The sequence below is a fragment of the Dokdonella fugitiva genome (genome assembly GCF_014138265.1).
Taxonomy (GTDB): domain Bacteria; phylum Pseudomonadota; class Gammaproteobacteria; order Xanthomonadales; family Rhodanobacteraceae; genus Dokdonella_A; species Dokdonella_A fugitiva_A.
Genome location: NZ_JACGXL010000002.1, coordinates 1 through 230197 on the forward strand (window position 1 = coordinate 1; position 230197 = coordinate 230197).

The 230197-nt window shown below is 70.9% G+C and carries 189 protein-coding genes, 1 tRNA gene and 1 pseudogene (1 of these 191 cut by a window edge); 94 read left to right on the forward strand and 97 right to left on the reverse strand.

Features of this window, described 5'->3' with window-relative positions:
- Window positions 1-1924 (forward strand): tetratricopeptide repeat-containing protein kinase family protein (locus FHW12_RS06270; RefSeq protein WP_182530168.1); only part of this gene is annotated, 1924 nt, incomplete at its 5' end.
- A 52-nt stretch (window positions 1925-1976) separates the two neighbouring features.
- Here FHW12_RS06270 and aqpZ read toward each other — a convergent pair.
- From aqpZ to FHW12_RS06295, 5 genes are all read right to left on the reverse strand, one after another.
- Window positions 1977-2675, reverse strand: coding sequence for an aquaporin Z (aqpZ, locus tag FHW12_RS06275; RefSeq protein ID WP_220484358.1), 699 nt, complete (start codon window positions 2673-2675; stop codon window positions 1977-1979).
- A gap of 180 nt (window positions 2676-2855) precedes the next feature.
- Window positions 2856-3425, reverse strand: coding sequence for a hypothetical protein (locus tag FHW12_RS06280; protein ID WP_182530169.1), 570 nt, complete (start codon window positions 3423-3425; stop codon window positions 2856-2858).
- A 175-nt stretch (window positions 3426-3600) separates the two neighbouring features.
- Window positions 3601-4062, reverse strand: a complete 462-nt coding sequence (locus tag FHW12_RS06285; protein ID WP_259392914.1) for a hypothetical protein — start codon at window positions 4060-4062, stop codon at window positions 3601-3603.
- 67 nt (window positions 4063-4129) lie between these two features.
- Window positions 4130-4717: a DNA-deoxyinosine glycosylase gene (locus FHW12_RS06290; RefSeq protein ID WP_182530170.1), complete on the reverse strand. Its 588-nt coding sequence runs from the start codon at window positions 4715-4717 to the stop codon at window positions 4130-4132.
- On the reverse strand, window positions 4689-5234 hold the full coding sequence (locus tag FHW12_RS06295) for a peroxiredoxin (protein ID WP_182530171.1): 546 nt from the start codon (window positions 5232-5234) through the stop codon (window positions 4689-4691). The genes FHW12_RS06290 and FHW12_RS06295 overlap by 29 nt, the downstream gene beginning before the upstream one ends.
- 134 nt (window positions 5235-5368) lie before the next feature.
- Between FHW12_RS06295 and FHW12_RS06300 the strand changes: the two genes are divergently transcribed.
- Window positions 5369-5596 (forward strand): hypothetical protein, encoded by a 228-nt coding sequence (locus FHW12_RS06300; RefSeq protein ID WP_182530172.1) that lies wholly within the window; start codon window positions 5369-5371, stop codon window positions 5594-5596.
- A gap of 207 nt (window positions 5597-5803) precedes the next feature.
- On the opposite strand, the gene FHW12_RS06305 is transcribed toward FHW12_RS06300, so the two are convergent.
- Complete coding sequence (locus FHW12_RS06305) at window positions 5804-6532, reverse strand: hypothetical protein (protein WP_182530173.1); 729 nt, start codon at window positions 6530-6532, stop codon at window positions 5804-5806.
- Between the two features lie 75 nt (window positions 6533-6607).
- Entirely contained in the window at window positions 6608-7168 is a 561-nt protein-coding gene (locus FHW12_RS06310) for a DUF4124 domain-containing protein (protein ID WP_182530174.1), read from the reverse strand.
- A gap of 194 nt (window positions 7169-7362) precedes the next feature.
- Here FHW12_RS06310 and dinB point away from each other — a divergent pair, with 194 nt between their 5' ends.
- Complete coding sequence (gene dinB, locus FHW12_RS06315) at window positions 7363-8424, forward strand: DNA polymerase IV (RefSeq protein ID WP_310735168.1); 1062 nt, start codon at window positions 7363-7365, stop codon at window positions 8422-8424.
- An 89-nt stretch (window positions 8425-8513) separates the two neighbouring features.
- Here the strand turns inward: dinB and FHW12_RS06320 are convergent, their stop codons facing one another.
- On the reverse strand, window positions 8514-9494 hold the full coding sequence (locus FHW12_RS06320) for a DMT family transporter (RefSeq protein ID WP_182530175.1): 981 nt from the start codon (window positions 9492-9494) through the stop codon (window positions 8514-8516).
- 8 nt (window positions 9495-9502) lie between these two features.
- A complete protein-coding gene (locus FHW12_RS06325) occupies window positions 9503-9694 on the reverse strand; it encodes a hypothetical protein (protein WP_182530176.1) in 192 nt (63 codons plus the stop codon).
- Window positions 9695-9803: 109 nt separating this feature from the next.
- Between FHW12_RS06325 and FHW12_RS06330 the strand changes: the two genes are divergently transcribed.
- Window positions 9804-10745, forward strand: coding sequence for a LysR substrate-binding domain-containing protein (locus FHW12_RS06330; RefSeq protein ID WP_182530177.1), 942 nt, complete (start codon window positions 9804-9806; stop codon window positions 10743-10745).
- A gap of 80 nt (window positions 10746-10825) precedes the next feature.
- Here the strand turns inward: FHW12_RS06330 and FHW12_RS06335 are convergent, their stop codons facing one another.
- On the reverse strand, window positions 10826-11785 hold the full coding sequence (locus tag FHW12_RS06335) for an MBL fold metallo-hydrolase (RefSeq protein WP_182530178.1): 960 nt from the start codon (window positions 11783-11785) through the stop codon (window positions 10826-10828).
- A gap of 163 nt (window positions 11786-11948) precedes the next feature.
- Between FHW12_RS06335 and FHW12_RS06340 the strand changes: the two genes are divergently transcribed.
- Window positions 11949-12629: a glutathione S-transferase gene (locus tag FHW12_RS06340; RefSeq protein ID WP_182530179.1), complete on the forward strand. Its 681-nt coding sequence runs from the start codon at window positions 11949-11951 to the stop codon at window positions 12627-12629.
- A gap of 5 nt (window positions 12630-12634) precedes the next feature.
- Here FHW12_RS06340 and FHW12_RS06345 read toward each other — a convergent pair whose 3' ends face one another.
- From FHW12_RS06345 to FHW12_RS06385, 9 genes are all read right to left on the reverse strand, one after another.
- Complete coding sequence (locus tag FHW12_RS06345; protein WP_182530180.1) at window positions 12635-14377, reverse strand: carboxypeptidase regulatory-like domain-containing protein; 1743 nt, start codon at window positions 14375-14377, stop codon at window positions 12635-12637.
- Complete coding sequence (locus FHW12_RS06350) at window positions 14374-16542, reverse strand: DUF4175 family protein (RefSeq protein ID WP_182530181.1); 2169 nt, start codon at window positions 16540-16542, stop codon at window positions 14374-14376. The genes FHW12_RS06345 and FHW12_RS06350 overlap by 4 nt, the downstream gene beginning before the upstream one ends.
- Window positions 16539-17708, reverse strand: a complete 1170-nt coding sequence (locus FHW12_RS06355; protein ID WP_182530182.1) for a BatA domain-containing protein — start codon at window positions 17706-17708, stop codon at window positions 16539-16541. The genes FHW12_RS06350 and FHW12_RS06355 overlap by 4 nt, the downstream gene beginning before the upstream one ends.
- Window positions 17705-18619, reverse strand: coding sequence for a DUF58 domain-containing protein (locus FHW12_RS06360; RefSeq protein WP_428993615.1), 915 nt, complete (start codon window positions 18617-18619; stop codon window positions 17705-17707). The genes FHW12_RS06355 and FHW12_RS06360 overlap by 4 nt, the downstream gene beginning before the upstream one ends.
- Window positions 18616-19011 (reverse strand): DUF4260 domain-containing protein, encoded by a 396-nt coding sequence (locus FHW12_RS06365; RefSeq protein WP_259392915.1) that lies wholly within the window; start codon window positions 19009-19011, stop codon window positions 18616-18618. Before FHW12_RS06365 ends, FHW12_RS06360 begins: the two co-directional genes overlap by 4 nt.
- Window positions 19012-19018: 7 nt before the next feature.
- Window positions 19019-20005 carry an AAA family ATPase gene (locus tag FHW12_RS06370; RefSeq protein WP_182530183.1) on the reverse strand — a complete coding sequence of 329 codons (987 nt, stop codon included), beginning with the start codon at window positions 20003-20005 and terminating at the stop codon, window positions 19019-19021.
- Window positions 20006-20247: 242 nt separating this feature from the next.
- A complete protein-coding gene (locus FHW12_RS06375; protein ID WP_182530184.1) occupies window positions 20248-20955 on the reverse strand; it encodes a DUF4159 domain-containing protein in 708 nt (235 codons plus the stop codon).
- Window positions 20956-21018: 63 nt separating this feature from the next.
- Window positions 21019-22353 carry a TldD/PmbA family protein gene (locus FHW12_RS06380; RefSeq protein WP_182530185.1) on the reverse strand — a complete coding sequence of 445 codons (1335 nt, stop codon included), beginning with the start codon at window positions 22351-22353 and terminating at the stop codon, window positions 21019-21021.
- Between the two features lie 20 nt (window positions 22354-22373).
- Window positions 22374-24008 carry a TldD/PmbA family protein gene (locus tag FHW12_RS06385; protein WP_182530186.1) on the reverse strand — a complete coding sequence of 545 codons (1635 nt, stop codon included), beginning with the start codon at window positions 24006-24008 and terminating at the stop codon, window positions 22374-22376.
- Between the two features lie 181 nt (window positions 24009-24189).
- On the opposite strand from FHW12_RS06385, the gene queD reads away from it, so the two are divergent.
- From queD to FHW12_RS06440, 11 genes are all read left to right on the forward strand, one after another.
- Window positions 24190-24549, forward strand: a complete 360-nt coding sequence (queD, locus tag FHW12_RS06390) for a 6-carboxytetrahydropterin synthase QueD (protein WP_182530187.1) — start codon at window positions 24190-24192, stop codon at window positions 24547-24549.
- Between the two features lie 133 nt (window positions 24550-24682).
- A complete protein-coding gene (locus tag FHW12_RS06395) occupies window positions 24683-25120 on the forward strand; it encodes a phasin family protein (RefSeq protein ID WP_182530188.1) in 438 nt (145 codons plus the stop codon).
- Window positions 25121-25387: 267 nt separating this feature from the next.
- On the forward strand, window positions 25388-26014 hold the full coding sequence (locus FHW12_RS06400; RefSeq protein ID WP_182530189.1) for an ATP synthase subunit I: 627 nt from the start codon (window positions 25388-25390) through the stop codon (window positions 26012-26014).
- Window positions 26015-26018: 4 nt separating this feature from the next.
- The gene (gene atpB, locus FHW12_RS06405; protein ID WP_182530190.1) at window positions 26019-26870 is read left to right on the forward strand and encodes a F0F1 ATP synthase subunit A; all 852 of its coding nucleotides are present in this window, start codon (window positions 26019-26021) and stop codon (window positions 26868-26870) included.
- Between the two features lie 129 nt (window positions 26871-26999).
- Complete coding sequence (atpE, locus tag FHW12_RS06410) at window positions 27000-27278, forward strand: F0F1 ATP synthase subunit C (protein ID WP_182530191.1); 279 nt, start codon at window positions 27000-27002, stop codon at window positions 27276-27278.
- 61 nt (window positions 27279-27339) lie between these two features.
- Window positions 27340-27810, forward strand: coding sequence for a F0F1 ATP synthase subunit B (locus tag FHW12_RS06415; RefSeq protein ID WP_182530192.1), 471 nt, complete (start codon window positions 27340-27342; stop codon window positions 27808-27810).
- Window positions 27811-27813: 3 nt separating this feature from the next.
- A complete protein-coding gene (locus tag FHW12_RS06420; protein WP_182530193.1) occupies window positions 27814-28347 on the forward strand; it encodes a F0F1 ATP synthase subunit delta in 534 nt (177 codons plus the stop codon).
- 165 nt (window positions 28348-28512) lie between these two features.
- Window positions 28513-30060 (forward strand): F0F1 ATP synthase subunit alpha, encoded by a 1548-nt coding sequence (atpA, locus tag FHW12_RS06425; protein WP_182530194.1) that lies wholly within the window; start codon window positions 28513-28515, stop codon window positions 30058-30060.
- A gap of 76 nt (window positions 30061-30136) precedes the next feature.
- Window positions 30137-31000, forward strand: coding sequence for a F0F1 ATP synthase subunit gamma (gene atpG / locus FHW12_RS06430; protein ID WP_182530195.1), 864 nt, complete (start codon window positions 30137-30139; stop codon window positions 30998-31000).
- A gap of 78 nt (window positions 31001-31078) precedes the next feature.
- Window positions 31079-32515 carry a F0F1 ATP synthase subunit beta gene (gene atpD, locus FHW12_RS06435; RefSeq protein WP_182530196.1) on the forward strand — a complete coding sequence of 479 codons (1437 nt, stop codon included), beginning with the start codon at window positions 31079-31081 and terminating at the stop codon, window positions 32513-32515.
- Between the two features lie 123 nt (window positions 32516-32638).
- Window positions 32639-33061 carry a F0F1 ATP synthase subunit epsilon gene (locus FHW12_RS06440; protein WP_182530197.1) on the forward strand — a complete coding sequence of 141 codons (423 nt, stop codon included), beginning with the start codon at window positions 32639-32641 and terminating at the stop codon, window positions 33059-33061.
- A 152-nt stretch (window positions 33062-33213) separates the two neighbouring features.
- On the opposite strand, the gene FHW12_RS06445 is transcribed toward FHW12_RS06440, so the two are convergent.
- Together FHW12_RS06445 and FHW12_RS21195 are read right to left on the reverse strand one after the other, a co-directional pair.
- Complete coding sequence (locus tag FHW12_RS06445) at window positions 33214-33594, reverse strand: GtrA family protein (protein WP_182530198.1); 381 nt, start codon at window positions 33592-33594, stop codon at window positions 33214-33216.
- Window positions 33591-35591 carry a hypothetical protein gene (locus FHW12_RS21195; RefSeq protein WP_182530199.1) on the reverse strand — a complete coding sequence of 667 codons (2001 nt, stop codon included), beginning with the start codon at window positions 35589-35591 and terminating at the stop codon, window positions 33591-33593. The genes FHW12_RS06445 and FHW12_RS21195 overlap by 4 nt, the downstream gene beginning before the upstream one ends.
- Before the next feature lie 155 nt (window positions 35592-35746).
- Between FHW12_RS21195 and FHW12_RS06455 the strand changes: the two genes are divergently transcribed.
- Window positions 35747-37702, forward strand: coding sequence for a right-handed parallel beta-helix repeat-containing protein (locus FHW12_RS06455; RefSeq protein WP_182530200.1), 1956 nt, complete (start codon window positions 35747-35749; stop codon window positions 37700-37702).
- Between the two features lie 219 nt (window positions 37703-37921).
- Window positions 37922-39289, forward strand: coding sequence for a bifunctional UDP-N-acetylglucosamine diphosphorylase/glucosamine-1-phosphate N-acetyltransferase GlmU (glmU, locus tag FHW12_RS06460; RefSeq protein WP_182530201.1), 1368 nt, complete (start codon window positions 37922-37924; stop codon window positions 39287-39289).
- A gap of 6 nt (window positions 39290-39295) precedes the next feature.
- Here glmU and FHW12_RS21565 read toward each other — a convergent pair whose 3' ends face one another.
- Together FHW12_RS21565 and FHW12_RS06470 are read right to left on the reverse strand one after the other, a co-directional pair.
- Window positions 39296-41296, reverse strand: coding sequence for an amidohydrolase family protein (locus tag FHW12_RS21565; RefSeq protein WP_182530202.1), 2001 nt, complete (start codon window positions 41294-41296; stop codon window positions 39296-39298).
- Window positions 41293-43284 (reverse strand): amidohydrolase family protein, encoded by a 1992-nt coding sequence (locus tag FHW12_RS06470; RefSeq protein ID WP_182530203.1) that lies wholly within the window; start codon window positions 43282-43284, stop codon window positions 41293-41295. Before FHW12_RS06470 ends, FHW12_RS21565 begins: the two co-directional genes overlap by 4 nt.
- A gap of 209 nt (window positions 43285-43493) precedes the next feature.
- Here FHW12_RS06470 and tviB point away from each other — a divergent pair, with 209 nt between their 5' ends.
- The 16 genes from tviB (at window position 43494) to FHW12_RS06550 (ending at window position 64294) form a co-directional block, all read left to right on the forward strand.
- Window positions 43494-44786 (forward strand): Vi polysaccharide biosynthesis UDP-N-acetylglucosamine C-6 dehydrogenase TviB, encoded by a 1293-nt coding sequence (tviB, locus tag FHW12_RS06475; RefSeq protein ID WP_310735170.1) that lies wholly within the window; start codon window positions 43494-43496, stop codon window positions 44784-44786.
- 91 nt (window positions 44787-44877) lie between these two features.
- Window positions 44878-45885 carry an NAD-dependent epimerase gene (locus tag FHW12_RS06480; RefSeq protein ID WP_182530204.1) on the forward strand — a complete coding sequence of 336 codons (1008 nt, stop codon included), beginning with the start codon at window positions 44878-44880 and terminating at the stop codon, window positions 45883-45885.
- A gap of 246 nt (window positions 45886-46131) precedes the next feature.
- Complete coding sequence (locus FHW12_RS06485) at window positions 46132-46719, forward strand: XrtA/PEP-CTERM system exopolysaccharide export protein (protein WP_310735171.1); 588 nt, start codon at window positions 46132-46134, stop codon at window positions 46717-46719.
- A 16-nt stretch (window positions 46720-46735) separates the two neighbouring features.
- On the forward strand, window positions 46736-48289 hold the full coding sequence (locus FHW12_RS06490; protein WP_259392918.1) for an XrtA system polysaccharide chain length determinant: 1554 nt from the start codon (window positions 46736-46738) through the stop codon (window positions 48287-48289).
- The gene (locus FHW12_RS06495; RefSeq protein ID WP_182530206.1) at window positions 48286-49059 is read left to right on the forward strand and encodes a polysaccharide biosynthesis protein; all 774 of its coding nucleotides are present in this window, start codon (window positions 48286-48288) and stop codon (window positions 49057-49059) included. The genes FHW12_RS06490 and FHW12_RS06495 overlap by 4 nt, the downstream gene beginning before the upstream one ends.
- Window positions 49060-49175: 116 nt before the next feature.
- On the forward strand, window positions 49176-50477 hold the full coding sequence (locus FHW12_RS06500) for a hypothetical protein (RefSeq protein WP_182530207.1): 1302 nt from the start codon (window positions 49176-49178) through the stop codon (window positions 50475-50477).
- Between the two features lie 12 nt (window positions 50478-50489).
- Complete coding sequence (locus tag FHW12_RS06505) at window positions 50490-51296, forward strand: polysaccharide deacetylase family protein (RefSeq protein ID WP_182530208.1); 807 nt, start codon at window positions 50490-50492, stop codon at window positions 51294-51296.
- Entirely contained in the window at window positions 51293-52435 is a 1143-nt protein-coding gene (locus FHW12_RS06510) for a glycosyltransferase (protein ID WP_182530209.1), read from the forward strand. Before FHW12_RS06505 ends, FHW12_RS06510 begins: the two co-directional genes overlap by 4 nt.
- Before the next feature lie 3 nt (window positions 52436-52438).
- A complete protein-coding gene (locus tag FHW12_RS06515) occupies window positions 52439-53677 on the forward strand; it encodes a glycosyltransferase (protein ID WP_182530210.1) in 1239 nt (412 codons plus the stop codon).
- On the forward strand, window positions 53670-54803 hold the full coding sequence (locus FHW12_RS06520; protein WP_182530211.1) for a glycosyltransferase: 1134 nt from the start codon (window positions 53670-53672) through the stop codon (window positions 54801-54803). The genes FHW12_RS06515 and FHW12_RS06520 overlap by 8 nt, the downstream gene beginning before the upstream one ends.
- A gap of 78 nt (window positions 54804-54881) precedes the next feature.
- Window positions 54882-56675 (forward strand): asparagine synthetase B family protein, encoded by a 1794-nt coding sequence (locus FHW12_RS06525; RefSeq protein ID WP_182530212.1) that lies wholly within the window; start codon window positions 54882-54884, stop codon window positions 56673-56675.
- Window positions 56665-57909 (forward strand): glycosyltransferase family 4 protein, encoded by a 1245-nt coding sequence (locus tag FHW12_RS06530; RefSeq protein WP_182530213.1) that lies wholly within the window; start codon window positions 56665-56667, stop codon window positions 57907-57909. The genes FHW12_RS06525 and FHW12_RS06530 overlap by 11 nt, the downstream gene beginning before the upstream one ends.
- A gap of 3 nt (window positions 57910-57912) precedes the next feature.
- On the forward strand, window positions 57913-59772 hold the full coding sequence (gene asnB, locus FHW12_RS06535; protein WP_182530214.1) for an asparagine synthase (glutamine-hydrolyzing): 1860 nt from the start codon (window positions 57913-57915) through the stop codon (window positions 59770-59772).
- A gap of 3 nt (window positions 59773-59775) precedes the next feature.
- A complete protein-coding gene (locus FHW12_RS06540) occupies window positions 59776-61089 on the forward strand; it encodes an O-antigen ligase family protein (protein ID WP_182530215.1) in 1314 nt (437 codons plus the stop codon).
- Window positions 61086-62657 (forward strand): murein biosynthesis integral membrane protein MurJ, encoded by a 1572-nt coding sequence (gene murJ / locus FHW12_RS06545; RefSeq protein ID WP_182530216.1) that lies wholly within the window; start codon window positions 61086-61088, stop codon window positions 62655-62657. The genes FHW12_RS06540 and murJ overlap by 4 nt, the downstream gene beginning before the upstream one ends.
- Window positions 62658-62899: 242 nt before the next feature.
- Window positions 62900-64294 (forward strand): hypothetical protein, encoded by a 1395-nt coding sequence (locus FHW12_RS06550; protein ID WP_182530217.1) that lies wholly within the window; start codon window positions 62900-62902, stop codon window positions 64292-64294.
- A 126-nt stretch (window positions 64295-64420) separates the two neighbouring features.
- Here FHW12_RS06550 and FHW12_RS06555 read toward each other — a convergent pair whose 3' ends face one another.
- The 3 genes from FHW12_RS06555 to FHW12_RS06565 form a co-directional block, all read right to left on the reverse strand.
- Window positions 64421-67705 carry a hypothetical protein gene (locus FHW12_RS06555; RefSeq protein WP_182530218.1) on the reverse strand — a complete coding sequence of 1095 codons (3285 nt, stop codon included), beginning with the start codon at window positions 67703-67705 and terminating at the stop codon, window positions 64421-64423.
- A 345-nt stretch (window positions 67706-68050) separates the two neighbouring features.
- A complete protein-coding gene (locus FHW12_RS06560; protein WP_182530219.1) occupies window positions 68051-69046 on the reverse strand; it encodes a helix-turn-helix domain-containing protein in 996 nt (331 codons plus the stop codon).
- 59 nt (window positions 69047-69105) lie between these two features.
- Window positions 69106-69843, reverse strand: a complete 738-nt coding sequence (locus tag FHW12_RS06565; protein WP_182530220.1) for a YdcF family protein — start codon at window positions 69841-69843, stop codon at window positions 69106-69108.
- Between the two features lie 222 nt (window positions 69844-70065).
- On the opposite strand from FHW12_RS06565, the gene FHW12_RS06570 reads away from it, so the two are divergent.
- Window positions 70066-71547, forward strand: coding sequence for a hypothetical protein (locus FHW12_RS06570; protein ID WP_182530221.1), 1482 nt, complete (start codon window positions 70066-70068; stop codon window positions 71545-71547).
- A gap of 3 nt (window positions 71548-71550) precedes the next feature.
- Here FHW12_RS06570 and galE read toward each other — a convergent pair whose 3' ends face one another.
- The 8 genes from galE to FHW12_RS06610 are packed head-to-tail and all read right to left on the reverse strand — an operon-like array spanning window position 71551 to window position 87420.
- Window positions 71551-72543: a UDP-glucose 4-epimerase GalE gene (galE, locus tag FHW12_RS06575; RefSeq protein ID WP_182530222.1), complete on the reverse strand. Its 993-nt coding sequence runs from the start codon at window positions 72541-72543 to the stop codon at window positions 71551-71553.
- A complete protein-coding gene (locus tag FHW12_RS21205) occupies window positions 72540-74228 on the reverse strand; it encodes a glucosamine inositolphosphorylceramide transferase family protein (protein WP_182530223.1) in 1689 nt (562 codons plus the stop codon). The genes galE and FHW12_RS21205 overlap by 4 nt, the downstream gene beginning before the upstream one ends.
- Window positions 74225-75007 carry a hypothetical protein gene (locus FHW12_RS06585; RefSeq protein WP_182530224.1) on the reverse strand — a complete coding sequence of 261 codons (783 nt, stop codon included), beginning with the start codon at window positions 75005-75007 and terminating at the stop codon, window positions 74225-74227. The genes FHW12_RS21205 and FHW12_RS06585 overlap by 4 nt, the downstream gene beginning before the upstream one ends.
- Window positions 75004-75846, reverse strand: coding sequence for a serine aminopeptidase domain-containing protein (locus FHW12_RS06590; protein WP_182530225.1), 843 nt, complete (start codon window positions 75844-75846; stop codon window positions 75004-75006). Before FHW12_RS06590 ends, FHW12_RS06585 begins: the two co-directional genes overlap by 4 nt.
- A complete protein-coding gene (locus FHW12_RS06595; protein WP_182530226.1) occupies window positions 75843-83660 on the reverse strand; it encodes a non-ribosomal peptide synthetase/type I polyketide synthase in 7818 nt (2605 codons plus the stop codon). Before FHW12_RS06595 ends, FHW12_RS06590 begins: the two co-directional genes overlap by 4 nt.
- Window positions 83657-85504, reverse strand: coding sequence for a non-ribosomal peptide synthetase (locus FHW12_RS06600; protein ID WP_182530227.1), 1848 nt, complete (start codon window positions 85502-85504; stop codon window positions 83657-83659). The genes FHW12_RS06595 and FHW12_RS06600 overlap by 4 nt, the downstream gene beginning before the upstream one ends.
- Window positions 85501-86442: a cupin-like domain-containing protein gene (locus tag FHW12_RS06605; RefSeq protein WP_182530228.1), complete on the reverse strand. Its 942-nt coding sequence runs from the start codon at window positions 86440-86442 to the stop codon at window positions 85501-85503. The genes FHW12_RS06600 and FHW12_RS06605 overlap by 4 nt, the downstream gene beginning before the upstream one ends.
- 45 nt (window positions 86443-86487) lie before the next feature.
- On the reverse strand, window positions 86488-87420 hold the full coding sequence (locus FHW12_RS06610) for a cupin-like domain-containing protein (RefSeq protein ID WP_182530229.1): 933 nt from the start codon (window positions 87418-87420) through the stop codon (window positions 86488-86490).
- Window positions 87421-87703: 283 nt separating this feature from the next.
- Between FHW12_RS06610 and FHW12_RS06615 the strand changes: the two genes are divergently transcribed.
- Window positions 87704-88372 carry a J domain-containing protein gene (locus FHW12_RS06615; protein WP_220484360.1) on the forward strand — a complete coding sequence of 223 codons (669 nt, stop codon included), beginning with the start codon at window positions 87704-87706 and terminating at the stop codon, window positions 88370-88372.
- Window positions 88373-88380: 8 nt separating this feature from the next.
- Here FHW12_RS06615 and FHW12_RS06620 read toward each other — a convergent pair whose 3' ends face one another.
- Window positions 88381-89781: a TIGR03013 family XrtA/PEP-CTERM system glycosyltransferase gene (locus tag FHW12_RS06620; protein ID WP_182530230.1), complete on the reverse strand. Its 1401-nt coding sequence runs from the start codon at window positions 89779-89781 to the stop codon at window positions 88381-88383.
- Between the two features lie 190 nt (window positions 89782-89971).
- Here FHW12_RS06620 and glmS point away from each other — a divergent pair, with 190 nt between their 5' ends.
- Complete coding sequence (gene glmS, locus FHW12_RS06625) at window positions 89972-91804, forward strand: glutamine--fructose-6-phosphate transaminase (isomerizing) (RefSeq protein WP_182530231.1); 1833 nt, start codon at window positions 89972-89974, stop codon at window positions 91802-91804.
- 8 nt (window positions 91805-91812) lie between these two features.
- Window positions 91813-92157 (forward strand): TfoX/Sxy family protein, encoded by a 345-nt coding sequence (locus FHW12_RS06630; RefSeq protein WP_182530232.1) that lies wholly within the window; start codon window positions 91813-91815, stop codon window positions 92155-92157.
- Window positions 92158-92183: 26 nt separating this feature from the next.
- Here FHW12_RS06630 and FHW12_RS06635 read toward each other — a convergent pair whose 3' ends face one another.
- Window positions 92184-94037 (reverse strand): LamG-like jellyroll fold domain-containing protein, encoded by a 1854-nt coding sequence (locus FHW12_RS06635; RefSeq protein ID WP_182530233.1) that lies wholly within the window; start codon window positions 94035-94037, stop codon window positions 92184-92186.
- A 230-nt stretch (window positions 94038-94267) separates the two neighbouring features.
- Between FHW12_RS06635 and FHW12_RS06640 the strand changes: the two genes are divergently transcribed.
- Both FHW12_RS06640 and FHW12_RS06645 read left to right on the forward strand, forming a co-directional pair.
- A complete protein-coding gene (locus FHW12_RS06640; RefSeq protein ID WP_182530234.1) occupies window positions 94268-96322 on the forward strand; it encodes a DUF7452 domain-containing protein in 2055 nt (684 codons plus the stop codon).
- 88 nt (window positions 96323-96410) lie between these two features.
- Window positions 96411-96989 carry a TIGR00730 family Rossman fold protein gene (locus FHW12_RS06645; protein ID WP_182530235.1) on the forward strand — a complete coding sequence of 193 codons (579 nt, stop codon included), beginning with the start codon at window positions 96411-96413 and terminating at the stop codon, window positions 96987-96989.
- An 87-nt stretch (window positions 96990-97076) separates the two neighbouring features.
- Here FHW12_RS06645 and FHW12_RS06650 read toward each other — a convergent pair whose 3' ends face one another.
- Together FHW12_RS06650 and FHW12_RS06655 are read right to left on the reverse strand one after the other, a co-directional pair.
- Window positions 97077-97517: a TfoX/Sxy family protein gene (locus FHW12_RS06650; protein WP_182530236.1), complete on the reverse strand. Its 441-nt coding sequence runs from the start codon at window positions 97515-97517 to the stop codon at window positions 97077-97079.
- A gap of 30 nt (window positions 97518-97547) precedes the next feature.
- A complete protein-coding gene (locus FHW12_RS06655; RefSeq protein WP_182530237.1) occupies window positions 97548-98036 on the reverse strand; it encodes a GAF domain-containing protein in 489 nt (162 codons plus the stop codon).
- A 156-nt stretch (window positions 98037-98192) separates the two neighbouring features.
- On the opposite strand from FHW12_RS06655, the gene bioD reads away from it, so the two are divergent.
- From bioD to FHW12_RS06670, 3 genes are all read left to right on the forward strand, one after another.
- Window positions 98193-98858 carry a dethiobiotin synthase gene (gene bioD, locus FHW12_RS06660; protein WP_310735174.1) on the forward strand — a complete coding sequence of 222 codons (666 nt, stop codon included), beginning with the start codon at window positions 98193-98195 and terminating at the stop codon, window positions 98856-98858.
- A gap of 285 nt (window positions 98859-99143) precedes the next feature.
- Window positions 99144-100058, forward strand: coding sequence for a hypothetical protein (locus tag FHW12_RS21210; protein ID WP_259392919.1), 915 nt, complete (start codon window positions 99144-99146; stop codon window positions 100056-100058).
- Window positions 100059-100126: 68 nt separating this feature from the next.
- Window positions 100127-100987, forward strand: coding sequence for an energy transducer TonB (locus tag FHW12_RS06670; RefSeq protein WP_182530238.1), 861 nt, complete (start codon window positions 100127-100129; stop codon window positions 100985-100987).
- A gap of 10 nt (window positions 100988-100997) precedes the next feature.
- Here FHW12_RS06670 and FHW12_RS06675 read toward each other — a convergent pair whose 3' ends face one another.
- Window positions 100998-102374, reverse strand: coding sequence for a glutamate--cysteine ligase (locus FHW12_RS06675; protein ID WP_182530239.1), 1377 nt, complete (start codon window positions 102372-102374; stop codon window positions 100998-101000).
- A gap of 111 nt (window positions 102375-102485) precedes the next feature.
- Window positions 102486-103097 carry a ribosome biogenesis GTP-binding protein YihA/YsxC gene (gene yihA, locus FHW12_RS06680; protein ID WP_182530240.1) on the reverse strand — a complete coding sequence of 204 codons (612 nt, stop codon included), beginning with the start codon at window positions 103095-103097 and terminating at the stop codon, window positions 102486-102488.
- Between the two features lie 172 nt (window positions 103098-103269).
- On the opposite strand from yihA, the gene FHW12_RS06685 reads away from it, so the two are divergent.
- From FHW12_RS06685 to FHW12_RS06705, 5 genes are all read left to right on the forward strand, one after another.
- Window positions 103270-103989 (forward strand): c-type cytochrome, encoded by a 720-nt coding sequence (locus FHW12_RS06685; RefSeq protein WP_182530241.1) that lies wholly within the window; start codon window positions 103270-103272, stop codon window positions 103987-103989.
- A gap of 113 nt (window positions 103990-104102) precedes the next feature.
- On the forward strand, window positions 104103-104789 hold the full coding sequence (locus tag FHW12_RS06690; protein WP_182530242.1) for a thiol:disulfide interchange protein DsbA/DsbL: 687 nt from the start codon (window positions 104103-104105) through the stop codon (window positions 104787-104789).
- 33 nt (window positions 104790-104822) lie between these two features.
- The gene (locus FHW12_RS06695) at window positions 104823-105473 is read left to right on the forward strand and encodes a thiol:disulfide interchange protein DsbA/DsbL (RefSeq protein ID WP_182530243.1); all 651 of its coding nucleotides are present in this window, start codon (window positions 104823-104825) and stop codon (window positions 105471-105473) included.
- A 43-nt stretch (window positions 105474-105516) separates the two neighbouring features.
- Window positions 105517-106197, forward strand: coding sequence for a thiol:disulfide interchange protein DsbA/DsbL (locus FHW12_RS06700; RefSeq protein WP_182530244.1), 681 nt, complete (start codon window positions 105517-105519; stop codon window positions 106195-106197).
- A gap of 103 nt (window positions 106198-106300) precedes the next feature.
- Window positions 106301-107104, forward strand: a complete 804-nt coding sequence (locus tag FHW12_RS06705) for an endonuclease/exonuclease/phosphatase family protein (protein ID WP_182530245.1) — start codon at window positions 106301-106303, stop codon at window positions 107102-107104.
- A 19-nt stretch (window positions 107105-107123) separates the two neighbouring features.
- Here the strand turns inward: FHW12_RS06705 and FHW12_RS06710 are convergent, their stop codons facing one another.
- Together FHW12_RS06710 and FHW12_RS06715 are read right to left on the reverse strand one after the other, a co-directional pair.
- Window positions 107124-108602: a S8 family peptidase gene (locus FHW12_RS06710; protein ID WP_182530246.1), complete on the reverse strand. Its 1479-nt coding sequence runs from the start codon at window positions 108600-108602 to the stop codon at window positions 107124-107126.
- Between the two features lie 158 nt (window positions 108603-108760).
- On the reverse strand, window positions 108761-111637 hold the full coding sequence (locus FHW12_RS06715; RefSeq protein WP_182530247.1) for a TonB-dependent receptor: 2877 nt from the start codon (window positions 111635-111637) through the stop codon (window positions 108761-108763).
- 214 nt (window positions 111638-111851) lie between these two features.
- On the opposite strand from FHW12_RS06715, the gene FHW12_RS06720 reads away from it, so the two are divergent.
- On the forward strand, window positions 111852-113972 hold the full coding sequence (locus FHW12_RS06720; protein WP_182530248.1) for a transglycosylase SLT domain-containing protein: 2121 nt from the start codon (window positions 111852-111854) through the stop codon (window positions 113970-113972).
- A 193-nt stretch (window positions 113973-114165) separates the two neighbouring features.
- Complete coding sequence (locus FHW12_RS06725) at window positions 114166-115101, forward strand: complex I NDUFA9 subunit family protein (RefSeq protein ID WP_182530249.1); 936 nt, start codon at window positions 114166-114168, stop codon at window positions 115099-115101.
- Window positions 115102-115218: 117 nt separating this feature from the next.
- On the opposite strand, the gene FHW12_RS06730 is transcribed toward FHW12_RS06725, so the two are convergent.
- Window positions 115219-115689 carry a group I truncated hemoglobin gene (locus FHW12_RS06730; protein WP_182530250.1) on the reverse strand — a complete coding sequence of 157 codons (471 nt, stop codon included), beginning with the start codon at window positions 115687-115689 and terminating at the stop codon, window positions 115219-115221.
- Window positions 115690-115749: 60 nt separating this feature from the next.
- Here FHW12_RS06730 and FHW12_RS06735 point away from each other — a divergent pair, with 60 nt between their 5' ends.
- Complete coding sequence (locus FHW12_RS06735) at window positions 115750-116985, forward strand: multifunctional CCA addition/repair protein (RefSeq protein WP_182530251.1); 1236 nt, start codon at window positions 115750-115752, stop codon at window positions 116983-116985.
- A 12-nt stretch (window positions 116986-116997) separates the two neighbouring features.
- Here the strand turns inward: FHW12_RS06735 and FHW12_RS06740 are convergent, their stop codons facing one another.
- Window positions 116998-118116, reverse strand: a complete 1119-nt coding sequence (locus FHW12_RS06740) for a YncE family protein (RefSeq protein ID WP_182530252.1) — start codon at window positions 118114-118116, stop codon at window positions 116998-117000.
- 105 nt (window positions 118117-118221) lie between these two features.
- Complete coding sequence (locus FHW12_RS06745; RefSeq protein ID WP_182530922.1) at window positions 118222-119397, reverse strand: class I SAM-dependent methyltransferase; 1176 nt, start codon at window positions 119395-119397, stop codon at window positions 118222-118224.
- 76 nt (window positions 119398-119473) lie between these two features.
- On the opposite strand from FHW12_RS06745, the gene FHW12_RS06750 reads away from it, so the two are divergent.
- Window positions 119474-120220, forward strand: coding sequence for a pteridine reductase (locus tag FHW12_RS06750; protein WP_182530253.1), 747 nt, complete (start codon window positions 119474-119476; stop codon window positions 120218-120220).
- A gap of 229 nt (window positions 120221-120449) precedes the next feature.
- Here the strand turns inward: FHW12_RS06750 and folK are convergent, their stop codons facing one another.
- The 3 genes from folK to tsaD form a co-directional block, all read right to left on the reverse strand.
- On the reverse strand, window positions 120450-120932 hold the full coding sequence (gene folK, locus FHW12_RS06755; protein ID WP_182530254.1) for a 2-amino-4-hydroxy-6-hydroxymethyldihydropteridine diphosphokinase: 483 nt from the start codon (window positions 120930-120932) through the stop codon (window positions 120450-120452).
- An 11-nt stretch (window positions 120933-120943) separates the two neighbouring features.
- Window positions 120944-121309: a dihydroneopterin aldolase gene (gene folB, locus FHW12_RS06760; protein WP_182530255.1), complete on the reverse strand. Its 366-nt coding sequence runs from the start codon at window positions 121307-121309 to the stop codon at window positions 120944-120946.
- A 99-nt stretch (window positions 121310-121408) separates the two neighbouring features.
- A complete protein-coding gene (gene tsaD / locus FHW12_RS06765; RefSeq protein ID WP_182530256.1) occupies window positions 121409-122455 on the reverse strand; it encodes a tRNA (adenosine(37)-N6)-threonylcarbamoyltransferase complex transferase subunit TsaD in 1047 nt (348 codons plus the stop codon).
- Between the two features lie 56 nt (window positions 122456-122511).
- On the opposite strand from tsaD, the gene rpsU reads away from it, so the two are divergent.
- Window positions 122512-122727: a 30S ribosomal protein S21 gene (gene rpsU, locus FHW12_RS06770; RefSeq protein WP_131996031.1), complete on the forward strand. Its 216-nt coding sequence runs from the start codon at window positions 122512-122514 to the stop codon at window positions 122725-122727.
- A 139-nt stretch (window positions 122728-122866) separates the two neighbouring features.
- Here rpsU and FHW12_RS06775 read toward each other — a convergent pair whose 3' ends face one another.
- On the reverse strand, window positions 122867-123547 hold the full coding sequence (locus FHW12_RS06775) for a YceI family protein (RefSeq protein WP_182530257.1): 681 nt from the start codon (window positions 123545-123547) through the stop codon (window positions 122867-122869).
- A 161-nt stretch (window positions 123548-123708) separates the two neighbouring features.
- Between FHW12_RS06775 and FHW12_RS06780 the strand changes: the two genes are divergently transcribed.
- From FHW12_RS06780 to FHW12_RS06805, 6 genes are all read left to right on the forward strand, one after another.
- Window positions 123709-124587, forward strand: a complete 879-nt coding sequence (locus FHW12_RS06780; protein WP_182530258.1) for a winged helix-turn-helix domain-containing protein — start codon at window positions 123709-123711, stop codon at window positions 124585-124587.
- Window positions 124588-124616: 29 nt separating this feature from the next.
- Window positions 124617-125063 carry a GatB/YqeY domain-containing protein gene (locus tag FHW12_RS06785; RefSeq protein ID WP_182530259.1) on the forward strand — a complete coding sequence of 149 codons (447 nt, stop codon included), beginning with the start codon at window positions 124617-124619 and terminating at the stop codon, window positions 125061-125063.
- A 17-nt stretch (window positions 125064-125080) separates the two neighbouring features.
- On the forward strand, window positions 125081-125278 hold the full coding sequence (locus tag FHW12_RS06790; protein ID WP_182530260.1) for a PspC domain-containing protein: 198 nt from the start codon (window positions 125081-125083) through the stop codon (window positions 125276-125278).
- 53 nt (window positions 125279-125331) lie between these two features.
- Window positions 125332-127131, forward strand: coding sequence for a DNA primase (locus FHW12_RS06795; protein ID WP_182530261.1), 1800 nt, complete (start codon window positions 125332-125334; stop codon window positions 127129-127131).
- Between the two features lie 213 nt (window positions 127132-127344).
- Window positions 127345-127554, forward strand: coding sequence for a cold-shock protein (locus FHW12_RS06800; protein ID WP_131996022.1), 210 nt, complete (start codon window positions 127345-127347; stop codon window positions 127552-127554).
- A 76-nt stretch (window positions 127555-127630) separates the two neighbouring features.
- Window positions 127631-127783: a hypothetical protein gene (locus tag FHW12_RS06805; protein WP_182530967.1), complete on the forward strand. Its 153-nt coding sequence runs from the start codon at window positions 127631-127633 to the stop codon at window positions 127781-127783.
- 9 nt (window positions 127784-127792) lie between these two features.
- On the opposite strand, the gene FHW12_RS06810 is transcribed toward FHW12_RS06805, so the two are convergent.
- The 8 genes from FHW12_RS06810 to FHW12_RS06845 all read right to left on the reverse strand — a co-directional run bounded on the left by FHW12_RS06810 (window position 127793) and on the right by FHW12_RS06845 (window position 138693).
- Window positions 127793-129286 carry a tetratricopeptide repeat protein gene (locus FHW12_RS06810; protein ID WP_182530262.1) on the reverse strand — a complete coding sequence of 498 codons (1494 nt, stop codon included), beginning with the start codon at window positions 129284-129286 and terminating at the stop codon, window positions 127793-127795.
- 36 nt (window positions 129287-129322) lie between these two features.
- On the reverse strand, window positions 129323-130177 hold the full coding sequence (locus tag FHW12_RS06815; protein WP_182530263.1) for a D-alanyl-D-alanine carboxypeptidase family protein: 855 nt from the start codon (window positions 130175-130177) through the stop codon (window positions 129323-129325).
- Window positions 130177-131136: a DUF3617 domain-containing protein gene (locus FHW12_RS06820; protein ID WP_182530264.1), complete on the reverse strand. Its 960-nt coding sequence runs from the start codon at window positions 131134-131136 to the stop codon at window positions 130177-130179. The genes FHW12_RS06815 and FHW12_RS06820 overlap by 1 nt, the downstream gene beginning before the upstream one ends.
- Before the next feature lie 169 nt (window positions 131137-131305).
- Entirely contained in the window at window positions 131306-131782 is a 477-nt protein-coding gene (locus tag FHW12_RS06825; protein WP_182530265.1) for a hypothetical protein, read from the reverse strand.
- A 79-nt stretch (window positions 131783-131861) separates the two neighbouring features.
- Window positions 131862-133472, reverse strand: coding sequence for a phytoene desaturase family protein (locus FHW12_RS06830; protein ID WP_182530266.1), 1611 nt, complete (start codon window positions 133470-133472; stop codon window positions 131862-131864).
- Between the two features lie 61 nt (window positions 133473-133533).
- Complete coding sequence (locus tag FHW12_RS06835; RefSeq protein ID WP_182530267.1) at window positions 133534-134718, reverse strand: Kelch repeat-containing protein; 1185 nt, start codon at window positions 134716-134718, stop codon at window positions 133534-133536.
- A 124-nt stretch (window positions 134719-134842) separates the two neighbouring features.
- Window positions 134843-137323 (reverse strand): Ig-like domain-containing protein, encoded by a 2481-nt coding sequence (locus tag FHW12_RS06840; RefSeq protein WP_182530268.1) that lies wholly within the window; start codon window positions 137321-137323, stop codon window positions 134843-134845.
- Between the two features lie 80 nt (window positions 137324-137403).
- Window positions 137404-138693 (reverse strand): MFS transporter, encoded by a 1290-nt coding sequence (locus tag FHW12_RS06845; protein ID WP_182530269.1) that lies wholly within the window; start codon window positions 138691-138693, stop codon window positions 137404-137406.
- 214 nt (window positions 138694-138907) lie between these two features.
- Between FHW12_RS06845 and FHW12_RS06850 the strand changes: the two genes are divergently transcribed.
- Entirely contained in the window at window positions 138908-139336 is a 429-nt protein-coding gene (locus tag FHW12_RS06850) for a hypothetical protein (RefSeq protein WP_182530270.1), read from the forward strand.
- A gap of 54 nt (window positions 139337-139390) precedes the next feature.
- Here the strand turns inward: FHW12_RS06850 and FHW12_RS06855 are convergent, their stop codons facing one another.
- The 7 genes from FHW12_RS06855 to FHW12_RS06885 all read right to left on the reverse strand — a co-directional run bounded on the left by FHW12_RS06855 (window position 139391) and on the right by FHW12_RS06885 (window position 145822).
- A complete protein-coding gene (locus FHW12_RS06855; RefSeq protein WP_182530271.1) occupies window positions 139391-139870 on the reverse strand; it encodes a glutathione peroxidase in 480 nt (159 codons plus the stop codon).
- Window positions 139871-139951: 81 nt separating this feature from the next.
- Window positions 139952-141073 (reverse strand): dipeptidase, encoded by a 1122-nt coding sequence (locus tag FHW12_RS06860; RefSeq protein ID WP_182530272.1) that lies wholly within the window; start codon window positions 141071-141073, stop codon window positions 139952-139954.
- Window positions 141074-141083: 10 nt separating this feature from the next.
- Window positions 141084-142214, reverse strand: a complete 1131-nt coding sequence (locus FHW12_RS06865; protein ID WP_182530273.1) for a dipeptidase — start codon at window positions 142212-142214, stop codon at window positions 141084-141086.
- An 82-nt stretch (window positions 142215-142296) separates the two neighbouring features.
- The gene (gene cyoE, locus FHW12_RS06870; RefSeq protein WP_310735207.1) at window positions 142297-143241 is read right to left on the reverse strand and encodes a heme o synthase; all 945 of its coding nucleotides are present in this window, start codon (window positions 143239-143241) and stop codon (window positions 142297-142299) included.
- A 160-nt stretch (window positions 143242-143401) separates the two neighbouring features.
- Window positions 143402-144544 (reverse strand): COX15/CtaA family protein, encoded by a 1143-nt coding sequence (locus FHW12_RS06875; protein ID WP_182530275.1) that lies wholly within the window; start codon window positions 144542-144544, stop codon window positions 143402-143404.
- A 1-nt stretch (window position 144545) separates the two neighbouring features.
- Window positions 144546-145094, reverse strand: a complete 549-nt coding sequence (locus FHW12_RS06880; RefSeq protein ID WP_182530276.1) for a hypothetical protein — start codon at window positions 145092-145094, stop codon at window positions 144546-144548.
- Entirely contained in the window at window positions 145091-145822 is a 732-nt protein-coding gene (locus FHW12_RS06885; RefSeq protein ID WP_182530277.1) for an SURF1 family protein, read from the reverse strand. Before FHW12_RS06885 ends, FHW12_RS06880 begins: the two co-directional genes overlap by 4 nt.
- A 62-nt stretch (window positions 145823-145884) precedes the next feature.
- Here FHW12_RS06885 and FHW12_RS06890 point away from each other — a divergent pair, with 62 nt between their 5' ends.
- On the forward strand, window positions 145885-146094 hold the full coding sequence (locus FHW12_RS06890; protein WP_182530278.1) for a twin transmembrane helix small protein: 210 nt from the start codon (window positions 145885-145887) through the stop codon (window positions 146092-146094).
- A gap of 134 nt (window positions 146095-146228) precedes the next feature.
- Here FHW12_RS06890 and FHW12_RS06895 read toward each other — a convergent pair whose 3' ends face one another.
- The 5 genes from FHW12_RS06895 to coxB all read right to left on the reverse strand — a co-directional run bounded on the left by FHW12_RS06895 (window position 146229) and on the right by coxB (window position 150648).
- A complete protein-coding gene (locus tag FHW12_RS06895) occupies window positions 146229-147095 on the reverse strand; it encodes a cytochrome c oxidase subunit 3 (RefSeq protein ID WP_182530279.1) in 867 nt (288 codons plus the stop codon).
- 38 nt (window positions 147096-147133) lie between these two features.
- Window positions 147134-147727 (reverse strand): cytochrome c oxidase assembly protein, encoded by a 594-nt coding sequence (locus tag FHW12_RS06900; protein ID WP_182530280.1) that lies wholly within the window; start codon window positions 147725-147727, stop codon window positions 147134-147136.
- A complete protein-coding gene (locus tag FHW12_RS21215; RefSeq protein WP_259392920.1) occupies window positions 147724-147855 on the reverse strand; it encodes a hypothetical protein in 132 nt (43 codons plus the stop codon). Before FHW12_RS21215 ends, FHW12_RS06900 begins: the two co-directional genes overlap by 4 nt.
- A gap of 137 nt (window positions 147856-147992) precedes the next feature.
- Window positions 147993-149600, reverse strand: coding sequence for a cytochrome c oxidase subunit I (gene ctaD / locus FHW12_RS06905; RefSeq protein WP_428993622.1), 1608 nt, complete (start codon window positions 149598-149600; stop codon window positions 147993-147995).
- Window positions 149601-149748: 148 nt separating this feature from the next.
- The gene (coxB, locus tag FHW12_RS06910) at window positions 149749-150648 is read right to left on the reverse strand and encodes a cytochrome c oxidase subunit II (protein ID WP_182530282.1); all 900 of its coding nucleotides are present in this window, start codon (window positions 150646-150648) and stop codon (window positions 149749-149751) included.
- A gap of 332 nt (window positions 150649-150980) precedes the next feature.
- On the opposite strand from coxB, the gene putA reads away from it, so the two are divergent.
- On the forward strand, window positions 150981-154160 hold the full coding sequence (gene putA, locus FHW12_RS06915) for a bifunctional proline dehydrogenase/L-glutamate gamma-semialdehyde dehydrogenase PutA (RefSeq protein WP_259392921.1): 3180 nt from the start codon (window positions 150981-150983) through the stop codon (window positions 154158-154160).
- A 22-nt stretch (window positions 154161-154182) separates the two neighbouring features.
- Complete coding sequence (locus FHW12_RS21065) at window positions 154183-156114, forward strand: HEAT repeat domain-containing protein (protein WP_220484361.1); 1932 nt, start codon at window positions 154183-154185, stop codon at window positions 156112-156114.
- 145 nt (window positions 156115-156259) lie between these two features.
- On the opposite strand, the pseudogene FHW12_RS21775 reads toward FHW12_RS21065, so the two are convergent.
- Window positions 156260-157201 (reverse strand): annotated as a pseudogene (locus FHW12_RS21775) (arginase family protein); the annotation flags it as partial.
- Window positions 157202-157288: 87 nt separating this feature from the next.
- Here FHW12_RS21775 and FHW12_RS06925 point away from each other — a divergent pair.
- Window positions 157289-157909, forward strand: a complete 621-nt coding sequence (locus FHW12_RS06925; RefSeq protein ID WP_182530284.1) for a CGNR zinc finger domain-containing protein — start codon at window positions 157289-157291, stop codon at window positions 157907-157909.
- Window positions 157910-158157: 248 nt separating this feature from the next.
- Here FHW12_RS06925 and FHW12_RS06930 read toward each other — a convergent pair whose 3' ends face one another.
- Window positions 158158-159498, reverse strand: a complete 1341-nt coding sequence (locus FHW12_RS06930) for an OmpP1/FadL family transporter (RefSeq protein ID WP_182530285.1) — start codon at window positions 159496-159498, stop codon at window positions 158158-158160.
- 218 nt (window positions 159499-159716) lie between these two features.
- Here FHW12_RS06930 and FHW12_RS06935 point away from each other — a divergent pair, with 218 nt between their 5' ends.
- Window positions 159717-160604, forward strand: a complete 888-nt coding sequence (locus tag FHW12_RS06935; RefSeq protein WP_182530286.1) for a hypothetical protein — start codon at window positions 159717-159719, stop codon at window positions 160602-160604.
- A gap of 6 nt (window positions 160605-160610) precedes the next feature.
- On the opposite strand, the gene FHW12_RS06940 is transcribed toward FHW12_RS06935, so the two are convergent.
- From FHW12_RS06940 to FHW12_RS06960, 5 genes are read right to left on the reverse strand one after another with little or no spacing between them, the layout of a single operon-like run.
- Complete coding sequence (locus FHW12_RS06940) at window positions 160611-160847, reverse strand: formate dehydrogenase subunit delta (protein WP_310735175.1); 237 nt, start codon at window positions 160845-160847, stop codon at window positions 160611-160613.
- Window positions 160844-161707: a formate dehydrogenase accessory sulfurtransferase FdhD gene (gene fdhD / locus FHW12_RS06945; RefSeq protein WP_182530287.1), complete on the reverse strand. Its 864-nt coding sequence runs from the start codon at window positions 161705-161707 to the stop codon at window positions 160844-160846. The genes FHW12_RS06940 and fdhD overlap by 4 nt, the downstream gene beginning before the upstream one ends.
- On the reverse strand, window positions 161679-164573 hold the full coding sequence (gene fdhF, locus FHW12_RS06950) for a formate dehydrogenase subunit alpha (protein WP_182530288.1): 2895 nt from the start codon (window positions 164571-164573) through the stop codon (window positions 161679-161681). The genes fdhD and fdhF overlap by 29 nt, the downstream gene beginning before the upstream one ends.
- 37 nt (window positions 164574-164610) lie before the next feature.
- Window positions 164611-166206: a formate dehydrogenase beta subunit gene (locus FHW12_RS06955; RefSeq protein ID WP_182530289.1), complete on the reverse strand. Its 1596-nt coding sequence runs from the start codon at window positions 166204-166206 to the stop codon at window positions 164611-164613.
- A complete protein-coding gene (locus FHW12_RS06960; RefSeq protein ID WP_220484362.1) occupies window positions 166203-166721 on the reverse strand; it encodes a formate dehydrogenase subunit gamma in 519 nt (172 codons plus the stop codon). Before FHW12_RS06960 ends, FHW12_RS06955 begins: the two co-directional genes overlap by 4 nt.
- 209 nt (window positions 166722-166930) lie before the next feature.
- Between FHW12_RS06960 and FHW12_RS06965 the strand changes: the two genes are divergently transcribed.
- Genes FHW12_RS06965 through FHW12_RS06980 form a run of 4 tightly spaced genes read left to right on the forward strand, consistent with a single transcriptional unit; the run spans window position 166931 to window position 171413 of the window.
- Complete coding sequence (locus FHW12_RS06965) at window positions 166931-168484, forward strand: alkaline phosphatase D family protein (RefSeq protein ID WP_182530291.1); 1554 nt, start codon at window positions 166931-166933, stop codon at window positions 168482-168484.
- Between the two features lie 7 nt (window positions 168485-168491).
- On the forward strand, window positions 168492-169619 hold the full coding sequence (locus tag FHW12_RS06970; RefSeq protein ID WP_182530292.1) for a glycosyltransferase: 1128 nt from the start codon (window positions 168492-168494) through the stop codon (window positions 169617-169619).
- Complete coding sequence (locus tag FHW12_RS06975) at window positions 169616-170413, forward strand: DUF2334 domain-containing protein (RefSeq protein WP_182530293.1); 798 nt, start codon at window positions 169616-169618, stop codon at window positions 170411-170413. The genes FHW12_RS06970 and FHW12_RS06975 overlap by 4 nt, the downstream gene beginning before the upstream one ends.
- A 1-nt stretch (window position 170414) precedes the next feature.
- Window positions 170415-171413, forward strand: a complete 999-nt coding sequence (locus FHW12_RS06980) for a lysylphosphatidylglycerol synthase transmembrane domain-containing protein (protein WP_182530294.1) — start codon at window positions 170415-170417, stop codon at window positions 171411-171413.
- On the opposite strand, the gene FHW12_RS06985 is transcribed toward FHW12_RS06980, so the two are convergent.
- The gene (locus tag FHW12_RS06985) at window positions 171414-172391 is read right to left on the reverse strand and encodes a helix-turn-helix domain-containing protein (protein ID WP_259392924.1); all 978 of its coding nucleotides are present in this window, start codon (window positions 172389-172391) and stop codon (window positions 171414-171416) included.
- On the opposite strand from FHW12_RS06985, the gene FHW12_RS06990 reads away from it, so the two are divergent.
- Window positions 172390-173376, forward strand: coding sequence for an alpha/beta fold hydrolase (locus FHW12_RS06990; protein WP_182530295.1), 987 nt, complete (start codon window positions 172390-172392; stop codon window positions 173374-173376). The two genes, FHW12_RS06985 and FHW12_RS06990, sit on opposite strands and share 2 nt — an antisense overlap.
- Before the next feature lie 15 nt (window positions 173377-173391).
- Here FHW12_RS06990 and FHW12_RS06995 read toward each other — a convergent pair whose 3' ends face one another.
- From FHW12_RS06995 to FHW12_RS07005, 3 genes are all read right to left on the reverse strand, one after another.
- Entirely contained in the window at window positions 173392-174387 is a 996-nt protein-coding gene (locus FHW12_RS06995; protein WP_182530296.1) for a hypothetical protein, read from the reverse strand.
- A 10-nt stretch (window positions 174388-174397) separates the two neighbouring features.
- Complete coding sequence (locus FHW12_RS07000) at window positions 174398-175858, reverse strand: hypothetical protein (protein WP_182530297.1); 1461 nt, start codon at window positions 175856-175858, stop codon at window positions 174398-174400.
- Window positions 175859-175995: 137 nt separating this feature from the next.
- Entirely contained in the window at window positions 175996-177993 is a 1998-nt protein-coding gene (locus FHW12_RS07005; RefSeq protein WP_182530298.1) for a hypothetical protein, read from the reverse strand.
- Between the two features lie 232 nt (window positions 177994-178225).
- Here FHW12_RS07005 and FHW12_RS07010 point away from each other — a divergent pair, with 232 nt between their 5' ends.
- The 10 genes from FHW12_RS07010 (at window position 178226) to FHW12_RS07055 (ending at window position 196123) form a co-directional block, all read left to right on the forward strand.
- Window positions 178226-181006, forward strand: a complete 2781-nt coding sequence (locus FHW12_RS07010) for a serine/threonine-protein kinase (protein ID WP_182530299.1) — start codon at window positions 178226-178228, stop codon at window positions 181004-181006.
- A gap of 95 nt (window positions 181007-181101) precedes the next feature.
- Complete coding sequence (locus FHW12_RS07015) at window positions 181102-182955, forward strand: hypothetical protein (RefSeq protein WP_182530300.1); 1854 nt, start codon at window positions 181102-181104, stop codon at window positions 182953-182955.
- Window positions 182956-183051: 96 nt separating this feature from the next.
- On the forward strand, window positions 183052-184875 hold the full coding sequence (locus FHW12_RS07020; RefSeq protein ID WP_182530301.1) for a hypothetical protein: 1824 nt from the start codon (window positions 183052-183054) through the stop codon (window positions 184873-184875).
- Window positions 184876-184944: 69 nt separating this feature from the next.
- Window positions 184945-185466, forward strand: coding sequence for a tetratricopeptide repeat protein (locus FHW12_RS07025; protein WP_182530302.1), 522 nt, complete (start codon window positions 184945-184947; stop codon window positions 185464-185466).
- A gap of 76 nt (window positions 185467-185542) precedes the next feature.
- Window positions 185543-188425, forward strand: a complete 2883-nt coding sequence (locus FHW12_RS07030; RefSeq protein WP_182530303.1) for a PQQ-binding-like beta-propeller repeat protein — start codon at window positions 185543-185545, stop codon at window positions 188423-188425.
- A gap of 141 nt (window positions 188426-188566) precedes the next feature.
- Complete coding sequence (locus FHW12_RS07035; RefSeq protein WP_182530304.1) at window positions 188567-191500, forward strand: PQQ-binding-like beta-propeller repeat protein; 2934 nt, start codon at window positions 188567-188569, stop codon at window positions 191498-191500.
- 125 nt (window positions 191501-191625) lie between these two features.
- Window positions 191626-192015, forward strand: coding sequence for a BlaI/MecI/CopY family transcriptional regulator (locus FHW12_RS07040; RefSeq protein ID WP_259392925.1), 390 nt, complete (start codon window positions 191626-191628; stop codon window positions 192013-192015).
- Complete coding sequence (locus FHW12_RS07045) at window positions 192005-194350, forward strand: M56 family metallopeptidase (protein WP_182530306.1); 2346 nt, start codon at window positions 192005-192007, stop codon at window positions 194348-194350. The genes FHW12_RS07040 and FHW12_RS07045 overlap by 11 nt, the downstream gene beginning before the upstream one ends.
- Window positions 194351-194436: 86 nt before the next feature.
- A complete protein-coding gene (locus tag FHW12_RS07050) occupies window positions 194437-194841 on the forward strand; it encodes a DUF6491 family protein (RefSeq protein WP_182530307.1) in 405 nt (134 codons plus the stop codon).
- An 88-nt stretch (window positions 194842-194929) separates the two neighbouring features.
- On the forward strand, window positions 194930-196123 hold the full coding sequence (locus FHW12_RS07055) for a plastocyanin/azurin family copper-binding protein (protein ID WP_182530308.1): 1194 nt from the start codon (window positions 194930-194932) through the stop codon (window positions 196121-196123).
- A gap of 21 nt (window positions 196124-196144) precedes the next feature.
- Here FHW12_RS07055 and FHW12_RS07060 read toward each other — a convergent pair whose 3' ends face one another.
- A complete protein-coding gene (locus tag FHW12_RS07060; protein WP_182530309.1) occupies window positions 196145-196606 on the reverse strand; it encodes a phosphotransferase in 462 nt (153 codons plus the stop codon).
- Between the two features lie 69 nt (window positions 196607-196675).
- Here FHW12_RS07060 and FHW12_RS07065 point away from each other — a divergent pair, with 69 nt between their 5' ends.
- Window positions 196676-198985: a winged helix-turn-helix domain-containing protein gene (locus FHW12_RS07065; protein WP_182530310.1), complete on the forward strand. Its 2310-nt coding sequence runs from the start codon at window positions 196676-196678 to the stop codon at window positions 198983-198985.
- Between the two features lie 110 nt (window positions 198986-199095).
- Window positions 199096-200226 carry a hypothetical protein gene (locus tag FHW12_RS07070; protein ID WP_182530311.1) on the forward strand — a complete coding sequence of 377 codons (1131 nt, stop codon included), beginning with the start codon at window positions 199096-199098 and terminating at the stop codon, window positions 200224-200226.
- A 5-nt stretch (window positions 200227-200231) separates the two neighbouring features.
- On the opposite strand, the gene FHW12_RS07075 is transcribed toward FHW12_RS07070, so the two are convergent.
- Genes FHW12_RS07075 through FHW12_RS07095 form a run of 5 tightly spaced genes read right to left on the reverse strand, consistent with a single transcriptional unit; the run spans window position 200232 to window position 205154 of the window.
- A complete protein-coding gene (locus FHW12_RS07075) occupies window positions 200232-202544 on the reverse strand; it encodes an MMPL family transporter (protein WP_182530312.1) in 2313 nt (770 codons plus the stop codon).
- Between the two features lie 25 nt (window positions 202545-202569).
- A complete protein-coding gene (locus FHW12_RS07080; RefSeq protein WP_182530968.1) occupies window positions 202570-203250 on the reverse strand; it encodes a LolA-related protein in 681 nt (226 codons plus the stop codon).
- Window positions 203147-204127 carry an acyltransferase gene (locus FHW12_RS07085; protein ID WP_182530313.1) on the reverse strand — a complete coding sequence of 327 codons (981 nt, stop codon included), beginning with the start codon at window positions 204125-204127 and terminating at the stop codon, window positions 203147-203149. The genes FHW12_RS07080 and FHW12_RS07085 overlap by 104 nt, the downstream gene beginning before the upstream one ends.
- Entirely contained in the window at window positions 204124-204396 is a 273-nt protein-coding gene (locus tag FHW12_RS07090; RefSeq protein WP_428993623.1) for a hypothetical protein, read from the reverse strand. The genes FHW12_RS07085 and FHW12_RS07090 overlap by 4 nt, the downstream gene beginning before the upstream one ends.
- Before the next feature lie 2 nt (window positions 204397-204398).
- Window positions 204399-205154 (reverse strand): xanthomonadin biosynthesis protein, encoded by a 756-nt coding sequence (locus tag FHW12_RS07095; protein ID WP_182530315.1) that lies wholly within the window; start codon window positions 205152-205154, stop codon window positions 204399-204401.
- Window positions 205155-205378: 224 nt separating this feature from the next.
- On the opposite strand from FHW12_RS07095, the gene FHW12_RS07100 reads away from it, so the two are divergent.
- Window positions 205379-206698, forward strand: coding sequence for an NAD(P)/FAD-dependent oxidoreductase (locus FHW12_RS07100; RefSeq protein ID WP_182530316.1), 1320 nt, complete (start codon window positions 205379-205381; stop codon window positions 206696-206698).
- A 38-nt stretch (window positions 206699-206736) separates the two neighbouring features.
- Here the strand turns inward: FHW12_RS07100 and FHW12_RS07105 are convergent, their stop codons facing one another.
- A complete protein-coding gene (locus FHW12_RS07105) occupies window positions 206737-207021 on the reverse strand; it encodes a phosphopantetheine-binding protein (protein ID WP_182530317.1) in 285 nt (94 codons plus the stop codon).
- 89 nt (window positions 207022-207110) lie between these two features.
- Here FHW12_RS07105 and FHW12_RS07110 point away from each other — a divergent pair, with 89 nt between their 5' ends.
- The 8 genes from FHW12_RS07110 (at window position 207111) to FHW12_RS21070 (ending at window position 217484) form a co-directional block, all read left to right on the forward strand.
- Window positions 207111-208106, forward strand: a complete 996-nt coding sequence (locus FHW12_RS07110) for a pteridine-dependent deoxygenase (RefSeq protein WP_220484364.1) — start codon at window positions 207111-207113, stop codon at window positions 208104-208106.
- Between the two features lie 3 nt (window positions 208107-208109).
- Complete coding sequence (locus FHW12_RS21780; protein WP_182530319.1) at window positions 208110-208607, forward strand: c-type cytochrome; 498 nt, start codon at window positions 208110-208112, stop codon at window positions 208605-208607.
- Between the two features lie 56 nt (window positions 208608-208663).
- Entirely contained in the window at window positions 208664-209623 is a 960-nt protein-coding gene (locus FHW12_RS07120; protein ID WP_182530320.1) for a beta-propeller fold lactonase family protein, read from the forward strand.
- Between the two features lie 83 nt (window positions 209624-209706).
- Window positions 209707-210819 (forward strand): S-(hydroxymethyl)glutathione dehydrogenase/class III alcohol dehydrogenase, encoded by a 1113-nt coding sequence (locus tag FHW12_RS07125; RefSeq protein WP_182530321.1) that lies wholly within the window; start codon window positions 209707-209709, stop codon window positions 210817-210819.
- Between the two features lie 295 nt (window positions 210820-211114).
- On the forward strand, window positions 211115-211690 hold the full coding sequence (gfa, locus tag FHW12_RS07130; RefSeq protein ID WP_310735208.1) for an S-(hydroxymethyl)glutathione synthase: 576 nt from the start codon (window positions 211115-211117) through the stop codon (window positions 211688-211690).
- Window positions 211687-214011, forward strand: coding sequence for a TonB-dependent receptor (locus FHW12_RS07135; RefSeq protein ID WP_182530323.1), 2325 nt, complete (start codon window positions 211687-211689; stop codon window positions 214009-214011). Before gfa ends, FHW12_RS07135 begins: the two co-directional genes overlap by 4 nt.
- 99 nt (window positions 214012-214110) lie before the next feature.
- Complete coding sequence (locus tag FHW12_RS07140; RefSeq protein ID WP_182530324.1) at window positions 214111-216435, forward strand: Tex family protein; 2325 nt, start codon at window positions 214111-214113, stop codon at window positions 216433-216435.
- Window positions 216436-216683: 248 nt separating this feature from the next.
- Window positions 216684-217484, forward strand: a complete 801-nt coding sequence (locus FHW12_RS21070; RefSeq protein ID WP_220484365.1) for a glycine zipper 2TM domain-containing protein — start codon at window positions 216684-216686, stop codon at window positions 217482-217484.
- A 137-nt stretch (window positions 217485-217621) separates the two neighbouring features.
- Here the strand turns inward: FHW12_RS21070 and FHW12_RS07150 are convergent, their stop codons facing one another.
- The 6 genes from FHW12_RS07150 to FHW12_RS07175 all read right to left on the reverse strand — a co-directional run bounded on the left by FHW12_RS07150 (window position 217622) and on the right by FHW12_RS07175 (window position 221904).
- Window positions 217622-218227 (reverse strand): redoxin domain-containing protein, encoded by a 606-nt coding sequence (locus FHW12_RS07150; protein WP_182530325.1) that lies wholly within the window; start codon window positions 218225-218227, stop codon window positions 217622-217624.
- Window positions 218228-218267: 40 nt separating this feature from the next.
- Complete coding sequence (locus FHW12_RS07155; RefSeq protein WP_182530326.1) at window positions 218268-219134, reverse strand: protein-disulfide reductase DsbD domain-containing protein; 867 nt, start codon at window positions 219132-219134, stop codon at window positions 218268-218270.
- Window positions 219135-219223: 89 nt separating this feature from the next.
- Window positions 219224-219299, reverse strand: a tRNA-Thr gene (locus tag FHW12_RS07160).
- A 67-nt stretch (window positions 219300-219366) separates the two neighbouring features.
- Window positions 219367-220026 carry an SPOR domain-containing protein gene (locus FHW12_RS07165; RefSeq protein ID WP_182530327.1) on the reverse strand — a complete coding sequence of 220 codons (660 nt, stop codon included), beginning with the start codon at window positions 220024-220026 and terminating at the stop codon, window positions 219367-219369.
- Window positions 220027-220141: 115 nt separating this feature from the next.
- The gene (locus tag FHW12_RS07170; RefSeq protein ID WP_182530328.1) at window positions 220142-220903 is read right to left on the reverse strand and encodes a type III pantothenate kinase; all 762 of its coding nucleotides are present in this window, start codon (window positions 220901-220903) and stop codon (window positions 220142-220144) included.
- Entirely contained in the window at window positions 220900-221904 is a 1005-nt protein-coding gene (locus FHW12_RS07175) for a biotin--[acetyl-CoA-carboxylase] ligase (RefSeq protein WP_310735176.1), read from the reverse strand. The genes FHW12_RS07170 and FHW12_RS07175 overlap by 4 nt, the downstream gene beginning before the upstream one ends.
- Window positions 221905-222171: 267 nt before the next feature.
- Between FHW12_RS07175 and FHW12_RS07180 the strand changes: the two genes are divergently transcribed.
- The 3 genes from FHW12_RS07180 (at window position 222172) to FHW12_RS07190 (ending at window position 226146) form a co-directional block, all read left to right on the forward strand.
- Window positions 222172-222546, forward strand: coding sequence for a hypothetical protein (locus FHW12_RS07180; protein ID WP_182530329.1), 375 nt, complete (start codon window positions 222172-222174; stop codon window positions 222544-222546).
- A 72-nt stretch (window positions 222547-222618) separates the two neighbouring features.
- On the forward strand, window positions 222619-223380 hold the full coding sequence (locus tag FHW12_RS07185) for a zinc-dependent peptidase (protein ID WP_182530330.1): 762 nt from the start codon (window positions 222619-222621) through the stop codon (window positions 223378-223380).
- An 84-nt stretch (window positions 223381-223464) separates the two neighbouring features.
- Entirely contained in the window at window positions 223465-226146 is a 2682-nt protein-coding gene (locus tag FHW12_RS07190; protein WP_182530331.1) for a C25 family cysteine peptidase, read from the forward strand.
- Between the two features lie 24 nt (window positions 226147-226170).
- On the opposite strand, the gene FHW12_RS07195 is transcribed toward FHW12_RS07190, so the two are convergent.
- From FHW12_RS07195 to FHW12_RS07210, 4 genes are all read right to left on the reverse strand, one after another.
- The gene (locus tag FHW12_RS07195; protein ID WP_182530332.1) at window positions 226171-227151 is read right to left on the reverse strand and encodes an FHA domain-containing protein; all 981 of its coding nucleotides are present in this window, start codon (window positions 227149-227151) and stop codon (window positions 226171-226173) included.
- The gene (locus FHW12_RS07200; RefSeq protein ID WP_182530333.1) at window positions 227139-228533 is read right to left on the reverse strand and encodes a S1C family serine protease; all 1395 of its coding nucleotides are present in this window, start codon (window positions 228531-228533) and stop codon (window positions 227139-227141) included. Before FHW12_RS07200 ends, FHW12_RS07195 begins: the two co-directional genes overlap by 13 nt.
- 28 nt (window positions 228534-228561) lie before the next feature.
- Window positions 228562-229710, reverse strand: a complete 1149-nt coding sequence (locus tag FHW12_RS07205) for a glycosyltransferase family 4 protein (protein WP_182530334.1) — start codon at window positions 229708-229710, stop codon at window positions 228562-228564.
- A gap of 106 nt (window positions 229711-229816) precedes the next feature.
- Window positions 229817-230197: the 3' end of a GDP-mannose 4,6-dehydratase gene (locus tag FHW12_RS07210; protein WP_182530335.1), read on the reverse strand. It continues 660 nt past the right edge of the window; only the last 381 of its 1041 coding nucleotides appear in the window; its start codon lies off the right edge, out of view — the gene reads right to left on this strand; its stop codon occupies window positions 229817-229819.

The window sequence follows — 230197 nt, forward strand, 5'->3', positions numbered from 1 at the left end:
CGACCTCAAGCCCGCCAACGTGCTCGTGCGCCGCGTCGACGGCACGCCGATGCCGAAGATCATCGACTTCGGCATCGCCATCGGCGGCACCGCCGCGGGCGACGGCGTCGCCGCGTCGACCGCGACGTCGGATCGTGCCGGCACCACGCTCTACATGAGTCCCGAGCAGGCACTGCAGCCGCTGCGCGGCATCGACACGCGCAGCGACGTCTATTCGCTCGGCGTCATGCTCTACGAGGTGCTCAGCGGCACCGACGCGGCCGCGCTCAGCTCGCTCGCCCACCACTCCACGCGCGCGCCGCAGCAGACCCTGCTCGCGGCGATCGACAGCGGCGCCGATGCCGACGCCTCGCCCGATTCGGCCGCGCTGCTCGCCGCCGCGCGCCGCCTGCCGCCGGAGTTGCGCGCGATCCTGCGCAAGGCGCTCGCGAGCGACCGCACGCACCGCTACGACTCCGCTGCCGCGCTCGCCGACGACCTCGAGCGCTATCGCGAGCGACGCCCGGTCAAGGCGATGCCGGCCTCGCGCTGGTACCTCGCGCGCAAGTTCGTCGCGCGCCACCGCCTCGGCCTCGGCGCGGCGGCGCTCGTCGCGCTCGCGCTCGTCGCCGGCACGCTGCTCGCGCTGCGCGGCCTCGCGGTCGCACGCCACGAAGCAGCCAAGGCCGAGCGCGTGTCCGGTTTCGTGCGCAGCATGCTCGCCGGCATCGACCCGGACCGCGCGCGCGGCATGGACAACCGCCTGCTGCGTTCGATCCTCGATGCGGCCGCCGATCGCGCGAGCCGTGAACTGGCCGCGCAGCCGGACGTGCGCGCGGAGATCGAGCGCACGATCGCGAGCAGCTATTCGTCGCTCGGCGAGTTCGCGCTCGCCGGCAGCCATTTCGACGCCGCCGTCGCCGCGGCGCGCGAGGCCGGCCTCGCGCCGGGCAAGAGCGCCGACATCGCGAGCCAGCGCGCGCTCGGGCTCAACGCGGCCGGCCATCCGCAGGACGCGCTCGCCGCGGCCGAGGCCGCATTCGCACTCGTCGCCGGCCTGCCCGACGACGATCGCGACCGCCTGCTCGTCGAGAGTCGGCTCGCCTCGATCGAGCGCGACGCCGGCAAGCTCGACGCCGCGCGCGCACGCTACGCGCGCGTGATCGAGCGGCAGAAGCAGCTCTTCGGCGACGACGACGAGGCGACGCTCGAGAGCGAACAGGGCCTCGCGATCGCCGACTTCGTCGCCGGTCGCTTCGGCGACGCGCGGCCGTTGCTGCAGCGCCTCATCGCGACGTACCGCGCGCAGCGCGGCGCCGAGGACATCAAGACCGTCGGTGCGCAGGTCAGCCTCGCGGTGCTCGAGAACGAGGACGAGCATCCGGCCGAAGCGGTGCGCCTGCTGGCGCCGCTGCTGCCCGTCGTCGAGAAGGTGTACGGCCCGGACCACCCACGCACGCTCGTCGTGGTCATGAATCTCGGTAGCGCCCTGCGCTACGACAAGCATTACGACGAGGCACGCCCGTACTACCTGCGCGCACTCGAACTCGCTCGCAAGCTGTACGGCGACACCGCGCCGCGCACGCTGATGGCCGAGGGCAACCTGTCGATGATGCTGCGCGATGCCGGCGATCTCGCCGAAGCCGAACGCCACGCGCGCTTCGTCGCCGACAACGCGGAGAAGGCGTTCGGCGACAACCCGTACCGCGCGGCGATGTACCGCGGCTACGCGACCGTGCTCACCGCGATGGGCCGCTACGCCGAGGCCGAACGCGAGCTCGACCGCGCCTGGGCCGTGTTCAGCGGCGCCGCCGGTTACGGTCCCGACCATCCGCGCAGCCAGGAAGTCGTCGGCAGCTACATCGACCTCTACGAGGCCTGGAAGAAGCCGGACAAGAAGGCGGAATGGACCGCGCGCAGGCACGCGCCGGCGAAAGCGGGCTGAGGCCCGCGATCACCGCATCGCGCGCGGCGATGCGGTGATCGGACGTGGTGCGTCAGCGTCGGCCGTCGCCGAACAGCGCGCGATAGGCGAAGCCGCCGAGCGCGCCGCCGACGAGCGGCGCGAGCCAGAACAGCCACAGTTGCGACGTCGCCGCGGTGCTCGCGAAGAACGCCACGCCGGTCGAGCGCGCCGGATTCACCGACGTGTTCGTCACCGGGATGCTGACGAGGTGGATCAGCGTCAACGCGAAGCCGATCGCGATCGGCGCGAATCCGGTCGGTGCCGCGCCGTGGGTCGAGCCCATGATCACGAACACGAAGAAGAACGTCATGACGATTTCGCAGGCGAGCGCCGCCTGCATCGAGTAGTGCCCCGGCGAGAGGTCGCCGTAGCCGTTCGTCGCGAAGGCGCCGGTCTCGAAGCCCGGCTTGCCGCTGGCGATGAAGTACAACACCGCGGCCGCGGCGACGGCGCCGAGCACCTGCGCGATCACGTAGGGCACGACGTCGCCGACCGGGAAGCGCCCGCCCGCGGCGAGGCCGACCGACACCGCTGGATTGAAATGGCCGCCGGAGACATGGCCGACCGCGTACGCCATCGTGAGCACGGTCATGCCGAACGCGAGTGCGACGCCGGCGAAACCGATGCCGAGTAGCGGGAACGCCGCGGCGAGGACCGCGCTGCCGCAACCACCGAACACGAGCCAGAACGTGCCGAAGAACTCGGCTGCCACGCGCTTGCCTATCGACATGACCTTCCTCCCTTGGTGAGTCGTGCGAACGATCGTCGGACGCCAAGGCGCGGTGCGAGGTCCGTACCTGCTCCGACGACGCATCGTAGCGGCACAGCGTGCGGCACGACGACCACGACGAGGGTCGATGCGCCGAATTGGCGCCGCAGGCGATCCCACATCCGCGTCGACTCCGCGGACTCAGAAGCTGCGCACGCGCCGCGGTTTGATCAGCAACGACATGCCGATGCCGGCGAGCAGCCATCCGCCGAACTGGTCGGCGAGGTCGCCGAGCAGGAACGACGTGGAAAAGCCGTACCAGGTCCATTGCGACACCGAGATCGACAGCCATGCGGCGACGCCGATCGCGGCCATCGACAGCACGCGGCGACCGACGCCGCCACCGAGCTGCACGAGCAGCAGTGCGCCGAACAGCGCCGCGAACACGTTCGAAACGAACTCGGTGACGAGCTGGCGCGGCGACATCGCCTCACCGCCGTTCGGCCGGTAGATCATGAGCCCGGACGGCCCGCCGGCCAGGCGCTGCTTCCACGCGTCCTGCTGCTCCGGCGTCGCGTTGGCGAAGTCGAGCCAGGGGAAGTAGTACATGCCGGGCCGGTCGACGTTGCTGCCGAGGCTCGCGACGACGGCGGCCTCGTTCGGCAGCGGCTTGAGCGCGTCGCGTTCGAACGGCAGCACCATGTGCGACACCGCGCCCCAGACGAACATGAGGAAGCCGCCGACAATCGCGGCCAGCACGACACGGACCATGGTTCACTCCCCGCTTGTCGACGCAATTCCGTCGATCATACGCGCGCGGGGTGCGCGATGGTGAACTTGCGTCATCGTCGGCGGCGAGCACGGCGCACCGACGCGAGACGACTCGTCCGAACAACGACGGGCCGCGCCTTGCGGCCCGTCGTGTGCGGCGATGCACAGCGAGGCGCTACTTGCGGATCTTGCCGGTCTGCTCGATCGTGAAGCCGCCGACGCTCACGCCGAGTTCGACGCCCTCACCCGAACCGGCGAGCGCGAGCGAGACCGTGCCCTTGGTCAGCAGCTGGGCGGTGCCCGACTTCACCGCGCCGGCACTCGCATCACCTTGCGCGTACGTGCCGAGCACGTCGTTGATGTTGTGCACGTCGGTGAAGCGGCCGGTGCCGTTGTCGATGTGCGACTTGCCGACGGTGAGGCCGCCGCCCTTGGCCGAGATCTTCACGTTCATCGATTCGCCGTTCTCGCAGCTCACCGTGCCGTGGCCTTCGGCGTGCTTGTAGATGAGCGACCAGCCGGTCAGCGAGAACTTCAACTTGCAGTCCAGGTTCGCCGATTCCGCATGCGCCTGGACCGAACCGAACAGCGCCAGCGCGAGGCCGGCGGCGAGTACGGACAGTGTGTGGTGCTTCATGGGACAACCTCCTGTGTTGGGCCGGGCGCAGTCTCGCGCCGCCAAGCTGAACGGCGCGGGACCGTCGTCAACGCGGCGCTTCGCGCGACCATGCGAGCAGTTCGCGCCAGCGCGCGAGCTTGTCCGCGCGCGGGATCGACGCGTTCGCGGGGCTCGTCGACGGCAGCGCGAGTACGGCGAGGCGCGCGCGGCGCGCGGCGTCGATCGCCGGCTCGATGCGGCGCCGATACACCTGCAGCGCCTTGGCGCCGTTGAGCGCGATCGCGGCGATCGCAGGTTCACGCGCGAGCAGGCCCGGGACGTCGTTGGCGACCTCGCTCGCGACGACGATGTCGCTGTCGAGGCTGCCGCGGCGCTCGCAGCGCTCGAGCACGTCCCAGATGCCGACGCCGCGCGCGTGCAGACGCGCGATGCGCTCGGCGTAGGGAAGCTCGGGGCCGGCGTCGTACAGCTGGCCCATGAACGGCCAGAACAGGTTCTGTGCATGCGCGTAGGATTGGCGCAGCGCGAGCGAGGCGAGGCTCGGCACGGTGCCGAGCACGAGCACGCGGCAGCCCGAAGCGACCTGCGGCGGAAAACTCTCGACGCGGGGCGCCGCGCTCGCGGCAGCGCCTCCGCCGGCCGGATCAGCCGGCCTTCTTCTTGAGTTCGGCAAGATCGGCGAGCACCTGCTTGGAGTTTTCCTTCGGATCGACGTCCTTGTAGCGCTTGGCGACCTTGCCCGCAGGATCGATGAGGAAGGTCTCGCGGCGCGCGTAGCTCATGCCGAGCTTGGACGTGAGCACGCCGTACGCCTTCGCGGTCGACTGGTCGGCGTCGGACAGCAGGCGGAACGGCACGTGGTATTTCTCGGCGAACTCGGCGTGCGACTTCACGTCGTCGAGGCTGACGCCGTAGACGTCGGCACCGGCCTTGCGCAGCGCGACGATGTCGTCGCGGAACGTGCAGACCTCGGTCGTGCAGCCGGGCGTGAAGTCCTTCGGATAGAAGTACAGCACGGTCCACTTGCCGTGCTCCTGCGCGAGCGTGTGCCAGTCGCCCTTCTGGTCCTGCAGGCGGTAGTCGGGCGCGGCGTCGCCGACCGCGGGACCCGTGGCGGCCGGTTCGTCGGCGAACGACGGCGCGGCGGCCAGCGCGAGGGCGAAACCGAGCAGGCAGGCGAAACGTTTCATGGGGATAACTCCGGCGAAGGGGGCGGTGGCGGGCGGCCAGTCTACGCCGCCGCGCACGGAGGACCGGCGTTCGCTGCAATTTCATTCAGAATGGATACGGTATTCGGAAAGCCGGCGGACGCGGAAGCGACGGCATGGCGGGCATGGTCCTCAAGCACCTCTACCACGCGCGCGGCAGCGACGGGAACGACTACGAGATCCACGTCTACGTCGAGCCCGCGAGCCACGAGAACGCGCACATCGAGCGCCTCGCCAAGGTCTGCCTCGCCGACGGCGGCGAGCTCAAGGTGCTGTCGAAGCGGCACTACCAAGTCGCCACGACCGGGGTCACGCTCGAAGCGCACGATCCGGAGGCGATCTGAGGTGCGCGCGGGCGAGCCACGGGCATCCGGCCCGTGGCCGCCTGCCGCTGCGCGGAGTGCGTGACCCCGGACGTGGACCAGGTGCGCGCAGCGAGGCCGGCAAAGCGCTTCGACGTCGAACGTGCCGGTCGACCGATGGTCTTCCGGCCTACGCCTGCGACGTGTGGACGGTCGCGTCGCCGAAGCGACGGCGATCCGCACCCGCGACTATTTTTTCCTGGCGAGCGGGGGGAACTTCGCCGCGTCGTAACCACCGACCTCGAACACGAGCGTGCGCGACGGCTTGCCCTTCTCGGTGACGTCGATGCTGAGCTTCTGCGTAGCGGCGAGCTTGGCCAGGAAACCCTTGTCGTCCTTGATGAACAGTGCCGGCTCGCCCGTGTCCGGCAGGTACGCGGCGATCTTCTGTGGCTTGTCGTCGAACCGCGCGGCGAGGCTGCACGTGCCCTTGCACTCGAAGCCCTTGCCGCCACCGAACAGGTAGACGCTCTGCCCCCAGGCCGAATGGCGGCGCAGGATCAGGCGCACGCGCTTGTCCGCGGCGAGGTCGCTGCTGTAGATCGATGCGGTGACCTGGTCGCCGCCCGATTCCTTGCCCGCCTGGTAACTCCACATCGCGACGAGCCGCCGGCGCGCGGCGATCTCGGTCGCCTTCGCGGTCGCGTCGGCGAGCGTTTCCTGCACTTCCTTCGCCGCGCCGCTGCCCGGCCACTTGTCGACGACCTCCTTGCCGATCGGCGCGGCGAGCTCCCACTGCTGCTCCTTGCGCAAGGTGCGGTAGAGCTCGAGCGACTTGGTCTGTTGTGCATCGGCCGCGGGCGCCGTGGCCGGCGCGGCGGGCGCAGCGCCCGGCGCCGCGGTCGACGGCGGCTGCGACGGCGAACAGGCGGCGGCGAGCATGGCGGCGAGCACGAGGGCAGGAGTCTGGCGACGCATCGGCGATGCTCCATGGCGGATGGAACCGTCATCCTACCTGCATGTGCGCCGCGCGGCTGAGTCGGCATGTTCGCGTCAGTAGGCGCGACAGGGATCGCGGCCCGCGTTGCGTTCGTACGTCGACACGACCTCGTCGTGCTCGCGGCCGCTGCGCCCGCGCTCGCGCGCGAGCCGTCGACACGCTTCCGCGCGCGGCAGCGGCGTGGCCGACACGCTGACCGCCGGCGCACCCTTGCCTCGCCGTCCACCGCCTGCGGCGGCCTGCGACGGCGCGATCGACTTCGGGCACGCATCGTGGCGGTAGAACACCGCGCCATCGGCCGCACGGCATTGCCACGACATGTCGGTGCGCCCTGCCCTGTCGCCGCGCGTCCGCCGACCCTTGCGCGGCGCGGCCGGCGGATGCTCGCGCACGGCCTGCACGCGTTCGTGAGTCGCCGCGGATGTCGGTGGCGGCGGAGCGAGCGCGACCTCCGACTGCTGCTCGCCCGCGCCGCAGGCGCGGTCCTGGTAGGCGATCTCGCCACGCGGGCTGCGGCAGCGGTAGACGGAGTCGGCGTGCGCCGCCGTGGCGGCGCACAGCCACAGCAGCAGGGTGCAGGCATGGGCGCGGCAGCGCGTGCGTCGATCGTGCATGTTCGGTCCTCCCGGCGACGGCGGACATGCTGCGACGCGCGGGCGATCGCGGCGATCGCCTCGCCGCGCGACGCGACGTGCGAAGGCCGCGCGCGACGATGCACGATGGCTCCGCCCGCACCCGTGCGATCGGCCCGCGCGCACCACGGCACACGGGAGTAGCATCGCGCGCTTCGACGCAGCAGTGCGACGCGGTGCGCAAGTTCATCCATATCGACATGGACGCGTTCTACGCGTCGGTCGAACAGCGCGACGACCCGTCGCTGCGCGGGCGGCCGGTGGTGGTCGCCTGGCGTGGCGCGCGCTCGGTCGTCTGCGCGGCGAGCTACGAGGCCCGCACCTACGGCGTGCGTTCGGCAATGCCGGCCGTGCGCGCGGAGCGGCTCTGCCCCGACGCGGTGTTCGTGCCACCCGACTTCACGCGCTACAAGGCCGTCTCGCAGCAGGTGCGCGCGATCCTGCTGCGCCACACCGACCTGGTCGAGCCGCTGTCGCTGGACGAGGCCTACCTCGACGTGACCGAACCGAAATCGGCCTTGCCGAGCGCGACCGCGATCGCGCGTTCGATCCGCGAGCAGATCCGCGAGGAAACCGCGCTGACCGCATCGGCCGGCGTCGCGCCGGCGAAGTTCCTCGCGAAGATCGCCTCCGACTGGCGCAAGCCCGACGGCCTGTTCGTGATCCGCCCGCACGAGGTGCGGGACTTCCTCGAGCCGCTGCCGGTCGCGCGCATCCACGGCGTCGGCAAGGTCATGGACGGCAAGCTCGCCGCGCTCGGCATCCGCACCGTCGGCGAGTTGCGCGCGTTCGACGCGCATGCGCTGGAGGCGCGTTTCGGGCGTTACGGCCGCCGCCTGTCCGAACTCGCGCACGGCGTCGACCACGGCGAAGTGCGGCCGGACCGGCCGACGCAGTCGATCTCGTCCGAGGACACGTTCGCCGAGGACGTGCCGCTCGCCGCGACCGAACCGGTGATCCGCGACCTCGCCGCGCGCACCTGGGCGGCGACGCGGCGCACCGAACGCATCGGTCGCACCGTCGTGCTGAAGCTCAAGACGCGCGAGTTCCGCATCCTCACCCGCAGCCGCACGCCGGAGGCGCCGCCGCACTCGGTCGATGAGCTCACCGGCATCGCGCTCGCGTTGCGCGAGCAGGTCGCACTGCCGGCGTCGACGCTATATCGCCTCGTCGGCGTCGGTCTCGCCAACTTCTGCGACCCCGACGACACGCCGGCGCAGTCGATGCTGTTCGCATGAGAGGGTGCCCGTACGGCGGCGGACGCCCGAGACACGGAGCACACGCAGACGGTCGCGTGCCCGTGCTTCGATCCCTCGCGGGGACTCGTTCATCGCAGTTGGATCGCCGGGCCATGCGGCGCGATCGCGCAGGTCAGGTCGGGCGACACCGGGCGTGGTGCCGGCAGCGCCTTCGGCATCGGCGCGGCCTTCGGCGCCCCGCGCACGGTCAGCAGCACGCCGACGAGGGTGAGCGCGCCACCCGCGATCGCGAGCACGCCCATCACCTGGCCGAGCCAGAGCCATGCGAGCACGCCAGCGATGAGTGGCTGCGCGTAGAGGAAACTCGACACGACCGACACCGGCGCGCGCGACAGCGCGAAGCTCCACGCGATGTAGCCGAGCACGGTCGGGCCGACGCCGAGCCAGACCGCGCTCGCGACCTGCGCACCGGAAGCGAGCGCGAGCTTCTCCGGCAGGTGCAGGCCGAACGGCAACAGGCCGAGCGTGCCGACGAAGATGCTCGCCGCGGTGAAACCGATCGGCGACGCGCGCTGCAGCAGCGGCTTCTGGAACACGAAGTAGATGCTCGTCGCGAGAACCGCCACGAGCACGAGCAACGCCATCGGCTCGAAACGGATCGCGCGGCCCGAACCGAACGTGACGAACAGCGCACCGACGAACGCGATCGCGAGGCCGACGAGCACGCGCGCACCGAGCGTCTCGCCGAGGCGCAACGCGGCGAGCGCGGCGACCACGCCCGGCGCGATCGAGACGATCACTGAGGCCGAACCGGCCGGCACGCGCGTCATCGCGTAGCCGAGCGAAAGCTGGTAGACGGTCATGCCGAGCAGCGCGAGCACGACGACCGCAGGCCAGTCGCGCCGCGGCGGCAGCGTGATCCAGCCGAAAGCGACCGGCAGCGCGAAGATCGCCGACGCGACGAGGAAGCGCAGCAGCGCAAGCTCGGCCGGCGCGAACGCCTGCAGGCCGTAGGAGATCGCCGGGAATGCCGACGACCAGATGAAGATCGTCACGCCGGCGGCGAGCAGCGGCAGCGCAGCGAGAACGGGACGGCTACGGATGTCCATGGTGGACCTCAGCAGTGCAGAGCGGGACGGCCGTGCGAGCGGTCGTCGTCCGCGGGCGCGCGGTGTTCCGGCGCGCGGGTGGATGGGCGGGGCTCGCCGCCGGCTTCGCGGCGCGACCCCTCGTTGGACCACAGCGGCTTCGTGGGGTAACCCTCGAGACCCAGGAGACCGCCGGCGATGGCATTCAATTCCTTCAACATGGCACTGACTCGACGACTTGCGGGATTGGCCCGGTGAGCGAGACGATAGGCGGGTTCCGCCGGTCGCGGTAGCGACATGTTTGATAGTCAGACTTGAGGATTATTCAAGATGGATCGGGCCCCGTTGAACGCGCTGCAGGTGTTCGTCACGGCCGCGCGCGCGCAGAACATGACGCGCGCGGCCGAGCGCCTGCACCTGACCGTGAGCGCGCTCAGCCACCAGGTGCGGCTGCTCGAACAGCGCCTCGGCGTGACCCTGTTCGTGCGCGGTCCGCGCGGGCTCAAGCCGACCGCCGAAGGTGCGATGCTGCTGCAGCGCGTCGGCGCCCACCTCGACGCGATCGACGAGGCGCTGCAGCCGCTGCGCGCGCGTCGCGACTGCGTGCTCAGCATCAGCGCGCTGCCCTCGCTCGCGTCGAGCTGGCTGATGCCGCGCCTGCCGCGCTTCGTCGCGCAGCATCCGGATTTCGAGTTCAACCTCGATTCGTCGATCGAGCGCGTCGACTTCGCCGACGGCCGCTTCGATGGGGCGCTGCGCTACGGACCCGGCAATTGGGACGGCGTCACCGCGGAACTCTTGTTCGAGGAATGGCTGACGCCGGTCGCGAGCCCGGCGCTGCTCGCCGGACGCGCGCGACCGCGCCTCGAGGAACTCGGCGAGTGGCCGCTGCTGAGCCCGGACGATCCATGGCCGCGCTGGTTCGAGCAATTCGGCGGCAAGGAACCGAAACGCTACGTCGCGACGTTCAGCGACTCGGACACCTTGCAGCGCGCGACCGTCGAAGGCATGGGCGTTTCCCTCGGCCGCGCGACGCTGATGCGACCGCTGGTCGAGAGTGGTCGCCTCGTCGTGCTGTTTCCCGAACGCATGAAGGCGCGCTACGCGCACCACCTGGTCTATCCCGAGCGCTCGATCCGGCACAAGGGCTTCCAGGCGTTTCGCGAATGGCTGCATGCGGAAGCCGCGGCGTTCCGCGACAGCGGCGCCGCCGATGCGATGCCGCTCGCCGCTGCGGCGACGCGCCCGAAGCGGGCGAAACGCGGCGCCTAGGCCGCACGACCGTACGCCGGTCGGCATCGATACCGCGCAAGCCGGCCGCGCGGGCGCGCGGACGGCCTACAGGCGAACCGTCATCCGCCGCAAAGATCGCGCGTCTTCTTCGCGTCGCCGCGCAGGCTGTTGTCGACGTAGTAGTCGAGCAGGCCGCGAGCGAGCTTCTCGTCGGCGACGGGAACCAGCGATTGCGCGTCGCGCATCCAGCCGTCTATGCACGCATCCTTCGCCGCCTTGCTCGCGCCGCACGCGAGCAGGTGGTCGAACGCGGTGCGCCAGGTCGCGAACTGCGCGCGCGTGAGCGGCGCACCGTGGCCGGGCACGAGCCGCTCGAAGTCGACCTTGGCGAGATGGCCGAGCGCGGCCTGCCAGCGCACCGGGCACGCCGTGTCGAACAGCGGCGCCGGCAAGGTCACGAGGTCGCCCGCGGCGAGCGTGCGCGTGGCCGGGTCGAACAGCCAGACGTCGCCCGCGGTGACTGCGCGCGTCTCGAGGCCGACCTGCACGCGGCGTCCGGCGATTGCCTGCACGCCGGCCCGCTCGATGCGTTCGTCCGGATACAACGCGGGTCCCGCGTCGATCAGGGCGAGTTCCTCGCGCAGCGCGGCCTTCTGCGCCGGATCGGCGTCCGGCTTGGCGAGGATCGGCTCGATCTGCGCGCGGTACTTCGCGAGGAAACCGTGCATCGCCTGCTCGATCGCGCCGCTCGCATGGACGCGCGCGTCGGGATAGGCCTTGCGCAGGCGCGCGTTGCCGCCGACGTGGTCGAGGTGCCAGTGGCTGTTGAAGATCGCGGCGATCGGCAGGTCGCGCGCATGCGCGTAGTCGATGATCGCGTCGGTGTGCGCGGCGTGGCGTCCGGTGTCGAACACGATGAGCCCGCCCGCGCCGTCGAACACGACCGTGTTGCCGTCCGGCTGCTCGCCCGCGACGAAGCGCCCCGGCAGCAGGCGCACGCCGGGCGCGAGGTCGTCGGCGGCGGCAGCGGTCGTGGCGAAAAGGACCAAGGCGAGGTAGGACACGATCCGGCGCAGCATCGGCGTACTCCGCTTGGGGCGATGCGGCGAGCCTCGCATGCCGGACGCGGCGCGGCACCTGCCGTTCGTCCCGGCGCGCCGGCGCGCTTGCGGCAAGGCGTGGCGCCGACGCGCCGGACGGCGCCGACGTACCATCCGCGTTCCCACGCCGCGGATGCCCCGCATGACGATCGTCGTCCATCATCTCGACAACTCGCGTTCGCAGCGCGTGCTCTGGCTGCTCGAAGAACTCGGCCTGCCGTACGAGATCTTGGCGTACCGGCGCGATCCGCGCACGATGCTCGCGCCCGATACGCTGCGCCGCGTCCATCCGCTCGGCAAGGCGCCCGTCGTCGTCGACGGCGAACGCGTGCTCGCCGAATCCGGCGCGATCGTCGAGTACCTCGCCGAACGCTACGGCGCCGCGACGCTCGTGCCGGCGCGCGACTCGTCCGCGTGGCTGCGCTACCGCTACTGGCTGCACTACGCGGAAGGTTCGGCGATGCCGCCGCTGCTGCTCAAGCTCGTATTCGATCGCATTGGTCGCGCGAAGATGCCGTTCTTCGCGCGGCCGATCGCGCGCGGCATCGTCGCGCGGGTGCGGCGCAGCTTCATCGACCCGCAACTCGCCTTGCACCTCGACTACCTCGAGGGCGAACTCGCGAAGGCACCGTGGTTCGCCGGCGACGCGTTCGGTGCCGCCGACATCCAGATGAGCTTCCCGCTCGAAGCCGCGGCCGAACGCGCCGGCCTCGACGCCACGCGCCCGCACCTGTGGCAGTGGCTCGAACGCATCCAGGCGCGTCCCGCGTATCGCCGGGCACTCGAACGCGGCGGTCCGTACGCTTACGCGCGGCCTGCGTGACGGCGTCAGGACGCGTGCGCGGATGCGTCCGCACGCAGCGCGCGCTCGAGCAGCCAGAGCAACGCGGCGAGCGCGAGCCAGGCGAGGAAGAAAGGCCCGCGCGGCAACGCGACCGCGCGCGCGTCCCGCACCACCGTGTCGCGCGGACCGACGAGCGCGCGCGTCGCCTCGCGGTCGGCCGCGGCGGCCAGCGCGACCGCTTCGTCGCGCGCACGCACGTGCCATGCGAGGCGACGGTCGTCGTCGACGAGCACGTGCCAGCCCGCCTCCGCGGGCCAGTAAGCCGCGCAGCGCTCGCCCGCTTCGTCGACGGCCTGCAGCGGCGTGCTCCGCCCGCCCGGCGATTCGACCGCGGCGCCGGCACCGACACCGCAGAACACCGCGCGTTCGTCGACGCGCGCGTCCGCCGGCAGGCGCGGCGAAGCGCCCGCACGGGCACGCGCGATGGTCGCGAACGTATCGCTCCACAGGCTGCCGTAGCGCGCGCGTTCACCAGCGAGCGCGAGGCGGAACGCATCGTCAAGCCACCAGAGGCCGACGCGACCCCGGCCGCGCACGCGCCAGGCGGCGAGCAACGATCCGTCGTCCGCGCGCAGCAAGGGCGCCGCGTCGGACGCCTGCACGTCGAACGGGCGGCGCGCGAACGCGAGCCGCGCATCAGCGATGCCGAGGACGCGGTCGAGCGTGACCGCAGCCGGCGCCTGCGCGCTCGCCCGCACGTCGAAGCCGAGTGCCGACCAGTCGCTTGCGACCTCGGCCGGCAGCGGCCCGGTCGCGCGCAGCAACAGGCCGAGGCCGTCGTCGACGGCATGCAGCAACGCCGCCTTCGGCGCGGCGCCGAGCGCGGCCCAGGCGCGCTCGTCGACGAGTGCGACGTCGGTCGCCGCAAGCGTCGCCGCGTCGAGCACGGCACCGCCTTCGACGAGGGCGACACCGTCGCTGAGCGCGACGCGGCTGTCGAGGCGCGCGCCGGCGTCGACGGCCCAGCGGCGCAGGTACTTGAGTTCGGCATCGGGCGCGCCGGCGAGCACGAGCAGTGCGAGCGCGCCACCCTCGCGCACCGCCACCGGCACGTCGATCTCGTCGACGCGGGTGCCGTTCGCCTCGCTCGCACGCAGGCGCAACGAGAGCGTGCCCGCCACGCGCGCCTGCGCCGCGAGCGTGAACACGCCCTGCGCATCGGCGAGCGTGCTCGCGACGATCGCGCCGGCGGGATCGAGCAGTTCGACGCGTGCGCCCGGCGCGCCTTCGACGCGCCCGCCGATGCGCAGCGCATGGCCGGTGAGCGCGTCGCGCGGCGCGTCGAGCGCGACGATGCCGCGCGGCAGCGGCGCCGCGTCGAACGCGACGACACGGCCGAGCGCCGCATCGCGATCGCGCGCGGGCAGGCCGCCGCCGACGATGCGCACGCGCGACGCGTCCGCGTGGCGACGCAGCGCACCGGCGAGGTCGGGGGCGCGTTCGATCGCGCGCGGCGCGTCCACGCCCGGCAGCGCAACGACATCGTCGCCGCGAGCGAGCGCGGCGACCTGCGCCGCCGTGACGCCCGGCGTCAGCACGACGAGTTCGCCGCCGCGATGCGCTTCGCGTGTCGACGGTGGGTACAGGCAGAACCACAGCGCGAGCGCCGCGAGCAGCTGCACGACGATGCGCGCACCGCGACGACCACGGCCATCGCGTGCGCTGCGCCAGGCGCCGAGCAACGCAGCGAGCGCGAGCAGGCATGCGACGGCGATCATCGCGTTCATCGCACCGTCTCCGGCGCGGCGAGCACGTCGAGGTAGGCGCGATCCGCGGCGCCGGGCAGCGCGCGCGTCGCCGTCGCGGCCGGCGACGGCGGCAGCAGCGGCCAGAGCGCCGCGCGCAGCTCGCGCCGGCAATCGACGCAGTCTGGCTCGCGCCGCGCGCGATCGAGCGCGGCGAGTGCGCCGAGCACGTCCGGCGTGTCGCCGCGCGCGCCGAGCGCGCGCTGTGCCGCGTCCCAGTCGGCCGCACCACGACCATCGAGCGCCTGCCACAACGCCACGAGCGCCGCGTCACCGGCCAGCGTGGGCGCGAGCGACCCGCTGCGATCGCCGAGGTCCTTGCGCTCGCCGCCGAGGCGGCGTGCTTCGTCGGGCACGGGCAGCTCGAGGCCGACGCGCGCGAGGTAGATGCGCGTCGCCTGCTGCACCTGCTTGATGTAGTCGAGCGCACGATGTTCGTACGGCAGCGCCTGCGCGGGCGCGCCCTGGCGCAGGTGCAGCTCGGCCTGCCACATCTCGGCGAGCGCGGACTTCAGCGTCGCCCGCGTGTCGGGATCGAGCAGCGTCGCCGCTTCGGCGATGTCGTGCACGTGGCCGTACTCGGCGACGACGTCGCCGGCGTCACCGAATTTCGCCGGCGCGCCGGTCGGCGCTCGTTCCTGCGCTTCGTGCGCGGCGGCGAGCGCACCGGCCTGCGTGTCGGCACCACCGACCGCGCCTTCGGGCGCGTGCTCCGCGTGGCCTTCCGATTCCTCGCCGAGGAATTGGCCGTAGCGCAGGCGCAGCAGCTTCTGGTCGACGCCGATCGCGTCGGAGCGCGCGAGGAACTTCGCTTCGTCGAGCTGCGCCGCGTCGGCGAGCAGGGCTTCGGTGTCGATGATGATCTGGCGCTGGCTGCGGAAATACGCCGGCATCGTCTTCTGCACGATGCCGTCGAGGCCGGCGCTGTCCTTCGACGGATCGGCCGGCCAGCGCAGGATGAGGCTCGGGCTGCGCGTGCGGTTCGCGTTCGGTTCGCGCTCGTCGTCGACGACGAGGCGCGCGACGACGTCGTCTCCCTTGGAAAAGCCGAGCGCCGCGAGATCGATCGCGTGCGCGTAGCGCAGTACGACGCGTGGCGCACGCGCTTCGTCGGGCACGGCCTTCGCCGCATCGGCCGGTTCGCCGGCGAGGACGATCACCTGCTCCGTGAATGCGATGTTCTCGCCGCTGCCCTGCGCGTGCGTGACGACGAGCTCCGCATGCGCGATGCCGTAGTCGTCGCTCGCCTCGAATGCGAGCGGCCAGGTCTTCTGGTGTGCTTCGGCGAGCGTGAGCGTCCGCTCGGGCGCGAGCACGCGGATCTCCGGCGCGGCGTCGGTGATCGCATCGATGCGGTGCAGTCGATCGTCGGCGAGCGGCGGCGCCGCATCGACGACGATGCGGTACAGCATCGAAGCGGCGAGCGTCGCTTCGCCACGCCAGTCGTCGCCGTCGTGCCGCAGCACGACGCGCCGGCCGTCGTGGAGCGCGAGCGCAACCGCGGCCGGTTGCGGCGCCAGGCGCAGCCGCCAGCGCAGGACCGCGTCCTGCGGCGCCTTCGTGTCGAGCGCGGTCTCGTGGCGTTCGGGCAGGCGCGTGTAGGCGGGCGGCGCAACCGTGAGTTCGATCGCCGTCAGGCGCGTCGCGTCCGCGCCGGCGCCCGGCGCGGACGCGGCGGCCGGCGAGTCGTCGGCGCGACGCGGCGCAGGAACGAGGAATGCAACCGCCGACACGAGCAGCGCGAGCGCGAGGCTCGCCGCGAACGCGCGCCGCGGCCACGCGGGGCGAAGGTCGAGCACGAGGCGGTCGAGCCGTTGCAGCAGGCGCGCGCGCTGCAGCGCGGCGAGTGGCGCGAGCGTGGCCGGTTCGCGGAACAGCAGCGCGGCACTGTCGTCCATCGCTGGTGCGCGCGCATCGAGCGCACGCGCGAGCCACCGCGTGTCGACACCACGCGTGACGCGCAGCAGCACGATGCCGAGCGCGATGGCTGCGCACACGGCGAATGCGAGCGCGCCGCGCGCACCGGCGATGCGCAGCAGCAGCACGACGCCCGCGAGCGACGGCGGCAGCGCGAGGCCGAACGCGACGAGGCAGCGACGCGTGCCCGCGGCACGGCGCAGTCGATCGAGGCGTGGATCGATGCTCATGACGCGCCTCGCTGCGCCACGTGCGTGGCGAGCACGCGCTCGACGACGAACAGGATCGCCGCGAGCAGGGCGAATCGCGCATCGAGCGGGCGCACCGGGCCCGGCAACGGCGCCGCGTCGATGCGCGCCTCGTATGTGGCCCGCGCGGGCTCGAACGCAGCGGCATCGGCGCGATCGGGTGCGCCGGCGGCGCCGCGCAACGCATCGAGCAGCAACGTCGCGAAGCGTGCATCGAGCACGTCGGGTAATCGCGTCGGCGACAGGCTGTCCGGCAACGCGATCGTCCGCCCGGCGCCCTGCACGCGCGAACGCGCGAGCACGCTGCCGTCCGCATCGCGCCAGAGCGGTTCACCCCCGCCCGCATCGTGCGCGACGAGCGCGATGCCACCGCGTTCGACCCACGCGTCGACCTCGGCCGGCCGCGACGGCGCGAGCCATGCGAGCCAGCGCGCGTCGGCGGGCACGCCGCGCGCGAGCGGAGCGGCATCGAGCAGGTAGCGACCCGGCTCGCGCGCGTTCCACGCCGCGACCGCGGCGCGCAGGTAGGGCAACGACGTCGCGTCCTCGTCCGCGTAGCGCACAGCGAAGTGGATCGTCGCGCGCGCCACCACCGGCGTCGCGTTCGCCTCGCCGTCGACGACGTGCCAGTCGAGCGCATGCGCGAGGCGTGGGCGCTCGCCGTCGAGGCCACCAAGCGTGCGCGGCACGACGACGTGCAGCGTCGCGCCGGCGGGCAAGCTCGCATCGGCTTCGCGCAGCAGGCTCGCGAACGGCACCGCGTGGTCGGCGAGCGGCTGTTCGGCCGGTGGAAACGACGGCGCGAGCCAGCGCAGGTCGACGCCGGTGCGATCAAACAGCGCGCGCGCCGCGGCCGGATCGGCACCAGGGGCGATGTAGGCGTGTTCGACGCCGTTCGCCTCGACCTGGTCGAGCACCGGCCGCGCGAGCAGCAGTGCGAGTGTCGCGAGCAGCAGCAGGCGCGCGAGCAGCAGCCACGGCCGCTCGAAGCGAATGCGTCGGCGCGGCTGCACCCGCGCGCTGATCCAGCGCAGCGCGGCGAATTCGGTGCGTTCGAGCTGCAGCCGCCGCACGAGATGGATGAGGATCGGCAGCGCGCACGCGGCGAGCGCAGCGAGGCCGAGCGGCGCGAGCAGCGCGAAGCTCACGTCGCGCCCTCGCCGTTGGCGCCGCTGCTCGCCTGCGCGCCGAACAGCCGGCGCAGTGGCAGGTCGGCCGGCTGGTCGAGCAGGTATTCGGCGTGGCGGATGCCGTTGGCGACGAAGCGGCGCGCGAGCTGCGCGCGCGCCGCGCCGAAACGTTCGAGGAAATCCGCGCGCACGCGCTCGGCCTCGACGCGACGCTCGGCCGACGATTCGGGATCGACGAAGCGATGGCCACCGCGGAACGGGAAGTCACGCTCGTCCGCACCGAGCAGTTGCACGCTCGCGACGTCGCGCCGCGCGGACGCGAGGCGCTCGGCGAGCACCGCGGCCGCGTCGTCGAAGAAGTCCGACAGCAGCACGACGAGCGACGACGGCGCGATGCGTTCCCACAACGGCCGCACCGCCGCCTCGGCGGGCCATGCGCCGCCGGGCCGGCATTGCACGAGTTCGAGCACGCAGCGATCACGCTGGCGAGCACCCGCGCCGGCCGGCACGACGCGCGGCGCGTCGCCGCCGAGCACGACGAGGCCGAAGCGATCGCCCTGGCGCAACGCGAGTTCGATCACGCACGCGGCGAGCGTCTTCGCCGCGTCGAGCTTGCCGCGCGCCGGTGCCGCGCGGTCGGCATGGCGCATCGATGCGGTCGCATCGACGACGATCCACGCGGTGAGCGGGCTGTCGCGCTCGGCCTCGCGCACGAAGTAGCGATCGGAGCGCGCGTACAGCTTCCAGTCGATACGGCGCGGTTCGTCGCCGGGCTCGTAGGCGCGGTATTGCGCGAATTCGAGCCCGGCGCCGCGGCTGCGGCTCGTGTGCTGGCCGAGGCCGTCGCCGCCCGCGTGACTGCGCAGCGCGAGGCGCAGGTCGCGCAGGCGCGCGCGCACGTCGACCGGAACGAGCGCCTGCAACGTCACGGTGCACGCCTCGCCACGCGGCCGATGCGGCCGAGATGAGTATCACCGAAGCTGCTCGCGTACTTGAGGCCGTAGCCGAGCGCGCGATCGAAGCCGACGTGCGCGCTCCAGACCAGTCCGGCGACGAACAGCGCGGGCTGCGCGATCAGTTGGCCGGCGACGAAGCACGCGACCGGGCCGACGTAGGCGTGGGTCGCGTTGTAGCACGCAGCACCGACGCGCGGCCCGGCGAGGTAGCCGAGGAAGGCGATGTCCGGCGCGAGGAAGCACAGCGCGAACAGGCCCCAGCCGTAGCCGGATTGCGCGTACAGCCACGCCGCGGCGAACAGCACGCACGCGCCTTCGACGCGCAGCAAGGTGCGTACGCCGCCTTCCGCTCCGCCGCTCATCATCGCGCGCTCAGTTCGGCGCGGGCAGCGCGCGCAGCAGCGCGGCGACGACGTCGTCGCTGCTGCGCTGCTCCGCTTCCGCGGCGAACGAAAGCAGCAGGCGGTGGCGCAACACGGGTGCTGCGAGCGCCTTGACGTCCTCGCGCGTCGCCGCGAGGCGGCCATGGATGAGCGCGCGCGCCTTCGCCGCGAGCACGAGCGACTGCCCCGCGCGCGGTCCCGCGCCCCAGCGCACCCATTCACGCACTTCGGCGACCGGGCTGTCCTGCGGGCGCGACGCGCGCACGAGGCGCGTGATCCAGGCGAGCAGGTCGTCGCCGACGTGCACCTCGCGCGTGAGCGCCTGCAGCCTGATCACGTCCTCGCCGTGCATCACCGGCGTGATGCGCGCGCTCGTGCTGCCGGTCGTCTGCGCGAGGATCGCGCGTTCCTCCGCTTCGTCCGGATAGTCGACGCGCACGTGCAGCAGGAAGCGGTCGAGCTGCGCCTCCGGCAGGGGGTAGGTGCCGGCCTGCTCGAGCGGATTCTGCGTCGCGAGCACGAAGAACGGCTGCGGCAGGCGGTGCGTCGTGCCGGCGTAGCTGATCGTGCGTTCCTGCATCGCCTCGAGCAGCGCCGACTGCGTCTTCGGCGGCGTGCGGTTGAGTTCGTCGGCGAGCAGCAGGTGGGTGAACACCGGGCCCTGCTGGAACTTGAAGTAGCGTTTGCCGGTGCCGTGGTCCTCCTCGAGGATTTCGGTGCCGACGATGTCGCTCGGCATGAGGTCCGGGGTGAACTGCACGCGGCGGAAGTCGAGCGCGAGCGCTTCGCCGAGCGATCGCACGAGCAGTGTCTTGCCGAGCCCCGGCACGCCTTCGATCAGGCAGTGCCCGCCCGCGAGCAGGCCGATCAGCAACTGTTCGACGACCCCGGCCTGGCCGACGATGACCTGCGCGATCGCGTCGCGGAGCCCGGCGAGCCTGCCGAGTTGCTGCTGGATGGACTGTTCGTCGGTCATGCGGGGTGCTCGGGCATTCGAGAAATGGAAAGAAGGCAAAGCTTGAAACACGAAGGACACGAAGGACACGAAAGTAAAGCAAATACGGTCAAAGCCTGACGGAGCACGCAGGGGAGACTTCGAATCGACGACGCTCTTGCCCTCTCCGTGCGCTCCGTGCGGTCGGTATTTCAATCTTCCATCTTGCTTCTTCTTCGTGTCCTTCGTGTCCTTCGTGTTTCAGTCTTCAAGCTCTGGAACAATCATGCGGTCAGTGCGTAGACGACGATGTTGACGGCGAACTTCGTGTTGTCCTCGGCGAGGAAACGCTTGTTGCGCCAGTCGTAGTCCCACTCGCAGCCGTAGTCCTTGTTGCTGTAGAGCACGCCGAGGCGGCCGTCGACCTCGATGCCCTTGAGGTACTCGTGCACGAGGTCGTCGCCCCAGCCGTTGAGTTCGAACGCGGTGTTCGGCGGGCCGTCGAAGCGGAAGAAACTCGTGAACAGCGGATGCGCCTTCGGCAGCTTCTTCAACGCGTCGGCACCGAAGATCGTCGCCATCTCCTGTTCGAACGACTTCGCGAACAGGCCGTCGACGTCGTGGTTGCAGTCGTCGACGAGGACGAAACCGCCGGCACGCACGTAGCGTTCGAAGTTGCGCCGCTCGTCCGGGTTGAACTCGACCAGCTTGTGCCCCGCGAGGTAGCAGAACGGCTGGGTCAGCATGCGCGTGTCGGCGAGCGGCAGCACGCGCTCGCGTGGATCGACGCGCAGGGTCGTGTACTGGATCAGCGCGTCGAGCAGGTTCGAAGGCATGCGCGCGTCGACGTCCCAGTCGCCCGACTCGTACATGAGGCGGGTGAACCAGAAGTCGTACGCCGCGTCGTCCGCGCGCGCGCGGCGCACGGTCGGCGCGAGCAGCGCGGCCGCGCCGCCGGCGAACATCAGGCGGAGGAATTCGGCGCGGGTCATCGTCGGGCGCGGCGCGCGGGCAGCGGTTCCGGCCTTCCCGCGCGGGAAGGCCGGAAGCCGCGATCAGACCGCGTCGGACAGTGAGCTGAAGGTGAAGTCGCGGATCTTCAGCGGCGGGATCATCATCACGAACGGCGACTCGTCGTCGGCGACGCGCACCGGTTTGCCGATCTCCTCGATGTTGTTGAGCATGATCGCCGGCGACTCGTTGAAGCGGAAGTTCTTGATCGGGTACTTGATCTCGCCGTCTTCGATGTAGAACGTGCCGTCGCGGGTCAGGCCGGTGAGCAGCACGGTCTGCGGGTCGACCAGGCGGATGTACCAGGTGCGCGTGACGAGCACGCCCTTCTTGGTGCCCTTGACCAGGTCCATCGTCGACTTGTCGCCGCCGGCCATGATGAGGTTGCCCGGCTGGCCGATCGCCTTCTTGCCCTGCTTCTGCGCCCAGTAGCGCGAATACTGCAGGTATTCGACCTTGCCGTTGGTGACGATCGGCGTGCGTTCGCGCGCGAGGCCGTCGTTGTCCCACGGCAGCACCGCGGACTGCTCGTCCCACGGATCGGCGTACATCGTCACGCGCTCGTCGAACAGCTTCTCGCCGAGCTTGTTGCCGCCGCCCTTCTTCGACAGGAAGCTGCGCCCCTCGTCGGACTGGCGCGCGTCGAAGCCGAACATCATGAAGGAGATGAGGCCCGCGCTGGCGGCGGGCTCCATGATCACCGTGTACTTGCCCGGCTCGAGCGCCTTCGCGTCGACCGAACCCTTCGCCTTGCGGATCGCCGTCTGGATCTCGCTCTTCGCGTCGAACTTGGTGACGTCACCGAGGTTGCGCGCGACCCAGCCCGAACCATGGCCGTCCTCGGTGCGCACGGTGCAAGTGAAGTCGACGCCGCTGGTCTTCTGGTAACCGAAGTTGCCCTTGCTGTTGGCGATCGCCGAGAACGCCTGGCTGTCGGTGAAGAAGCCCGCCGCGACGAGCTTGTCCTTGCGGCACGGCTCGATGCACGCGGCGGCGACGCCGGCGCGGTATTCCGGCGTGATCGCGGCGGTCTTCTCGGAGAAGGTGCCGCTCGCCTTGTACGCCTGCTTGTCGATCGCCGGCACGAACTCCGGGTTCTCTGGCGCGAGGCGCGCGAGTTCCTCGGCGCGCCGCACGACCGCCTCGATCGAGGCGTCGTCGAAGCTGTTGATGGTCGCGGTGCCGACGCGCTTGCCGAACGCGACTTCGACGGCGAGGTCGCAGTCGCTGACGCGGCCGCTGGTCGACACGCTGTTGAGCGCGTAGCGGATGTTGCCGTTGAAGCCGCCGTTGAGCGTGGCGCTGCACTGGTCCGCCTTCGACGCCTTGATCGCCTTGTCGAGGATCGCCTTGGCCTGTTCTTCGGTGTAGATGCTCATCGCTGTGTTCTCCGCTTCGCTCAGCCGAGGCTGCGCGCCGTGTTGATGACGTTGGCGCCGTTGAAGCGCGCGGTGCTGGAGCCGTGCGAGACGGCGGAGACCTGGCCCGGCTGGCCCTTGCCGTCGAAGAACGAACCGCCGAAGCGGAAGTCCTTCTCGTCGCAGACGGCGGCGCACGAGTTCCAGAATTCGGGCGTGCGGATCTGGTACGCGACGTCCTCGAGCGGCTGGGTGACCTTGCCGTTCTTGATCTCGTAGAACAGCTGGCCGCCGAACTGCGCGTTGTAGCGCTGCTGGTCGATCGAGAACGAACCGTCGCCGATGATGTAGATGCCGTTCTCGATGCCCTTGATCATGTCGGCCGGGGACATCGCTTCCTTGCCCGGGGCGAGCGAGACGTTCGCCATGCGCTGGAACTGCACGCTCGACCACGAGTCGGCGTAGCAGCAGCCCTGCGATTCCTTCAGGCCGAGGATGTGCGCCTGGTCGCGGATCACCTGGTAGTTGACCAGCGTGCCGTCCTTGATGAGGTCCCAGCGCTGCGTCTTGACGCCTTCGTCGTCGTAGCCGACCGCGCCGAGCGTGCCCTTCTGCACCTTGTCGGCGAAGATCGTGACCTTGTCGCTGCCGTACTTGAACTTGTCGCGCCACTTGTCGAGCGTCGCGAAGCTCGTGCCGGCATAGTTCGCCTCGTAGCCGAGCACGCGGTCGAGTTCGAGCGGATGGCCGACCGATTCGTGGATCGTCAGCCACAGGTGCGACGGATCGAGCATGAGGTCGTACTTGCCCGGCTTCACCGACTGCGCGGTGAGCTTCTCCTTCGCCTGCTTCGCCGCGGCGATCGCGTCTTCCTTCATGTCGTAGGAGTTGCCGTAGACGATCGCGCCGCCGGGCAGCTCGACCTTGTCGGCCTTGTTGCCGTCGAGGTACTCGAAGCCCATGCCGCGCGGCGCCGACAGGCCGGCGCGGATGCGGAACTTGCCGGTCTTCTGGTCGACCGCGGTGACCTGCATCGGCGCCCAGATGCGGTGCACGTCCTGGTCGATGTAGGAGCCGTCGGTCGAGGCGAAGTACTTCTGCTCGTTGACCAGGAACAGGATCGAGTTGATGAAGCTCGCGCCGGCCTGCATCGCGGCGGCGTTGACGCCGAGCAGCAGGTCGACCTTGTCCTTGATCGGCACTTCCATCGAATTCTTGACGATCGGCGTGGTCCAGCTGACCTCGCCGACGCCCTTCACCGGCGCGAGCTCGACCGGCTTGGCCTGGATCTTCGAGTTCGCCTTGGCGATCGCGACGGCTTCCTTCGCCGCCCTGGCGATCGCGTCGGGGCTCATGTCGCTGGTCGCGGCGAAGCCCCAGGTGCCGTTGGCGATGACGCGGATGCCGATGCCGCTCGATTCGGTGTTGACGACGTTCTGTACCTTGTCTTCGCGCGTGATGACGAACTGGCGCAGGTAGCGGCCGATGCGCACGTCGCAGTAGCTCGCGCCGCCCGACTTCGCCGCGTTGAGCGCGATGTCGGCGAACTTCTTCTTCGTCGCGACGTCGAGCTTGCTGAGCAGGGCTTCGGCCGCGATCACGCGGCCGTGCATCGCCGGCAGCAGCAGGCTGCCGAGACCGATGCCGGTCATCTTGAGGAAATTGCGCCTTTCCATCTGTCTCCTCCGGGTTCGTTCGCCGCACACGCGCGTCGGTCGATCTTGTCGGAAGCCCTTGGGGGTTGATACGTGCCAAACGGCATGGCCGCGACGCGCGCAGGCTGCCCCGTCGGCACGAGCGGCGCCCCGGCTGCGGTCCCGTAGGGGGCCGGCGACGCGGCTTGATAGACTTGCGCCAATGGAAATCTCCAAGACCTTCCGCATCGAAGCCGCGCATCGCCTGCCGAACGTACCGGCCGGGCACAAGTGCAGCCGCCTGCACGGCCACTCGTTCGCGATCGCGATCCATGTGAGCGGGCCGCTCGATCCCGACCTCGGCTGGGTCATGGACTACGCCGATCTCAAGGCGGCGTTCGCGCCGCTGTTCGAGCAGCTCGACCACCACTACCTCAACGAGGTGCCCGGCCTCGAGAACCCGACCAGCGAGCAGCTCGCGCGCTGGGTCTGGCAGCGGCTCGCGCCGCGGCTGCCGCTGCTGTCGAAGGTGGTCGTCAACGAAACCTGCACGACCGCCTGCGAGTATCGCGGAAACGACTGATTATCCCGCGTCGCCGCAAAAGCAGCCGGAAACATGTAATTCATTGAAATGAAAGAAAACGAGCCGAACATTCCTCGGTGCGGCGGTCTTCGTTCAGCCAAACATGTTGCATCGCAACAAAGAGCCTGCTAGGATGCCGTTCAACACCCACCCATTACCTGCAGAGGTATCGAACATGTTCGAGCAGATCAACACGCAGTCCCTTGCGCTCGGCAAGAGCTACGCCGATGCCTTCGTGAAGGCGCAGGGCCTCGCCCTGGCCGGTTTCGAGCGCATCACCGAGCTGAACCTCAAGACCTTCGAAGACCGCGTGAAGGCGTCGGTCGAGTTCTGGACCGAAGCCGCCGAAGTGCGCGACTTCGAGGCCGCCAAGGCGATTTCGGCCAAGGGCGTCCAGCTCGCGAAGGAAAGCGCCGAGAAGCTCTACGCGAACAGCCAGGAAGTCCTCGGCGTTTCGCTCAAGACCTCGGAAGCGATCGGTTCGCTGGCCAAGACCTCGTTCGACTCGGTCAACGAGACGGTCACCGACACGTTGAACAAGACGGTCAAGGCAGCCAAGAAGGCCGTCTGATCGGGCAAGTCCCCATAAGACGCCGCCGCTACTCCCCTTGGCGCGGCGTCGACCTCGAAAGGCCGGGCTCTCTCCCGGCCTTTCTTTTTTGCGCGCGACCTGCGTTCCGCCCTGGATCCGCGGCCCCGGAAGCGCCCCGCGCGCTGCGACAAGATGTCGCGCCACGCTGATCGCGGCGACGCCTGCCCCGATATTGCGCACGAGAGCATCGAGGCCCGGCCAGGCGCTTCGGGTCAGACGACCCGACGAGGCAGCGCGGTACGCACGATGAGTATCGCTACCTTCCAGCAAAAACAAGCGCTTGCGGCCGGGATGCGACCGCCCGGAGGCGTTCCGCTGGACGCCCGCGACGGCCACGCAGGCTCGGCGGCCCGCGCGGATGGCGCCGCCACGAGACGCCTCGACACTCCTTTTCTAGATTGCGGCGTGTGCGCGCCGCTTGATAAACTGCGCGGCCTTTTGGAGAGGTGGAGCGCGCCGGGAACGCGCGCCGCGACGATCCTCCACCGGCGGGAGCTCCCTGTGCGCAATTCCATCGCCCACGGCTGGCACGTGGCGGCTCGCACGGCGCTCCTGCAGTTCGGCGCAACCCTCGCGGTATCGCTGGCGGTGGTCGTGGGTTTCGGCTGGCGCTCGGGTCTCGCAGCCCTGGCGGGCGGCACCATCATCTCCGCGGGCAATGTTTTGTTCGCACTGCGCCTGTTCGGCCGCGGCATCGCGCCGCCGCGCAGTGTCCTGCGCTCCGCCTGGGCGGCGGAGGCGCTGAAGTGGTTCTGGCTGTGCGCGACGCTGTATCTCGCGATAGCCGTGTGGAAGCTGCCGTTCGCCGGCCTCATCGCCGGCGTGCTGGCCGCGCAGTTCGCGTTTTGGATCGCCCTCATCGCAACCAGGTAGAACGATGGCCACCGAAGAAGCCGCCGAATCGGTCAACATGACCGGCTACATCCAGCACCACCTGCATCACCTGCAGTGGAGCATCGGCGACGGCGTGTTCATGAAGATCAACATCGACACGTTGTTCTTCACCCTCGTGACCGGCCTCCTGTTCCTGTTCCTGTTCCTGCGCGTCTCGCGCAAGGCGACGGCGGGCGTGCCGGGCAAGCTGCAGTGCGCGATCGAGATGGTCGTGCTGTTCGTCGACCAGATGGTCAAGGAAACCTTCCACGGCAAGAGCAAGATCATCGCGCCGCTGTCGATCACGATCTTCTGCCTCGTGTTCATGATGAACTTCATGGACATGATCCCGGTCGACTTCCTGCCGTGGCTGTGGAAGACCGGTTACGTCGCCACGGGACACGACGCCGAGCATGCGTTCCTGCGCGTCGTGCCGACCGCCGACTTCAACACGACGCTCGGCATGGCGTTGACCGTGTTCCTGCTGATCCAGTACGTCGGCATCAAGCACAAGGGTCTCGGCGGGTTCTTCGGTGAATGGTTCACCGCGCCGTTCGGCAAGTACGCGTTCCCGGCCAACCTTTTGTTGCGCATCATCGAAGAGTGCGTACGCCCGGTTTCGCTGAGCCTGCGACTGTTCGGCAACATGTACGCGGGCGAGCTGATCTTCATCCTGATCGCGGTGATGACGCTCGGCGCGGGACTCGCGCATTTCTCGACGTATCTGCTCGGCGCGGGCCAGTTCATCGCGGGCTTCGCCTGGACCGCGTTCCACATCCTGATCATCACGCTGCAGGCGTTCATCTTCATGACGCTCACGATCGTGTACCTCAGCATGGCCGCCGAACATCACTAGTGCGATCGTCCATGATCGCGAGAGGCGAAGAGCGGCCGTCCTTGGCCGCACTCTTCACCTGAAGCAAAGCTGGTTACACAGAACGTTTCAGTCGATTTCCACTTCACCTAGAGAAACCCGGAGACAACCATGGAAAACATCGCCCAGGTCGGCAATCTGCTCAGCATGACCGTCATCGCCGCAGGCCTCCTGATCGGCCTCGGCGCGCTCGGCACCGCGATCGGCTTCGCGCTGCTCGGCGGCAAGTTCCTCGAAGGCTCGTCGCGCCAGCCGGAACTGACCCCGATGCTGCAGACGAAGATGTTCATCGTCGCCGGCCTGCTCGATGCGGTGCCGATCATCGGCGTCGCGATCGCGCTGCTGCTGCTGTTCGCCAACCCGCTGCTCGGTTACCTCGGCGTCAAGTAAGCACCGAAATCCGAAGGTTCAGCACGGCGATCCACGGATCGCCGTGTCGCAGGAGCATTCCATGATTCCGAACATCACTCTGGTCATCCAGGGCTTCGCGTTCTTCGCGGTCGTCCTGCTGGTCATGAAATTCGGTTGGCCGCACATCATCGCGGCGATCGAAGAGCGCCAGAACAAGATCGCCGAAGGCCTGTCGCAGGCGGAGAAGGCGCGCAAGGAGCTCGCCGACGCCGACGCGCGCGTCGCCGACGAGATCAGGAAGGCGCGCGCGGAAGCCGCGCAGATCGTCGACAAGGCGCATCAGCAGGCGACGCAGATCGTCGACAAGGCGCGCCAGGACGCGATCGTCGAGGCGACCAAGCAGAAGGCGATCGCGGCCGCCGACATCGAGGCGCAGGCGCACAAGGCTCGCGAGGAACTGCGTGGCAAGGTCGCCGCGCTCGCGGTCGCCGGCGCCGAGAAGATCCTCAAGCGCGAGATCGACGCGAACGCGCACAAGTCGCTGATCGACCAGCTCGTCACCGAGATCTGACCGATGTCGACCGCCCTCACCTTCGCCCGTCCGTACGCACGCGCCGCCTTCGAGCTCGCGCGCGCGAACAATGCCCTCGGCGCGTGGGCCGGCAAGCTCGCGTTCGCGGCGCAGGTCGCCGCCGATCCGCGCGTCGCCACGCTGTTCGGCGACCCGCGCGTCGCGCAGGCCGACCTCGCCGCACTGGTCACGCCGGAAGGCGAAGCGGCCGATTCGCCGTTCGCCGGCTTCGTGCGCCTGCTCGCCGAGAACCGCCGCCTGCCGGTGCTGCCGGAGATCGGCGCGCTGTTCGAGGAGCTCAAGCAGGAAGCCGAGCGCGTGCTCAAGGTGAACGTGCGCTCGGCGACGCCGATCGACGCGAACGAGACCGCCAAGCTGAAGGACGCGCTCAAGCGCCGCTTCGGCCGCGACATCGAGATCGAGCAGTCGATCGACGCCGACGTGCTCGGCGGTGCGGTGATCGACGCCGGCGACATCGTCATCGACGGCTCCGTGCGCGGCAGGCTCGCACGCCTCGGACAGGCGCTCGCGCAGTAAGGAAATCCGGCCTGCCGGCCACTACCGGCAGGCCGTCGTTTGCAACGACGTCGGAAGTCAAACGTCGACGATCGATCGAAGCGGCAGCATCGAGAACGATCCGCGACGTTTGACTTTTGACCCCTTGGAACCGTCGCTCGTCGACGAGAGCAGGAACCACAGACCATGGCTACCACGATCAATCCGTCCGAAATCAGCGAGCTCATCAAGAGCCGCATCGAGAAGTTCAAGCTGTCCGCGGAAGCGCGCAACGAAGGCACGCTGACCGGCGTGTCGGACGGCATCGTGCGCATCCACGGCCTCAACGACGTGATGTCGGGCGAGATGGTCGAGCTGCCGGGCAACACCTACGCGCTCGCGCTCAACCTCGAGCGCGACTCGGTCGGCGCGGTCGTGCTCGGCGACTACGAGCACCTGCGCGAAGGCGACACCGCCAAGACCACCGGCCGCATCCTCGAAGTGCCGGTCGGCCGCGAGCTGCTCGGCCGCGTCGTCAACGCGCTCGGCGAACCGATCGACGGCAAGGGCCCGATCAGCGCCAAGCAGACCTCGCCGATCGAGAAGGTCGCGCCGGGCGTGATCTGGCGCAAGTCCGTCGACCAGCCGGTGCAGACCGGTTACAAGTCGGTCGACTCGATGATCCCGATCGGCCGCGGCCAGCGCGAACTGATCATCGGCGACCGCCAGACCGGCAAGACCGCGCTCGCCGTCGACGCGATCATCAACCAGAAGAATTCGGGCATCAAATGCATCTACGTCGCGATCGGCCAGAAGCAGTCGTCGATCGCCAACGTCGTGCGCAAGCTCGAGGAGCATGACGCGCTCAAGCACACGATCATCGTCGTCGCCTCGGCGTCCGAGTCGGCGGCGATGCAGTACATCGCGCCGTATTCGGGCTGCGCGATGGGCGAGTTCTTCCGCGACAACGGCGAAGACGCGCTCATCATCTACGACGACCTCACCAAGCAGGCGTGGGCGTATCGCCAGATCTCGCTGCTGCTGAAGCGCCCGCCGGGCCGCGAAGCGTACCCGGGCGACGTGTTCTACCTGCACAGCCGCCTGCTCGAGCGCGCCGCGCGCGTCAACGAGGAGTACGTCGAGAAGCACACCAACGGCGCCGTCAAGGGCAAGACCGGTTCGCTCACCGCGCTGCCGATCATCGAGACGCAGGCTGGCGACGTGTCCGCGTTCGTCCCGACCAACGTGATCTCGATCACCGACGGCCAGATCTTCCTCGAGACCGACCTGTTCAACTCGGGCATCCGCCCGGCCGTGAACGCGGGCATCTCGGTGTCGCGCGTGGGTGGCGCGGCGCAGACCAAGATCGTCAAGAAGCTGTCGGGCGGCGTGAAGCTCGCACTGGCGCAGTTCCGCGAACTCGCCGCGTTCGCGCAGTTCGCCTCAGACCTCGACGCGGCGACGCGTGCGCAGCTCGAGCGCGGCCAGCGCGTCACCGAGCTGATGAAGCAGAAGCAGTACGCGCCGCTGTCGATCGCCGAACTCGCGCTGTCGGTGTACGCCGCGGAGAAGGGCTTCCTCGACGACCTGGCGCTGAACAAGGTGCTGCCGTTCGAAGCCGCGCTGCACGCGCACTTCCACAGCAACTACGGCGATCTCATGAAGAAGATCGTCGAGACCGGCGACTGGAACAACGACATCGAGGCCGCGTTCAAGAAGGGCCTGGAAGAGTTCAAGAAGACCGGCAGCTGGTAACGCGTAGGGTGGGCCCCGGCCCACCGTTGGCGAGCGATGACGGCGGACCCAGGTCCGCCCTACAGCGAGAGACGAAATGGCAGGCGCAAGAGAAATCCGAACCAAGATCAAGAGCGTCGCGAACACGCGCAAGGTCACGCGCGCGCTCGAGATGGTCTCGGCCTCGAAGATCCGCAAGGCGCAGGACCTCATGAAGGCCTCGCGCCCGTACGCGCGCCTGATGCGCCAGGTCATCGGCCACATCGCGCACGCGAACGTCGAGTTCCAGCATCCATTCCTGGTCGCGCGCAAGGACGTCAAGCGCGTCGGCTACGTGGTCGTGTCGACCGACCGCGGCCTGTGCGGCGGCCTCAACTCGAACATGTTCCGCAAGCTGCTGGTCGAGATCCGCGGCTGGCAGGACAAGGGCGTCGAGGTCGACGTGGTCTGCATCGGCCAGAAGGCGACGCAGTTCTTCCGCCGCCTCAAGGTCAACATGCTCGGCTCGGTCACCCACCTCGGCGAGAAGCCGCAGATCGCGCAGCTGATCGGCGTGATCAAGGTCGTGCTCGACGCCTACACCGAAGGCCGCATCGATCGCCTGCACCTCGCCTACAACGACTTCGTCAACACGATGACGCAGAAGGCGACGGTCGACACGCTGCTGCCGCTGCCGCCGTCGCCGGAACTCGAGACGGCGCACGCGTGGGACTACATCTACGAACCGGACGCGGCGGCGGTGCTCGAGCACGTGCTCACGCGCTACATCGAGTCGCTGGTCTACCAGTCGGTGCTCGAGAATCTCGCCAGCGAACATGCCGCGCGCATGGTCGCGATGAAGAGCGCGTCAGACAACGCGACCAAGGCGATCGGCTCGCTCACGCTCGTCTACAACAAGGCGCGCCAGGCGGCGATCACGCAGGAAATCAGTGAAATCGTGGGGGGAGCTGCCGCGGTGTGACCGCGGCTGCCATCCAGGACTACGGCGACGCGCAGCGGCGCCCCAATGCATTTTGAAAGAGTCACTCGGAGCAATTCCATGAGCCAGGGCAAAGTCGTACAGATCATCGGCGCCGTCGTCGACGTCGAATTCCCGCGCGAGTCCGTGCCGAAGGTGTACGACGCGCTCAAGGTCGAGGGCACCGCCTCGCCGATCACGCTCGAGGTGCAGCAGCAGCTCGGCGACGGCGTCGTGCGCACGATCGCGCTCGGTTCGACCGACGGCCTCAAGCGCGGCCTGGTCGCGACCAACACCGGCGCGGGCATCAAGGTGCCGGTCGGCAAGGCGACGCTCGGCCGCATCATGGACGTGCTCGGCAACCCGATCGACGAGGCCGGTGCGATCGGCGAGAAGGAGCAGTGGGAAATCCATCGCGCGGCGCCGTCGTACGACGAGCAGGCCGCGGCGAGCGACCTGCTCGAGACCGGCATCAAGGTCATCGACCTCGTCTGCCCGTTCGCCAAGGGTGGCAAGGTCGGCCTGTTCGGCGGCGCCGGCGTCGGCAAGACCGTCAACATGCTCGAACTGATCAACAACATCGCGACCCAGCACTCGGGCCTGTCGGTGTTCGCGGGCGTCGGCGAGCGCACGCGTGAAGGCAACGACTTCTACCACGAGATGATCGACGCGGGCGTCGTCAAGCTCGACGACAAGACGCAGTCGAAGGTCGCGATGGTGTACGGCCAGATGAACGAGCCGCCGGGCAACCGCCTGCGCGTCGCGCTGACCGGCCTGACCATGGCCGAATACTTCCGCGACGAGAAGGACGCCTCGGGCAAGGGCCGCGACGTGCTGTTCTTCGTCGACAACATCTACCGCTACACGCTCGCGGGCACGGAAGTGTCGGCGCTGCTCGGCCGCATGCCGTCGGCGGTGGGTTACCAGCCGACGCTCGCCGAGGAAATGGGCGTGCTGCAGGAACGCATCACGTCGACCAAGACCGGCTCGATCACCTCGATCCAGGCCGTCTACGTCCCGGCCGACGACTACACCGACCCGTCGCCGGCGACGACGTTCGCCCACCTCGACTCGACCGTCGCGCTGTCGCGCGACATCGCCTCGCTCGGCATCTACCCCGCGGTGGATCCGCTCGCGTCGACGAGCCGCCAGCTCGATCCGCTGGTGATCGGCCAGGAGCACTACGACGTCGCCCGCCGCGTGCAGGGCACGCTGCAGCGCTACAAGGAACTCAAGGACATCATCGCGATCCTCGGCATGGACGAGCTCAGCGAAGACGACCGCAACACGGTCTACCGTGCGCGCAAGATCGAGCGCTTCTTCTCGCAGCCGTTCACGGTCGCGCAGGTGTTCACGGGCGCGCCGGGCAAGTACGTCACGCTCAAGGAAACCATCCGCGGCTTCAAGATGATCTGCGACGGCGAGTGCGACCACCTGCCGGAGCAGGCGTTCTACATGATCGGCGGCATCGACGAGGCCTTCGAGAAGGCCAAGGCGATGGAAAAGAAGGCCGCGTAAGCGGCTTCCGGGGATTCGCGATTCGGGATCGGGGACTCGGTAGCACAGGCTTCCGATCCCAGGTTTCCGAATCCCGAATCTCCCAATCCCCAATCCCGTCGAACGAACGAAGTGAGAGAGACCATGGCCACAATCCGCTGCGACATCGTCAGCGCCGAGGAAGAGATCTTCCACGGCCAGGCGCAGATGGTCATCGCCACCGGCGAAATGGGTGAACTCGGCATCGCGCCGCGCCACGCGCCGCTGATCACGCGACTCAAGCCGGGCCAGGTGCGCGTGCAGCTCGAGAACGGCGAGGAGCAGTTCTTCTACGTCTCCGGCGGCATACTCGAAGTGCAGCCGCAGGTCGTCACCGTGCTCGCCGACACCGCGATCCGCGCCAAGGACCTCGACGAAGCCGCCGCGCGCGGGGCGAAGGACGAAGCGGAGCGTGCGCTCGCGAACCGCACCGATGCGCTCGAAGTCGCGCAGGCACAGGCGCAGCTCGCGCAAGCGATGGCACAGCTGCAGGCGCTCGAGCGGCTGCGTCGTTCCCTCAAGCATTGATCCTTGCGATCCGTCCATGGATCGCAGGAGTCGGCACGCCAGGTAGTCGTGAAGGTTTCCCGTTCCGCGCGGCTCCAGAGTGGCCATCCATGGCCACACTGTTCAAGTGAAGCAAAAAACAAACGCCGGCACGAGCCGGCGTTTTTGTTTTTTCAGCGGTAGACCCAGTGGCGTGAGGCGAGGAAGCTGCCGAGCGCGAGCGCGCCGTCGACGAGCGGTTTGCCGAGCCACGCGCCGCGCAATCCGAACAGCGCGTCGATCGCCGACACGCCCGCGGTGCTGAGCACGGTGTTCACGCCCCAGAGCAACACGTAGCGCCCGAGCTGGCGCCAGCCGGGCCGGCGGCCGTCCCGTGCGAACGTGTAGTTGCCGTTGAGCCAGAAGCCGAGCAGCGCGCCGACCACACGCCCGGCGATGTTCGCGGCCGCGACCGGTACGCCCGCGCGACTCAGCACGAACATCACGCTCCAGTCGGCGAGCCACTGCAGCACGCCGACGACGAGGAACGAACGTCCCTGTCGCAACAGGCTCACGGATCGCTCCGCGCGGGCTCGACCGACCACAGTTCGGCGGCGCCGGCGGCCGCCACGCGCTGCGCACCGAGCGCGTCGAGCGCCGCGCGCTGCGCGTCGCCGAGGTGCCCGGGTCGCAACAGCAGCCAGCGCGCGTCGACGTCGCGGATCAGCGTTCGCCAGCCGACGCCGGAGGCGTCGGCGTCGGCCGCGATGCGCGCGCGTTCGAGCGCCGGCGCATAGTGCGACACGCTGCGTCCGCGCCGGGCGAGCTCGGCGATGAACGGCGCCTGCGGATCGAGGGCGAGCACGATCGAATCGCCATCGTCGCGCCGGCGCAGTTCGGCGATCAGCGTGCGCTCGGGCGCGTAGCGCCGGAACGCTTCACCGGCGCCGTCCATGTTGCCGGTGAGCTTGCGCAACGTGTTGACCTGCAGCAGCCAGGTCGCATTCGCCTGGAACGTGAAATCGAGCGCACAGATCCCGAGCAGCACGCACGCCGCGCCGCGCGCACCCAGCGAACGCACGACGGCGACGACCAGCGCGGGCAGCAGCAGCACCAGGCCCGGGAACGCGTAGCGCGCATACTGCATCGGCAGCAGCGGCAGCAGCAGCACGATGCTCGCGACGAGCGCGAGCGCGCGCGTCTCGCGGCGCGCGAGTGCGACCAGCCATGCGCCGCCGAGCGCGACGAGCACGAAGCCGAAGCCGCCGCCTGCCGCTTCGAGGTAACGATCGGTGTCGAACGTGATCGACCACGGCAGGCCGATGCCGAAGCCGGCGTGCCAGCGCGGGTCGGCGAGCTGCGCCGGCGGCAGCAGCGGCGAGGCGAACACCTGGTTGAACAACGGGAACAGCGGATTGCCGGTGGCCTGCCACGCGTACGCGTAGTTCGAACCGGCCAGCACGCCGAACAACGCGAGCGCGACCGGCATGCGCTTCCAGTCGACGCGCCCGCGCGCATGCACGAGCGCCCAGGCGACGAGCACGAGCGCGCTCACCGCACTGCCGAACTTCAGCGCGACGAGACCGGCGCACAGCACCGCACCGGCCCGCAGCCGCTCACCGCGCGCGTCGACGATCGCGAGTGCGCACGCGAGCAGCAGCGCCGTCGCCGGCAATTCGGTGTGCATGCTGCTGAGCAGGGCGGCGAGCAGCGGCAGGCTCGCGCACAGCGCGACCGCCAACCAGGCCGCGGCGGCATCCGCCCCCACGCGGCGCGCGAGCCGCCAGGCCATGCCGGCCACGAGCAGCAGCCACAGCGCATCGAGCGCGCCGCGCGCCTCCCGTCGCGCGATCACCTGCGCGATCGCCTGCAACACGTCGCCGAGCCAGGGCGCGAGCGCCCAGATCTGCTGCGCCGGATCCGGCGCGTACGCCGCATAGCGCTGCAACTGGCTCGGCAGTCCGAGGTGATAGGCGAGGTCGTCGGCCTGCATCGTCGGCAGCCAGGTGCCGACCGAGGCGAGCCCGAGCGCCAGCACGGCGACCGCTGCGAGTCGCGGCGAATCGGCGATCGCCGACCGCCAGCCCGCGCGTGCTGCGACGAACGCGCGGCGCAACGCGCCGCGCCGCAGAATGCAGGCCGCCGCGAGCAGCGGCACGTAGACCCATGCGCGATGGATCGGCCAGTGCAACGTCCAACCGGCGAGCCCGCCGATCAACACCAGGCCGAGCGGCAGCGCGAGCAGTGCGTCATCGTCGTCGCCGAGCAGAAGGCTGCCGAGGGCGCACGCGGCGACGCCGAGCCATGCGACCGCGAGCACCGGCAGCACGCCCGCGAACCACACGAGCGCGAACGCCCAGACACAGGCGAGCGCGGTCGCGAGCGGCATCGAGCGCGCGCGTTGCAGCAGTACCGCCAGGCCGAACGAAACCAGCGCGAGCACGAGGCCGTCGACGCAGCGGTTCCACGTCAGCGCGAGCCAGAGGCGCTGCACGACCAGGCCCGCCACGCACGCGACTGCGCCGGCCCAGACCAGGGCCGCGGCGGCGGTGGCGCGTGGACCTGCGGGCATCGTCGATTCCGGGCCGGGCGGCCGGGCATGCTAGCAGGCCGACGCGAACCGTGACCGGTTTCGCGCACGCCGGCCGCGCCGCTAACGAGCACATCACATCGACCCCCGCATCCGCGTGGCAGTATCGGCCGCGTTTTCCGAGCTTGCCGCCGTCCATGCGTGCCGATTGCCGCCGAATCCTGCCGCTCCTGCTCTTGCTGCCGTGCCTCGCGCACGCGCAGAACGCTTCGACGTTCACTGCGCTCGACGGCTACGGCACGCTCGCCGCCGGCGGCGTCATCGCGACCGTCGCCGGCGATGCGAACCGCAACGCCACGGCGCAGCTCGAATGGCGCGAACAAGGCGCAGCCGGCTGGCGCCCCGGACATCCGCTCGTGCGCGTCGATGCGACGCATTTCCTCGGCAGCCTGTTCTGGCTCGACGCGGGGCACGCCTACGACGTGCGCGTCACCCTCGCGGACCCGGACGGTGCAGGCGCGACGCCGACGCGCACGGCGAGCGTCGCCACGCGCGCGGAAGCACCCGTGTTCGTGCCTGCGCGCACGCTCTACGTCGCGCCGACCGGCTCGGACGCGCACACCGGCACGACTCCGGCGCAGGCGCTGAAGACGATCCAGCACGCGGCGGATCTTTCGCGCCCGGGCGATCTCGTCTCGGTCGCAGCCGGCGTCTATCGCGAGAGCGTCGACGTGCCGCTCGCGGGCAACGCGAGCCAGCCGATCGTGTTCCGCGGCGCGCCGGGCGCGATCCTCGACGGCGCCGACGCCGCGATCGCCGCCGGTGCGAGCTGGACCAATGCCGGCAGCGGCGTGTGGTCGCGCGCGACCGGCTTCGCCACCGCGCTCGTGGTCAGCGACCAGGGCCGGCTGTTCCCGTACACGAGCATCGCCGCGCTGCGCACGCTGTCGTCGGGCGCACCGGGCGGGTTCTACTTCGACGGCACGACGCTGTCGGTCAAGTTCAGCGACGGCTCGGCGCCTGCGCAGCGCCACCTCGACGTCGCACGGCTCGCGGCCGGCTTCGTCGTCGACGGCCTGCACCACGTGCGCATCGAGGACTTCGAGATCCGCCACTACGGCAGCGACGAGTACGGCAAGGGCATCTACCTGCGCTACGCGAGCGACGCGATCGTCGCCGGCAACACGATCCACGAGAACGCCGCGACCGGCGTCTGGGTCAAGGGCGGCGACCGCAACCTCATCGAGCGCAACGTGATCTTCGACAGCTCGATCTTCGGCTGGCCGTGGGAAGCGACCCACGACAGCAGCGCTCAGAACAGCGCGATCGCGTTCACCGACGACATCGGCCGCGGCAACGTGATCCGCCGCAACACGATCCACGACACCTACGACGGCCTGCATCCGTGCGGCGACAGCGCACCCGCCGCCGGCTTCAGCAACGAGACCGACGTCTACGAGAACACGATCTACCGCCACAACGACGACGCGATCGAGGCCGAAGGCTACTGCGCGAACGTGCGCATCTGGGGCAATCGCATCCGCGACAGCCTGATGGCGTTCGCGGTCGCGCCGGCCGGCACGGGCCCGGTCTGGATCGTGCGCAACATCGCCTGGAACCTCGGCAACACGCACTCCGCACTCGTCGACGGCTACACCTCGAGCGGCATCAAGATCAACAGCGGTTATTCGACGCCGGTCGGCCCGCTGCTGCTCTACCACAACAGCTTCGTCACGACCGTAGCGGACACCGCCGCGATCGTCTTCCTCGATCCCGGCGTCACGACGTCGCTCGTCAGCCGCAACAACCTCTACGACGGCGTGCACTACGCGCTGCGCAAGATCAACACGATCGCGCTCGGCCTCGACTACGACGACCTGCACGCGGCGAGCGCGCCCCTCGTGCGCTGGTATTCGACCGACTACGCCGACCTCGTCGCGCTGCGCGCGGGTACCGGGCAGGAGTTGCACGGCATTTCCGCGGCGCCCCTGCTCGCCGCGCCGGCTTCGGGCGACTTCATGCCGCTCGGCGCGAGCCCGCTGGTCGACCACGGCGTACTGCTGCCCGGCATCGACGACGGCTACGCCGACGCCGCCCCCGACATCGGCGCGGTCGAGCGCGTCGATCTCATCTTCGCCGACGGCTACGACTGAGCGGATGGGCGGGCGCAGCCGACGGCCGGCGCGACGGCGGCACCGATCCGCCTCTAGAATGTGAGCCACGTCTCACCGACGGGCTTCCTGGACGGCGCAGTCGCCGCCCACGGGCCCGCCTGAGGTACCGGGTCCGGTAGACGGGTGGCGCGGCGCGACCGCGACCTTGCGAGCCGGGCGCGCCCCTGGGCGTCCGGCGTCCTGTTGAGAGGATGTTCCGTGACGAGCGCTCCCCTGCATGTGATCGTCCTCGCCGCCGGCGAGGGCAAGCGGATGAAGTCCGCCAAGCCGAAGGTGCTGATGCCGCTCGCCGGACGGCCGATGCTCGCCCACGTACTCGACTCCGCGCGCGCGCTGCAGCCGGCGCGCATCCATGTCGTCTACGGCCATCTCGGCGAGCAGGTGAAGGCCGCACTCACCGACCTCGGCGACCTGACGTGGGTGCACCAGCCGGAGCAGCGCGGCACCGGCCACGCGGTCAAGCTCGCGATGCCCGACGTGCCGGAGGATTCGCGCGTGCTCGTGCTTTACGGCGACGTGCCGCTGATCCGCACCGACACGCTGCGCAAGCTGCTCGCGGTCGAAGCGCCGCTCGCCGCGCTCGTGACCCAGCTCGACAATCCGTACGGCTACGGCCGCGTCGTGCGCGACGGCATCGGCCGCATCCGCGCGATCGTCGAGGAGAAGGACGCGACGATCGAGCAGCGCGCGATCACCTGGGTCAACAGCGGCATCCTCGCCGCCGACACGCGCCGCCTGCGCGTGTGGATCAACAACCTCACCGACGCGAACGCGCAGCGCGAGTATTACCTCACCGACGTTTTCGAGCAGGCCAACGAGGAAGGCGAGCCGGCCGAAGCGGTGCCGTGCATCAACCCGCAGGAAGTGTTCGGCGCGAACGACCCGTGGCAGCTCGCCGGGCTCGAACGCATGCACCAGCGCCTGCGCGCGACCCAGCTCGCCGCCGCCGGCGTGCGCTTCGCCGATCCGGTGCGCTTCGACGTGCGCGGCGACGTGCGCGTCGGCCGCGACGTCGAGATCGACGTCGACGTGATCCTCGAAGGCCTGGTCGAGCTCGGCGACGAGGTGCGCATCGGGCCGTTCTGTCGCGTGCGCAACTCGACGCTCGCCGCGGGCACGATCGTGCATTCGCATTGCAACCTCGACGGCGTCGTCACCCACGGCCCGTGCGACATCGGCCCGTTCGCGCGCCTGCGCCCGGGCACCGAACTCGCCGCGCACGCGCGCGTCGGCAACTTCGTCGAGACCAAGAAGGCGCGCTTCGGCGAGCATTCCAAGGCGAACCACCTCGCCTACGTCGGCGATGCCGAGGTCGGTCGCGACGTCAACATCGGCGCAGGCACGATCACCTGCAACTACGACGGCGTCGACAAGCACGTGACGACGATCGAGGACGGTGCCTTCATCGGTTCCAATACCGCGCTCGTCGCGCCGGTGCGCGTCGGCAAAGACGCGACGATCGGCGCCGGCTCGGTGATCGGCAAGGAAGCGCCCGCCGGCGAGCTCACGGTCGCGCGCGCGCGCCAGGCCACCGTGCCCGGCTGGCGGCGGCCGAAGAAGGGCTGACGCCGCTCAGCGCGACCGCGGCTCGATGCCGAACGCGCGCTCGATCGCGCGCGGGTCGTACCATCGCCCACCCTTGACGACGAGATCGATGCGGCGGAGGTCCTCGATGTCGCGCTCGGGCGCGCCGTCGACGAGGATCATGTCGGCGAGGCGGCCGGGCGCGATCACGCCGCGCTCGCCGTCCACGCCCATCACCCGCGCGGAACCGAGCGTGGCCAGGCGCAACACGTCGGCCGGCGCGATGCCCGCGTGCGCGTACAGCACGAGTTCGTGGTGCAGCATGTACGGCGTCGTGTCGGTGCCGGGCACGATCGCGACGCCGGCATCGTGCAATGCCTTCAGCAGCGCGAGCATCGCCGGGATCGCCGCGCGATACGCGCCCTCCTCGCCCTTCGGCGGCACGAACGCGCTGCTCGCGGTGATGCCCTGAGGATCGCGGCGCACCTGCGCGGGCAGGCGCGGCAGCACCGGTGCGAGCCCGGGCAGCGGCGCCGCGGGATCGCCGCAGAAGAAGCCCTCGAAGATGCCGAGCGTCGGGTCGAGCACGGTGTGGTGCGCGCGCAGGAACTCGACGAACTCGCGCACGCGCGGCTGCGCCGGGGTGAACTCGCGCGCGTGCGCGGCGACCTTCAGGTGGCGGTCCAGCGTGCGCGTTTCCTGCAGTTGCGGGTAGAGGAAGTTCAGCACGATGAAATTGAAGTGCTGGATCTCGTCGGCACCGGCCTCGACGAACTGTCGCGCCGACATGAAGGCGGGCACGTGGCCGCTGAAGCGCAGGCCGAGCGCGTGCGCACGCTCGGCGACGAGCGGCACGAGCGCGGGCTTGAGCGAGTTGTAGACCTTGATCTGCGCGTAGCCGTGCGCGGCGTACCAGTCGACCTCGCGCAACGCCTCGTCGGCGGTGTCGGCGTACATGTCGATCGGCACCGAGTACTCGCTGCGCCCGTCGATGATGCCCGCCTTGAGCACGCGCGGACCGAGCTCGCTGCCGTCGTCGTAGCGACGCACGCGCGCGGCGAACTCGTCGACGTTGTTCGCCATGTCGCGCGCGCTGGTGATGCCGTTGGCGAGATCGAGCGCACCGTCGCTGTCGCTGCCGAAGTGCTGGTGGTTGTCCCACAGTCCCGGCATGAGGAGGCGGCCGCGCGCGTCGACGACCTCGACACCGGCGTCGGCGAGCACCGCGTCGGGCGCCACGCGCACGATGCGCTCGCCGCGCACGAGCACGCTCGTGCCGGGCGTGACGGAGAGATCGCGCGGATCGAACACGCGCGCGTCGCGGATCAGCAGCCCGCCGCTCGGTGCGTGCGCGAGTTCGCGCGCGAGGCGCGCCGAACGCTCGGCGCCGAGGCGCTGCTGCGCGGCGAGCATCGGCGCGAGTTGCATGCGCGCCCGCGGCGGCACCGCCGAGAACCATTCGCTCGCGAGCACAGCGTCGCCGCCGCGGCCGAGCCAGACCGGTTGCGGCGAGAAGTCGAGGCCGCCGATGTAGTACAGCACGTAGTCGCCGACCCGCGTCGGCGCATCGGTCGGCTCGAGCCACGCCTCGCCCGACGGCAGCAGGCGCAGGCGATGCCCGCGCGCGGCGAGCAGGGCACGCGCGAGCACGGCGCGGAACTCCGGCGGTGGATTCAGTGGCAGGTAGAACACCGCGTCGTGCAGCACGGACTCGCCCGCTTCGCGCCGATTCTTCCATTGCGCGCGGCCGCCGGTGCGCCGGAACGTCTCGTCGATCGACGCCTTCGCGCGATCGACGCCGTGCGCGACGTACTCGAGCGGCAGGCCGTCCGCATCGACCCGCCAGCGCGCGCTGACGTCGTCGCCCCAGCCGCGATCGCGATAGGAGAACTCGGCGCGCGTCGCACCGTCGGCATCGACGGCAACTTCCTGGCGCCCCGACTCGACACCCTGGATCAGGATCGTCGCGACGCGTGGTTCGGCGCCGTCGGCAATGCCGGCGACGCATGTGAGCGTGAGCGCGAGCAGCCAGCCGGCGGAGCGCGTCACGGGCTCGCCGGTCGCGGCAGGATGCCGAGCGCACGCTCGATCGCGGCGGGGTCGTACACCTTGCCGCCCTTGACCACGGTCGCAACCTTGCGGATGTCGGTGATGTCGCGCGACGGGTCGCCGTCGACGAGCAGCAGGTCGGCGTACTTGCCCGGTGCGATCGCGCCGCGGTCGCGCGTGACGCCCATGACTTCGGCCGGCACCAGCGTCGCCATGCGCAGCACTTCGGCCGGCGCGATGCCTGCTTTCGCGTAGAGCTCGAGTTCGTGGTGCAGCTGGTAGCCGGCCAGCGCATCGGTGCCGGGGATGATCGTCACGCCGGCGTCGTGCAACGACTTGAGCAACGCGAGCATCGCCGGGAACGCGGCGCGATAGGCCTCTTCCTGGCCCTTCGGCACGGGCAGCGCGCCGGCGAACATGGCGCGCCGCACCTGCGGCGGCAGGCGTGGCGCGAGCGTTTCGAGGCCGGGCGTGATCGCGGTCGGGTCGCCGCTGAACAGGTCCTCGAAGATCGTCATGGTCGGATCGAGCACGGTGTGGTGCGCCTTGAGGAAGGCGACGAACTCGCGCACTTCGGGCTTGTCCGGCGTGAACGCGCGCGCGTGCTCGGCGACCTTGATGAAGCGATCGCGGTTGCGCGTCTCCTGCACTCCCGGAAAGAGGAAGTTGAGCACGACGAAGTTGAGGTGCTGGATCTCGTCGGCACCGCCTTCGACGAACTGGCGCGCGGACATGAGCGCGGGCACGTGGCCGCTCACGCGCAGGCCGCGCTCGTGGGCGCGCGCAGCGATCAGCGGCATCAGTTCCGGCTTGATCGACGAGTAGATCTTGATCTGCACGTAACCGTGGTCGGCGTACCAGTCGACGTCCTTGATCGCGTCTTCGGCGGAGTCGACGCGCATCTTGGTCGGTCCGGCGAACTCGCCGGTGCCGTCGATGATGCCGGCCTTGAGCACGCGCGGCCCGATCTCGCTGCCGTCGTCGAAGCGTGCGACGCGCTTGAGGAAGGCGTCGGTGTCGTTGGCCATGTCGCGCGCGCTGGTCACACCGTTGGCCAGGTCGAGCAGGCCGTCGACGTCGCTGAAATGCTGGTGGTTGTCCCACAGGCCGGGCATGAGGAAGCGCCCGTGCGCATCGAGCACTTCGGCGTCGGCGACCGCCTGCAGCGCCGCGTCGGGCGCGACGCGCACGACGCGTTCGCCGCGCACGAGCACGCTCGTGTGTTCGCTTACCGACAGGTCGCGCGGGTCGAACACGCGCGCGTCGCGGATGAGCAGGCCGCCCTTCGGCGCGCGCACGAGTTCGCGCGCGAGGCGCGCCGACCACGCGTTGTCGGCGGCTTCCTGCGCGGCCTGCAGCGGCTCGAGGCCCTTCGCGAGCGCCGCCGGCACGACCGAGAACCACCCCGACACGATCGCCGCGGTCGCGCCCTCGCCGTCGAGCCAGATCGGTTGGGGCGTGAAGCCGAGTCCGGTGATGCGGTAGTGGTGCAGCTCGCGTCCGTCGACCTGCACGCTGCCCTGCGCTTCGATCGATGCTTCGCCCGCCGGCAGCAGCGCGAGGCGGTGGTCTGGGGCCTTGAGCAAGGCGCGCGCGAGCACGCCGAGGAATTCCGGCGGCGCATTGTTCGGCACGTAGAACGCGCCCGCGGCGGGTGCTTCGCCCCGCTCGGTGCGGCTGTGCCAGCTCGCCGTGCCGGCGGCGATCGAGAAGTGCTCCTCGACCGGTGCCTTCATGTAGTCGTTGCCGCGTCCTTCGTAGCGGGTGGGCCGTCCGGCGTCGTCGAGCGTCCAGTCGGCCGTGATGTGGTCGCCGCGACCACGGTCGTTGTAGGCGTACTCGGCGTGCACGCGGCCGCCGGCCGCGGCATCCACGGTCTGCGTGCCGGCGGCGTTGCCCTGGATCGTGATCGTGTCGGTGCGTGTCGCGGCGACGGCCGCGTGCGCGCCGCAGGCGGCGAGCAGTGCGGCGGCGAGGAAACGCAGCATGGCGGACTCCATTCGTGCGGGAGTCCCGAGCATACCGAGCCTCCCGCGCGCTCACCCCTGCCGGACGCAACCCCCGCGGCGATTCGCTCTTGCTAGACTTGCGCGCCCCTAGCAGGAAGTCGGGAAGCGGACCGTGCTCCCTTTCTCGATGGCGCGATCCGCGGATCGCACCGGCAGGGCGATTCTTCCACAGCCTGCCGGAGCCCCGAATGGACGCTGCCGCTCTGCCCCGCCGCGACGACACCCGCGTCGCCGTCATCGGCCTCGGTTACGTGGGACTGCCGCTCGCGGTCGGTTTCGGCCGCCACCTGCCGACGCTCGGGTTCGACATCAACCAGGCGCGCATCGCCGAGTTGCGCGAGCACCGCGACCACACGCTCGAAGTCTCGACCGAGGAACTGAAGGCGACGCCGCAGCTGCGCTTCAGCGCGGACGCGGGCGATCTGAAGGCGTGCAACGTGTTCATCGTGACCGTGCCGACGCCGATCGACGACGCCAAGCGCCCCGACCTCACGCCGCTCGTCTCGGCGAGCCGCACGGTCGGCCGGGCGATCGGCCGCGGCGCGGTCGTGGTGTTCGAATCGACCGTGTACCCGGGCGCGACCGAGGAAGTCTGCGTACCGATCATCGAGCGCGAGTCGGGCCTGAAGTACAACGTCGACTTCTACGCCGGCTACAGCCCGGAACGCATCAACCCCGGCGACAAGGAACACCGCCTCGAGACGATCCTCAAGGTGACTTCGGGCTCGACCCCGGAGGCGGCCGACTTCGTCGACGCGCTGTATCGCCGCGTCGTCACCGCAGGCACGCACAAGGCATCGAGCATCCGCGTCGCCGAGGCGGCGAAGGTGATCGAGAACACCCAGCGCGACCTCAACATCGCGCTCATCAACGAGCTCGCGCTGATCTTCCACCGGCTCGGCATCGACACCGCCGAAGTGCTCGCCGCGGCGGGCACGAAATGGAACTTCCTGCCGTTCCGCCCCGGCCTCGTCGGCGGCCACTGCATCGGCGTCGATCCGTACTACCTCACGCACAAGGCGCAGCAGATCGGCTACCACCCGGAAGTGATCCTGTCGGGGCGGCGCATCAACGACGGCATGGGCCAGCATGTCGCGCAACGCGTGATCAAGCTCATGACGCAGCGGCGCATCCACGCCGCGGGCGCGAACATTCTCGTGCTCGGCCTCGCGTTCAAGGAGAACTGCCCGGACCTGCGCAACACGCGCGTGACCGACGTGGTCGGCGAATTCAGGAGCTACCACGCGAACGTCGACGTGCACGATCCGTGGGTCAGCGCCGAGGAAGCGCGCCACGAGTACGGCCTCGACCTCGTGCCCGAGCTCGTGCCGGGTACGTACGACGCAGTGATCCTCGCGGTCGCGCATCGCCAGTTCCTCGAACTCGGCGCCGAACGCATCCGCGCGTTCGGCAAGCCGGGCTGCGTGCTGTTCGACGTCAAGCAGGCGCTGCCGCGCGAGCTCGTCGACGACCGGTTGTAGGGCGGTACGCGCACCGCACGTACCGGTGCGGCGGTACGTAAACGGCAAGATCGCCGGCACGCTGCGTGCGTCCGGCCCACGGAGAAGACACATGCGCATCCTCGTCACCGGCGCCGCCGGCTTCATCGGATCGACCCTGAGCGAGCGCCTGCTCGCGCGCGGCGACGACGTGCTCGGCTACGACAACCTCAACGACTACTACGATCCGACGCTGAAGGAAGCGCGCCTGGCCAAGCTCACGCCGCACGCGAACTTCCGCTTCGTGCGCGGTTCGCTCGAGGATCGGCCGACGCTCGAACGCGCCTTCGCCGACTTCCGCCCGCAGCGCGTGGTCAACCTCGCGGCGCAGGCCGGCGTGCGCTATTCACTGACCAATCCGTACGCGTACATCGAGGCGAACCTGGTCGGCTTCATCAACGTGCTCGAGGCCTGCCGCCACGGTGGCGTCGAGCACCTCGTCTACGCCTCGTCGAGCTCGGTCTACGGCGCCAACCGCAAGCTGCCGTTCTCGGTGCAGGACGCGGTCGACCATCCGGTCAGCCTGTATGCCGCGACGAAGAAGGCGAACGAGCTGATGGCGCACACCTACAGCCACCTGTACCGGCTGCCGACCACGGGCCTGCGATTCTTCACCGTGTACGGTCCGTGGGGACGGCCGGACATGGCGCTGTTCCTGTTCACGCGCAAGATCCTCGCCGGCGAACCGATCGAAGTGTTCAACCACGGCAAGCACACGCGCGATTTCACCTACATCGACGACATCGTCGAAGGCGTGATCCGCACGCTCGACCGCGTACCCGACGGCGACCCCGCGTTCGATCCATTGCGGCCGAACCCGGGCTCGTCGGCCGCGCCGTACCGCGTCTACAACATCGGCAACAACCAGCCGGTCGAACTCGCGCGCTACATCGAGGTGCTCGAGCAGAAGCTCGGCCGCAGCGCCGAGAAGATCCTGCTTCCGCTGCAACCGGGCGACGTGCCGGACACCTACGCCGACGTCGCCGAACTGTCGCGCGACACCGGCTACACGCCGTCGACGCCGGTCGAGGTCGGCATCGACCGCTTCGTCGACTGGTACCGCGCGTTCTACCGGGTCTGAGGCGTTCCGGAGGCGTCGCCGGCACGGCACCGGGCCGGGTTCCAGGCCCGACGCGCGGCGACCCGACGGACCGCCGCGCCGGGCACCCCACAAGTGGATTATTCTGCGCAGGAGGGGGCGACGAAGGGCGCCCGCAGCTCGGGCCGGCACCGCACGGAGCCGCCATGAAAGTGTGATAGGGTTCACATTTCCATAGGGAGGGAGCGCGCCATGTCGCCATTCGTCCGGCTGATCTTGATCGCTATCGTGTTGATTTTGCAGGCTTGTGCTGCCGGCACCGGGCTGAGCAACGGAACGCCGCGGGTCAACCCCGAGGCGCAGGCCGTCAGCGTCTACCGGATCGGCGTCGACGACATCGTCGAGGTGTCGGTCTGGCACAACCCGGACCTCAACGCGAAGGTGCCGGTGCGCCCGGACGGCATGATCTCGATCCCGCTCGTCGGCGACGTCATGGCCGGCGGCAAGACCCCCGAGGAAGTCTCGGCCGAGATCGCCGAGAAGCTCAAGACCTACGTCCGCGACCCGCAGGTCGCGGTGATCCTGACCGAGCTGCGCAGCCACGAGTATCTCTCGCGCGTGCGCGTGACCGGCGCCGTGCGCAACCCGATCTCGGTGCCGTACCGGCAGGGCATGACCGTGCTCGACGCGGTGCTCGCGGCCGGCGGCACGACCGAGTTCGCCTCGGCCGACCGCACCGAGCTGTACCGCAAGGAAGGCGAAAGCACGCGCGCCTACGCTGTTCGCCTCGACCAGATCCTCAAGAAGGGCGACCTGTCGACGAACTATCCGGCGCAACCGGGCGACGTGATCACCGTCCCCGAACGCGTGTTCTGACGGAACGGAGCGCGAGATGGCGAACGCGATGGCGCCGATGGGCGAACTGGTGCCGGTGCTGCTGACCGAGGCGCGCCGGCGCAAGCTCGCGCTCGGCACGATGTTCGCGATCATCGCGATCGCCGCGCTGGTGATCGGCGTGTCGCTGCCGCGCAAGTACGAATCGTCGACGACGATCCTCGTGCAGGAGAGCAACATCGTGACCGGCCTCATGGAAGGCCGTGCGGTCGCCACCGGCGTCGCCGACCGGGCTTCGATCGCGCGCGAGGTGATCTTCAGCCGCAAGGTCATGAACGAGATCCTCGGCGCCGGCGGCTGGCTCGACAAGCAGCCGTCGGCGATCGACCAGGACCGCATGATCGAGGCGATCACCGACCGCACGAAGATCACCAGCCCGCGCGACAACCTGATCCAGATCACCTACGCGGACAACGTGCCGGAACGCTCGTTCCACGTCACCCAGCGACTCGCCGAGATGTTCATCCAGGAGAGCCTCGCCGCGAAGGAGCGCGAGAGCCGCAACGCGTTCGAGTTCATCAACGGCCAGGTCGAGTCGTACCACAAGAAACTCACCGACGCCGAGGACAAGCTGAAGGCGTACCGCGAGGCGAACGTCGACGCCCGCCCCGGCGGCGAGGCGGACAGCAACAGCCGCATCGCGCAACTGCGCAGCCAGATCGAGCAGGCGCGGCTCGAGCTCATGGAGCAGCGCGCGCGAGAGAGTTCGCTCGTCTCGCAGGTGTCGGGCGAATCGGAGATCACCGCGGTGCAGACGCGCGCGAGCACCTACCGCGTGCAGCTCGCCGAACTGCAGAACCAGCTCGACCGCCTGCTGCTGACCTACACCGACGACTATCCCGACGTCGTGCGCATCCGCCACCAGATCCAGGACATCCAGGATTCGCTCAAGCGCGACGAGCAGCAGCGCGCGCTCGCGCCGAAGTCGAGCAAGGGACCGTCGCAGATCGACGACAGTATCCAGTACAACCCGCTCTACCAGGAGCTGCGCAGCAAGCTCAACGAAGCGCGCCGCAACGGCTCGGCGACCGCGTCGCGCCTGAGCGTCACCGAAGGCATGCTCAACGCCGAGCTCGAACGCAGCAAGCGCATCGCCAATTCGGAGAACGCGTTGTCCGAGCTCACCCGCGACTACGAGGTCAATCGCGACATCTACCAGGACCTGCTCAAGCGCCGCGAGAACGCGCGCGTGTCGATGGACCTCGACGCCAAGCAGCAGGGCCTGACCTTCCGCATCCAGGAGCCGGCGGTGCTGCCGATACGACCGACCGGCCTGCGGCTCATGCATTTCGCGATCGCCGGGCTCGCGCTCGGCATCCTGCTGCCGCTCGGCCTGCTGTTCGGCTACGCGCGCTTCGATCCGCGCGTGCGCTCGGCGGCGCAGATCGAACGCATGGCCGGCGTGCCGGTGCTGGCGACGATCCCGGCCTACCCGACACCGGGCGACCGCCGCCGCAGCGCATTGCACGGCACCGTGCTGGTCGTCATCATCGTCGGCGTGCTGCTCACCTACGCGGCGATGTACTGGATCCGCCTGGAGGTCATGCGATGAGCGCGGGTGACGTCGGCAAGCCGGCCGACCACGTCGGCGGCGCGCTCGAAGCGGCCGCGAACAAGCTCGGCGTGCGCACGAGCGCGAGCCGCTCGATCGCCCGCATGGCCGAGCCGCACGCGCTGACGCCGCGCCAGCTCGACGAGAAGCGGCTGATCCACCGCGACGACTCGGTGCGCCCGCAGGCCGACGCGTTCCGCGAGATCCGCACGCGCTTGCTCGCGCTCGGCGGCGACCAGAATTTCGTGACGATGATCGCGCCGGTCAGCCCCGGTTCCGGCGGCAGCTTCGTCGCGCGCAACCTCGCCGCTTCGTTCGCGTTCGACGAGGCGAAGACCGCGCTGCTGATCGACTGCAACCCGCGCCACGCGGCGCAGCACAAGGCGCTCGGCACCGAGCCCGGTCCCGGGCTGATCGACTACCTCGACCACCCCGCGATGGGCATGGAACCGATCATCCATCGCACCGGCATCCCGCGCCTGCGCCTGATCCCGTCGGGCAAGCCGCGCGAGACGAGCGGCGAGTACTTTTCCTCGTTCCGCATGCGCGCCGCGCTCGACTCGTTGCGCTGCCGCTATCCGGATCGCTACCTGTTCCTCGACGGCCCGGCGGTGAAGGGTTCGCCCGACGCGCGCATCCTGTCCGACCTCGCCGACTTCGTCGTGCTCGTCGCCGGCTACGGGCGCGACACGCCGGCGGCGATCGCGCAGGCGGCCGCGATCTTCGATCCGAACCGTTTCGCCGGCGTGGTGTTCGACGAATTGCCCTGACCTGCATGGACGGCGACGCGGCTCGCACCGCGTCGAGGAACATGACGTACCGGGTTCGCGAGGCCGGTTCCTGCATCCGCGCCGGAACCGGTGGTCCTGATAGGGAGGGGAGACCAATGCGCATCACCCATCGCGGCTTGTTCGTCGCCGGCGCGCTCGCCGCGGCCGGCGCCCCGTCGCTGCAGGCGGAACCTGCGCTCGAGTACACGGTCGGCGTCGAACTCGAGCAGAACGACAACATCAACCTCAGTCGCGACAACCCGGTCGAGGAGACCGTGCTGACGCCGTCGTTCGCGTTCGACCTCAAGCAGCAGGGCGCGGTGCTCAGCGCGACCGCAGCGGGCACGGTGTCGTACCGCGACTACCTCGGCGGCAAGTTCTCCGACGAGCTGCGCGGACTGCTTTCCGGCGTCGCGACCTGGTCGATCAGCCCGGACCGCTTCGACTGGGTGGCCGAGGACTACCTCGGCCGCCAGCCGATCAACGTGCTGCAGGCCGACGTACCGAGCAACCAGCAGCAGACCAACGTGTTCAGCAGCGGACCGACCTGGCGCGCGCGCTTCGGCGACAACCTGCGCGGCCGCCTCGACCTGCGCTACACGAACACCTACGCGGAAGAAACCAACGATTTCAACAGCGATCGCTTCAGCGCAGCAGGGCGCCTCGCCTGGCTGCTCGGCGCGCTCGACAACGTGAGCGGCTCGCTGACCGCCTCGCGCGTGCGCTACGACGAACTCGCCTCGCGGCCGTTCGACTACGACCGCGAGGACGCCTACATCGGCTACGAGCACGCCACCAACACGCTCAAGCTCGACGCCGCAGCCGGCTACAGCTGGGTCGACCTGCGCGGGCCGGAAAGCCGCTCGGGCACGCTGCTCAGCCTCGGCCTGCGCTGGACGCCGTCGCCGGCGACCGACCTCGGCGTGAACGCCGCGCGGCAGTTCGCCGACGCGAGCCAGGACCTCGTGATCGATCCCGCCTCGATCGGCAACCTCGGCGTCGGCAGCGGCCGCAACGGCTCGGTGATCTCGCCGCAGCTCTACGTCGAGAAACGCATCGGTCTCGATTTCAACCATCGCGAGGAAACCTACAACTTCAACGTCGCGCCGTTCTGGCGCAAGATCGACTACATCGAGGGCGAGTTCTTCAGCCAGCACGCGTTCGGCTGGACCGCGACGTTCAACTGGCTGTTCCGCCCGACCTTCGCGCTGGCGCTGTCGACCGGACGCGAGCATCGGGACTACACCGGCCTCGGCCGCACCGACACCGACGCGAGCTATTCGATGGCGCTGTCGTGGCGGCAGACCAGCCACTGGACCTGGGTGCTGCGCGGCACGCACGCACTGCGCGACAGCACGTTGCGCGAAGCCGGTTACTCGGACAATGCGATCATCCTCTCCCTGACCTACACGCGCTGACGACGGGACCGGATGATCGAGGCGGCACATTCCAACGCGCGCACGGCGACCCGCACCGTCGCCCTGATGTATCACGCGATCGGCGGTCCGGGCAGTCCCGACGCCGCGCAGGATCCGCACTACACCGTCGAGGCGACGCGCTTCGCGGCGCAGCTGGACGCGCTCGTGCGCGTCGCCGGCGGCGTCACCAGCGCGCGCGACTGGCTCGCCGCACCGAGCCGCGCGGCCGTGCTCACCTTCGACGACGGCCACGCGAGCAACCACGCGCTCGCCTGGCCGGCGCTGTGCGAGCGCGGCCTGCGCGCGGACTTCTTCGTCAATCCCGGCAAGGTCGGCGAAGCCGGCCTCGCCGGATGGGCGCAGCTGCGCGAGATGGCCGCGAGCGGCATGTCGATCCAGTCGCACGGCTGGAACCATCGCTACTTCACCGAACTCGACGAGCGCGCACTGCGCGAGGACCTGCTGCGCTCTCGCCTCGCGATCGAAGACCACGTCGGCAGCGCGGTGACCCTGCTCGCACCGCCCGGCGGGCGCATGCGCGCCGACCTGCCCGCGGTCGCACGCGAATGCGGCTACGCGCACGTGCTCGGCTCCGAACCGGGCGTGCTCGACGCCGCGGACGCGGGCCGCGCGCTGCCGCGCATGAGCGTGACCGCGTCGCTCGACGTCGCGACACTCGAAGGCTGGGTCGCCGGCCGCGGCGTCGCGCGCGCCCGCCTGCGCTACGGCGTGCTCGGCTTCGCCAAGCGCGCGCTCGGCGACCGCCGCTACGAACGCCTGCGCGGAAGACTGCTCGGCCGGGGAGACTCCACCCGATGAAATGGACCTTCGTGCTGTGCCTGTTCATGCTCGGCTGGACCTACCTCGGCTATCCGCTCGCGATGCTCGCGCGCGCGCTCTATCGCCCGCGCCGCGTACAGCCGGCGGAGTGGGAACCGAGCGTGGAGGTCGTCATCGTCGCGCACAACGCCGCGGACGAACTCGCCGCGAAACTGAAGAACGTCGCCGCACTCGACTATCCGCCCGAGAAGCTGCGTTTCCACGTCGCCTCGGACGGCTCGGAAGACCACACGCCGACCGTGCTGCGCGAGTTCGGCGACCCGCGCCTGATCCCGTACGTGTTCCCGGTACGGCGTGGCAAATCGGCCTGCCTCGGCGACATCGTGCCCAAGCTCAAGGCCGACGTGGTGCTGTTCGCGGATGCGCGCCAGCGCATCGAACCCGGCGCGCTGCGCGCGCTGCTGCGCCTGCTGTCCGACCCGCGCGTCGGCGCGGTCGGCGGCGAACTCGCGTTCGAGCGCAGCTACAGCGACTTCGGCGACGGCGTCGACTTCTACTGGCGCTACGAGACCTTCATCCGCGGCAACGAGGCGGAGAGCGGTTCGGTCGTCGGCGTGAGCGGTGCGCTCTACGCCGCGCGCCGCGCGTTGCTGCCGCAGATTCCCGAGGGCCTCATCCTCGACGACCTGTGGATCCCGCTGCAGATCGCGCGCGACGGTTCGCGCATCGTGTTCAGCAGCGAGGCGCGCGCGTGGGACCGGCCGTCGAAGGACGCCGCGGTCGAATCGCTGCGCAAGCGGCGCACGCTCGCCGGCAACTTCCAGCTGATCGCGCGCGAACCGTCGTTGCTGCTGCCGTGGACGCATCCGCTCGGCTGGCGCCTGTGGGGCCACAAGTGGCTGCGCCTGCTCGCGCCGTGGTTCATGCTGGCGGTGTTCGCGAGCAACCTCGCGCTGCTCACCGAGTCGCCGAAATGGGCGCTGCTCGCGCTCGCGCAGGCGGCGTTCTACGGCCTCGCGTTCGCCGCGATGCGCAAGCCGGAGCTGCTGCGCATCACGCCGGTACGGATCATCGCGACGTTCGTGCGCATGAACGGCTACGCCGTGCTCGGCCTGCACGACTTCCTCACCGGGCGCGCCAGCGCGGCCTGGTCCGTCACGCGCCGGCGGGATGCCTGATCGATGGCCACGAACGCCACGCCGGATCGGCCGCTGCGCGTCCTCTACGTCGTCTCCCTGTTCCCGTGTTGGTCGGAGACGTTCATCGTGCGCGAGATGCACGCGCTGATCGAACGCGGTGCCGAGCTCGCGATCCTCTCGCTCAAGCCGGCGAGCGAGAAGATCGTGCAGGACCGCGCCGCGCTGCTGCTCGACCGCACGATCCACCCGAAGGGCGCGCTCGCGTCGGTGCTCGCGTTCGCCGGGCTCGCGCTGCGCCGCCCGTGGGTCACGCTCGGCTTCGTCGCGCGCCTCGTCGCCGGCCTCTGGCGCCAGCCGGGGGTGCTGTTCAACAGCCTCGGCGCGGTCTGCCGCGCCGCCGGCCAGCTGCGCCGGCTCGACGCGTTCGACGCCGACCTCGTGCATGCGCCGTGGGCGACCTACCCCGCGACCGTCGCGTGGTTCCTGTCGCGCGTGCTCGGCAAGCCGTTCTCGTTCACGAGCCGCGCGCACGACATCTTCGTCGAGGACCACATGATGGCGGCGAAGCTCGCCGCGACCGACCTCGCGGTGACGATCACGCGCAACAACGTGCGCCACATGCAACGCTGGATCTCCCCGCCCGGCTCGGTGCCGATCCAGGTGATGCATTCGGCGCTGGAGCTCGGCGAGACGCGTTATTCGCGCGAGGGCCGCCTGCCGCACCGGCTGCTGTCGGTCGGCCGGCTGGATCCGATCAAGGGCTTCGACGTGCTGCTGCCCGCGCTCGCGCTGCTGCGCGACCGCGGCGTCGCGTTCGACAGCGTGGTCATCGGCGAAGGCGAGGAACGCGCGCGCCTCGAAGCGCAACGCGACGAACTCGGACTGCAGGACCGCGTCGCGTTCGTCGGCGCCAAGCCGCAGACCGACGTGCGCAAGGCGATGGCCGAGTCGACGCTGATGGTGATGCCGTGCGTGGTCACGCCCGAAGGCAACGCCGACGGCATCCCGAACGTGCTCACCGAAGCGATGGCGGCCGGCCTGCCGGTCGTCAGCACGCGCGTGTCGGGCATCCCGGAACTCGTCGACGACGGCGTCAGCGGCCGCATCGTCGAACAACGCGACGCCGCCGCGCTCGCCGACGCGATCGCCGCGCTGCTCGCCGATCCCGCGCTCGGCGACGCCTATGCGGCCGCCGGTCGCGCCAAGGTCGAACGCGAGTTCGACGTGCGCATCGAAGCGGGCCGCCTGTTCGACTGCTTCACGAAGGTCGTCCATGGCTGAGCCCCGTCGCGTGCTCGTCGTCAGCGACGAGATGGAAGTCGGCGGCAGCCAGCGCCAGATCGCGCACCTGCTCGCCGGGCTCGACCGCGCGCGCTGGCAGGCGGAGCTGCTGTACTTCCGCAACCGTTCGTTCCTCGCGGACCGGCTCGCCGAATCCGGCATCCGTGTGCACGAACTGCCCAAGCGCGGCCGCATCGACCCGCGTTTCGTACTGCGCCTCGCCGCACTGCTGCGCCGCGGCCGCTACGACATCGTGCATTGCTATTCGCTGACCGCCGAGCTGTGGGTGCGCGCGCTGCTGCCGGTGTCGCCGCGATGCGCGTTCATCGCGTCGGTGCGCGGCCTGTGCCTGCACCACACGCGGCGACAGTGGCGGTTCAAGCGCTGGATCGTGCGCCGCGCGGACGCGGTCATCGCCAACGCACGCGCCGGAGCGCGCGCGACCGCCGAGCGCACCGGCCTGCCGCTCGGCCGCATCAGCCTCGTGCCGAACGGCGTCGAGATGCCCGCGTCGATCGCGCCGGACCGGCGCGCGCGCGAGCGCGATGCGCTCGGCGTCCCGCCGGGCCGCTGCTGCGGCCTGTTCGTCGGCCGCTTCGTAGCGGTCAAGAACATCCCGCTGCTGCTCGACGCGCTCGCGCTGGTCGCGGCGGCACGCCGTCCGTTCCTCCTGCTCGCCGGCGACGGCCCGCTCGACGCCGAGCTGCGCGCGCAGGCGACGCGGCTCGGCCTCGATGCCGACGTGCGCTTCCTCGGCGAGCGCAGCGACGCGCAGGCGCTGATGCAGTGCGCCGACTTCCTCGTGCTGTGCTCGCGCGAGGAAGGCCTGTCGAACGTCGTGCTCGAGGCGATGGCCGCCGGTTGCACGCCGCTCGTCTCCGCGGTCGGCGGCAATCCCGAACTGGTCGAGCACGAACGCAACGGCCTGCTGTTCCCGAGCGACGACGGCGCCGCGCTCGCCGCCGCGCTCGAACGCGTCGCCGGCGACGATGCGCTGCGCGCGCGCCTCGCCGGCGCCGCGTACGACGATGCCGCCCACGGCTATGCCGTCGACGAGATGGTCCGACGCACCGAAGCCGTGTACGCGCGCGTGCTCGGGCCGTCGCGCCGCACCGGTGGGGACTGACGCGATGCCGACGCAACCGACCTGCTGCTCCTCGCCGATGCCGCGCGACGACGCGTCGGCGCCACCAGGAATCCGTGCATGCCTGTCGTGACCGACCCCGCGAGCGTGATCGGCGATTTCGCCTGCGCCCTCGGCCCCGCCGCCGCACGCGCGCTCGTCGTACCGGCGGGCTACGCCTCGTCCGTCGAAGGCGACGTGCACATCGCCACGCGCGGCGCGGTGCGCCGCGGCGAAGCGGCCGGCGTGCGCTGGCTCGCGCTTGCCGACCTCGTCGAGGGCCGCTGCGACGACGGCGTCGCCGCACTCGACGGCGAACCGCCGCACGCACGCTGGCGTGGCCGCTTCGCACAGCTCGCCTGGAGCGCGGACGGGCGCCGCATGGTCGCGCTCACCGACCATTTCTCGACCCTGCCGCTGTACGTGCTCGAGCGCGACGGTACCGTGCTGTTCGCGAGCGACCTGCGCCTGATCCTCGCGAGCCCGCTGTGCACGCGCGAGGTCGATCCGCTCGCGATCTATCACTACCTCAACTTCGCCTACGTGCCGGCGCCGCTGACGATCTGCGCCGGCGTGCAGCACCTCACGCCGGGCACGCGCTATGCGTGGGACGGTGCGCACGGTCGCAGCACGCGCTACTGGCTGCCGGCGTACGCGGAAGACCTGCGCGGCAGCGACGACCAGCTGGCGCGCGCGCTGCGCGAGCAGATCGTCGCGAGCGTGCACGACCATCGCCCGTCCGACGCGCGCAGCTGGGGCTGCTTCCTCTCCGGCGGTACCGACAGCTCGAGCATCGTGTCGATCCTCGCGAGCGAGCGGCCCGGCGCCAAGGTGCGCAGCTTCTCGATCGGCTTCGCCGAAGAAGGTTACGACGAACTCGGCTACGCCGAACTCGTCGCGCGCACGGTCGGCGCCGAACCGTACACCGCGCGCGTGAGCCGTGGCGAAGCGGTCGCGCTGCTCGAACGCGTCGTCGACGCCTGGGACCAGCCGTTCGGCGACGCGTCGGCGGTGCCGACGCTCGCCTGCGCCGCGCTCGCGGCGACGCAATCGGTCGACACGCTGCTCGCCGGCGACGGCGGCGACGAGATCTACGGCGGCAACGAGCGCTACGCGAAGGACCAGGTGATGGAGACGTTCCATCGCCTGCCCGCGCCGCTCAAGGCGCTCGCACGCGGCGTCGGCCGCATCGCCGGCCGCTCCTCGTCTCACTTCCTCAACCGCGTCGACAACTTCACGCGGCGCGCGTCGCTGCCGAATCCGGACCGCTTCTACACCGACGACTCGTTCGGTTCGGACGACTACGACGACCTGCTCACGCCCGCGTTCCGCGCGCGCGTGCCGCGCGACGCGTCGCTCGATTTCATGCGCGAGGTGTACGCGCTCGGCGGCTCGGCCGGCCCGCTGCACCGGATCATGCGCCTCGACCTCGCGATGGCGATCGCGCAGAACGACCTCTACAAGGTGCACGGCGCCTGCCGCGCGCACGGCATCAGCGCACGCTATCCGTACCTCGACCCGCGCCTCGTCGCCTGGACCGGGCGGCTGCCGCCGTCGTACAAGGTGCGGGGCACGACCAAGCGCTACCTGTTCAAGCAAGCGATGGTCGGCATCCTGCCCGACGACGTGCTGCGCAAGAAGAAGCAGGGCTTCGGCCTGCCGGTCGCGGTGTGGTTGCGCAACGACCCGGTGTTCCAGGGCTTCGTGCGCGACGTGCTGTTCGATCCGCGTTCGCTCGCGCGCGGCATGTTCGAGCGCGCGTTCGTCGAGCGCCTGCTCGCCGAGCACGCGCGCGGCAGCTGGGACCATTCGCGCGGAATCTGGCAGCTCGTCGTGCTCGAGCTGTGGCTGCGGAGACACTTCGATGCAGCCTGAGACGAGCTCGCGCACCGCGGACACGCACGCGGGACAGGGGCGTGTCTCGCGTGGTCCACGTCCGTTGCGCGTGCTCATGGTGCTGGAGAGCAACTTCCCGGTGATCGGCGGTGGCGGCGCCGAGTCGCAGGTGCGCACGCTCGCGCTGCGCCTGCGCGAACGCGGCCATCGCGTCACCGTGCTCACGCCGCTGCGCGATCCTGAGCTCACGCCGGCGCGCATCGGCCGCCACGAAGGCATCCCGGTGCTGCGCATCGCCTATCCGCGCATCCGCCTGTTCGGCTCGCTCGTGCTGTGGCTGCGCCTGCTCGCGTTCCTCGCGCGGCACGGCCGGCGCTACGACGCCTGGCACGTGCACATCGCGCATCACCTCGGCGCCCTCACGACGATGATGGGCCGCCGCGTCGGCCGCACCGTGGTGGTGAAGGTCTCGGGCTGGTGGGAACTCAAGAAGGGCCTGCTGCGCGACGACGGCGGTTTCGTCGCGCGCGTCGGCCAGCGCTGGCTGCGCGGCGCGCACGCGCTGCAGGCGATCAGCCACCGCATCGAGGCCGAACTGCTGCGGCACGGCTTCGCGCGCGAGCGCATCGTCGCGCTGCCGAACGCGATCGACATGCGCCGCTTCGGCGTGCGCGCGGCGCCGCCCGCGGAGGGCGTGCCCACCGCCGTGTTCGTCGGCCGGCTCGTGCCCGAGAAGGGGCTCGGCGTGCTGCTCGACGCGTGGGCCGCGGCCTTCCCGCAGGACGGTCGCGCGCGCCTGCGCCTGGTCGGCGCCGGACCGCTCGAAGCATCGCTGCGCGCGCAGGCCGAACGCCTCGGCATCGCCGCGCAGGTCGAGTTCCTCGGCCACCGATCCGACGTCGAACATCTGCTGCGCGAAGCCGATTTCGGCGTGCTGACCTCGACCATCGAAGGGCTGTCCAACACGCTGCTCGAGTTCATGGCCTCGTGCCTGCCGGTCGTCGCGAGCCGCGTCAGCGGCAGCGAGGATTTCGTCGTCGACGGCCGCAACGGCTGGCTGTTCGAACCGGGCGACCGCGACGCGCTCGCGCGCTGTCTCGCCGACGCGGTCGCCCACGGCCGCGCGGGCCTGCACCGGCTCGGCTGCAATGCGCGCGCCGACGTCGCCGGTCGTGCCGACCTCGACGTCGTGGTCGACCGGCTGCTCGCGTTGTACCGTGGCGACGATCCGGCGCGCGTCGACGCGCCGGCCATTCCGCTCACGGGGGGCTGAAGCATGTGCGGCATCATCGGCATCGTCGTCGCACCCGGGCAGCAGCCACCCGACGCCGCCGTCGGCCAGGCGATGAACGACGCGATCCGCCATCGCGGCCCCGACGACGAGGGCTACTACCGCGACGCGCGCGCGCTGCTCGGCATGCGCCGGCTCGCGATCATCGACATCGTCGGCGGGCACCAGCCGATGTCCGCCGACGGCGGTCGCATCCAGCTCGTGTTCAACGGCGAGATCTACAACTACCGCGAACTGCGCGCCGAACTGCAGGCCCTCGGCCGCGAGTTCCATTCCGCCTCCGACAGCGAAGTCGTCGCGCAGGCGTTCGCCGAATGGGGCGAGCGCTGCTTCGCGCGGCTCGACGGCATGTTCGCGCTCGCGGTGTGGGACCGCCGCACGCAGACGCTCGTGCTCGCGCGCGACCGCTTCGGCGAGAAGCCGCTGTTCTACGCGCACGACGACGCGCGCCTGCTGTTCGCGAGCGAACTCAAGTCGCTGATCGAAGTGCCCGGCTTCCGCCGCGAGCTCGACCCCGCCGCGCTGCGCTCGTACGTGCGCTACGGTTACGTGCCGACGCCGGCGAGCATCTTCGCGAGCGTGCGCAAGCTGCCGCCCGGCTGCTACCTGCGCTGCAGCGACGGGCGCATCGCGATCGAACGCTACTACGCGCTCGACTTCAGCCGCCGCCAGGCGATCGCGCCGGCCGACGCCGAACAGCGCCTCGCCGAGCTGCTCGATCGCGCGGTGCACAGCCGCATGGTCGCCGACGTGCCGTTCGGCGCGTTCCTCAGCGGCGGCCTCGATTCGAGCACGGTCGTCGCGCTGATGACGCGCCATTCGTCGCAGCGCGTGCGCACCTACTCGATCGGATTCAAGGAAGCGGCCTACAACGAATTGTCGGACGCGCGCCGCGTCGCCGAGCACCTCGGCACCGACCACCACGAACTCGTCGTCGAACCCGACGCGGTCAGCCTGCTCGAGCAGCTCGTCTGGTACCTCGACGAGCCGTTCGCCGATTCCTCGGCGGTGCCGACCTTCCTCGTCTCGCAGCTCGCGCGCACGCAGGTGACGATGGTGCTCACCGGCGACGCCGGCGACGAGACGTTCGCCGGCTACACGCGCTACCTGCGTTTCCTCGCGCTGCAGCGGCTCGGCCCGCTGAAGGCGCCGGTCGCGATCGCCGCGCGCGCGGGTGCCGGCCTCGTCGGCGGCTCGTTCGGCTACCGCCTGCGCGGCGTCGCCGAGCGCATGCGCATGCCGTTTCCCGAGAGCTACCTCGGCAGCGTCGCGATGAGCCGGCCGGAGACCGTGCAGGCCCTGCTCGGCGCGGCTTTGCAGGACGGCTACGCCGACCCGCTGCACGCGCTCGCGCGCGACGGCAGCGCGCGCCATTCGATGCTCGACCGCATCGTCGAACTCGACTTCGGCAGCTACCTGCCCGACGACATCCTGGTCAAGGTCGACCGCATGGCGATGGCGAACTCGCTCGAGGGCCGCGTGCCGTTCCTCGATCCGAACGTGGTCGAGTTCGCGGTGAGCCTGCCCGACGCGCTGCGCGTGCGGCACGGCCGCGGCAAGCACATCCTGCGCCGCGTCGCCGAGCGCTGGCTGCCCGCCGACGTGCTCGCCAAGCCGAAGCAAGGCTTCGCGATCCCGCTCGGCCAGTGGTTCCGCGGGCCGTTGCGGCCGCTCGCCGAGGACGTGCTCGCCAGCCGCGCGTTCCGCGAACGCGGCCTCATCGACGCCGCCGCCGCGCGCGCCTGCCTCGACGACCATCTCGCCGGTCGCGCCGACCGCGGCGAGTCGCTCTGGCTGATCCTCTCGCTCGAGCTGTGGGCGCGCCGCTTCCTCGACGCGACCTGACCGATGTTGCGCTTCCTGCTCCTGTTCCAGATCCTCTACACGGTCTACCAGGGCCACTACAACTTCGAGTCCGGCGTGCCCGGCCTCAACCTGCCGAACGCGCTGTTCCTGCTCGTGCTGCTGGCCCTGCGCTTCTCCGGCAAGTCCGACGAGGTGCACGCGAAGGCGCTCATGCGCGGGCCGCTGCTGTTCTTCATGGCGATGCTCGTGCTCGCGTTCGCGATCGCGCAGATGCGCGCGCCGGGCCTGTTCATGGTCGATCTCACCTACCTCAAGAACGCGCTGTTCTCGCCGCTGCTGTACTTCATGTACCTGCACTGCAAGCAGGACCTGAAGAACACGCGCCTGCTGGTGATCGCGGTGATGGTGGTGGCCGGGCTCGCCGCGGTGCAGGCGATCCGCCAGGGTTTCGACTACGGCATCGGCACCTACGTCGAGACGCATCGCGCGGCCGGCCCGTTCGGCAGCAACTTCCGCGACGCGAACCGCGCCGGCGTCTACTACGCGATGTTCCTGCCGATGTTCATCGGCCTGGCGCTGTTCCTCCAGGACAAGCGCTGGCGCATCGCCGCGCTCGCCGGCGTCGTGCTGCTGACGATGGCGCTGCTGTTCACCTACTCGCGCCAGGCCTACTTCATCGCGGTGATCGGCCTCGTCGTTCTGCTGCTCCGGCGCAGCGTGCTGCTCGCGCTCGTGCTCGGCGCGGCGCTCGCCTCGCTGGTCGGCTTCCTGCCCGAGAGCGTGACCCAGCGCGTCGCCGAGACGCAGCAGAAGGGACCGCACGGCGAGGAGAAGGTCGACGAGAGCACGGCGAGCCGCTGGGAGATCTGGGCAGGCGCGCTCGCGATGTGGCAGGCGAACCCGGCCGGCGTCGGCCAGAATCGCTTCAAGGACGAGATCGGCCACTACTCGGCGTTCCAGCACTTCGACGCGCACAACTTCTACGTGCTCACGCTCGCCGAAGGCGGGCCGCAGGAACTCGCCGCGCTGCTGCTGCTCGTCGTCGCGACGTTCCGCCTCGGCGCGTGGTTGCGCCGGAGCATGCCGCCCGACGACCCCGAGGCGCGCGCGCTCGCGCTCGGCTTCAGCGTGACCGCGTTCTGCATGGCGCTCGGCAACCTCTACGGCAGCCCGTTCCTCGAAGGCAACGTGATGGGCACGTTCTGGATCCTGTGCGGGCTGCTCGAACGCTACATGCTGCTGAAGACCCGGCAGGCGCCGGCGTCGACCGCGCTCGTCGTCGGCGGTGCCGACCGCATGCTCGAACGCTTCCCGCTCGCCGCGCGCGCGCGCGGCCTTTCGGCGCGCCGGCCGTGACCGCGACGCGGCCGCGTCGCGCGGTGCTCGCGCTGTCGGGCCTCAACCTCGCGGGCAAGCTGCTCGCGATCGGCAAGACGCTGATCATCGCGACGCTGTTCGGCACCAGCGGCGTGCTCGACGCATTCTGGGTCGCCTACTCGCTGCCGCTGATGCTGCCGAACCTGCTCACGACGGTGATCACCGTCGCCTTCGTGCCGCGATTCGTGAAGAGCCTCGAAGGGCGCACCGGCGCCGACGCCTGGCGCGGCGCGAACACGCTGTTCACGCTCGCGATCGGCGTGTCGCTGCTCGCCTGCGCGGCGATCCAGCTGTGGACCGGCGCGCTCGTGCACCGCCTCGCACCCGGCCTCGCGCCGGACAACCAGCAGCAGGCGATCGGGATGATCCGCATGATGCTGCCGTGCATGCTCATGCTCACGCTGTCGTCGCTGCTGTCGGCGCTCAGCAACGCACGCGAGCGCTTCGTCCTGCCCGGCCTCGACGGCGTCGTCAACAATACCGCGATCATCCTCGTCGCGCTGCTGCTCGCACGCGGACTCGGCGTGCGCGCGCTGATCGTCGGCATCACGCTCGGCTTCTTCGTGCAGATGTGCATCCTGTGCTTCGGCAACCGCGACCTGTTCCGCAGCAGCCTGCGCCCCGCGTTCGCGCTCGGCCATCCGGATTTCCTGCGCCCGCTCGCGCACCTGCTGCCGCTGCTCGTCGGATCGGTCGGTGCGATGCTGACCGGTCTCGTCGACCAGTACTTCGTCTCGCGCCTCGACGCCGGCTCGATCTCCGCGCTCACCTACGCCACGATGATGGCGATGCTGCCGGTCGAGGTATTCGCGCAGGCGATCATCACGAGCTACTACCCGGCGCTCGGCCGCGGCGTCGCCGCCGGCGATTACGCCGCGGTCACCGCGACCTGGCGCAGTGGCCAGCGCCTGATCCTGCTGCTGACCCTGCCGTGCGCGGTGCTGCTGGTCGGGCTCGCCAAGCCGATCGTGGTCGTGCTGCTCGAACACGGCCGCTTCGACGACCGCTCGACCGCGCTGACCGTGGAAGCGATGAGCATCCTCGCGATCGGCATGGTGTTCCGCTCGCAGGCGTACTTCAGCTACCGGGTGCTGCACAGCATGATCCGGCCGTGGACACAGGTCTTCATCGGGCTCGCCGGCGTCGCGACCTGCGTCGGCCTCAACCTCGCCTGGGCGCAGCGCCTCGGCCTGCGCGGCGTCGCGCTGTCCGCGGTGCTGTCGCAGTTGCAGTCGGCACTGATCGCCGCGCTCGTCGTGCGCCGCTTGCTGCGCGCGGACGCATCCGCGCCGCGGGCGCTGTCGACGCCGGTGCTGCTGCCGGTCGGCGTGCTCGCCGCCGGCGTGCTGCTCGCGCGCCTGCTCGTGCCCGCCGGCCTCTACGAAGCAAGCCATCGCCTGTGGGCGCTCGCCTGCGGGTTCGCCGCGGTGCCGGCCGGGCTTGCCGCGTTCGCGCTCGCCTGGCGCCTCGGCCTGCCCGAAGCGGTGGACCTCGTCGCGAAGCTGCGCAGCCGCCTCGCGCGCCCGCGGCGCCTGCGCGAACCGTGACGGCCTTCACGAATCGCAGGCTCCCCGACAGCCGGGAAATCGATTTTCCGATAATCGAATCGGATTAATCGGCGGCATTTTCCGGGTGAATGCCGGATAACCGATTTCACCGTTTTACAACGTTGCTCACAAATTTTGAGCGAACCCGGGCAAGTCGTTGTCGCGGGTTGCGAATTTCATCGCAAACCGGGGCAGAAGCGGCCGGCAGAATTCTCGCCTCGCTTCCTCCCCTGGATTAATTCATGCCCGCCCCCCTGTTCCGGAATGTTTCGCTGCTTGCGCTCTCCCTCGTCGCGTCATCGGCGTTCGTGGCCGGCAATGCCCGTGCCGAATCCGTCGCCGACGAAGTCTTCGGCAGCGGCTTCGAGGCACCGGCCGGCGGCGGGGTTGCCAATGCCTGCAGCACGTTCTACCCGAACGGCTTCACCCTGCTCGAAGGCAAGATCAATCCACCGTCGGGCAGCTTCGCCAAGCCGGCCAAGGGCCAGGCGTTCGCCGACGCGGGCTTCGACACCTGCATGGTGCGCATGACCCAGCACGACGTCGAGCCGCCGCAGGAATTCGCGCGCAACGACTACTCGCGCCGCGAGCCGTTCAACGCCGACAACAGCCGCGTGCTCGTCTACGGTTCGGGCGGCTACTGGCATACCTACGACGCGAACACGCTGCAGTACTACAAGCAGCTCAACGGCCCGGCGGGCGACTCCGAAGTGCAGTGGCATCCGACCGATCCGAACAGCATCTACTACATGCCGACCAACGGCGGCCTGAAGATCTTCAAGCTCAACATCACGACCAACACCTCGCAGGTCGTCGCCGACTTCACCGGTCGCCTGCCGTGGTCGAGCGCCGCGCGCCTGTGGACGAAGAGCGAAGGTTCGCCGTCGCGCGACGGCCGCTACTGGGGCTTCCAGGCCGAAACGAGCAGCTTCGGCATCCTCGGTTACGTCGTCTACGACCTGCAGACCGACCAGATCGTCGGCACGCGCAGCGCGACCGTGCGCCCCGACCACACGAGCATGACGCCGTCCGGCCGCTGGTTCACCTCGTCGGACGACACGCTCGGCACATGGGCATGGTCGCCCGACTTCACCCAGAAGAAGAAGCTGCTGCACAAGTCCGAGCATTCGGACATCGCGGTCGGCACGAACGGGCACGATCTCTACACGTCGATCGATTTCCAGAGCAACGACGGCGACGTGTTCTTCGTCGACATCGACGCCTGCCCGAGCGTGCCCGCCGACGCCGACCCCGCGTCGACGCCGGAATGCCCGCGCACGGTGCTGTTCCCGACCTACGTCAACGGCTCCTCGACGTCGGTGCACATCTCCGGCAAGGCGTACGCGAAGCCTGGCTGGGTGCTCATCTCGACCTACAACACGCACCAGGACCGCAGCGGCGCGTGGCCGTGGTTCACCAACAAGGAAATCGCGGTCGAACTCAAGGCCGACGGTCGCGTCTTCGGCCTCGGCTACCACCACGGTGGCGACGACGGCTACTGGACCGAGAACCAGGGCGCGGTCAACCGCGACTTCACGCGCGTCGCGTTCAATTCGAACTGGAGCACGGGCAGCCAGACCGACGTCGACGATTACCTGATCCAGCTCGAGCCCGGGATGATTCCCGCGGCGCAGTGACGACACGCGGCGAGCGCCGCGTCGAACCACGAGGCGTCGCCTCGACGAAAGAAGGCCGGCGGTCATCCCGCCGGCCTTTTCGTTGTCACGCGGCGTGCGTCGCGCGCGGTCGCGTGGGTGCGGCGGTCACGGAATCGTGATCGCCGCGCCGCTGCGGTCGTAGGCCCAGTCGAGCACCTGCGCGGGGAACCCGCCGGGCGCCGTCGTGACCAGATGCAGGTAGCCGTAGTTCAACTGGCCGCTCGCTTCGTCGTAGAACGCGACGCCGAGATAGCCGTCCGTTCCGCCGACCCAGTTGCCGAGGCGGCGTGACGCGCCGGACACGGGCGAGCCCGGACCGATCGTGTCGCCCGCCTGCAGCACGGCGAAATCACCGTCGCCGTCGACGACGCCACCGACCGCGGTCTGGAACGCGGGCGGCACGACATCGCCGTACCAGTACACGTACATGCCGTCGCCATCCGGGCCGCCGACGAGGTCGTACAGGTTGACGTCGTCGCCGGTGATGCCCGCGTCGTAGCCGTGGTAGTCGGCGGTCGCGAAATCGAACGCGCTGCCGTCCGCGCTGTCGGCGACCGCGGCGCCGATCGTGCCGCCGACGAGGTTCGGGTTCGCGCTCGACTCGAAGCCGTCGCAGAACACCGTGTCCGCACCGCCACTGCACGCGGCCGCGGGTGGATGGCCGACGACGAGGTCGACCGGGATCGCGAGCACGGCCTGCTGCGGATCGTTCGTGACGAGGCAGATCTGCGCGTGGTATTCGCCTTCGCCGAGCGCGCCGACGGCGGAGTCGGCGATGACCTGGATCGTCGTGCTCGCGCCGCCGTCGATGCTCGTCGCCGCGGCACTCGCGCTCAACCACGGCACCACCGGACCCGAGCACATAGCGCCGCTGCCGCCGCCGGTGGCGACCGCGCGGATCATGAAGTTGCCGTCGAGCGAACCCTGCTCGACTTCGCCGACCGTACCGGTGATGTCGTTGTTGCCGAGATTGGACAGGTCGACCGGCGGCGTCGACGCCGACGAGATGTACGAGCGTCCCTGCGATCCCGATTCGTCGAGCGCCGCCGGGAACAGCCGCGGCATGAAGTTGCCCGCCAGCGCCCACTGGTCGACGAAGCCGAGGTAGACGTCGCCGGCCGCGGGCACCTCGAAGTCGACCGCGTAGGTTTCGAAGTTGCCGGTGATCGCGATCGGCACGAGCGCGTCGACACCGAGGCGCACCGCGTTGCGCGGATCGCCGTCGGCGTCCGCGTCGAAGTACGCGACGAGGTTCGCCTGCAGTCCGCCGAGGTCGCCGTCGCCGGACGGCCAGTACACGGCGATCGAATGGATCGTCATCGCATCACTCGCGACGTAGCGGTTGAGGTACACCGCCGCCTGTTCGCCCGACGCGCTGCCCGCGCCGAGCGCGGTTTCCGCGCTGCCGTCGTCGAGCTGCAGCGTGAACGAGCCGGCGGGCGTCCACGGCGATGCCGCGATCGGCGCGCGCGCGAGTGCGCGTGACCCGATCGTCGCGGGCATGCGCGGCGTGATCGCCTTGCCTGCGCCCGCCTTCGCACGTGCGTACGGCACGAGTGTCGCGTGCGCGGCGCTGCGCGTTTCGATCGAGAACGCGAGCGGTGCGCTGCCGGCCGCATTCGACAGCACGACCGAGCCGTTCGCGCTCGCGCCGGCATCGACCTGGAACGCGAGCGACGCGGGTGCGACCGACGCGCTCGGCGGCACCGCATCGACGCCGAGCGCGACCGTGTCGATCCACCAGCCGTTGTCGCCGTCGGCGCTGAACGAGGCGTCGTCGGCGGTGCGGAAACGCAGGCGCGTCGCGTGCCCGGCGGCGGCGGCGGGCAAGGTCGCGACCGTGCTCATCCAGCCGTGGCTGTCGCCGGTCCATGCAGCGCGCCCGCCGATCGGATTGTTGCTGCCGTCGTTGAGCGTGGCGCCGTAGCCGCCGGTGACGAAGCGTCCGCCGGCGTCGACGATGTCGACGTACGGCGCACCGTCGATCGAGATCTCGAGCACGGCGCCGTCGAAGCGGCGTTCGAGGTTGTAGCGATGGCGGAACGCCACGTGCTGGCGCGCGACCGGCGTGAACACCGGTGTTTGGAGCGTGAAGTCGGCGACTGTCGCGCGCTCGGGTGCGTGCGCGGAGATCGGCGCGGAGTCGGCGACGTCGCTGACCGTGCGCCAGTCCGCACCGGCGCCTGCGGCGGACGAGATCCAACCCGATGGCAGCGCCGGCGGCACGCTGCCGTCGAAGTCCTCGGCCGGAGGGAATGCACCGCCCGCCGCGCTCGTCACGAGCAGCGTCGCGCCGACCCCCCCCGCATTCGCGCCGAGATCGGTCTGCAGTGCGCCGGGCGCGAGCGTGTTCGTGTAGTTGCCGGGCGTCGTGCCGCTCACCGCGACGCTGACGCTGCACGCAGCCGCGGCGGGGATCTGCGCACCCGCGGGGAGGATCACGTGCGTGCCGCTCGCGGTCGGTGTCGCACCGGTGCACGTGCTGCTCGCGGGGCCGGCGACGACGAGGCCGGCCGGCAACACGTCGTCGAGGTCGGCGGTCAGCGTCGCCACGCCCGGTTGCGACTGGTTGCCGAGGGTGATCGTGAGCGTCGACGGACTGCCGGCCGGCACCGCGGCGGGCACGAACGCGAGCGCGAGGCCCGGCGGCGCGAGCACGCCGGTGGCGCGGAAGCGCAGGTCGTCGATGAGCTCGCCACCATCATTCTGCGCGCGGAACACGACCTTGCCGATCGGTGCCGCGCTGGTGACGCCGAAGAACACGGCGTTGTCGCGCGTGCCGACCGGCGTGACCGTGGTCATGCCGAGCGAGGCGCCGCCGGTGTCGAACACCTCGACGTCGATCGCGGTACCGCCGCTGAGTCCGCCGTAGACGTTCGCGGCGACCGCGTCGGCGGCCGGATCGAGCGTGACGATCGTCGAGTCGACGAACGTCGTCGCGCCGACCGCGCGCGTGGCCTGGTTCGGACCCAGGAACGCGGGCGGGAACTCGATGATGCCGTTGCCCGAGGTCGAGGTGATCGCGAAGCCGCTCGCGAGCTGGCCCGGCGCGAAGCAGACGTCGTTCGACGTGCTGCCCATCGGTTCGCCGCACAGCGTCGGGAACGGCCCGACCGGGCTGCCGCCGTCGAACGTCTCGGTCGTGAGGTTCGGCGGCACGCCGACCGCGGCCTCGAACGACGCTTCGTCGGCGTGGAACTGCACGCCGCCGCGCACGTCGGCGCTCGCGCCGAAGGCGGATGATGCGGCGAACGCCGCGCCGAACAGCACGGCGACGAACGCGGACAGCGCGGCACCGCGGCGCGCCGCGTGATCGCACCCTCCAGCGGCGCGCGGAGGGTGCGGGAATCGGGGGTTCTGCGCGCGACGCGCAGCCGTCGACATCTTCATGGCTCGTTCCGGATTGCAGGGGCCGTGCGCGAGCGCATCCGCGTCGGCACGACGCGAACGACGGCATCACGGCGGATCCGGCCTCACCGCGCTCCCTACGCGGCGGCCGTGGGCATCGCGCGCCGACGGGGGCGCGCTCGTCTCGTCCGCCGGACGCGCGCGCGAGATCGCGCGTCCGTTCGCCGCGCGTCCGTCGCGGCCGGCTCGCCGCCGGCATGCCTGCAGCGCAGGCGCCCGCCGGCGACGGCGGAACCGGCACAGCCTAGGCGCGCCGTACGCGGCCCGGCAATGCCGATTTGCGGCACGTTTGTGCCGTTGGCACAAATATGCCTAAAGGCGACGGGGTCAGCGCACTGCGGAGCGCTGCGCGGCGAGGAAGCCGAGCTGGCAGCGCGTCGCCGCACCGAGCTCCTTCATGAGGCCGCTGATCCGCCGCGCGAGCGTGCGGTGCGAGATGCCCAGTTCGAGCTGGATCGCCTTGTCGTTGAGGCCCGACGTGAGCAGCGAGAGCAGCGCGTCGCGCGTGCCGGCGTCCTCGTCGTGCGCGACCGTGTACGGCGTCGCCGCGCGCCACAGCATGTCGAAGATCTCGCACAGCGCGTCGAGCAGCGACGACGGCCGCACCAGCAGCACCGGCCCGTCCGGACGCTCGAGGTCGAGCGGGATGATCGCCATGCGCCGATCGGCGATGACGAGCTTGAACGGCAGCGACGCCGCGATGCGGCATTCCTCGCCGCGCGCGGCGTTGTCGCGCATGTGCTCGGTCCAGCCCGGCATCGACAACAGGTCGCTGTCGATCAGCGCGCGGCAGCGCACGCCGCGCGAGAGCGCGTCGAACAGCAGGTGGTCGGGCTCGGCGATGTTGGAGATGAGCATCGGCCGGCGCGTGAGGCTGAGCAGTTCCTCGCGCACCGTGCGATGCATGTGCACGAACAGTTGCGCGGTCGCGCTCGGGCCGAGGATCTCGACGAGGCGCTCGTCGCGCACGACCGCGCCGACGCCGGCCGCGCCGAGCGTCGCGATCGCCGCGCGCGCGCGCTGCTGGCGCCGCTCCTCGTCGCGCTGGCTCGCCGCGATCAGCGCCTCGACGGCGACGTCGGGCGGCGCGGCGAAGTAGCGCGGCGGGCGATCGGGCGTGTGCGAGACCATGCCGCGCTCACCGAGCGCGCGCAGCACGGCCGCTGCGCGGCGCGGCGTGAGATCGAGCCGGCGTGCGATCTCCGCGGGCGGCAGGCCGTCGTGGCGCAGCAGCAGGCGGTATGCGCGCTCTTCGAGCGGCGTCACGCCCATGGCGTCGAGCGTCTGCCGCGGGGCGGGCGCCGAGGGTCGCGTCGTTGGCATGCAGGTATCCGTGCGGCGGCAACGCTGCTAGGTAGCACGCCCGCGCGGGCGCGACAACGTCAGCCGCGCGCGGACCGCCAAGCGCGCAGGCGGTAGGCGAGCTCGCCGACGAGTTCGTGCAGCGCGTCTTCCGCTTTCATCGTCGCGCTGCCGGTCGGCAGCAGGTAACCCGGGTTGTCGGGCGCGTGGTAGCGCGGCTGCACCGGGTACGAGCAGGCGTCGAACCCGGCGGCGCGGAACGCGACGAGCGCGCGCGCCATGTGCAGGCTCGAAGTCACCAGCCAGATCCGTCGCGGCAATGCCGGCGCGAGCCGCGCGCTCGCCTGCGCGTTCTGCCATGTGTTGAGCGAGGCGGCCTCGACCTGCAGGCTCGCCGCATCGGTGCCGAGATCGCGCGCGAGGTTCGCGAGGACCAGGCTGTCCGCGACACCGCGGTCGCTCGTGCCGATGATCGCGAGCGGCACCTTGCCGAGCGAACGCTGCAGCGCGACCGCACCGAGCAGCCGCTGGATGCTCGCGAGGCCGAGCGAGGCGTAGTCGTGCTCGTCGTGCGGGCGCGCGACGAGGCCCCCCGACAGCACGACGACCGCCTGCGGCGGCGCGCCGCTGCATGCCTCCGGCGCAGGCGCGCGCGCTTCCTGCAGTCGCACGAGCGCGTTCGCGCCGAGCGGCGTCGTCAATACGACGAGCACGGCGGCGGCGGCGACGCACAGTCCGCGCGCACGGCGCCAGCCGCGTCGATCCGCGATCCACCAGGCGACTCCGACGAGCAACAGCAGGCGCAGCGGCGACAGCATCCGAAACCTCCCGGCGACGGCGGCCAGTGTCGCACGTCCGGCGCGCACGCCCGCAGCCCGGCGGCAGCACGCGGCGCAGCTGTCGCGAAGCATGCACGGTGAGCCGCATCGGACGCATCGCACATCCGTCGCATGAACGACGCGTGCATCACGAGGTGCACTACAATCGACCATGCGCACGGGCCGCGCGCATGGGCGCCCCCCAGGCACGGAGGCGACACGATGGCCAACGACAGCAGCGCCGCACATCCCCCGCTCCGCGCACGCCTCCGGCGCGCGCTCGTCGCCGCCGCGTTGGTCGGCCTGTCGACCGCAGGCGCGCAGCCCGACGACCACTCGCAGCATGCGCGGCCGCCCTTCACGCCGGGCCAGGGCTCGAGCACGCCGCTGCAAAGGGTCGCCGCGGCGTGCGAAGCGAACGTCTACGCGGGCCAGCCGCTCGCGTTGCGCACCCTGCTGCCGCAGGGCAACGACGCGCCGCAGGCGGCACCGCCGAAGCCGCCGAAGGGCACCGTGTTCCGCGATCGCGCAGGCACCTGCGTCGTGCGCGCGACCGCGCACGACGTCGAACCGCCGCCGACCTTCGCGCGCAACGACTACTCGCGGCGGCAGCCATTCAATGCGGATTCGAGCCTGATCCTCGTCTACTCGAGCGGCGGCTACTGGCATCTCTACGATGCGAACACGCTGCGCTACCTCAAGCGCCTCGACGGCCCCGCCGGCGACGCCGAGCCGCAGTGGCATGCGACCGATCCGAACACGCTCTACTACCTGCCGACCAATGGCGGCCTCAAGCTGTACGCACTCGACATCCGCGACAACCAGTCGCGCGTCGCCGCCGATTTCAGTGGCCGCCTGCCGTGGCCCGACGCGACGCACGTGTGGACGAAGGACGAAGGCTCTCCGTCGGCGGACGGCCGCTACTGGGGCTTCCAGGCCGAGGCGGGCAACGAGTTCGCGATCCGCGGCTATGTCGTCTACGACCTCGAGGCGGATCGCATCGTCGGCACGCGCGCGACGTCGGTGCGCCCCGACCACGTGAGCATGAGTCCATCCGGGCGCTGGTTCACCAGCTCGGGCGACGACGAGGGCACCTGGGCGTGGTCGCCCGATTTCCGCACGAAGAAGAAGCTGCACCACAAGTCGGAGCACTCCGATCTCGCGATCGGCGCGAACGGCCACGACCTCTACGTCTCGGTCGATTTCCAGAGCGCGCGCGGCGACGTCTTCTTCGTCGATATCGACGCCTGCCCGTCCGTGCCCGCCTCGGCGCCCGCGGCGGGCGTGGCCGAGTGCCCGCGCACGCTGCTGTTCCCGACCTACATCGACGGCGCGCACGCGTCGCTGCACTTCTCCGGCAAGGCGTTCGCCAACCCGGGCTGGGTCGTCGTGTCGAGCTACGACACGCAGCGCACGCGCAGCGGCACCTGGCCGTGGTACACGAACAAGATCTTCGCGGTCGAACTCGCGCCGCGCCCGCGCATGGTCACGCTCGGCTACCACGAGGTGACCCGTTACGCCGGCTACTGGACCGAGCCGCACGCGGCACCGAACCGCACGCTCGGCCGCGTCATGTTCAACTCGAACTGGGACACGACCAGTGCCGATGACGTCGACGACTACATGATCGTGCTGCGCGATCGCGCGATCCCGCTCGCTGCGCGCGCGGCGGCGCCCGCCGCGATCGCCGGGCGCGCGCGCTGACCGTCACGCCGCGCGTGCGGCGAGCGTGCGTTCCCACGCGAGCGCGGTGCGCGCGATGAGGTCGAGGTCGTCGTGGCGCGGCGCCCAGCCGAGCACGTCGCGGATGCGCCGCGCGTCGGCGACGAGCGCGGGAATGTCGCCGTCGCGCCGCGGCTGCTCGACCACGCGCAACGGCGCGCCGCTCGCGCGCTCGACCGCGGCGATCACCTCGCGCACCGAGTAGCCGTGGCCGTAGCCGCAGTTGAGCGTCGTCGACGCGCCGCCGTCGCCGAGGTAATCGAGCGCACGCAGGTGCGCGTCGGCGAGGTCCTCGACGTGGATGAAATCGCGGATGCCGGTGCCGTCCGGCGTCGCGTAGTCGGTGCCGAAGATCGCGAGCGCGTCGCGCCGACCGGTGGCGACTTCGCAGGCGACCTTGAACAGCAGCGTCGAGCCGCGCGTCGACAGCCCGATGCGACCGAGCGGGTCGCAGCCGGCGACGTTGAAGTAGCGCAGGATCACGTGGCGCATGCTGCCGTTCGCGTCGAGGTCGCGCAGCATCCATTCGCTCATGAGCTTGGAACTGCCGTACGGGCTGATCGGCCGGGTCGGCGTGTCCTCGCCCGCGCGACCGTCGGCGGTCGGTCCGTACACGGCGGCGGTCGAGGAGAACACGACGCGACGCACGCCGCGGCGCACGCAGGCCTCGAGCAGGTTGCGCGTCGCGCAGGTGTTGTTCGCGTAGTAGCGCAGCGGGTCGGCGACCGATTCCGGCACGATCGTGCGCGCGGCGAAGTGCAGCACCGCGCCGACGTCGTGTTCGCGCAAGAGCGCATCGACGAGCGCCGCGTCGGCGGTGTTGCCGACGACGAGTGGCGCATCGAGCACGGCCTCGCGGAAACCCGTGCTGAGGTCGTCGAGCACGACCACCGGCGTGCCGGCCTCGCGCAACTGGCGCACGACGTGGCTGCCGATGTAGCCGGCGCCGCCGGTCACGAGGACGGTATTCGCACTCACGATGGCTCCTCGGTTCGGGTGGCGCGCATGCGCCGGCGCGGCACGAGCCGCTTGCCGTCGACGATCTCGATGCCGGTGCCGCGGCTGTAGGTGTGGCAGCCGCGCAGGCCGCGCCGCCAGTCCGGATCGATGCGGCCGAGCGGCCGTTCTTCGTAGCGCCCGGGCTCGAGCACGACGACTTCGTTGAAGACGACCGCGTAGCCATAGTCGACGCTGCAGTCCTGCGCGGGGCGGATCAGGCGGCCGTCGTGCACGAACAGCTTGCCGGCCGGTCGCGCGCGGCGCACGTCGCTGAGCAATGGATTGGCCGGATGCGCGCGCCACGGCCCGAGCGGCGAATCGGCGACGAACAGGAACAGGTCGGTCCATACGCGCCGGTCGACGTCGAGCGGACTTTCGCTGATGCAGGCGAACAGGTACCAGTGCGTGCCGTCGTGGTGCAGCGTGCCGTCGACCGCGTTGCGGCCGCGCAGCAGCTCGGCCGCGAATGCCCAGCGCGCGGGGAACTCGACCGCGCGATGCAGCGCGAACGTGTGCGCGGCCGACGACTCGACCGTGAGCCAGAGTTCGCCCTGCCACTCGTACACGAGCGGGTACGACAGGTGCCAGGGCTCGTCGAACACGGTGCGCACGTCGACCGGCGCGAGCGCGGCGTCGAGTTCGGCGACTGCGATGCGGCCACGCCGCGTCGCGTACGGATACTCCTCGACGAACAACCAGTCACGACCGTCGCGATGCACGAGCGAAGGATCGGCCCAGAAGCGCCCGGGCGGCGTGTCGAGCACGCGCAGGTCGTGCGCCCGCGGCCGGGCGGGGTCGAGGGGCACGTCGCTGCGGCGCGCGGCGAGCACCCAGTCTTCGCCGCGGCCGAGGCGCGGCACGTGCCGACGCAACGCGCGCGCGGCGAGGCGCAGCGCGAACGCGCCGAGCGCGAACGGCCCCGGTGGCGTGAACGCGGACGTCGCTTCGCCGACCGGCGTTTCGCCCGCGGCGAGCCGGCGCAGCAGGCGCACGAGCGTCGCCGGCACGCGCAACAACTGGTAGGCGCGGTTGCGTGCGAACGAGAGCTGCGCGGTCGCGCTCCAGTCGGCGCCGAGCAATCGCACGTCGCGACCGTCGTGGACGACGATGCCGCCGCGACTGACCGCCTCGCCGCGCCACAGCGGCGCGAGGTGGCGCAGGCCGTGGCGCCGCGCGTCGGTCGCGTCGCGCTCGAGGAACCAGGCGCCGCGCGTCGCGAGCGCGGCGATTCCGGCCGACGGCGGCGGGAGGCCGAAGCCGAGCAGCAGGTCGGCGCCGTACGCACGCAGCTGCAACGCGCCGCGTTCATCGAGCTCGAGGCGGCCGTCGTGCTCGCGCGCGCCGATCTCGAGCAGTGGCACGTCGACGAGGCGGTCGCGTAGTTCGACCGGCGCGGTCGCCTTGCGCGCGCCGCCGGCGAGCGCCGCGTCGACGCTTACGAACGCGTCGACCGCGCGAGGGCGCGACGGCGGCGACGGCAGCGGCGCGTGCAGCACCGCGAGCAGCTCGCAGCCGTCGTCGGCGACGAGCGCGGCGAGCGACTCGGCGATCCACGCCGGCACGACCACCCGATCGACGAAGGCGAGCACGCGCAGCGCGCGGCATCCGGGCGGCAACGGCGCATACAGCGGCGTCGGCGCGACGGCGTCGGCGCGCTGCGTCATGCGAAGGCCCGACCCCAGTCGCCGATCGCCTGCAGCAACCGCGCACGATCCTGCACGCGCATGAACATGTGGTCGCAATCGGGCCAGTACTCGAAACGCACGCACGCGGCGGCGGTGGGTGCACCGAATGTCGCCGCGAACTGCGCGCGATGCGTGAAGTACGCGGCCGCGCCGCCGGTGTAGAGCGCGAACACGCCGACTTCGCGCGCGACGAGGCGGCCGAGTTCGACGCGCGCGGCGGCGAGCGCAGGCCAGTCGCGCATGTTGCCGTCGCCGATCGCGGGCGCGCGCTTGCGACGCGTGAAGCGACCGAGCAGCGTCTTCAGCGCCGACGCGCCACGGCCGAGCAGGAGCTGCAGCTGGCCGACGCGGAACCACGCGCCACGGTGCGCGTACGGGTCGAGCAGGAGCAGTCCGCACACGCGCTCGTCGGCGAGTGCGATCTTCCAGCCCTGGTCGGCGGCGCTGCACAGGCCACCGATGACGAAGCGGTCCGCGCCGACCAGCGCACCGAGCCGGTCGAAGCCGCGCATGATCACCGCGACATCGTCGCCACGCTTGGGCGGCGCGTCGCCGACGCCGGGCTGGTCGACGCGCAGCACGGCGAAGCCCTGCGCGGCGAGCGCGCGCGCGAGGTCGACGTGCATGCGGAACGGACCCGAGCGCGGGATGAAGCCTGCGTTGAGCAGCACCCACAGCGGCCGCCGCGTCGGTTGCGCGGGACGCGTGAGCACGCCGGTGAGGCCGTGGCCGAGGTCGAGCGGGGCTTCCTCGATCATTTCGCTTCCTCGCCCGGTGCCGCCTGCGCGAGCGCATCGATGCAGGCCGCGACCGGCGGCGTGATGAAGGTCGCGCGCAGGTCGATGCGCGCATGCCAGCCGGCCGCCGCAGCCGGCAGGGCGACGTGCTGGCGCGCCTGCGGCAGCGGCGCGGCGCGCTCGTCGTCGACGACGCGCAGGTCGAGCGCGGCATCGGCCGAGCGCGCCTCCGCGAGCAGTCCGTCGAGGCTCTGCGCGGCGATCTGCGCGCGCAACGACGCGGGACAGTACGACGCGAGCAGGCGATCCGCCTCGGCCGGTTTCGGCTGCGTGCCGATGAACGGGTAGCGCAGGCGCGAGGCGCGCTCGCGCGCATCCATCGCGACGAGTTCGTCGAGCCACGCACGGCCGTCGGTGAGCGGCTGCCACAGCCACAGCGGCAGGCGATGGCGTTGCGCGAGCCGTGCCGCGGGCCACGCGCCCGCGCGCGCGCCGAATGCGATCAGCGGCACCCCCGGCACGCGGCGCGCGAGTTCGTCGAGCGCGGTCCCGGCATCGGCGAACACGCCGTCGAGGGTGAACGCCGTCTCGTCGCCCCACGAATCGCCGCTGCCGTAGTAGTCGAAGCGCAGGCTCGCGATGCCGCGTTCGGCCAGGCGCGCCGCGACCAGCGACAGCAGGCGGTAACTGAGGAACTGTTCGTGGAAGAACGGCGGACAGAGCACGAACGCCGCGCGCGCCGGGCCGCGCGCGGCACGGAACACCGTGAACAGGCGCCGATCCGGCGCGCCCGCGAACGCGAATTCGTGCAAGGCTTCGCCGGCGCGCTCCGGCGCCGGCGGCGCGATCGTCGCCGTCATCCGCCGCGCCCGCCGAACAGTCCGCGCAGGCGCGACATCCAGCCGCCCTGCTTCGCCGTGCGTTCGCGCGGCAACATCTCGGCGACGCTGCCGAGCGTGCCGGTGGCGATCGCGAGCACGTTGAGGCGCACGCCGGCTTCGCGCTCGACGCGCGCCATCATGTCGACCGCGAGCAGCGAATCGCCGCCGAGGTCGAAGAAGTTGTCGTCGGCGCGTGCCTCGGCGACGCCGATGAGCTCGCACCAGAGCGCGGCGAGATAGGTGATGCGCGCGTCGGCCGGCGCGGCCACGGCGTCGTCCACGTGGCCACCCTGCTCGGGCGGCATCGGCAGCGCCTTGCGATCGGTCTTGCCGTTCGGCGTGGTCGGCATCGTCTCGAGCACGACGATGTGGTTCGGCCGCATGTACGGCGGCAGCGATTCGCGCAGGCGCTCGCGCACGCGGCCGGCGAGGTCGCCGTAGCGATCGCGCGAGGTCACGTAGAGCACGAGGCGCTGGTCGCGCGGGCCGAACTCGCGCACCGCCGCCGCGGCCTCGCGCACGAGCGGATCCTCGTGCGCGGCCGCCTCGATGTCGCCGAGTTCGATGCGGAAGCCGCGCAGCTTGACCTGGTCGTCGGCGCGGCCGTGGAAGTACAGCACGCCGTCCTGCAGGCTGCCGACGTCGCCGGTGCGGTACATGCGGCTGCCGTCGCCGGCGAACGCGTCGACGCGGAAGCGCTCGGCGGTGAGGTCGGGGCGATGCAGGTAGCCGTCGGCGACGCCGTCGCCGCCGATCCAGATCTCGCCCTGCTCGCCGGCGGCGAGCACGCGTCCCGATTCGTCGAGCACGTGGATGCGCGTGTTGGCGATCGGCCGGCCGAGCGGCACCGGCCCGTCGCCGGCCTCGACGCGGTGGATCGTCGACCAGATCGTCGTCTCGGTCGGCCCGTACATGTTCCACAGCTCGCCGCAGTGGCGCACGACTTCGTTGGCGAGGTCGCGCGGCATCGCTTCACCGCCGACGAGCAGCTTGAGGCCGGCGAGGCCTTCGACGCGGCCGCCGTCGCAGAGCAGGCGCAGCAGGGTCGGCGTCGTCTGCAGCACGGTCGCGCCGCAGTCCTTCACCAGCGCCATCGTCTTCTGCGGATCGCGCACTTGCGCCTCGGTCGCGATGTGCACGCGTGCGCCGCTCACGAGCGGCAGGTACAGCTCCAGGCCGGCGATGTCGAACGACAGCGTGGTCACCGCGCAGATCACGTCGTCCGCGGCGAAGCCGGGTTCCTCGCGCATCGAGCGCAGGAAGTTGACGAGGTTGCGGTGCAGGATGCGCACGCCCTTCGGCTCGCCGGTCGAGCCGGAGGTGAACAGCACGTATGCGAGGTCGGCGCCGCCGACCGCGGGCAACGACGCGACGTCGTCGTCGCCGACCGCGGGCAACGGCGCGACGTCGGCGTCGTCGACCGCGATCAGCGCGGCGTCGTGTTCGGTCACCGCTGCCGGAAGCTCGTGGCCGGCGAGCACCACCGTGTGGCGCAACGCCGAGCGCTCGATCATCGTGCGCAGGCGCTTGTCCGGGAAGCTCGCGTCGAGCGGCACGTAGGCGGCGCCCGCGCGCAGCACGCCGAGCGCCGCGGCGACCATCTCGCTGCGCCTGGGCATGCAGATGCCTACGAGGTCGCCGCACGAGACGCCGGCGGCGAGCAGGCGCGAGGCGACGCGCCCGCTCGCGCGCCACAGGTCGGTGTAGCGGTACTGCTGCGTTTCGCAGCTGACCGCGATGCGGCCGGGTGTCGCGTGCACCTGCTCCTCGACGAGGTCGAGCAGCGAGGGACCGGATGCGACGGCGTGGAGCGGCGGCGTCATCGGCGGGGCCGTGGCGGCCGCGGTCGCGGCCGTGCGTGACGATGCAGCGGCCGCATGATCGGAAGTTTGCATGCCGATGTCCTCGAGCATTCGTTCGTACGCGGCGATCCAGCGCCGTATCGTCGCCGCGTCGTACAGCGCGGTGCGGTAGTGCAGGTCGAGCGAGAGCTGGCGCCCGTCGTCGTTGAGGTTGAAGAACAGGTCCCACAGCAGCGCGACGTGGCGGCAGTCGCGCCATTCGGTCACGACGCCGTCGAACTGCGGCGCGCGCACGCGCGGGTTGAGGTTGAAGATGACCTCGCCGAGCGCCCCGCGCACGCTGCGCCGGCGCAGCGAGCGCGCGCGCAGGATCGTCATGAGCGTGAGGTCCTGGTGGTCGGCCGCGTCGAGCAGCGCGGCCTGCGCGGTCGACACCGCGGCGTCGACGCCCGCGCGCGGATCGATGCGCAGGCGCAGCGGCAGCGTGTTGACGCCGTCGCCGATCAGCGCGCCGCTGCCGGCGAGCGCCTGGCCCGCGAACGGTATCGCGATCGCGAAATCGCGCTGCGCCGCCAGCCGCGCGACGAACAGGCCGAACGCGCCGAGCAGCAGGCCGTAGAGCGTCGCGCCGCGACGGCGTGCTTCGGCACGCAGCGCGGCGGCGAGCGGCGCCGGGAACACGTGCCGCTCGGTGTCGGCGTCGAAGTCGGCGCCTTCCACGTGCGGGCGGTCGCCCGGGAGTTCGAGCGGCGCCGGGATGTCGGCGTAGACGCGGTTCCAGTAGGCCAGCTGCGCGGCACCGTTGGCGTCGCGGCGCGCACGCTCGGCGAGCGCGTACGCGCGGAAGCTTTGCGGCGGCGGCAGGCGCGGCTCGCGACCGCCCGCGTACGCGTTGTAGCAGGCCTGCAGTTCGTCGCAGAACACCGCGAGCGACCAGCCGTCCATGATCAGGTGGTGCGCGACCAGGTGCAGCGCATGGCGATGCTCGCCGAGTCGCAGCAGGGCGAACCGCGCCAGCGGCGCCCGCGCGAGGTCGAACGGCGTGCGCATCTGCCGATCGCACCAGGCCTCGAGCCGCTCGTCCGCGTCGGCGCCGGACAGGTCGACCTGCTGCAGCGGCAACGACGGCAGCGGCTGCAGCGCGAGCGTGCGGCCGTCGGCGGCGATGCCGAAGCGGAACGCCTCGTGGCGGTGCCAGACCGTGTCGAGCGCGCGCTGCAGCGCGGCGACGTCGAGCGCGCCGTCGAACGTGAGCACGACCGCTTCGTTGCAGGCGAGCGCGGCGCTCGAGCCGTACTGGCAGCCGAGCCACTTCTCGAGCTGGCCGTCGGTCAGCGCGACCGCGTCGGGCAATGCCGCCTCGTCGTTCGTGTTCGTCGCGGCCACGCTCGCGCGTGCGCCCGCGCGCGGCACCAGCAGACCCGCACCGAGCAGGCCGTCGAGCGCCGCGCGCACCGCGCCGACGATGCGTTCGACTTCCGCGGCGCCGTGCGCCTCGGTGAGGAAGCAGTTGAACTGCTCGTACACGTGCAGGCCGTTCGCGCGCAGCATGTACCAGAACAGGCTCGCGTACGGCTGGTCCTCGTCGGCGACGATGCGCCAGAGCGAGCTGAAGCCGACCGCCTTGAGCGGCGCCGCGCGTTCGCCGAACAGCGCATCGAGGCGCCCGACGAGGTCGTGCGTGCGCGCATTGAGTTCGTCCTGCAGCGCCGGGCCGCGCTGGCGCAGGTGCATCAACGCGGCCTTCGCCGCGGCGAGCGCGAGCGGGTGGCGCACGAACGTGCCGGCGAAGTACGTGACGCCCGCCTCCGGACGCGAATCGTCGCCGAAGCGCCAGTCGCCGCCGTCGAGCGCGTCGAGCCAGCGCGCGCCGCCGGCGATCGCGGCGAACGGCAGGCCGCCGCCGATGATCTTGCCGTAGGTCGCGATGTCGGCGCGCACGCCGTAGTACGCCTGCGCACCGCCTTGCGCGATGCGGAAGCCGGTGATGACTTCGTCGAAGATCAGCGCACAGCCGGCCTCGTCGCAGATCGTGCGCAGCACCTGCACGAACGCGCGCGGCTGCAACGACGGGTTCTTGCCCTGCACCGGCTCGATCATGATCGCGGCGAGTTCGTGCGCGCGCTCGCGCAGCACGCGCAGTGCGTCCTCGCTGCCGTAGTCGAGCACGAGCACGTTCTCGACCGCGCTGGCGAGGATGCCCGGTGCCGCGGCGATCGAACGCAGGCTGCGCGTGCCGCGCACGATCACTTCGTCGAAGATGCCGTGGTAGGAGTTGGTGAAGATCGCGATCGTGCGGCGGCCGGTCACCGTGCGCGCGATGCGCATCGCGCCCATCACGGCCTCGGAGCCGGTGTTGCAGAACGCGACGCGCGGCATGCCGGTCATGCCGGCGATAAGTTCGGCGACCTCGGCGGTCAACGGATGCTGCGGGCCGACTTCGAAGCCGGCGTCGACCTGCTGCTTGATCGCCGTGGCGACGTAGTCGGGCTGGTGGCCGAGGAAGTTCGCGCCGAACGAATTGAGGCAATCGACGTACTCGTTGCCGTCGACGTCGTGCAGCAGCGCACCCTTCGAGCGCTCGACGACGATCGGGTAGACGAGTTCCTTCCACAGCGGATGGAAGCCGGTGACGACGCGCGGATCGGCCATGCGCGCGCGGTGCTGCTGCGCGAACGCCTTCGAGCGCGCGGTGCGCGCGTTGTAGCGACGCGTGAAGTCGTCGACCCAGGCGCGCTGCGCGGGCGTCATCGCGTGATCGGGCTCGAGCGTGATGCGTGCGGACGCGCCGAACGGCCGCTCGACGAGGTTCGCCGCGGGCGCTTCTTCCGCGCGCGGCGCGGCGGCGGGCGGCGCTGCCGGCGGCCCGGCGACCGGCGCGGCGCCGCCGGCGAGGCTCGCGAGCAGTTGCATCTGCTGCTGCATGAGCGCCTGCTGGCTCTGGATCAGCGCGAGCAGCGGTGATGCCGAGGCCGCGGTCGCCGGCATGGCGACTGCAGATGCTGCCGGCGCGGGGATCGGCGGCGCCGACGACGCGGGCAGCGTCGGTTCGAGCAGGGTTGCAAGCTTGGCGATGCTGTCGACGTCCTCCATGAGGCGCCGGAACTTCAGCTTGAGCCCGTAGCGGCGCTCGAGTTCGAGCGCGGCCTGCGTCAGCGACAGCGAATCGAGTCCGAGCTCGAGGAAGCTCGCCTCGTCGTGCGTCGCGCCGAGGTGCTCGCCGGTCAGCGACTCGACCAGTTCGCGCAACTCGGCACGCAGGCGCGACGACGGCGGCGGAACGGCCGGCGTGGCGGCGATCGCGGGATGGGCTTCCTTCATGCTCGCTTCCCCAGGGACGCCGGCGGCCGGCGTCGGTGCATCGATCCAGTGGCGCTCGCCGCGGAACGGATAGCCCGGCAGCGCGACGCGGCGGCGCGCCTGCCCGGCGTAGTACGCATTCCAGTCGGGCTCGCGGCCGGCGACCCAGCACGCGCCGAGCGCGGCGGCGAGATGTTCCGCGTCGCTGCCCGGCTTCGCCGCCGGGCCGAGTGAAGCGACCGCGCGGCCACCCTCGCCGAGCTGGCTGCGCGCGAACGTCGTCAGCGCCTGCGACGGCCCGACTTCGACGAACAACGTCGCGCCGTCGGCGACCGCGTGCGCGACCGCGTCGGCGAAACGCACCGGTTCGCGCAGCTGGCGGCACCAGTAGGCCGGTTCCGCCGCGGCGAGCGCGTCGATCGGCGCGCCGCTCACGCACGAATAGAACGGTCGCGACGATGGCGCGAGGCGCAGGTTCGCGAACGCACGCTCGAACGGCGGCAGCGCGCCGTCCATGAGCGCCGAATGGAACGCGTGGCTCACCTTGAGCCGCGTGCTCGCGATGCGCTCGGCCTCGAGCGTGTCGGCGAACGCACCGATCTCGGTGTCGGTGCCGGCCACGACGCACAGCTCCGGCGCGTTGACCGCGGCGAGGCTGACGCCGCCGTTGAGGCGCGGCGCGATCGCATTGGCGACCGCGCGCACCGCGAGCATCGCGCCCGGCGGCTGCGCCTGCATCGCCGCGCCACGCGCGCAGACCAGTGCGATCGCGTCGTCGAGGCCGAACACGCCGGCAAGCGTCGCGGCGACGTACTCGCCGATGCTGTGGCCGATCATCGTGTCGGCGACGATGCCCCAGCTCTCCCACAGGCGCGCGAGCGCGTACTCGACGACGAACAGCGCCGGCTGCGTGAAGCGCGTTTGGGCGAGTTCGGCCGCGGCCGCTTCCGCGGCGTCGGCGGACGGCAGGATCAGTGCGCGCAGGTCGCGCCCGAGCCACGCGCTCGCGAGCGCGCAACCGCGGTCGAAGTGCTCGGCGAACACGGCTTCGGTCTCGACGAGCTCGCGCGCCATGTTCGCGTGCTGCGAGCCTTGTCCGGGAAACAGGAACACGAGCTTCGGCCGCGCCGCGCGTCGGGCCACGACCTGGGCGAGCGCGTCGCGCGCTTGCGCCGTCGTGCGCGCGACGACCGTCGCGCGCGAGGCCATCGCCTTGCGGCCGAGCGCGAGCGTCGCCGCGACGTCGGGCAACTCCTCGTCGCGCGCGTGCTCGAGCCGCGCGGCGAGTTCCGCCGCGCGGCGCTGCAACGCGTCGTCGTCGCGCGCCGACAGCACGAGCACGCTCGCGCGACGACCGACTGCTGACGGCGGAGCGAGCGGCGCCTCCTCGAGCACGACGTGCGCATTGGTGCCGCCGACGCCGAACGAACTCACGCCTGCGCGCCGCGGCGTCGCGCCGCGCGGCCACTCGACCGGCTCGCGCGCGAGCTTGAAGGGCGAATGCGCGAAGTCGATCTCGGGATTCGGCGCACGCAGGTTGATGCTCGGTGGAATGCGCCCGTGCCGCAGCGCGAGGGTCGCCTTGATCAGGCCGGCGACGCCCGACGCGGCGACGAGGTGGCCGAGGTTGCCCTTGATCGAGCCGAGCCAGCACGCCTGCGTCGCGCTGCCGTCGACGCGGAACGCGCGCGTGAGCGCCTCGACCTCGATCGGATCGCCGAGCGGCGTGCCAGTGCCGTGCGCCTCGACGTAACCGATCGAACCGGCGTCGACGTTCGCGCTGGCGAGCGCGAGGCGGATCGCGGCGGCCTGGCCGCGCACGCTCGGCGCGCCGAAGCTCGCCTTGTCGGCGCCGTCGTTGTTGACGCCGACGCCGCGGATCACCGCGTGGATCGTGTCGCCCTGCTCGATCGCATCGGCGAGGCGCTTGAGCACGACCACGCCGGCGCCGGACGAGAACACGGTCCCGCTCGCGTCGGCGTCGAACGGCCGGCAGTGGCCGTCGGCGGATTCGATCGCGCCTTCGGCGGGCAGGTAGCCCGATTCCTGCGGCACGACCACGTTGACGCCACCGGCGAGCGCGACGTCGCACTGCCAGCTCATGAGCGCGTACCACGCCTGCGCCACCGCGACGAGCGAGGTCGAGCACGCGGTGTACAGGCTGATCGCGGGGCCGGTCAGGCCGAGCCGGTGCGCGACGCGCGTCGCGAGGTAGTCCTTCTCGTTGGCGAGCATCGCGGCGAACTCGCCGCTCGCCGCGACGACGTCGGGGCGCGCGTCCACGAGCTTGCGGTAGCCGTTGTTCGACGTGCCGGCGAATACACCGATGGAGGCAGCGTCGCTGCCGCCGGCACAGCGCGACGGATCGATGCCGGCGTGCTCGAGCGCGTTCCAGCACAGTTCGAGGAACACGCGCTGCTGCGGGTCGATCAGCTGCGCCTCGCGTGCGGGGATGCCGAAGAACGCGGCGTCGAACCGGTCGGCGTCGGCGAGCGTGCCGCGCGCGCGCACGTAACGCGGGTGCTCGCGCAGTTCGCGCGGCACCAGCGGCGAGAGTTCTTCCGGGGCGAAGCGGGTGATCGATTCGCGCCCGGCGAGCAGGTTCGCCCACAGCTCGTCGATCGAGGCTGCACCAGGGAACCGCCCCGCCATGCCGACGATCGCGATGCCGTCGTGCGCGACCTCGCTCATCGGACGCCTCCGGCGCGCGGGCCGAAGCGCGCGAACGCGGCGCGCTGCGCGGCGCCGCGCGCGCGCTCGCCCGCCGCGTCGGCGACCGGCGCGGGCTGGACGGCGAGCGCGCGGGCCTGCGCGGCGACGGTCGGGTGCTCGTAGGCCTGCGCCACGCTCAGCACATGGCCGTGCCGGCGCAGTTCGGTCAGCGCGCGCACGACCAGCAGCGAGCGTGCGCCGTGATCGAACAGGTTCGCTTCCACGTCGAGATGATCCACCCCGAGCAGCTGCTTCCACAAGTCGAGAAGTTGATTCTGCAGGGATTCGCCGTCGAGCCAGCGCAGAGGCACCGTGGCCGGCGAGCCGGCGAGCGCGCGGCGATCGATCTTGCCGCTCGCCGTCAGCGGCAGCGCCGCGTGGGTGACGACCGCGCGCGGCACGAGGTAGTCGGCCAGCGATGCCGCACAGTGCGCCTGCAGGTCCGCAGCCAGCGCGACTGCGTCGATGCGCGCGTCGCGCGCGACCACGTGCGCGACGAGGCGCCGCCCGCCGGCCCCGTCGGCGGCGACGACGATCGCCTCGGCGACCGCAGGGTGGCGGCACAGCACCGCTTCGATCTCGGCCGGCTCGACGCGGAAGCCGTCGATCTTGAGCTGGTCGTCGAGGCGGCCGTGGCAGTCGAGCACGCCGTCGGCGCCGATGCGCGCGCGATCGCCGCTGCGGTACCAGCGTTCGCCGTCGCGCTCGACGAAACGCTCGGCGGTGAGCTCGGGCCGACGGATGTAACCGGCGGCCAGGCAGTCGCCGCCGAGCAGGAGTTCGCCTTCGGCGCCGTCGGCGAGCGGCGCGAGCGCGGCGTCGACGACGCGCACGCGCACGTGCGGCAACGGCGTGCCGATCGGCGGCAGGTCCGGCCACGCGGCCGGGTCACCGGCGAGTTCGTGCGCGGTCACGACGTGCGTTTCGGTCGGACCGTAATGGTTGTGCAGCACGGCCTCCGGCAGCGCGGCGAACAGCGCGCGGATCGCCGGCGTCACGCGCAGCTGCTCGCCGGCCGTGACGACGTCGTGCAGCGCGTGCGGCAGCATGCCGCCCGCGGCGACCGCTTCGGCGAGCGCCTGCAGGCCGACGTAGGGCAGGAACAACCGTTCGATGCGCTCGCGCGCGAGCAGCGCGAGCAGCGCGTATGGGTCGCGCCGCTCGGCTTCGCCCGGCAGCACGAGGCAGCCGCCGCCGGCGAACGTCGAGAAGATCTCCTGGAACGACACGTCGAAGCCGAGCGGCGCGAACTGCAAGGTGCGCGCGGCGCGGCCGAGGCGCGGATGGGAACGGTGCCAGTCGATCAGCGCGGCGACCGCGGCACTGCGCATCGCGACGCCTTTCGGACGCCCGGTCGAGCCCGAGGTGAACAGCACGTAGGCGAGTTCGCCGGCGACGTCGTCGCGCAACGGCGGAGCCTGCGCCTGGCGCGGCGGCTCGACACGAACGGTACCGGGAGGCAGGCGCGGGTCGGCGTCGCCGTAGAGGCAGCGTGGCCGCGCGTCGTCGAGCATCGCGGCGAGACGCGCGGCGGGGAAATCGAGGTCGAGCGGCAGGTAGGCCGCGCCGCGCGCGACGCAGGCGAGGATCGCCGCGATCGTCTCCGCGCTGCGCACCGCGGGCAGCGCGACGACGTCGCCGGCGACCACGCCGGCTGCGCGCAGCGCGTCGGCGTGCGTCGCCGCCCGCGCGAGCAGCGCGGGATAGTCGAGTTCGACGTCACCGGCGCGCAGCGCCGGGGTCGCGTGCCGGGCATGCGCGAGCAGCGGCGCGAGCAGCGAAGCCGCACGCCGTTCCGCATGCAACGGCACGCTCGCGTTCATCGCGCGCCCCAGGCGGTGTCGCGGTTCGCGCCGCCGAGTTCCTGCAGCGCGATCAGCGGCCCGACCGCGCGCAGCCAGAGGCCGAGCGCGAGCGCCTTGAGCGGCTTGCCGTTGCGCCGGCGCTCGTCGACGGCGTCGCCGATGAACGCGCTCCAGTTGTCCGGTCCGAGCGAGTCGAACGCGACCGAGATCGTCATGTTGAGGCTGCGCGCGGTGTGCCACCAGCCGCACGGCAGGAACAAGGTCTCGCCCGCGTGCACCACGACCTTCTGGCACTTCGCCTCGCGGAACAGCGGGTAGCGTTCGTAGTCGGGATGGTGGTGGTCGCGGATGCTCGACTGCCACGGCATGTCCGGATTGACGTAGAGCAGCTGTTCCTGCCCCGGCGCGTACAGGGTGAATTCCTTGTCGCCGTGGAGCTGGGTGATCCACGCGTGCAGGCGCAGCACGTCGTAGTGCAGGTACGGGAACTCGCCGCCGGGACCGCCGAAGAAGATCTCGAGGTTGTTGACGCCGGAGAACAGCCGCTGCGGCACGAGCGGATTCGCCTGCCGGTCGGGCAGGCTGTAGCCGAAGCGCGGCGTGACCTCGGGCAGCAGCTCGCGGAACGTCTTGGCGATCTCGAACTTGCACGGATACGGGCCGGGCTTGTCGATCGTCGACGCCTCGAGCAGGTCGATGAGTTCGGCGAGGCGGTAGTCGTGGCCGCGCACGCGCACGACGTGCGTGCCGTAGGCGCGCCGGAAGTAGTCCGGATCCGCGCGACCGTACAGCGGCCACGCGCGCGCGGCGTCGCCGAGCACGACCGGCTTGCGCGGATCGCGGTATTCGGCGATGAAATCGTCGACGCTGAGCCCACTGCGGCGATCGACCCAGCTGCTGCTGCCGGCGTTGCCGGCGGTTACGACGCCGGCAACGCCGGCTTGCGTCGTGTTCATGCTCGCCCCTCCCATGCTGCGGCCGGCGCTGCGCCGGCGATTCGATCAGTGCAGGCGCGCCATACCCCAGTCCGCGCGGCGATTCGCGCCGCAGCGTTCGGCGAGCGTCAGCATCGGCCCGAGCAGGCCGAGATACAAGCCCAGCCAGCGTGCGCGCGCGGCGTGGCCCTTGCGGTGTTCCTCGGCGACGACGTCGCGCACGAACTCGCGCCAGTTGCTCGATTCGAGCTGGTCGAACGCGACCGTGATGTTCATCGTGAGGCAGCGCGCGGTGTGCCAGGTGCCGCACGGGATGAACAGCGCGTCGCCGGCGCGCAGCACGACGCGGTGCCGGCGCGCCTGCTGCAGCAGTGGCCAGCGTCGCGCGTCGTGCAGGTCGTCGACGCGCGACATCCACGGCATCTCCGGGTGCACGTACAGCAGGTGCTCCTGGCCACGCTCGTACAACGTGAATTCCTTGTCGCCGTGCACCTGCGCGATCCACGCGTGCATGCGCAGCATGTCGTAGTGCAGGTACGGGAATTCGCCGCCCGGCCCGCCGAAGAAGATCTCAAGGTGGTTGACGAGGTCGAACACCGACTTCGGCATGAACGGGCTCGTGTGCCGGTTCGGCAGGCTGCACGGGAACCGCGGGGTGACGTCGGCCATGAGATCGGCGCAGTCGGCGAACGTGCACGGGTACGGCGCGGGTTGCGCCTCGCTCGACGCCTGTTGCAGCGCGATCACCTCGCCGAGGCGGTAGTGCCGGCCGCGAATGCGCACCGGACGGTCGGCATAGCGTTCGAGGAAGAACGCCGGCGTGAACCGGTCCGGCGCGCTCCATTGCTCGAGCGCGCTGCGCAGCACGACCGGGCGGCGCGGCTCGAGGTAGCGCGCGCGGAAATCGGCGGGGTCGAGCGTGTCGACCCGGTCGACCCACGTCGCGGCATCGACCTTCGCCGGCGCGTCCACCGCCACTGACCCTGCCCCGATCGTCATGAATCCGTCCCTTGCGATGCGCGTGTCGGGCCAGCCGGGTGCCGTTCGTCCGGCCCGGCGGCTGGCCTGCGCGCCGGTCACGCCACTCTTTCGACCCCGGAAAGGTGACGCAGTTCACATTTTAGCGCCGGACCGCCAATCTAAGCGAGGCACGCCCTGGTGCGCCAGTGGGGGCCGGTCGGCCCGCGCGGCAACAGGTAGAATCGCGCTGCGCCCGTTCGGGGAACGGGGTCCGCGCCCCGTGTCGGCCGGACCGGACCGGGCAGACCGTTCGGGGGCAAGCGTGCTCGACAAGGCCGATTTCTTCGCGCTCTACCAGCAGTTGGGGCTCAAGCCCGGCTGCACGCTGGACGAGCTCAAGGCCGCCTACCGGCGCCGCGTCGCCGAACTCCACCCGGATCGCCGTGGCGCGGACGCCGACCCTGCCGATGCCGCGCGCCTGCAGGAACTCACCGCGGCCTACAACGCCGCGAGCACGTTCCATCGCCGTTACGGCCGCCTGCCCGGCGGCACGCATTCGGCGCCGCGTGCGCCGATGCCGCGCGCCGGCCGCGTCGCGCAACCGCTGAACGAGGAGGCGCGTCCCGCGCGCGGATCGCGCCGCTGGCTCTGGCTCGCCCTCGTCGGTGGCCTGCTCTGGGCCGCGTGGAGCAGCGGCGTGTTCGACGGCACCGTCGACGTGGACGGCAGCGCCGCACCCGGGCGCCCCGTCGGTGCGACTGCGACCGCGCCCACGGCCAACCTGGCCGGACTCATCATCCTCGGCACCGACGCGGCGACCGTGCGCGCGCTCGAGGGTCGCCCGGTCATGGAAAGCCCGCAGCGCTGGGACTACGGCCCGTCGTGGATCGCCTTCAACGACGGCAAGGTCAGCGACTGGTACAGCTCGAAGCTGCGCCCGCTGCGCGTCGCGAGCGCGCATCCACCGGCGCCCGAGCCGGCCGCGCACTGAGTCGCCGGTCAGCGCGCGCCGCGGCCGAACAGCACGACCTCGACCGTCTGCACGAGGATCGTGAGGTCGAACAGCAGGTCGTGGTTCTTCACGTAGAACAGGTCGTACTTGAGCTTCTCGACCGCGTCGTCGACCGAAGCGCCGTACGGGTAGCGCAGCTGCGCCCAGCCGGCGAGGCCGGGTTTCACGCAGTGGCGCAGGTTGTAGTAGCGGATCTGCCGCGCGAGGTCGGCGACGATCTGCGGGCGCTCGGGCCGCGGCCCGATCACGCTCATGTCGCCACGCAGGATGTTCCACAGCTGCGGCAGTTCGTCCAGGCGCGTGCGGCGGATGAAGCGGCCGACGCGCGTGACGCGATCGTCGTCGCGCGTCGCCCAGCGGGCGACGCCGTCGCGCTCGGCGTCGGTGCGCATGCTGCGGAATTTCGCCAGTGCGAACACATGGCCGTGCTCGCCGACGCGTTCCTGCCGGTACAGGATCGGCTGGCCGGCGCCGGATTCGAGCCGGATCGCGAGCGCGACGAGCAGCATGAACGGCCACGCGAACACGAGCACGACCAGCGCGATCGACACGTCGAACACGCGCTTGATCGCGTGGCGCAGCGGCGAATTGTCGAAGCCGTGCGAGAACACGAGCCACGACGGCTCGACCAGCGACAGCTTGACGATGCCCAGTTCGCGCTCGAAGAACGAGGCGAGGTTGCTGACCGCGATGCCGGCCTGCTTGCAGTCGAGCAGCTCGTCCATCGGCAGCCCGCGGCGGCGATCGTCGGGGCCGACCACGATCTCGTTGACCTGCAGCTGCTCGGCGAACGCGCGCAGGCTGCCCTCGACCGCGAGCAGCCGCTCTTCCGGCACGCACACGGTTTCCTCGCCCATGCGCACGTAGCCGAGGATGATGAAGCCGCGCCGGTCGGTGCGCCGGCGCATGCGCTGCGGGATCGTCGCCGCGTGGGTGCCCGCTCCGAGCACGAGCACGCGCCGCTTGAGCGATTCGATGTCGACGAGGCGCGCGATCAGCACGCGCCAGCCCTGCACCGCGGCGAACCCGAGCACGAGCGCGATCGCGAACACGCCGCGGCCGATCTCCGTCGCCGGGAACAGGTAGTAGATCGTGATGAGACCGACCACGCCCAGAGCGAAACCGACCAGCTGGCGCGCGAACAGGCCGAACCAGCTCTCGCGCAGGTGCTGCTGGTAGAGCCCGAGCGCGGACATGCCGAGCACGAGCACGACCGCGAACAGCAGCGCGCGCGGCCACAGGTGCCCGGCGAAGCCGGCCAGTGCCGGCGCATCGGCGAAATAGCGCAGGTGCGCCGCGAGCTGCACGCCGAGCGTGAGCGACGCGAGTTCGAGCAGCACCAGCAGGGTGAGCCAGCGTATCGACTGTCGCCGCAGCGCCCGCAACATCCGCTCGTCTCCGTCCAGGGAACCGCCGATCCGCCGGCACCGCGGCACCCCGAAGCGAGGCGCGCGCCATCGTCGCGCCATGCCTGCGCCATGCCCGTGCCACGACCGGTCGGTTTATCATCTTGGCAGCGCGGGGCGACGCCGGCAAGGCGAGCCCGGCGACCCCGATCCCCAGCCGAGGAAGGCCCGCATGTGTGGAATCGTCGCCGCGACCGCGGCCCGCGACGTGGTGCCGGTGCTGATCGCCGGTCTCAAGGCACTCGAGTATCGCGGCTACGACTCGGCCGGCATTTCCGTGCTGGAGGACGGCCGCCTCGCGCGCGTGCGTGCGGTCGGCAAGGTGCGTGAACTCGAAGCGCTGTACCAGGCTGCGCCGGTCGCCGGCGTCACCGGCATCGCGCACACGCGCTGGGCCACGCACGGCGCGCCGAGCACGAGCAACGCGCACCCGCACGTGTCGAGCGAGCGCGTCGCGGTCGTGCACAACGGCATCATCGAGAACCACGCGGACCTGCGCGAGGAACTCAAGGCGAAGGGGTACCGCTTCGAGTCGGAGACCGACACCGAAGTGATCGCGCACCTGGTCGAGGACGCGATTGCCGGCGGCGCCGGCCTGCGCGAGGCGGTCATCGCGGCGACGCGGCGCCTGCACGGCGCCTACGCGATCGCGGTGATGAACCGCGACACGCCCGACCGCATCGTCGGCGCGCGCCGCGGCAGCCCGCTCGTCGCCGGCCTCGGCGACGGCGAGTATTTCCTCGGTTCGGACGTGCAGGCGCTGATCAAGCAGACCAACCGCTTCAAGTACCTCGAGGAAGGCGACGTCGCCGAGATCAGCCGCGGCGGCTGCGCGATCTACGACGCCGACGGCGCGCCGGTCGAGCGCGCCGAGCGCAAGAGCGAACTGTCCGCCGACGCGGTCGAGCGCGGCGAGTACCGCCACTACATGCTCAAGGAGATCTTCGAGCAGCCGCGCGCGATCGCCGACACGCTCGAAGGCCGCATCGCCGAAGGACGCGTGCTGCCGAACATCTTCGGCGTCGACGCCGACCGGCTGCTCCAGCGCGTCAGGCACGTGCAGATCGTCGCCTGCGGCACGAGCTATCACGCCGGCCTCGTCGCGCGTTACTGGCTCGAAGGCCTGGTCGGCCTGCCGTGCAGCGTCGAGGTCGCGAGCGAATACCGCTACCGGCGCGTGGTCGTGCCGGAAGGCACGCTGTTCCTCGCCGTGTCGCAGTCGGGCGAGACCGCCGACACGCTCGCCGCGCTGCGCGACGGGCGCAATCGCGGCTACCTCGGCTCGCTGGCGATCTGCAACGTGCCCGAGTCGAGCCTCGTGCGCGAGTCCGACCTCGTGCTGATGACGCGCGCGGGCCCGGAGATCGGCGTCGCCTCGACCAAGGCGTTCACGACCCAGCTCGCCGCGCTCGCCCTGCTCGCGATCGAACTCGCGCGCATCAACGGCATCGCCGCCGACAAGTACGCCAGGCTCGTCGCCGAACTCGCGACCCTGCCGCGCGTGATCGGCGAGGTGCTCAAGCTCGAACCGGAAATCGCGCGACTCGCCGAGCGCTTCGTGCCCAAGCACCACGCGCTGTTCCTCGGCCGCGGCGTGCACTACCCGGTCGCGCTCGAAGGCGCGCTCAAGCTCAAGGAAATCTCCTACATCCACGCCGAGGCGTATCCGGCCGGCGAACTCAAGCACGGCCCGCTCGCTCTCGTCGACGAGGACATGCCGGTCATCACGGTCGCGCCGAACAACCAGCTGCTCGAGAAGCTCAAGTCCAACCTCGAGGAAGTGCGCGCGCGCGGCGGCGAACTGTTCGTGTTCGCCGACACCGACGCGCCGGTGAAGCAGGACGGCGAGCGCGGGGCGGTGCTCAAGGTCGCATCGGGCGGCAATCTCATCGCGCCGGCGGTGTTCACGGTACCGCTGCAGCTGCTCGCGTACCACGTCGCTGTGCTGCGCGGCACCGACGTCGACCAGCCGCGCAACCTCGCCAAGAGCGTGACGGTGGAGTAAGCGCCGCCGTGGCGACCGACCGCGAGTTCGTCGATTACGTCGCCGAGCAGGCCGGCCTCGGAGAGCGGCTGGCGGTGCGGCGCATGTTCGGCGAGTACGGCCTGTACGTCGACGGCACCATCGTCGCGTTCTGCGCCGACAACAGCCTGTTCCTCAAGCGCGTGGCGCAAACCGCCGCGCTGCTCGACGACCTGCCGCAGCAGCCGCTGTTCCCGGGCAGCAAGCCGTACGCGCTCGCCGACGAACTGCTCGACGAGCCCGGGCGGCTGCACGACCTGCTCCTCGCGCTGCAACGCCTGCTGCCCGCACCGAAGGCGAAACCACCGAAGGCGAAGGCGCGCGCGCGGCGCTGACCCGACGCGCGTGCGGGTGCCGTGGCTCAGTTGCCGTCGAAGCCGTCCGTGAAGATGCCCGCGGGACCGGCGTCGACGTCCGCGGCCTGGTTGTCGCCCGGCTGGCTGTCGACGATGCCGCCGCTGAGCGTCGCCTGCGCCGACGCGACCAACGGGACGCCGTCGAACTCGGGCGCGTGCGCGCTGATCGCGAACGCGGCGCTGCCCCCCGCCGGCAGCACGATCGATTCGTCCAGCGTGCCGCTGCCGCTCGGCGCGCACGTGGCGCCGCCGACGCCGATGCAGGTCCAGCTCACCGCGTCGAGCGCCGGCGCGCTACCGAAGGTGACGTGCACGGTGCCGGCGCCGAGCGTCGGGCTGTGGTTGCCCACCACCAGCTGGTAGACGAGCGCCTGCCCCGGCGTGACCGCGACGACGCCGTCGTCGAGCGAAACGCCGACGTCCACGTCGTCGTCGACGATGACGCCGTCGGCCTGGTCCGGATCGAGCATGACCTGCGGGTTCGAACTCGCCAGCGCATGCAGCGAGAACGTGCGATCACCCTGCGCGACGAGGTTGCCGATGATCGGCACGCTGACCTGCTGCACTTCGCCGGCCACGCCCGCGAACGTCACCGAACCGCTCGTCGCGACGTAGTCGGTACCCGCGTGCGCGGTTCCATCGACCGTCCCGTACGTCACCGAAACGCCACCCGGTACCGGGTCGGCGAGGGTGAGGTCGAACGTGAACGCGCTCGAGCCGGCGTCGCCTTCCGGACCTGCCACGCCGGACACGGCGACCGTGGTGAAATCGTCGTCCGCGTTGCTGGCGCCGAGGTCGAACGAAAGCGCGCCGTAGCACGCGTCGGTGGCTTGCACCGCGAACGACACGTTATAGACGACCGGCCCGTCGATGACCGCATCGTCGACGCCGACGATCGACACGGCTTGCGGCACGTTCCACTGGTCGGCGGCGAAGGTCAGCGCAGCCGGCGTCGCGACGCCTTCGGCGGGATTGCTCGAGGTGATGCTCACGCTCACGTCGCCGGCCGGCGGCGCCGCGAGCACGACGGTGCCGGTGTAGCCCGAGCCGTCCTCGCCGGTCGACAGGATCGGCGGCAGCGGCGGATCGAACACCAGTGCCGGCGCCGTGCGCGTGACCGGCGATGCGATCCAGTTCGAGGTGCCGCCGGTCAACGCGAAATTCAGCAGGGTGCCGTCGTAGCCAGCGCCGCTGCCGTCGGGCAAGGTGGTCAGGCCCGTGTTGTCGCCGCCGGCGGTACCGACGTCGAAATCCCAGGACGCAACGAGCGGCGCGCCGGCGCCGCAGGTTGACAGGGCCTCGGCGCGTACCTGCGCCGGTGTCAGCGCCGTCGACCAGAGGCGGAATCCGTCGAGCGCGCCGTTGAGCGGCTGCGCGCCGTCGGTGCGACTGCCGAGCGTGAGCATGCCGTCGATCCCGGTCGACGAGCTGCCGCCGGCGGTCGTGGCGACCTCGCTGCCGCCGATGAACATCCGCGCCGTGGACGATGCCGCATCCCAGCTCACCGCCAGGTGCGACCACTGGCCGGTCGGCAGGGAACCAGCGGTGGTCACGCTCGCCTGGCCGCTCGTCGTGCGCACGTAGAAGAAGGGCACGTTGCCGCCGCTGAGCAGGATGGTGGCGAACTCGTTGACGTTCTTCTGCGCGAAGAACACGCGTTGCGTCGCGCTGCCATCCGGCCGCAGCCACAACGACGCGGAGAAGGAGTTCGCGGCCGGATTGCCGAAGATCGTCGGCAGTGCGACCTGCACGCGATCGTTGCTGCCGTCGAACTGCAGCGCGTTGTTCTGCGCGTCCGCCGTCGATGAAAGCAGCAGCAGCGTTGCCGGAATACCTGCGAACCGATTCAGGTAGTGCATGATCGTCCCCTTCGACACTGCTCCGGACTTTGGCGCGAAGCGCGTCGGCGTGCAATGCCGGAAGGTGCTCTCGCGCCCGCGTACCGCGACGCGCCGGGCATCGGCGGCATGGCGGTCGGATCCCCGCGTTTCGTGACGCGGTTGGCGGTGCGTCTGCGCCGTGGATCGGCACATGCGCGGCCGCGGTGGCGCTATCGTCCCTTCACAGGGGAACGACGAGGGCTATCTCCATGTCACATCATCATCGCCTGGCTGCGGCCGTGCTGTTCCTGCTGCCGGCCTTCGCCGCGGCGGCGACGCGCACCTGGCCGACCACCGCGCCGTGCAACGGCGGAACGCTGCAGGCGTGCATCGCGGGCGCCGCCGGCGGCGACACGGTCGAAGTCGCGATCGACGCGACGATCGACGAGGACCTCGGCTTCGGCGTGCCGTTGACCTTGCGCGCGGCGAACGGCTACGCGCCCGAGCTCGCGGCCGATCGCTCGATCTCGGTGACCGCGGCCGGCGACGGCGACTACGCGGTCGAAGGCCTGACGCTGCAGCGCGGCTTCGTCTACGTGACCCACAGCGGCGGTAACGTCGGCGTGCGCATCCGGCGCGTGCGCGTGCTCGCGCCGATCGCGATCGGCGCGGCGCAGATCTCGCTGTACAACTCGGCGACGACGCCGCTCGAATACGACATCGGCGAGAACGAGCTCGCGTTCGCCTGGGGCACCTACGACGGCGCGATCCACGCGGCGCTGCAGGTGCTCGACACGCAGAGCGGCAGCAGCAGCGGCCGCATCCACGAGAACCACATCGACGCGGCGGGCCTGTGGGCGAGCGGCATCCTCGTGTTGAGCGCGAACCGCACGCACGTCGTGCGCGTCGACGGCAATTGGATCCGCGGCGGCTCGGCCTACGGCAGCATCGACCTGCGCCAGGGCTCGATCGGCGGCAGCGGCAGCGGCAGCCTGACCGCCTACGTCGTCGACAACGTCGTCACGCCGCTGCACACGGTGGGCGACGCCCAAGGCATCCGCGCGGATGCCTACTTCGGCAGTCTCGTGCTGCAGGCGTTCAACAACAGCGTGACCGGAGCCTACAGCGGCATCGACGTCTTCGGTGGCACGGGCGCGACGCTCGGCGGGCGCATCGCCAACAACCTGCTCGCCGGCAACATCCTCAACCTCGCCTACTCGAACAGCGGCGGCGGCAGCATCGGCAACGACCACAACCTGCTGCACGACGGCAGCACGAGCGGCATCACGCCGGGTGCGGGCACGGTCAACGCCGATCCGCTGCTGCGCGGCGCGCCGGGCAACCCTTGGCTCAACGCCGGCTCGCCGGCGATCGACGCCGCCGACGGCACCGCGCTCGCGAACCTGCTCGCCGCGGCCGGGCTCGCGCGCACCGACGGTGCCGGCCTGCGCCGCTTCAAGGGCAGCGGCAACCTCGCCGACATCGGCGCGCTCGAGTTCGGCGACGCGACGTTCCTGCATCGCGTCCACAATGCCTCGTCGAGCGCAGCGAGCGTGCTCGACGACGCGAGCGTCGATGCGCAGCCGGCGCGACGGCCGCAGCTGACCGCGAACTGGAATCCGCCTGGCGCCGTCGGCCTCTACTGGAACCATCCGGTCAGCGCGCTCTACAGCAGCGTCGCGTCGCACTGGTCGCTGCGCGACGAGGACCTCGCGCCGTTCGCCGACGACGTGCGTTTCAACATATTCGCGCCGGCTGCGGGCGACGGCAATTTCGCCCACCTGGCGACCGCGGCGAACGTCAGCGGCGACACCACGCGCCTGTCCGCGAGCGGCCTCGACGACGAACCCGACCGCATCCTCCTCGTCACGCGCAACTCGCTCGACCCGGGCGGCAGTCTGTTCGACGACGTGCATCCGTTCGGCGTGTTCTATCTCTCTTTCGGCGGGCCCGGCAGCTGGTTCGTCTCGCACCTCGATTCGACCGCGATGGGCGAAGGCGGTGGCTACGACGTGTATTGGCAGCCGCCGAGTGCGAACGCGTACCGGCATCTCGCAGCGCCCGGCAACATCGCCGGCAACTACACGCTGCTCGACCATCCTCTGCTCAATGGCAACGCCTGCGCGCAGGTGCACGTCACGCAGAGCGCGGGACAGGGCGTGTTCAACGGCCACCAGATCGGCGTCTGGTACACCGGCAGCCGCTGGTCGGTGTTCAACCAGGACGGCGCCACGATGCCGGCCGACGCCGAATTCCACGTCGTGGTCGACGCGCGCCAGGCGTTCGAGTGCGCCGACCTGATCTTCGCCGACGGCTTCGACTGACGCCGCGCGAGCGGCGCGCCCGCGCGCGCCGCTCGTGACCACGTCTCGGTCGCGCACTACACTGCGGCCCGCACGATCGGGAGGCCCCATGCGCATCTGCGTCTACTGCGCGTCCAGCGAACACGTCGACCGCCGCTACCACGATGCCGCGTCCGCGCTCGGTCGGGCGATCGCCGAGGCGCGCTGCACGCTCGTCTACGGCGGCGGCGCGGCCGGCCTCATGGGTTCGCTGGCGAACGGCGCGCTCGCCTCGGGCGGCGAGGTGATCGGCATCATTCCGCGCTTCATGACCGAGGTGGAATGGCAGCATCCGGGCCTCGCCAACCTCGAAGTGGTCGAAGACATGCGCGAGCGCAAGCATCGCCTGCTCGCCGGTTCCGACGCGGTGGTCGCGCTGCCGGGCGGCTGCGGCACGCTCGAGGAACTGTTCGAGGCGATGACGCTGAAGCGCCTCGCGCTGTACCTGAAGCCGATCGTGTTGCTCGACGTCGACGGCTTCTACGCGCCGCTCGAGCGCTTCCTCGAACAGACGATCGAGCAACGCTTCATGAACCCGCAGCATCGCGCGTTGTGGACCAGCGTCGCGCGCGTCGAGGACGTGCTGCCGAGGATCCGCGCAACGCCGGACTGGGACGCGAACGCGCGCGACTACGCGGCGGTGCGCTGAGCGCACGCATGGCGTGCGCACGAAGCGCGCCGCCGGTCGATCGCGTCGCCGGACGCGGCGACACTCGCGTTTCCGCTCGCCCCGCCCCTACTCGAAGCGGCTGAGTTCGCGATCCGCGTCGCCGCCGCCTGACGAGCGATCCTCGTCGTCGGGCTCGTCGAACAGGCTCGCCGGCGCGGATTCGCCAGCGGCATCGTCGGCGCCGCGCGGCGTGGCGCCCGGTTCGCTCGCGGCCTTCTGCTTCTCCCAGCGCGTCTTGATCGGGTTCGCCGATTCCGCCGCGTCGAGCGCGAGCAGCAGCTCCTGCTTCTGCTCCTCGGGCAGGTCCGCCCAGTGGCAGTCGGCGAGCGCGCCGGCCATCGAATAGAGCAGGTTCAAGCTCGGCCGGAAGCCGGCGCGCTTGACCTTGAGGAACGTCTCGACCGGACCGATGCGTGCGAGGTCTTCGGTCGTGCGCACGCCGACCTGGCGTAGCCACGCGGCCGACTTCGGCCCGACATTGCGGATCTTCACATCGCGCGCGCTCATGCCGCGGCTCCCAGGTCCGAAGGTTGACGATCAGCGCAGCGCGTCGAGGAACACGCTGCACAGTGTTTCCATGCCCGCGCGGTCCTCGTCGTCGAAGCGCGCGAGGTCCGGGCTGTCGACGTCCCACACGCCGACGAGCGTGCCGGCCGCATCGACCAGCGGCACGACGATCTCCGAACGCGACGCACCGTCGCAGGCGATGTGGCCGGGGAACGCGTGCACGTCGCGCACGACCTGCGTTTCGCGCGTCGCCGCCGCGGTGCCGCAGACGCCCTTGCCGAGCGCGATGCGCACGCAGGCGGGCTTGCCCTGGAACGGACCGACGACGAGTTCGCGACCGTCGAAGAAGTAGAAGCCGCACCAGTTGATCCGCGGCAGCGCGTGCCAGGCGAGCGCGGCGAAATTGGCGGCGTTGGCGACGCGGTCGCGTTCGCCGTGCAGCAGGCCGCGCGCCTGCGCGGCCAGTTCGGCGTACAGTCCCGCCTTGTCGGCGGCTTCGATCGGAGCAGCGGCAAACATGCGCGATCCCACGAGGCGGAAGTCGCATTGTATCGCGCCGCGTCGCCGGCGTGACGCATACTGCGCGCCCGCACCGCCCGACAATCGCATGAGCGCATCCGACCCGATCGACCACGCAAGCCCGCGCCGCCTCGCCCGGCGCGCCGGACGCCGATCGTGAACGCCGCGCGCGACCTGTTCGTCACCGGCACCGACACCGGCATCGGCAAGACGCGCGCCGGCGTCGCCCTGCTGCGCGCGTTGCGCGCGCGCGGCGTGCGCGCCAGCGGCATGAAGCCGGTCGCGAGCGGCTGCGAGGCGACCGCCGACGGTCTGCGCAACGAGGACGCGCTCGCGCTGATCGCGGCGAGCGACCCCGCGCCCGCTTATTCGACCTGCAACCCGTACGCGTTCGCACCGCCGATCGCGCCGCACCTCGCGGCACGCGCGGTCGGCGACGAGATCGTGCTGGCGCCGATCCGCGTGGCGTTCGACATGCTGCGCGCGCGCGCCGACCGCGTCGTCGTCGAAGGCGTCGGCGGCTGGATGGCGCCGCTTTCCGACTCCCTCATGCAGGCCGACGTCGCACGCGCACTCGACCTCGACGTCGTGCTCGTCGTCGGCCTGCGCCTAGGCTGCATCAACCACGCGCTGCTGAGCGCGCGCGCGATCGAGGCCGACGGCTGCCGCCTCGCCGGCTGGATCGCCAACCGCGTCGACCCCGCGATGGCGGTCGCCGACGACAACATAGCGACGTTGCACGCGCGCATCGACGCACCGTTGCTCGGCGTGCTCGAGCACGGTGGCGCCGACCTCGCGCCGATCGATGCGCATGCGCGCTGAGCCGCGCGCGATCCCGCGCGACGTCGTCGCGTGGGGCTGGCTGCTCGCCGCCTGCGGCTTCGCCTTCGATCTCGCCGGCTGGTGGCCGGGACAGATGTCGTACGACTCCGCCTACGCGTGGTGGCAGGCGCGCGGCGGCGGCGGCAACGACATCGTGCCGCCCGCATTCACGCTCGCATGGCGTGTTTCGCAGCACCTCGCGGACGGTCCCCGCGCCGTCTTCGCGCTGCATGCGCTGGCGTTCCGCAGATCGGCGCCGCCTTCAGGCCGTGGAGTGCACTGCCGTTGCTCACGGGCGCGCGGCACGGCATCCGCCAGCCGTTCGAGCCGCCGCTCGACGAGGCGCAGCTGCGCGAACTGCGTCGTCGCTGCTTCGATGCGATCCGCGCGGAGCCGGTCGCCTGGCTCGCGCACCGGTTGCGCGTGTCGGCCGCGCTGTTCGGCGCGCACGGCGCGGACTGGCCGCGCGGCCTCATCTACGAGGACGGTGAGTACGCGTACGGCGACAACCCGCCCGTACCGGCGAACGCCGGTGCATTGCATCGCACGCTGATGCATCTCGCCGGGCGACGCGCGTCGCTGGCGTGGCTCGCCGCGTGGCCGTGGCTGCTGCTCGGTCTCGTCGCGCTGCCGCGCGCGTGGCGGCAGCAACCCATCGGCGTCGCCGCGCTCGCGCTGGCCGCGAGCGCGTGGAGCTACGCATTGCCGATGTGCGTGCTCGCCGCGTCGGTGCAGCTGCGCTACGTCGGACGGTCCTGCGCGGCGAGCCTGCTCGCCGCCGCGGCGGCGTTCGCGCCGCGTACAGTTCGCGCTGCTAGACTCGAACCGAACGACCTGCAAGGGATGCCCATGGCCACCGTACAGCGCTACATCTTCACCATCGACGACCTGCCGAAGGCGCGCGGCGAATCGCACGAACTGTCTTTCCAGGGCGGCTCCGCGGAAAGCTTCGCCGCACTGTTGCAGCAGGCGCTGCGCGACCCCGTGTTGTGGCAGCGCTGGAAGGCGATGCAACCCGATCCCGACGCGGTCGACCCCGGCCTCGGCGCGAGCGATCCGACGGCGACGGTCGAGGCGCACCAGTCCGACGTGCACGTCAGCGTCGACGTGCGCAGCTCGCTGCCGCACGCGGTGATCAAGCACCGCATGACCCTGCTGGTCGGCAAGCACTGGTCGCTGCGCGACGTCAGCGCGGCCTGATCCGCGGGCGATTGCCCGTATACGAGGATTGTCGTAGAGTGGTGCCGGGCAATCCGGGGAGCACCGACATGGTCGTCGCCAGCCGCCTGCCGTACCGCCATTCGCGCCACCGTCCCGCCGCGTCGCGCACCGACTGGCGCGCGGTGATCATCACCGTGGCCGCGCACGTCGCGCTGCTGCTCGGCCTGCTCGCTTCGCCGTACGGCGCGCCGCTGCGCAGGGAAGTTGCGCAGATGATCCTGGTCGACCTGACCAGCTCGGACGTCGCCAGCGACCAGCAGCAAGCCGTCAAGGAAGCGCATGCCGCGGTGCGCGCACACGTTCCGACGACCGCTTCCGCGGCGCCCCGACGCGAAGCCGTCGCCGCGCCGACGCGCGCCGCGCGCGTCGTCGACGAAGGCCGCGAAACCATCGTCGCGAGCGGCGCGGCGAGCACGAGCGAAGCGAGCGCGACCGGCGCGGCGACCGCTGCGCCACTCGCCGGATCCGCGGTGGGCAGCGATGGTCGCGGCGAAGGCAGCGCGCGCGGCGCGCGTTTCCGCCCGCCGCGCGTGCTCAAGCGCGTGCTGCCGGCCTATCCCGACGAGGCGTACGCGCAAGGCCGGCAAGGCTCGGTCGACGTGATCGTGACGGTCGCGACCGACGGCTCGCCGATCGACGCCAGCATCTACACTTCGAGCGGCACGCCGTCGCTCGATCGCGCCGCCGTCGCCGCGGTGCGCTCGTGGACCTACGCCGCGGCGACGAAGAACGGCGAAACGACGCAGGCGCAGGCGATCGTCACGATCGACTGGAGCATCGCGCGCGAGATGCGCCTGCGCGGCGCCCCGCGCGTGGCGCAGGCGCCGTCGGCGGAACAGCGCGGCAAGGCGACCGGCGTGCGCAACTGCCTCATCCGCGACGCGCAGCACGCCGACCTCTGTCGCTGAGCGGCGACGCTCAGTAGGCGAACTCGCGGAACACGCGGTCGATGTCGCCGTTCCACTCGCCGTGGAACAGCTCGAGCTTGCGCTCGGCCGGCGTCTGGTTCGCGTCGACGATCTGCGCGAGGATGTCGAGGAACATCGATTCGTCGGCGCCGTGCCGATTCGTGCGCGCGCGCCGCGCGAGTCCCTGCGCGGAGATCTTCAACGCCTCGCCGGCGAGTTCGCGCACGGTCGCTCGCGTGCCACCGAGGCGCGCGGGCAGTTTCAGCGCATGCTTCGGCACGCCGTCGCGCAGCGCGTGGCGCTCCTCGCGCGTGAAATCCTTGACCAGGTCCCACGCGGCGTCGAGCGACGCCTGGTCGTAGAGCAGGCCGACCCAGAACGCAGGCAGCGCGCACAGGCGGTTCCACGGGCCGCCGTCGGCGCCGCGCATCTCGAGGTACTTCTTGAGGCGCACTTCAGGGAATGCGGTGGTCGTGTGGTCGGCCCAGTCGCGCAGGGTCGCGCGCGCGCCCGGCAGGTCGTCGAGTTCGCCGGCGAGGAACTTGCGGAAGCTCCGCCCGGAGAGATCGATGTAGCGACCTTCGCGATAGCTGAAATACATCGGCACGTCGAGCAGGTAGTCGACGTAGCGCTCGTAGCCGAAACCGTCCTCGAACACGAAGTCGAGCATGCCGGTGCGGTGGGGATCGGTGTCGGTCCAGATGTGCGAGCGGTAGCTCTGGTAGCCGTTCGGCTTGCCTTCGGTGAACGGCGAGTCGGCGAACAGCGCGGTCGCCACCGGCTGCAGCGCGAGCGCGACACGGAACTTCTTCACCATGTCCGCTTCGCTCGAATAATCGAGGTTCACCTGCACGGTGCAGGTACGCGTCATCATGTCGAGGCCGAGGGAACCGACCTTCGGCATGTACTCGCGCATGATCTTGTAGCGGCCCTTCGGCATCCACGGCATGTCCTCGCGGCGCCACTTCGGCTGGAAACCCATGCCGAGGAAGCCGACCCGCAAGTCGTCGGCGACGGTCTTCACTTCCTGCAGGTGGCAGGCGACCTCGCAGCAGGTGTCGTGGATCGTCTCGAGCGGCGCGCCCGACAGTTCGAGCTGGCCCGCGGGTTCGAGCGTGACCGAGGCGTTGTCGCGCACGAGCGCGATGAGCTTGCCGTCCTCCTCGACCCGCTGCCAGCCGAAGCGCGTCATGCCCTCGAGCAGCACGCCGATGCCGCGCTCCCCTTCCCAGGTCGGCGGGCGCAGGTCGTCGAGGCGGAAACCGAACTTCTCGTGCTCGGTGCCGATGCGCCACGCGGCGGCGGGCTTCTCGCCCTCGGCGAGGTAGCCGACCAGCTGGTCGCGCCCGCGGATCGGTTCGTCCTTGACGCTGCTCGGGCCGGACATCGGTCTACCTCGCTGGGGGTGGTCGGCGGAAATGGGGATGCGTGGTCCGAACAAAAGCCCTCGGACCCGCGAACGCGTCGGCTCGTGTCGACGGTGCGCCGGCGCGCTGCCTCAGAGGTCGAGCCACCCCGCGACGAGCGAGCGCGCCTCGTCGAGGCCGGTCTTCGCCAGCGAGGAGAACAGCTGCGCGGTCGCCTCGGGCGCGAACGTCGCCAGTTCCTTGCGCACCGCGGCGAGCGTGCGCAGGCCCTCGCTGCGCGACAGTTTGTCCGCCTTGGTCAGCAGGCAATGGCAGGCGCGGCCGCTCGCTGCGCCGAATTCGAGCATGTGGCGGTCGAACTCCTTGAGCGGATGGCGCGCATCCATGACGAGCACGAGGCCCTTGAGCGAGGCGCGGTTGCGCAGGTAGGTGTCGATGACGCCACGCCAGTGCAGGCGCATCGCCTCGGGCACCTTCGCGTAGCCGTAGCCGGGCAGGTCGACCAGGCGGGCCGCGGGATCGCCGACCGGGAACACGTTGAGCAGCTGCGTGCGGCCGGGCGTCTTCGAGGTGCGCGCGAGGCCCTGCTGGTCGCAGATCGCATTGAGCGCGCTCGACTTGCCCGCGTTCGAGCGGCCGGCGAACGCGACTTCGGCGCCGTCGTCGGCGGGCAACTGCTCGAGGCGGTTCGCGCTGACCAGGAACTGCGCCTTGCGGAACGGATTTGCGGACTGGGCGGACACGTCGGCCTTTGCGGATGGGGTCGGTGCGCGGCGTCGGCCACGCGTGCCGGCGTTGCGATGGTTTGACCGCCTTCGGAGTCGCGGGGATAATTCCGCGGTTTTCGCCCGCGTCGCCGAGCCGGCACGCGCAAGGCGGGTTCGCGGTCATCCCACGGGTTTGCGGAGTGAGTGTATGAGCTTTCGGCGCGTCTTTGTTCAGTCCCTGCTCGCCCTGACGGCGCTGGCCGCCGGCGCGGCACAGGCGCAGACCGCGCCGAGCGAACCGGCGGCGCCGGCACACGCGGAAGCCGCTCCGGCACACGCCGGCCCGATCCTCGGTGACGCCAAGGCCGGCGAGTCGAAGTCGGCCGCGTGCGGTGCCTGCCACGGCATCGACGGCAACCCGACCGACAAGCAGTATCCGAAGCTGGCCGGCCAGAACGAAGCGTACATCGCGCGCCAGATCACGCTGTTCAAGAGCCAGAAGCGCCAGAATCCGATCATGATGGGCTTCGCCGCGACGTTGAGCGAGCAGGACATGCACGACATCGGCGCCTACTTCGCCGGCAAGACTTCGCTGCCGGGCGTCGCCGACGACAAGCTCGTCGAGCGCGGCCAGGCGCTGTACCGCGCCGGCGACGTCAAGCTCGGCGTGCCGGCCTGCATGGCCTGCCACGGACCCGACGGCCGCGGCATGGCCGGCGCGGGCTTCCCGCAGCTCGGCGGCCAGTGGACCGACTACGTCGCGACCAAGCTCAAGGACTGGAAGGCCGGCACGACCTGGGGCGACGACGCGAACGCGAAGGTGATGCCGGCGATCGCGCAGAAGCTCGGCGACGCCGACATCAACGCGATCGCGTCCTACGTCGAAGGCCTGCACACGGCTGCGGGAACCCAGACCGCCGCGAAGTGATCCAAGCGGGGCGCGACGGATTGCAGTCGCGTTCAGCGGCCCGCATCGAGACTCGCGCCGCCGATCGTGCGGCGCCCGCGCCGTCCCCTGTTCCACGCTCCAGGAGATCCTCGATGTTGAAGGGCCTGTTCCAGACCGCGTCCGCGCTGCTGCTCGGCGCCGCCTTCGCCACCGCCGCGCACGCCGCCGACACCTTCGAGGCGGGCACGCACTACTTCGCGGTCGAGCCGCCGCAGCCGACTTCGACCGGCGACAAGGCCGAAGTGGTCGAGGTGTTCTCCTACGCCTGCCCCGCCTGCAACATGTTCCAGGCCACGATGCAGAAGCTCAAGGCGGCGCTGCCCGCGAACACCGAGCTCGTCTACCTGCCCGCGTCGTTCCGCCCGGACGAGGACTGGCCGGTGTTCCAGCGCGCGTTCTACACCGCGCAGGCGCTCGGCGTGCTCGACAAGACGCACGACGCGACGTTCGACCTCGTCTGGAAGGACGAAGGCACGCTGCGCATCAGCGACGCCAAGACGCACAAGCCGGTGAGCCCGATGCCGACCATCGAGGACGTCGCCAAGGCCTACGCCAAGTTCGGCGTTAAGGCCGACGAGTTCACCGCGACCGCGGGTTCGTTCGCGATCAACACGAAGATGAAGCGCGCCGACGCGCTGCTGAAGGCGTACGGTGTCGATTCCACGCCGACGCTCGTCGTCAACGGCAAGTACCGCCTGACCGCCGTCAGCGCCGGCGGCATCGACAAGATCGCCCCGCTGGTCAAGTTCCTGATCGAGAAGGACGCCGGCGCCAAGTAAGGCCCTTCGATCGTCGCCCGCGAGGAGAACACGATGTTCATGCGCAGTCTGATCCTGGTCACCGGCCTGTTCTGCGCGGTGTTCGCCCATGCGGCCGACGAACCCGCCACGAAGTGGGAGGCCGGCACGGCCTGGCAGCCGATCGATCCGCCGGTGCCGACGAGCACCGGCAGCAAGATCGAGGTGCTCGAGGTGTTCTCCTACGCGTGCCCGCACTGCGCACACTTCCAGCCGTACGCGGAGGCGCTCAAGGCGAAGCTGCCGAAGAACGCCGAGTTCGTGCTGATGCCGGCCGACTTCCAGCCGCGCTGGGTCGCGTTCGCGCGCGGCTTCTACGTCGCCAAGGACCTCGGCCTCGTCGACAAGACGCACCAGGCGCTGTTCGACGCGATCTACCGCGACCGCCGCCCGCTCAACTCGCTCGACGACATCGCCGGCTTCTACGCCGGCTACGGCGCGAACAAGGAGAGCTTCGTCTCGACGATGCAGTCGTTCGTGATCGACGGTCGCATCGCGAAGATCCGCGAGATGGAAGCGAAGTACGGCGTCGACCAGACGCCGACGCTGGTCGTCAACGGCAAGTACCGCATCGTCGCGAACCCGGACAAGGGCATCGGCTTCGACCAGATGGTCGAGATCGCGCTGCAGCTCGTGAAACAGGAATCCGCGGCGAAGAAGCACTGATCGCCGCGGCCCATCGAACGCGTTCCATCCGAAGGACACCGTCATGCTGAAACAACTGGGCTTCCTGCTCGCCGGCCTGCTGCTGGCATCGACCGCGACCGCGGACGAACCGGCCGCCGCGGCGCCGACGACCTGGGAAGCGGGCAAGCACTATTTCGTGATCGATCCGCCGCAGCCGACCACCAGCGGCGACAAGGTCGAGGTGCTCGAAGTGTTCTCGTACGCGTGCCCGCACTGCGCGCACTTCCAGCCGTACGCCGAGCAGGTCAAGCAGTCGCTGCCCGACTACGCCGCGTTCAGCTACATGCCGGCGATCTTCAACGCGCAGTGGGAGCCGTACGCGCGCGCGTTCTACGCGGCGCAGTCGCTCGGCGTGCTGGAGCAGACCCACCAGGCGCTGTTCGACGCGCTGCACCGCGACCACCTGCCGCTGCGCACGATCGACGACCTCGCCGGTTTCTACGCGAGCCACGGCGTCGACAAGGCGAAGTTCCTGTCCTCGGCCGCCTCGTTCGAAGTCGAGAGCAAGCTGCAGCACGCAGCCGAGGTCGTGCGCGGCGCCGGCGTCGACGGCACGCCGAGCATCCTCGTCGCGGGCAAGTACCGCCTGTCGGGGCAGTCGGCGGGCGGCTATCCGCAGATGATCCAGCTGGTCGACTACCTCGTGAAGAAGGAACACGACGAGCATGCGAAGCCGGCCAAGGCCGCCGCGAAGAAGAAATAGCGCCGTGCATCGGCGCAACGCCGCCGGCGCGCCCACGCGTGGCGCCGGCCATGCGCCGCATGCGGCGCTTGCCGCTGCCGCGCACGCTGGTTAGCCTCGCGTCATGACCCACCTCGCCGCCCGCACCGGGTCCGACGCGCGACGGCTGAATCTGCTCAGCTGCAACATCCTCGCCGGCGGCAGCGTCAAGCGCTATCGCGACTACGTCACGCACAGCTGGAAACACGTGCTGCCGCACGGCAAGCGCGCGAACCTCGATGGCCTCGCGCGCGTGATCGGCGACTTCGATCTCGTCGGCCTGCAGGAAGCGGACGCGGGCAGCCTGCGTTCGGGTTTCCTCAACCAGACGCAATACCTCGCCGAAGCGGCGCGCTTCCCCTACTGGACGCACCAGCCGAACCGGCGCGTGTCGCGCCTCGCGACGTCGAGCAATGGCCTGCTCGCACGGTTGCATCCGGACGAAGTGCTCGACTACCCCCTGCCCGGGCGCATCCCCGGCCGCGGCGCGCTGTGGGTGCGCTTCGGCAACGGCGACGCCTCGCTCGTCGTCATCATCGCGCACCTCTCGCTCGGCCCGGCCGCGCGCGCGCGCCAGCTCGCGTTCCTCGCCGAACTCATCGGCCAGCATCCGCATGCGGTGCTGATGGGCGACCTCAACACGCCCGCGCAAGGCAAGGAACTCGACCTGCTGTACGCGCGCACCTCGCTCGTGCGTCCCGACCACGCGCCGGCGACGTTCCCGAGCTGGCGGCCGACGCGCGCGATCGACCACATCCTCGTCTCGCGCGACATCGAAGTGGAGAAGCGCTGGGCGCTGCCGCACCCGGTGTCCGACCACCTGCCGATCGCCGCGAGCATCCTCATGCCCGCGGCCGCGACGATGGAGCGTGCAGCGGGCGCGCCCTGAGGCGCGCCCGCCGTGATCGTCAGTTGCAGCTCGCGTTGCCGCTACCCCGGAATGCGCTGCAACCGACGCTGTTGCAGGCGCGCACCCGGAAATACAGCGGCGTACCCGAATTGAACTGGGCGTAGCCGTCGGCAAGGCTGCCGTCGGTGTACGTGCTTGATACGCTCGAGAATGTAGAGGTCGTGGAGCGCTGCAGTTCGTAGTAGGTCGCGGTATTGGACGCGTTGACCGCGCCACCTTGCCAGTCGACGAAATAGTTCGGCGCGAAACAGGCGTCGCGCACGAGCGCCGCCGGCTGGCTCGGCACCGCCGAATAGCCGAGCGGCAGCGTGTACAGCCAGCGATTCGGCGATCCGTACAAGTGCCAGCCATTGGTTTCGGTGAGCAGGTTCTTCGACGATCGCCCGATGAGTTCCCACGACAGCTGGTTCGGCGTAAGGCTTGGATACTGCTGGAGCGCGAGCGCGGCCGCGCCGGCCGCATGCGGTGCCGAGTAGGAAGTCCCCGTGCCCGACTTGATCGCGGTGTCCGAGCCGGACGACGCGACGGGAATGGCCGAGCCCGGCGCGAACAGGTCGACGCAGGGACCGCGGAACGAATAGATCGCCGCGTCGGCGACGGTGAACGCCTCCGGCACGCGCGACGGCGACATCGCGCACGCGTCGTCGAAGCCTTCGATCGTCGTCGAGGCGCGATTGCCCGCGGACACCGAGGCGAAGAAGCCGCTCGCGATGACCGTCTTGAGCGCGTTGTCGAGCGCGGTCGACGGGCCGAACTGCAGGCTGAGGTTCACCACGCCCGGATGCAGGCCGTTCGCGTTGACCCAGTTGAGCCCGGACACGACCTGGCTCGCCGTTCCCTGGCCGGCACTGTCGAACACGCGCACGGAGTGCAGGCGCGCCTGCTTGGCGACGCCGTAGGTGCTGCCGCCGATCACGCTCGCGACGCCCGTGCCGTGGTTGAACGGATCGTTGGCCGCATTGTCGTTGGCGAAGTTCGCATCGGCGGTCGCGCGGCCGCCGAAATCGGCGTGCGTCGTGCGGATGCCCGAGTCGATCACGTAGGCGTGCACGGCCGGCGCGGTGTAGTTGTACACGTAGGTACCGTTCGTCGTCAGGCTGCGCTGGTCGACGAGGTCGAGGCCGCGTGGCGCGCCGGTCTGCGTCGCCTGTAGCTGCGCGACGTAGTCGGGCTCGACCGTGAGCACGCCGGGCACCTTGGCGATGGCCATCGCGGTCTTTTCGCTCGTCGCGGTCATCACGAAACCGTTCAACGCCGAGTTCCATACGGTCGTCACCGCGGCACGACGTTCGGTCAACGCGCGCGCCAGCGGCGCGCCGACCTTCTCCAGTGCCTTGCCGGGGTCGTGGTCCAGCACCACGATGTACTGGTGCGGTACCGCCGGCGCGCGCGCGGCGATGAACTCGCCCGCGTGTGCCGTTCCGCCGACGCAGAGGCCGGCGCATGCGATCGCCGTGGTGATCCTGTTCAGGGTCATCGATACTCTCCTTGGTGGTGACCTGCTCCGCGCCCATGCGGGAGCGCCCGTCGAGGGCAAGGCATCCTATCCGTCCATAGATGGCATTTTCCACTCGGCGCCAAAAAGAAAAGGGCCGCACGAGGCGGCCCTTCCCTTTCCCCATCAAGCGGTGACGATCAGAACTTCACGCTCGCCTCGATGTAGGTGAAGCGGCCCGGCAGGTCGTAGGTCGACGCGTCGTAGCCGTTGAGCGAGCACGACACGCAGACGGGCGGATCCTTGTCGAAGATGTTGTTGATGCCGCCGGAGATGCTCATGTCGTAGCGCACCGGCAGCTTCCAGCTCACGCGCACATCATGATAGGTCGTCGCACCGAGGTGATTGGTGCCTCCCGACAGGTCCGGCAACGGGCTGCTGCACACCGCGCCGGCCCCAGTGAGATCCGGATTGCAACGCTCGGTCAGGTCCGAGATGTAGCGCATCGTCCAGCTCGCGCTCCAGTCGGCCAGGCCCCAGTTGAGGCTCAACGTCGAACGATACTTCGGGATGCCGCTGTCGGTGACTTCGATGCCGACCGCGCGCGGCTCCGCCGCACCGGTGTCGGTCGCGACCGCCTTGTAGTCCTGCGTGTAGGTGATCTGCCAGTTGGCACCGATGTGACCCCACGACCACTCGGGGCCGACCCAGTTGACGCCGAGGTCGTAGCCCTTGGTGTCGATGCGACCGAGGTTGCGCAACGTGTTGTTGAAACCGTCGATCGAACCGTTGCCGGCGCGCGTGATGCCGGTGCAGAACAGCGGGTCGAGCGTCGCGACGCAGCGGTCGAGCTGGGTCTGCGCGTCCGGCGCCTGGATCGCGTCGTCGACGTGCAGCTTGTAGAACGTGAGTTCGAAATCGAGCTTCTGCGACCAGCCCGTATTCTCGGCCCAGCCCGGGCTGTAGATACCGCCGAGCGTGAGGCTCGTCGACGTCTCCGGCTTGAGGTGCTGGTCGCCGCCGGTGATGATCGAGATCTGCGGGTTGTTCTGCGTGAACCCTGCCGGCACGCCGAGCGCGGAGCAATTCGCCGTCACGTTGCCGCTGCACGGATCGGACAACTGCGCGTCGAAGCGCGAGAACGTGCCGAACAGTTCACCGATCGACGGTGCACGGAAGCCTTCCGCCCACGTGCCGCGCAGGGTGAAGTCGTCGACGAGCTGCCAGCGCAAGCCGAACTTGTTGTTGGTCGTGTTGCCGAAGTTCGAATAGTCCGACCAGCGCGACGCGACCGACAGGTCGAGGTGCTTGGCGAACGCCATGTCGGCGAGCAGCGGCGCGTTGAGTTCGACGTAGAACTCGTCGACCGAGTAACCGCCGTTGGTCGGGCCGGACGGCACGCCGTTCGAGTCGCCCGCGACGACGACCGCGTCCGGCGTGTAGGAACCATCGAGCTTGCGATGCTCGTAACCGGCGGCGATGTCGAGCGAACCGGCGGGCAGCTGGAACAGGTTGCCCGAGATGTTCGCGGTCCAGACCTCGAGATCCTGCGTGCTGTGGTCGTTCTCGACGAACTGGATGTAGTTGAGCATCTCCGGCGTGATCGAGCCCGGGCCGCCGAACAGGTTGAGCGGCACGCACGGCGCCGTGCACTGGTCGACAGGACCGAGCGCATTCATGATGTGGCGGATGTTGTACGTGCCGTTGACGGTCTGGCGCGCGTTGTTCGTGCTGTTGACGTAGTTCACGTCCCAGAAGAACTGATGGTCGGAGAAGCTGAAGTCGCCGTTGAAGCCGGCGGTGTAGTACTTCGTGTCGACCGTCTGCTTGAACACGCGCGGTCCGCCCTCGACCGCGCGGCGTCCGAGGCCGAAGTCGGGGCTGCTCGCGTCGAGCGAGAAACCGAACGGGTTGTACGGGTTGGTCGCGTCGACGCCGACGTTGTAGCAGAGGTCGCGCGCGGCGCAGAACTGCTTGCCGAGGAAGATCGGCTCGGGCGCGGCCTGGTTGGTCGAGTCACGCGTGTTGTACAGGCCCTTCAGCGTGAAGTTGACGTGGTCGGTGATGTGGTACGTGCCCTGCGCGAAGATGCCCGTGCGCTCCTGCGGCGTGAGCAGCAGGTTGTACGGCGCGAAGTTGAAGCGGTCGGCATTGCTCCACTGGTGGAAACCCCCCGGGAACGGCTGCACGCCTCCCGGGGGTGCCACGCCATTCGCGGTGATGTTGCAGAAACCACCCGCGCACAGGCCGCCGAAGTCCTCGCCATTGGGCGTGTCGAAAAGGTAGCGCGTCGTCGGCGTCGCGGAACTGCCTCCGAACAGGCCGGCGCCAGGCACCGGGAAGCTCGACTGGTCCCAGGCGCCCGAGCTGATGCCGTTCTGCTTGAAACGGCTGATGTCCATGAAGAAGTCGAACTTGTCGGTGCTGCCGCCGAGCGAGATGTTGCCCGACCAGGTCTTGCCGTCGCCGGTCGAGTAGTCGCCGCCGTAGACGTGGAAGCCGAGACCGTCCTGCTTCTTCTTCGTGATGATGTTGATCACGCCGGCGATCGCGTCCGAGCCGTACAGCGACGATGCGCCGTCCTTGAGGATCTCGATGCGATCGACCACGCTGGCCGGGATCGTGTTGAGGTCGACCGCGGCGGAGACGCCCGACGCCGACGATTCGTTCACCCAGCGCAGGCCGTCGACGAGGATCAGCGTGCGCTTCGCGCCGAGGTTGCGCAGCGAGATCGTGGTCGAGCCCGAGCCGACACCGCCGCCGTCCGGCGGGAAACCGAAGTTGCCGGCCGAGTTGAACTTGGTGTTGAGCGACGAGCCGCTGACCGACAGGCGCTGGATCACGTCACCGATCGAACCGAGGCCGGTCGCCTCGATGTCCTTCGACGTGATCGTGAGGACCGGCGTCTGGCCTTCGATCTCGGCCTTCTTGATGCGCGAGCCGGTGACTTCGATCGCCTGCAGCTTCTGGATGTCCTCGCCTGTCCTGTCCTGCGCCACCGCAGGCGCGACGTACAGCGCCGAAAGGATGGCGCCCGACAGGGCGTGGATCGCAACTCTGGCCAGACGTGAACGCATGAGGATCTCCAAGGGTGGTCACGGATCGGTTCGATGGAGGCACACGCACGGTGGTCTTCCCTCCCCCGGGCGCAAGCGTCAAGAAAATGTAAAACAAATGTTTCGTCTTTGCTATGCCGAGGCGCCGAAACCGGTCTTTCGATGGCCCGAGGGTGCGCGATGCGGCGTCGCAGCAAGCTACACTCTGGCCTTGCGCCGAATTCGAGCCGTTCAGATGCGTTCGACCCCTGTTCCCCGGCGATCACGACGTGCCCGCGCCGCCTGGCTCGCCGTCCTCGCCTTCACCGTGGCGTTGCCGCTCGCCGCCGCCGACCGCGCCAGCGAGCGGGCGCAGTTCCGCGTCGCCCTCGCGGCGGCGAAGAAACCGCCCGAAGGCGCCTGGCGCAAGCTCGCAGCCGGCCTCGACACCGCGCACTACCCGCTTTATCCCTATATCGAACTCGCCGCGCTGCGGCCGCGCATCGCCAAGCTCGGGCGCGCCGAGGTCGAGCGCTTCCTCGAGCGCTGGCCGGGCACGCTGCCTGCGCAGGACCTGCGCGAGGCGTGGCTGCGCGAACTCGCGCGCCGCGGCGACTGGAAGGCGTACCTGGCGACGTACACGCCGAGCGAGGACCGCGACCTGCAGTGCAGCGCGCTGCTCGGTCGCCTCGCCAACGACGAGAAGCTCGACTACGCGAAGGACGTGCAACCGTTCTGGCAGGGCGAGCGCGCGCTGCCGGGCAGTTGCGACGCGGTGCTGCGCGGCCTGCGCGCGCAACGCGTCGTCTCCGACGCGCAGGTGTGGGAACACCTCGAGCGTGCCGCCGACGCCGGCAATGCGGAAGCCGCCGACGACGCCGCGGCGCTGCTCGGCGGCAGCGACCGCATCGCCGCCGACCGCATCGTCGCCGCGTTGCGCGAACCCGCGGCGACGCTCGCGAAGGCGAAGGGCTGGGCCGACGAGCCGCGCACGCGCGACGCGGTCTCCTACGCGCTCGCGCGCCACGCGCGTCGCAACAGCGACGGCGCGGAAACCGCGTGGGCCGATCTCGGCGCGCGCTTCCAGTGGAGCGACGCGCAGAAGAACCGCATCCTCAACGCGATCGCGCTGTATCGCTCGACGAGCTATTCGTCCGACGCGCTCGCGCGCCTGAAGGCATTGCCGGCCGCGGCCGACGACGACGCGACGCGCGAATGGCGCGTGCGCATCGCGCTCGCCGGCGCCGACTGGGCGGAGACGCTCGCCGCACTCGATCGCCTGTCCGACGTGCAGAAGGCCGACGCGCGCTGGCGCTACCTGCGCGCGCGCGTGCTCAGCAAGCTCGGTCGCGACACCGAAGCCACGCCGCTCTACGCCGACGTCGCGCGCGAAGCGAACTTCCACGGCTTCCTCGCCGCCGACTGGAGCGGGCAGCCGTACTCGATCTGCCCGCTCACGCTCGCCGGCGACGCGAAGTCGGAAGCGGCGCTCGCGCAGCAGCCCGATCTCGAGCGCGCCTTCGAATTCCGCGAACTCGGCATGCTCGCGGAGGCGCGGCGCGAGTGGAACTTCGCGCTCGGCAAGTTCGACGCGAACCAGCGCCGGCTCGCCGCCGACTACGCCTATCGCAAGGGCTGGTACGACCGCGCGGTGTTCGCGTTCTCGGCCGACCCGCAGACGCAGCGCCTGTACGAGCAGCGCTTCCCGCTCGGCCTCGAGGCGCTGATCAAGCGCGAGGCGGCCGGTGCGGGGATCGACCCGTCGTGGGCCTACGGCATCCTGCGCGCCGAGAGCGCGTGGATGACCGACGCGCACTCGCACGCGGACGCCTACGGCCTCATGCAGCTGCTGCCGGGCGTCGCGAAGAAGCTCGCGAAGGCGGAGAAGCTGCCGTACTCGAGCGCGCAGGACCTGTTCGACCCGACCCTCAACGTGCAGCTCGGCACGCGCTTCCTCGGCCGAATGGCCGACGCCTACGACGGCAGCCCGTGGCTCGCGAGCGCCGCCTACAACGCGGGCGAGGCGCCGGTCGGGCGCTGGCTCGACGCCCGCGGCACGCTCGATCCGGACTTCTTCGTCGAAACGATCCCGTACAAGGAAACGCGCGAGTACGTCGCGCGCGTGCTCGCATTCAGCGTGATCTACGACTGGCGCATGAACGGCAAGGTACTCGCACTGTCGGCGCGCATGCCGAAGATCGGCCAGCCGTACCGCGCGCCCGACGATTCGACGCCGCGCAAGGCGGTCGCCTGCGCGACGACCGCGGTCGAGCAGAAGCCGCCCGCCGACGCGCCCGCGAGCGAAGTGCAGACACCGGATGCGGCCGTCGGCGCCTCTGCGGCGCCGCAGCCCTCACCGCCGTCGGCGGCGCAGTAGCATCAAAGCGGAAGCCTGAACACGTAGCGCACGGAACACACGGAGGAAGAGCGGTTCACTTCTCCTGCTTTCTCCGAGCGCTCCGTGTGCTCCATGTTTCAATCATTCCACCCCGGCAAACGACATCCTTGCGGCGCGCGTTGCAAGCGCACGCGAAACGCGCTAAATGGAAGGCTCCTCGCAGGAGCCCGCGATGAAGGCGCAGAAGATCGTCGTGCTCGGCGGCACCGGTTTCGTCGGACGCCATCTCGTGCCGCGACTGCAGCGCGACGGCCACGCGATCCGCGTGCTCACGCGCAACCGCGACCTGCACCGCGAGCTCGGCGTGCTGCCGCGCGTCGCGCTCGTCAACGCCGACGTGCACGATCGCGCGGTGCTCGCGCGCGAACTCGCGGGCGCCGACGCGGTGGTCAACCTCGTCGGCATCCTCAACGAGCGCGGCAGTGACGGCGCCGGCTTCCGCAAGGCGCACGTCGAACTCACGCGCACCCTGCTCGACGCCTGCGCCGGCACCGGCGTGTCGCGCCTGCTGCAGATGAGCGCGCTGCGCGCGGGCGAAGGCACGAGCCACTACCTGCAGACGCGCGCGCAGGCGGAAGCGCTCGTGCAGTCGTCGCCGCTCGCATGGACGATCTTCCGCCCGTCGGTGATCTTCGGCGACGGCGACGGCCTGTTCTCGCGCTTCGCCGCGCTGCTGCGCATCGCGCCGGTGCTGCCGCTCGCGCGGGCGCGCGCACGCTTCCAGCCCGTGTACGTCGGCGACGTCGCCGAAGCCTTCGCCCGCGCGCTCGCCCACCCGCACACGCACGGGCACACCTACGAGCTCGGCGGCCCGCGCGTGATCGAACTCGGCGAGATCGTGCGCTGGACCGCGCGCATGATCGGCAAGCGCCGCATCGTGCTGCCGCTGCCCGACGCGCTCGGCCGCGTGCAGGCGCTCGTCGGCGAGTGGCTGCCGGGCAAGCCGATCTCGCGCGACAACTTGCGCTCGCTGCAGCTCGACTCGGTCGTGCGCGACGATGGCCTCGCTGCACTCGGCATCGTCGCGACGCCGATGGAAGCCGTGGTGCCACGCCTGTTCGCGGGCGACGAACGCCAGCGCGACCTCGACAGCTACCGCCGCGGTTGATCGACCTCATGGGGCGGTACGCGCGAAGCGCGCGCCGCCGCGACGTGCGCGACGGCGATCGCGGCCTCGGGCCTAAGCCGCGACCGGCGGACTCGCCGCCGCGCGGCTCGACCCGTCCTACTGGCCGACGATCTGCTTGCGCATCGGGCCGAACAGCGCGAGCAACTGCTGCTGCAGGTCCTTCGGCACCGCCGCCTCGTCGAACGCACGCACGAGGTCGGCGACGAAGCGGTCGAAATCGTCGTCGGTGAGATTGAGGCCGCCGTGTGCCTCTTCCATGCTGCGCCCGGTGTACTCGCACGGGCCGCCGGTCGCGGCGCAGAACTGCTCGACGAGCAGGCGACGCAGGTCCGGCATGTCGGTGTTGGCGAAGAAGAGATTGATGTGCGGGTCGTTGTGGATCTCGACGAGCGCGGCGTCGACGACCTTCTCGATGCCCGCCTGCGCGCCGAGCGCGCGGTAGAGCGTGTCGTCGCGGGCGGCCGCGGGCGCGGACGGCGCCGTGGCGGGCGCGGGCTTCTTCGCGGTGGTCGAGCAGGCCGCGACGACGAGCAGGGCACAGGCGAGGACGGCGTGGCGTACGTGCATGCGGCTCTCCCCGGGGTTCGCTGGCACAATGCCAGCCGGTTTCCACGGGCAAGTCAAGCGATGCGCATCTATCTCGTCGGCGGCGCCGTGCGCGACCGCCTGCTCGGCCTCGACGTCGCCGATCGCGACTTCGTCGTCGTCGGCGCGACGCCGGAGGAGATGCGCGCGGCCGGCTATCGGCCGGTCGGCAAAGACTTCCCGGTGTTCCTGCACCCGCGGACGCAGGAGGAGTACGCGCTCGCGCGCACCGAGCGCAAGACCGGCCGTGGCTACCACGGCTTCGCCGTCGATGCCGACCCCTCGGTCACGCTCGAGCAGGACCTCGAGCGGCGCGACCTCACGATCAACGCGATGGCGATCGACGAACGCGGCGACGTCGTCGATCCGTTCGGCGGCCGCCGCGACCTCGAGCAGCGCCTGCTGCGCCACGTGTCGCCCGCGTTCGTCGAGGACCCGGTGCGCGTGCTGCGCGTCGCGCGCTTCGCCGCGCGTTACGCGCCGCTCGGCTTCCGCATCGCCGACGAGACGCGCGCGCTGATGCGTCGCATGGTCGACGACGGCGAGGTCGACCATCTCGTCGCCGAACGCGTCTGGGCCGAGATGCGCAAGGCGCTCGCCGAGCCCGCGCCGTCGGCGTTCCTGCGCGCGCTGCGCGACTGCGGCGCACTGCGCGCGATCCTGCCCGAAGTCGACGCGCTGTACGGCGTGCCGCAGCGCGCCGAGTTCCATCCCGAGGTCGACACCGGCGTGCACGTCGAGCTCGTGCTCGACCAGGCCGCGCGCCTCGCGCCCGGCGATGACCTCGTCGGCTGGTGCGCGCTCGTGCACGACCTCGGCAAGGCGCTCACGCCCGCGGACGAACTGCCTCGCCACGTGATGCACGAACAGCGCGGCGTCGCACCGCTGCGCGCGCTCGCCGCGCGCCTGAAGGTGCCGGCCGAGCATGCCGCCCTCGGCGAGCTCGTCTGCCGCTTCCATCTCGACGCGCACCGCGCATTCGAGCTGCGGCCGGAAACCGTGCTCAAGCTGCTCGAGCGCCTCGACGCGTTCCGCCGCCCCGAACGCATCGCGCGCTTCCTGCTCGCCTGCGAGGCGGACAAGCGCGGCCGCCTCGGACGCGCCGACGACGCGTATCCGCAGGCCGCGTACCTGCGCGACGCGCACGCGGCCGCGCGCGCGATCGACGCCGCGCCGTTCGTCGCGCAGGGGCTCTCCGGCGAGAAGATCGGCGAAGCGGTGCGTGCGGCGCGGCGGCGCGCGATCGAGGCCGTGCCGCGACCCGCCGGCGGGGGCTGACGCGCCGCCTCGTCAGCCGGCTCTCTCGAAACCGCTCACGAAGATCGCGTCCGGTCGCACGAAGCGACCCATCGCGATCGGGCTCTGGTTCACGCCCACCGTGGCGACGATCGCATCGGCGTCGCCGACGATGTCCACGACGTGCAGCTCGTCGTTGCCGGTGTCGGCGACCAGCAGATGCGGGCCGTCGGGTGAAATCGACAGGCCGTTGACCGCGAAGATCGCGGCGTCGTCGATGACGTCGATCACCGGGTCCGATGCGGCGTTCGGCACGCGTGCCAGATCGAGGACGATCACGCGACCGAGGCCCGTGCCGACATACGCGCGTCGACCCGACGCGCTGATGGCGATGCCGTTGGGCGACCCGTAGCCGAGCGGGAATGTGCGCGTGACGGCCAGCGTCGCCGTATCGACCACCGACACCGTCGCTTCGCCGTGGTTGACGACGTAGGCACGCGTGCCGTCCGGGCTGACCGCCACCGCGTTCGGATTGGCGCCGTCGTCGTCCGCGGCACCGACCACGACGCAATCGGCGTTCGCGACGCTCGTCGGCAGTGCGAGGAGGTTGATCCGGCACAGCCGATGGCCGACGGATGCGTCGGTGACGTACGCGCGCGTGCCCGCGAGGTTCAGCGCGATGCCGCTGGGGCTCGGGTTGGCCGAGCCCGACAGCGAACCGAAATCGACGCCGGTCACCGCGTGCGTCGTCGTGTCGATGACCGACAGGCCCGCGCTCGCGAAGTCCGCGACGTAGACGTGCCGGCCGCCGGGGTCGACCGCGACGCCGCGTGGATTGGAGCCGACGAAGTACGCGTGCGTCGTGACGCCCGTCGTCGTGTCGATCTCGAACACGGTTTCGTTGACCTGGTCCGACACGTACAAGCGATCGCCCTTGTCCGACAGCGCGGCGCCGTAGAAGCCGGTCGTATTCTCGGTGCCGGTCACGGTGATCGTCGCCGGCACGGCTGCCGTGTTCGACAGCTCGACCGCGGATACCGTCGGATGGCTGCTCGACGGCAGGTACGCGTACGGTCCGGCGGCGAACGCACTCGCGGTGTCGAGAATGCACGCGACGACGGCGGCGCGCACGCGCGCGCCGCGCACGTGCGACGGGATTGATCGAACGGTCATGGCAGGGTTCCGTGCAGGTGAAGGCACGGACGGGGAACGGCGCGTGGCGCGCGAATGTGCCATCCGCGTCGCGAACGCGCGCGGCGGAACCCGGAGGCGCGCGGGCTAAAGGCGATGCGAGAGGTCGAACGCGCGCAGGCCAGGCAGCGCATCGACGCCGCCGCGCGCGAACGCGATCGCCTGGAACCGCTCGCCCATGTCGCCGGGCAGGGTCAGGCGCTTCACCTCGGCGACGCGCTGCACGCGTTCGCGCTCGGACAGGCCGTCGTCGACGAGATCGAGTAGTCCGCTCGCGAGCAGGAACTGGCCTTGCGGCGCGTAGCCGACGAAATCGAAGCCCGCGCCGACGCCGGCTTCGGCGAGTGCGGTGAAGTCGACGAACGCGGTGAGGTCGGTCAGCCCGGGCCAGTGCAGCGGATCGGCGTGCGCGCGGTGGCGATAGTGGCAGACGAGCGTACCGTCGCTGCGCGCGGGCAGGTAGTACTCGGCGCGCGGATAGCCGTAGTCGACGAACAGCACGACGCCCGCTTCGAGCGACGCGCTCACCGCCTGCACCCAGTACGGCAACTGCGGCAGCACTTCGGAGCGGTAGCCGTCGGCGAACGCGGCGCCGAGCGCGCGCTCGAGATGGCGCACCGCATTCCCGACGAGCAGGTCGGCCGGGCGATCGACGCGCGCGAAACGGCCCGCCTCGTCGAGCGCGACGTGCTCCTCGTACACCTCGCCCTCGCGCAGCGTGAAGCGCGTGGTCGGCAGCGCGTCGACGACTTCGTTGGCGAACAGCACTCCGCGCCAGCCGTGTTCCGGCGGCCGCGCGATCCACGCCGCACGCGCGGCGATCCCCGGCGGCAGCTCCGCGGCGACACGCGCGCGTTGGCGCGCGGCGAGGTCGGCGCTCGGTTCGAGGATGAGGAATCGGCGCGGCAACACATCCTGCACGGCGAGTTCGCGCAGCGCGGCGACCGCGAACGCGCCGCTGCCACCGCCGATTTCGAGCACGTCGGCGTCGGCACCGAGTGCGCGCAGGGTCGGCGCGAACGCGCGCGCGAGGCAGCGCGCATAGAGGTCGCCGAGTTCCGGCGCGGTCACGAAATCGCCGGCCGCGCCGAACTTGGTGCGGCCCGCGCTGTAGTAGCCGAGCGCGGGCGCGTACAGGCACAGCTCCATCCAGCGCGCGAACGGCATCGAGCCGGTCGCGCGGATCTCGTTGCGCAGCAACGCCGCGAGCTGGTCGGAGTGTTCGCGTTCGTCGTCGTTCGGAGCGGGCAGTTGCGTGTTCAGGGCTGGTCGGCCGCGGCGTTCTGCGGCACTCTCGACAATGGCATGCGGGAAGCATAACCCGAAGGAGAGCGCGACGATGGCGAGCACGCAGCAACGGCCGGTGGCGCTCGTGACCGGCGCCGCGCGGCGTGTCGGCGCGACGATCGCGCGCACCCTGCACGCGGCCGGCTACGACGTCGCCCTGCATGCGCGCAACTCGTACGCGGAACTGGAAGCGCTCGCGCTCACGCTCGAAGCGCAACGCCCCGACAGCACGCTGACCTTGCAGGCCGAGCTCGCCGACGCCGACTGCCTGCCCGACCTCGTCGACGCCGTGCTCGCGCGCTTCGGCCGCATCGATGCGCTCGTCAACAACGCGTCGTCGTTCTTCCCGACGCCGCTCGCGACGGTCACGCCGTCGCAATGGGACGAGCTGTTCGCGGCGAACGCGCGTGCGCCGCTGTTCCTCGCCCAGGCCGCCGCGCCGCACCTGGCCGGCCGCAACGGCGCGATCGTCAACCTCGTCGACATCTACGCCGAACGACCGCTGCCGCGTCACAGCGTCTACTGCATGGCGAAGGCCGCGCTCGCGATGCTCACGCGCGCGCTCGCGCAGGAACTCGCGCCGCTCGTGCGCGTGAACGGCGTCGCGCCCGGCGCGGTGCTGTGGCCCGAGGCGGGCAAGGACTACGCCGACCAGCAGGAACTCATCGCGCGCACGCCGCTCGCGCGCGCGGGCACGCCCGACGACGTCGCCGGCACCGTGCTCTGGCTGCTGCGCGACGCGCGCTACGTGACCGGCCAGATCATCCGCGTCGACGGCGGCCGCTCGCTATCGATGTGATGCCGGGGTGGAAGCGAAAGATTGAAACACGAAGGACACGAAGAACACGAAGGAGAGCGAAAAGCAGGAAGAGATTGAAACACGGAGCACACGGAGCACACGGAGAAAGCAAGAAATGAAGTGACGCTACCTCCGTGTGCTCCGTGTGCTCCGTGTTTCAACCTTTCCGTCTCTTGCTTGCTCTCCTTCGTATTCTTCGTGTCCTTCGTGTTTCAGGCTTTGTAGCCGCCTACAGCGTGACCCGTTCGAAGCGAGTCGCGCGGTCGGGCGAGGCGGCCCAGAGTTCGGCGAGCGCGCGGCCATCGCCGGGGACGCGCAGGTCCGGCGCGATCTCGGCGAGCGGCTTGAGCACGAACGCCTCGCGCAGCTCGCGCCGCGGCACCTGCAGGTGGCCGGGGCCGTCGATGATCGCGTCGTCGAACAGCACGATGTCGACGTCGAGCGTGCGGCTCGAATAACGCGGCACGTCGCGGCGGCGACCATGGCGATCCTCGAGCGCGTGCAGCCAGTCGTTCAATGCGGCGGCGGCGAGATCGCTGTCGATGCCGGCCGCGAGGTTGACGAAGTCGGGGCCGTCGAAGCCGACCGCGGGAAAGCGGTAGGCCGGCGAGGCGACGATCGCGCCGAAGCGCGCGCGCAGCTCTTCGAGCGCCGCGCGCAGGTGGCGCTCGGCGTCGAGGTTGGAGCCGAGGCTGAGCCAGGCGCGATGCACGTCGCGCGTCGCTAGGCGCCGGGCGAGCGCTCGCCGCGCTCGATGATCACGCCGACCGCGCGCGAACCGGTCACCGCACCGGGCTTGGACAGCTTGAGACGCAGCCAGCGCACGCCGAACTCCGCGCGGATGATCTCGGCGCAGCGCTCGGCCAGCGTCTCGACGAGTTCGAAGCGCGATTCGCCGACGAACGCGATGAGCCGCTTCGACACCGCCTTGTAGTCGAGCGTGTCGCCGATGCGGTCGCTCGCCGCAGGACGGGTGTTGTCGAACGCCATCTCGATGTCGAGCGCGACGACCTGGCGCGTCGTGCGCTCCCAGTCGTAGATGCCGATGATCGTTTCGATGCGCAGGTCTTCGATGAAAACGAGATCCATGGAACGCCGCTGGCGGTGGAACGAACGTGCATGATCCCCGAACGCGCGGCGCAGCGGAACCCGCGCCGGGCGTCGATGCGCCGCCTGCGGCGACTTCGTTCAGGCGACCGGCGGCAGGCTTGCGAGGTCCCAGCGCGGACGCACGCGGATTTCCGGCGTTTCGTGCTGGCCGACGGCGAGGCGCAGCGCGCCCGCGAGCGCGATCATCGCGCCGTTGTCGGTGCAGAACTCGAGGCGCGGGAAGTGCACGCTGAAACCTTCCCGCGCGCCCGCCTCGGCGAGTTCAGCGCGCAGGCGACGGTTCGCGCCGACGCCACCCGCGATCACGAGACGGCGTGCGCCGGTCTGCGCGAGGGCGCGGCGGCACTTGATCGCGAGCGTCTCGACGATCGCTTCCTCGAACGCGCGCGCGACGTCGGCGCGGGTCTGTTCCGCACGGTCGGAGTGCTGCCAGGCGAGCAGGACCTGGGTCTTCAGGCCCGAGAAGCTGAAGTCGAGGCCTGGCCGGTCGGTCATCGGCCGCGCGAAGCGGAACACGCCGGGACGCCCCTGCTCGGCGAGGCGCGCGAGCGCAGGGCCGCCCGGGTACGGCAGGCCCATGAGCTTGGCGGTCTTGTCGAATGCTTCGCCGGCGGCATCGTCGAGGGTGTCGCCGAGCAAGGTGTAGCGGCCGATCCCGGCGACCTCGATGAGCATCGAATGACCGCCCGACACGAGCAAGGCGACGAACGGCGGCTCGGGCGGGTCAGCCTCGAGCAGCGGCGCGAGCAGGTGCCCTTCCATGTGGTGCACGCCGATCGCGGGCAGGCCGAGCGACCAGGCCAGTGCGCGCGCCGCGGTCGCGCCGACGAGCAGGGCGCCGACGAGCCCCGGCCCGGCCGTGTAGGCGACCCCGCCGAGGTCGGCGACGCCGAGGCCGGCGCGGGCCAGGGTTTCGCGCACGAGCGGCATCAGCTTGCGCACGTGGTCGCGCGAGGCGAGCTCGGGCACGACCCCGCCGTAGTCCGCGTGCATGCGGATCTGGCTGTAGAGGGTGTGGGCGAGCAGGCCGCGGGCCGGGTCGAACACGGCCACCCCGGTCTCGTCGCAGGAGGTTTCGACCCCGAGCACGGGGCCGTGGCCCGCCTTTGCAATGGGCTGATTCATCGGGATAGAATACACGGCTCGCCCGCCAGCCCCGGGCCTGTGTCATTGGAGAATGTATGCCCAGCGTCAAAGTTCGCGAAAACGAACCGTTCGAGTTTGCCCTGCGCCGTTTCAAGCGCACGTGCGAGAAGGCCGGCGTGCTGGCCGAAGTGCGCAAGCGCGAGTTCTACGAAAAGCCGACCCAGGAGCGCAAGCGCAAGCGCGCTGCCGCGGTCAAGCGTCACCTCCGCCGCGTTTCGCGCGACGTGACCAAGCGCCAGCGCCTGTACTGATCCGCGGATCCGTCCGCGCGAGCGCGCACGCCTGCGTGCGGACCCGCAAGGGCCTCGCTCGCCACGCGACGGATCGGATGAAAGGGCTGTTCATCGGCCGGCACCTGCGAAGGTGCCGGCTTTTTGCGTTGCGGCGGCGTCAGTCCGTCGCCGCTTTCGCGGCGATCGCCTCGGCCTCAGCGGCCGCGGTTTCGTACTGTTTGCGGTCGGCGTCATTCGCCGCGTCGGCGGCCTGCCGGCGCAGGTATGCGGCGAACGGCTTCGCCTCTTCGCCCTGCAGCGTGACATGGATCTCGACCTCGTCGCCGACCTGCGGCACGAAGCGGCCGAGGCCGAAGTCCGAGCGCTTGAGCCGCGTGGTCGCCTCGAAGCCGATCGACGGTACGCCGTTGCGCGGGTTCGTGCCGATCTTGTTGAGCGTCGCCTCGAGCACGACATTGCGCGTCACGCCGTGCACGACGAGGTCGCCGCCGACGCGGTAGCCGCCGTGCCCGCGCGCCTCGACGGTCCGGCTGGTGAACGTCGCCTCGGGGAATTTCGCGAGGTCGAAGAAGCTGTCCGAGCGCAGGTCCTCGTCGAGGTCGGGCACCCCGCTCGTCATCGCCGCGAGCGGGATCTTCACCTTCACCGACGCCTTCGCCGGCGCGGCCGGGTCGAACACGAGCACGCCCTCGACGCGCGCGAACTGCGCGGTCGGAAACGCGAAGCCGAGGTGGTCCCAGCGCACGACGCCTTGCGTGTGGCGGGACTCGACGAGGTAGGTCGCCGCCTGCGACGGCACGGCGGCGGCGAGCAGGAGGACGGGCAGGAAACGGCGCATTTCGGTACTCCGTGGGGTGGAACCGCGAGGCTGCCGCGGACGACCACCGCGAGTCCTGACGAACGCCTGAAGAATCCTGAAACAGCCTGAAACACCGCGCCGGCGCGGCGCGCCGACGCCGAGCTACAATCGAAGGTCACCCGCCACCCCGAAACGGACGCATGCCCGAGTCCATGGACAGCCCATTGCGCGTCGGCGACTGGCGCGTCGATCCGCTGCTCGGCGAGATCGCCCGCGACGGCCGCAGCGTGCGCCTCGAGGCGCGCAGCATGCGCCTGCTCGTGCACCTCGCCGCGCGCGCGGGCGAGGTCGTACGCATCGACGACCTGCTCGAACAGGTCTGGGCCGGCGTCGTCGTCACGCCCGACTCGGTCTACCAGGCGGTGACGTCGCTGCGACGCTCGCTCGGCGACGACGCGAAGAAGCCGGCCTACATCGCGACCGTGCCGCGACTCGGCTACCGCATGGTCGCGCGCGTCGAACCGTGGCGCGACGCGCCCGCTCCGGCGTCGGTCGCGCGCGGCGGTGTTCGCTGGCGCCGCGTCGGCGCGGCGGCGGCGGTCGCGGTCGTGCTCGTGGGCGCGCTCGCGTGGGCGACGTTCCGTGCACACGCGACCGTGTCCGCGCCATTGTCGATCGCGGTGCTGCCGTTCCTCGACCTGACCTCGCAGGCGATGGACGAGGAGTACGTCGCCGACGGCATGACCGAGGAAGTCATCGACGACCTCGGCGTCCTGCCCGGCGTGCGCGTGCAGTGCGCAGCCGAAACGTTGCACGGCAAGGAAGCATCGTTGCCGGTCACCGACGTCGCGCGCGCGCTCCGCGTCGACTACGTGCTCGACGGCAGCGTGCGCCGGTCCGATGCGACCTACCGCGTCGCCGCGCGCCTGCTGCACGCCGGCGACGGCCACGTGGTCTGGACGCAGAGCTACGACCGTCCGCTCGGCGACGTCGTCGCCCTGCAGAAGGACCTCGCCGGCGAGATCACCCGCTCGCTGCAGGCGCGCCTCGCGCCTGCAGCCACCAACGACGCCCGCTGACCCCCGCGGTCCGGGCCATGGAGTATCCGATGTCACTCAAGCAGCAGCTCACCGACGACATGAAGGCCGCGATGAAGGGCGGCGAGAAGGACCGCCTCGGCGTGATCCGCCTCGTCAACGCGGCGATCAAGCAGCGCGAAGTCGACGAACGCATCGTGCTCGACGACGCGCAGGTGCTCGCCGTGCTCGAGAAGATGCTCAAGCAGCGCAAGGACTCGGTCACGCAGTACGAGGGCGCGGGCCGCGAGGACCTCGCTGCGGTCGAGCGCTACGAAATGGGCGTGATCGAGGCCTACATGCCCGCGAAGATGTCCGCCGCCGAGATCGACGCGATCGTCGCCAAGGCGATCGCCGACGCGGGCGCGACGAGCGCGAAGGACATGGGCAAGGTCGTCGGCCTGGTCAAGCCGCAGGTCGCCGGACGCGCCGACATGGGCCAGGTCTCGGCGCTCGTCAAGCAGAAACTCGGCGGCTGACGCGGAGGAACACGATCATGACCGATGCACGGCCGCTGCGCCGTTCGCGCCGCAATCGCGTCGTCGCCGGCGTGATGGGCGGCATCGCCGAACATTTCGGACTCAACCCGACCGGGCTGCGCGTCGTCTACGTGGTCGGCTCGATCGTGTCCGCCGCATTCCCGGGACTGCTCGTCTACCTGATCCTGTGGCTGCTGATCCCGCAGGACGGCTGACGCGCCGGCGATCGCCCGGCGGCCACCGTCCACGCGTGGCATGCTGAGCACCCATGCCCGGCCGCATCCCCGAAAAATTCATCGACGACCTGCTCGCGCGCGTCGACATCGTCGACGTGATCCAGGAGCGCGTGCCGCTGAAGAAGGCCGGGCGCGACTGGTCGGCGCGCTGTCCGTTCCACGACGAGCGCTCGCCGTCGTTCACGGTGAGCCCGGCCAAGCAGTTCTACCACTGCTTCGGCTGCGGCGCGCACGGCAGCGCGATCGGCTTCCTCATGAACTACGACCGCCTCGAGTTTCCCGACGCGGTCGAGGAACTCGCGAACCGCATCGGCCTCAAGGTGCCGTACGAAGGCGGCCGCGAGGCGCCGCGCGAGGACAGCAGCGACCTCTACAACCTGCTCGACGCGGCCGCGGCGTTCTTCCGCCGCCAGCTCGACGCGAACGACCGCGCGCGCGCGTACTTCGACGGCCGCGGCCTCGACGCGACGACGCTCGCGCGCTTCAACCTCGGCTTCGCGCCCGATGCGTGGGACGCGCTGAAGAACGCGCTCGGCACGAGCGCGCAGCGCATCGCGCTGCTCGAGAAGGCGGGCATGCTCACGAGCGGCGAGCGCGGTTCGAAGTACGACCGCTTCCGCAACCGCGTGATGTTCCCGATCCTCGACCGGCGCGGACGCACGATCGCCTTCGGCGGCCGGATCATCCCGGAAGTGCGTGCTTCATTTGAAGAGTCCGGCGAGGGATCGCCGGTTCTTGATCGTCGCGCGCAGGATGCGCGCAAAGGGGAAACCGGCCCGAAGTACCTCAACTCGCCCGAGACGCCGCTGTTCCACAAGGGTCGCGAGCTGTTCGGCCTGTGGCAGGTGCGCGAGGCGCACGCGAAGATTCCGCGCCTGATCGTCGTGGAGGGCTACATGGACGTGATCAGCCTGCACCAGTTCGGCGTGCCGCAGGCGGTCGCCACGCTCGGCACCGCGACCACGCGCGATCACGCCGAGATCCTGTTCCGCCAGTGCGCCGACGTCTACTTCTGCTTCGACGGCGACCGCGCGGGCCGCCAGGCCGCCTGGCGCGCGGTCGAGTCGGTGCTGCCGCGCATGCGCGACGGCCGCCAGGCGCTGTTCCTGTTCCTGCCCGACGGCGAGGACCCGGACACGCTCGTGCGCAAGGAGGGCCTCGCCGGCTTCGAGCAACGGCTCAAGGACGCGATGCCGCTGAGCGAGTTCTTCTTCGGCGAACTCGGCAAGGACGTCAACCTCGGCTCGCTCGACGGCAGGGCTCGTCTCGCCGAGCGCGCGCGGCCGCTGCTCGCGCAGATTCCCGACGGCGCGTTCCGCGATCTCATGCTCGCCGAACTCGACAAGTCGACCGGCGTGCGCGTGCAGGTCGCCGCACCGCCGTCCGACGCGGCGGCGAAGCCGCGCAACGCGCGACCTGCGCAACGCTCGCTCGTGCGCGCCGCGATCACCCTGCTCGTGCAGCGCCCGGCGCTCGCGCTCGCGCTCGAACCGCCGTGGTCGTTCGCGGAGCTGCGCCAGCCCGGCATCCCGTTGCTGGTCGAGCTCATCGGGCTGTGCCGCACGCGCACGAGCCTCACGACCGGCGCGCTGCTCGAGCATTTCGGCGAGCGCGAAGAAGCGAAATCGCTGCAGAAGCTCGCGATCGTCGACTTCCCCGGCGGCGAGAGCGAGGCGCGCGCGGAGTTCGTCGACGCGATCGCCCAGCTCGAACGGCAGACCACGCAGCAGCGCCTCGACGACCTCTCGCGCAAGCAGGCCGAGGGGCCGCTCGCGGACGAGGAAAAGCAGGAACTGCGCGCCCTGCTCGCCGGCAAGGCGGCGCGAACCTGAACGAATGCGGCCCGTCGATTCGCTTTGCGGAGCGATTGCCTGTATGGTGGGTCCACTGTGTTTGTCAGGGTCACTGTGAACCGTGACCTGAAGCGATCGAAATTCGATCCGCTCCATCGCCTCACCTCGCTTTCTCCTTGCCAACCTCAGTCTCGACCCGGGATGTACCCGGATCGCGAATTCCATTGTTTTTTCGAGTAGCAGGAGTCAGTCATGGCGAATCGCCAGAGCGGTACGGTCAAGTGGTTCAACGATGCGAAGGGTTTCGGCTTCATCACGCCGGAAAGCGGCCCCGACCTGTTCGTGCATTTCCGCGCGATCCAGGGCACGGGCTTCAAGACCCTCGCCGAAGGTCAGCGCGTCACGTTCGTTCCCGTGCAGGGCCAGAAGGGCATGCAGGCCGATCAGGTGCAGCTGGCGTAAGCCGCTTCACGTGCGTTGGAATCAGGCAAACCCCGGGTCGCGAGGCCCGGGGTTTTCTTTTTGAAGGAGCCCGCCGATGGCGATGAAACCCAACTACAACTTCGAGAAGCGCCAGCGCGAACTCGCGAAGAAGAAGCAGCAGGACGAGAAGCGCCAGAAGAAGCTCGCGCGCGGTGGCGACAAGCCGGCCGGCGACCCCGCGCCGACGCCGCCGAAGCCGGCGCCGTAACACGCCGCCCTACTCGACCGTAGCCGCCGCGCACGTCGCCGGCGTCGTGTCGCCCGGCGCGACCAGGTCGAGGTCGATCAGCGCCTGTGCATTCGCCGGGTCCAGCGCGAGCGCGCAGCGGTAAGCACCCGCGGCGCGCGGCGCGTCACCGTCGAGCCGATAGGCATAACCGAGGTTGAGCCAGGCGCGCGCCTTGCGCGGTGAATCGCGCACGGTCGCCTGCCACAGCGCGACTTCGCTGCGATAGTCGGCGTTGCGCTTCCACGTCGCGACCGCGAACGTCGCGCACAGCATGCAGGCGGCGACGCCGGCGGGCACGCGGCCATGCGCCCTTCCCGCGGCACGAGCGAACACGCACGCAAGCGCGAGCATCGGCCCGGCGAGCGCGAGGTAGACGTGGCGATCGTTGGCGAGATCGAGTCGCGGCAGCAGCGAATTGGCAGGTGCGAGCTGCAGGAAGTACCAGCCGATCGCGAACGCGAGCCACGGCAGGCGCCGGCGCGCGGCCAGCATCGTCGCGACGAGGGTCGCGAGCAGCAGCAGGCTCGCGCTCAGCGTCCCCGACCATGCCGCCGGCACGCGCAGGTCAGGATCGATGTTGGTGGCGCCCGCGAGCGAATGCGTGATCAGGTATGCGTGCGCGAGGAGCTGACCCATCGCCTGCCCGGCGAGCGAGCGCGTCGACAGGCTCACGCCGAAAAACACGTGGTAACCCGGTGTCGCGATCGCGGCGAGCGCGGCCGCGGCGAGCACGAGCGCGTACGGCCACAGCGACCGCAGCGTCGCGCGCAGCGGATCGCCGCGCGCCCACGCGCGCAGCAGCGGGATCGCCGGCATCACCAGCGCGGTCTCGCGCACCGCGAGTGCGAGCGCGAACAGCACGGGGCCGATCCACGCGAGCGCGCGACGCGACGGTCGTTCGCGCGCGACGTCGTCGGCGAGCACGGCAGCGAGCACGAACGTCGCGGCGAGCGAGATCGAGCGACCGCTCGCATAGGTGACCGCTTCGGTCGCCGCGGGATGCAGCGCGAACAGCACCGCGGCCAGCCATGCCGCGGCCTCGACGCGGCCGAGTGAAGGCGCGAGCCGAGGCAGCCAGCGCCGCCACAGCGCCCACAGCAGGCATGCGTTGGCGGCGTGGATCGCGATGTTGGTCGCGTGGATCGCGACGGCGCCGCCGCCGAGATCGAACGTGAGCGCGTAGCCGAGTTTCAGCAGCGGCCGGATGCCCGGCAACGCGTGCCACCAGCCGGCGAGGCTGCGTGCCGACGGATGGGCGAGGATCGCCGCGAAATCATCGAACTGGTACGAGGCCGAGAGGGCGTTCGCATAGGCGACGAGGACGGCGGCGACGAGGATGATGAGCGCAAGCCCCGTGCGCGTGCCGAAGCGCGCCAGCGCAAGCGTTGCGGAGGCGGTCGGCGTGCCGTCGCCCGGAACGGGTGCGCGCGCGCCGACGCCATTCCCACCCGACCCTCCGCTCGAAGAGGAGGGCTGGAGCACGCTGCGTCGGGGAAGCCGTCGCGAGGTCACGCGCGCCTAGCGGATCGAGGCCGCCACGGTTTCGAACGCGAGCTCGACGAGGCCGACGCTGTCCCACCAGCGTTCGGGCGCGTGCAGCAGCACCGCGAGCACGCGATGCCCGTCGCGCTCGACGATCGCGACGAGGCAACGGCCGGCCGCGGGCGTCGTTCCGGTCTTGAGCCCGCGCGCGCCGGGCAGGTCGGTGAGCAACGCATTGGTCGAACGCGCCGACAGGATGCGGCCGCGCGCGGTCGCGATACGGATCTCGCGTCGTTGCGCGGCGTCGGCGAGCACCGGTTCGGCCAGCACCGCACGCGACAGCACTGCGAGATCGCGCGCGCTCGTGTGCTGCGCGGGATCGTCGTGTCCGCACGGATTCGCGTAATGCGTGTCGGACAGCCCGAGTTCCGCCGCGCGCGCGTTCATGCGCGCGACGAATGCACCGGCCGGGTCGCCCGCGTCGACCGCCGCGCCAACGTCGTCGGCGAGCGCGCGGCATGCGTCGTTGGCCGAGCGGACCATCGCCGCGAGCAACAGGTCGCGCCGCGTCACGTGCTCGCCGCGGCGCAAGCCGATGCGCGTGCCGGTTTCCGCCGCGGCACCCGCGGACACCTCGACCCAGGCATCGAGATCGCCCTGCTCGACCGCGACCAGCACGGCCATGAGCTTGGCGAGGCTCGCCATCGGCAGCCGCGCGTCGGCGCGGCCGGCCCAGAGCGGCCGGCCGTCGAGTTCGACCCAGTACGCGGCGGCGACGTCGGGATAGGCGTCGGTCGGCGCATCCGCCGCCGCCATCGACGACCGCGAGCCTGCACACGCGAGCCCCAGCACGAGCGCGCACGCCCGGGCGAACGTGCGCGACGCGTGCATCAACGACTGCCGTTCGGGCCCTTCGAGCCCGCCTCGCTGCCGCGCGCGCGCAGGCGTTCGGTCGCGTAGCTGCCGCAGAATGCGCGGTACGGCGAGGACTGCATCGCGGTGTAGCCACGACCTTCGCATTGCTGCGCGGCGAGCGTGCGCGCGCGGTCGGCGCAGTGCTGTACGAGGAAGCGACCGCTACGGTTCGGATCGGCGTCGGCGCAGTGCCTGGGCGCGAGATCCGGACAGAAGTCGCCGACGAAATCGAGGTTGCCGCCGGATTCGGCGCGGGCGCAGGTCTTCGCGAGGATCGTCGCGCGCGAGCCGCCGCCGCAGGCTTCGACGGCCTGCCAGGCGATGCCGGCGAACGTGCGATCGGCTTCGGCGAAATGCGCCGGATCCTCGGCCTGCCCCATCGTGCGGCTCACGTTCGCGCAGAACTTCTCCTTGTAGGTCGGACACGCCGCCTTCGGCCCGACGTACATCGAGTACGCCGGGATCGAACCGAGCTGCGCCTCGCACGCCTGCGCGGTCATCGCCTTGCCCATCGCCTCGGGCGATTCGCTCGCGTAGTCGCAGCCGCCGATGCGCTGGCCTTCGTAGCTCATCGTGATCTGCTGGCCCTGCACCTGTGCCTTCATGCTGCCGCGATAGCCGTCCGCCAGCGTCTCCATCTCGCCGTCGCCGGTCATCGCGTTCTTGCCGGTGCAGACGATGTGGTACGAGGCCTTGCTGCCGTCGATGCGGAAGTTCTGCACGTCGCAGTCCTTGTCCTTCGGGATCGCCTGCTCGCTGACCGGTTTGGCATGCGCGGTGCAGACCTCGACCGGCTTGCCCGGCATCGACATGCCGGCCATCTGCATCTTCGTGGTCACGCGATAGCGGTCACCGCTGTCGGGCGCCGCGACGGCGGCGATCGTGGCGCAGCACAACGCGGCGGCAACGACGTTGCGCAGGTGGAACGGGGTCATGGATCGCTCTCCGGAACGGCGCACGGGACGCCGGGTGCTTCCCTCTACGCGAAAGCGGGCCGGAAACCCCAAGGCCTGCGAAGCAGGCCGGCCGGCGCCACGGCGGGCGGGCGTCAAGACCGCGGGCGCGGCGATCACACCGGCATGGATGCGCGCCTGCCGTCGCGCCTCAGCCGCCCTTGCACGGCTGCGAGATGCACGGTCCGGCGACCTTTTCCTGCATGAGCTTCTGGCTCGCCTCGCGCTGCGCCTCGATCTCGCCGTAGGTACGGCAGGTGGTCGAAACGATGCGCGACCCCGGCACGGCGCCCCGTTCGCAGACGAGGCGGTCGCGGTCGCGCAGCTCGAGCACCGCGTTGACCGATTCCTGCGCGTTGAACAGCGCGATCTTGTCATCGCCGGTCATCGCATCGACCGAACCGGCCTTGTCGAACAACGCCAGCATCTGCGCGAGGCCGTGCTCGACCTTGTCGCGTTCGGCCGCCTTCACGTACGAGTAGCGGCCACCGCCGTCCATCTCGTGACGGACATTCGCAGCGACCGCCTCGAACGCGTCCTTCGTGGTCGCCTGCACCGGCTTGTCGGCAGCGGCGAACGCGGACGTGCCGCAGGTCGCGGCGAGCAGCACGGCGAGCATCGCTTTCATGCGCAACTCCGGTCACGAGGTCCGGTCGATGCTAGGACCGCGACGCATACGCGTCAACGACATGCCTCGTAGGGATCGCTCAGCGCAGGTCGTGCAGGATCGCGCGCGCCGCGTTGTGGCCGGGCGCGCCGGTCACGCCGCCGCCGGGGTGCGTGCCCGCACCGCACAGGTAGAGCCCGGCGAGCGCGCCGCGGTAGTCGGCGTAGCCGAGCATCGGGCGTGCGCTGAACAGCTGGTTGAGCGACAGCGCGCCATGGAAGATGTCGCCGCCGAGCAGGCCGAAATCGCGCTCGAGGTCGAGCGGCGACTTGATCTGCCGGCCGAGCACGGACGCCTTGAAGCCGGGCGCCCAACGGTCGACCGTGTCGATCATGAGGTCGGCGACTTCGTCGCGATGATCGTCCCACGAACGGCCGTCGGACAGCTGCGGCGCGACGTGCTGACAGAACAGGCTCGCGACGTGGCGGCCCGGCGGCGCGAGCGAATCGTCGAGCGTCGAGGGAATCAGCATCTCGACGATCGGTTGCTTCGACCATCCGTGAGCGCGCGCATCGAGGTACGCGCGATCCATGTAGTCGAGGCTCGGCGCGATGATGATGCCGGCGGTCAGGTGGTCACCCGCCGCGGGCAAGGCGCGGAAGCGCGGCAACTCGCTCAGCGCGACGTTCATGCGGAACGTGCCCGAGCCGCAGCGCCAGTTCGCCATGCGCTCGCGCACCGGCGCCGGCACGACCGCAGGGTCGAGCAGGCGCTCGTAGAGCAGTTTCGGATTGACGTTGGCGACGATCGTGCGCGCGCGCAGCGTTTCACCCTTGTCGGTGACGACGCCGACCGCGCGACCGCGCTCGACGATGATCTCGCGCACGCCGCTGCCGGTACGGATCTCGACGCCAGACGCGGCCGCCGATCTCGCCATCGCCTGGGTGATCGCGCCCATGCCGCCGATCGCGTGCCCCCAGGCACCCTTGACGCCGTTGACCTCGCCGAACACGTGGTGCAGCAGCACGTAGGCGCTGCCCGGCGTGTATGGACTCGCATAGTTGCCGACCACGCCGTCGAAACCGAACAAGGCCTTGATCGGCTCGCTCTCGAAGAAGCGGTCGAGGTATTCCGCCGCGGAGATCGCGAACAGGTCGAGCAGGTCGGTGCGCAGGCCCGCATCGAGCGCCTTCACGCGCTTGCCGAGCCGGCCCGCGCGCAGCAGTTCGGGCAGCGCCTTGAACCAGCCGCCTTCGACCACGTTCGGCGGCGCCTCGAGCGCGAGCGCGCGCAACTCGTCGGCGATCGCGTCGAGGCGGCGCTCGTACTCGGGCAGTCGCTCGGCGTCGCGCCTGGAAAACTTCGCGACCTCGGCGTGCGTGCGCCCGGCGCCGCTGATCAGGTAGTTCTTCGCCGGATCCGCATCGTCCGGCAGCGGCAGGAAGTTGTTGAGCTTGCGCTGCACGACGCGCAGGCCGTGGCGTTCGAGTTCGAGCTCGCGGATCACCTTCGGCTGCAGCAGCGACACCGTGTAGGCGGCGACCGAGTTGCGGAAGCCGGGATGGAATTCCTCGGTGACCGCGGCGCCGCCGACGACGTCGCGCCGTTCGAGCACGGTGACGGTGCGCCCCGCGCGTGCGAGGTAGGCCGCACAGACGAGGCCGTTGTGGCCGCCGCCGATCAGGATCGCATCGCGCATGGATTCGCTCATGCGCCGATTATCCGATGATTTCGCCGGCCGGCGCACCGCCGCGCCCGGACCCGCTCGCCGGTCAGCGCGCCGCGCCGTCGAAGCCGTCGACGAAGATCGCGTCGGTGGTTTCCGGCACGAAGCGCTCGGCGGCCACGGTCGGCATGTCGCCGACCGTGTCGCCCGCGAACGCCCAGCCGCCCGCGAGCAGGACGCTGCCGTCGGCGAGCGTGACCGGCGTCGCCTCGTAGCGCGGCACCACCATCGGGCCGATCGCCTCGAAGCTCGCGGTCGCGGGATCCCAGGCTTCGGCGATCGCGACCGTCACGCTGCCCGGTTCGCCGACCAGGTGCGCGCCGCCCGCGACGAGCACGCGACCATCCGGCAGGCGCGCCGCGGCCTGCATCTCGCGCGCGTGCGCGAGCGTGCCCGCGGGCGTGAACGTGGCGGTCGCCGGATCGTAGACGGCTGCGCCCGGGTAGTAGATCGGGAAGCCGCCGCCGTAGCCGCCGTCGCTGCCGCCGGCCATGAGCACGCGACCGTCGGCGAGGCGCACGAACGATTGCACTTCGCGCGGTTCGGGCAGGTCGCCGGTCGATGCGAACGTGCCGGTCAGCGGATCGTAGAGTTCGGCGCTCGCGAGCGGCCCGCCGACGCCGTCGCCGCCCGCGATGAGCACGCGACCGTCGGCGAGGCGCAGCGCGAGCGGCTGGATGCGCGCCTCGACGAGTGCGCCGGTCGCGCTGAACGTGCCTGTCGCCGGGTCGTACAGTTCGGCGCTCGCGAGCACGTCGCGCGCGGTGAGGCCGCCGGCGACGAGCACTCGGCCGTCCTCGAGCAGGGTCGCGCTCGCGACGTAGCGCGGGCCGGCCATCGAGCCGGTCCCGCTGAACTGGCCGGTCGCGGGATCGTAGAGCTCGGCCGTCGCGAGCGCGTCGCCGCTCGTGCCGCTGCGCCCGCCGAGCACGAGCACGCGCCCGTCGGCGAGTGCGGCGACGGTCGGTCGCATGCGCGTCTGGGTCATCGATCCGGTCGCCACGAATGCGTCGCTCGCGGGGTCGTACAACTCGGCCTGGATCAGATGCACGCCGAAGTCGGCGATGCCGCCGGTGAACAGCACGCGGCCGTCGGGCAGCAGCGCGGTGCCGTAGGACGCGCGCGGCGTCGCCATGTCGCCACTGCGCTGGAACGAGCCGCCGGCGATCGCGGAAGCGGATGAAAGGATGAAGGCGGGGATCGCGCAGGCGATCGGATGCGGGCGATGCATGGCGGACCCCAGTCGGCGGCAACGGACGCCGCACCCTGCGCCGATGCCGCCCCACCCGCATGCGCGCCGCCTCAGCGGTGCATTCGCGCGCCATTTGGAACGCGGTCGTAGCGACCGCGCAGGCTCACTCCCAGCCGTTCGCGAAGATGTGGTCGCGTTCGATCGCGTTGGCGACCGAGACGTCGCCGACGACGTCCTCGGTGTGGTGGCCCGAATAGTCGTACGCGGTCGCGCTGACGTCGTAGAGTCCGTTGGCAACCGTCTGCGTGTCCCAGTCGAGCCGGTACGGCAGGCTCGTGTCGGTACCGACGAGGTTTCCCGCGACGCGGAACTCGACGCGCGAGACGCCGAAGTCGTCGTGCGCATCCGCGGTGACAGTGGCGATGCCGCTCAGCACCTGGTTCTTCGCCGGCGTGAGCAGGTGCACGGTCGGCGCGTCGACGTCATCGCCGGGCGGTTGCGGCGGTTGCGGCGCGCCGCCGTCGTCGATGCGGTAGCTGACGATGTTGGACCAGTTGACCTTGCCGGCGACGTCGGTCGCGGCGAGCCGGAACAAACGATAGCCCGCGCCGAGCGGCGCCGTCGTCAATGCGAACTGGTACGGCGCAGTGTCCGCGCTCGCGCGCCGGATGTTGTCGACGTAGAGATCGAGGCGCGCGACGCCAGTGTCGTCGTAGGCGCGCGCGTCGAGCGTGACCGAACCAGCGAGCGCGGTGCCGCCGAGCGGCACGAGCAACGAGGACTGCGGCAGGCTGTGCTCGCCCGCCGGCGCGGCGAACGGCGCGATCGTCGTGCGCCCGTCGCGCGTGATGCGCACCGCCGTCTGGCCATCGTCGATGCGCACGACGTTGCCGGGTGGCGCGTCTGCGCTGAAGCCCACGTCGGACGGCGTCTGCAGCAACGGGTACTCGAAGTCGAGCGCATCCGGATTCACATTCGCGCTGCTGCCGATGCGCAACGCCGCGATGCGCGCGCCGCGCAGTGTCGCGTGGCGGAACACGGTCGGTCCCTGCGTGCCGTCGAACGTGTGGTCGTCGGACTGGATCAGGTAGTCGACGATGCCGGCGCCGTCGAACACGACGTCGTCGAAGCGCACGGTCGCGCCGTCGGCCGACACCGCCTGCAGGCGCAAAGCACCTTCGGCGTTGCCGTACAGGCGCGCGTCGAGGTAGTGGTAGGCGTTGCCGTAGGCGCCGTGCGCAAGGCCGGCGCCGCCGTTGTGGTACGCGGCGAAGTCGGCGAGCACGTGCGGCTCATTGTCGTTCTGCCAGACGAACAGGCCGTGGCGCGCGTTGTTGTGCGCGATGTTGCCGTGCGAGAAATCCCACACGCCGTGTTCCTGGCTCGCGCCGCTGCTTTCCGGCCAGTCGAAGCCGGACGCGTCGACGTTGCCTTGCACGCCGACCGCGACCGAATCGCGCACGACGTTGCGCATCCCTTGCGCGAGCGTGAAGCCGTTGAGGCGGAAGCCGCGGTATACCGGCTCGGAGAAGATGCGTGCCGCGATCGCATGGTCGTAGACGGTGTCGTGCGTCTCGTCGCCGCGCGCGTCGGGCGCGGCGAGGTCCCACCAGTAGGCTTCGTCGGCGGTCGAATAGGCGACCGTGTCGTGGAACGTGATGCCGTGGCTGAGGTGCGGCACGAACGCGTGCGAACCACCGTCGCGCACGACCGTGCCGAACACCTGCGAGCCGCGGCTGCCGTCCTGCGAATGGTGGAAATGCAGGCCGTAGCGGCCGAGCACGGGCACGGTCGCGTCCTCGCCCGGCTGGCGCGGCCCCATGTAGCGGATCTGCACGTACGCAATCGTCTGCGGGTGCCACGCATGCACGAACACGTGCGCGCGCCCGCTCGGCGTGCCTTCGATGCGCACGTTGCGCGTGAGGTTGATCACTTCGGCAGTCCAGCGGCCGTCGATCTGCGGATGCGCGCGCGCGGTCGCGACGTCCCAGTGGATCGTGCTGCCGGCGACGCCGCTCAAGGTCGCTTCGTCGAAGCCCTCGACGCTCGCCGCGCCGACCGTCGGCGATTCGGTCGGCGCGATGCTGATCGCATCGCCGGCCTGCCAGCCGACCGGTGCCGATTCGAGCGTCGCGCTCGTCGCGCCCTGAGCGAGGCCGCCCTGCAAGCGCAGCCAGCCGCTGCGCGGGCTGCCGACGAGGTCGAGCTGGCCCGGCCCCATCACCCACAGGCCGACGTCGCTCGCGAGCGGCATCATGCCGCCGCCGACGAAGGCCGCCTCGTCGACGTCGACGAAACGCAGCACCTGGTCCACCGCGGGACTCGCGGGCCGCATCACGAGGCGACCTTCGACGACGACGTTGGCGTCGCTCTCGAGCATGCCACCGTGGTCGGCGGCGTAGCGCAGCGTGCCGCCCGCGCGTACATGCAGGCCATGCACGCGCCGGCTCGCGACGTCGAACACGACGTCCGTGCCGGCGCCGATCGTGACCGAGTCGCCCTCGAGCGGAGCCGCTCCGCCCCAGGTCGCGGGTTCGCTCCACGCGCCGGAGGCGACGCTGACGCGTTCGACCGCGGACGCCATCGGCGATCCGCACAGCAGGACGGTCAGGAGCAACGACAGGCAACGGCGGTCGGTGCGCATCGGGCGGCCATCGGTCGGGCGATCGCCGCAGTCTAGGCGAAGCCGTGCCGACGGCACGTGCTGCGCGCCTCACTTCCGCATCAATGTTCCATTGTGCGCGCCGCGCGCATCGGCACGAAGGCGAGCACGACGCCGAGCAGGCACAGCGCCGCGACGTACCAGGCCGGCGCGAGCGGCGCGTCCTTCATGAGCATGGTGACGACGAGCGGGGTGAGGCCGCCGAAGACCGCGTAGGCGACGTTGTAGGCGAACGACACGCCCGAGTAGCGCACCGCGGGCGGGAACGCCTGCACCAGCAGCACCGGGATCACGCCGACCACGCCGACGCAGAAGCCGGTCGCGCCGTACAGCAGGTACAAGCGGTCGGGAGCCTGCGCGAGGCCGAAGTAGAACAGCAAGGTGGTCGCGAGCAGCAGCGCGCAGCCGAGGCCGAGCGCCCGCGCCGCGCCGAGGCGGTCGGCGAGCAGGCCGAACGCGATGCAGCCGAGCGTCAGCGCGAACGTCGCGACGCTGTTCGCGGCGAGCGCGCGCGGCGCCGGGATCGCGTACAACTTCTGGATCAGGGTCGGCGTCATGAGGATCAGCACGACGATGGCCGCAGTGAGCAGCCAGGTCAGCAGCATCGACAGCACGACGGCGCGGCCGTGCCCGGCGAGCACGACCTTGAGCGGCAGGCCGCGCACGAGTTCGCGCCGACGGCGCAGCTCCTCGAACACCGGCGTCTCTTCGAGCAGGCGGCGCAGGAACACCGCGCACAGGCCGAATACGCCGCCGACGAGGAACGGCACGCGCCAGCCCCAGGCGAGCAGTTCGGCCGCGTCGAAATGCGTGTTGACCGCGGTCGCGATCAGCGAACCGAGCAGGATGCCCGCGGTGAGGCCGGCAGTGAGCGTGCCGCAAGCGAAGCCGATGCGGCGTTCGTGCACGTGCTCGGCGACGAACGTCCATGCGCCCGGCACCTCGCCGCCGACCGCGGCGCCCTGCAGGATGCGCAGCAGCAGCAGCGCGATCGGCGCGGCGACGCCGATCGACGCCCAGGTCGGCAGCAGGCCGATCGCGAGTGTCGGCAACGCCATCAGCAGCACGCTCAGCATGAACATGCGCTTGCGCCCGTCGCGGTCACCGTAGTGCGCCATGAGGATGCCGCCCAGCGGTCGCGCGAGGTAACCCGCGGCGAACAGGCCGAAGGTCTGCAGCTGGCGCAGCCAGTCCGGCGTGTCGGGCGGGAAGAACAGCTGGCCGATCGTCGCCGTGAAGAACACGAAGATGATGAAGTCGTAGAACTCGAGCGCGCCGCCGAGTGCGGCGAGCGTGAGCGTGCGGACTTCGTCGCGGCGAAGCATCGGGGCGGGCGCGGCGGGCATGGTCATCCGGGGAAGCGGCGATGCGCATACATACCATCGCGGCCGGGCGCGTGCCTACTTGCCCGCGCCCCGGCCACCCCGCCCGCGGGCCGCCCCGTCGGCCCCGCCGGGCGCTGACGTCTCAGTAATATTGTATACGTAGTGCCATGTATACTATTGCTCGCGCGACGCCGTCCGGCGCCCGGCACGTCGCCGCTTCCACCCTCGAAGGAGTCGTCCCATGAACATGCTTCATGCTCTTGCGCTCGCCGTCGCGCTCGCCGCTTCGCCGCTCGCGTCCGCGGCAGGCAAGGGTCCCGCCAGCGCGAAGGATCGTTCGGAAAAGGCCGTGCCCGCCGCCAGTGCCGGCACCACCTCGCTCGCCTGCTATTTCCAGAAAGGGGACAGCACGACGTGGTACTGGGGCCTGACCTCGGATTCGCAGTGGTATCAGCTGCCGGGCGCGTGGCAGACGACGCCGTACACGAAGCTCGAGAAGTTCTTCTCGACCGCGAACCAGAACGACATCACGCAGGCCTGCGGCTACTCGTCGACGTACTACGGCCTGGTCGGCTATTCACTGCTCGCCGCGTTCGCCGCGCAGAAGAACGCCGGCTACAACTATCCGATCATCGTCGGCGGCAACACGGAGCTGTGGCCGCAGTACTGAGCAGGATCGACGACCGGCGTTCCACCGAACGCCGGTCGTCCGCTGCGCCGGGCTTCAGAGCCGGCCGGCGAGTTCCTTGCCGATCGCTTCGGGCGTGTCGGTCGGCGCGTAGCGCTTGACGACCTCGCCTTCCTTGTCGACGAGGAACTTGGTGAAGTTCCACTTGATCGCCTCGCTGCCGAGGAGGCCCTTCGCTTCCTTCTTGAGGTAGCGGTAGAGCGGGTGCGCATTCGTGCCGTTGACGTCGACCTTGGCGAACATCGGGAACTGCACGTCGTAGGTGAGCGAGCAGAAGTTCTTGATCTCCGCCTCGTCGCCGGGCTCCTGGTGGCCGAACTGGTCGCACGGGAAGCCGAGCACGACGAGGCCCTGGCCGCGGAACTTCTCGTACAGCGCCTCGAGCCCGGTGTACTGCGGCGTGAAGCCGCATTTCGAAGCGACGTTGACGATCAGCATCGTCTTGCCGCGGTAGGCGGACAGCGACTGCTCGTCGCCGTCGATGGTCTTCGCGCTGAAATCGTAGATCGAGGTCATTGGCCGCCTCCGTGTTCGGGCCAGTGTATGCCCGCGCCCGCGCGCAGCCTAGTGGGTCGCCGCGCGCGTCGACCGCCGGGCTCAGCCCCACACGTCGGTGAACACGCGCGCGAAGTTGCCGCCGAGGATCTTCTCGATGCGCGCGTCGGAATGGCCGCGCTCGGACAGCTTCGCCGCGAGCAGCGCGAAGCGATCCGGCGCGTTGAGGTCGGGGACGAAGAAATAGAGCCCTTCGGCCTTGCGCGCGGGGCCGAACACACCCTGCGCGACGGTGTCGCGCATGAGTTCGAGGTTCTGCTTCTCGAACGCAGGCGTGCGCTCGGTCGAGGTGATCGCGCCGTCGGTGCCGATGCCGACGTGGTCTTCGCCGCAGACGTCGATCGCGTGCTCGATGTGGCGGATCACGTCGATCGCGAGCGGCTGTCCTTCGGCGCGCAGGTACGGCCAGAACATGATGCCGACGACGCCACCGCGGGCGGCGAGCGCGCGCAGTTCGTCGTCGCCGACGAGGCGCGGCAGGTCCGACAGCGCGCGGCAGCCGCTGTGGCTGATGATCACCGGCGCCTTCGACGCCTCGATGCCTTCCTTCATCGTGCGCTGCGAACCGTGCGCGAGGTCGACGACGATGCGCTCCGTGTTGAGGCGTTCGACCAGCGCGTGGCCGAAGTTGCTGAGGCCGGCGTTGCCGGGTTCGAGCGAACCGTCACCGACGAGGTTGCGTCGGTTGTGCGTGAGTTCGATCACGCGGATGCCGAGCTGGCGGAATGCGGCGACGTGGTCGAGGTCGTTGCCAACCGGCTCGGCGCCCTGGAAGCGCAGGATCAGGCCGAGGCGGCGCTCGCGCTGCGCGCGGCGCAGGTCGGCGGCCGACTCGACGATCAGGAACGTGTCGGCGTGTGCGGCGGCGCGCGCGCGCGTGCGCATGATGTCGCCGACCGCCTGCTCGAAGTCCGCGCCCGTGCCCGTCACCTGCAGCAGGATCGCCGACAGGCCCGATTCGCGCGCCTGCGCGAGTTCGCGCGCGACCGCCTTGGCGTCGACGTCGTCGGCACGCAGCAGTTCGAGGCCGGCCTCGCCGTCGATCGACAACGCGTCGTGGTAGCGTGGCCAGCGGGCGGGTGCGCCGGCGCGCGAACGCGCCGGCCACGCGCCGAGCGCCGCGGCGAGCGCCGCCGCCTGCAGGAAACCCCGTCGATCGGTCATCGCGTCCTCCTCAGGCCCACACCTCGCCGAGCACGCGCGCGAAGTTGCCGCCGAGGATCTTCTCGATGCGCGCGTCCTTGTGGCCGCGCCGGGCGAGCATGCCGGCGAGCACGTCGAAGCGGTCGGCGACGTTGAGGTCGGGGATGAACATGTACAGATCGGCCGGACGCCCCTTCTCGAAGATGCCGTCCTCGACCATCGCCTTGATGTACTCGCGGTTGTCCTTCTCGAATTGCGGCGTGCGCTCGGTCGGCGCGATGCCGCCGTCGGTGCCGATGCCGACGTGGTCCTCGCCGCAGACGTCGATCGCGTGCTCGATGTGGCGGATCACGTCGATCGCCATCGGTTGCGTGTCGGTGCGCAGGTACGGCCAGAAGATGATGCCGGCGACGCCACCGCGCTCGGCCATCGCGCGCAGCTCGGCGTCGCCCGTGTTGCGCGGCAGGTCGGCGAGCGCGCGGCAGCCGGTGTGGCTGATCAGCATCGGTGCCTTCGACGCCGCGATGCCTTCGGCGATCGTGCGCTGCGAACCGTGCGCGAGGTCGACCACGACCTTGTCCGTGTTGAGCCGCTCGATCAGCGCGTGGCCGAGGTGGCTGAGTCCGGCATTGCCGGGTTCGGTGCAGCCGTCGCCGGCGAGGTTGCGCCGATTGTGGGTGATCTGCACGACGCGGATGCCGAGCTGGCGGAACAGCGTCACGCGGTCGAGGTCCTCGCCGATCGGCTCGCTGCCCTGGAAGCGCGGGATCAGGCCGAGCTGGTGCGCCTCGTGCGCGCGGGCGAGGTCGGCCTTCTCGCCGATGATGCGGAATGCGGCCGGGTTCTTCGCGACGATGTCGCGGACGCGCGCGAGCTGCGCCTTCATCTTTTCGAACTGCGCGTCGTTGTTCCAGTAGCGGCCGTTCGGTCCGATGCTGAGCAGCACCGCGCCGAGGCCGGACGCGCGCGCGGCAGCGAGTTCGCCGGGCGTATCCTTCGGATCCGCGTCGGGGGCGAACAGGTAGAGCCCACCTTCGCCGTCGATCGCGATCGTGTCGCGGTAGCGGGGCCAGGCCGGCGTGCCGGCGGCGTGCAGGGGGGACGTCAGCATTCCGGCCGCGGCGACTCCCGCGGCCACGAGGAACTCGCGGCGATCAGGCATGGCTATCCTTCGGCGTGCGCGAAGTACGACAGGCTTCGCAGGAAGCCGAGTATAGCCACGCCCCCACCGGGGCGCGCAAGGGTCAGCCGACGCGGCGGAAGGTGAGCGCGGGATCGGCCAGCGCGTCGACCGGCAGGTAGTGATCGACGAGCAGGAACGCGAACAACGCCATCAGGTATACGATGGAATAGTTGAACACGCGCATCGCGAAGAATTCGTCGGGCGGGTCGAGCAGGCGGATCGCGTAGTAGAGGAACGCGCCGCCGAGCACGAGCGCGCCGCCGAGGTAGAACAGCCCGCTCATGCCGGTCAGGTACGGCAGCACGGTGATGACGACGAGCAGCACGGTGTAGAACAGCACGTGCCAGCGCGTGTAGGTCACGCCGTGCGTGACCGGCAGCATCGGCACCTGCGCGCGCGCGTAGTCGTCGCGGCGGAAGATCGCGAGCGCCCAGAAATGCGGCGGCGTCCAGATGAAGATGATGAGGAACAACAGCAGCGCGTACGGATGCACGCTGCCGCTCACCGCGGCCCAGCCGAGTACGGGCGGCGCGGCGCCGGCGGCACCGCCGATCACGATGTTCTGCGGCGTCGCGCGCTTGAGGTAGGCGGTGTATACGACCGCATAGCCGATCAGCGAGGCGAACGTGAGCGCCGCGGTGAGCGGGTTGACGAACGCGATGAGGATCGCCATCGACAGCGCGCCGAGGATCAGCGCGAACGCGAGCACCTGCGTCGGTGTGAGCGCACCGGTCGCCAGCGGCCGGTGCGACGTGCGCGCCATCACCTTGTCGATGCGCTGGTCGATCAGGTGGTTGAGCGCGGCGGCCGACGCGGCCGCGAGCCAGATACCGAACATGCCCGCGATCGCCTGCCGCGGCGGCGGCAGTCCGGGCACCGCGAGGAACATGCCGATCACCGCCGTGAACACGATCAGCGCGACGACGCGCGGCTTGGTCAGTTCGAGATACTGGCGGGCGACGGGGGGCATGGCGGCGGATCGATTCTTGCTCGGAAAGGAATGGATTGAAATACGAAGGGCGCGAGGTAGGGTTGGAGATCAATGCCTGAAACACGAAGCACACCGAGGAAGAGCACTTCTCCTGATCAATGCTCTTGCCTTATTCGCGTGCTCTGTGTGCTTCGTGTTTCGATCTTAGCGGTTGCTTCCTTCCCGCCCTCGTGTTTCAGTCTTTGGGAGCCACGCCGTGCGGCAGAACCCGCACGAGCAGCGCGATCAGCGAGAACAGCAGCAGCGCCGCGACCCCATTGTGCGCGGTCGCGACCGGCAACGGCAGCAGCAGCTTGACGTTCAGGATGCCCAGCGCGACCTGCGTGCAGAGCAGGACGCCGACCAGCGTCGCGTTCGCGCGCAGGCCGCGACGCCAGGCGAGCACGGCAGTCGCGAGCACGTGGCCGAATACGACGAGCGCACCGAGGCGATGCGCGATCTGGATCGCCGCGCGCGCGGCGGCGTCGAGCACGCCGCCTTCGTAGTTGACGCCGATGCCGCGCCAGAGCACGAAGCCTTCGCGGAAATCGACCTGCGGCCACCAGCTGCCGGCACAGGTCGGGAAGTCCGCGCCGCAGGCGAGCGCGGCGTAGTTCGCGCTGGTCCAGCCGCCGAGCGCGATCTGCAGCGACAGCAGAGCCAGCGCGACGACGATCATCGGTCGCAGCCGCCGCTGCGCGTGATCCGGCGCGACGCGGGCCGCGAGCGCGAGCGCGACCGCGGCGAGCAGCGAGAACGTGAGCAGGCCGCCGAGCAGGTGGCCCATGACGACGATCGGCTTGAGCAGCAGCGTGACCGTCCACATGCCGAGCATCGCCTGGAAGATCACGACGCCGAAGGCGGCGACCGCGATGCGCCATGGCCAAGCACGTGGCAGCGTCGCCGCCGCGCCGAGCGGCAGCGCGAGCGCGAGCGCGGACAGCAGCGCGGAAGCGGCGTAAAGCCCCTTGATGTAGAGCGCGATGCCGACCGCCGCCGAGAGCGCGGCGGCGAGCAACGCCGCGACGTGCGCGCGACGCGGCCACGCCGCGACCAGCGCGAGCGCGAACACGAGCGTGCCGAGCGTGCCCGCGAGCATGCGGTGGACCTGTTCGCGCCACGCCTTGTGCGTCTCGAACGGGCGATCCGGGAACGCCTCATTCGCTCGCGCGATGTCCTGCTCGTGGCCGGGCCAAGTCGCCTTGCCGTAGCAGGTCGGCCAGTCCGGACACGACAGGCCCGCGTTGGACAGGCGCACGAAGGCGCCGAACACGATCACGAGGAACGCGAACACCGCGGCGAACGCGGCGAGGCGGAGCGGCGTCACGGCGAGGCGCATGTCAGTTCTTCACGAGCCGCGCGAGATCCTTGCGCAGCTTATTGGCGTCGTAGTCGACCGGATAGCGCAGCACGAGGAAGCCGTGGGGATCGGCGAATGCGACCGCGACCTCGTCCGCGCCGGCGGGACGCAGGCCTGCGAGGCGGCCGTCGACGTCGCGCGCGGTGGTCACCGGCTTCAGGGCTTCGCGCGTGTCCGCCGGCAATTCGCCGAGTACGACGACGCGCACGCGGTACGCATTCTGGTTCAGCGTGAGGCGCGCGCGGCGCAGTTCGTCGATGCGCTCGATGCACGCCTTCGCGCAAGCCGGCCCCGGGATCGCGAACACCGTCCACGACCATTCGGCGTCCTTCCAGGCGAGCACGCTGCCGTCGTCGTGCACGAAGCGTGCGTTCGCGAGGTCCTGTGGCGGTTCGATCATCGTGCCGTAGTTGCGCGTGCCCGCGGGGCGCCAGCCGAACGCGTTGAGCACGTACGCGGTCACGAGCGGGGCGGCGAACAGCAGCAGGATCAGGATCAGGCCAATCCGGTTGCGCGTGCGGGGAGTCATCGCGGTTTCTCGTGCGGTGACCGGCGCGAGGGCCGGTGCAGGATGAAGAACGTCGCCGCGACGACCGCGGCGAAGGTGTACCAGGTGAACGCGTAGCCGTAGTGCCGCTCGGGCGGGAACACTTCGGGCTTCCATTCGCGCACGAACGTGGTGACCTCCTCGCCCGGCAGCTGCAGCAGCACGCGCGTGTCGAGCGGGCGGCCGAGATCGGCGCCGACCTCGGCGAGGTCGAGGTAGATCGTCGTCTTCGGCCAGTTCACCTGGTGCGGCAACGCGTCGCCGCCGAGGCGCAGGCCGCTCCCGGGCGGCGGCGCGTACAGCGCGCGCACGGTCTGCGCGCCTTCCGGCGGCGGCGGGATCGTCGGCATCTCGCCGCGCGCGTCGCGCGCGAGGAAACCACGGTCGACGAGCACTGCGGTGCCGCCCGCGGCCGGCTCGAACACGTCGTAGACCATCACGCCCGGCCGACCGTCGCGCACCTGGTTGTCGAGCACGTAGGCGTGCAGCGGATCGAAGCGGCCCTTCACCTCGACGAGCGGATAGCGCGCGCCCGCTTCACGCCGTGCCTGCTCGAGCGGCACCGGTGGCTGGTGCGCGGCGCCGTCGAACGCGGCGAACAGCGCTTCCTTCTCGTGAGCACGACGGACCTGCCAGGTACCGAGCGCGAGGAACAATGCGATACCCGCGAGTGTCGCCGCGATCGCCGTCGGATGCGCGCGCCTAGCCACGGAGAGGCGGCGCTATAATCGGCGAGGCAGCCGGAACCGCGTTCCGGCCGGAAGCGCAAGCCATGCTCGGCACCGTCCTGATCGTCGTGTTCTTTCTCGCCATCGTCTACAACCTGGGCGCCGGCCTGTTTTTCATGATCACCGACAAGGGCGGCACGGACCGCACGCTGAAAGCGCTCACGCGACGCATCGCGCTGTCGGTGCTGCTGATCGCGCTCGTCATGCTCGGCATCTGGACCGGCATCATCCGCCCGCACGGCGTGGGCGGCTGATTCGCGCGGCGCGAAGGCTGCAAGCCGACGCGCTCCGTTTGCCGTCCGTCATTGTGTTGCGGTCCCGCGATCGCGAGAGCCGAGGGCGCGGTGTCGAGCCCCCAGCCCTCAGCCCTCAGCCCTCAGCCCTGTTCTTACAGCACGTACACGAACAGGAACAGGCCGAGCCAGACCACGTCGACGAAGTGCCAGTACCAGGCGACCGCTTCGAAACCGAAGTGGTTGTCCTTGGTGAAGTGACCCTTCGCGCAGCGGAACCAGATCACCGTGAGCATGATCGCCCCGAGCGTGACGTGCATGCCGTGGAAGCCGGTGAGCATGAAGAACGTGCTGCCGTAGACGCCGCTGCCGAGCGTGAGGTTGAGATGCCCGTAGGCTTCGGCGTACTCGTGCGCCTGGAAGCCGAGGAAGATCACGCCGAGCACGACGGTGAGCGCGAGGAACACGAGCAGCTGCTTGCGGTTGCCGGCGCGCAGCGCGTGGTGGGCGATCGTGATCGTGACGCCCGACGACAGCAGCAACAGGGTGTTGAGCAGCGGGATGCCCCACGGCGACATCGTCGAGAACGCGCCGCCGACACCAGCCGGGCCGTTGGTCGGCCACGCGGCCGAGAACGCGGGCCACAGGTAGTGGTTGGTGAGCGCGCCATGGCCGGCGCCGCCGAGCCACGGCACCGAGTAGGTGCGGGCGTAGAACAGCGCGCCGAAGAACGCCGCGAAGAACATCACTTCCGAGAAGATGAACCAGATCATCCCCATGCGGAAGGAGGTGTCGACCTGCTTGTTGTACTTGCCGCCGATCGACTCGCGGATGACCGTGCCGAACCAGCCGAACATCATGAACAGCAGCAGGGCGATGCCGACGGCCATGATCGGCTTGCCGATGTCGGCCTCGTTGAGCCAGAGGCCCGCGCCGCCGACCGTACCGAGCAGGCCGAACGAGCCGATGATCGGCCAATGGCTGCCGTGGGGAACGTAGTAAGCACCTTGTGTTTGCGCCATGGCGGCTGGTCCCGATCGTTGCGTCAATTTGCCTGGAGTCAGCCCGCCGCCGGCAGCGGCGAGCCCGTCTTGGGGTGTTGCTCGGCGGACAGCCGCACGGTGGCCGCTTCGTTCGCGTAGAAAGTGTACGACAGGGTCAGCTCGCGCACGCCCTGCGGCAGCTGCGGGTCGACGTAGAAGCGCACCGGCATGCGGCGCGATTCGCCCGCCCTCAGCACCTGCTCGGTGAAGCAGAAGCATTCGGTCTTGTTGAAGAACGCCGACGCATCGCTCGGCGCGATGCTCGGCACCGCGTTGCCGACGATCGCGTCGCCGCCGTTGTTGGTCGCGTCGAACCACACTTCGGTCAGCTTGCCGGGGTGCACGTCGACGCCGGAGAGCTCCGGCGTGAACGACCACGGCAGCTTGCTGTTGACGCCGGTCACGAACTGAACCCGCACGGTGCGGTTCACGTCCTCGACCAGGCCCGCGACGCGACTGCGGTCGACTGCGCCCGGCGCGAGCTTGATGCCGAGCACGTGTTCGCACACGACGCGATACAGCGGCACCATCGCGAAACCGAACAGGAACGCGCAGGCGACCACGACACCGGCCGTCTTCAGCACGCCGAGATTGCGGTTCCCCGCATTCATCGGCGCAGCACGACGTCGCCGATCGCGATCAGGTAGATCGCGACCGCCACCAGCCCGATGACGAGCGCGGTGCGGCGCGCCCGCGCGCGGCCTGCAGGGCGTTCGTCATTGGCAAGCTGTTGTTTCATTGCCTCGTCGTCGGTTCGCAGCGTGCTTTACTTCAATAGTGCGGCCATGGAAGGCCGCTCCTGGACCAGCAAATTCAAACGCCGCTTCGAACCGACGTCACCTCCATCGAACCAGCGATCACGGACGATCGCACCACTCAATGCGTCACGTCGCCGTGGGCGAGCACGTCGTCGCGGATCACCGGCGGCACCGTGAACGTGTGGTGCGGCGCCGGCGACGGCACGGTCCACTCGAGGCCGTGCGCGCCTTCCCACACCTGCGTCGTCGCGCGATTCTTCGAGAAGTAGACCGCGTGGATGACCACGCCGACGAAGATCAGCTGGCTCGCGCCGAACCAGAAGCCGCCGATCGACGAGATCATGTTGAAGTCGGCGAACGCGACGTTGTAGTCGGGGATGCGGCGCGGCATGCCGGCGAGGCCGAGGAAGTGCTGCGGGAAGAACAGCACGTTGACCGAGATCACGCTCGACCAGAAGTGGATCTTGCCCCACTTCTCCGAATACATGTTCCCGCACCACTTCGGCAGCCAGTAGTAGGTCGACGCCATGATCGCGAAGATCGCGCCGGTGACCAGCACGTAGTGGAAGTGCGCGACGACGAAGTAGGTGTCCTGGTACTGGAAGTCGGCCGGCACGATCGCGCACATGACGCCGGAGAAGCCGCCGATCGTGAACAGGATGACGAATGCGATGGCGAACAGCATCGGCGTCTCGAACGTCATCGAGCCGCCCCACATCGTCGACACCCAGTTGAACACCTTCACGCCGGTCGGGATGGCGATGAGCATGGTCGCGTACATGAAGTACAGCTCGCCGCCGAGCGGCATGCCGACCGAGAACATGTGGTGCGCCCAGACGATGAACGAGAGGAACGCGATCGACGCGATCGCGTACACCATCGCCTGGTATCCGAAGATCGGCTTGCGGCTGAAGGTCGGGATGATCTCCGACACGATGCCGAACGCCGGCAGGATCATGATGTAGACCTCGGGGTGCCCGAAGAACCAGAAGATGTGCTGGAACATCACCGGGTCGCCGCCACCGGCCGCGTTGAAGAAGCTCGTGCCGAAGAACTTGTCGGTCAGCAACATCGTGACCGCGCCGGCGAGCACCGGCATGACCGCGATGAGCAGGAACGCGGTGATCAGCCAGCTCCACACGAACACCGGCATCTTGAGCAGGTCCATGCCCGGCGCGCGCATGTTGAGGATCGTCGCGATGATGTTGATCGCGCCCATGATCGAGCTGATGCCCATGAGGTGCACCGCGAAGATCATGAAGGCGACGTTGGTGCCGCCCTCGAGCGACAGCGGCGGGTACATCGTCCAGCCGCCCTGCGGGCCGCCGCCGGGCATGAAGATCTCGGAGATCAGCAGGAAGAACGCGAACGGCAGGATCCAGAACGACCAGTTGTTCATGCGCGGCAGCGCCATGTCCGGCGCACCGATCATCAGCGGGATCATCCAGTTGCCGAGGCCGACGAACGCCGGCATGACCGCGCCGAAGATCATGATCAGCGCGTGCATGGTCGTCATTTCGTTGAAGAACTCCGGCTGCACGAGCTGCATGCCCGGCTTGAAGAGTTCCGCGCGGATGACCATCGCCATCGAGCCGCCGATGAAGAACATCAGCAGCGAGAACACGAGGTACAGCGTGCCGATGTCCTTGTGGTTCGTCGTGAACAGCCAGCGATGCAGGAAGCCTTCCGGCTTGTGATCGTGGTCGTCGTGGGCGTCGTGATCGATCGCGGGATTGGCAGCGGCCATGGCCTTGGAACCTCTATTGAAAAGTGCGGCCACGGATGGTCGCTTTTCGCTCTGCTCTCGCGTTCACGGATGAACGCACAAGTTGTCGAATGCTTTCGCGTTCACGGGTGAACGCACGGATTGCTCGTCAGCCCTGCGATGCCGGCGCCGGCGTCGCCTGCGCGGTCGCGCCGGCCTTCTCGGCGGCTTCGGCGGCTTCCTGGCCGGCCAGCCACTGCTCGAACTCGGCCTTCGGCACCGCCTTCACGACGATCGGCATGAAGCCGTGGTCCTTGCCGCACAGTTCCGCGCACTGGCCGCGGTAGATGCCCGGCTGGTCGATCTGCGTCCAGTTGTCGTTGATGATTCCCGGGATCGCGTCCTGCTTCCAGCCGAGGCTCGGCACCCACCATGCGTGGATGACGTCGTCGGCGGTGATCACGAAACGCACCTTCACGCCGACCGGCAGCACGAGCGGCTTGTCGACGTTGAGGAGGTAGCTGGGGAAGTCGCCGTCCTTGATCGAGTGCGGGTCGATGCCCGAACCGAGCTGGCGCGCCTTGTTCGAGTCGGCATCGAGGCTCGACACGAAGTTCACGCTAGACGCCTTCTTGAAGTAGTCGACGTACTCGTAGCGCCACTTCCACTGGTAGCCGGTGATCTTGATCGTCATGTCCGAGCCCTTCGCCTCGGCCATGTCGACGAGCAGCTTGGTCGCCGGCCACGCCATCACGACGAGGATGACGATCGGCACGACCGTCCAGATCACTTCCATCGTGGTGTTGTGGGTCCACTTCGCCGCGACCGCGCCCTTCGATTTGCGGAAGCGGACCATCGCGACGATCATCGCGCCGAACACGACGATGCCGATCGCTACGCAGACCCAGAACGCGAGCATGTGCACGCCATGGATGCGCTGCGAGATCGAGGTCGCACCCGGAGCCATGTTGAGCTGCCACGGCTGCGGATTCGCGAACGCCGTTCCGCTCGCCAGCAACGCGAGTACCGCGAACGCGCGGCAGGCGCGCAGGACCCCGGATGAAATCATCGCCATCACCTTTCTGGTTTTGCTCGGACGCGCCCCATTGCGCGGTCGCCGCGACGACCGCGCGACCGATGCCGGACGCGCCAAACGTCGGGAGCGTAACCCGTCAATGATAGTGGAGCGCGCGCGGCAGCGGCAACCACGCGGGGTCGCGCCGCAGGCGGCTGCGGCGCGCCCGGGCGCGACAAAGCGCCGCACCGGCCGGGCCGGGCAGGCCCTCGCGCGCGGTTCTTGGCCGGTCGCCGCGCGCTCACTACACTAGGCGATCCTGGCGTTTGCCCAGTCCCCGCACCGGCCGCCGTCCGCCGGTGCTCCCCAGCACCCGAGACCGGCCCTTGAGCGCATCGCTGCTGCCCGAACTCCCGCCCGCCCCCGACCCCGTCTGGGCCCGCATCACCGCCGCCTGGGCGCGCGACGAAAGCGACGCCGTCGACGACCTGCTCGCGCAGGCGACGCTGCCGCCGGCCGAGCGCGAACTCGTACTCGCGCGCGCGTCCGAGCTCGTCGCCCGCGTGCGGGCACGCGCGGGTGAGCAGAGCGCGGTCGAATCGTTCATGCGCCAGTACGACCTCTCCAGCGAGGAAGGCGTGCTGCTCATGTGCGTGGCGGAGGCACTGCTGCGCATCCCGGACACGTTCACCGCGGACAAGCTCATCCGCGACAAGCTCGGCGAGGCGGACTGGAAGAAGCACCTCGGTACGAGCGAGTCGGTGTTCGTCAACGCGTCGACCTGGGGCCTCATGCTCACCGGCCACCTCGTCGCGCTCGCCGAGGAGACGCGGCGCGACTTCACCGGCGCGTTCAAGCGTCTCGTCGGCCGCGCCGGCGAACCGGTGATCCGCCTCGCAGTGCGCCAAGCGATGCGCATCATGGGCCACCAGTTCGTCATGGGCCGCACGATCGAGGAAGCGCTCGACCGCTCGGCGCAGAAGGACAACGCGGCCTACCGCTATTCCTACGACATGCTCGGCGAAGCCGCACTCACCGCCGCCGACGCCGAGCGCTACCACCGCGCCTACAAGGACGCGATCGACGCGCTCGGCCGCCGCGGGCCGTTCGACAGCGTGCTCGACGCGCCGTCGATCTCGGTCAAGCTGTCGGCGCTGCATCCGCGCTACGAGGTCGCCAAGCGCGCGCGCGTGCACGCTGAACTCACGCCGAAGCTGCTCGAACTCGCCCAGCTCGCCAAGGCGAACGGCATCGGCATGACCGTCGACGCCGAGGAGTCGGACCGCCTCGAACTCTCGCTCGAAGTGATCGGCGCGGTGTTCGCGCATGCCTCGCTCGCGGGCTGGAACGGCTTCGGCCTCGCCGTGCAGGCGTACCAGAAGCGCTGCCCGTTCGTGATCGACTGGCTCGCCGACACCGCGCGCAAGGCCGGTCGCCGCTGGTGCGTGCGCCTGGTCAAGGGCGCGTACTGGGACTCGGAGATCAAGCGCGCGCAGGAACAGGGCCTGTCCGGCTACCCGGTCTACACGCGCAAGCCGAACACCGACGTGTCCTACCTCGCCTGTGCGCGGCGCCTGTTCGCGGCCGGCGCGGACCTCATTTATCCGCAGTTCGCGACGCACAACGCGCACACGATCGCGGCGATCCACCACTACGCGCAGAAGCGACCGTTCGAGTTCCAGCGCTTGCACGGCATGGGCGCCGACCTCTACGCGGAAGTCATTGGCGAGAAGCACCTCGACGCTCCGTGCCGCGTGTACGCGCCGGTCGGCAGCCACGAGGACCTGCTGCCGTACCTCGTGCGGCGCCTGCTCGAGAACGGCGCCAACACCTCGTTCGTCAATCGCGTCGTCGACGAGAACGTGTCGATCCGCGACCTCGTCGCCGACCCGTGCGAAACGGTGCGCGCGTTCTCCTCCAAGCCGCACCCGCGCATCCCGCTGCCGGTCGGCCTCTACGGCGGCTCTGCGCTTGCGCAGAGCCCAACCCATGCATCCAGGAAGAATTCCATGGGCGTCAACCTCGCCAACGACAACGAACTCAAGGCCCTCGCCGAAGCCGTCAACGCGCCACGCGCGCCGTGGACCGCGGCGCCGCTCGTGCCCGGCGCGAAGACCGGCGAAGCGCCGCGCGCGGTGACGAACCCGGGCGATCGCCGCGAAGTCGTCGGCGAGACGCGCAACGCGGACGCCGCGACGATCGAGAAGGCGCTCGCCAACGCGGTCGCCGCGCAGCCCGACTGGGACGCATTGCCGGCCGCGAGCCGCGCCACGATCCTCGAACACGCGGCCGACCTGCTCGAGCAGCGCCGCGGCGAGTTCATCGCGCTGTGCGTGCGCGAGGCGGGCAAGACGATCCCGGCCGCGATCTCCGAAGTGCGCGAGGCGGCCGACATGTGCCGCTACTACGCGGCCCTCTCGCGCAAGCTGTTCGGCACGCCCGAGGCACTGCCCGGCCCGACCGGCGAATCGAACCAGCTGTTCCTGCGCGGCCGCGGCGTATTCGTCTGCATCAGCCCGTGGAACTTCCCGCTCGCGATCTTCATGGGCCAGGTCGCCGCCGGCCTCGCCGCGGGCAACGCGGTGATCGCCAAGCCGGCCGACCAGACCACGCTCGTCGGCTGCGCCGCGGTGAAACTGCTGCACGAAGCCGGCGTACCCGAGGCCGTGCTGCAGTTCGTGCCGGCGAAGGGCTCGATGATCGGCAACACGCTGCTGACCAAGCCCGACGTGTCCGGCGTGTGCTTCACCGGCTCGACCGAGACCGCCTGGACGATCAACCGCACGCTCGCCGCGCGCAACGCGCCGATCGCCGCGCTGATCGCCGAAACCGGCGGCCAGAACGCGCTCATCGCCGACTCCTCGGCGCTGCCCGAGCAGCTCGTCAAGGACGTGCTCGCGTCGGCGTTCGATTCCGCCGGCCAGCGCTGCTCGGCCGCGCGCGTGCTGTACGTGCAGGAAGACATCGCCGACAAGGTCATCGCGATGCTCAAGGGCGCGATGGACGAGCTCGTCGTCGGCGACCCGGCCAAGCTGTCGACCGACGTCGGCCCGGTCATCGACGAACCGTCGCGTACGTTCCTCGTCGAGCACGCCGCGCGCATGGACCGCAAGGCGAAGAAGATCAACGAGGCCAAGCTCGACGCCGGCGCGGAGCACGGAACGTTCTTCGCACCGCGCGCGTACGAGATCCCGTCGCTGTCGCTGCTCACCCAGGAAGTGTTCGGCCCGGTGCTGCACGTGCTGCGCTGGAAGGGCAGCGAACTCGACAAGGTCATCGATGCGATCAACGCGACCGGCTTCGGCCTCACGCTCGGCGTGCACAGCCGTATCGACGCGACGATCGAGCACATCGCGCGCCGTGCGAAGGTCGGCAACTGCTACGTCAACCGCAACCAGATCGGCGCGGTCGTCGGCGTGCAGCCGTTCGGCGGCGAAGGCCTGAGCGGCACCGGCCCGAAGGCCGGCGGCCCGCACTACCTCGTGCGCTTCGCGACCGAACGCACGTTGACGATCAACACGACCGCGGCGGGCGGCAACGCGTCGCTGCTCACGCTCGGCGAATGACGGTGCGTCCGCGGTCCGGCGAATGATCGGCCGCGCGCTCGCCTCGACCGTGCTACGACGCCCGTTGCCGCACTGCGCGACGATCCTGCTAGCGCTTGCGGCATCGGCCGCGAATGCGGTGCAACCGTCGTCGTTGGCCCGCCTGCAGCAGTATCACGATCCCGCGTACATCGGCGGGCTCGACCAGGCCGGCGTCACGCTCGCCGCCGAGCTCGCGCACGACCTTGGCGCGTCCGTCGCCGCCGCGAGCACGCCGTGCGACGCACCCGATCCGCGTGCCGGGCAGCGACTGCGGGGCGGCCGGAATGACAAAGGCGATGGCTTCGCGCAGGTTCCGCCCGAACTGCGCGACCTCGCATTGGCCGCGCGCGACGGGACACCCGAACAACGAGCCGTCGCGCTGTCCGCCATCGGGCTCGTCGGCAACGGAGCTCGCGCCGCCGCACCGTTCATCGAATCGCTGCACGACCCCTGGAGCCGGACCGCGCTGTCGCGGGTAACCTGCGAGCAGTGGACGGCGGGCGCACTCGCGCGACTGGTGCCACCGGCCGCGATGCCCGCATCGCATCGGGAGAACGGCTGCGACGCCGCCGTCACCACGTGGTTGTGGCGCCAGAGCCTCGACGTGCAGCGGACCTGGCCCGACGACGTCCTCGTGTCGCAATGGGGAGAACTCGTTCAAGGCTGCGCGTCTCCGACGATCCCTGCCGATGAGCTGGCGATATTGCGCCGCCGCCTCGATGACACCTCGGTTTCCCTGTCGCGCAAGGCGGAATGGATCGAGATGCTGCCGCCGGTGGGGCCGCGTGCGGCTTCGCTGGCCGACGTGCTGACCCTGTATGCGCACGCGCCCGACGCGCGCGTCGCGTTCGCGGCGCAGCGCGCGCTGGTCGCAACGGGAACGGAGGCGGGCGCGCGCGTCTTCGTCGAGTGGCTCGACCACGGGGTTTCCGCGCTGGCGTGGGGCGGCACGCGACAGCTCGCGCCGCATTCCCGCATCGTGCTGCCAGCGCTGGAGCGTGCGCTGGACGGCGCGGACTTCCGCAATCGCGCAGCGGCCGCCGAAGCGATCGGCGCCTTCGGCGACCCTGCCGGCGTGTCCATCCTCGTGCGGCATGCGTTGCGCTCGATCGACTGGCCGACCGCGCAAGCCGCGATCAATGCCCTCGCCGGATTCGCGGCGACCGACGCCGACGCCAAGGCCGCCTTGCGCGAGGTCGCGTCCGGCTACTGGTCCGGGCGCGTGCGCGAGGTGGCGCGGCTCGCGCTCGCAACCGGCCGCGGCCTCGAAGGTGATCCGTTCGGCTGTGCCCAGACGCCCGAACAGGCGCAAGCCAGGGAAGCGGACGCGCGCGTGGGCGACAAGACCGGAATGACCTGCATCCGGATCTGCTACGGCTGCACGCTCGACCATCGCCTCGCCGAATGCGGCACCGAACATCACCGTCGCGGTACCTATGCGATCGCGGACGGCCGGCGGATGCATATCCGCTGGAACACGCCGAAGCGGCAACCGCTTCCTCGCGTCTCCGTCGAAGCATTGTCGTCGTGGTGCGCGTCGATGGGATCGACGTCGACGCTGCGCGTCGGTGACGACGGCTGGCTGGTCGGTTGCGACGGTTTCGAGAACGACGGCGCACTCGCGTTCGTTCCCGCCAAGGGCGAGGCGCGCGTCGTGCCGATCGGCGAAATGGGCGTCGTCGCCCTGCTCGAATGGAACCATCGCTATTTCGCCGCGGGGTCGTCGCCGCTCGCATTCGGCGACGCAGGCGCGCTCTACGAACTGGTACGCCGCGATGCCTCGAACTGGGAGGCGAAGGCCGTCGCAGCACTGCCCTCGGTGCCGACGGGCGCCGCAGCGACACCCGCGGGGCTGGCCTTCGCCGACGAGCGCGGCGCCGTGCTGTTCGATCCCGCTGCGGATGCCCTGTTGCCGTTCGACTGCAGCCGCTGACGTCCTTACGGCGGCGCTCGCCGGGCCGTCGCGCGTGCAGCCATCGCGGCGTCGTCCTTGCCGCGGGCAGCGTGACGCCGAAGCGCCCCGCGCGCACGAAGGCGCGTTCGAGCAGGCCGACGAGGCGTTCGGCGAGGCGTCCGTCGGTGTCGAGGTCGGGATCGAAGATCGTGAGCTCGAGGCCGAGCGCGCGCGGTGAGGCAAGCGCGAGCGCGAGCGAATCCTCGAGTTCGGCGAGGCGCAGGCCGCCCGGATCGGGCGAGTCGACCGCAGGCATCACGGCCGGGTCGAGCACGTCGACGTCGACGTGGATCCAGAAACCGCGCAGTTCGTCGCGCTCGAGCCGCAGCAACGCTTCGCCCATCGTCGCGGCGACGCCGCGTCCGCGCAGGCGTTCGATCGGCAGACGCAGGAATGCGGCGCGTTCGAAGCGCTCGGTCTCCACTTCAGCGGGCGTGCCGTGGTCGCGATACGCGTAGGCGACGGTGTCGCCTTCGGCGAAGTACGGCCTGCCGCCGTCGATGCCGACGAGCGCGTCGGGGCCATGGCCGGTCGCGAGTGCGAGATCCATGCCCGCCGCGGTGAGCGGCCGCGGCACGCGCGGGAAGTAGAAGTCGCTGTGGCCGTCGACGAACAGCAGGCCGTGGCGGCCGCGCCGGCGCAGCGCGAGCGCGCCGCCGAGCAGCACGCTGCAGTCGCCGCCGAGCACGAGCACGAAACGGCCGTCGTCGAGGCTCGCACCGATGCGCTCGGCGAGCCGCGGCGTGTACGCGACGAGGCCGGCACCGTTGCGGTAGCCGGTCGCCGCATCGGGGGCGGGATCGTAGGCGGGTGCGACGACGTCGCCGCGGTCGCGCGCGCCGAGCCGCTCGACGACGCGCCGCGCGCGCAGCGCCGCGGGTGCGCGGAACGCGCCGGGCACATGGCCCGGACGCAACGGCCTGAGGCCGAGGTTCGATGGCGCGCCGACGACGTCGATGCCGCGTGGCGCCGCCGCGCGCAGGGTCGGCGCGACCACGCAGGCGCCCGCCGCGAGCATCGCGCCGAGCATGCGACGGCGCGCGGGATCGGTTTCGGTCGTGCCCATGATAACCCTCCATACGCGTTTAGATGGTTAGCATGCGCCGGATTTTTAAACCTGTCAAAATGCGTTTACCGGTTATCTCGGAAGGCCATGAACGCGGAACTCGCCCGCATCGAACGCGTCGGCGGCAGCCTCTGCCTCGACTTCGTCAACACGCGCACCTCGCATTTCGACCCCGCCGCGCGCGAATACCTCGCCGGCTACGTCGACCTGCTCGAATGGCTGCGCGGCTGCGACGACGGGCTCGGCGCACGCACAGCGACGCAGCTCGCCGCCGTGGCGCGCGCGCACCCGCGGCGCGCGGCGGCCGTGTTCGCGCGCGCGCGAGAGCTGCGCGACCTGCTGCAGCGCGTGTTCGCCGCGCGCGCCGAAGGACGCGCGCCGACACCCGCGGATCTCGACGCGCTGAACCGCGAAGCCGCCGCCGCGCTCGCGCACCGGCGACTCGAACCGGGCGCGCACTGGCACTGGCGCTGGGACGACGACGACGCGCTCGAGCGGCCGCTGTGGCAGGTGCTCGCGTCCGCGGTCGAACTGCTGCAGCACGGCGAACCGGCGCGCCTCAAGCAATGCCCGGCGCCGGACGGCTGCGGCTGGCTGTTCCACGACGGGAGCAAGAACCAGACGCGGCGCTGGTGCAGCATGCGCATGTGCGGCAACGGCGCGAAGGTGCGTCGCTTCCAGCAACGCAAGCGCGACGCGGGCGGCTGATCCGGTCCGGCACGCGTGTCGGATTGACACCTCGCATGCGAGGAATCACGCCGGGCAGCGGCACGCGCTGTGCGCGTAGCGCCCTACGTGGTCGCGCGATGTCGTGGGAGCGGCGGAAGCGGCGATGCTTTCGTCCCGACCAGCGCGTCACGGCCTCGGTCGGTTACACCGTAACCTTTCCCCGACCCCGAAAAAGCGACAGGCACCCGAAGGTGCCTGCCGGTCCCTCCCCATCCGATGCGCGAGCGTCAGAACACGTATTGCGCCGACACGCCGAGCACGTTGCCGGAGCTCTGGAACGCACCGGTCAGATGATTGAACGTCGACGTCGTGTGGTCGACCGTGCCGTCGTCGACCCACAGGTGGACGAAGCCCGCATCGAAGCGCCAGTCCGCGTTCGGCTTCCAGCCGACGCCGACCGAGAGCCAGGTGCGGCTGCCGTCCGGCACCCGCGGCGTGCGCGTGACGTCGTTGGTCGGCGTCTCGTCATAGGCGACGCCCGCACGCAGCGTCCATTCGTTGTTGAGGCGGTACTCGCCACCGAACGCGTACATCCAGGTGTCGTCCCACGCGAATTCCTGCGCGCGCGTGAACGGCCCCATCGCCGCATCGGAGTACTTGATCAGGAGTTGCTCGAAGCTCGACCAGTGCGTGAAGCTGATGTCGGCACCGAAGCTGAGGCGGTCGTCGAACGTGTGCCACCAGCTGCCGGTCACGTACCACGGCGTGTCGAAGTCGGCCTGGCCCTTCTGGTTGAGGAACGCCCCGCCGAGCAGCGGCAGGATGTTGCTCGGCACCTGGAAGCGCGCGTCGCCTTCGAGCGTGTGGTCGATCTGCGAATGGAAGTTGACGCCGATGCGGTCGCTCGCGGTCGGCTTCCACAGCAGGCCGACCGTGAAGCCGTAGCCCCAGTCGTCGCCCTTGAGGCCGCCGAAGCCGTCGGCTTCCTGCGGCAGCACAGCGCCGTTCGTCGGCGAGGCGAGGATCGTGCCGAAGTCGACGACCTGGGTCAGCTCCGCGCTCGTGCGCTGGGCGATGATGCTGCCGCCGATCGACCACTGGTCGTTGATCTTGAACGAGGTCGCGAAGCTGAGGTCGATCGACTCGAGCTTGGACAGCACGCCCTCGTAGCGCAGCACCGAACGGTCGTCGTACTCGGTCTCGAAGCCGAACGGCGCATTGACGGAGGCTCCGATCGACCACTGGTCGTTGATGCGGTGGGTCAGGTAGATCGCCGGGACCGGCTTGGTCACGCCGCCGTCGCCACCGTTGTTGCCGGTCAGCGGGCGGCCGAGCAGGTCGGTGCCGCTGCCGTGGAATTCCGTCTTGAAATTGATGACGTTGAGGTCGACCTGGACGCAATTTTCGCTGCCGATGTCGCCGATCGCCGCCGCATTGTTCGCGACCATCGAACAGTCGTTCGGCGCGGACGCGCCGCCGGCGTAGGAACGGCCCAGACCCTGGACGCTGTTTTCCTTGAGCTGGAAGCCGCTCGCGAGCGCGTCCTGGCCCGCGAGGGCCGCCGCGAGTGCCAACGGCAGGGCGGCGAACGACGGGACGAGCCTGGTCCGACGGGTCTTGTGCTGCATACGGCACTCCTTGGGGCGAACGGTTTCTTTGCGGGTCTGTAACGAATCCGCAGCGATCTTAACGTCAAGTTCGACGATCTGACCATCGTGCGCTGCCGCAAACGGGGGCGTATGGTCGGCCCGCCCGACCCCGGCCGCCCGGCTTTCGTGACGCCGGCCGCGACAGGCGCCAGCGGCGGTCGTTAAGGTGCCCCGACATCGCCCTGCGGAGAATGCGCGTGCGCCTGAAGCACCTCGTCGCCCTGCTGTTCGGCTTCCTGCCATACGTCGGCGTACCGGCGCTCGCGATCGCCGCGACCACGGTGCGCCTGCCGGGCGCGATGTGCCCCGGCGGCGACGCGATCTTCGATGACGGCTACGAGACGCGCGTGGTGCCGCACGACGCGTCCGGCGGCAGCGGCGGCAGCTATCCCGGCAACATCACGCGCACGATCAGCGTGCCCGGCGTCGGCACGCGCAGCTACTACCTGCGCGTGCCGCCCGGCTACCAGCCGTCGCAGGCGTCACCGCTGCTGCTCGCGCTGCGCGGGCAGTCGCTGCCGACCGCGAGCGGCGCGCAGCAGGCACGCACGGACTGGTCGAGCTGGGTCGACGCGAAGGGCTTCATCGTGCTCGCACCGATCGGTAATTCGACCCAGGGCGGCTGGGGTGCGGCCGGCGACATCGAGGAGATCAGCGCCGCGCTCGACGACGCGGCCGCCGCGTACAACATCGAACGCAGCCGCATCTACCTCTGGGGCTATTCCGCGGGCGCGCACTACGGCCACGCGATCGCGCTGTCGAACACCGACTATTTCGCCGCCTACGGCGTCAGCGCGGGCTCGCTCGAGCAGTACGCCTGCACCGACTCGGGCACGCCGCCGCCGACCTGCGCGAGCCTGCTCGGCGGCGCGCAGCCGAAGATCCCGGTCGACATCCATCTCGGCAACAGCGACCCGCTCTACACGCAGTACGGCGCCGGCGGCGATCCGCAACGCTTCACGAATGCGGGCTGGGTGCTCGGCGACGATCTCTATTACACGCTGTTCAACGGCGGCCACATCTACACGGTCGCCCACCTCGGCCAGATCTGGGCGCACCTGTGCCCGTTCGCGCTCGGGCCGTGACCGGCGCTACGCGCGCGCGGCCGGATCCTCGCGCGCGAGGTCGGCGATCGCCTCGCGCACGAGCGCGTCGAGGCCGGCGCCGCCCGCGGCCGCGTGCGCGTGGATGCGTCGCCGCATGCGCGGTTCCCAGAAGCGGCGGATGTGCGTCGCGATGCCGGCGACCGCCGCGGCGTGGTCGGGCTCGGCGCGGAAATACGCGCCGATGTCGTTGGCCATCCTCACGAGCTGTTCGAGTCCACTCACGCGCGCACGTCCTCCGCGCCGTGGATGCGGCCCGCGTGCGCGTAGACGACGTGGCTGTCGCCGCGCGCGAAACCGACGAGGGTGAGGCGCGCCTGCGTCGCGAGCTGGATCGCCAGCGCGGTCGGCGCCGAGATCGCCGCGAGCAGGCCTACGCCGAGCGTGGCCGCCTTCTGCACCATCTCGTAGCTCGCACGGCTGGTCACGACGGCGAAGCCACCGCGCACGTCGATGCCGCGACGCACGAGCGCACCGAGCAGCTTGTCGAGCGCGTTGTGGCGACCGACGTCCTCGCGCACGAGCACGATCGCGCCGTCGACGCCGGCCCAGCCGGCCGCATGGGTCGCCCCGGTCGCCGCGGCGAGCGGCTGCTGCGCCTGCAGCTGCGCGAGCGCACGTTCTAGCGCGCGCGGGTCGATGCACGGCCCGTCCGCGACGGGCACGGGCTGGCGCAGCGCGTCTTCGAGTGCCTGCGCGCCGCACAGGCCGCAGCCGCTGCGTCCGGCCAGGTTGCGCTTGCGCCGCTCGAGCGCGTCGGCGCGCGCGGCGGGCACGCGCAGCTCGAGTTCGATGCCTTCCAGCAACGTGCGCGTCGCGGCGACCTCGAGTTCGGCCGCATCGGCGACGACGGCTTCGCTGAGCGAGAAGCCGAGCGCGAAATCGTCGAGGTCGCGCGGCGTCGCCATCATCACCACGTGCGGCCGGCCGTTGTAGACGAGCGCGACCGGCACTTCCTCGGCGACACGGTCGTCGGTCCGCTCGAGCACGCCGGCGCGCGAGCGTGTCACCGGACGGCGCACCCAGCCCGCGTGCGCGTCGTCGCCCGCGGGTTCTTCAGCGCGGATCGCCGGCGGTCGTCGCATGACGGGCCTGTTCGAGCAATGCGCGCTGCCGCTCGTCCGCGGCGCGGAAGCGCTGTTGCCAGTCGGATGGCTGGCTCACGCGCGTGACCTCGACCGCGGTGACCTTGTACTCGGGGCAGTTCGTCGCCCAGTCCGAGTTCTCGGTCGTGATCACGTTGGCGCCGGAGCCGGGGAAGTGGAACGTCGTGTAGACGACGCCCGCCTGCATGCGGTCGCTGAGCAGCGCGCGCAGCACCGTCTCGCCGGCGCGACTGGCGATGCCGACCCAGTCGCCGTCGCGTATGCCGCGCTGTTCGGCGTCGTGCGGGTGGATCTCGAGGCGGTCCTCGGCGTGCCAGAGGTTGTTCGCGGTGCGGCGCGTCTGCGCGCCGACGTTGTACTGGCTGAGGATGCGCCCGGTGGTGAGCAGGAGCGGGTACTTCGCGGTCACCTTCTCGCTCGTCGGCACGTACTCGGTGAGCATGAAGCGGCCCTTGCCGCGCACGAACGCGTCGACGTGCATGGTCGGGGTGCCGTCCGGATGCTCGGCGTTGCACGGCCACTGGATGCTGCCGAGTTCGTCGATGCGCGCGAAGCTGATGCCGGCGAAGGTCGGCGTGAGGCGCGCGATCTCGTCCATGATCTCGGCCGGATGCGCGTAGTGCATCGGATAGCCGAGCGCGTTCGACAGCCGCTGCGTGACTTCCCAGTCGGCCAGGCCGCCGCGCGGCTCCATCACCTTGCGCACGCGCGACACGCGCCGCTCGGCGTTGGTGAACGTGCCGTCCTTCTCGAGGAAGGTCGAACCGGGCAGGAACACGTGGGCGAACTTCGCGGTCTCGTTGAGGAACAGGTCCTGCACGACCACGCATTCCATCGCGGTGAGCGCGGCGGTCACGTGCTGCGTGTTCGGATCCGACTGCGCGATGTCCTCGCCCTGGATGTAGAGCCCCTTGAACTCGCCGTCGAGCGCAGCCTCGAACATGTTCGGGATGCGCAGGCCGGGCTCGGCCTGCAGCGTCACGCCCCAGGCCTGCTCGAAGGTCGCGCGCACCGCGGCGTCGGCGACGTGCCGGTAACCGGGGAACTCGTGCGGGAACGAACCCATGTCGCACGAGCCCTGCACGTTGTTCTGGCCGCGCAATGGATTGACGCCGACGCCGACGCGGCCGAGGTTGCCCGTCGCCATCGCGAGGTTGGCGATCGCCATCACCGCGGTCGAACCCTGCGAGTGTTCGGTCACACCGAGGCCGTAGTAGATCGCCGCGTTGCCGCCGGTCGCGTACAGGCGCGCGGCCGCACGCACTTCGACCGCGGGCACGCCGGTGACCGCCTCGAGCGCCTCGGGCGACTGCGCCGGATCGGCGACGAACGCGCGCCAGCGCGCGAACGAATCGGCCTCGCAGCGCTCGCGCACGAACGCCTCGTCGACGAGTCCCTCGACGACGACGACGTGGGCGAGCGCGTCGAGCAGCGCGACGTTGGTGCCCGGTCGCAACTGCAGGTGGTGGTCGGCGCGCACGTGCGGCGTGCGCACGAGTTCGATGCGGCGCGGGTCGGCGACGATGAGGCGCGCACCGCGGCGCAGGCGCCGCTTCATCTGCGATGCGAACACCGGGTGCGCGTCGGTCGGGTTCGCGCCGATCACGAAGATCACGTCGGCCTGCATGACCGAATCGAAGTCCTGCGTGCCGGCCGATTCGCCGAGCGTGCTCTTGAGCCCGTAGCCGGTCGGCGAATGGCACACGCGCGCGCAGGTGTCGACGTTGTTGCTGCCGAACGCGGCGCGCACGAGCTTCTGCACGAGATAGGTCTCCTCGTTCGTGCAGCGCGACGAGGTGATGCCGCCGATCGAATCGCGGCCATGGCGCGCCTGGATGCGCCGGAACTCGGCGGCGGCGTGCGCGATCGCTTCGTCCCAGCCCACTTCGCGCCACGGATCGGAGATCTTCGCGCGCACCATCGGCGCGAGGATGCGCTCGCGGTGCGTCACGTAGCCGGTCGCGAAGCGCCCCTTCACGCAGGAGTGGCCGTGGTTCGCGTGGCCGTCCTTGTTCGGCACCATGCGCACGAGCCGTTCGCCCTGCAGTTCGGCGCGGAACGAGCAGCCGACGCCGCAGTAGGCGCAGGTGGTGACGACGCTGCGCGTCGCCTGACCCTGTTCGAGCAGCGATTTCTCCATCAGCGCGCCGGTCGGGCACGCCTGCACGCAGGCGCCGCAGGAGACGCAATCGGACTCCATGAACGACTCGCCCTGGCCCGCGACGATCGCGGAGGCGTAGCCGCGCCCCTGTACCGCCAGCGCGAACGTACCCTGCTGTTCGTCGCAGGCGCGCACGCAGCGCGAGCAGACGATGCACTGCGCGGGGTCGAAGCGGAAGTACGGATTCGACGCGTCGACCGCCGCGTGCAGCGGATTGTCGCTGCCGTCGGCGCGCGCCGACGCGACGTGGCTGGCTCCGTCGAAGCCGTAACGCACCTCGTCGACGCCGATGCGTTCGGCCATGCGCTGCATCTCGCTGCCGAAAGCGCCGGCGAACGCGTCGAGCGGATGATCTGAAAGGTAGAGCTCCATCACGCCGCGGCGCAGGCGGTCGAGCTTCGCGCCATGCGTCGTCACCTTCATGCCGGCCGCGACCGGCGTCGTGCACGAGGCGGGGAATCCCTTCATGCCTTCGATCTCGACGAGGCACAGGCGGCACGACCCGAATGCGTCGAGCAAGTCGGTCGCGCACAGTTTCGGGATCCCGATGCCCGCCTCCGCCGCCGCGCGCAGCACCGACGTGCCGGCCGCGGCGTGCACGTCGACGCCGTCGATCGTCAGCGCGACGGTCCCGGTGGATGTCGATTTCGGCGTGCCGAGATCGGTTTCGGCGATGGACAGCATGACGCGACTCCGATACTGGTCTTCCTGGGAACCGACCTTAAACCTTCCCGCGCGAGGGCGCGAAATCCTCGCCGAAGTGTCGCAACGCGCTGGCCACCGGATCCGGCGTCAGCCCGCCGAGCGCGCACAGCGAACCGTGGCGCATGGTTTCGCACAGGTCGTCGAGCAAGGCGAGGTTCTTCGCGCGCTCGATGCCCGCGCCGATGCGCTCGAGCACTTCGACGCCGCGCGTCGAACCGATCCGGCACGGCGTGCACTTGCCGCAGGATTCGACCGCGCAGAACGCCATCGCGTAACGCGCCTGCTCGAGCATGTCGACGCCGTCGTCGAACGCGACGATGCCGCCGTGGCCGAGCATCGCGCCGATCGCGGCGAACGCCTCGTAGTCGAGCGGCGTGTCGAACTGCGACTCGGGCAGGTACGCGCCGAGCGGCCCGCCGACCTGCACCGCGCGGATCGGCCGCCCGCTGTACGAACCGCCGCCGTAGTCGTAGAGGAGTTCGCGCAGGGTCGTGCCGAACGCCTTTTCGACGAGCCCGGTGCGCTTGAGGTTGCCGGCGAGCTGGATCGGCAGGGTGCCGCGCGAGCGGCCGACGCCGTAGTCGCGGTAGTAGTCGGCGCCGCGATCGAGGATCAGCGGCACCGAGGCGAGCGAGATCACGTTGTTGACGACGGTCGGCCGGCCGAACAGCCCCTTGATCGCGGGCAGCGGCGGCTTGAAGCGCACCTGGCCGCGCTTGCCCTCGAGGCTCTCGAGCAGCGCGGTTTCCTCGCCGCAGATGTAGGCGCCTGCGCCGAGCCGCACTTCGAGGTCGAAGCGGCGGCCGCTGCCGCGGATGTCGGCGCCGAGCCAGCCCGCGGCGTAGGCATTGGCGATCGCCGCTTCGAGCGCGCGGCGCGCGTGCGGATATTCGCTGCGCAGGTAGATGTAGCCCTGCGTCGCGCCGACCGCGAAGCCGGCGATCGTCATGCCTTCGACGAGGCAGAGCGGGTCGCCTTCCATGAGCATGCGGTCGGAGAACGTGCCCGAGTCGCCTTCGTCGGCGTTGCAGACGACGTACTTCGTGGGCGAGCCCGCGCCATCGGCGCTGGTCGGCGCGTCGAGCACGGTCTTCCACTTGATCCCGGTCGGGAACGCGGCACCCCCGCGTCCGCGCAGGCCCGATGCGGTCACCGCGGCGACGATGCCGGCGCCGTCCATCGCGAGCGCGTTGTGCAGGCCGCGGTAGCCGCCGTGCGCGACGTAGTCGGCGACGCTGAGCGGATCGGTCGTGCCGACGCGCGCGAAGCACAGGCGATCCTGGCGCGCGAACCAGTCGAGCGATTCGATCGCACCGACGCGCGCCGGATGCGCACCCGCGTTGCCGAAGCCGGCATCGAACAGGCCCGCGACCTCGTTCGCCGCGACGGGCCCGTAGCCGACGCGCGTTGCCGTGCCGCCCGCGACGACCTCGACTTCGACGAGCGGCTCGAGCCAGAACAGTCCACGCGAACCGGTGCGCACGAGATCGATCGCGATGCCGCGCTCGCGCGCGACGACCTCGATCGCGCGCGCGGTCGCCTCGGCGCCGAGCGCGAGCGCGCTCGCGTCGCGCGACACGTACACGCGCAGTGGCGGTGCGACGACGCTCACCGGCGCATCCCCGCGACGAGCGCGTCGAACGCGGCCGGCGTCACGCGCGCGTGCAGTTCGTCCTCGTCGACGAGCAGCGACGGGCCGCAACCGCAGTTGCCGAGGCAGTACGCGGGTTCGAGCGTGACCGCGCCGTCGGCGGACGTGCCGTGCCAGTCGACGCCGAGCGTGCGCAGCGCGTGCGCTTCGAGCGCACGCGCGCCGAGCGCCTGGCAGGCCTCGGCACGACACAGGCGCACGACGTGGCGCCCCGGCGGCGTGTTGCGGAAGTGGTGGTAGAAGCTGACGACGCCGTGCACCTCGGCGCGACCGAGGTCGAGCGCGCGCGCGACGGTCGGCAACGCCGCGGGCGGCACCCAGCCGAGCGCGTCCTGGATGCCGTGCAGGATCGGCAGCAGTGCGCCGGGCCGGGCGCGGTGCAACGCGAGCACGGCGTCGACCGCGGCGCGCTGGCCGAGCGTCATGTCGCCGTCATGCGGGGACGGATCGTGCGGTGGTTGCGGCGTGTCGCCCATGGGTGGTGCGCGGCAGCGTGCAGCCGCGGCGCGAAAATCCGGTTCGGACCTCGACTCTGCACCACGACGCCGGCCGCTGCAACCACGCCGGCGGCTCGCCGCGACACGCAACTGCCACGCGGCTGACGCGCACGCGCAACGCGTGCGCCATCGCAGCTTCATGCGCCACCGTGAAGCTGCGCACCGCCATATCGGACCCTGGTGGGCGCATGCGCAACGCACCGCGCGGCGACGGCTGGTCGCGGCGACAGTTCATCCTCCGCGGCGCGGCGACGTTCGGCGTCGCCGGCTTCGGCCTCGGTGGCGGCCTGTTCGCGCGGCCGCGCTTCGACGCCTATCCGTTCTCGCTCGGCGTCGCCTCGGGCGACCCGTCCGCGGACGGCTTCGTGCTGTGGACGCGCATCGCGACCGCGCAGTCCGACGCCGCGTTCCTGCCGATGCAGGGCTACGAGGTCGAATGGATCGTCGCCGAGGACGAACGTCTGCGCCGCGTCGTGCGCAGCGGTCGCGGCGTCGCGCGCGCCGACGCGGCGCATGCGCTGCACGTCGAACTCGACGGCCTCGCACCCGACCGCTGGTACTGGTACCAGTTCCGCTGCGGCGACGCCGCGAGCCCGGTCGGCCGCACCCGCACGCTGCCCGCCGCGGGTGCGTCGGTCGCGCGCCTGCGCCTCGCGCTCGCCTCGTGCCAGCACTACGAGCACGGCTACTACGCCGCCTACCGGCACATGCTCGGCGACGACCTCGACCTCGTCGTGCACGTCGGCGACTACATCTACGAAGGTTCGTGGGGACCGCAGGTGCGCCGCCACGAGTCCGCCGAAGGCGCATCGACGCTCGCCGGCTACCGCAACCGCCACGCCTGCTACAAGCGCGACCCCGACCTGCAGCGCGCGCACGCCGCGTATCCGTGGCTCGTCACTTGGGACGACCACGAAGTCTCCAACGACTACGCCGGCCTCGTTTCCGCCTACGACGAGCCGTCCGACACATTCGCCGCACGCCGCGCCGCCGCCTACCAGGCGTGGTGCGAACACATGCCGCTGCGCGCACGCACGCGCGCGACCCTGCGCATGTACCGCCGCTTCGCCTTCGGCGACCTCGCTGCGATCAACCTGCTCGACGACCGCCAGTACCGCGCCGCCCACGCATGCGCGGAGCGCGGCGAGATGATCGACGCCGGTACCTGCGCGGAACTCGGCTCGCCCGCGCGCAGCCTGCTCGGCACCGCGCAGCAACGCTGGCTCGACGACGGCCTCGCGCGTGGCGACGCGCGCTGGAACGTGGTCGCGCAGCAGACGCTCGTCGCGCCGTTCGTCTCGCGCGACGAGGCCGGCGCGCCGCGCGTCTGGGCCGACGGTTGGGACGGCTATCCGGCTGCACGCGCGCACCTGCTCGGCCACGTCGCCGAGCGGCGCATCCCGAACGTCGTCACGCTCGGCGGCGACGTGCACGCGTTCTACGCCTGCGACCTCAAGGCCGACTTCGCCGACCCGGACAGCGCGACGATCGCGACCGAGTTCGTCGGCACCTCGATCAGCTCGCAGGGCGACGACCACGACGCACGCGTGCGCGATCTCGACCTCAACCCGCACGTGCGCGCCTACGACGGCCGCCGGCGCGGCTACCTGCGCTGCGACATCGGCCACGACGCGTGGCGCAGCGACTTCGTCGCGCTCGACGACGCGACCGACCCGCGCAGCGCCGCCCGCAAGATGCGCACGTTCCACGTCGAGAACGGTCGCGCTGGCGTGCAGACCTGAGCGCGCGATGCACGTCGTCGACCTCACCCTGTTCTTCGCCCCGCACAGCGGCGGGGTGAAGCGCTACCTGCTCGCCAAGCGCGCGTTCCTCGCCGCGCAACGGGACGTGCGCCACACCCTCGTCGTGCCCGGACCGCGCACCGCGGCGAACGCACCCGGCCTGATCGAGCTGGCGAGCCCGCGCATCCCGTTCGGAGCGGGCTACCGCGTGCCGCTGCGCCTGCGCGAATGGACGGCGACCTTGCGCGAACTGCGCCCCGACGTGATCGAGGCGGCCGATCCCTATCATCTCGCCTGGCTCGCGCTGCGCGTCGCCGACCGCCTCGGCGTCGCCGCGACCGCGTTCGCGCATTCGGACCTCGCGCGCCTGCTCGGCGACCGCGTCGCGCCCGCACTCGGTCGCGCCGCGAGCGCGTACCTGCGCAACCTGTACCGGCGCTTCGACTGCGTGTTCGCGCCGAGCCGGCTCATCGCCGAGCGCCTCGCCGACCTCGGCGTCGAGCGCATCGCGCTGCAACCGCTCGGCGTCGACGGCCGCGTGTTCCATCCGTGCCGGGCCGACCCCGGCCTGCGCGCGCAGCTCGGCCTCGATGCCGACGCGCGCGTGCTCGTGTTCGCCGGCCGGCTCGCCGCCGAGAAGAACGTGCCGCTGCTGCTCGACGCGTTCGCGCGGCTCGGTGCGCCGTACCACCTGCTGCTCGTCGGCGGCGAGCGCGAGCAGCGCCTCGCGCCGCACGCGACGATGCTGCCCTACCAGCAGGACGGCACGCGGCTCGCGCGCCTGCTCGCCAGCGCCGACGCGCTCGTGCACGCGGGCCGCCACGAGACGTTCGGCCTCGTCGTGATCGAGGCGATGGCCTGCGCGCGCCCGGTCGTCGCGCTCGGCGGCGGCGCGATCGACGAACTCGTCGACGCATCGGTCGGCGTCGTCGCCGCACGCGCCGATGCGGCCGCGCTCGCCGACGCGGTGCGCACGCTGTACGTGCGCGACCGCGCCGCGATGAGCGCACTCGCGCGCCATCGCGTCGCGCGCGACTACCTGTGGGAGCGCACCTTGCCGCGCCAGCTTGCGCGCTACGCGGAACTCGTGCGTGCGCCATGCGCGCGCGACGACGCGGTCGCGGAGGCCGCGTGACGCCGCGCCTGTGCATCGCGATCCACGACGTCGCGCCGGCGACCTGGCCCGCATGCGAGCGCCTGCTCGCGCTCGTCGACGCGATCGGCGCGCCGCCGCTCACGCTGCTGGTCGTGCCCGACTGGCACCGGCGCGGCCCGATCGATGCCGATCCCGCGTTCCGCCGCGCGATCGACGCGCGCGTCGATCGCGGCGACGAAGTCGCGCTGCACGGCCTCGTGCACCTCGACGAGGCGGGACCACCGCACGGCGTGCTCGACCGGCTGCGCCGGCGCGTGCTGACCGCGGATGAAGGCGAGTTCGCCGCGCTCGACGAAGCGGAAGCCTCCGCGCGTATCGACGCCGGGCTGCAGCGCTTCGCGCAATGCGGCTGGAGCGCACAGGGTTTCGTCCCACCGGCGTGGCTGGCCGGCGACGGCGCGCGCACGGCGCTCGCACGCACGGCGCTGCGCTGGACCAGCACGCACGCCACGCTCGAAGACGTCCGGCGGCGTTGGAGCATCGCCGCACCCGCGCTCGGCGCGTCCGCGCGTTCGGCCTGGCGTCGGCGCGCGAGCCGCGCCTGGCTGCCGCTCGCCGCGCGCGCGTGGCAGGCGGCACCGTTGCTGCGCGTCGCGCTGCATCCCGCCGATGCCGCGCACGCGGACCTCCTCGACGGCTGGCGCCGCGTGCTGGCCGCGCTGCTCGCACGGCGCGAAGCGCTGACGAAGTCGGCCGCGATCGCGCACGCCGGCGTCGCCTGCGAAATCGCCGCGCGTCGCGTCGTCGCGCTGCCGACGCGCGGATCGACTTGACGTGCGCTCGGTGCATCGGCCGCTGCTGCTCGCGCTCGCGCTGCTCGCGACGCTCGCGGTGCCGCTGCTGCTCGGTGGCCGCGCCGCGCTCGGCGCGTTGCGCGATGTGCCGGCCAGCGCGCTCGCGACGATCCTCGGCGTGACGCTGTTCGGCTGGCTCGCGCGCGCGGCCAAGCTCGCCGTGCTCGCGCACGGGGTCGGCCTCCGCTTGCGTGCGCTGCAATCGCTGCTCGTCTCGCTCGCGACCGACTTCGGTTTCCTCGCGACGCCCGGCGGGCTCGGCGGCTATGCGGCGAACGTGCTGTTGCTGCGCCGCGCCGGGGCGACGACGAGCGCGGCGACCGCGGTCGCCGCCGCCGACCAGATCGTCGATGCCCTGTTCTTCGCGATCGCGCTGCCGCTCGCTGCGTGCGCAGCGCTGCGCTCCGCGCTGCCCGAACTCATGCTGCGCGCCGCATTCGCGGGCAGCGGCGTGCTCTGCGCGGGCGCATTGCTCGCTTTCGTGCTGCGCCGCCCGCTGCTGCGCGCGGCCGCACGCCGTGCTGAAAGCCACCGCGACAGCCGCTTCGCGCGCGCGTACACGCTGCTCGCGCAGGCGCTGCACGACACTGCGCGCCTGCTGCGCGGCGACGCGCGCGCGACGCTTGCGCTCGCCGTGTTGACGACCATGCAGTGGACGACGCGCTACGGCGTGCTCTGGCTCGCGCTCGGTGCGTTCGGCCATGCCGTGCCCTACGCGGTGACCCTGCTCGCACAAGGCGTAGTCATGCACGTCGCGCAGTGGACCGGCCTGCCGTCCGGCGCGGGCGGCGCCGAGTTCGGCCTCGCCGCCGCGCTCGCGCCGTGGCTCACGCCCGCGCAGCTCGCGCCCGCTGCGTTGGTGTGGCGCGGCGCGACCTTGCACCTCGCCCTGCTCGCGGGCGGCTTCGCACTGCTGCACCTGGTGCGCGCGAACGACCTGCCCGGCGCGCGGCCGGCGGTCGCGCCCGAAGGCGCCTGATCAGCGGCCGTCGTCGTCCTGCGCGAGGCGACGGCACAGCGCCGCCGTCGCCTCGTCGACCGGGAAGCAGGTTTCGATGTGCAGTTCCTCGATGGTGACGTCGCGTGGCGTGCCGAACGTCGTGATCGCCGAGAAGAAATGCAGCTCCGTGTCGTCGCGACGCAGCACCGTCGTCAGCAGCGGCGACGGTGCGCGCTCGGGTTCGCGCCGGCGCCAGCGCGCGGGCACGCCGGGATAGGCGAGGATTTCCTCGAGCAGCGCCCGCGCGGCCTCGTCGTGCGGCGCCGAGGCGACGACGCCGTGCAGATGGCGGATGAGATCGCCGGCGACCTCCTCCCAGTTGGCGATCGCCGCGCGCAGGTCGGCCGGATCGAACACCGCGCGCAGCATGTTCGCGTGCATGCCGTCGCGGCCGAGCACGAAGCGGTTCACGCGCGTGGCGGCACGGTTCGCCATCAGCACGTTCCAGTGGCGGTCGAGCACGAACGCGGGATACGGCTCCTGCTGCGCGACGATGAACTCGATCGCGCGGCGCACCTGCGCCATCTCCGGCGTGGCGAGCGCGGTCTCCGGATACTTCGGCGCGAAGCCCGCCGCGACCAGCAGCGCGTTGCGTTCGCGCAGCGGCATGTCGAGCACGTCGGCGAGGCGCGCGACCATCTCGCGGCTCGGCTGCGCCTTGCCGGTCTCGACGCAACTGAGATGGCGCGCCGACACCCCGGCCTCGAGCGCGAGGTCGAGCTGGCTCAGGCGGCGCGTCGCGCGCCATTCGCGCAGCAAGACGCCGACGTGCGCGGGCGTGCGCGTGCCGGGGACGGGTTTCGCGGCGAGCGCCGTTGCGGACATGCGCGCAGCATACGGACGCGAGGTCGGCGTCGCCATGACCTGCGAGGTCATGCGCGCATGACCCGCGGCGTCATTGATGGTCGGCGCGCGTGCGTAGACGATGCAGCACCCTTCACCGTGGAACATCGCCATGAGCCGTCGCCGCTTCCTCGCCACCACTGCCACCGCGCTCGCCGCGGCCCCGTTGGCGGGCTGCCTCGCACCGGTCCCGCACGCGCGAACGCGCGCGAGTGCCGCCGGCGAAGGCCCGATCGACGCGCCCGCGTTCCATGCGATGCGCCGCTGGCAGGTGACGCCGCAGGGTCGCATCGCCTACGTCGAGCGCGGTCGCGGCGACGTCGCACTGTTCCTGCACGGCTTCCCGCTCAACGGGTTCCAGTGGCGCGGCGCGCTCGAGCGCCTGTCGGACCGGCGCCGCTGCATCGCACCCGACTTCCTCGGCCTCGGCTACAGCGAAGTCGCGCCCGGCCTGGCGGTCACGCCGGATGCGCAGGTCGCGATGCTCGTCGCGTTCCTCGACGCACAGTCGATCCGTGCGGTCGATCTCGTCGCCAACGACAGCGGCGGTGCGGTCGCGCAGCTGTTCATGACGCGCCATGCGGAACGGGTGCGCAGCCTGCTGCTGACCAACTGCGACGTCGAGACCGACAGCCCGCCGCCGGCCGTGCTGCCCGTGATCGAACTCGCGCGCGCCGGCCGCTTCGCCGACGAATGGCTCGCGCCGTGGATCGCCGACAAGGCGCTCGCGCGTTCGCCGACGGGCCTAGGCGGCCTCTGCTACGCCGATCCCTCCCATCCCGACGACGCAGCCGTCGACACCTACATCGGCCCGCTCGTCGCCTCGCCCGAGCGCAAGGCGCTGACGAATGCGTACGCGATCGGCCTTGCGCCGAATCCGCTCGCGGGCATCGAGGCTGCGCTGCGCCGCAGCCGCGTGCCGACGCGCATCGTCTGGGGCATGGCCGACACGATCTTCTCGACGCAGGATCCCGACTACCTCGACCGCACACTCGGTGCGTCGCGCGGCGTGCGTCGCGTACCGGACGCGAAACTGTTCTGGCCCGAGGAGTTTCCCGACATTGTCGCGGGAGAGGCGCGTGCGTTGTGGTCGGCCTGAGAGCGCGCGGCGACATCAGGGTGACTCGTGCGCGCGTGAAGTATCGCCGGAGGCCGGCACATCCGCGTCGGTACTCGCCAGCAGTGCGCGCAGGCGATCGGCCTGCGCGTCGTCGGGCCATCCGAGCAGGGACGCGGCGAGCGCACCGTCACGCAGGACGTAGAACCCGGGCGTTTCCCACGTCGGGATTTGCGGCCACTCCTCGCGTGCGTAGACGAGCGCCATGCGTGCGACCGGATGATCGCGGTTCCAGGCGGCGATCTCGCCGAAACCGGGCACGATGCCCTGCGGGATGACCCAGGTCGCATGCGCGCGGACGCGTTCAGCGAGCACCGGGTCCGCTTCGATCGCGGCGACCGCCTTGCGCGAGAAGCCGCACCATGGCGATCCGACGATCACGACCTGGGCGCCCCCACCCACGGCGACGTCGCGGCGCACGACGCTGGCGCCATCGTCCTCGACGCGCCACACGCTCGCCGCGGCGGCGGCGCCACGCTCGTCCCTTTCGCGCGGCGGCGCGGGCAAGTCTGCGTTTCCGGGAAGGTCGATGAACGCATGCGCATCGGCCAGCATGCGCGCCGCGACGTAGTACGCCAGCATGTCGCGGCGATCCTTGGGCGTGACGAGTTTCCTGCGCGCGAGTTCGTCGTAGGCGCGACGCATCACCTTGGTGTAGCGCCGTTCGTTCGTGTAGAACGAGAGGATCGCCGCGGCTTCGTCGAACCCACGCACGTCCTCGTCGGTGAGGCGGCCGACGCCGGTGCGGTCGACGAAGGCGAGCAGCGGCTCGAATCGCTGCGCGAGCGCGGTGACTTTCGCGCGCGTCTCGACGATATCGCGATCGGTCCGGCGAAGCGCGGTGAGCGCGTCGGCGACGCGGTCGGACGCCGTCGCCGTCGCCGCGGCCGTGGCCATCAACAGGGCGAGTAGCTGCAGCACCAGCCAGGTGGGGCGCGGGAGCGAAAGCTCGATCCGTCGGATGACGTGCGCGGGCATGATTCGCTTCTTCATCAAACGTCCTTCAATGTTCCGCACCGCCGATCGTGCGGGCCGCCGCCGCGATCTCCGCGTCGGGCAGGTCGGCGAGCGTGCGATGCAGGCGGCGCCGCTCGTCGTAGGCACCGTCTTCGCGGCGCACCGCGACCGGCGGCAACAGCCACTCGCGCAGGAACGCGTGCGCGGCGTCGGCGACCGCGCGCGGCGCGTGCGGATCGAGCATCGCCTCTCGCGCGGCGGGCGCGAACGCGAGGCCGACGTCGTAACGGCCGGCCTGGCTCATGCCGGCGAGCCGGTCGAACAGGGTCACGCGGTTGTCGTCGCCGATCGTGCGCATCTGCACGGTCACGGCCTCGGCGAGCGCGGCGAGCGCGGCGTCCGCGTTCGCGGGCGCGACGGCGGGCGGCGCGAAGCGCAGCCAGCCCAGTGTCGCCTTGTATTCGCTGTCATCGAGCGTCCATTGCACGCGCGTGCCGTTCGCGAGCACCGCGTCGGCCGGCGCACTCGCGCGCAAGCGGCGCACGTGGTCGACGTCCTCGAGCATGTCGCTGACGATGCGCGACATGCGCGAATCGACGTGGGCAATCGCCAGCGGCATGTGGCGGCCCCACCACGGCAGCAGCAGCAGCGGCAGGACCGTCGCGAACAGCAACGGCGCGCGCGGCAGGCCGCCCATGAGCCAGCCCATGCCGTACCACCAGAGGCCGAGTCCGAACGCGCCCGCGATCAGCGCGAGCGGCAGGTTGCCGTCGGCCTGCCGCGCCATCGCTTCGGCATAGCCGGCCGGCACGACGTCGGCCGGACGGGCGGGATCGAGCGCGAGCGGCAACGTCGGCGCCGGCGCGCTCCAGCCGGCGATCGCGTGTTCGAGCGGTCGATCGAGGTGGTACCGCAGCGCCGCGTACGCGGTGCGCGGGCGATTCAGCGGCGGCATGTCGTAGGCGGCCGCGTCGATCGCGGTGGCGGCGAGCCAGCCGCGCGCACGGTCGCTCAGGCGGATTTCCGGCACGGCGAAACCACGCGCGTCGCGGCGCCAGAAGAACGGCACGCCGGGCATGAGTTCGTCGAGCCCTTCGTTGACGTAGCGTTCGGAGAACTGGAAGCGGTCGCCGCAGAACGCACGCTGGATCGGCGCGCCCCAGTCGCCCGCGTAGGCGACGACCATGCACGGCAGCGCGCGCGCGGGCCGCTGCCAAAAGTCGCTGTCGCCGACATCGTCGGGATCGAAGTCGAGCGCGATCCAGCTTTCCACGAGCGTGCCCTGCGCGCGCGCCGTGTAGCTCGCGTAGCGCGCCGCGTCGAGGTGCGCCTGCGGACCGGTGTGCCAGGCGACCGCGAGCATGACGACCGCAATGCCGAGCGGCAACGCCGCGGCGATGCGCAGGTAGCGGCCGACCACGATGCCGCCTGCGTTCTCGTACAGGCCGTCGACCAGCGCGCCGATCCAGCGACCGCGCGCGCCGGCCTTCTTCTTTCGCTCGTCCATGGCGCTCCTCCCGCGCCGACTCTAGCGGTCCGCGCGGCCGCCGCAAGCTGCGCCGCATCGGACGGGCGCACGGGACGCGCCGCGCCGCGGCCGCGAGCGTCAGTCGAAGGCGTTCGGCCCGTCGCCGCGCGGGGCGGTCACTCGATCCAGTCGTAGCCGTCGACGAAGATCGTGTCGCCGAAACGGATCGGCACGACGTACGGCAGCTCGCCTTCACTCGTCGTCGCGGTACCGACGAGGCCGAGGTCCATGTCGGCGGGCGGTGCGGTCGAGACGAACTCGAAGTGGTAGAGCATGCCCCAGTCGAGGCTGTTCGCGCCCGACGGCGCGCTCCAGGTCACCGCGTTCGTCGTCGTCGCGACGCTCCAGTCGTTGCCGCCGTCGAGGTCGGCATCGTCGAAGCGCAAGTCGCTGACCGTCGTGCCCGCGGCGAGCGGCACGCTGAAGCGGACGAAGCCGTGATTGGCGTCGAGCTGGAGGTTCGGCTCGGTCGGATGCGCGGGATCGACCTGCGCGTGCGCGTAGTCGAAGTTCGCGAGCGCGAATTCGTAGCGCCAGTGGCCGCTGCCGGCGGCACGCACGCGCACCGCGACGCGCACGCGGCCGAGCGGTGTCGCGAGTTCGGTGTTGACCGCGTTGACGAGCGCGACCGCGGGACTCAGCCAGTGGTTGAGCGCGGGACCGTCGTGGTAGTCCGCACCCGCGGGCACGTCGCCGACGAGGTCGACGTCCCATGCGGCCGACGGCGGCGTCGTGCCGAGGTCGGACTTCGTGAACGCGACTTCGCGGTAGGCCATCGAATCGTAGATCGCATCGTCGTCGCGCACGACGTACCAGTATTCGAGGTAGTAGCGCGCGCCGGTCGACTTCGGCGGCAGCAGGTCGCTTTCGTCCACGAGCATGCGGTACTGGAACAGGTCCTGCGCACCCGAGCCGTCGTCGTTGACGCCGTCGCAGTTGGCGTCGTAGACCGAACCGCAGCGGCCCCACACCGCCGTGTGCGGCACGATCTCCGAACGCGGCCCGAGGTAGGTGCTGCCGTCGTTGTTGTAGTTCGAATAGGTGTCCTCGCACTGCGGATAGATCACGTGGCCCGGCCCGCAGCCCGGGTCGGTGCAGGCGAAATTGACCGTGTAGAACGCGTGCTTCACGCCGGACGCGCCGATCTGCCGGATGCGCCCGGCCGAGTCGACGCGATAGAGGTTCCAGATCAGGTACGGGTGCTGGTCGTTCGCGTACGGCGGTTGCGGCACGCCTTCCGCGCCGGGCTGGTTGCGGTTGAACTTCTCGTACCACGCGACCGCGGTCGCGCCGCTGTTGCGCAAGGTCGAATCGGCGTTGACGACGATGCGGCAGCTCGTGCTCGACGGCGTGCAGTCGCCGCTGTCGCGCTTGACGTAGACCGAATCGCTCCAGCCGGTCCAGGTCGTCGCGCCGTAGATCATCGAGATGCCGGCGGGATTGCCGGGCCCCGGCCACGGCGCGTTGCAGACGCCGCCCGCGGGCGCCAGCGCGGGCACGGCCGACGTCGATGCGTGCAGGTCGAGTCCGCCGACCACCGCGCCGGGGCGCGCGCCGAGCAGCGCGGCGAGACGCGGCGCGAGGCGCAGGTTCATGTGGCGCATCGCGAACACGTCGCGCGCATCGCCATCGCCTTCGAAGCCGTAGTGCGCGTGGTCCGCGGTGAACCAGGCGCGCCCCTGCGCGTCGACGAGATCGAGCCCGAGGCGCGTGTCCGCGCTCGCGCGCAGCGCGAAGCCGCGCAGGTCGAACGACTCGCCGCGATGGCGCAGCACGAGGCCGCCGGCGTGCCGCAGCGCGCCGCCACCGATGCCGCTCAGCGCCGCGCCGTGATGGTTGAACTGCAGGTCGCTCGCGGCGAGCGCGGCGAACTCGCTCGCGTCGTAGCGCAGGCCGGGCACGCCCTCGACGCGATCGAGCGCACCGTCGACGCGCTCGATCGCGAGATCGAAGCGACGCAAGGCATCCGGGTTGAACTCGATCCGCGTGCGGCCGCCCGAGGCGAACCAGCTGCCGTCGTCGGCCGACGGCGCGGGCGCGGTCGACGCGGCGACCACCGGCGCGGCGGCGATCGATGCGGCGGCGACGAACATCGCGAGCAACGATGCGCGCATGGCCTCTCCGATGTGCCGGATGGCGGCGCGACGCCGCCTCGACGCATCGAGGCTAGCACAACGTCCGCGCGCCGGCGTGCGCGTCGTCGCGTTTCCGCTGCCCTAGGGCGCGCCGCGCGAATCGCAGCGCCGCTACACTGGCCGCGGGCCCGCCGCCCGCCCGCCGGATGCATGTCCAGCCGGCGGGCGAAGCGGCGTTGTGCGCCGGGAAACGTCCGCGCAGGAATCCGCGATGACCGAGCCGTTGCCGAATCTGCGCGAGCTGTTCGAACACGCGCTCGCGCTCGCGCCGGACGAACGCACCGCCTGGCTCGCCGACTGCCCCGCGGAGGCGCGCACGACGCTCGAACGCATGCTCGCCGCCGACGCCGCGCAGGACGCACCGCTCGACGCCGCGTTCGAGGACCTGCTCGGCCGCGTCGGCGACGCCGACGCCGAGGTGCCGATCGCCGTGCACGGCGCGACGATCGGCCCGTTCGTGCTCGGCGAACGGCTCGGTGAAGGCGGCAGCTCGATCGTGTTCCGCGCGACACGCGAGCAGGCGGGCGTGCAGCAGGTGGTCGCGCTCAAGCTGCTGCGCCGGGGTATCTACACCGCCGACGAACAGCGCCGGTTCCGCAGCGAACGGCGCGCGCTCGCGCAGCTGCGCCATCCGGGCATCGCCCGCCTCATCGAGGGCGGCGTGACCGAGGCAGGCGTGCCGTACATCGCGCTCGAGCTCGTCGACGGCGTGCCGATCACCGACTACGCGCGCACGCGCAGGCTCGACCTGCGCGCGCGCGTGCAGCTGTTCGTCGCGGTCTGCCGCGCGGTCGAGGCCGCGCACCGCGCGCTCATCGTGCATCGCGACCTCAAGCCGTCGAACGTGCTCGTCACCGACGACGGCGAGGTGAAGCTGCTCGACTTCGGCATCGCCAAGCTGCTCGACGCCGACGATCCGCGCGACACGACGCGCACGCACGCGATCGCGATGACGCCTGCCTACGCCGCACCCGAGCAGTTCCGCCAGGGCCTCGTGACCGCGGCGACCGACGTCTACGCGCTCGGCGTGCTGTTCGGCGAACTGCTGACCGGCCGCCGCCGCGAACCGGGCGACACGCGCACGCTGTCGGCGCAGGCGCACGCCGCCGCGACCGACGCGCCACTGGCGCCGGTCGCGCTGCGGCGCGCGCTGCGCGGCGACCTCGACAACATCGTGCTGCGCGCGATCGACGCCGAACCGGAGCGGCGCTACGCCGGCGCCGGCGCGCTCGCCGACGACCTGCAGCGCCACCTCGACGGCCAGCCCGTGCTCGCCCATCCGCCGTCGCGGCGCTATCGCGCGGGCAAGTTCGTCGCGCGCCATCGCGGCGGCGTCGCCGCGGCGACGGCGGTGCTTGTCGCGATCGTCGCCGTGCTCGGCGTCGCGCTGTGGCAGGCGGACGTCGCGCGCGGGCAGGCGCGCCGGGCGGCGACGATCAAGGACTTCCTCATCGACATGTTCCGCGCGAGCGATCCGCGCGTCGCGCAGGACAAGCCGCGCGGCCAGGTGAGCGCGCGCGAGCTGCTCGACGCGACCGCACCGCGCATCGCGCGCGAGTTCGGCGACGACGCGCAGACGCAGGTCGAACTGCTCGGCGTGGCCGCGTCGATCTACCGCGAACTCGGCGACGACGCGCGCTACCGCTCGTTGCACGAACAGCAGGTCGAACTCGCGCGGCGCGCGTTCGGCGACGCGCACCCGGCGATCGTCGACGGCCTGCTCGACGACGCGCAGCACGCGAGCGACCGCAACGACTACGCCGCGTCGCGCCGGCTGCTCGAACAGGCCGACCCGCTGATCCACCGCGCCGGACTCGACCGCGCGGTGCAGCGCGCGCGCTGGTGGGGCATCCGCGCGGGCCTGTTCAACACGAGCGCGGCCGAACGCGAGGAGTCGCAAACGGCGCTCGACAACGCGATCACGCTGTACGCGCGCGTCGCGCCGACCGACCCCGGCTACGTGCACGTACTCGGCATGCTCGGCTTCCGCCGCGCCGGCGACGATCCACGCGCGGCCGAGCAGGCTTACCTGCGCGCGATCGACGCTGCGGCCGCGAGCCATCGCCGCGACGACCGCGAGCTGCAGCAGCTGATCCTGCCCGGCCTCGCCGCCGTGCGCGAGGACCAGGGCGACTACGCCGGCGCCGAGCATGCGTACGAACAGAGCGCCGAGCTCGCGCGGCGCACCTACGGCGAGGAGCACAGCACCGCGTGGGTACCGGCGGCGCAGCACGCCTGGATGGTGCACCGGCAAGGCGATCGCGAGCGCGCGCACGCGCTGTTCGACCACCTGCTCGCCCTGATCCCGGCCGACTGGGACACCGACTCCTACGACGAGTACGCGCGCGAGTTCTACGCCTCGTGCCTCGCCGCGGAAGGACGCGCGGCCGAGGCGATCCCGTTGCTCGAGGCGGCGCAGCGCGCCTACGTCGCGCGCCCCGGCGTCGACTACGAACTGCGCCGCAACCGCCTCATCCTCGGCGACGCCTACGACCGCGTCGGCCGTTTCGACGACGCGCGCGCGATGATCAAGGCGTCGCTCGACGAGCGCATCGAGAAGGAGAGCGCCGACGCGCGCACCCTGCTCGACGCGCGCGAACGCTGGGGCCGTTTCCTGCTCGAGCGCGGCGAACGCGACGCCGCCGAACGCGAGTTCCGCGAAGTGCTGGCGCAGCAGCACGGCCGCGCGCTGGTCACCGGCGCGCTCGCCGAGGGCGGCCTCGCGCGGCTCGCGCTCGCGCGCGGCGACGACGCCGGCGCGCTCGCCGCGAGCACGCGCGCGGCCGATGCGTTCGAGCACGTGCTCGGCCGACGCGACGTGCGCAGCGGACCCTACCTCTGGCTCGTGCACGCCGAGGCGTTGCGCCGCCGCGGCGACCGGGCCGGCGCGCGCGGCTGGGCCGAGCGCGCGCTCGAGGCGAGTCGCCGCTACGACGTCGCCGGAGCCGCGTCGATCATCGCGGCCGAAGCCGCGCTGCGCGCGATCGAGTAGCCCGCGGCGGGATTTCCCTCGCGCTGTCCGGCGCGTGCGCGAAGCGGCGTTCCACGCGCTGCCGGCGATCCGCCGGTGTCCTGGGGAATGCCGTGATGTCCGCCGTCCGCCTCGCGCTGTCGATCGTAGTGTTCGCCGTCGCCGTGCCCGTGCATGCCGCGATCCACCATCTGCGCGTCGGCGCGGGCTGCACCTACGCCACGATCCAGGCCGCGCTCGAGGCCGAACGCGCGAATCCGGGCAGCCCGGCCGACTTCATCTGGATCGCGCGCAACCAGGCGTACACCGCGCAGGACATCCAGATCCACGACCAGAACGTGTTCCTCTACGGTGGCGTCGACGATTGCGTCGACAGTTCGATCAGCGGCACGACGATCCTGAGCGGCAGCGGTGGCAGCGCGAAGAGCGTGATGACGATCAGCGGCCATTCGCAGGTCTGGCTCGGCGGCCTCACGATCAGCGAGGGCGACAACACCGCGAGCGGCGTCGGTGGCGGCATCAACTTCGTCGGTACCGGGCTGCTGAAGATCGGCAGTTCGACGATCACCAACAACCGCGCCGGCTACGGCGGCGGCATCAACTTCAATGGCGCCGGCGGCGCCGGCGACGTCGCCGAGCTGTGGATCAACTACGACACCCTGATCACCCACAATGCCGCGACGACGTCGGGCGGCGGGATCCGCATCGAAGGCAACGCCTCGATGCGCGTGGTCGACCCGCAGGTGTGGATCGCGTACAACGACGCCGAAGGCGGCTACGGCGGCGGCATCGAGGTGATCGGCCCGGCGCGCGCGAACATCGGTTCGCCCGGCTACCGGCTGATCGAGTACATCGCGCTGCTGTACGGGAACACCGCGCAGTACGGCGGCGGCCTCGCGGTCACCGCCGGCAGCGGCGACAACCAGGACGGCTTCGCGTTGCTGTTCACGACCGATGCGACGCATCCGCTGTGGTTCGACGGCAACGTCGCCGCGCACGTCGGCGGCGCGATCTACGCCCATCCCAATGCCGGCGTTGGCGGCGGCGACGCGTCGATCTGCGGCGGCGACGTCCGCCTCAGCGGCAACGTCGCGCAGGAAGGCAGCGCGGTCTACGCCGACGAGCAGTACGACGCGATCACCGGTTATCACGGCGCCAGCGTCTCGCTCGGGCCCGAACGCATCCACGCCACCACGCCGGCATGCGGCGGCGCCGAACCACCGTCGTCGTTCGGCGCGGTCGAATGCACGTCGCCGTACTGCAATCTCATCGACGGCAACCTCGCGCAGAATCCGTCGGGCCAGGCGGTGCCCGGCTCGACGATCCTCGTGCAGAGCAACGCGTCCGTCGTCGTCGACCACACGCGCGTGCTCGACAACCATGGGGCGCACGTGATGCGCCTGGTCGCGAACGATTCGGCGAGCTCGGTGAATCCGAGCAACGGCTACCTGTCGGACAGCCTCGTCGCCGGCAACGTCGTCGACGGCGACCTCGTCATCGCCGATTCGCAGACGCGGACGAAGATCACCAACTGCACGATCAGCGGCAACCAGATCGGCTCCGCGGTAGTGCATTCGGACGGCATCCTCGACCTGTTCGACGACATCGTCGCGCAGGGCCAGACGACCACGCTCGTATACACGGGCGGCAACCCGGACAACCTCACGATCGACTACCTGCTGTCGATGGAAGTCGCCTCGCTCGCGCAGGGCTCGCACGTGATCCACGGCGATCCGGCGTTCGTGAACGTGGCCACCGGCGACTACCGGCTGATGCCCACGTCGCTCGCGATCGACGTCGCGCCGGCGGTCGGCGGCGACGATTTCGATCTCGACGGCCGCCTGCACGATCAGGACATCGCGAGCGTGCCGAACCTCGACGGCGTGCGCGACCTCGGTGCCTACGAACGCCAGCTGCGCTACTGCGGCGCGGCCGACACGGTGTTCTGCGCGACGTTCGACTACGACTGAAGCACGATTTCGTCAGCTTCGCGACAGGATTCGCCGCGCTTGTCCGTGCGCGGCGTGGAGCGGCGTTCTTCGCGTCGTCCACCTGCGGAGGGCGCCATGTCCATGCACGCTTTGCACGATCGTCTCGTCGGCGCGACGCTGATCGGCGCGCTCGCCTTCGCGTCGCCGAGCCACGCGACGCAGTACCACGTCGGCGCCGGCTGCGACTACGCGACGATCGCGGCCGCGCTCACCGCGGCCGCCAGCGACCTCGGCGGCAACAAGGAGATCCTCGTCGCGGACAACCAGGCCTATGCGAACCAGGCCCTCGCCATCGACGGCATGTCGATCACGATCGAAGGCGTGCCCGCCTGCAACTACGTGCAGCCGAGCGGCAACACGACGATCAACGGCGGCAGCGGCCACAGCGTGCTGACGATCCGCGGCGATTCGCACGTGCGCCTGAAGAACCTCACGATTTCGGGCGGCCATCCGTCCGACAGTGCGGCCGGCGGCGGTATCGACTTCGCCGGCACCGGCGCGCTGACGATCGACCACACGACGATTTCCTCCAACCATGCCGGCTACGGCGGCGGCATCAACTTCAACGCATCGGGCGGCGTCGCCTACCTCGGTTTCGGCACCGAGACGCAGATCCTTTCCAACACGGCGACGACCTCGGGCGGCGGTGTGCGCATCGAAGGCAATGCGGTGCTGACGATCACCGCGCCGCAGGTGTGGCTCGCGTTCAACGAAGCGGTCGGCGGCTACGGCGGCGGACTCGAAGTGATAGGCCCCGCGCGCGCGGACCTCGGCTCGCCCGGCTACCGGATCGCCGAGTACGCGGGCCTGGTGTACGAGAACAGCGCGTTGTACGGCGGCGGCGTGGCGATCTTCGGTGGCTCCGGCGCTAGCCAGCACGCGATCGTGCGCCTGTTCGCGACGGATGCGGCGAACCCCGTGATGATCCGCGCGAACAGCGCTACGCAGACCGGCGGCGGCGTCTACCTGCAACCCGACGCGGGGCCGAACCAGAGCTTCGCGACCTTGTGCGGCATCGACTACCGCCTTACCGACAACACGGCGCAGGAAGGCAGCGCGATCTACGCCGACGAGGACAGCACGTCGCTCGACGGCTACACGGGCAGCTTCATCAGCCTGCGTCCCTACACCGACAACGCCGACTGCACGCAGGTCGCGCTGCCGTCCAACGTCGTCGCCTGCACCAGCGAGAGCTGCAATTCGATCGACCACAACGTCGCGCAGAACACCGCCGGCCAGGCGACCGCGGGATCGACGATCCTGATGCAGACGTTCGCGATGGGCTCGTTCGACCGCCTGCGCCTGCGCAACAACACAGGCGAGCATGCGCTGCGCCTCGTCGGCGGCGGCGGCGCGTTCGAAACGACGATCGCGAGCGTGTCGAACGCGCTGCTCGTCGGCAACGTCATGCGCAACGAACTCGTGCTCGCCGACTCGGGCACAGACCTGACCGTGAATAATGCGACGTTCACCGGCAACCAGAGTCCGTCCGGGGTAGTCATCCGCGCGAACGGCCGGCTCACGGTCGGCGAGAGCATCTTCGCGCAAGGGCCGGCGTCGAGCGTGCTGTTCGGCGGTTCGCCGTCGAACCTCGATCTCGACTACATCCTGTCGATGGAAACCGCTTCGCTCGCGAGCGGCACCCATATCGTGCAAGGCGACCCGTCGTTCGTCGACGTCGCGCAGGGCGACTACCACCTGCGGCCGAACTCGCTCGCGATCGACGTCGCGCCGCCGGTCGCCGGCGACGACCGCGACCTCGACGGCAACCCGCACGACCAGGACATCGCGAGCGTGCCCGACCAGGACGGCGACCGCGACCTCGGCGCGTACGAGCGCCAGCAACGCTACTGCGGCGCGGCCGACACGGTGTTCTGCGCGACGTTCGACTTCGACTGAAGCGCGGCGGTGGAGGCCGCGGCGGCGAGTCCGTATGCTTCGCGCTCCCACGGAAAGGAGTGCCATCGCATGAAGAACCGCATCGCCGTCGCCATCGCCGCCAGCTTGTTCGTCGCCGGTGTCGGCGTCGGCTACGCCGCGCAGAAGGTCGGCGCGTCGACGTTCCAGGGCAAGTCGAAGGACGACGCCGCGCGCGCGCTGCTCGACGTCGCGCGCGTGCAGGCGAAGGACGGCAGCTGGGAACGCATCGCGATCGGTCGCGTGCTCTACCTCGGCGGCCGCAAGTCCGAAGGCCAGGCGATCTTCGACGGCCTGCTCGCCGGCGACCACGAGGACAGCGACGAATTCCGCATCGCGCGCGTCTACCGCGAGGCGGGCGAATGGGCGAAGGCGAAGCCGCTGTTCGACGCCTTCGCGGCGAAGAATCCGAAGGACGAGAAGGGCCTCGCCGAGATCGGCGCGTTCTACCTGCTCAACGGCGACCGCGCCACCGCGGAGACGTTGTTCGAGCGCTCGTTCGGCGTCGCCGCCGAGTTCTGGGCGACGGTCGGCGCCGCCGGCGCGTATCTGGGCGTCGTGCCCGAGGAGTGATCGCGGCGGTCGCGCGCTGCGACGCTGAAGGGCGCGGCTGCGTCGGTTCCGAAGAGAGATCATCGGGGGATCCGCCATGAGGTGCACCGCCGCCGCAGGCGTCGTCATCGCGGGCTTCGCGCTCGCGGCTCCGCTCGCCGCAGGCGAGCTCTGGCGCAGCGACGCCGTCGTGTCCGCGCCACCGACCCTCGATGCCTTCGTGCCTGCGCCGGCATCGGGCAAGCCAGCCGCGGCCGTCGCGTTCGCCGACGACGGCGAGGTCGTCTACGGCGCGCTCGCCGCGAGCACGCTCGACGTCGAGGTGGTGCGCGTGCGCGCGGACGGCAGCGTCCGCTGGCACTACGCGCTCGGTGCATCGGCGGCGCCGCAGACGATCGCCGCGCTGCTCGCCGATGCCGACGGCGGCGCCACGTTCGCGCTCGCCGATCCGCTCGAGGACGATCGATTCAACCGCGTCGTGCACGTCGACGCGGACGGGCAAACCGGCTGGTCGCGCGCGCTGCCGGCCGGCTGGCTCGCGCGCCTTCCGTCCGGGCGCATCGCGAGCGCGGGGTACACCCACCTCGACGTGCTCGACGCGGCGAGCGGCGACGTCGTGTGGCAGCGCAGCCTGTCGCGCGTCGGCAACGGCGCGGTCGGCGGCCTCGCCGTCGACGCCAAGGATCTTTACGTGTCGTCGACCCTCGGTGACGGCACCGTGCGCACGCGCAAGTACGGCGACGACGGTGACCTGCAATGGGAGGCGGCGACGCCAGGCGATAGCGGCGGCGTGGTCGCGGCCGGCGCGGGCAAGGTCTATGTCCGCGCCGGGTCTCAGCTGCATGCCCTCGATGCCGCCGATGGCCATGCGGCATGGAGCGACTTCGCCGGCAGCAGCATCGTCCGCCTCGGCGGCGCGGCAGCCGAACCGATCGTCGCCACGGCCTACACCGTTTCGCGCCTTGCTGCTGGCGACGGCAGCACGCGCTGGAGCACGCCGCTCGCCGACATCCGCAGCGTCGACGTGATCGACGATGCACTGCTCGTCGCGACGTCGTCGGTGCGCGCCCGGCTCGACATGGACAGCGGCGCGATCGTCTGGAGCGTCGCTTACGCGGATGGCCCTCGCCTGCCGTTCGGCTTCGGCCCAGGCGGCGGCGCGCAGGCGCGCGTGCTCTCGCGCCCGATCGCGACCGCACCCGGTATCGCGCGTGCGATCGACGAACGCATCGACCTCGCGAGCGGCGCGGTCGCGGCGTCGGTACAAGTAGCTGCGATCGAGCACGGCATCGATACCGCGAGCGTGCTCGACGACGATGGGCACGTGCTCGAGGCCGGCGCGAGCCAGCAGGTCGATGGGCCGCGCCTGCAACTGCGCGCGATCGACGGCGCGAGCGGCGCCGCGCTGTGGCAGATCGACGACGCCATTGCGTCGCCCGGCGGCGATTTCGCGGCGTCAGTGCTGCGTGCGCGGCCGGCGATCGCGTCAGCGCCCGGCGTCCTCGCGGTCGCCCAGGTCATCGGCGACACCGGCCGATGCAGCAGCAACGCGGGCTGGGTCCGCGTCGCCGCGTACGCGAGCGCGAACGGCGAGCGACGCTGGGCGAGTTGGCTGCGCGATGCCGACGCGTCGTATTGCCCCTACGTATCCGAGCCCGTCGTCGACGACGCGGGCAACGCGTTCGTCTCCGTGGTGACGCTCGTCGCCTGCCAGACGCCGAGCCTCGGCTGCCAGCGGCGAACGCTCTACAAGCTCGGCGCGTCCGACGGAGCGGTGCTCTGGCGCCACGACGAAGGCCTCGACGCGGGCATGGAAGGCCTCGTGCTGTCGCCGCACGTACTCGCGTCGAGCGGCGGCGGCGACGTCGTCGTTCCAGGTGGCTTCCTCGACAACCAGGCGAGCGCCCTGCGCGTGTCCGGCGCCGACGGCTCGGTCGTGTGGAGTTCGCACGTGTTCGACGGGCTCGCACTCGGCGACGCGCTCGATCGCCTCGGCGACGGCTCGTTCATCGCCTACGCCGGCGCCGACTCGAGTTATTCCTGGGCGCGCCTCGATGCCGCGACCGGCGCAGCTGCGTGGACGAGTACGGCGCCATGGGTGCCGTGCTACGGCGCGGGCTGCAGCGGCTACGGCACGGCGCTGTTCCTGCCCGGCGACGACAAGCTCGTGCCGTTCCAGCGCGACTACGCGCCATGGCTCAAGCGCCAGCACGACGACGGCAGCGGCCTCGTCGACGAATGGATGCTCGGCGATGCGTCGCCGATCCTTTCCTCGTGGGTGCGCCAGGTCCTGCGTGACCCAAGCGGGCAACTCCACGTCTACCTGCGACGCGGCCATCGCTTCACGGGCTCGGTGAGCTTCCTCGCTGCGCTCGATGCGCAGGGCAACCTGCTCGGCCAGCAGGCGTTCTATCCGTACGACGCCGATCCGCTTGATGCGTGGTCGTATCCCGAGCCGCTTGCGATGCCTGCGCCGGACCGCGTGCTCGCGCGCACGCTTGCGGCGCGGCCGCCACTGCCGACGACGTCCGGCGTCGCGTTGTTCGACACGAGCGTGACCGCTCGCGGCAACCTCGCGGTCGCGCTCGATACCGACCGCATGCGCGTGGGCGCGGACATGCCGCTCACGTTCCACCTGCGCGTGACCTACACGGGCGACGCGCCGGTCGCAGGCGCGCGCCTCGTCGCGAACCTGCCATGGGCGAGCGGCATCACCGGCGCGACCTGTGCGGTGCAGTCGGGCGGCGATTGCACGCTCGACACGCGAACCGGCAACGTGCGCGCGACGTTCGATCTCGCTCCGGGCGGCACGGTCGACGTGTCGGGTTCCGTGCGCGTGCTCGACGCCGACAGGGAAACGCCTGCGATCACCGCGACGACGTACGGCCCGACCGGGCTCGCCGAAGCCGACACGATCGACAATTTCGCGCGCATCGATGTGATCCAGAGCCTGTTCGTCGACGGCTTCGACGGCGACTAGGTCCGGCGGCACGCGCGAAGGCGGCGTGCCGCTGCTACGATTCCACATTGCGCCGTTCTTGGCGTGGTCCCCGTTCAGCGAACCCGCTCTCGCCGGGCGCTGCGCGCTTTCCAATCCGACATGCTGCAAGGATTTTCGAACATGCGGTCGACATCCCACTACCGCTGCTCGGCGCTCGCCTTCGTCGCTGCCTTCATCCTCGCAGGGGCGATCGACGCCCGCGCGGATGATGCATGGAGCAACCCGTGGCATGCGTCGGCGCCGCCGACGCTGTCCCCCACGCAGGCGCTCGGCAAGCCGCAAGTCACCGTCGGCTTCGCTGCCGACGGTGACGTGCTGCTGAGCGGCCACACCTTCACCGGCGTGGACGGCACGCTCACGCGCGTCGCGGGCGACGGCAGCCTGCGCTGGAGTTCCAACGTCCGTTCGACTGCATCGCTGTTCGCCTCCGCAGTGCAGGCCGACGACGGCGGCGCGATCGCCGCGTTCGGCTCGAGCGAGGGTGTGAGCCGGGACGATGGCAATTTCCTCGTGCGCTTCGACCCATCGGGCGCCCGCCGCTGGTCCCGCTTCATTGCGACCGGATGGCTTGCACGCGTCGGTGCGACTCGGCTCGCGAATGCAGGATGCGCGACCCTGACGATGCTGGACGTGGATTCGGGCGACGTGCTCTGGCAGCGCCCTTACGGTGCGCCCGATTGGGATTGTCGCGGTGGCGGTCTCGTCGGTGACGGCGCGGGGAATCTGTATGCCGCATTCGAGATCCCGTCGGGAGTCGGCGCGATTTCCGGTTCGCGCCTGGTCCGCATCGACGCGGACGGCCGCGAAGCCTGGAACATCGCGGTCGCGGGCAGCGGCATCCGTTCCGTGCCGGGAACGGTCGGGTCCATCGTGCTCACGACGGATGCGACGACGATCCAGGGCCGCTCGATCGCGGACGGCCATGTCGTGTGGCAGGCCGCCATCGGCAACGGCGAGCGCGTCCTCGGCGTAGTGGGCGCGAGCGGCGATCCGGTGCTGGTGTCTTACGGCTCGATCCGCGTGCTCGCTGCAGCGAGTGGAGACGAGCGCTGGTCGCAGGCGGCCCACGTCACCGGCGCCGACATCGTCGGCGGCGCGCTGATCGTCGCCGGCGACTCCACGCTCGAACGGCTCGACGCCGCCACCGGCACGCAGGCATGGAGCACGGCGTTCACTGACCCGATCTGGTTCGGCGCAGGCGGCTACGACGGCACGACCTTCGCCATCGTGAGCACGAGCGCATGGCTGCAACCGCCCACGGTGTCGCGCTTCGATTTCGCGAGCGGCACCACGACGAGCACGCCGACGGCGCCGCCGATCGCGCAGCCGGTCGAGGGATCGACCGCGTTCATGGCCGACGGCCGCGCTCTCGGCATCGGTGTCACCGGGAAGGGCGGCGACTATGCGATCCACCTTCGCGCCCTCGACACGCCGACGGGCACGACCGATTGGGAAGCCGTCGACCCGGGCAACAGTTTCTCGTACCGCGACTGGACCGGTGTCGCCGAACCTGCCGTCGCGGCCGACGCCGGCGCGATCGCCGTCACGCTGCAAGCCTACTGGGGATTGGACGAATGCCCATACACGTTCACCCAGGCGTATCCCGTATCGCTGTATCGGGCATCGGACGGCGCGAGGACCTGGCAGGTCTCGCTCGCGGATCCGCAGGGGCTGTCCCGCTGCAGCCGCGTGTCGCGCCCGCGCCTGGACGGCGCCGGTGACGCTTTCGTCGCGGTCGACGAGTTCCGGCAATGCCCGCTTCCACTGGGCGGCTCGTGGGGCTGCGGCCGCAACACCGTGTACAAGCTCGCGCGCACCGATGGCCACGTGCTGTGGCGCGCGGACGACGACACGCGCACGGGAGATCCCGACCGCTGGTCGATGGTCGGCGACGACGTGCTGCGCTATGGGCCATTCGCGGGCTCGACCGACACGATCCGCCGGATATCCGGCACGGACGGCCACGTGCTGTGGTCGTCGACCGTGTTTTCGGGCGATGGCATTTCCTCCGAAGTTCATCGCATCGACGACACCCACGTCGTGGTGTTTCCACTGTTCTACGGATCGGGACAATGGGCGCTGCTCGACACGTCGACCGGCGCGACGACCTGGCTCGCGGACGCCGGCCCGCAGAGCTGTCCGTATCCGGCCTGCTATGACGCCGCCGGCGTCGTGCTGCCGGGCGGCGACCTGCTCTATCCGGCCCAGCGCGACTACGGCATGGCGGTGAGGCGCCTGCACAACGACGGTTCGGGCACGATCGAGACGCGAATCGTCGGGCCGAACGATCCGTCGCTCATCTCCGGCCTGGGGCACTTCGTCGCCGATGCCGGGGGTCAGTGGCATGCATTCCTCTCCCGCAGGTTGCGGCGCGCCGCGCACGCGTCGCCGGCCGGCAGCGTGGAGTTCATAGCCCCGTTCGACCTCGCCACGGGCATCCTGGGTGCACAACAGGCCGTTAGCGCCTTCAACGGCGACGCGGACGACTGGTCTCTGTTGCAGTGGTTCGATTGGCAGGCGGACCCGCTCGACTCGCTGCGGATGCCGGACGGCGACCACCTGCTCGGCAGCGCCATCGAGAAGCAGGCGCCTGCGCCAACCACGGCATCGACGCGCATGATCGACCTCACGGTGACCGCACGCGGCGATCTCGCCGTTCACGTCGACGTCGATCGCACCCAGGTCGCGCCAGGCGATCGCGTGTCGTTCGTGCTGCGCGCGACCTACACTGGCGACGCACCGATCGCAGGCGCGCACCTCGCGGCGATGCTGCCGTGGTCGAGCGGCGTCGCCGATGCGACCTGCGTCGTCCAGTCGGCGAGCCAGTGCGAGCTCGACGTCGCCTCGGGCAACGTCAATGCGACGTTCGACGTTGCGCCCGGCGGTTCGATAGAAGTGCACGGCAACGTGCGCGTGCTCGACATCCCGGCGATTCCGCTGCTGTCGGCGATGGCGTACGGCCCGACCGGCCTCGCCGAGCAGGATACGATCGACAACTTCGCCGGCGTCATGCTCGCCCAGAGCCTGTTCGTCGACGGTTTCGACGCGCCCTGACGCCCCGTCGCGCAGGCGACCCTCCCGCCCTGCGCGCATCCGGACCGGCATGACTTCCGGCAGGTTGCATCGGCCGCATCGATCTACTACAACTGTAGTACTACGACTGTAGAGAGTGGATGCCGATGGCGCGGACGAAGGACGTCAGCCTCAGCGAGCTGCAGATCGCGCTGATGCGCGTGCTGTGGCGGCGCGGCGAAGCGAGTACGGCCGACGTTGCCGCCGAGCTCGGCGATGCACGCGGCCTCAAGCACACGACCGTCGCGACGCTGCTCACGCGGCTCGAAAAGCGCGGCGTCGTCGAGCAGCGGCGCGACGGTCGCCAGCTGCTCTATCGCGCGCTCGTCGACGAAGCCGACGTGCGCCGCTCGATGGTCGACGACCTGCTCGGCGCGCTGTTCGGCGGCGACGCGCGCCAGCTCGTCGCGCATCTCGTGCAGGAATCGGAGATCGCACCCGGCGATCTCGCCAAGGCGCGGCGCAGGCTCGCCCGCGGAGGTCGCGATGAAGATTGATCCGTTCGTCGCCTGGCTGCTCACGTTCGCGCTGCACGCGGGCGTGATGCTCTCGATCGCATGGACGCTCGATCGCACGATCCTGCGCCGGCTGCCGGCGTGGCGCGAACTGCTCTGGCGCGTCGCGCTGTTCGGCGGCGCGCTCAGCGCGAGCGCGCAGCTCGCATTGTCGTCGCCATTCGCGACGCGACTCGCGTTCGAGCGCGGGGACGGTTCGCCCGCAGCGCAAGCCGCGGCTGCGCCGGTCGACGACGCGCGTGCGAGTACCGCACCGCGCACGGCGGTCGCGCCGGCCGACGCGCGCCCTGCATCCGCACCTGCGCACGCGCGCGCCGCCGGCGCCGCGCTCGCCGGCAACGACGCCCCGCACGACACGCTCGCGCGCCTCCGGCCGGGCTGGCCGCGCGTGCTCGTCGCGACGTGGCTCGCTGGCGCGCTGCTGCTGCTCGGACGGCTCGGCCTCGCCTGGCTCGGCCTCGTGCGCACGCTGCGCGACGCGACGCCGCTCGAGGACGCGGCGCTCGCGCGCGACGCCGACGCGCTCGCGCGCGCTGCGCACATCGCCGCGCCGCGCCTTGCTGCACTCGCCACGCTGGCGAGCCCGATCGCCGCACACGGTCGCCGCATCGCCCTGCCATGCTGGGCACTGGAATTGCTCGACCGCACACAGCTGCGCGCGATGCTCGCGCACGAAACGGCGCACCTCGCGCGGCGCGATCCCGCGTGGAAGCTCGCGACCGCGGCGTGGTGCGCGCTGCTCTGGTTCCTGCCGCTCGCGCCGCTGGCACGGCGACGCCTCGACGAGATCGCCGAACTGTCCTGCGACGCGTGGGCCGCGCGCCACCTGGGCGACGGCCGCCCGCTCGCCGAATGCCTCGCCGAATGCGCGAGCCGCCACGTCGGGTGCGACGACCTCGCCCTCGCGCCGGCGATGGCGCAGCGCGAGTCCCCGCTCCTGCAACGCATCGAACACCTGATCGAAGGCCATCCGATGAACACGACTCCTTCGCGCCTGCGCGCGTTCGCGGCGACCGCCGCGCTGATCCTCGCCGCCGCGCTGCTGCCCGGTTTCACCGCGGTCGCGCAGACTTCGCCGCCGGCTCCGCCGGCCCCACCCGCGCCGCCTGCACCTCCGGCGCCGCCGGCGCCACCGAAGGAGGGCCCCTCGCGCATCCATATCTCGAACGACGGCGGCGCACTCGGCCAGTCCACCTACGTCGAGGTCGGCGACGGCGATCGCGAGTACCGCGCGCGCATCAAGGGCAAGATCGTGTTCAGCGATCGCGACGACGACGTCGCCAGCCTCGTCGACGGCGGCAGCGCGATGTTCGAGGAGTCCGCGCCCGGCCTGGAACGGCGCGTCGAGTACCGCAGCAGCGGCGGCAAGCTCGTGCAGCGCTACTTCGTCAACGAGCGCGAGCAGCCGATCGACGACGCCGGCCGCACTTGGGTCGCCGGCGCGATCGCCGGCCTCGTGCGCGAGAGCGCGCTCGGCGCCGACGCCCGCGTGAAGCGGATCCATGCGGGCGGCGGAGCGGACGCCGTGCTCGACGAGATCGCCCGCATCCAGTCCGGCTACGCGCGTGGCGTCTACATCAAGCTGCTCGCCGGGCTCGGCCACCTCTCCGGCGCGCAGGTCACGCGTGCGATCGGGCTCGTCGACGGCATCGATTCCGACTACGAGAAGCGCAACGCGCTCGGTGCGCTCGGTTCGGCGCAGCCGTTCGACGCCGCACAGCAGAAGCTCGTCGTCGCGCAGGCGCGGAAGATCGGGTCCGACTTCGAGCGCGCCGAGCTGCTGACCGGGCTGTTGCCGTCGCTCGCGCCGGACCCGTCGCTGCGCGCGGCGTGGCTCGCCGCCGCGAACGGCATCGGCTCGGACTTCGAGCACCGGCGCACGCTGACCGCACTGCTCGCCTCGCACGAGGTCGACGACGCGACGCTCGCGACGGTGATCGACGCGTCGACGACGATCGGCTCCGACTTCGAGCGGCGCAGCCTGCTCGTCGACGCGGTCGGCCGCGTACGCGACGCCGAGCGCGTCGCCTCCGCGTACGCCGCGGCGAGCGCGCAGATCGGTTCCGACTTCGAGCGACGCGAGGCGCTGCTCGCGCTCGTGCATGCACCGAAGTTCGGCGCTGGCGGCGCGCGCGCGGTGCTCGACGCCGCCGGCTCGATCGGCTCCGACCACGAGTGCGGCGAGGTGCTCGTCGCGCTCGCCGGCGTGATGCCGAACGACGCCGACCTGATCGCGCGCTATCGCAGCGTCGCGCGCAAGCTCGGCGACGTCGAGCGCGGCGAAGCCGAGCGCGCACTCGACCGCTTCGCGGGCTGAACCGGTGGCAACCACGGCGGCGCGTACGCGTGCCGCCGTCCGGCCGCGGGTGCATGCTTCACGGCGCACCCTCGCGGAGAATCCTGATGAACCGCCTCCCGATCGCCTGCGTGCTCGCGGCGTGCTGCCTCGCCGCCGCCAGCGCGCACGCCGACACGCGCGAGACGCAGCGCGAGAACCTCGAACGCTACACGCCGTACCTGCAGGATCCGGTCGACGCATTCCCGTTCTGGAACCTGCACAAGTGGCAGCTCGTCGGCCCGCTCGAGGTGGTCGTCTGGTCGACGATCAAGGACGCCTACCTCGTGCAGGTGCGCGCGCCGTGCCCGCGCCTCGAATGGGCGCGCTCGATCGCGGTCACCTCGAAGCAGTCGCACCGGGTGAGCGCGCGCTTCGACGAAGTGCGCGTCGGCGGCGCCCGCTGCCCGATCGAACGGATCCGGCCGATCGATCTCGCCCGCATGGCCGCGGAGCGCGAGCGCGCGCCCTAGCGCCACGATCGACCACGGCGACGCAACCTTCCGGCGCGCCGCCGGTACCCACGCATGAATGCCCGCCGCCACCCGTACGGAGTCCATCATGCGCATGCGCATCGCGTTTTCCATCCTCTGCCTGTTGTTCGCCGGCCTGGCGCAGGCGGAGAACCATACCGTCACCGTCAGCAGCAATCGCTTCAGCCCGGCGCAGCTGACCATCCAGGTCGGTGACACGGTCACGTTCACGAATGCGGGCGGCTTCCACAACGCCTCCGCCGACGACGGCTCGTTCCGCTGCGCGCAGGGTTGCGACGGCGTCGGCAACGGCAACGGCAATCCGAGCAACACGGCATGGAGCGCGGTGGTGTCGTTCGACGCGGCGGGCGTGCATCCGTACCGCTGCGAAGTGCATGGCGACATGGGCATGACCGGCACGATCACCGTCGAAGGCACCGCGCCGGCCGGCTTCAACATGAACCAGCACGGCATCGCCGGCTCCTGGGCCAACACCGCCACCGAGTCGCAGGGCATCGTCATGGACGTGTTCCCCGACTTCTTCTCCGCCGGCACCGGCCTCCTCTTCGGCGGCTGGTTCACCTTCGACACCACCGCCGCCGGCGGCGTGCGCTGGTACACCGTCCAGGGCCAGGTCACCCACGACGACACCGCCACCATGGCCGTCTTCCAGACCCTCGGCGGCAGCTTCGATTCGACCCAGGCCACCACCACCAACGCCGTCGGCCAGGTCACCTTCCACTTCGACGACTGCACCCACGCCAGCCTCGACTACACCTTCTCCGACGGCTCCGGTCGCCACGGCACCATCCCGCTCACCCGCCTGCTCGACAACCTCGCCTGCACCCCGACCGGCACCACCCCGGGCAACCCCGGCAACTACCTCCTCGGCGGCACCTGGTCCGATCCGGCCAACAGCGGCCAGGGCCTCGTCTTCGACGCCAATTCCGCCCAGGGCGTGCTGTTCGCCGCCTGGTACACCTACCTGCCCAACGCCGCCGCCGATGCCGGCGCACCCGCCCAGCACTGGTACACCCTCCAGGTCGCCGTCAGCCCCGGCTTCACCACCGTCAACGACGTCGGCATCTACGAGTCCACCGGCGGCGTCTTCGACCAGCACGCCACCACCACCACCACCCGCGTCGGCACCGCCACCCTCACCTTCAACAGCTGCACCTCGCTGACGATGACCTACGCCTTCACCGCCGGACCCCACGCCGGACTCACCGGCACCCTCGACCTCGGCCGCCTCGCCCCCGTCCCCGCCGGCTGCTCGCTCTGAACGATTCCCACCGGCGCGCGATCACTCGCGCGCCGGTGGCTTCGCGATGACCGCGGCGCGCCCGCGCGCGAGCACGACGCCGTCGTGCTCGACGCGGAACGCGTACTGCCAGCTGCCGCCGCCGCCGAGCAGGCACTCGGCATGCACGTCGAGGGGGCGCGGCAGGTCGTCGATGCGCTCGACCTCGAGTTCGACCCCGCGCAGCGAAACCAGGTAACCCGGAGCGGCAGCGCCCCCCGCGGCGCGGGCGACGAGCCCGCCGTGCACGGCCATCGCCTGGGCGCCGTACTCGCACAGATGCAATGCGCGCAGGCGGCCGTCGCTTCGCAAGGGATGGTCCACGCGCCGGTGCGACGACGTGCGCATGTGGATCAATGCCGCATCCCACGCCACGACGTCGTCGAGCAGGCACATCGCGCCTGCGTGCGGGATGAGCCGGCGCCAGTCGTCGTGCGCCGGCGCGGGGTTGTCCGGTTCCTGCATGGTGCGCCTCGATCGGAGCCGCCGATTATGCCTGCGCGGTGCCGCCACGATCCGCGCTAACCTAGCGCGATGGCAACACCGTTGATTCGCTTCGGCGCTTTCCGGCTCGATCCGCAGGCACGCGAGCTGTTCGAGAACGGGGAACGCGTCGATCTTCCGCTCAGCACGATCGAATGCCTCATCCACCTGATCCGCCATCGCGACCGCCCGGTCGGGCGCGACGAACTCGCATCCGCGGTCTGGGGACGCGTCGACGTCAGCGAGGTCTCGCTGAGCCACGCGATCGTGCGCCTGCGTCGCCGCCTCGGCGACGACGGCAATGCGCAGCGCGTGATCCGCACCGTGCCGCGACTCGGCTATCGCTGGGTCATGCCCGACACGGTCGAGGAGCCGGCGGGCGAAACGCCAGCGGTGGCGGCGGACGCCGTCGCCGTGGCCGCGCCGCCCGCGCGCGGCGGGCTCGCGATCGCCGTGTTCATCGTCGGCGCCACCGTCGCACTCGCCTTCGCCGTGTTCGCCTGGCGCATGCACGAACGCACGCCGGACACCGCGCCCCCGCCAGCGAACAGCGCGCTGGTGCTGCCGGTGCGCGTCGACGCGGGCGCGGAATGGGCCTGGCTGCGCCTCGGCCTCATGGATCTCGTCGCGACCGAGCTGCGCCGCGGCGGTCTCGCGACGACGCCGAGCGAAACCGTCGTCGCGCAGGTGCAGGCCCGCGGCGAAGACGGCGTCGACCTGCCCGCCGCCTGGCGCGTGACGCCGCACGTCGCGCACGAGCACGCGCAATGGCACGTGCGACTCGACGTGCACGGCGCTACGCGCGATCTCGCGATCGACGCGCGCGCGGCGGACCCGTTGCGGGCGACGCGCGACGCGACCGACGAGCTGCTGATCAAGCTCGGCCGCACGCCGCCCGCGGACGACGGCGACGACGACGCGCTCGCCGCGGCGACCCTGCGCCAACGCGCGCACGCCGCGCTGCTCGCGAACCAGTTCGACGTCGCGCGCCGGCTCGTGGAGCAGGCCGCGCCCGGCTTGCAGGCGAGTCCGGAGATCGCGCTGATCCGCGCCAAGCTCGCGTTCTACTCGGGCGATTACGAGGGCAGCCGCCGGCAGGCCACCGAGTTGTTCGCGCAGTTGCCGCCGGGCGCGGACGCCGGCTTGCGCGCGCGCGTCGCCAACACGCTCGCGTCGGCGCATTTCAGGCTCGCCCGCCTCGACGACGCCGAGCGCGTCTACGCCGATGCGATCCGCATCGCGCAGGACGCGCACGAGCCGGACGTGCTCGCGCACGCGTACCTCGGCCGCGGTGGCGTGGCGAGCCAGCGCGTGCGGCTGGAGGCAGCCGCAGCCGATTTCGGGCGCGCGCGCACGCTGTTCGAAGCCGGCAACGATCCGCTCGGCGTCGCCGCGATCGACCTCAACCTCGCGATCAACGCGATGCAGCGCGGCCAGCCGGCGACCGCGCTGCCGCTGCTCGAACGCGTGCGCACGCGCCTGCGCGCGCTCGCTGCGGTCGACGCGCTCGCCGCGACCGAGGTGACGATCGTCGAGGCGCAGCTCGTGCTGCTCGACCACGACGGCGCGCTCGCGACGAGCGCGGCGTTCGTCGCGCCCGACAACGAGAACGGCAATCCGCGCCGGCGCTGGCAGTTCACCTTCGCACGCGCCGCGGCGCTCGCCGGCAGCGGCCGCCTCGACGAAGCCGACCTGCTGCTCGCGCGCCTGCGCGACGCGAGCGACCCGGACGCCGACGCGATCGCGCGCGCGCTCGCCGAATCGCTGTCCGGCGAGATCGCCCTCGCGCGCGGCGAGCCTGCGCGCGCGGCCGAGTACGCCGCCGGCGCGCTCACGCCCGTGCTCGCCGCGTTCAACCGCGAGCAGTACGTGCAGGCCTGGTGTGCGCGCATCCGCGCCCTGCAACGCGCCGGCGCGGTCGCCGACGCCGCAGCCGAGATCGAGCGCCTGCGCGCGCAGGTCCTCGCGCCCGGTGACGGCGCCATGGCCGACCCCGGCGCCGAGGTGCTGCTCGCGCTCGCGGGCGCGGAACAGGCGGAAGCGGAGCGGCGTCCCGAACTCGCGCTGCAGCATTACGCGGACGCGATGGCGCGCGCGACCGCGCGCGCGGTCCCCGAGGAACTCGTGCGCGTCGGCGCGCCGTACGTGCGTGCGCTGGTCGCCGCGGGTCGGGTCGACGAGGCCGCCTCCGTGCACGGTCGCATCGCCGCCTGGGCCGACCGCGACCTGCGCGCGGCGTGGAGCGCGGCGCTCGTCTACCACGCGCTCGGCCAGGCCGCCGCCGTCGACGCGTCGCTCGCGCGGGCGCGCGCGCTCGCCGGCCAACGCAGCATCGCCGCGCTCGAAACGGCCGTGCGCTGAGCCGAACCACGCGCATACATATCCGATACATGGTTTTTACATGCCGTCCGCGCCGGCTTCGCGGATGGTCGGGACCGCGCGACCTGCCGCTCCCCGCTTCCGAGGTTCCGATGATCCTGCGTTCGACCCGTTCCGCCCCATGCCGGCTTCGCCTGCCGGCGGCCATCCTCACCGTGGTCGCGAGCGCACCCGCGCTCGCCGGCACCCCGGCGCCGCTGTACCACCTCGTCACGCTCGACGCCCCCGGCGGCAGCGCGATCGCCGCGCACGACATCAACGACGCCGGCCAGGTCGTCGGCCGCTACCTCGACGCCGGGTTCAACGGTCGCGCCGCGCTGTGGGACGCCGACGGCACCCTGCATGACCTCGCGCTGCCCGGCCTCGGCGACGGCGAGGCCGACGCGATCAACAACGCGGGGCAGATCGTCGGCGCGTTCAACGACTACCAGAACCCGCAAGCCGGCCTGCTGTGGGATCCGGGCGTATCGGCGCAGCCGCTCGTGCTCACCGCCGACGCGGGTGCGTTCGTCGCGCCGCTCGACATCGGCGACGGCGGCGAAGTCGTCGGCGGCTACGGCCAGCCCGCGCAGGAGCGCGCGTTCGTCTGGACCGCGGCGACCGGCCTCGTCGACTACGGCCTGCAGGACGCGAACATGCAATTCCAGCAGGCGCGCTGGTCCGCGGTGAACGCGAGCGGCGTGCTGGTCGGCCATTGGAACCAGCATTCCTCGAACGTGCACGCGATCATCGGCCAGGTCGGCAGCGCGAGCGTGCAGTCGATGAGCAGCATGACCGAAGCGTTCGCGAGCATCGCGACCGCGGTCAACGACGGCGGCGTCGCCGTCGGCCTCGGTCTCGCGGCCGCGGCGCCGGAGCTCGTACCGGTGGTGTTCGCCGCCGACGGCAGCTACAGCGAGATCGCCGGCGCGACGCTCGACCAGGACAACGGCTGCGCCGCGGCGATCAACGCCGCCGGCGTCATCGTCGGCAGCGCCGGCATCGGCACCGCGAGCGGCTGCGTGCCCGGCCTCAAGGCGTGGGTGCTGCGCGACGGCACGGTGTACGACCTCTACGACGTCGTCGACGACCACGGTCCGTTCGCGAGTTTCCAGATCGGGCGCGCGATCAACGCCGGCGGCGTCATCGTCGGCACCGGCCTCACCGCCGACCACGAGACGCTCAGTTTCAGGCTCGTGCCGATCGCCGGCGATCCGGTGTTCGCCGACGGCTTCGACGGCTGACGCGCTCAGCGGCGCGCGCGCGCCATGAGGATCGACAGGCAGAAGTGGAAGCCGACGCCGAGCGCGACGGTGAGGCCGATCGCGCGCAGCACCGGCAGCGACGACAACGCCTGCAGGCCGAACACGAGCAGGGCGGACGCGACGCAGACGAGCGTCGCGTGCAGCGTGCGGCGCGCTTCGGCGGGATCGGCGACGGGTCGTTCGAAGAACAGCGCGTAGTGCAGCCCGAGCCCGGCCGCGAGCGTGACCGCGACGAGGTGGAACAGCGACAGCGAGAGCCCGCTCGCGCGCTCGACCACGATCACGAGCAGGGTCGCGAGCGACATCGGCGCGAGCACGTGCCAGGCGCGCCGCGTGCTGCGCAGCGCGACGACGACGGTCAGCGCGAGCAGCACCAGGGCGAGGCCGAGCGCGCGCAGGATGCGCTCGCGATAGGCGACGACGAGCGATTCCGACGCCGCCTTGAGGTCGAGCAGGCGCACCGCGCCGTGCGTCGACTCGGCGAACGCGGCGAGCGCGGCGGCGTCGTGCACGCCCGACAGCGTGGCGAGGCCGAGCCAGCCGTCCTCGCGCGCGACGAGCATCGTGGCGAGGCGCGTGCCGAGGGGCGACGCGGCGAACGCGGCCGGCGTCAGCGGTTCGAGCGTGCGCGCGGTCTCGACGTCGTCGACGAACGGCGCGAACAGGCCGGTGCGGAACGGCAGGTCCGCACCGGCCTGCGCCTGTGCGAGTGCCTGCTCGAGCGTCGCGCGATCGGGCAGCTTCGCCTGGCGCGCGCGCTGCGTCGCGATGCTCGGCAGGTAGCGGCTCGGCAGCTCCGCCGCGTCGAGCACGTGCTGGCGCACGAGCGCATCGAGGCGCGGCTCGATCGACTCCGACGCCGCGAGCACGCCTTCGGCATCGGCTGCGTGCAGCACGAGCAGGTAGCGCACGTCGGGCGCGCCGAGTTCGCCGCGCAGCTTCGCGTCGCGCAGCAGCAGCTCCTGCGGTACCGGCGTCAGCGCGGCGAGGTCGTTCTCCCACATCGGCCCCGGCGCGCGCCAGAGCACGGCGAGGCCGAGCAGCGCGAGCAGCCATGGCAGCCAGCGCGGTCGCGGCAGCACGTCGAGTGCATGCACGGCGCGCGCGAGCCAGGCGTGATCGGCGACGTCGCGGAAGCGCGCCGGCAGCACGCGCGGCAGCAGGTAGCGCGTGCTCAGGCCCGCCGCTAGCAGGCCGGCGATCGTGAACACCGCGAGCTGCTGCAGGCCGGTCACGCCGGAGGCGAAGAAGGCGAGGTAGGCGATCGCCGCGGAGACGATCGCGGTCGCGAGCAACGGCCACAGCGCGCGCACGCTCGATAGCGCGTCCTCGCCCGCGCGGCGATGGCTGAGCAGGCGGATCGGATACTCCTGCGCGACGCCGAGCAGGGTGAAGCCGAATGCGAGCGTGATGCCGTGCGCGCTGCCGAACAGCAGCGCGAGCGCGGCGATGCCGGCGAGGCCTCCGCTGAGCACGGGCAGGCCGGCGAGCAGCAGCGACGGCAGGCTGCGATAGGCGAGCAGGAGCAGCAGCACGAAACCGAGCGTGCTGACCAGGCCGATGCGGTCGGCCTCGCCGCGCGTGCGCTCGTTGACGAGCACGGTGAACCAGCCCGGGCCGCTGATCGTGAGTCGCGCCGCACCGGCGTCGGGCAGCGCGCGGAACGCCGCGTCGAGCGCATCGATCGCCGCGCCCTGCGCGGCCGGGTCGAAGCCCGCGCCGCGCGTCTGCGCGAGCAGCAGCGCCGCGCCGTCGGACGAGAACCAGACGCCGTCGCGCACGACCGGCGCCTTCGGCGGCGACCAGCGTTGCGCGAGCGCGAGCACCTCGAGCGTCGGATCACGCGGCAGCAGCGGCTTCAGCAGGGTCGCGGCGGGCGAGGCGAGATCCTCGACGCGTTGGCCGAGCTGGTCGGCGAGGTAGTCGGCATCGAGCGCGTGCGCGTCGAGCGTCGGCGACAGCAGCCAGCGGTACGGCAGCAGCTTCTCGTCCAGCGCGGAGGCGTCGAACGCGCCGTTGATCGCCTGCTCGAAACGCGCGTCGGCGCGGAGCTTCGCGACGAGGCCGCGACTGAGCCCGGCGAGCCGCGCCTCGGGCGGGCCGTCGATCGAGAGCAGCAGCAGGCGCGTGCCCGGGCCCTCGCCGATCTGTTCCATGAGCAGCTTCTGGTCGGGCGTGCGCGGCGGCGGCATGAAGCTGCGCAGGTCGGTGCCGATGCGCAGCGAATGCAGCGCGAACGCCGCGAGCACGGCGAGCGCGGCGAGCCACGCGGCGAGCAGCGCGACGCGCGCGCGCATCAGGCGGCGGTCCGCGCGGCGGATGTCACGGCGTGGCGCCGTCGCGGCAGATCGCTTCGAGCTGCGGCTGCGACGGCCGTGCCGGCAGCTTCGCCGCGGCGAGGCGGTCGACCAGCAGCACGGCGACGTCACCGTCGCCTTCGCGCGTGACGAAGCAGAGCGGCGTGCGCTCGCTGCCGTCGACGCGGATCTCGCCGACGCGGCGGGCGAGGCGTTCGTCGCGCGGCTTGAGCACGAGCTGCCACGCGTGCGCGTCCCCGCTCGCCGACAGCGTGAAATCCGCGGCGAGCGTCGCGGCGTCGCCGCCGAGCAGCGCGGCGAACCCGCGCAGGAAACCTTCGAGCTCGGGTGCCTGGCCGAGCGAGAACGTGCGCGCGGGGCGATCGCCGCGCTGCACGCTCGCCGCGCCGTTCTCCACGCGCGTCTGCTCGCGGTACGGCGTGTCGACGCGCTTGCCGAGGCGGCCGGGGCCGAGGTACTCGAGCTCGCCGCGCAGGATCAACGGGCGTTCGAGCAGGCCCGAGAAGCGCACTTCGGTGTAAGGCGTGCGCGCCGGCACGTCGCGACGCAGTCGCGCCACGAGCGTCGCCGCGTCCGGCGCCTCAGCCGGCGCTGCGTACGACGGCGTCGCCGCGACGAGCGCCGCCAGCAGCGCGAGTCGTCGCGCCCGCTTCGACGCCGCGGCCTTCGGGATTCCAGAAGTCATGCCAGTTGAACCAGTTGTAGGGATCCTGCCGCACGTGGTGTTCGAGACGCGTCGCGTAGCGCTGCACCACCTCGCGCAGCGCCGCCTCGCGTTCGCGCCGCGGCAGCGCGAGCTCGTCGGCGAGCGCCTCGAAGTGCAGATCGTAGCGGTTGCCGCCGCGGTACATGCCGAGGCAGAGCACGATCGGCACCTTGAGGATCGCGCCGAGCAGGAACGGCGCGGTCGGGAACGGCGCGGGCGCGCCGAAGAAATCCGCGTCGACCGTCGCCTCGTGCTCGCGCGCGCGATCGGCGAGCAAGGTCGCGAGCGCGCCCTCGGCGAGCGCTTCGGACAACGCCAGCACGATCTCCGTGCCCGGCCGCGATGCGTCGATGACGTTGCGACCGATCTCCGGATTGAGCGCGTGCAGCAGCTCGGTCAGCGCCGGCGTCTTCTGCGTGTCGAGCACGACGCGCACCTTGATGTCGGGCCGGCCGTCGGCGGCGACGCGCAGCACCTCGAAGCTGCCGACGTGCGCGCCGAGCAGCAGCACGCCGCGGTCGGGCCGCATGCGCGACGTCAGCTCGTCGAGCCCGTGCATGCGCACGTCGAAGCGCGCGTAGCGTTCGGCGAGCAGGAACACGCGGTCGAGGATCGTGCCGGCGAAGCGGTGGATGTGCCGCAGCACCTGCCATGCGCTCGCGCGGCGACCGGTCGCGCGCTCGAGGAACGCGTACGAGACGCGTCGCTCGTACGGGCGACGGAAGAAGAAGTACAGCGTGATCGGCAGCAGGCACAGGCGCGCGACGCCGCGGCCGCCCTTGAGGCCGATCGTGCGGATCAGCCAGATCGCGAAGCGGCCGCCGCCTTCGGGTCGCGCGCTCCAGTGCTCGCTCATGCGAGTTCGCCTTCGCCGCCGAGGATCGCGACGCCGTCGCGCTCGATGCGAAAGCGCACGCGCGCGCCGTCGCGCTGCAGCGTGAGCGCGGCCTGTTCGCCCGGACGCAGCGGCGCGAGGAACTTCACCGAGTGGATCCGCCGCAACGCACCGCCGTCGCGCTCGATCGCCGCGGCGACGCGGTCGAGCAGCACGACGCCAGGCACGACCGGTTCACCCGGGAAGTGGCCGGGCAGGCTCGGATGGTCGGCATCGATGCACACGGCGATCGTCATCGCGTACTCCGCGCGGATGCGCCGCCGGCATCGGCAGCGAGGCTCTCGAGCAATGCCGGCCAGCGCTGCACGACGCGCGCGACGAACAGCGGCAGCGACGCGTGCGGCTCGTCGCGCAGGTGCACGCGACGGTAAGCGTATTCGAGCACGAACACGACCGGCACGAGCGCATAGCCGCCGACGTGCAGGTAGAGGCGCCAGCCCGGCGCGGCGAACGCGGCCGGTGGCGCCGCACCGAACGCGGCGAGCACGCCGTCCGGCGCGAGGCAGAGGATCGCGCCGAGCACGCAGGCCTGCGCGCCGAGCAGCAGCGCCCACGCCCAGGTGAGCTGGCGCGCGTAGGCGGCGACGCGCGGCGAGGCGAGCCGCTCGCGGCTTTCGAGGATCGCGATGAAGCGCGCGATCAGCGGTTCGCGTCCGTGCCGCAGCGTGCTCGCGAACAGCGCGCCCAGCGCCGCATTCACGAGGACCGGCAGGGCATCGAGCGCGAGGCGGCCCTCGCCGTGCCCCGCGAGCAAGCCGAGCAGCACCGCGATCGCGAGCCAGGCGAACCCGGCGACGACGCTGCGCCGGCGCAGCGCCGGCGACAGCAGCGCGCTCGCGAGCACGAACACCGCGAGAGCGGCGAGCCACGCGCGCCCGCTGTACGACGCGGCGAGCGCGAGCGCGAAATAGATCGCGACGCCGACGAGCAGCAGGCGCGAACGGCGCACCGGCGCGACGGGCGAAGCGGCGGGAGCGGGCAGGGACACGGAAGCGGACACGCGCGGCGACGAGGCAGGAAGTGCGGCCGGAATGTACCACGCGGCCGCGCCGCTTCGTGGCCGCCGCAGCGCACGGCGAGGTCCGTCCGGCGCGGACCGCCCGCATGCGCGAAGGCCGCGCGTCGTACCGTTCACGCGCCGCGCCGCGCATGCGCCGCTGCCTCGCCCGTTCCGGATAGACTCTTCGGACCTTCGACGGAGGAATGCAGGCGATGCCGAACACGATCGAATGCGACGTGCTGGTGGTCGGCGGCGGGCCGGGTGGGTCGACCGCGGCCACCTTGCTGCGCAAGCAGGGCCGGCACGTCGTGCAGCTCGAGAAGGATCGCCACCCGCGCTTCCACATCGGCGAGTCGCTGCTGCCGTCGAACCTGCCGATCTTCGACGCGCTCGGCGTGATGGAGAAGGTGCGCGCCCTCGGCGTGCTCAAGCTCGGCGCCGATTTCCCCTCCAAGGAAGGCCACTACCAGACCTTCCATTTCCGTCGCGCGCTCGGCAACACGCCGCCGCACGCGTTCCAGGTCAAGCGCGAGGAATTCGACCGCATGCTGTTCGAGCACGCGCGCGAGAGCGGCGTCGACGCACGCGAGAACGTCAAGGTCGAGAAGGTCGAGCTCGACGGCATCGGCCAGGTCGTCGCGCACGCGAAGGACGCCGCCGGCGACGAGCTGACCGTGCGCGCGAAGTACCTCGTCGACGCGAGCGGGCGCGACACCCTGCTCGGCAACGCGCTCAAGCTCAAGCGCAAGAACGACGCGCACCAGAGCGCGGCGATCTTCGCCCATTTCACCGGCGTGGAGGCGCGCCCCGGCGACGACGCCGGCAACATCAGCATCTACAACTTCGAGCACGGCTGGTGCTGGTTCATCCCGCTGCGCGAAGGCGTGATGAGCATCGGCTGCGTGTGCCGCCCCGAATACCTCAAGCAGCGGCGCGGCCGCAACGAGGAATTCCTGCTCGCGACGCTCGCGATGATGCCCGACGCGGTGCGGCGCATGCAGGGCGCGACGATGGTGTCCGACGTGCGCGTGACCGGCAACTACTCCTACACCTGCGAACGCATGCATGGGCCGGGCTGGGTCATGGTCGGCGACGCGTGGGCGTTCGTCGACCCGGTGTTCTCCTCCGGCGTCTACCTGGCGATGCACAGCGGCAAGCAGGCGGCCGCGATGGTCGGCGCCGCGCTCGACGATCCGGCGCGCGAACGCGCGCTGCAGGCGGACTTCGAGAAGCGCATCCGCCGCGGCGTGCGCGTGTTCTCGTGGTTCATCTACCGCTTCAACTCGCCGATCATGCGCCGCCTGTTCGCGAGCCCGCGCAACACCTGGCGCGTCGAGGAAGGCGTGATCTCGATGCTCGCCGGCGACGTGTTCGACAGCCCGCCGGTGATGCGCCGGCTGCACCTGTTCAAGCTCATCTACGCGACCGTCGGCATCGCCAACCTGCGACGCTGGCTGGGCGAGCTCGCCGAACGGCGGCGCCAGGCGAAGGTCGCGTTCACGGGCGGCAACACGCCGGTCGATCCGGCGTAAGGGCGCCCTCGGACCGCGACGCGGCCGTGCCGACCCGGCTACGCGGCGCGATGCTGTTCGATGTGCGCCGCGAGCGCGCGCAGGCTGCCGAATATCTTCTTGTTGTCCGGGTTGTCCGAGCGCAGCTGGAAGCCGTAGCGCTTGGACACCGCGAGCGCGAGTTCGAGCGCGTCGATCGAATCGAGGCCGAGGTCGCCGCCGAACAGCGCCGCGTCCGGATCGATCGCTTCCGCCTTGATCCAGTCGATGTTCAGGCTGTCGACGATGAGCCGGGCGAGTTCCTGTTCGGCGGGCGTCTGGCTGGCGGTGGCGAGGTCGGTCATGGCGGGCGCTGGCTCGGGTATTGCAGGCAGTGGCGATCGGGCCAGTGTATCATCCGCGACCCTCTCCGACCCCTGAACGCGCGGCACCGATGTCCACCCCGATGAGCCTGCCCGCAGCGCCCGTGGCGCCGCTCGCGATCCGCTACGAGCACGCCGCGCTCGACGCGCTGCTCGGCGCGGACGACGTGCTCGCCGTGATCGGTTTCGGTCGCGCGGCGCCCGCCTCGGACGATCCGCGCGTGCTGCGCGTCGGCCTCGAACCGCTCGCGCCCGCCGCGACGCCCTTCGAGGTCTGGCGCGGCGTCGCGCCGGTACGCCATGGCCGCGCCGGCGAACTCGCCTGGAGCAGCGACGGCGAACACCTGTTCTTCTCGATCGAGGTCGACGAGGCCGCGCACGGCGGCGTCGGCGGCGCGGCCGAACACGCGTACGCGTGCCTCGGCCCGTTCGTCGCCGCGAGCGACGCGCCGCACATCCTGCGCCTGTGGAACTACCTCGACGCGATCAACCTCGGCGACGGCGACGACGAACGCTATCGGCGCTTCTGCGCCGGCCGCGCGCGCGGCATGGACGCGCACGTGCCTTCGCGCTACCCGGCCGCGACCGCGATCGGCCGCCACGACGGCGAGCGCCGCCTGCAGGTGTACGGCCTCGCCGCGCGCCACCCCGGCACGCCGGTGGAGAATCCGCGCCAGGTCAGCGCCTGGCGCTATCCGCGCGAATACGGCCCTACCGCACCGACGTTCGCGCGCGGCATGCGCACCGCGAGCGCGGAACTGCTGATCTCCGGCACCGCGGCGGTGGTCGGCCACGCCTCGCGACACGCGGGCGACATCGACGCCCAGCTCGACGAGACGATCGCCAACCTCGAAAGCCTCGCGATCGAGGCCGGCGCGCGCCCGCCCGGCCTCGACGGCCACAGCGTGATGAAGGCGTACGTGCGCCACGACGCCGATGCGCCGCACGTCGCCGCGATGCTGCGCGCGCGCCTGCCCGCGCTCGGCGGCCTGCTCCTGCTCGGCGGCGACATCTGCCGGCGCGAGCTGCTCGTCGAGGTCGATGGCGTGCACGTGCTCGTGGACTGAGCCGTGAAGTTGCGCGTCGTCCGCGCGTGCCATGGCGTGTTGCCGGTCGCACTCGCGTCGCTGCTCGGCGCGTGCAGCGGCCCGTCCGGCGATTCCGCCGCGGTCAGCGACGCGGCGAAGGCGGGCGGCAGCAACGAACACGGGCTCACGCGCCTGCGCAACCCGCTCGAAGGCGACGCCGCAGCGATCGCCGCAGGCCGCGCGCTGTTCGCGAGCAAGGCCTGCGCGGGCTGCCACGGCGCCGAGGGCGGCGGTGGTATGTGTCCGCCGCTGGTCAACGACGCCTGGGTCTACGGCAGCGACGACACCACGCTCTACCACCTCATCCGCGAAGGCAGCGCGGCGATGCGCGCACGCGGCTACCAGCGCGGCGACGCCGAGAAGGTCGCCGGCGACATGCCGCCGCTCGGCGGCGCGGTGACCGAACAGGAAGCGTGGCAGCTGCTCGCGTGGATCCGCTCGCGCAACGCTCGCGCCGCCGCAGGCGCCGCGACACGGTGACGCCAGCGCGCGCGAGCGCGTATCGTGTCCGCCCCTGCCGTCGTACCGGAGTCGCGATGTCGAATCCCCTTCCGCGCCTGCTCGCCGCCGCGCTGCTGTTCGCCACGGGCGTCGCCGGTGCCGCGCCGTTCGCCTACGTGCCGAACCAGAAGAGTGGTTCGATCTCGGTGATCGACACCGCGAGCGACACCGTTGTGCGCACCCTCACTGCAGGCGGCGCGCTCGGCGACCGCGTGCAGGCGATCGATGCCGACGCGCGCGGCACGACGTTGTACGTCGTCGACGCCGGCAACGAGCAGCTCGTCGCACTCAATCCCGCGGGCGATCGCGTGCGCGGCAAGGTCGCGATCGGCGCCGACGCCGAAGGCGTGCGGTTGTCGCCGGACGGCAAGACGCTCGCGGTGTGCGCGGAGGGCCAGCACCAGGTGCTGCTCGTCGACGCGACGACGCTGGCGATCGGCGCGCGCATCAAGGTGCGCGGGCGCAACCCCGAGCATTGCGAGTTCTCACCCGACGGCAAGTTCGTCGTCACGAGCAACGAAGGCTCCAACGACCTCGACGTGATCGACCTCGCCGCGCGGGCGTCGACCGGCACGATCGCGACCGCGGGCCATCCGCGCGGCGCCGCGTTCCTGCCGCGCTCGTCGACGCTCTACGTCGCGCAGGAATCGGCGAACGGCGTCGACCTCGTCGACTTCGCCGCGCGCGCGAAGGTCGCGACGATCGCCACCGCCGATCGCGCCGCGGGCGTCACCGCAGCGCCCGACGGCAAGCGCATCTACGTCGCCAACGGAAGCGGCAGCGTGACCGTGATCGACGTCGCGAGCAATATCGTGATCCGCGAGATCGCTGTCGGCAAGCGCCCGTGGAACATGGCGATCACGCGCGACGGCCGCAAACTCTACGTCGCCAACGGCCGCTCGAACTCGGTCAGCGTGATCGACACGCGAACGTTCGCGGTGACGAAGGAGATCGCGGTCGGCGAACTGCCGTGGGGCGTCGTGATCGCGCCCTGAGGCGCCTCCCCTTTCGCCGCACGTACGCGCGGCGCGACAATGTCGGTCCGCGCCGCCCGGCGCCGACCATTGCGAGGTGATCGATGAAGACCCGTGCCGCCGTCGCCTGGGAAGCGGGCAAGCCGCTATCGATCGAACAGGTCGACCTCGAAGGCCCGCGCGCGGGCGAAGTGCTCGTGCGCATCGTCGCGACCGGCGTCTGCCACACGGACGCATTCACGCTGTCGGGCGCCGATCCCGAAGGCCTGTTCCCGGTCATCCTCGGCCACGAGGGCGGCGGCATCGTCGAGGAGGTCGGCCCCGGCGTCACGAGCGTGAAGCCGGGCGACCACGTGATCCCGCTCTACACGCCCGAATGCGGGAAGTGCAAGTTCTGCCTGTCCGGCAAGACCAACCTGTGCCAGGCGATCCGCGCGACGCAGGGCAAGGGCCTCATGCCCGACGGCAGCTCGCGCTTCTCGCTCCACGGCAAGCCGATCCTGCATTACATGGGCTGCAGCACGTTCTCCGAGCACACGGTGCTGCCGGAGATCGCGCTCGCGAAGATCGATCCCGCGGCGCCGCTCGACAAGGTCTGCTTGCTCGGCTGCGGCATCACGACCGGCATCGGCGCCGTGCTCAACACCGCGAAGGTCACGCCGGGCTCGAGCGTCGCGGTGTTCGGCCTCGGCGGCATCGGCATGTCCGTGATCCAGGGCGCGGTGATGGCGAAGGCCGCGCGCATCATCGCGATCGACACGAACCCCGAGAAGTTCGTGATGGCGAAGCAGCTCGGCGCGACCGATTGCGTCAATCCGAAGGACTACAAGGACACGCCGATCCAGCAGGTGATCGTCGAACTCACCGACGGCGGCGTCGACTATTCGTTCGAGTGCATCGGCAATGTCAACGTGATGCGCTCGGCGCTCGAGTGCTGCCACAAGGGCTGGGGCGAGTCGATCATCATCGGCGTCGCCGGCGCGGGCCAGGAGATCTCGACGCGACCGTTCCAGCTCGTCACCGGCCGCGTCTGGCGCGGCTCCGCGTTCGGCGGCGTCAAGGGCCGCTCGCAGCTGCCCGGCTACGTCGACCGCTATCTCGCGGGCGAACTGAAGATCGACGAGTTCGTCTCGGCGGAACTGCCGCTCGAGCAGATCAACCACGCGTTCGATCTCATGCACGAGGGCAAGGTGATCCGTTCCGTGATCAGGTACTAGAAGAACCGTCGGATGCAGCATCATTCGCGCGAAGGCGCGAATCGTCCTGCGCCGATGCGTCGAAGCAAGAGCAGAATGGATTCCCGCGGAATGGCGGGATTTCGGCATTGCTACCGAAAAGCGATCCAGCCGGGATCGCCGCGATCTGGACGGGGCGGATTCGCCAGGGATTGGGCAGCAGTAGTCCAGCGCGGCCATCCTGACCACGATGGATCGATGTGCGATCTGGAAGGCGATCGGCGCGCCAGGGGATCGGCTTCGCAACATTGGCGACACTGGACTTCAACCGGAGGCAATCATGGCCGTTGCAATCCATCCGTCGGTCGACCGCGGGATCGCTCCCGCCGCGCCCGGCTTCGCGGGCGGCACGCTCGCCTGCAAGTGCGCTTCGAATCCGGTCACCGTCACCCTGAAGGCGCAGACCGCGCACAACCACGTCTGCGGCTGCACGCAGTGCTGGAAGCCGGAGGGCGCGCTGTTCTCGATGGTCGCGGTGGTGCCGCGCGACAAGGTCGAAGTGACCGCGAACGCGGACAAGCTGCGCGTGGTCGATCCGTCGAAGACGATCCAGCGCCACGCCTGCATCGCCTGCGGCACGCATATGTACGGGCGCATCGAGAACGCGAAGCACCCGTTCCACGGCCTCGACTTCGTGCACACCGAACTGTCGCCGCAGAACGGCTGGTCGCCGCCGACGTTCGCCGCGTTCGTATCGTCGATCATCGAATCCGGCGCCGACCCGGCCGGCATGGGCGCGGTGCGCGCGCAGCTGAAGGCGCTCGGCCTCGAACCGTACGACTGCCTGTCGCCGCCGCTGATGGACGCGATCGCGACGCACGTCGCGAAGGCGTCGGGCGTGCTCAAGGCTTGAGCACGCGGACCGCGCGGCGGCGGCGGCGCGGCGCCGCGCTCGTCCTCGCCGTGCTCGCGGTGCTGCGCAGCGCGCATGCGCAACAGCGCGGCGACGAGGACGTCGACGCGCTCGATCTCGTGCGCGTCGTCGGCGTCACCCCGGTCACGGGCACCGAGCTGCCGGCGGCGAAACTGCCGTACGACGTGCAGTCGGCCGACGACGTCGCGCTCGCGCGCGCGCACGTGTCCAGCATCGGCGACTACCTCGATCGCCACCTCGCCGGCGTCAGCGTCAACGCCGCGCAGAACAACCCGCTGCAGCCGGACCTGCAGTTCCGCGGCTACACCGCGACACCGCTGCTCGGCGGCTCGCAAGGCCTGTCGGTCTATCTCGACGGCGTGCGCGTCAACGAAGTGTTCGGCGACACGGTCAACTGGGACCTCGTGCCCGACGCCGCGATCGAGCGCATGAGCCTGCTCGCCGGCGCGAACCCGATCTTCGGCCTCAACACGCTCGGCGGTGCGATCTCGATCCGCACGAAGAGCGGCTTCAGCGATCCGGGCACGCGCTTCGAATTCCAGGGCGGCTCGTTCGGACGCAGCGACGCGACGTTCGAGACCGCCGGCAACGCGGGCGCATGGGGCTGGTACCTCATGGGCCGCCGCTTCGACGAGGACGGCTGGCGCGATGCGTCGCCATCGAACGCGAAGAACCTCTACGGCACGCTGTCGTGGCGCGACGACGACGCTTCGCTCGACCTGCACCTCGGCCACGGCGACACCGAGCTGATCGGCAACGGGCCCGCCCCCGCGCAGCTGCTCGCAGAACGCTGGCAAGGCGTCTTCACCGCGCCCGACCAGACCGCCAACCGCATGGACCTCGCGAGCGCGGAAGGCTCGCTCGCGCTCTCCGCGCACGCGAAACTTTCGTTCACGCTGTTCCGCCGCGACGTGGCGACCCGTTCGTACAACGGCGACGGCAGCGACTTCCAGGCGTGCGCCGGCGACGACGCGATCCTCTGCGACGACGACGGCGAGGTCGTGCGCGACCAGCACGGCGATCCGCTGCCGTCGACGTTCGACGCGATCAACAACCTCAGCCGGCGTCGCCAGCGCAGCAACGGCGGCACCGTGCAGTTCGCGTTCGACGCGCCGCTCGCCGGGCGCGACAACCAGCTCGTGGTCGGCCTCGACGTCGACGACGGCCGCCTGCGCTTCGATTCCGCGGTCGAAGCCGCCGTGCTCGACGCCGCGCGCCACACCTCGGCCGATTCGGGGCTCTTCATCCCGGTCGACGCGCTCGCGGTGCGCAGCCGCACGCGCAGCGTCGGCCTCTACGCGACCGACACGCTCTCGCTGACGGAGCGGCTCGCGCTGACCCTGTCCGCACGCGGCAACCGCACGCGCACGACGATTTACGACCCCACCGGCGAGAACCCCGACCTCGACGGTCGCCACGCGTTTTCGCGCGCGAATCCCGCCGCGGGTTTCACCTGGCGCTGGAACGACGCGTTGAACGCGTACGCGGGCTACAGCGAATCGACGCGCGCGCCGACGCCGGTCGAACTCACCTGCGCGGACGAGGACGCGCCGTGCAAGCTGCCGAATCAGTTCCTAAGCGATCCGCCGCTGAAGCAGGTCGTCGCGAAAGGCTGGGAAGCCGGCCTGCGCGGTGCGCTCGCGGAAGACGCGCGCGGCGACCGCATCGACTGGCGCGTCGGCCTGTTCCGCACGACCAATACCGACGACATCCTGTTCCAGTCGACCGGCGGCACGCAGTCGAACGAAGGCTTCTTCGCGAACGTCGGCGACACGCGCCGGCAGGGCCTGCAGGCGGGCCTGTCCGGCCGCTCGTTCGATCAGCGCCTCGACTGGTACGCGAACGCGACCTGGCTCGACGCGACCTATCGCAGCGGCTTCGCCGAGCACAGCGCGAACCATCCTGACGCCGGCGCCGACGGCCTGATCGTCGTGCAGCGCGGCGACCGCATCCCCGGCCTGCCGCGCCGGAGCGTGAAGATCGGTGCCGACGTCGCGCTGACGCGCGGGATTTCCGTCGGCGGCGACGTCGTCGCGAACGACGGCCAGACCCTGCGCGGCGACGAAGCGAACCTGCTGCCGCGGACCGGCGGCTGGGCGGTCGTGAACCTGCGCGCGAGCTGGAGCGTGAGCGCGCACGCGAGCGTGTTCGCGCGCGTCGACAACGTGTTCGACCGTCGTTACGCCACGTTCGGCACGCTCGGCGACGCCGGCGCGATCCTGCCCGGCTTCGACGATCCGCGCTTCCTCGGCCCGGCACCGCCGCGTGGAGCGTGGGTCGGTTTCCGGCTTTCAATGTGAGCGCGATTGCAAGAGTCCTCGCGCGCGGACGCGCTTGCTAGAATCGAACGCGAGGCCGCCGCGGCGGCCTTTTCGTTTCGACACGGAATCGACATCGCAATGCAGAGCATCGAACAACGCATCGCCGCCGACATCGCCGCGCAACCGGCGCAGGTGAAGGCGGCGGTGGACCTCCTCGACGGCGGCGCGACCGTGCCGTTCATCGCGCGCTACCGCAAGGAAGCCACCGGCGGCCTCGACGACACGCAGCTGCGCCTGCTCGAGGAACGCCTCGGCTACCTGCGCGAACTCGAGGATCGCCGCGCGGCGATCCTCGCGAGCATCGAGGAACAGGGCAAGCTCGACGACGCGCTCAAGGCGCAGATCCTCGAAGCCGACACCAAGGCGCGCCTCGAGGACCTGTACCTGCCGTACAAGCCCAAGCGCCGCACCAAGGCGCAGATCGCCCGCGAAGCCGGGCTCGAGCCGCTCGCGCTCGGCCTGCGCGAGGATCCGACCGTCGCGCCGGAGGCGCGCGCCGCCGCGTTCATCGACGTCGACAAGGGCGTGCCCGACGCCAAGGCCGCGCTCGACGGCGCGCGGCAGATCCTCATGGAGTCGTTCGCCGAGGACGCGACGCTCGTCGGCGGCTTGCGCGAATGGACCTGGGGCAAGGGCCAAATCCGCGCGAAGGTCGTCGAGGGCAAGGAGAACGAAGGCGCGAAGTTCCGCGACTACTTCGACCACGCCGAACCGATCGCGAAGATCCCGTCGCACCGCCTGCTCGCGCTCATGCGCGCGCGCAACGAAGGCGTGCTCGCGCTCGAACTCGTGCCGACCGCGGAAGCGGAGCAGGGCCACGCCGAAGCCGAGGCGCGCGTCGCCGCGCATGCCGGCATCGCCGCGCGCGGACGCGCCGCCGACGCGTGGCTGATCGAGACCTGCCGCCTCGCCTGGCGCGTGAAGCTGCACCTCTCGCTCACGCTCGACCTGTTCTCGCGCGCGCGCGAAGCGGCCGAGGAAGAGGCGATCCGCGTGTTCGGCGACAACCTCAAGGACCTCATGCTCGCCGCGCCCGCGGGACCGAAGGCGGTCATGGGCCTCGATCCGGGCATCCGCACCGGGGTCAAGGTCGCGGTGGTCGACGCGACCGGCAAGCTGCTCGCGACGACGACGGTCTATCCGCACGAACCGCGCAGGCAGTGGAACGAATCACTCGCCGAACTCGGCGCGCTCTGCCTCCGGCACGGCGTCGAACTGATCGCGATCGGCAACGGCACCGCCTCGCGCGAAACCGACAAGCTCGCCGGCGAACTCATCAAGAAGCTCGGCGAGCGCGCGAAGGTCGCGAAGATCGTCGTCAGCGAAGCGGGCGCGTCGGTGTATTCGGCGTCCGAGACCGCGGCGAAGGAGTTCCCGGCGCTCGACGTCTCGCTGCGCGGCGCGGTGTCGATCGCGCGGCGCCTGCAGGATCCCCTCGCCGAGCTCGTGAAGATCGAGCCGAAGGCGATCGGCGTCGGCCAGTACCAGCACGACGTCAACCAGGCGCGGCTCGCGCGCGCGCTCGACGCGAAGGTCGAGGACTGCGTCAACGCGGTCGGCGTCGACGTCAACACCGCGTCGGCGCCGCTGCTCGCGCGCGTCGCCGGCCTCAGCGGCAGCGTCGCGGAAAACATCGTCAAGTACCGGGATGAGCACGGTGCGTTCGCGACGCGCGCGGTGCTGAAGAAGGTGCCGCGCCTCGGCGACAAGGCGTTCGAGCAGGCCGCCGGCTTCCTGCGCATCCCGCACGGCGACAACCCGCTCGACGCGGGCAGCGTGCATCCGGAAGCATATCCGGTGGTCGAGCGCATCCTCGCGCATTGCGGTCGCGAGGTGAAGCAGCTGATCGGCGACGGCGCGTTCCTGCGCGGCCTGCGCGCGGAGGACTACGTCGACGAGCGCTTCGGCGTGCCGACCGTGCGCGACATCATCCGCGAACTCGAGAAGCCCGGCCGCGATCCGCGTCCGAGCTTCGTCGCGCCCGCGTTCGCCGACGGCGTCGAGGACCTCAAGGACCTCGTCGTCGGCATGGTGCTCGAAGGTCGCGTCACCAACGTCGCCGCGTTCGGCGCGTTCGTCGACATCGGCGTGCACCAGGACGGCCTCGTGCACGTGTCGGCGCTGTCGCACACGTTCGTGCGCGATCCGCGCGAAGCGGTGAAGGCGGGCGACATCGTCAAGGTGAAGGTCATGGAAGTCGACCTGCAGCGCCAGCGCATCGCGCTGAGCATGCGCCTCGACGACGTGCCCGGCGAAGCGCGTGGTGGCGCGCGCCCGCCGCGCGACGAGCGCGCCGGCGAGCGCAACGGGCGTCGCGACGCGGCGGCACGCAAGCCCGCGAGCGCACCCGCACCGACCAACAGCGCGTTCGCGGACGCATTCGCGCGCGCGCGCAAGAACTGATTCCGGGGGCCTGAAGAGCCGAGATTGAAACACGAAGCACACAGAGCACACGAAGGAAAAGCTCTCTCGGATTTCCTGCGTTCTCCGTGTGCTCCGTGTTTCAAGCGTCGATCGCGCAGAGCGGATCGCGGTGACTCCCTTCGCTGAACGCGTTACCTGAGCGCAAGCCGAACGGAAATCCGCGACTTCGCTAAGCACGCCGGTCCGCGCCGTAGACTGCGGCGGGGAGTTACCGTCCGGATGACGCCATGAACACGTACACGATGCTCAGCAAGATCACGCTCGCCGCGGCGCTCGCCAGCGCGCTCGCCGGATGCGGCGACAAGCCGCCCGCCGCGAACGCGGATGCGAACGCACCCGCCGACGCCGCAGCCGCACCAGCGCAGCAACCGTCCGCGCCCGCATCCGGCCAGGGCCTCACTGCGCGCGAGATGATTTCGGCGCCGCGCGGCAGCGTTCCCGCCGCGCAGGACGCGCGTGGCGATGCCGCGCCGGAAGCCGAAGCGCCGCCGCCCGAGACCGCGCGCGCGAACATGGATGCCGAATCGCCCGCGCCGCGTACGCGGATCGCCGGTCGCGCCGAGCCGTCCGCACCGCCCGACGACGCCTCGCGCGACGCCGGTGCGCGCTACGCGAACGTGATCAGCGTGCAGCCGGTCAAGCAGAAGGCGACGCGCGAACGCGAGGAATGCCGCGACGAACGCATCGTGCACAAGCATCGCCCGAAGGACGACCACCAGATCGCCGGCACGGTGATCGGCGCGGTCGCCGGCGGCGTGATCGGACACCAGGTCGGCGGCGGGCGCGGGCGCGATCTTGCGACGGTCGCCGGCGCGGTCGGCGGCGGCTACGCGGGCAAGAAGATCCAGCAGGGCCAGCAGGATCGCGACACGTACACGACGACCGAGCGTCGCTGCCGCACGGTGAAGGAGCCGGTCGCGGACGTCGCCTACGACGTCGTCTACGAATACCTCGGCCAGACGCACCAGGTGCGCCTCGACCACGATCCGGGCGAGCGCGTCGAACTTCCGGTGCGCGGCATCGAATAGCCGATGCGCGCCGCCCGCGTTTTCGCGGGAGCGACGGACCCGTCAGATGCCGTCATTTCCGCGCAAGCGGGAATCCATCGCTTGCGCGGGAATGACGTGCTCGAGGCGCGCCGTACGCGTCGCGGCTGAGCGGTCCGTCAGGGCGCGCCGTACTTGACCGAGCAGCCGTACGGCTCCGACGTCGGCGCGCTGACCGCCTTGCCCGCGGCGAGTTCGGCGAGCGCCTGCGGCACGTACTGCGTCGCCTTCTCGATGTCGTCGGGGTCGGCGCTCTGGATCGAGTCGATGCCGCCCATGTAACGCAGCACGCCGCCACCATCGATCACGTAGAGGTGCGGCGTCGTCTTCGCGTCGTACGCGTGGCCGACCCTGCCGTCGCCGTCGATGAGGTACGCGCTCGCCTTGCTGCCGACCTTGGCGATCCACGCGTTCGCGCCGGCCGCGTCGAAATGGCCCTGCTTGCCCGGCGCGCCGGAATTGACCGTGAGCCAGACCACGCCGTGCGCGGTCGCATCGCCCTGCTGCTTCTGCAGGTTGCCCGCGCCGTAGTGCTTGCGCACGAACGGGCATTCCGGATTCGACCATTCGAGCACGACCGTCTTGCCGGCATAGTCGGCGAGCGCGTGCGTCTTGCCGTGACTGTCGATCGCGCTGAACGCGGGCGCGGGTTCGCCGACGACGGGCTTGGCGGACAACGGCGTGGCGACGGTGCAAAGCAATGCGAACAGGAACATCGGTTTCATCGCGGACTCCCGTGCGGTGGCAGGACAGGGTTTTCGGACCTCAGTTCGCGTGCGCGGTTCCGGCGGCCGCGTACGGCACGCGCACGTGCCAGCCGCGCGTCGCGACGCCGTCGGTCGTGGTCACGACGAGATCGATCTGCGGCGGCGCTTGCGTGAAGTACTCGCTGCGTGCCGCCTCGATCACCAGCGCGTCGCCGTCGCGGCGGATCGCCGGCGGCCGATTGTCGACCACCTTGCGCTGCACGACGAACGCATCCAGCGCGACCGACGCCGGTGGCAGGCCCGCGCCGGCCAGGCGCACGACGATGCGCGCACCGTCGTCGTGCACGCCGCCGCTCCATGCGCTCGCCTGCGGCTGCGCGAGGCGCGCCCGGGTGAACGCCGCGGTCCAGCGCGCATCCGGACGCGGCAGTTCGCGCGCGACCGGCAGGTCGAGCGCGAGCGTCGCCTTGCCCGGAAGGCATTCCTCGCGGCAAACGAGCCATTTCACGGTCAGCGCGACGTGCGCGTTCGATCCGACCGTCCCATCGGACGGCACCGTGAGTGCGACCGGGAGCAGCACGTCGCCGTCGTAGCCGATGTTGTAGAGGCCGCCGACGTCGAAGCGCTTCGGTACCGGCCATGCGACGTCGCCCGCCGCATACCCCGACGGCAGCGACCATGCGAGCTTCGTCGGCAGGCCCGAGTCACCGGGATTGATCCAGTAGCTGTGCCAGTGCGGCGCATGGCGCAGGCGCACGCCGAGCGAGAGCGAGCGCCCCGGCACGAGCGCCGCGTGTTCGGCGACGAGCTCGGCCTGCAACGGTTCGGGCGAGGTCTCGGCTGCGGACGCCGCATGCGCAAGCGCGACGAACGCGAGCGCGGTGCCGCAATGGAGCGAAAAGGGGAACGCGCACGGATGGCGCATCGGCGTCGGCTCCTCGAATCCGCGCACGGTAGACGATCGCGTGTTAGCGATGCGTAACGTCGCGCGAAGGTCGCGCCGAAACGAAGGAATGGTGCCGCTTATCCGACTCGAACGGATGACCTACCGCTTACAAGGCGGTTGCTCTACCAACTGAGCTAAAGCGGCACGCCGGCGGATTCTAGCAGCATCACCCGGGGCGACCCGGCGGCGCGCCGGAGGCCGCGGCACGCGGCTACAGGCAGCGCGTCGGCTCGATGTGCGCCTCGTGCGCGCCGGCGACGCGGCTCGCGAGGTCGGCCGGTTCGGCGCCGGCGAGCGCGAAGTCGAGCCAGTAGACGGGCAGATCCTCGGTGCGCGTGTTCACCTTCGGCACGAAACCGAGTGCGGCGATTTCGGCGCGGCGCCGATCGGCATTGCCCTGGTCGCGGAACAGGCCGAGCGAGATCGTGTTCTGCTGGTCGCCCGCGGTGACGACGTAGTAGTCGTGCACACCCTTGCCGGCGAGCGCGCGCGCGGTCGACAGCGCCTGCTCGCGCGTCGGCATCGCGGGCAGGTAGACCCAGTAGCCGCGCGTCTGCGTCGCATGCTCCTCGCGCATGCGGATGCGCTTGGTCAGCGGGGTCAGGGTGTTCATCGCGGAGCGCGCGTCGGCCTGGGTCGGGAACGGGCCGAAGCGGCGGCACTGGTCGTTGGCGAGATCGGCCGGGCTCTCCGGCGCGCTCGCGAGTTCGGCGTGGTCGTCACCGTCGCGCTCGGCGAGCAGTTCGAGCCGCGGCACGCCGGGATCGGTCGCCGGCGCCGCGTCCACGGCCGGCCGGTTCGCGAACGCGAGCCAGCACGCGCCACCGAGGTTCAGCGCGAGCAGGAGCATGAACAGGGCGCGGACGAACATGGGCAGCGTTCGGGAGGCGGTGATCGACGGATGGATCGACCGATTCTAGTGGACGCATTCCGAATGGGCACGCCCCGCGTGCCCGCGATCGACGCGTCGCGATCGGCGAAGCCGGCTAGCCGTCCGGCGTAGCGCCCGCGGCGGCCTCGCGCGCCCACAGCGCGAGGCCGTGCAGCACGAGGTCGTGCACGCGCTCGACCGGCGCGAGCAGCGGTTCGAGTTCGTCGGCGCCGCCGCCACCGAGCAGCAGCGGCGGCGACGCCTCGCCCGCGCGCACGAGGCTCGCGCGGAAGCGCTCGATCGCGCCGGCCGCGGCGTACAGCGAGCCGGTCACGACGGCGTCGGCGGTCGAGCGCGGATACGCCTGCAGCTGGCCGCCGCGCGCGTCGACGCGTGCGGTGCCCGCGACGATCGCCTGGCGCATCGCCTGCGGGCTCGCGACGATGAGGCCGCCGAGATGGCTGCCGTCCGCGTCGAGCGCATCGACGGTGAGCGCGGTGCCGGCGCTGACCAGCACCTGCAACCGCGCATCGCGCGCATGCGCGGCAGCGAGCGCGAGGAAGCGGTCGACGCCGAGGCGCTCCGGCTGGGCGTACGCGTTGCGCACGCCGAGCGCGGCCGCCGGGCTGCGCACGAACTGCGCGCGCAGGCCGAAGCGCTCGCGTACGAACATGGCGAGCTCCTCCTCGCGCGCGGCCGACACGACGCTCGCGATCCACGCGGCCTCCACCCGCGCGAGGCCGCCCCATTCGCGACGCAGCTCGCCGACGAGCGAGCCGCCTGCATGCGCGAACACGCCTCCCGGACGCAGGCGTGCGTCGTCGGCGATGCTCGCCCACTTCAGGCGCGTGTTGCCGACGTCGACGAGCAGCTTCATGCGCGCACCCGCAAGCTCACTTCGCCGGCATCGACGGTCTCCTCGCGACCGCCGAACGCGACGCGCAGCGCACCGCGCGCGTCGATGCCGCGCGCGACGCCGTGGCGCCGCTCGGCACCGCGCACGACGTCGACGTCGCGCCCGTGCAATGCATCGTGGCGCGCGTAGGCGTCGGCGAACGCGGCGAAGCCGTGCGTGGCGAAGCGGTCGAGCGCGGCGACGAGATGGTCGAGCAGGCCCGCGACGACGCGCGTGCGCGACGGCTCGGGCGCGAGCGCGGCGAGGTCGATCGCCGCCTGGTCGATCATGTCCGCCGCGGCGCCGAGGCGCAGGTTGATGCCGAGACCGATCACCGCATGGCACGGGCCGAGCGCGTCGCCGCCGAGTTCGACGAGGATGCCGCCGAGCTTGGCGCCACGCGCGACGAGATCGTTCGGCCACTTGAGCGCGACGCCGTCGATGCCGCACGCGGCGAGCGCGTCGACCGCAGCGACACCGACCGCGAGGCTGAGTCCGGCGAGCGAGGCCATGCCGGCGTCGAAGCGCTTGAGCAAGGACAACGCGATGCCGCCGCCGGGCGGCGTGTGCCAGCGCCGACCGCGGCGACCGCGGCCGGCGGTCTGGATCTCGGCGAGGCAGGCGAGCAGGTCGCGCGGATCGTGCTCGGCGCGGCGCAGCAACTCGCTGCTGGTCGAGTCGAGCTGCCAGTGCACGGCGAGATCGCCGAGCCGTGTCGCTGGCGCGAGCGTATGGCGCAACGCCGCCTCGTCGAGCAATTCGAGCGGCGCGCCGAGGCGATAGCCGCTGCCGGCCTGCGCCTGGATCTCGACGCCGGCTTCGCGCAGGCGCTCGACCTGCTTCCAGACCGCCGCGCGCGATACGCCGAGGCGCTCGGCCAGCGCACTGCCGGACATCGCACGGTGCGCACCCAGCTCGGCAAGGACCGCGCGGGCACTCGGCTCGGCGGCGGCGGTCGATCGGCTGGGGCGGGGTTCGGCCACGCGAAATGGTCGGAAGCGGGGTGGACCCGCAGTGTAGCCGCGGCCGACGCCGGCGCGGACAGCCGGCCGGCGGCGGCGTCCGGCCGGCTGTCCGCGGGTGTCCGCCAGTGTCCGACGGACACCGTCAGCGGCGCTGCGGCCTTGGCGGAGCCGTGCCGAAAGACACTGGCACGGCTCGTGCTTTCCTGTGGGCAGGCCGACTGGAGTCGGGATCGGGATCGTGCGAGCATTGCGGCTTCCTCGGCCGCGCCGCCAGGGAACCCTGCCATGAACAAGACCGCCATCCTCTTCATCGTCCTCGGCTGCTCGATGAGCGCCGCGGGCGCGCACGCGCAGAGCGCCCCGCTTCGCGGCGCGAGCCTGCTCGCGCTCAACACGACCGATGCGAGGGCCGGTGCCACCGTGGTCGAGCGCATCGACAGTGGCGGCGGCTCCGGCGGTTCGACCGGCGCGCGCGCGCTGCGCGGCAGCGACATCACGCCGCGCGCGACGCAGAGCGAGTCCGAAGAGGACGCGACGGCGCCGCTGCCCGATCCGCTGCCGAAGCCGATCGCCGGCGGCGATCCGTCGGCACCCGCCGCGGCGACGCCCAAACGCCCGAGCTATCGCTGGCAGTCGCTGGTGCCCGGCGCGATCAAGTGACCGACGGATGCATCGCGCGCATGCGCTGACCGGCGCATCCGCGTCGCTACCGCCGCGCACGCTCGAGCACGCATGGCGCGCTGGCTGACCCGGCTGCGCGATGCGCTGCAACCCCCTGCGCGCATCACCGACGCCGCCTGGGACGCGCTGCTGGCCTCGTCCGCGCTGTTCGCGCGCGTGTCCGGCGCCGATCGCATCGCGCTGCGTGCGCTCGCCGAGCGCTTCCTTGCCCGCAAGTCGTTCAGTGCCGCCGGCGGCCACGTACTCGAACCCGCGCACGCGCTGGCGATCGCGACGCTCGCAAGCCTGCCGGTGCTGCACCTCGGCCGCGACGCGCTCGCCGGCTGGCGCGAAGTGATCGTGTATCCGGGCGAGTTCCGCGTGAAGCGCGAGCACCACGACGAACACAGCGGCGTCGTCACCGAAGGCGAGGACGTGCTGATCGGCGAGGCGTGGGAACGCGGGCCGCTGATCCTGTCGTGGGCCGACGTCGCCACCGACCTCGCGCATCCGTTCGACGGCTTCAACGTCGTCGCGCACGAGATCGCGCACAAGCTCGACCTGCTCGACGGCGCGATGAACGGCGTGCCGGCGCTGCCGCCCTCGATCGCGCGACGCGAGTGGATCGCGGCGATGCAGGCCGGCTACGACCGCCTCGTGCGCGCGGCCGGGCGCGGCCGCGACACCTTCATCGACCCGTACGCGACGGAGAGCGCGGACGAGTACTTCGCGGTCGTCAGCGAACTGCATTTCTCCGATCCCGCCGGCCTCGCGCGCGCCGAGCCGGCCGTGGCCGCGCTGCTCGCGCGCTATTACGGCGGGTCGGGCGCGTGAACTCGGTTGCGTCGCCGCGGTCCGACCGGTAGCCTGCTTCGTTTCGGTCGTACACGCGGGCCTCTTTCGCGGACCCGCCTTTCCATGCCCATCCGACACCTCCTGCGCGCGCTCGCGCCCGTCCTCATGCTCGTCCCGCTGTCCGCCTTCGCCTGCGAAGGCGAACTGCATGTCGAACTCGAGCAGGTGGGCGTCTACGCGCTCGACCATGCCGCGATCGTCGCGACCCAGCCTGGCCTGGCCGACTGCGCCGTGGACGACCTGTGGCTGAGCCAGGCCGGCAAGGAGGTGCCGCTGCACGTCGTCGCGCGCAGCGCGCGCTTCGCCGATGGCGACCGCATCGAGTGGATCGGCGCGCGCCTGCACGGACCCGAGAGCTGGAACGACCCCTACACCGTGAACAATGTCTACGTGCTCGGCGCGAGCGCCGGTGCACACGCGCGCATGCGCGTCGCCGAGGCGGCGGGCGAAGGGCATGCCGCGCTCGAGCGGCAGGTCCACCTCGAGCAGGAAAACCTCATGATCCGGCTCGACCAGAACCAGCAGAAGCCGGGCGAGGAGCCCGACGTCTGGCAATGGGCGAAGCTGACCCACGTCGATCCGCAACCGTTCGAGCTGCGTTTCGACCTCGCCGACCTCGATCCGCACGGCGGCAACGCACGGCTCGCGCTCGCGTTCCGCGGCCTGTCCGAACTGCAGCGCCCGCGCAAGGGCGTGGTCGAAGCGATCGACGACCATGTCGTCGAACTCACGCTCAACGGCGCGCCGCTCGCGGCGCAGGGCTGGAGCGGTCGCGACGAGGTCCGGCGCGAGATCGAGTTGCCCGTCGCGCGGCTGAAGGCGCACGACAACCTGCTCGTCATGCGCGTGCCCAAACGCGCGCTGCCGTGGGCGGCGAAACAGGTCGCCGTCGACGTCGTGATGTTCAACTACCTCGATGCCCGCTATCCGGCCGGTGGCGATATCGACGCGAACGCAGGCCCGCTGTCGGTGCGCGCCGACGCCGCGGCGACGGTGCAGTTGAGCGCGGGCGAGGCGCCGGCACTGTACGGCGAAGACGGCGTGCTGCGCCTGCCGCGCGCGATCGGCGCGCGTCGCCACGCATACGCGCCGGCGGCGAGCGGCGTCGAACTGTTGCCGGCGACCGCGCGCACGCTCGCGAAGCCGGTGTTCCTGCGCGCCGTGCGTGGCGAGGAGTGGCGCGCGCCGGCGCAGGGCTACGACTATCTCATCGTCGCGCACCCGCGCCTGCTCGAGGCGATCGAGCCGCTTGCCGAATTCCACCGCAAGCGCGGGCTGTCAGTCGCCGTGCTCGACATCGACAGCGTGTACGACCAGTACAACCACGGCATCGCCCACCCGCAGGCGATCCGCAACCTCGTCGACGCGGCGTGGCACCGCTGGCCGTCGAAGCCGCGTTTCCTGCTGCTCGTCGGCGATTCGAGTTTCGACATCCGCCACGAGACGTACGACGACCTCGCCTACGCGAAGTGGACCGATCGCGAACTGCTGTTCCCCGGCCACTTCGGCGCGGTGTCCGGCGGCACGTACGCGAACGCGCCGAAGAAGCTCGCCGACCGCAACCTCATCCCGACCTGGCAGTACCCGTCGCCGGAAGGCCAGTCGGCGAGCGACAACTGGTTCGGCGCGGTCGACGGCGACGACTGGCATCCGGTGGTCGCGGTCGGCCGCTTCCCGGTGGTCGAGCCGGAAGAGGTGGCCGCGATCGTCGACAAGACGATCGCCTACATCGCCAAGCCCCAGCTCGGCGCCTGGCGGCGCGACGTGATGTTCATCGCCGACGAGATCGACACGTTCCAGCGCGCGTCGGACGAGATCGCCGGCGCGCTCGGCAAGGAAGGCTTCCTCACCGACAAGGTCTACGCCAAGCCCGACGTCACCGAGAACGCAGTGCACCAGCGCGCGATCCACGACGGCATCGACGCCGGCCGCCTGCTCGTGCACTTCATCGGCCACGGCGGCCGCTACATCTGGCGCACCGGGCCACCGGACCTGCGCAAGAACAACGACCTGTTCACCCTCGACGACGTGTCGAAGCTCGGCAACGGTGCACGCCTGCCGATGGTGCTGTCGATGACCTGCTATTCGGCGCCGTTCGACAACCCCACCGAGGATTCGATCGGCGAGCGCTTCCTGCGCGAGAAGGACAAGGGTGCGATCGCGGTGTTCGCCGCGTCGTGGCGCAATTCACCGTCGCCCGCGTTCAGCAAGGACGTGATCACGCAGCTGCTCGAGCCCGGCGCGACGATCGGCGAAGCGATCGTGCGCGCGAAGAAGAAGTCGCAGGACCGCGTGCTCGTCGAGATGTACAACCTGCTCGGCGACCCCGCGGTCGTGCTCGAGCGGCCGCACGACGACCTCGTCGCCGCATTCGACGACGATCGCTGGAACCCGGGTCTGCTGGTCGATCTCCGGCAGGCCGGGTTCGACGGCGAAGTCGCGGTCGATTGGCTCGGCGCGGACGGCAGCAAGCTTGCGACATCGAGCTACGTCGCGCATACCGAGCGCTTCCGCCTGCCACTGCCGGCCGGCGCCGCGATGAAGGTGATCCAGGCGCGCATCTACGCCGCCTCGCCGACGAGCGGGCGCGACGCGGTCGGCGGCGCCGAACTGGGGCGCACATCGCCGCCCTCGATCGGCGCGCGCTTCGCCGCCGCATGGAAGCACTGGTGGCATCCGTCGAAGCCGTCGCAGCGCCGCGACGACACGATCGCGATCCTCGACTTCGACGGACCCGCGCGCTGACCGCGGCGCGCACGCACGAGCGCCTCAGTCGGACATCATCATCGCCGCGGCATCGTCGCCGGCAGGCTCTTCGCTGCGCGCCGCGTCGAGGCGCGCCTTCAGGGTCGCCGCACCGTCGAAGAACGCCGCCGGTGCGCGTGCGGGTGCGAGCCGCAGCCATGGCGGCGCGAGCCGCTGCAGCACGATCGGCTGGCCCCAGTCCGCGCGACGGTCGGCGATCGTGAGCGCCTGCGTCGCGATCGCGAGCGTCGCGAGCGCGCCGACGACGACCGCCTTGAGGCGCAGCCGCTTGCTCGAGACGACGCGCAGGTGCGCGAAGCAGGTCGCGGCGAGCGCGATCCACGCGCCGGCCCACGCGTACAGCTCGAGCCGCGGCCACGACAGCGCGAACGCGATCAGTTCGCACAGCGGATCGTACAGGCTGTAGGCGAGCACGCCCGCGGCGGCGACGAGCAGGTGCGCGCCGAAGCGCGCGTGGCCGGCGAACAGCCGCGAGACGAGCGCCCACGCGGCCGTCCACAACGCGAGCAGGGTCGCCAGTGCGAGCGCACCGGTGACGTAGCGGATGAACTTCGGTTCGCCGGTTTCGCCACGCCACAATTCGAGCAGCGCGACGAGCACGACGAGCGCGACGAGCACGAGCGCGGCGGGCCATGGCGAACGCCGCTGCAACGGCACTTCCGCCGCGACTTCCTCGTCGCCGCGATGCAGGCGCACGAGGCAATGGCCGACCTGCAGGGTCAGGTGCGGCGCGAGCACGACGCGATCGCGCCGGCCGCGCTCGCCTTCGACGTGCAGGCCGTTGACGCTGCCGAGGTCGTGCGCGGTCCAGCCGCCGCCTTCGTCGCGCTCGAGGCGCAGGTGGTGCGCGGCGACGTGCGGATCGTCGAGCACGATGTCGTTGTCCCACGCGCGGCCGAGCGTGAGCGAATCGGTGATCACGCGCTGGCGCAACGCGTGTTCGCGATGGCGCGGCAGCACCTCGATCCAGGTCACTTCGTCCATGCGACGCCCTCCAGGAAGCGGCGACCGAGCGCGAGCGCGTTGTCGTAGGCGATGCCCTGCACGACCAGGCGCGAGACGAGCGCCTCGTGGTCGCGGTCCTGCGTGACGAGGGTCAGCGCGACGTCGTAGAGGTCGGCGAAGTCGCGATAGGCGCGCGCGCACCAGATCGCGTGCAGCGCCGGCGCGGTCGGCGACGCGGCGACGAAGCGTTCCTCGCATTCGGGCCGCGTCAGCCGCTTGCGCTGCCACGCGCCGGTCGTGCCGGCGGAGCGATAGATCGGCAGCTGCGAGACGAACGTCGCGAACTGGAACGCGTTGAGCTCGCTGCTGCGCACGTAGGCGTGGCTGAACTGCGCGCTGCCGCTCTGGATGTCCTCGGCGACGAACAGCGCGCTCGACGTGCTGCAGGTCGAGCCGTCGATCTGCGCGCGCGGCTTCGGCGTCTTCTCCGCGTTCGTCTGCGCCCAGCAGTTGAACCACGGCGCCTCGCTCTCGGGCGCGAGGTACGGTCCGAACGTGGTCGAGCGCCAGCCCTTGGCGACGAGCGCGCCGTAGAAACCCGCCTGCCACTCGAGCAGCTGGCGGTCGATCTCCTCGCGCACCGCGTCGATGCCGATCGGCGGGCCGCTGCGCGCGTGCTCGACCAGCGCGGCGGCCTTGCGCGCGGGCACGAGGAAGCTCACGAGTTCGCCGTCGAGGCGCTTGGCGACGTTCACGCCGACGACGCGACCCGTCGTGTCGACGGCCGGGCCGCCGCTCATGCCCGGATTGATCGCACCGGTGAAATGCACGCGCTCGTTGTAGCTGCGCTCGACCAGGCCGTTCCAGGTGCCTTCGACGATCGTGAAGCCGAGGTCGAGCGGATTGCCCATCGCGTACGCGCGCTCGCCGCGCGGCAGCTCGCCGTCGACCGCGCGCGGATCGAACGCGAGGTGCGGCAGGTCCTTGCCGTCGACGCGCACGACCGCGAGGTCGTTGGCGATGTCGATCGCGAGCAGCTCGAGAGCGCCCTCGCCACCGTCCGGCCGCTTGAACTCGAGCCGGTAGGTCTTCGGCTCGAGCGCGTACTGCGAGACGACGTGGTAGTTCGTCACCGCCAGGCCGTCGGCGCCGACGAGGAAGCCCGAGCCGATCGACGACTGCCGCCCGGCGGCGGCGACCAGCGTGCGGATCTGCAGCAGGCTCGGCCGCACCTGGGCATAGACGCGTTCGGCGGCGGCCGATACCGGCGCGTCGGCCGGCGTCGCGGCGGCCGCAGCCTGCGTAGGCGGTTGCGGTTGCGGTTGCAGCCGTGGCGCCGGCTCCTGTTGCGCCGACGCGATTCCGATCTGGAACGCGCACAGCAGCGGGACGAGCAGGCGCCGGCGAATGGCACGATCCATCGGCGACTCCAGCAATGATGGTCGCAGCCTATAGCACCTCGCGATAGACCGCGACCGTTTCGTCGACGCAGCGCGACCAGCTGTAGCCGCCCGCGCGCGCGACGCCGGCGTCGACGACGCGTGTGCGCCACGCGTCGTCCTCGAGCACGCGCGCGAGGCCGTCGCGCAGTGCTGCTTCGTCGAGCGGGTCGACGCAGAGCGCGACGTCGCCGTCGTCGCCGCGCACGATCTCCGCCAGCGACGAACCGGCCGAGGTCAGCACGGGCACGCCGCTCGCGAGCGCTTCGAGCACGGGCAGGCCGAAGCCTTCGTACAATGACGGAAACGCGAACGCGTGCGCGGCTGCATACAGCAGCGGCAATTCGGCTTCGTCGACGTAGCCGAGCCGGCGTGCTTCGCCCGCGGCCTCGAGCGACGCCAGCGCGCGCTCGAGGTCCGCATTGAGCCAACCACGCGCGCCGACGACGACGAGCGGGTGACGCCGGCGCAGCGTCGTCGGCAACGCCGCATACGCGCGCGCGAGGCGCGCGAGGTTCTTGCGCGGCTCCTGCGTCGCGACGACCAGCAGGTAGTCGAGTCCGTCGAGGCCGTGGCGCGCGAGCGCGGCCGCGCATTGCACCCGCGCGCGCGGCCGGTAGGCGGCATCGACGCCGAGCGGCACGACGCGCAGCTTCGCGCGCGGAACGCCGAGCTTGGCGACGATCTCGTCGGCGATGAAGCGCGAGTCGGTGAACACCACGGCGGCCTGGTCGAGCGAACGCGGCAGGTGCCGCTCGAGGAAGCGCACGCGCTCGGGCGGATGCGTCTCGGGATGATTGAGCCAGGACAGGTCGTGCACGGTCGTCAGCGACACGCCGTCGAACGGCATCAGCACGTAGTTCGGCGTGTGCAGCAACCAGTCGCGCATGCCGCGCGTGTGCAGGCGGAACAGCGACGAGCGCATGCGCGTGTACAGCTCGAGCGCCGCACCCTTGAACGGCACGTGGCGGCGCACCGCGGCGATCGTGCGGTTCGCGCCGAGCGCGTGCTCGGGATCGTCGACCCACTGGTAGGCCGAGTACAGGCGCAGCGCGTCGACGTCCGCGTGGCGACCGAGCCCGCGCGCGAGCTCGAGCGCGTAGCGGCCTATCCCGGTCAGCGGTGCGGTGATCGCATCGACGTTGAAGATCACCCGCATGCGTTCGCCGCTTTTCGAAGGAAGCGCGAAAGATTGGAACGCGGAGCGCACGGAGGAAGAACTGAAGGAGTGTCTCTCCGTGTGTTCCGTGTTTCAAGCTCTTGATTCATATCGAAGCCACACGCTCGCGGGCGAGATCGGCTTCGACCATGCGGCGCGCGAGGCCGGCAAGGTCGACGCTCGGCGTGAAGCCGAGTTCGCGGCGCGCCTTGGCGGCGTCGCCGACCAGCAATGGCGCGTCGACGGGGCGGAAGAACGCGGCGTCGACGCGCACGCGCACCTGTCCGCTGCCGCGCTCGACGCCGACCTCGTCGAGGCCGTCGCCGGACCAGTCCAGCGCGATGCCTGCGGCGGCGAACGCCGCGCCGGCGAAATCGCGGATGCTCGCGGCCTGGCCGGTCGCGAGCACGAAGTCGGCGCCATCCGCGCGTGCGGCGATCGCGGCCATCGCCGCGACGTAGTCGGGCGCGTAGCCGAAGTCGCGGCG

Excerpts from the sequence above, each read along its gene's own strand:
- aqpZ (WP_220484358.1), bottom strand. The coding sequence starts at position 2,675 with ATGTCGATAGGCAAGCGCGTGGCAGCCGAGTTCTTCGGCACGTTCTGG.
- FHW12_RS06280 (WP_182530169.1), bottom strand. The coding sequence starts at position 3,425 with ATGGTCCGTGTCGTGCTGGCCGCGATTGTCGGCGGCTTCCTCATGTTC.
- FHW12_RS06285 (WP_259392914.1), bottom strand. The coding sequence starts at position 4,062 with ATGAAGCACCACACACTGTCCGTACTCGCCGCCGGCCTCGCGCTGGCG.
- FHW12_RS06295 (WP_182530171.1), bottom strand. The coding sequence starts at position 5,234 with ATGAAACGTTTCGCCTGCCTGCTCGGTTTCGCCCTCGCGCTGGCCGCC.
- FHW12_RS06300 (WP_182530172.1), top strand. The coding sequence starts at position 5,369 with ATGGCGGGCATGGTCCTCAAGCACCTCTACCACGCGCGCGGCAGCGAC.
- FHW12_RS06305 (WP_182530173.1), bottom strand. The coding sequence starts at position 6,532 with ATGCGTCGCCAGACTCCTGCCCTCGTGCTCGCCGCCATGCTCGCCGCC.
- FHW12_RS06310 (WP_182530174.1), bottom strand. The coding sequence starts at position 7,168 with ATGCACGATCGACGCACGCGCTGCCGCGCCCATGCCTGCACCCTGCTG.
- FHW12_RS06320 (WP_182530175.1), bottom strand. The coding sequence starts at position 9,494 with ATGGACATCCGTAGCCGTCCCGTTCTCGCTGCGCTGCCGCTGCTCGCC.
- FHW12_RS06325 (WP_182530176.1), bottom strand. The coding sequence starts at position 9,694 with ATGTTGAAGGAATTGAATGCCATCGCCGGCGGTCTCCTGGGTCTCGAG.
- FHW12_RS06330 (WP_182530177.1), top strand. The coding sequence starts at position 9,804 with ATGGATCGGGCCCCGTTGAACGCGCTGCAGGTGTTCGTCACGGCCGCG.
- FHW12_RS06335 (WP_182530178.1), bottom strand. The coding sequence starts at position 11,785 with ATGCTGCGCCGGATCGTGTCCTACCTCGCCTTGGTCCTTTTCGCCACG.
- FHW12_RS06340 (WP_182530179.1), top strand. The coding sequence starts at position 11,949 with ATGACGATCGTCGTCCATCATCTCGACAACTCGCGTTCGCAGCGCGTG.
- FHW12_RS06345 (WP_182530180.1), bottom strand. The coding sequence starts at position 14,377 with ATGAACGCGATGATCGCCGTCGCATGCCTGCTCGCGCTCGCTGCGTTG.
- FHW12_RS06350 (WP_182530181.1), bottom strand. The coding sequence starts at position 16,542 with ATGAGCATCGATCCACGCCTCGATCGACTGCGCCGTGCCGCGGGCACG.
- FHW12_RS06365 (WP_259392915.1), bottom strand. The coding sequence starts at position 19,011 with ATGATGAGCGGCGGAGCGGAAGGCGGCGTACGCACCTTGCTGCGCGTC.
- FHW12_RS06370 (WP_182530183.1), bottom strand. The coding sequence starts at position 20,005 with ATGACCGACGAACAGTCCATCCAGCAGCAACTCGGCAGGCTCGCCGGG.
- FHW12_RS06375 (WP_182530184.1), bottom strand. The coding sequence starts at position 20,955 with ATGACCCGCGCCGAATTCCTCCGCCTGATGTTCGCCGGCGGCGCGGCC.
- FHW12_RS06380 (WP_182530185.1), bottom strand. The coding sequence starts at position 22,353 with ATGAGCATCTACACCGAAGAACAGGCCAAGGCGATCCTCGACAAGGCG.
- FHW12_RS06385 (WP_182530186.1), bottom strand. The coding sequence starts at position 24,008 with ATGGAAAGGCGCAATTTCCTCAAGATGACCGGCATCGGTCTCGGCAGC.
- queD (WP_182530187.1), top strand. The coding sequence starts at position 24,190 with ATGGAAATCTCCAAGACCTTCCGCATCGAAGCCGCGCATCGCCTGCCG.
- FHW12_RS06395 (WP_182530188.1), top strand. The coding sequence starts at position 24,683 with ATGCCGTTCAACACCCACCCATTACCTGCAGAGGTATCGAACATGTTC.
- FHW12_RS06400 (WP_182530189.1), top strand. The coding sequence starts at position 25,388 with ATGAGTATCGCTACCTTCCAGCAAAAACAAGCGCTTGCGGCCGGGATG.
- atpB (WP_182530190.1), top strand. The coding sequence starts at position 26,019 with ATGGCCACCGAAGAAGCCGCCGAATCGGTCAACATGACCGGCTACATC.
- atpE (WP_182530191.1), top strand. The coding sequence starts at position 27,000 with ATGGAAAACATCGCCCAGGTCGGCAATCTGCTCAGCATGACCGTCATC.
- FHW12_RS06415 (WP_182530192.1), top strand. The coding sequence starts at position 27,340 with ATGATTCCGAACATCACTCTGGTCATCCAGGGCTTCGCGTTCTTCGCG.
- FHW12_RS06420 (WP_182530193.1), top strand. The coding sequence starts at position 27,814 with ATGTCGACCGCCCTCACCTTCGCCCGTCCGTACGCACGCGCCGCCTTC.
- atpA (WP_182530194.1), top strand. The coding sequence starts at position 28,513 with ATGGCTACCACGATCAATCCGTCCGAAATCAGCGAGCTCATCAAGAGC.
- atpG (WP_182530195.1), top strand. The coding sequence starts at position 30,137 with ATGGCAGGCGCAAGAGAAATCCGAACCAAGATCAAGAGCGTCGCGAAC.
- atpD (WP_182530196.1), top strand. The coding sequence starts at position 31,079 with ATGAGCCAGGGCAAAGTCGTACAGATCATCGGCGCCGTCGTCGACGTC.
- FHW12_RS06440 (WP_182530197.1), top strand. The coding sequence starts at position 32,639 with ATGGCCACAATCCGCTGCGACATCGTCAGCGCCGAGGAAGAGATCTTC.
- FHW12_RS21195 (WP_182530199.1), bottom strand. The coding sequence starts at position 35,591 with ATGCCCGCAGGTCCACGCGCCACCGCCGCCGCGGCCCTGGTCTGGGCC.
- FHW12_RS06455 (WP_182530200.1), top strand. The coding sequence starts at position 35,747 with ATGCGTGCCGATTGCCGCCGAATCCTGCCGCTCCTGCTCTTGCTGCCG.
- FHW12_RS06470 (WP_182530203.1), bottom strand. The coding sequence starts at position 43,284 with ATGCTGCGTTTCCTCGCCGCCGCACTGCTCGCCGCCTGCGGCGCGCAC.
- tviB (WP_310735170.1), top strand. The coding sequence starts at position 43,494 with ATGGACGCTGCCGCTCTGCCCCGCCGCGACGACACCCGCGTCGCCGTC.
- FHW12_RS06480 (WP_182530204.1), top strand. The coding sequence starts at position 44,878 with ATGCGCATCCTCGTCACCGGCGCCGCCGGCTTCATCGGATCGACCCTG.
- FHW12_RS06490 (WP_259392918.1), top strand. The coding sequence starts at position 46,736 with ATGGCGAACGCGATGGCGCCGATGGGCGAACTGGTGCCGGTGCTGCTG.
- FHW12_RS06495 (WP_182530206.1), top strand. The coding sequence starts at position 48,286 with ATGAGCGCGGGTGACGTCGGCAAGCCGGCCGACCACGTCGGCGGCGCG.
- FHW12_RS06500 (WP_182530207.1), top strand. The coding sequence starts at position 49,176 with ATGCGCATCACCCATCGCGGCTTGTTCGTCGCCGGCGCGCTCGCCGCG.
- FHW12_RS06505 (WP_182530208.1), top strand. The coding sequence starts at position 50,490 with ATGATCGAGGCGGCACATTCCAACGCGCGCACGGCGACCCGCACCGTC.
- FHW12_RS06510 (WP_182530209.1), top strand. The coding sequence starts at position 51,293 with ATGAAATGGACCTTCGTGCTGTGCCTGTTCATGCTCGGCTGGACCTAC.
- FHW12_RS06515 (WP_182530210.1), top strand. The coding sequence starts at position 52,439 with ATGGCCACGAACGCCACGCCGGATCGGCCGCTGCGCGTCCTCTACGTC.
- FHW12_RS06520 (WP_182530211.1), top strand. The coding sequence starts at position 53,670 with ATGGCTGAGCCCCGTCGCGTGCTCGTCGTCAGCGACGAGATGGAAGTC.
- FHW12_RS06525 (WP_182530212.1), top strand. The coding sequence starts at position 54,882 with ATGCCTGTCGTGACCGACCCCGCGAGCGTGATCGGCGATTTCGCCTGC.
- FHW12_RS06530 (WP_182530213.1), top strand. The coding sequence starts at position 56,665 with ATGCAGCCTGAGACGAGCTCGCGCACCGCGGACACGCACGCGGGACAG.
- asnB (WP_182530214.1), top strand. The coding sequence starts at position 57,913 with ATGTGCGGCATCATCGGCATCGTCGTCGCACCCGGGCAGCAGCCACCC.
- FHW12_RS06540 (WP_182530215.1), top strand. The coding sequence starts at position 59,776 with ATGTTGCGCTTCCTGCTCCTGTTCCAGATCCTCTACACGGTCTACCAG.
- FHW12_RS06550 (WP_182530217.1), top strand. The coding sequence starts at position 62,900 with ATGCCCGCCCCCCTGTTCCGGAATGTTTCGCTGCTTGCGCTCTCCCTC.
- FHW12_RS06555 (WP_182530218.1), bottom strand. The coding sequence starts at position 67,705 with ATGAAGATGTCGACGGCTGCGCGTCGCGCGCAGAACCCCCGATTCCCG.
- FHW12_RS06560 (WP_182530219.1), bottom strand. The coding sequence starts at position 69,046 with ATGCCAACGACGCGACCCTCGGCGCCCGCCCCGCGGCAGACGCTCGAC.
- FHW12_RS06565 (WP_182530220.1), bottom strand. The coding sequence starts at position 69,843 with ATGCTGTCGCCGCTGCGCCTGCTGTTGCTCGTCGGAGTCGCCTGGTGG.
- FHW12_RS06570 (WP_182530221.1), top strand. The coding sequence starts at position 70,066 with ATGGCCAACGACAGCAGCGCCGCACATCCCCCGCTCCGCGCACGCCTC.
- FHW12_RS21205 (WP_182530223.1), bottom strand. The coding sequence starts at position 74,228 with ATGACGCAGCGCGCCGACGCCGTCGCGCCGACGCCGCTGTATGCGCCG.
- FHW12_RS06585 (WP_182530224.1), bottom strand. The coding sequence starts at position 75,007 with ATGATCGAGGAAGCCCCGCTCGACCTCGGCCACGGCCTCACCGGCGTG.
- FHW12_RS06590 (WP_182530225.1), bottom strand. The coding sequence starts at position 75,846 with ATGACGGCGACGATCGCGCCGCCGGCGCCGGAGCGCGCCGGCGAAGCC.
- FHW12_RS06595 (WP_182530226.1), bottom strand. The coding sequence starts at position 83,660 with ATGAGCGAGGTCGCGCACGACGGCATCGCGATCGTCGGCATGGCGGGG.
- FHW12_RS06600 (WP_182530227.1), bottom strand. The coding sequence starts at position 85,504 with ATGAACGCGAGCGTGCCGTTGCATGCGGAACGGCGTGCGGCTTCGCTG.
- FHW12_RS06605 (WP_182530228.1), bottom strand. The coding sequence starts at position 86,442 with ATGAACACGACGCAAGCCGGCGTTGCCGGCGTCGTAACCGCCGGCAAC.
- FHW12_RS06610 (WP_182530229.1), bottom strand. The coding sequence starts at position 87,420 with ATGACGATCGGGGCAGGGTCAGTGGCGGTGGACGCGCCGGCGAAGGTC.
- FHW12_RS06620 (WP_182530230.1), bottom strand. The coding sequence starts at position 89,781 with ATGTTGCGGGCGCTGCGGCGACAGTCGATACGCTGGCTCACCCTGCTG.
- glmS (WP_182530231.1), top strand. The coding sequence starts at position 89,972 with ATGTGTGGAATCGTCGCCGCGACCGCGGCCCGCGACGTGGTGCCGGTG.
- FHW12_RS06635 (WP_182530233.1), bottom strand. The coding sequence starts at position 94,037 with ATGCACTACCTGAATCGGTTCGCAGGTATTCCGGCAACGCTGCTGCTG.
- FHW12_RS06640 (WP_182530234.1), top strand. The coding sequence starts at position 94,268 with ATGTCACATCATCATCGCCTGGCTGCGGCCGTGCTGTTCCTGCTGCCG.
- FHW12_RS06645 (WP_182530235.1), top strand. The coding sequence starts at position 96,411 with ATGCGCATCTGCGTCTACTGCGCGTCCAGCGAACACGTCGACCGCCGC.
- FHW12_RS06650 (WP_182530236.1), bottom strand. The coding sequence starts at position 97,517 with ATGAGCGCGCGCGATGTGAAGATCCGCAATGTCGGGCCGAAGTCGGCC.
- FHW12_RS06655 (WP_182530237.1), bottom strand. The coding sequence starts at position 98,036 with ATGTTTGCCGCTGCTCCGATCGAAGCCGCCGACAAGGCGGGACTGTAC.
- FHW12_RS06670 (WP_182530238.1), top strand. The coding sequence starts at position 100,127 with ATGGTCGTCGCCAGCCGCCTGCCGTACCGCCATTCGCGCCACCGTCCC.
- FHW12_RS06675 (WP_182530239.1), bottom strand. The coding sequence starts at position 102,374 with ATGTCCGGCCCGAGCAGCGTCAAGGACGAACCGATCCGCGGGCGCGAC.
- FHW12_RS06685 (WP_182530241.1), top strand. The coding sequence starts at position 103,270 with ATGAGCTTTCGGCGCGTCTTTGTTCAGTCCCTGCTCGCCCTGACGGCG.
- FHW12_RS06690 (WP_182530242.1), top strand. The coding sequence starts at position 104,103 with ATGTTGAAGGGCCTGTTCCAGACCGCGTCCGCGCTGCTGCTCGGCGCC.
- FHW12_RS06695 (WP_182530243.1), top strand. The coding sequence starts at position 104,823 with ATGTTCATGCGCAGTCTGATCCTGGTCACCGGCCTGTTCTGCGCGGTG.
- FHW12_RS06700 (WP_182530244.1), top strand. The coding sequence starts at position 105,517 with ATGCTGAAACAACTGGGCTTCCTGCTCGCCGGCCTGCTGCTGGCATCG.
- FHW12_RS06705 (WP_182530245.1), top strand. The coding sequence starts at position 106,301 with ATGACCCACCTCGCCGCCCGCACCGGGTCCGACGCGCGACGGCTGAAT.
- FHW12_RS06710 (WP_182530246.1), bottom strand. The coding sequence starts at position 108,602 with ATGACCCTGAACAGGATCACCACGGCGATCGCATGCGCCGGCCTCTGC.
- FHW12_RS06715 (WP_182530247.1), bottom strand. The coding sequence starts at position 111,637 with ATGCGTTCACGTCTGGCCAGAGTTGCGATCCACGCCCTGTCGGGCGCC.
- FHW12_RS06720 (WP_182530248.1), top strand. The coding sequence starts at position 111,852 with ATGCGTTCGACCCCTGTTCCCCGGCGATCACGACGTGCCCGCGCCGCC.
- FHW12_RS06725 (WP_182530249.1), top strand. The coding sequence starts at position 114,166 with ATGAAGGCGCAGAAGATCGTCGTGCTCGGCGGCACCGGTTTCGTCGGA.
- FHW12_RS06730 (WP_182530250.1), bottom strand. The coding sequence starts at position 115,689 with ATGCACGTACGCCACGCCGTCCTCGCCTGTGCCCTGCTCGTCGTCGCG.
- FHW12_RS06735 (WP_182530251.1), top strand. The coding sequence starts at position 115,750 with ATGCGCATCTATCTCGTCGGCGGCGCCGTGCGCGACCGCCTGCTCGGC.
- FHW12_RS06740 (WP_182530252.1), bottom strand. The coding sequence starts at position 118,116 with ATGACCGTTCGATCAATCCCGTCGCACGTGCGCGGCGCGCGCGTGCGC.
- FHW12_RS06750 (WP_182530253.1), top strand. The coding sequence starts at position 119,474 with ATGGCGAGCACGCAGCAACGGCCGGTGGCGCTCGTGACCGGCGCCGCG.
- folB (WP_182530255.1), bottom strand. The coding sequence starts at position 121,309 with ATGGATCTCGTTTTCATCGAAGACCTGCGCATCGAAACGATCATCGGC.
- tsaD (WP_182530256.1), bottom strand. The coding sequence starts at position 122,455 with ATGAATCAGCCCATTGCAAAGGCGGGCCACGGCCCCGTGCTCGGGGTC.
- rpsU (WP_131996031.1), top strand. The coding sequence starts at position 122,512 with ATGCCCAGCGTCAAAGTTCGCGAAAACGAACCGTTCGAGTTTGCCCTG.
- FHW12_RS06775 (WP_182530257.1), bottom strand. The coding sequence starts at position 123,547 with ATGCGCCGTTTCCTGCCCGTCCTCCTGCTCGCCGCCGCCGTGCCGTCG.
- FHW12_RS06780 (WP_182530258.1), top strand. The coding sequence starts at position 123,709 with ATGCCCGAGTCCATGGACAGCCCATTGCGCGTCGGCGACTGGCGCGTC.
- FHW12_RS06785 (WP_182530259.1), top strand. The coding sequence starts at position 124,617 with ATGTCACTCAAGCAGCAGCTCACCGACGACATGAAGGCCGCGATGAAG.
- FHW12_RS06790 (WP_182530260.1), top strand. The coding sequence starts at position 125,081 with ATGACCGATGCACGGCCGCTGCGCCGTTCGCGCCGCAATCGCGTCGTC.
- FHW12_RS06795 (WP_182530261.1), top strand. The coding sequence starts at position 125,332 with ATGCCCGGCCGCATCCCCGAAAAATTCATCGACGACCTGCTCGCGCGC.
- FHW12_RS06800 (WP_131996022.1), top strand. The coding sequence starts at position 127,345 with ATGGCGAATCGCCAGAGCGGTACGGTCAAGTGGTTCAACGATGCGAAG.
- FHW12_RS06805 (WP_182530967.1), top strand. The coding sequence starts at position 127,631 with ATGGCGATGAAACCCAACTACAACTTCGAGAAGCGCCAGCGCGAACTC.
- FHW12_RS06815 (WP_182530263.1), bottom strand. The coding sequence starts at position 130,177 with ATGCACGCGTCGCGCACGTTCGCCCGGGCGTGCGCGCTCGTGCTGGGG.
- FHW12_RS06820 (WP_182530264.1), bottom strand. The coding sequence starts at position 131,136 with ATGACCCCGTTCCACCTGCGCAACGTCGTTGCCGCCGCGTTGTGCTGC.
- FHW12_RS06825 (WP_182530265.1), bottom strand. The coding sequence starts at position 131,782 with ATGAAAGCGATGCTCGCCGTGCTGCTCGCCGCGACCTGCGGCACGTCC.
- FHW12_RS06830 (WP_182530266.1), bottom strand. The coding sequence starts at position 133,472 with ATGAGCGAATCCATGCGCGATGCGATCCTGATCGGCGGCGGCCACAAC.
- FHW12_RS06835 (WP_182530267.1), bottom strand. The coding sequence starts at position 134,718 with ATGCATCGCCCGCATCCGATCGCCTGCGCGATCCCCGCCTTCATCCTT.
- FHW12_RS06840 (WP_182530268.1), bottom strand. The coding sequence starts at position 137,323 with ATGCGCACCGACCGCCGTTGCCTGTCGTTGCTCCTGACCGTCCTGCTG.
- FHW12_RS06845 (WP_182530269.1), bottom strand. The coding sequence starts at position 138,693 with ATGACCATGCCCGCCGCGCCCGCCCCGATGCTTCGCCGCGACGAAGTC.
- FHW12_RS06850 (WP_182530270.1), top strand. The coding sequence starts at position 138,908 with ATGAACATGCTTCATGCTCTTGCGCTCGCCGTCGCGCTCGCCGCTTCG.
- FHW12_RS06855 (WP_182530271.1), bottom strand. The coding sequence starts at position 139,870 with ATGACCTCGATCTACGATTTCAGCGCGAAGACCATCGACGGCGACGAG.
- FHW12_RS06860 (WP_182530272.1), bottom strand. The coding sequence starts at position 141,073 with ATGACCGATCGACGGGGTTTCCTGCAGGCGGCGGCGCTCGCCGCGGCG.
- FHW12_RS06865 (WP_182530273.1), bottom strand. The coding sequence starts at position 142,214 with ATGCCTGATCGCCGCGAGTTCCTCGTGGCCGCGGGAGTCGCCGCGGCC.
- FHW12_RS06875 (WP_182530275.1), bottom strand. The coding sequence starts at position 144,544 with ATGCGCCTCGCCGTGACGCCGCTCCGCCTCGCCGCGTTCGCCGCGGTG.
- FHW12_RS06880 (WP_182530276.1), bottom strand. The coding sequence starts at position 145,094 with ATGACTCCCCGCACGCGCAACCGGATTGGCCTGATCCTGATCCTGCTG.
- FHW12_RS06890 (WP_182530278.1), top strand. The coding sequence starts at position 145,885 with ATGCTCGGCACCGTCCTGATCGTCGTGTTCTTTCTCGCCATCGTCTAC.
- FHW12_RS06895 (WP_182530279.1), bottom strand. The coding sequence starts at position 147,095 with ATGGCGCAAACACAAGGTGCTTACTACGTTCCCCACGGCAGCCATTGG.
- FHW12_RS06900 (WP_182530280.1), bottom strand. The coding sequence starts at position 147,727 with ATGAATGCGGGGAACCGCAATCTCGGCGTGCTGAAGACGGCCGGTGTC.
- FHW12_RS21215 (WP_259392920.1), bottom strand. The coding sequence starts at position 147,855 with ATGAAACAACAGCTTGCCAATGACGAACGCCCTGCAGGCCGCGCGCGG.
- coxB (WP_182530282.1), bottom strand. The coding sequence starts at position 150,648 with ATGATTTCATCCGGGGTCCTGCGCGCCTGCCGCGCGTTCGCGGTACTC.
- FHW12_RS21065 (WP_220484361.1), top strand. The coding sequence starts at position 154,183 with ATGATCGGCCGCGCGCTCGCCTCGACCGTGCTACGACGCCCGTTGCCG.
- FHW12_RS06925 (WP_182530284.1), top strand. The coding sequence starts at position 157,289 with ATGAACGCGGAACTCGCCCGCATCGAACGCGTCGGCGGCAGCCTCTGC.
- FHW12_RS06930 (WP_182530285.1), bottom strand. The coding sequence starts at position 159,498 with ATGCAGCACAAGACCCGTCGGACCAGGCTCGTCCCGTCGTTCGCCGCC.
- fdhD (WP_182530287.1), bottom strand. The coding sequence starts at position 161,707 with ATGCGACGACCGCCGGCGATCCGCGCTGAAGAACCCGCGGGCGACGAC.
- fdhF (WP_182530288.1), bottom strand. The coding sequence starts at position 164,573 with ATGCTGTCCATCGCCGAAACCGATCTCGGCACGCCGAAATCGACATCC.
- FHW12_RS06960 (WP_220484362.1), bottom strand. The coding sequence starts at position 166,721 with ATGGGCGACACGCCGCAACCACCGCACGATCCGTCCCCGCATGACGGC.
- FHW12_RS06965 (WP_182530291.1), top strand. The coding sequence starts at position 166,931 with ATGCGCAACGCACCGCGCGGCGACGGCTGGTCGCGGCGACAGTTCATC.
- FHW12_RS06970 (WP_182530292.1), top strand. The coding sequence starts at position 168,492 with ATGCACGTCGTCGACCTCACCCTGTTCTTCGCCCCGCACAGCGGCGGG.
- FHW12_RS06990 (WP_182530295.1), top strand. The coding sequence starts at position 172,390 with ATGAGCCGTCGCCGCTTCCTCGCCACCACTGCCACCGCGCTCGCCGCG.
- FHW12_RS06985 (WP_259392924.1), bottom strand. The coding sequence starts at position 172,391 with ATGGCGATGTTCCACGGTGAAGGGTGCTGCATCGTCTACGCACGCGCG.
- FHW12_RS06995 (WP_182530296.1), bottom strand. The coding sequence starts at position 174,387 with ATGAAGAAGCGAATCATGCCCGCGCACGTCATCCGACGGATCGAGCTT.
- FHW12_RS07000 (WP_182530297.1), bottom strand. The coding sequence starts at position 175,858 with ATGGACGAGCGAAAGAAGAAGGCCGGCGCGCGCGGTCGCTGGATCGGC.
- FHW12_RS07005 (WP_182530298.1), bottom strand. The coding sequence starts at position 177,993 with ATGCGCGCATCGTTGCTCGCGATGTTCGTCGCCGCCGCATCGATCGCC.
- FHW12_RS07010 (WP_182530299.1), top strand. The coding sequence starts at position 178,226 with ATGACCGAGCCGTTGCCGAATCTGCGCGAGCTGTTCGAACACGCGCTC.
- FHW12_RS07015 (WP_182530300.1), top strand. The coding sequence starts at position 181,102 with ATGTCCGCCGTCCGCCTCGCGCTGTCGATCGTAGTGTTCGCCGTCGCC.
- FHW12_RS07020 (WP_182530301.1), top strand. The coding sequence starts at position 183,052 with ATGTCCATGCACGCTTTGCACGATCGTCTCGTCGGCGCGACGCTGATC.
- FHW12_RS07025 (WP_182530302.1), top strand. The coding sequence starts at position 184,945 with ATGAAGAACCGCATCGCCGTCGCCATCGCCGCCAGCTTGTTCGTCGCC.
- FHW12_RS07030 (WP_182530303.1), top strand. The coding sequence starts at position 185,543 with ATGAGGTGCACCGCCGCCGCAGGCGTCGTCATCGCGGGCTTCGCGCTC.
- FHW12_RS07035 (WP_182530304.1), top strand. The coding sequence starts at position 188,567 with ATGCGGTCGACATCCCACTACCGCTGCTCGGCGCTCGCCTTCGTCGCT.
- FHW12_RS07040 (WP_259392925.1), top strand. The coding sequence starts at position 191,626 with ATGGCGCGGACGAAGGACGTCAGCCTCAGCGAGCTGCAGATCGCGCTG.
- FHW12_RS07045 (WP_182530306.1), top strand. The coding sequence starts at position 192,005 with ATGAAGATTGATCCGTTCGTCGCCTGGCTGCTCACGTTCGCGCTGCAC.
- FHW12_RS07050 (WP_182530307.1), top strand. The coding sequence starts at position 194,437 with ATGAACCGCCTCCCGATCGCCTGCGTGCTCGCGGCGTGCTGCCTCGCC.
- FHW12_RS07055 (WP_182530308.1), top strand. The coding sequence starts at position 194,930 with ATGCGCATGCGCATCGCGTTTTCCATCCTCTGCCTGTTGTTCGCCGGC.
- FHW12_RS07060 (WP_182530309.1), bottom strand. The coding sequence starts at position 196,606 with ATGCAGGAACCGGACAACCCCGCGCCGGCGCACGACGACTGGCGCCGG.
- FHW12_RS07065 (WP_182530310.1), top strand. The coding sequence starts at position 196,676 with ATGGCAACACCGTTGATTCGCTTCGGCGCTTTCCGGCTCGATCCGCAG.
- FHW12_RS07070 (WP_182530311.1), top strand. The coding sequence starts at position 199,096 with ATGATCCTGCGTTCGACCCGTTCCGCCCCATGCCGGCTTCGCCTGCCG.
- FHW12_RS07075 (WP_182530312.1), bottom strand. The coding sequence starts at position 202,544 with ATGCGCGCGCGCGTCGCGCTGCTCGCCGCGTGGCTCGCCGCGCTCGCC.
- FHW12_RS07080 (WP_182530968.1), bottom strand. The coding sequence starts at position 203,250 with ATGACTTCTGGAATCCCGAAGGCCGCGGCGTCGAAGCGGGCGCGACGA.
- FHW12_RS07085 (WP_182530313.1), bottom strand. The coding sequence starts at position 204,127 with ATGAGCGAGCACTGGAGCGCGCGACCCGAAGGCGGCGGCCGCTTCGCG.
- FHW12_RS07100 (WP_182530316.1), top strand. The coding sequence starts at position 205,379 with ATGCCGAACACGATCGAATGCGACGTGCTGGTGGTCGGCGGCGGGCCG.
- FHW12_RS07105 (WP_182530317.1), bottom strand. The coding sequence starts at position 207,021 with ATGACCGACCTCGCCACCGCCAGCCAGACGCCCGCCGAACAGGAACTC.
- FHW12_RS07110 (WP_220484364.1), top strand. The coding sequence starts at position 207,111 with ATGTCCACCCCGATGAGCCTGCCCGCAGCGCCCGTGGCGCCGCTCGCG.
- FHW12_RS07120 (WP_182530320.1), top strand. The coding sequence starts at position 208,664 with ATGTCGAATCCCCTTCCGCGCCTGCTCGCCGCCGCGCTGCTGTTCGCC.
- FHW12_RS07125 (WP_182530321.1), top strand. The coding sequence starts at position 209,707 with ATGAAGACCCGTGCCGCCGTCGCCTGGGAAGCGGGCAAGCCGCTATCG.
- FHW12_RS07140 (WP_182530324.1), top strand. The coding sequence starts at position 214,111 with ATGCAGAGCATCGAACAACGCATCGCCGCCGACATCGCCGCGCAACCG.
- FHW12_RS21070 (WP_220484365.1), top strand. The coding sequence starts at position 216,684 with ATGAACACGTACACGATGCTCAGCAAGATCACGCTCGCCGCGGCGCTC.
- FHW12_RS07150 (WP_182530325.1), bottom strand. The coding sequence starts at position 218,227 with ATGAAACCGATGTTCCTGTTCGCATTGCTTTGCACCGTCGCCACGCCG.
- FHW12_RS07155 (WP_182530326.1), bottom strand. The coding sequence starts at position 219,134 with ATGCGCCATCCGTGCGCGTTCCCCTTTTCGCTCCATTGCGGCACCGCG.
- FHW12_RS07165 (WP_182530327.1), bottom strand. The coding sequence starts at position 220,026 with ATGTTCGTCCGCGCCCTGTTCATGCTCCTGCTCGCGCTGAACCTCGGT.
- FHW12_RS07170 (WP_182530328.1), bottom strand. The coding sequence starts at position 220,903 with ATGAAGCTGCTCGTCGACGTCGGCAACACGCGCCTGAAGTGGGCGAGC.
- FHW12_RS07180 (WP_182530329.1), top strand. The coding sequence starts at position 222,172 with ATGAACAAGACCGCCATCCTCTTCATCGTCCTCGGCTGCTCGATGAGC.
- FHW12_RS07185 (WP_182530330.1), top strand. The coding sequence starts at position 222,619 with ATGGCGCGCTGGCTGACCCGGCTGCGCGATGCGCTGCAACCCCCTGCG.
- FHW12_RS07190 (WP_182530331.1), top strand. The coding sequence starts at position 223,465 with ATGCCCATCCGACACCTCCTGCGCGCGCTCGCGCCCGTCCTCATGCTC.
- FHW12_RS07195 (WP_182530332.1), bottom strand. The coding sequence starts at position 227,151 with ATGGACGAAGTGACCTGGATCGAGGTGCTGCCGCGCCATCGCGAACAC.
- FHW12_RS07200 (WP_182530333.1), bottom strand. The coding sequence starts at position 228,533 with ATGGATCGTGCCATTCGCCGGCGCCTGCTCGTCCCGCTGCTGTGCGCG.
- FHW12_RS07205 (WP_182530334.1), bottom strand. The coding sequence starts at position 229,710 with ATGCGGGTGATCTTCAACGTCGATGCGATCACCGCACCGCTGACCGGG.